General features: G+C 67.5%; 203 protein-coding genes, 7 tRNA genes, 1 other RNA gene, 10 pseudogenes and 1 riboswitch (2 of these 222 running past the window's edge). Of the genes and pseudogenes, 103 read left to right on the top strand and 118 right to left on the bottom strand.

From position 1 onward, the window contains the following. The 15 genes from astE to hpnI all read right to left on the bottom strand — a co-directional run. On the bottom strand, positions 1–421 hold the 5' end (the start) of the coding sequence (gene astE / locus WS70_RS06315; RefSeq protein WP_059597247.1) for a succinylglutamate desuccinylase. The gene continues 629 nt to the left of window position 1, outside the view; only the first 421 of its 1,050 coding nucleotides appear in the window; its start codon is at positions 419–421; its stop codon lies beyond the left edge, outside the window. Continuing rightward, complete coding sequence (gene astB, locus WS70_RS06310; protein ID WP_059469001.1) at positions 405–1,745, bottom strand: N-succinylarginine dihydrolase; 1,341 nt, start codon at positions 1,743–1,745, stop codon at positions 405–407. Before astB ends, astE begins: the two co-directional genes overlap by 17 nt. A gap of 13 nt (positions 1,746–1,758) precedes the next feature. Continuing rightward, on the bottom strand, positions 1,759–3,222 hold the full coding sequence (gene astD / locus WS70_RS06305; RefSeq protein ID WP_059469000.1) for a succinylglutamate-semialdehyde dehydrogenase: 1,464 nt from the start codon (positions 3,220–3,222) through the stop codon (positions 1,759–1,761). Positions 3,223–3,227: 5 nt separating this feature from the next. Continuing rightward, positions 3,228–4,259, bottom strand: coding sequence for an arginine N-succinyltransferase (gene astA, locus WS70_RS06300; RefSeq protein ID WP_059597248.1), 1,032 nt, complete (start codon positions 4,257–4,259; stop codon positions 3,228–3,230). Continuing rightward, complete coding sequence (gene aruF, locus WS70_RS06295) at positions 4,256–5,314, bottom strand: arginine/ornithine succinyltransferase subunit alpha (protein ID WP_059468998.1); 1,059 nt, start codon at positions 5,312–5,314, stop codon at positions 4,256–4,258. The genes astA and aruF overlap by 4 nt, the downstream gene beginning before the upstream one ends. A gap of 34 nt (positions 5,315–5,348) precedes the next feature. Continuing rightward, positions 5,349–6,584 (bottom strand): aspartate aminotransferase family protein, encoded by a 1,236-nt coding sequence (locus WS70_RS06290; protein ID WP_059468997.1) that lies wholly within the window; start codon positions 6,582–6,584, stop codon positions 5,349–5,351. 614 nt (positions 6,585–7,198) lie between these two features. Beyond that, positions 7,199–8,248: a GlxA family transcriptional regulator gene (locus tag WS70_RS06280; protein WP_059468996.1), complete on the bottom strand. Its 1,050-nt coding sequence runs from the start codon at positions 8,246–8,248 to the stop codon at positions 7,199–7,201. A gap of 21 nt (positions 8,249–8,269) precedes the next feature. After that, entirely contained in the window at positions 8,270–9,064 is a 795-nt protein-coding gene (locus tag WS70_RS06275) for an ABC transporter ATP-binding protein (RefSeq protein WP_059468995.1), read from the bottom strand. Positions 9,065–9,085: 21 nt separating this feature from the next. Next, positions 9,086–9,799: an ABC transporter permease gene (locus tag WS70_RS06270; protein ID WP_059468994.1), complete on the bottom strand. Its 714-nt coding sequence runs from the start codon at positions 9,797–9,799 to the stop codon at positions 9,086–9,088. After that, positions 9,796–10,485, bottom strand: a complete 690-nt coding sequence (locus WS70_RS06265) for an ABC transporter permease (protein WP_059468993.1) — start codon at positions 10,483–10,485, stop codon at positions 9,796–9,798. The genes WS70_RS06270 and WS70_RS06265 overlap by 4 nt, the downstream gene beginning before the upstream one ends. Positions 10,486–11,198: 713 nt before the next feature. Continuing rightward, positions 11,199–11,759, bottom strand: coding sequence for an outer membrane protein assembly factor BamE domain-containing protein (gene bamE / locus WS70_RS06255; protein ID WP_059469017.1), 561 nt, complete (start codon positions 11,757–11,759; stop codon positions 11,199–11,201). Positions 11,760–12,212: 453 nt separating this feature from the next. Then, positions 12,213–13,253, bottom strand: a complete 1,041-nt coding sequence (locus WS70_RS06250; protein WP_059468992.1) for an HpnL family protein — start codon at positions 13,251–13,253, stop codon at positions 12,213–12,215. Continuing rightward, positions 13,250–14,137, bottom strand: a complete 888-nt coding sequence (gene hpnK / locus WS70_RS06245) for a hopanoid biosynthesis-associated protein HpnK (RefSeq protein WP_059597249.1) — start codon at positions 14,135–14,137, stop codon at positions 13,250–13,252. The genes WS70_RS06250 and hpnK overlap by 4 nt, the downstream gene beginning before the upstream one ends. A gap of 3 nt (positions 14,138–14,140) precedes the next feature. Next, complete coding sequence (gene hpnJ / locus WS70_RS06240; protein WP_059597250.1) at positions 14,141–15,562, bottom strand: hopanoid biosynthesis associated radical SAM protein HpnJ; 1,422 nt, start codon at positions 15,560–15,562, stop codon at positions 14,141–14,143. A 116-nt stretch (positions 15,563–15,678) separates the two neighbouring features. Next, positions 15,679–16,857: a bacteriohopanetetrol glucosamine biosynthesis glycosyltransferase HpnI gene (hpnI, locus tag WS70_RS06235; protein ID WP_059468989.1), complete on the bottom strand. Its 1,179-nt coding sequence runs from the start codon at positions 16,855–16,857 to the stop codon at positions 15,679–15,681. 672 nt (positions 16,858–17,529) lie between these two features. Here hpnI and WS70_RS06225 point away from each other — a divergent pair. Beyond that, positions 17,530–18,540, top strand: a complete 1,011-nt coding sequence (locus tag WS70_RS06225; RefSeq protein ID WP_059597288.1) for an LLM class flavin-dependent oxidoreductase — start codon at positions 17,530–17,532, stop codon at positions 18,538–18,540. 297 nt (positions 18,541–18,837) lie between these two features. Here the strand turns inward: WS70_RS06225 and WS70_RS06220 are convergent, their stop codons facing one another. Further along, on the bottom strand, positions 18,838–20,061 hold the full coding sequence (locus WS70_RS06220; protein WP_059597251.1) for an alpha/beta fold hydrolase: 1,224 nt from the start codon (positions 20,059–20,061) through the stop codon (positions 18,838–18,840). A 185-nt stretch (positions 20,062–20,246) separates the two neighbouring features. On the opposite strand from WS70_RS06220, the gene pdxY reads away from it, so the two are divergent. The 4 genes from pdxY to WS70_RS06195 all read left to right on the top strand — a co-directional run bounded on the left by pdxY (position 20,247) and on the right by WS70_RS06195 (position 26,838). Continuing rightward, positions 20,247–21,110 carry a pyridoxal kinase PdxY gene (gene pdxY, locus WS70_RS06215; protein ID WP_059469016.1) on the top strand — a complete coding sequence of 288 codons (864 nt, stop codon included), beginning with the start codon at positions 20,247–20,249 and terminating at the stop codon, positions 21,108–21,110. Positions 21,111–21,591: 481 nt separating this feature from the next. Continuing rightward, positions 21,592–23,694: a phosphocholine-specific phospholipase C gene (locus tag WS70_RS06205; protein WP_059468986.1), complete on the top strand. Its 2,103-nt coding sequence runs from the start codon at positions 21,592–21,594 to the stop codon at positions 23,692–23,694. A 724-nt stretch (positions 23,695–24,418) separates the two neighbouring features. Next, the gene (locus WS70_RS06200) at positions 24,419–25,567 is read left to right on the top strand and encodes a branched-chain amino acid ABC transporter substrate-binding protein (RefSeq protein ID WP_059597289.1); all 1,149 of its coding nucleotides are present in this window, start codon (positions 24,419–24,421) and stop codon (positions 25,565–25,567) included. 98 nt (positions 25,568–25,665) lie between these two features. Beyond that, positions 25,666–26,838, top strand: coding sequence for an NAD(P)/FAD-dependent oxidoreductase (locus tag WS70_RS06195; protein ID WP_059468985.1), 1,173 nt, complete (start codon positions 25,666–25,668; stop codon positions 26,836–26,838). 280 nt (positions 26,839–27,118) lie between these two features. On the opposite strand, the gene WS70_RS06190 is transcribed toward WS70_RS06195, so the two are convergent. The 3 genes from WS70_RS06190 to WS70_RS06180 all read right to left on the bottom strand — a co-directional run bounded on the left by WS70_RS06190 (position 27,119) and on the right by WS70_RS06180 (position 29,865). Further along, on the bottom strand, positions 27,119–27,580 hold the full coding sequence (locus WS70_RS06190) for a DUF2214 family protein (protein WP_082722260.1): 462 nt from the start codon (positions 27,578–27,580) through the stop codon (positions 27,119–27,121). A gap of 55 nt (positions 27,581–27,635) precedes the next feature. Next, positions 27,636–28,508 carry a hypothetical protein gene (locus WS70_RS06185; RefSeq protein WP_059468984.1) on the bottom strand — a complete coding sequence of 291 codons (873 nt, stop codon included), beginning with the start codon at positions 28,506–28,508 and terminating at the stop codon, positions 27,636–27,638. Between the two features lie 292 nt (positions 28,509–28,800). Beyond that, the gene (locus WS70_RS06180; protein WP_059468983.1) at positions 28,801–29,865 is read right to left on the bottom strand and encodes a glycosyltransferase family 4 protein; all 1,065 of its coding nucleotides are present in this window, start codon (positions 29,863–29,865) and stop codon (positions 28,801–28,803) included. Positions 29,866–30,423: 558 nt separating this feature from the next. On the opposite strand from WS70_RS06180, the gene WS70_RS06175 reads away from it, so the two are divergent. Continuing rightward, positions 30,424–32,280 carry an ABC transporter ATP-binding protein gene (locus tag WS70_RS06175; RefSeq protein ID WP_059597252.1) on the top strand — a complete coding sequence of 619 codons (1,857 nt, stop codon included), beginning with the start codon at positions 30,424–30,426 and terminating at the stop codon, positions 32,278–32,280. A 330-nt stretch (positions 32,281–32,610) separates the two neighbouring features. Here WS70_RS06175 and otsA (WS70_RS06170) read toward each other — a convergent pair whose 3' ends face one another. Then, a complete protein-coding gene (gene otsA, locus WS70_RS06170; protein WP_059468981.1) occupies positions 32,611–33,987 on the bottom strand; it encodes an alpha,alpha-trehalose-phosphate synthase (UDP-forming) in 1,377 nt (458 codons plus the stop codon). Further along, positions 33,984–34,793, bottom strand: a complete 810-nt coding sequence (otsB, locus tag WS70_RS06165) for a trehalose-phosphatase (RefSeq protein WP_082715856.1) — start codon at positions 34,791–34,793, stop codon at positions 33,984–33,986. Before otsB ends, otsA (WS70_RS06170) begins: the two co-directional genes overlap by 4 nt. On the opposite strand from otsB, the gene WS70_RS06160 reads away from it, so the two are divergent. The 4 genes from WS70_RS06160 to WS70_RS06140 all read left to right on the top strand — a co-directional run bounded on the left by WS70_RS06160 (position 34,726) and on the right by WS70_RS06140 (position 37,125). Further along, complete coding sequence (locus WS70_RS06160) at positions 34,726–34,947, top strand: hypothetical protein (protein ID WP_059468979.1); 222 nt, start codon at positions 34,726–34,728, stop codon at positions 34,945–34,947. The two genes, otsB and WS70_RS06160, sit on opposite strands and share 68 nt — an antisense overlap. 165 nt (positions 34,948–35,112) lie before the next feature. Next, positions 35,113–35,769 carry an SCO family protein gene (locus WS70_RS06150; RefSeq protein ID WP_059597291.1) on the top strand — a complete coding sequence of 219 codons (657 nt, stop codon included), beginning with the start codon at positions 35,113–35,115 and terminating at the stop codon, positions 35,767–35,769. Positions 35,770–35,795: 26 nt separating this feature from the next. Next, positions 35,796–36,242 (top strand): copper chaperone PCu(A)C, encoded by a 447-nt coding sequence (locus WS70_RS06145; RefSeq protein ID WP_059597253.1) that lies wholly within the window; start codon positions 35,796–35,798, stop codon positions 36,240–36,242. A gap of 10 nt (positions 36,243–36,252) precedes the next feature. After that, positions 36,253–37,125, top strand: a complete 873-nt coding sequence (locus tag WS70_RS06140) for a cytochrome c oxidase assembly protein (RefSeq protein ID WP_059597254.1) — start codon at positions 36,253–36,255, stop codon at positions 37,123–37,125. A 54-nt stretch (positions 37,126–37,179) separates the two neighbouring features. Here the strand turns inward: WS70_RS06140 and WS70_RS06135 are convergent, their stop codons facing one another. Beyond that, entirely contained in the window at positions 37,180–37,686 is a 507-nt protein-coding gene (locus WS70_RS06135) for a GNAT family N-acetyltransferase (RefSeq protein ID WP_059469013.1), read from the bottom strand. Between the two features lie 225 nt (positions 37,687–37,911). Further along, positions 37,912–38,778: a pirin family protein gene (locus tag WS70_RS06130; protein WP_059597255.1), complete on the bottom strand. Its 867-nt coding sequence runs from the start codon at positions 38,776–38,778 to the stop codon at positions 37,912–37,914. Between the two features lie 132 nt (positions 38,779–38,910). Between WS70_RS06130 and WS70_RS06125 the strand changes: the two genes are divergently transcribed. Next, complete coding sequence (locus WS70_RS06125; protein WP_059468973.1) at positions 38,911–39,816, top strand: LysR family transcriptional regulator; 906 nt, start codon at positions 38,911–38,913, stop codon at positions 39,814–39,816. 144 nt (positions 39,817–39,960) lie between these two features. Next, positions 39,961–40,473, top strand: a complete 513-nt coding sequence (locus WS70_RS06120; RefSeq protein WP_059468972.1) for a GAF domain-containing protein — start codon at positions 39,961–39,963, stop codon at positions 40,471–40,473. Between the two features lie 265 nt (positions 40,474–40,738). Here the strand turns inward: WS70_RS06120 and WS70_RS06115 are convergent, their stop codons facing one another. From WS70_RS06115 to uvrC, 6 genes are all read right to left on the bottom strand, one after another. Then, entirely contained in the window at positions 40,739–41,728 is a 990-nt protein-coding gene (locus WS70_RS06115; protein ID WP_059468971.1) for a CPBP family intramembrane glutamic endopeptidase, read from the bottom strand. Between the two features lie 318 nt (positions 41,729–42,046). After that, positions 42,047–42,120: transfer RNA gene (locus WS70_RS06105), tRNA-Cys, on the bottom strand. Between the two features lie 113 nt (positions 42,121–42,233). Beyond that, positions 42,234–42,309 (bottom strand) — tRNA-Gly (locus tag WS70_RS06100). A gap of 60 nt (positions 42,310–42,369) precedes the next feature. Next, positions 42,370–42,445, bottom strand: a tRNA-Gly gene (locus tag WS70_RS06095). Between the two features lie 157 nt (positions 42,446–42,602). Next, positions 42,603–43,196 (bottom strand): CDP-diacylglycerol--glycerol-3-phosphate 3-phosphatidyltransferase, encoded by a 594-nt coding sequence (gene pgsA / locus WS70_RS06090; protein WP_059468926.1) that lies wholly within the window; start codon positions 43,194–43,196, stop codon positions 42,603–42,605. Between the two features lie 123 nt (positions 43,197–43,319). Beyond that, complete coding sequence (uvrC, locus tag WS70_RS06085; protein ID WP_059597256.1) at positions 43,320–45,527, bottom strand: excinuclease ABC subunit UvrC; 2,208 nt, start codon at positions 45,525–45,527, stop codon at positions 43,320–43,322. A 160-nt stretch (positions 45,528–45,687) separates the two neighbouring features. Here uvrC and earP point away from each other — a divergent pair, with 160 nt between their 5' ends. The 3 genes from earP (at position 45,688) to WS70_RS06070 (ending at position 49,324) form a co-directional block, all read left to right on the top strand. Continuing rightward, positions 45,688–46,908, top strand: coding sequence for an elongation factor P maturation arginine rhamnosyltransferase EarP (earP, locus tag WS70_RS06080; RefSeq protein WP_059468924.1), 1,221 nt, complete (start codon positions 45,688–45,690; stop codon positions 46,906–46,908). Positions 46,909–47,098: 190 nt separating this feature from the next. Next, positions 47,099–47,656 carry an elongation factor P gene (gene efp / locus WS70_RS06075; RefSeq protein WP_059468923.1) on the top strand — a complete coding sequence of 186 codons (558 nt, stop codon included), beginning with the start codon at positions 47,099–47,101 and terminating at the stop codon, positions 47,654–47,656. 270 nt (positions 47,657–47,926) lie between these two features. Then, the gene (locus tag WS70_RS06070) at positions 47,927–49,324 is read left to right on the top strand and encodes a sigma-54-dependent transcriptional regulator (protein WP_059597257.1); all 1,398 of its coding nucleotides are present in this window, start codon (positions 47,927–47,929) and stop codon (positions 49,322–49,324) included. Between the two features lie 46 nt (positions 49,325–49,370). Here the strand turns inward: WS70_RS06070 and nagZ are convergent, their stop codons facing one another. From nagZ to WS70_RS05960, 22 genes are all read right to left on the bottom strand, one after another. Then, positions 49,371–50,399: a beta-N-acetylhexosaminidase gene (gene nagZ, locus WS70_RS06065; RefSeq protein ID WP_059468921.1), complete on the bottom strand. Its 1,029-nt coding sequence runs from the start codon at positions 50,397–50,399 to the stop codon at positions 49,371–49,373. A 27-nt stretch (positions 50,400–50,426) separates the two neighbouring features. Further along, positions 50,427–50,858 carry a holo-ACP synthase gene (gene acpS, locus WS70_RS06060; protein ID WP_059468920.1) on the bottom strand — a complete coding sequence of 144 codons (432 nt, stop codon included), beginning with the start codon at positions 50,856–50,858 and terminating at the stop codon, positions 50,427–50,429. A gap of 5 nt (positions 50,859–50,863) precedes the next feature. After that, complete coding sequence (gene pdxJ, locus WS70_RS06055; protein WP_059597258.1) at positions 50,864–51,637, bottom strand: pyridoxine 5'-phosphate synthase; 774 nt, start codon at positions 51,635–51,637, stop codon at positions 50,864–50,866. Beyond that, positions 51,634–52,485: a DNA repair protein RecO gene (gene recO / locus WS70_RS06050; RefSeq protein WP_059468918.1), complete on the bottom strand. Its 852-nt coding sequence runs from the start codon at positions 52,483–52,485 to the stop codon at positions 51,634–51,636. Before recO ends, pdxJ begins: the two co-directional genes overlap by 4 nt. Continuing rightward, entirely contained in the window at positions 52,472–53,371 is a 900-nt protein-coding gene (era, locus tag WS70_RS06045) for a GTPase Era (RefSeq protein ID WP_059468917.1), read from the bottom strand. The genes recO and era overlap by 14 nt, the downstream gene beginning before the upstream one ends. 69 nt (positions 53,372–53,440) lie before the next feature. After that, on the bottom strand, positions 53,441–54,904 hold the full coding sequence (rnc, locus tag WS70_RS06040; RefSeq protein WP_059597259.1) for a ribonuclease III: 1,464 nt from the start codon (positions 54,902–54,904) through the stop codon (positions 53,441–53,443). A 152-nt stretch (positions 54,905–55,056) separates the two neighbouring features. Then, positions 55,057–55,950 carry a signal peptidase I gene (gene lepB, locus WS70_RS06035; RefSeq protein ID WP_059468915.1) on the bottom strand — a complete coding sequence of 298 codons (894 nt, stop codon included), beginning with the start codon at positions 55,948–55,950 and terminating at the stop codon, positions 55,057–55,059. A gap of 15 nt (positions 55,951–55,965) precedes the next feature. After that, positions 55,966–57,759, bottom strand: coding sequence for a translation elongation factor 4 (gene lepA, locus WS70_RS06030; protein WP_059468914.1), 1,794 nt, complete (start codon positions 57,757–57,759; stop codon positions 55,966–55,968). A 213-nt stretch (positions 57,760–57,972) separates the two neighbouring features. After that, positions 57,973–58,227 (bottom strand): glutaredoxin family protein, encoded by a 255-nt coding sequence (locus tag WS70_RS06025; RefSeq protein WP_082715849.1) that lies wholly within the window; start codon positions 58,225–58,227, stop codon positions 57,973–57,975. Beyond that, complete coding sequence (locus tag WS70_RS06020; protein WP_059468913.1) at positions 58,224–59,732, bottom strand: DegQ family serine endoprotease; 1,509 nt, start codon at positions 59,730–59,732, stop codon at positions 58,224–58,226. Before WS70_RS06020 ends, WS70_RS06025 begins: the two co-directional genes overlap by 4 nt. Before the next feature lie 16 nt (positions 59,733–59,748). Continuing rightward, positions 59,749–60,804, bottom strand: coding sequence for a MucB/RseB C-terminal domain-containing protein (locus WS70_RS06015; RefSeq protein WP_059468912.1), 1,056 nt, complete (start codon positions 60,802–60,804; stop codon positions 59,749–59,751). A gap of 5 nt (positions 60,805–60,809) precedes the next feature. Beyond that, complete coding sequence (locus tag WS70_RS06010) at positions 60,810–61,424, bottom strand: sigma-E factor negative regulatory protein (protein ID WP_059468911.1); 615 nt, start codon at positions 61,422–61,424, stop codon at positions 60,810–60,812. 83 nt (positions 61,425–61,507) lie between these two features. Then, on the bottom strand, positions 61,508–62,107 hold the full coding sequence (gene rpoE, locus WS70_RS06005; protein ID WP_059468910.1) for an RNA polymerase sigma factor RpoE: 600 nt from the start codon (positions 62,105–62,107) through the stop codon (positions 61,508–61,510). A gap of 90 nt (positions 62,108–62,197) precedes the next feature. Then, positions 62,198–62,671: a hypothetical protein gene (locus WS70_RS06000; RefSeq protein WP_059597260.1), complete on the bottom strand. Its 474-nt coding sequence runs from the start codon at positions 62,669–62,671 to the stop codon at positions 62,198–62,200. 11 nt (positions 62,672–62,682) lie between these two features. Next, positions 62,683–63,921, bottom strand: a complete 1,239-nt coding sequence (fabF, locus tag WS70_RS05995; protein WP_059597261.1) for a beta-ketoacyl-ACP synthase II — start codon at positions 63,919–63,921, stop codon at positions 62,683–62,685. Positions 63,922–64,077: 156 nt separating this feature from the next. Further along, on the bottom strand, positions 64,078–64,317 hold the full coding sequence (gene acpP / locus WS70_RS05990; protein ID WP_004197638.1) for an acyl carrier protein: 240 nt from the start codon (positions 64,315–64,317) through the stop codon (positions 64,078–64,080). 144 nt (positions 64,318–64,461) lie between these two features. Next, positions 64,462–65,211, bottom strand: a complete 750-nt coding sequence (fabG, locus tag WS70_RS05985) for a 3-oxoacyl-ACP reductase FabG (protein WP_059468907.1) — start codon at positions 65,209–65,211, stop codon at positions 64,462–64,464. A gap of 53 nt (positions 65,212–65,264) precedes the next feature. Further along, entirely contained in the window at positions 65,265–66,197 is a 933-nt protein-coding gene (gene fabD, locus WS70_RS05980; protein ID WP_059468906.1) for an ACP S-malonyltransferase, read from the bottom strand. Between the two features lie 73 nt (positions 66,198–66,270). Continuing rightward, positions 66,271–67,260 (bottom strand): beta-ketoacyl-ACP synthase III, encoded by a 990-nt coding sequence (locus WS70_RS05975; protein WP_059468905.1) that lies wholly within the window; start codon positions 67,258–67,260, stop codon positions 66,271–66,273. Further along, the gene (gene plsX, locus WS70_RS05970; RefSeq protein ID WP_059468904.1) at positions 67,260–68,366 is read right to left on the bottom strand and encodes a phosphate acyltransferase PlsX; all 1,107 of its coding nucleotides are present in this window, start codon (positions 68,364–68,366) and stop codon (positions 67,260–67,262) included. Before plsX ends, WS70_RS05975 begins: the two co-directional genes overlap by 1 nt. A gap of 139 nt (positions 68,367–68,505) precedes the next feature. Then, positions 68,506–68,685: a 50S ribosomal protein L32 gene (gene rpmF, locus WS70_RS05965; protein ID WP_012735017.1), complete on the bottom strand. Its 180-nt coding sequence runs from the start codon at positions 68,683–68,685 to the stop codon at positions 68,506–68,508. Positions 68,686–68,786: 101 nt separating this feature from the next. Beyond that, the gene (locus WS70_RS05960; RefSeq protein ID WP_059597262.1) at positions 68,787–69,419 is read right to left on the bottom strand and encodes a DUF177 domain-containing protein; all 633 of its coding nucleotides are present in this window, start codon (positions 69,417–69,419) and stop codon (positions 68,787–68,789) included. A 295-nt stretch (positions 69,420–69,714) separates the two neighbouring features. Between WS70_RS05960 and WS70_RS05955 the strand changes: the two genes are divergently transcribed. Continuing rightward, positions 69,715–70,362 (top strand): Maf-like protein, encoded by a 648-nt coding sequence (locus WS70_RS05955; protein ID WP_059468902.1) that lies wholly within the window; start codon positions 69,715–69,717, stop codon positions 70,360–70,362. After that, on the top strand, positions 70,359–71,081 hold the full coding sequence (locus WS70_RS05950) for an SAM-dependent methyltransferase (protein WP_059468901.1): 723 nt from the start codon (positions 70,359–70,361) through the stop codon (positions 71,079–71,081). Before WS70_RS05955 ends, WS70_RS05950 begins: the two co-directional genes overlap by 4 nt. 19 nt (positions 71,082–71,100) lie before the next feature. Here the strand turns inward: WS70_RS05950 and WS70_RS05945 are convergent, their stop codons facing one another. Genes WS70_RS05945 through WS70_RS05930 form a run of 4 tightly spaced genes read right to left on the bottom strand, consistent with a single transcriptional unit; the run spans position 71,101 to position 74,176 of the window. Further along, positions 71,101–72,102: a S49 family peptidase gene (locus tag WS70_RS05945; protein ID WP_059468900.1), complete on the bottom strand. Its 1,002-nt coding sequence runs from the start codon at positions 72,100–72,102 to the stop codon at positions 71,101–71,103. A gap of 9 nt (positions 72,103–72,111) precedes the next feature. Beyond that, complete coding sequence (locus WS70_RS05940; RefSeq protein WP_059468899.1) at positions 72,112–72,507, bottom strand: Rieske (2Fe-2S) protein; 396 nt, start codon at positions 72,505–72,507, stop codon at positions 72,112–72,114. Then, the gene (locus WS70_RS05935) at positions 72,504–73,163 is read right to left on the bottom strand and encodes an HAD-IA family hydrolase (protein ID WP_059468898.1); all 660 of its coding nucleotides are present in this window, start codon (positions 73,161–73,163) and stop codon (positions 72,504–72,506) included. The genes WS70_RS05940 and WS70_RS05935 overlap by 4 nt, the downstream gene beginning before the upstream one ends. A gap of 5 nt (positions 73,164–73,168) precedes the next feature. Next, entirely contained in the window at positions 73,169–74,176 is a 1,008-nt protein-coding gene (locus WS70_RS05930; RefSeq protein WP_059468897.1) for an RluA family pseudouridine synthase, read from the bottom strand. A gap of 722 nt (positions 74,177–74,898) precedes the next feature. On the opposite strand from WS70_RS05930, the gene WS70_RS05920 reads away from it, so the two are divergent. The 6 genes from WS70_RS05920 (at position 74,899) to WS70_RS05895 (ending at position 82,198) form a co-directional block, all read left to right on the top strand. Beyond that, the gene (locus WS70_RS05920; protein WP_059597263.1) at positions 74,899–78,063 is read left to right on the top strand and encodes an Rne/Rng family ribonuclease; all 3,165 of its coding nucleotides are present in this window, start codon (positions 74,899–74,901) and stop codon (positions 78,061–78,063) included. Positions 78,064–78,202: 139 nt separating this feature from the next. Continuing rightward, a complete protein-coding gene (gene moaA / locus WS70_RS05915; protein WP_059468895.1) occupies positions 78,203–79,315 on the top strand; it encodes a GTP 3',8-cyclase MoaA in 1,113 nt (370 codons plus the stop codon). Between the two features lie 36 nt (positions 79,316–79,351). Next, positions 79,352–79,975: a molybdenum cofactor guanylyltransferase MobA gene (gene mobA, locus WS70_RS05910; RefSeq protein ID WP_059597264.1), complete on the top strand. Its 624-nt coding sequence runs from the start codon at positions 79,352–79,354 to the stop codon at positions 79,973–79,975. 113 nt (positions 79,976–80,088) lie between these two features. Then, positions 80,089–81,387, top strand: coding sequence for a molybdopterin molybdotransferase MoeA (moeA, locus tag WS70_RS05905; protein WP_059597292.1), 1,299 nt, complete (start codon positions 80,089–80,091; stop codon positions 81,385–81,387). Between the two features lie 35 nt (positions 81,388–81,422). After that, positions 81,423–81,698 carry a hypothetical protein gene (locus WS70_RS05900; RefSeq protein WP_010105369.1) on the top strand — a complete coding sequence of 92 codons (276 nt, stop codon included), beginning with the start codon at positions 81,423–81,425 and terminating at the stop codon, positions 81,696–81,698. Continuing rightward, positions 81,695–82,198 carry a GNAT family N-acetyltransferase gene (locus WS70_RS05895; protein ID WP_059468893.1) on the top strand — a complete coding sequence of 168 codons (504 nt, stop codon included), beginning with the start codon at positions 81,695–81,697 and terminating at the stop codon, positions 82,196–82,198. The genes WS70_RS05900 and WS70_RS05895 overlap by 4 nt, the downstream gene beginning before the upstream one ends. 226 nt (positions 82,199–82,424) lie before the next feature. Here WS70_RS05895 and WS70_RS05890 read toward each other — a convergent pair whose 3' ends face one another. The 5 genes from WS70_RS05890 to pncB form a co-directional block, all read right to left on the bottom strand. Beyond that, positions 82,425–83,900, bottom strand: a complete 1,476-nt coding sequence (locus WS70_RS05890; RefSeq protein ID WP_059597265.1) for a DNA recombination protein RmuC — start codon at positions 83,898–83,900, stop codon at positions 82,425–82,427. Further along, the gene (locus WS70_RS05885; protein ID WP_059469009.1) at positions 83,897–84,886 is read right to left on the bottom strand and encodes a 2-hydroxyacid dehydrogenase; all 990 of its coding nucleotides are present in this window, start codon (positions 84,884–84,886) and stop codon (positions 83,897–83,899) included. The genes WS70_RS05890 and WS70_RS05885 overlap by 4 nt, the downstream gene beginning before the upstream one ends. A gap of 73 nt (positions 84,887–84,959) precedes the next feature. Next, positions 84,960–86,399, bottom strand: a complete 1,440-nt coding sequence (locus WS70_RS05880; protein WP_059468891.1) for a sodium:proton antiporter — start codon at positions 86,397–86,399, stop codon at positions 84,960–84,962. A gap of 68 nt (positions 86,400–86,467) precedes the next feature. Beyond that, a complete protein-coding gene (locus WS70_RS05875; RefSeq protein WP_059597266.1) occupies positions 86,468–87,133 on the bottom strand; it encodes a LutC/YkgG family protein in 666 nt (221 codons plus the stop codon). 172 nt (positions 87,134–87,305) lie between these two features. Continuing rightward, a complete protein-coding gene (pncB, locus tag WS70_RS05870; RefSeq protein WP_059468889.1) occupies positions 87,306–88,505 on the bottom strand; it encodes a nicotinate phosphoribosyltransferase in 1,200 nt (399 codons plus the stop codon). An 85-nt stretch (positions 88,506–88,590) separates the two neighbouring features. Here pncB and WS70_RS33565 point away from each other — a divergent pair. The 9 genes and pseudogenes from WS70_RS33565 to WS70_RS05825 all read left to right on the top strand — a co-directional run bounded on the left by WS70_RS33565 (position 88,591) and on the right by WS70_RS05825 (position 93,293). Next, a pseudogene (locus tag WS70_RS33565) lies at positions 88,591–88,856 on the top strand (hypothetical protein). Further along, positions 88,801–89,097, top strand: a complete 297-nt coding sequence (gene fdxA / locus WS70_RS05865) for a ferredoxin FdxA (protein ID WP_331457964.1) — start codon at positions 88,801–88,803, stop codon at positions 89,095–89,097. The pseudogene WS70_RS33565 and the gene fdxA overlap by 56 nt, the downstream one beginning before the upstream one ends. A gap of 122 nt (positions 89,098–89,219) precedes the next feature. Beyond that, positions 89,220–89,295, top strand: a tRNA-Asn gene (locus WS70_RS05860). Positions 89,296–89,383: 88 nt separating this feature from the next. Next, a tRNA-Asn gene (locus WS70_RS05855) sits at positions 89,384–89,459 on the top strand. A gap of 138 nt (positions 89,460–89,597) precedes the next feature. After that, positions 89,598–90,080 (top strand): CreA family protein, encoded by a 483-nt coding sequence (locus WS70_RS05850; RefSeq protein ID WP_059469036.1) that lies wholly within the window; start codon positions 89,598–89,600, stop codon positions 90,078–90,080. 37 nt (positions 90,081–90,117) lie between these two features. Then, positions 90,118–91,080, top strand: a complete 963-nt coding sequence (locus tag WS70_RS05845) for an AraC family transcriptional regulator (protein WP_059469037.1) — start codon at positions 90,118–90,120, stop codon at positions 91,078–91,080. 183 nt (positions 91,081–91,263) lie between these two features. Then, on the top strand, positions 91,264–91,932 hold the full coding sequence (locus tag WS70_RS05840) for an AzlC family ABC transporter permease (RefSeq protein WP_418230149.1): 669 nt from the start codon (positions 91,264–91,266) through the stop codon (positions 91,930–91,932). Beyond that, the gene (locus tag WS70_RS05835; protein ID WP_059469039.1) at positions 91,929–92,270 is read left to right on the top strand and encodes an AzlD domain-containing protein; all 342 of its coding nucleotides are present in this window, start codon (positions 91,929–91,931) and stop codon (positions 92,268–92,270) included. The genes WS70_RS05840 and WS70_RS05835 overlap by 4 nt, the downstream gene beginning before the upstream one ends. A 237-nt stretch (positions 92,271–92,507) precedes the next feature. Then, entirely contained in the window at positions 92,508–93,293 is a 786-nt protein-coding gene (locus tag WS70_RS05825) for a DUF4088 family protein (protein WP_059469040.1), read from the top strand. A 176-nt stretch (positions 93,294–93,469) separates the two neighbouring features. Here WS70_RS05825 and WS70_RS05820 read toward each other — a convergent pair whose 3' ends face one another. Beyond that, positions 93,470–93,985 carry a hypothetical protein gene (locus WS70_RS05820; protein WP_059597267.1) on the bottom strand — a complete coding sequence of 172 codons (516 nt, stop codon included), beginning with the start codon at positions 93,983–93,985 and terminating at the stop codon, positions 93,470–93,472. A gap of 306 nt (positions 93,986–94,291) precedes the next feature. On the opposite strand from WS70_RS05820, the gene WS70_RS05815 reads away from it, so the two are divergent. The 3 genes from WS70_RS05815 (at position 94,292) to fumC (ending at position 97,958) form a co-directional block, all read left to right on the top strand. Further along, positions 94,292–94,513 (top strand): RNA-binding S4 domain-containing protein, encoded by a 222-nt coding sequence (locus WS70_RS05815; RefSeq protein ID WP_059469053.1) that lies wholly within the window; start codon positions 94,292–94,294, stop codon positions 94,511–94,513. A gap of 123 nt (positions 94,514–94,636) precedes the next feature. After that, a complete protein-coding gene (locus tag WS70_RS05810; protein ID WP_059469042.1) occupies positions 94,637–96,031 on the top strand; it encodes an MATE family efflux transporter in 1,395 nt (464 codons plus the stop codon). Positions 96,032–96,563: 532 nt separating this feature from the next. Beyond that, positions 96,564–97,958, top strand: a complete 1,395-nt coding sequence (gene fumC, locus WS70_RS05800; protein ID WP_059469043.1) for a class II fumarate hydratase — start codon at positions 96,564–96,566, stop codon at positions 97,956–97,958. Between the two features lie 901 nt (positions 97,959–98,859). Here the strand turns inward: fumC and WS70_RS05795 are convergent. Further along, positions 98,860–99,315, bottom strand: coding sequence for a multidrug/biocide efflux PACE transporter (locus WS70_RS05795; RefSeq protein WP_059469054.1), 456 nt, complete (start codon positions 99,313–99,315; stop codon positions 98,860–98,862). Positions 99,316–99,420: 105 nt separating this feature from the next. Here WS70_RS05795 and WS70_RS05790 point away from each other — a divergent pair, with 105 nt between their 5' ends. Next, positions 99,421–100,305 (top strand): LysR family transcriptional regulator, encoded by an 885-nt coding sequence (locus WS70_RS05790; protein WP_059469044.1) that lies wholly within the window; start codon positions 99,421–99,423, stop codon positions 100,303–100,305. A gap of 50 nt (positions 100,306–100,355) precedes the next feature. Here WS70_RS05790 and WS70_RS05785 read toward each other — a convergent pair whose 3' ends face one another. The 5 genes from WS70_RS05785 to WS70_RS05765 all read right to left on the bottom strand — a co-directional run bounded on the left by WS70_RS05785 (position 100,356) and on the right by WS70_RS05765 (position 108,331). Beyond that, positions 100,356–100,814, bottom strand: coding sequence for a CopD family protein (locus WS70_RS05785; RefSeq protein ID WP_059469045.1), 459 nt, complete (start codon positions 100,812–100,814; stop codon positions 100,356–100,358). Between the two features lie 417 nt (positions 100,815–101,231). Next, positions 101,232–103,562: a DNA topoisomerase IV subunit A gene (gene parC, locus WS70_RS05780; protein ID WP_059469046.1), complete on the bottom strand. Its 2,331-nt coding sequence runs from the start codon at positions 103,560–103,562 to the stop codon at positions 101,232–101,234. A gap of 58 nt (positions 103,563–103,620) precedes the next feature. After that, positions 103,621–105,603 carry a DNA topoisomerase IV subunit B gene (parE, locus tag WS70_RS05775; RefSeq protein ID WP_059469047.1) on the bottom strand — a complete coding sequence of 661 codons (1,983 nt, stop codon included), beginning with the start codon at positions 105,601–105,603 and terminating at the stop codon, positions 103,621–103,623. Between the two features lie 204 nt (positions 105,604–105,807). Further along, entirely contained in the window at positions 105,808–107,754 is a 1,947-nt protein-coding gene (locus tag WS70_RS05770; RefSeq protein WP_059469048.1) for an ATP-binding cassette domain-containing protein, read from the bottom strand. A 169-nt stretch (positions 107,755–107,923) separates the two neighbouring features. Next, the gene (locus WS70_RS05765; RefSeq protein WP_059469049.1) at positions 107,924–108,331 is read right to left on the bottom strand and encodes a DUF4399 domain-containing protein; all 408 of its coding nucleotides are present in this window, start codon (positions 108,329–108,331) and stop codon (positions 107,924–107,926) included. Positions 108,332–108,623: 292 nt separating this feature from the next. On the opposite strand from WS70_RS05765, the gene WS70_RS05760 reads away from it, so the two are divergent. The 4 genes and pseudogenes from WS70_RS05760 to WS70_RS05745 all read left to right on the top strand — a co-directional run. Next, the gene (locus tag WS70_RS05760) at positions 108,624–108,806 is read left to right on the top strand and encodes a rubredoxin (protein WP_059469055.1); all 183 of its coding nucleotides are present in this window, start codon (positions 108,624–108,626) and stop codon (positions 108,804–108,806) included. A 474-nt stretch (positions 108,807–109,280) separates the two neighbouring features. Continuing rightward, a tRNA-Arg gene (locus WS70_RS05755) sits at positions 109,281–109,355 on the top strand. Positions 109,356–109,481: 126 nt separating this feature from the next. Further along, entirely contained in the window at positions 109,482–109,751 is a 270-nt protein-coding gene (locus tag WS70_RS05750) for a pyocin activator PrtN family protein (RefSeq protein ID WP_059597293.1), read from the top strand. 119 nt (positions 109,752–109,870) lie between these two features. Continuing rightward, positions 109,871–110,065, top strand: a pseudogene (locus tag WS70_RS05745) (tyrosine-type recombinase/integrase); the annotation flags it as partial. A gap of 104 nt (positions 110,066–110,169) precedes the next feature. On the opposite strand, the gene WS70_RS05740 reads toward WS70_RS05745, so the two are convergent. Beyond that, on the bottom strand, positions 110,170–110,460 hold the full coding sequence (locus tag WS70_RS05740; protein WP_059469145.1) for a BrnA antitoxin family protein: 291 nt from the start codon (positions 110,458–110,460) through the stop codon (positions 110,170–110,172). After that, positions 110,438–110,713, bottom strand: a complete 276-nt coding sequence (locus WS70_RS05735; RefSeq protein ID WP_059469288.1) for a BrnT family toxin — start codon at positions 110,711–110,713, stop codon at positions 110,438–110,440. Before WS70_RS05735 ends, WS70_RS05740 begins: the two co-directional genes overlap by 23 nt. Before the next feature lie 162 nt (positions 110,714–110,875). On the opposite strand from WS70_RS05735, the pseudogene WS70_RS05730 reads away from it, so the two are divergent. The 5 genes and pseudogenes from WS70_RS05730 to rpsU all read left to right on the top strand — a co-directional run bounded on the left by WS70_RS05730 (position 110,876) and on the right by rpsU (position 114,041). Next, positions 110,876–112,042, top strand: a pseudogene (locus WS70_RS05730) (IS3 family transposase). 282 nt (positions 112,043–112,324) lie between these two features. Further along, positions 112,325–112,645, top strand: a complete 321-nt coding sequence (locus WS70_RS31370) for a hypothetical protein (RefSeq protein ID WP_159082861.1) — start codon at positions 112,325–112,327, stop codon at positions 112,643–112,645. A 122-nt stretch (positions 112,646–112,767) separates the two neighbouring features. Next, positions 112,768–112,938, top strand: a pseudogene (locus WS70_RS05725) (IS110 family transposase); the annotation flags it as partial. Between the two features lie 338 nt (positions 112,939–113,276). Next, positions 113,277–113,561, top strand: a complete 285-nt coding sequence (locus WS70_RS05720) for a hypothetical protein (protein WP_059469147.1) — start codon at positions 113,277–113,279, stop codon at positions 113,559–113,561. A 267-nt stretch (positions 113,562–113,828) separates the two neighbouring features. Continuing rightward, positions 113,829–114,041: a 30S ribosomal protein S21 gene (gene rpsU, locus WS70_RS05715; protein ID WP_059469148.1), complete on the top strand. Its 213-nt coding sequence runs from the start codon at positions 113,829–113,831 to the stop codon at positions 114,039–114,041. A gap of 420 nt (positions 114,042–114,461) precedes the next feature. On the opposite strand, the gene WS70_RS05705 is transcribed toward rpsU, so the two are convergent. Further along, the gene (locus WS70_RS05705; RefSeq protein ID WP_059469149.1) at positions 114,462–114,938 is read right to left on the bottom strand and encodes an inhibitor of vertebrate lysozyme family protein; all 477 of its coding nucleotides are present in this window, start codon (positions 114,936–114,938) and stop codon (positions 114,462–114,464) included. A gap of 304 nt (positions 114,939–115,242) precedes the next feature. Between WS70_RS05705 and WS70_RS31365 the strand changes: the two genes are divergently transcribed. The 3 genes from WS70_RS31365 (at position 115,243) to WS70_RS05695 (ending at position 117,262) form a co-directional block, all read left to right on the top strand. Beyond that, positions 115,243–115,563 carry a hypothetical protein gene (locus tag WS70_RS31365; protein WP_156437902.1) on the top strand — a complete coding sequence of 107 codons (321 nt, stop codon included), beginning with the start codon at positions 115,243–115,245 and terminating at the stop codon, positions 115,561–115,563. A gap of 153 nt (positions 115,564–115,716) precedes the next feature. Then, positions 115,717–115,941 (top strand): hypothetical protein, encoded by a 225-nt coding sequence (locus WS70_RS05700; protein WP_059469151.1) that lies wholly within the window; start codon positions 115,717–115,719, stop codon positions 115,939–115,941. Positions 115,942–116,113: 172 nt separating this feature from the next. Next, positions 116,114–117,262 (top strand): serine hydrolase, encoded by a 1,149-nt coding sequence (locus tag WS70_RS05695; RefSeq protein WP_059469152.1) that lies wholly within the window; start codon positions 116,114–116,116, stop codon positions 117,260–117,262. Positions 117,263–117,357: 95 nt separating this feature from the next. Here WS70_RS05695 and eco read toward each other — a convergent pair whose 3' ends face one another. Next, a complete protein-coding gene (eco, locus tag WS70_RS05690) occupies positions 117,358–117,897 on the bottom strand; it encodes a serine protease inhibitor ecotin (protein WP_059597268.1) in 540 nt (179 codons plus the stop codon). Positions 117,898–118,069: 172 nt separating this feature from the next. On the opposite strand from eco, the gene WS70_RS05685 reads away from it, so the two are divergent. Beyond that, positions 118,070–118,435: a hypothetical protein gene (locus WS70_RS05685; RefSeq protein WP_059469154.1), complete on the top strand. Its 366-nt coding sequence runs from the start codon at positions 118,070–118,072 to the stop codon at positions 118,433–118,435. 396 nt (positions 118,436–118,831) lie between these two features. On the opposite strand, the gene WS70_RS32120 is transcribed toward WS70_RS05685, so the two are convergent. Beyond that, complete coding sequence (locus tag WS70_RS32120; RefSeq protein WP_059469155.1) at positions 118,832–119,200, bottom strand: hypothetical protein; 369 nt, start codon at positions 119,198–119,200, stop codon at positions 118,832–118,834. Positions 119,201–119,362: 162 nt separating this feature from the next. On the opposite strand from WS70_RS32120, the gene WS70_RS05675 reads away from it, so the two are divergent. From WS70_RS05675 to WS70_RS05650, 5 genes and pseudogenes are all read left to right on the top strand, one after another. Further along, a complete protein-coding gene (locus WS70_RS05675; RefSeq protein ID WP_059469289.1) occupies positions 119,363–119,743 on the top strand; it encodes a DUF5594 family protein in 381 nt (126 codons plus the stop codon). Between the two features lie 417 nt (positions 119,744–120,160). Then, positions 120,161–120,664, top strand: coding sequence for a YbhB/YbcL family Raf kinase inhibitor-like protein (locus WS70_RS05665; RefSeq protein WP_059469156.1), 504 nt, complete (start codon positions 120,161–120,163; stop codon positions 120,662–120,664). Between the two features lie 120 nt (positions 120,665–120,784). Beyond that, positions 120,785–122,158, top strand: a complete 1,374-nt coding sequence (locus WS70_RS05660; protein ID WP_059597269.1) for an MFS transporter — start codon at positions 120,785–120,787, stop codon at positions 122,156–122,158. 532 nt (positions 122,159–122,690) lie between these two features. After that, positions 122,691–122,861, top strand: a pseudogene (locus WS70_RS05655) (IS110 family transposase); the annotation flags it as partial. Positions 122,862–123,199: 338 nt separating this feature from the next. Continuing rightward, a complete protein-coding gene (locus WS70_RS05650) occupies positions 123,200–123,817 on the top strand; it encodes a glycine zipper domain-containing protein (protein ID WP_059469158.1) in 618 nt (205 codons plus the stop codon). Between the two features lie 120 nt (positions 123,818–123,937). Here the strand turns inward: WS70_RS05650 and WS70_RS05645 are convergent, their stop codons facing one another. The 3 genes from WS70_RS05645 to WS70_RS05635 form a co-directional block, all read right to left on the bottom strand. Next, positions 123,938–124,546: an AAA family ATPase gene (locus tag WS70_RS05645; RefSeq protein ID WP_059469159.1), complete on the bottom strand. Its 609-nt coding sequence runs from the start codon at positions 124,544–124,546 to the stop codon at positions 123,938–123,940. Next, complete coding sequence (gene otsA / locus WS70_RS05640) at positions 124,539–125,957, bottom strand: alpha,alpha-trehalose-phosphate synthase (UDP-forming) (RefSeq protein ID WP_059469160.1); 1,419 nt, start codon at positions 125,955–125,957, stop codon at positions 124,539–124,541. The genes WS70_RS05645 and otsA (WS70_RS05640) overlap by 8 nt, the downstream gene beginning before the upstream one ends. Before the next feature lie 131 nt (positions 125,958–126,088). Continuing rightward, positions 126,089–126,301 carry a hypothetical protein gene (locus WS70_RS05635; protein WP_059469161.1) on the bottom strand — a complete coding sequence of 71 codons (213 nt, stop codon included), beginning with the start codon at positions 126,299–126,301 and terminating at the stop codon, positions 126,089–126,091. 272 nt (positions 126,302–126,573) lie between these two features. Here WS70_RS05635 and WS70_RS05625 point away from each other — a divergent pair, with 272 nt between their 5' ends. Together WS70_RS05625 and WS70_RS05620 are read left to right on the top strand one after the other, a co-directional pair. Next, positions 126,574–127,125 (top strand): hypothetical protein, encoded by a 552-nt coding sequence (locus tag WS70_RS05625; RefSeq protein WP_059469162.1) that lies wholly within the window; start codon positions 126,574–126,576, stop codon positions 127,123–127,125. After that, positions 127,122–127,628, top strand: a complete 507-nt coding sequence (locus WS70_RS05620) for a hypothetical protein (protein ID WP_059469290.1) — start codon at positions 127,122–127,124, stop codon at positions 127,626–127,628. The genes WS70_RS05625 and WS70_RS05620 overlap by 4 nt, the downstream gene beginning before the upstream one ends. Before the next feature lie 324 nt (positions 127,629–127,952). Here WS70_RS05620 and WS70_RS05615 read toward each other — a convergent pair whose 3' ends face one another. Together WS70_RS05615 and WS70_RS05610 are read right to left on the bottom strand one after the other, a co-directional pair. Next, complete coding sequence (locus WS70_RS05615) at positions 127,953–129,293, bottom strand: ABC transporter ATP-binding protein (protein ID WP_059469163.1); 1,341 nt, start codon at positions 129,291–129,293, stop codon at positions 127,953–127,955. A 41-nt stretch (positions 129,294–129,334) separates the two neighbouring features. After that, a complete protein-coding gene (locus WS70_RS05610; RefSeq protein ID WP_059469164.1) occupies positions 129,335–131,089 on the bottom strand; it encodes an ABC transporter permease in 1,755 nt (584 codons plus the stop codon). Positions 131,090–131,571: 482 nt separating this feature from the next. Between WS70_RS05610 and WS70_RS05600 the strand changes: the two genes are divergently transcribed. Further along, positions 131,572–131,838, top strand: coding sequence for a double-stranded DNA-specific endonuclease (locus WS70_RS05600; protein ID WP_059469165.1), 267 nt, complete (start codon positions 131,572–131,574; stop codon positions 131,836–131,838). A 73-nt stretch (positions 131,839–131,911) separates the two neighbouring features. On the opposite strand, the gene WS70_RS05595 is transcribed toward WS70_RS05600, so the two are convergent. Next, the gene (locus tag WS70_RS05595; RefSeq protein ID WP_059469166.1) at positions 131,912–133,222 is read right to left on the bottom strand and encodes an ATP-binding protein; all 1,311 of its coding nucleotides are present in this window, start codon (positions 133,220–133,222) and stop codon (positions 131,912–131,914) included. Further along, entirely contained in the window at positions 133,206–133,931 is a 726-nt protein-coding gene (locus WS70_RS05590) for a response regulator (RefSeq protein WP_059469167.1), read from the bottom strand. The genes WS70_RS05595 and WS70_RS05590 overlap by 17 nt, the downstream gene beginning before the upstream one ends. A gap of 242 nt (positions 133,932–134,173) precedes the next feature. Here WS70_RS05590 and WS70_RS05585 point away from each other — a divergent pair, with 242 nt between their 5' ends. Then, positions 134,174–134,719 (top strand): Spy/CpxP family protein refolding chaperone, encoded by a 546-nt coding sequence (locus WS70_RS05585; RefSeq protein WP_059597271.1) that lies wholly within the window; start codon positions 134,174–134,176, stop codon positions 134,717–134,719. Between the two features lie 452 nt (positions 134,720–135,171). On the opposite strand, the gene WS70_RS05580 is transcribed toward WS70_RS05585, so the two are convergent. Beyond that, positions 135,172–135,870, bottom strand: coding sequence for a pirin family protein (locus WS70_RS05580; RefSeq protein ID WP_059597272.1), 699 nt, complete (start codon positions 135,868–135,870; stop codon positions 135,172–135,174). 404 nt (positions 135,871–136,274) lie between these two features. On the opposite strand from WS70_RS05580, the gene WS70_RS05575 reads away from it, so the two are divergent. From WS70_RS05575 to WS70_RS05555, 4 genes are all read left to right on the top strand, one after another. Further along, a complete protein-coding gene (locus WS70_RS05575; protein ID WP_059469170.1) occupies positions 136,275–137,051 on the top strand; it encodes an ABC transporter substrate-binding protein in 777 nt (258 codons plus the stop codon). 210 nt (positions 137,052–137,261) lie between these two features. Then, positions 137,262–137,951 (top strand): ABC transporter permease, encoded by a 690-nt coding sequence (locus WS70_RS05565; protein WP_059469172.1) that lies wholly within the window; start codon positions 137,262–137,264, stop codon positions 137,949–137,951. Further along, positions 137,948–138,661, top strand: coding sequence for an ABC transporter permease (locus tag WS70_RS05560; RefSeq protein WP_059469173.1), 714 nt, complete (start codon positions 137,948–137,950; stop codon positions 138,659–138,661). Before WS70_RS05565 ends, WS70_RS05560 begins: the two co-directional genes overlap by 4 nt. A 22-nt stretch (positions 138,662–138,683) precedes the next feature. Further along, the gene (locus WS70_RS05555) at positions 138,684–139,463 is read left to right on the top strand and encodes an ABC transporter ATP-binding protein (RefSeq protein ID WP_059469174.1); all 780 of its coding nucleotides are present in this window, start codon (positions 138,684–138,686) and stop codon (positions 139,461–139,463) included. A 47-nt stretch (positions 139,464–139,510) separates the two neighbouring features. Here WS70_RS05555 and WS70_RS05550 read toward each other — a convergent pair whose 3' ends face one another. Further along, positions 139,511–140,008, bottom strand: a complete 498-nt coding sequence (locus tag WS70_RS05550; protein WP_059597273.1) for a GNAT family N-acetyltransferase — start codon at positions 140,006–140,008, stop codon at positions 139,511–139,513. Between the two features lie 91 nt (positions 140,009–140,099). On the opposite strand from WS70_RS05550, the pseudogene WS70_RS05545 reads away from it, so the two are divergent. Both WS70_RS05545 and WS70_RS05540 read left to right on the top strand, forming a co-directional pair. Beyond that, positions 140,100–141,058, top strand: a pseudogene (locus WS70_RS05545) (LysR family transcriptional regulator). 550 nt (positions 141,059–141,608) lie between these two features. After that, positions 141,609–142,703: a porin gene (locus WS70_RS05540; RefSeq protein WP_197419192.1), complete on the top strand. Its 1,095-nt coding sequence runs from the start codon at positions 141,609–141,611 to the stop codon at positions 142,701–142,703. Positions 142,704–143,006: 303 nt separating this feature from the next. Here WS70_RS05540 and WS70_RS05535 read toward each other — a convergent pair whose 3' ends face one another. Continuing rightward, positions 143,007–143,345 (bottom strand): P-II family nitrogen regulator, encoded by a 339-nt coding sequence (locus tag WS70_RS05535; protein WP_010102269.1) that lies wholly within the window; start codon positions 143,343–143,345, stop codon positions 143,007–143,009. A gap of 60 nt (positions 143,346–143,405) precedes the next feature. Next, the gene (locus tag WS70_RS05530) at positions 143,406–145,106 is read right to left on the bottom strand and encodes an NAD+ synthase (protein WP_059469177.1); all 1,701 of its coding nucleotides are present in this window, start codon (positions 145,104–145,106) and stop codon (positions 143,406–143,408) included. 145 nt (positions 145,107–145,251) lie between these two features. Between WS70_RS05530 and WS70_RS05525 the strand changes: the two genes are divergently transcribed. The 3 genes from WS70_RS05525 (at position 145,252) to WS70_RS05515 (ending at position 149,238) form a co-directional block, all read left to right on the top strand. Next, a complete protein-coding gene (locus tag WS70_RS05525; protein WP_059469178.1) occupies positions 145,252–146,430 on the top strand; it encodes a GNAT family N-acetyltransferase in 1,179 nt (392 codons plus the stop codon). A 752-nt stretch (positions 146,431–147,182) separates the two neighbouring features. Further along, positions 147,183–148,577: a DHA2 family efflux MFS transporter permease subunit gene (locus tag WS70_RS05520; RefSeq protein WP_059469179.1), complete on the top strand. Its 1,395-nt coding sequence runs from the start codon at positions 147,183–147,185 to the stop codon at positions 148,575–148,577. Between the two features lie 103 nt (positions 148,578–148,680). Beyond that, positions 148,681–149,238 carry a GIY-YIG nuclease family protein gene (locus WS70_RS05515; protein WP_082715885.1) on the top strand — a complete coding sequence of 186 codons (558 nt, stop codon included), beginning with the start codon at positions 148,681–148,683 and terminating at the stop codon, positions 149,236–149,238. Positions 149,239–149,293: 55 nt separating this feature from the next. On the opposite strand, the gene ppa is transcribed toward WS70_RS05515, so the two are convergent. After that, a complete protein-coding gene (gene ppa / locus WS70_RS05510) occupies positions 149,294–149,821 on the bottom strand; it encodes an inorganic diphosphatase (protein ID WP_059469180.1) in 528 nt (175 codons plus the stop codon). Between the two features lie 160 nt (positions 149,822–149,981). Here ppa and WS70_RS05505 point away from each other — a divergent pair, with 160 nt between their 5' ends. From WS70_RS05505 to WS70_RS05495, 3 genes are all read left to right on the top strand, one after another. Continuing rightward, positions 149,982–151,421: an aldehyde dehydrogenase family protein gene (locus WS70_RS05505; protein ID WP_059597274.1), complete on the top strand. Its 1,440-nt coding sequence runs from the start codon at positions 149,982–149,984 to the stop codon at positions 151,419–151,421. Between the two features lie 87 nt (positions 151,422–151,508). After that, positions 151,509–152,267, top strand: a complete 759-nt coding sequence (locus WS70_RS05500; RefSeq protein WP_059597275.1) for an SDR family oxidoreductase — start codon at positions 151,509–151,511, stop codon at positions 152,265–152,267. Positions 152,268–152,320: 53 nt separating this feature from the next. Further along, positions 152,321–153,628, top strand: coding sequence for an MFS transporter (locus WS70_RS05495; protein ID WP_059469183.1), 1,308 nt, complete (start codon positions 152,321–152,323; stop codon positions 153,626–153,628). A 102-nt stretch (positions 153,629–153,730) separates the two neighbouring features. Here WS70_RS05495 and WS70_RS05490 read toward each other — a convergent pair whose 3' ends face one another. Genes WS70_RS05490 through hemC form a run of 3 tightly spaced genes read right to left on the bottom strand, consistent with a single transcriptional unit; the run spans position 153,731 to position 157,888 of the window. Then, entirely contained in the window at positions 153,731–154,921 is a 1,191-nt protein-coding gene (locus WS70_RS05490) for a heme biosynthesis protein HemY (RefSeq protein ID WP_059469184.1), read from the bottom strand. 4 nt (positions 154,922–154,925) lie between these two features. After that, on the bottom strand, positions 154,926–156,905 hold the full coding sequence (gene hemDX / locus WS70_RS05485; RefSeq protein ID WP_059597276.1) for a fused uroporphyrinogen-III synthase HemD/membrane protein HemX: 1,980 nt from the start codon (positions 156,903–156,905) through the stop codon (positions 154,926–154,928). Continuing rightward, entirely contained in the window at positions 156,905–157,888 is a 984-nt protein-coding gene (gene hemC / locus WS70_RS05480; RefSeq protein WP_059597277.1) for a hydroxymethylbilane synthase, read from the bottom strand. The genes hemDX and hemC overlap by 1 nt, the downstream gene beginning before the upstream one ends. Positions 157,889–158,220: 332 nt before the next feature. Between hemC and ppc the strand changes: the two genes are divergently transcribed. Next, positions 158,221–161,202, top strand: a complete 2,982-nt coding sequence (ppc, locus tag WS70_RS05470) for a phosphoenolpyruvate carboxylase (RefSeq protein ID WP_059597278.1) — start codon at positions 158,221–158,223, stop codon at positions 161,200–161,202. Positions 161,203–161,392: 190 nt separating this feature from the next. On the opposite strand, the gene WS70_RS05465 is transcribed toward ppc, so the two are convergent. Further along, the gene (locus WS70_RS05465) at positions 161,393–162,148 is read right to left on the bottom strand and encodes a class I SAM-dependent methyltransferase (protein WP_059597279.1); all 756 of its coding nucleotides are present in this window, start codon (positions 162,146–162,148) and stop codon (positions 161,393–161,395) included. A 195-nt stretch (positions 162,149–162,343) separates the two neighbouring features. Between WS70_RS05465 and WS70_RS05460 the strand changes: the two genes are divergently transcribed. The 4 genes and pseudogenes from WS70_RS05460 to WS70_RS05445 all read left to right on the top strand — a co-directional run bounded on the left by WS70_RS05460 (position 162,344) and on the right by WS70_RS05445 (position 166,102). Next, the gene (locus WS70_RS05460; protein ID WP_059469189.1) at positions 162,344–163,156 is read left to right on the top strand and encodes a helix-turn-helix transcriptional regulator; all 813 of its coding nucleotides are present in this window, start codon (positions 162,344–162,346) and stop codon (positions 163,154–163,156) included. Positions 163,157–163,254: 98 nt separating this feature from the next. Continuing rightward, positions 163,255–163,602: pseudogene (locus WS70_RS05455) on the top strand (fimbria/pilus outer membrane usher protein); the annotation flags it as partial. Between the two features lie 103 nt (positions 163,603–163,705). Then, a complete protein-coding gene (argH, locus tag WS70_RS05450; RefSeq protein WP_059597281.1) occupies positions 163,706–165,115 on the top strand; it encodes an argininosuccinate lyase in 1,410 nt (469 codons plus the stop codon). A 312-nt stretch (positions 165,116–165,427) separates the two neighbouring features. After that, positions 165,428–166,102, top strand: a complete 675-nt coding sequence (locus WS70_RS05445; protein ID WP_059597282.1) for an HAD family hydrolase — start codon at positions 165,428–165,430, stop codon at positions 166,100–166,102. 132 nt (positions 166,103–166,234) lie between these two features. Here WS70_RS05445 and WS70_RS05440 read toward each other — a convergent pair whose 3' ends face one another. The 5 genes from WS70_RS05440 to apbC form a co-directional block, all read right to left on the bottom strand. Continuing rightward, a complete protein-coding gene (locus WS70_RS05440) occupies positions 166,235–166,945 on the bottom strand; it encodes a lysozyme inhibitor LprI family protein (protein ID WP_059597283.1) in 711 nt (236 codons plus the stop codon). Positions 166,946–166,947: 2 nt separating this feature from the next. Then, positions 166,948–169,227, bottom strand: coding sequence for an arginine/lysine/ornithine decarboxylase (locus WS70_RS05435; protein ID WP_059469194.1), 2,280 nt, complete (start codon positions 169,225–169,227; stop codon positions 166,948–166,950). Between the two features lie 85 nt (positions 169,228–169,312). Next, positions 169,313–169,882, bottom strand: a complete 570-nt coding sequence (gene dcd / locus WS70_RS05430; RefSeq protein WP_010102234.1) for a dCTP deaminase — start codon at positions 169,880–169,882, stop codon at positions 169,313–169,315. Between the two features lie 104 nt (positions 169,883–169,986). Next, the gene (gene sodC / locus WS70_RS05425; RefSeq protein ID WP_059469195.1) at positions 169,987–170,526 is read right to left on the bottom strand and encodes a superoxide dismutase [Cu-Zn]; all 540 of its coding nucleotides are present in this window, start codon (positions 170,524–170,526) and stop codon (positions 169,987–169,989) included. 131 nt (positions 170,527–170,657) lie between these two features. Then, positions 170,658–171,746 carry an iron-sulfur cluster carrier protein ApbC gene (apbC, locus tag WS70_RS05420; protein ID WP_059469196.1) on the bottom strand — a complete coding sequence of 363 codons (1,089 nt, stop codon included), beginning with the start codon at positions 171,744–171,746 and terminating at the stop codon, positions 170,658–170,660. Positions 171,747–172,117: 371 nt separating this feature from the next. Here apbC and WS70_RS05410 point away from each other — a divergent pair, with 371 nt between their 5' ends. Both WS70_RS05410 and metG read left to right on the top strand, forming a co-directional pair. Further along, positions 172,118–172,765: a YiaD family glycine zipper/OmpA-like lipoprotein gene (locus tag WS70_RS05410; RefSeq protein ID WP_059469197.1), complete on the top strand. Its 648-nt coding sequence runs from the start codon at positions 172,118–172,120 to the stop codon at positions 172,763–172,765. A gap of 474 nt (positions 172,766–173,239) precedes the next feature. After that, positions 173,240–175,399, top strand: coding sequence for a methionine--tRNA ligase (gene metG / locus WS70_RS05400; protein ID WP_059597284.1), 2,160 nt, complete (start codon positions 173,240–173,242; stop codon positions 175,397–175,399). Between the two features lie 98 nt (positions 175,400–175,497). Here metG and WS70_RS31360 read toward each other — a convergent pair whose 3' ends face one another. From WS70_RS31360 to WS70_RS05390, 3 genes are read right to left on the bottom strand one after another with little or no spacing between them, the layout of a single operon-like run. Continuing rightward, the gene (locus tag WS70_RS31360) at positions 175,498–175,659 is read right to left on the bottom strand and encodes a hypothetical protein (RefSeq protein WP_156437904.1); all 162 of its coding nucleotides are present in this window, start codon (positions 175,657–175,659) and stop codon (positions 175,498–175,500) included. Further along, the gene (locus tag WS70_RS05395; protein WP_059597285.1) at positions 175,656–179,750 is read right to left on the bottom strand and encodes a translocation/assembly module TamB domain-containing protein; all 4,095 of its coding nucleotides are present in this window, start codon (positions 179,748–179,750) and stop codon (positions 175,656–175,658) included. Before WS70_RS05395 ends, WS70_RS31360 begins: the two co-directional genes overlap by 4 nt. Positions 179,751–179,763: 13 nt before the next feature. Next, the gene (locus WS70_RS05390; protein WP_059597286.1) at positions 179,764–181,581 is read right to left on the bottom strand and encodes an autotransporter assembly complex protein TamA; all 1,818 of its coding nucleotides are present in this window, start codon (positions 181,579–181,581) and stop codon (positions 179,764–179,766) included. Positions 181,582–181,789: 208 nt separating this feature from the next. On the opposite strand from WS70_RS05390, the gene WS70_RS05385 reads away from it, so the two are divergent. The 4 genes from WS70_RS05385 to panD all read left to right on the top strand — a co-directional run bounded on the left by WS70_RS05385 (position 181,790) and on the right by panD (position 184,851). Then, positions 181,790–181,978, top strand: a complete 189-nt coding sequence (locus WS70_RS05385) for a DUF3460 family protein (protein ID WP_059469201.1) — start codon at positions 181,790–181,792, stop codon at positions 181,976–181,978. A gap of 4 nt (positions 181,979–181,982) precedes the next feature. Beyond that, a complete protein-coding gene (locus tag WS70_RS05380) occupies positions 181,983–182,858 on the top strand; it encodes a segregation and condensation protein A (RefSeq protein WP_059469202.1) in 876 nt (291 codons plus the stop codon). A 713-nt stretch (positions 182,859–183,571) separates the two neighbouring features. After that, positions 183,572–184,411 (top strand): pantoate--beta-alanine ligase, encoded by an 840-nt coding sequence (gene panC, locus WS70_RS05375; RefSeq protein WP_059469292.1) that lies wholly within the window; start codon positions 183,572–183,574, stop codon positions 184,409–184,411. Between the two features lie 53 nt (positions 184,412–184,464). Beyond that, positions 184,465–184,851: an aspartate 1-decarboxylase gene (gene panD / locus WS70_RS05370; protein ID WP_059469203.1), complete on the top strand. Its 387-nt coding sequence runs from the start codon at positions 184,465–184,467 to the stop codon at positions 184,849–184,851. A 120-nt stretch (positions 184,852–184,971) separates the two neighbouring features. Here panD and WS70_RS05365 read toward each other — a convergent pair whose 3' ends face one another. The 3 genes from WS70_RS05365 to WS70_RS05355 form a co-directional block, all read right to left on the bottom strand. Next, positions 184,972–185,595 carry a ParA family protein gene (locus WS70_RS05365; protein ID WP_059469204.1) on the bottom strand — a complete coding sequence of 208 codons (624 nt, stop codon included), beginning with the start codon at positions 185,593–185,595 and terminating at the stop codon, positions 184,972–184,974. Positions 185,596–185,790: 195 nt separating this feature from the next. Beyond that, complete coding sequence (locus WS70_RS05360; protein WP_059469205.1) at positions 185,791–186,207, bottom strand: DoxX family protein; 417 nt, start codon at positions 186,205–186,207, stop codon at positions 185,791–185,793. Between the two features lie 448 nt (positions 186,208–186,655). Further along, the gene (locus tag WS70_RS05355; RefSeq protein WP_108033900.1) at positions 186,656–188,284 is read right to left on the bottom strand and encodes a cobyric acid synthase; all 1,629 of its coding nucleotides are present in this window, start codon (positions 188,282–188,284) and stop codon (positions 186,656–186,658) included. Between the two features lie 86 nt (positions 188,285–188,370). On the opposite strand from WS70_RS05355, the gene cobU reads away from it, so the two are divergent. The 4 genes from cobU (at position 188,371) to WS70_RS05335 (ending at position 191,861) form a co-directional block, all read left to right on the top strand. Then, the gene (cobU, locus tag WS70_RS05350; protein WP_059469207.1) at positions 188,371–188,928 is read left to right on the top strand and encodes a bifunctional adenosylcobinamide kinase/adenosylcobinamide-phosphate guanylyltransferase; all 558 of its coding nucleotides are present in this window, start codon (positions 188,371–188,373) and stop codon (positions 188,926–188,928) included. After that, a complete protein-coding gene (gene cbiB / locus WS70_RS05345; protein WP_059596430.1) occupies positions 188,922–189,866 on the top strand; it encodes an adenosylcobinamide-phosphate synthase CbiB in 945 nt (314 codons plus the stop codon). Before cobU ends, cbiB begins: the two co-directional genes overlap by 7 nt. Next, entirely contained in the window at positions 189,859–190,881 is a 1,023-nt protein-coding gene (cobD, locus tag WS70_RS05340) for a threonine-phosphate decarboxylase CobD (protein WP_059596431.1), read from the top strand. Before cbiB ends, cobD begins: the two co-directional genes overlap by 8 nt. 71 nt (positions 190,882–190,952) lie before the next feature. Next, positions 190,953–191,861 (top strand): cobalamin-binding protein, encoded by a 909-nt coding sequence (locus WS70_RS05335; protein WP_059469210.1) that lies wholly within the window; start codon positions 190,953–190,955, stop codon positions 191,859–191,861. A gap of 358 nt (positions 191,862–192,219) precedes the next feature. On the opposite strand, the gene cobC is transcribed toward WS70_RS05335, so the two are convergent. From cobC to WS70_RS05305, 6 genes are all read right to left on the bottom strand, one after another. Next, positions 192,220–192,813 (bottom strand): alpha-ribazole phosphatase, encoded by a 594-nt coding sequence (cobC, locus tag WS70_RS05330; protein ID WP_059469211.1) that lies wholly within the window; start codon positions 192,811–192,813, stop codon positions 192,220–192,222. Next, entirely contained in the window at positions 192,798–193,556 is a 759-nt protein-coding gene (locus WS70_RS05325; RefSeq protein WP_059596432.1) for an adenosylcobinamide-GDP ribazoletransferase, read from the bottom strand. Before WS70_RS05325 ends, cobC begins: the two co-directional genes overlap by 16 nt. Positions 193,557–193,562: 6 nt before the next feature. Continuing rightward, positions 193,563–194,618, bottom strand: coding sequence for a nicotinate-nucleotide--dimethylbenzimidazole phosphoribosyltransferase (gene cobT, locus WS70_RS05320; protein WP_059596433.1), 1,056 nt, complete (start codon positions 194,616–194,618; stop codon positions 193,563–193,565). Between the two features lie 43 nt (positions 194,619–194,661). Continuing rightward, complete coding sequence (locus WS70_RS05315) at positions 194,662–195,495, bottom strand: ABC transporter ATP-binding protein (protein ID WP_059596434.1); 834 nt, start codon at positions 195,493–195,495, stop codon at positions 194,662–194,664. Further along, positions 195,492–196,493: a FecCD family ABC transporter permease gene (locus WS70_RS05310; protein WP_059469293.1), complete on the bottom strand. Its 1,002-nt coding sequence runs from the start codon at positions 196,491–196,493 to the stop codon at positions 195,492–195,494. Before WS70_RS05310 ends, WS70_RS05315 begins: the two co-directional genes overlap by 4 nt. A gap of 69 nt (positions 196,494–196,562) precedes the next feature. Beyond that, positions 196,563–198,503 (bottom strand): TonB-dependent receptor domain-containing protein, encoded by a 1,941-nt coding sequence (locus tag WS70_RS05305; protein ID WP_059596435.1) that lies wholly within the window; start codon positions 198,501–198,503, stop codon positions 196,563–196,565. Between the two features lie 68 nt (positions 198,504–198,571). Beyond that, positions 198,572–198,833, bottom strand: a riboswitch (cobalamin riboswitch). A 203-nt stretch (positions 198,834–199,036) separates the two neighbouring features. On the opposite strand from WS70_RS05305, the gene WS70_RS05300 reads away from it, so the two are divergent. From WS70_RS05300 to WS70_RS05280, 5 genes are all read left to right on the top strand, one after another. Continuing rightward, a complete protein-coding gene (locus WS70_RS05300) occupies positions 199,037–199,387 on the top strand; it encodes a hypothetical protein (RefSeq protein ID WP_059469216.1) in 351 nt (116 codons plus the stop codon). Then, a complete protein-coding gene (locus WS70_RS05295; protein ID WP_059469217.1) occupies positions 199,384–199,698 on the top strand; it encodes a cell division protein ZapA in 315 nt (104 codons plus the stop codon). The genes WS70_RS05300 and WS70_RS05295 overlap by 4 nt, the downstream gene beginning before the upstream one ends. 82 nt (positions 199,699–199,780) lie before the next feature. Then, a non-coding RNA gene (gene ssrS / locus WS70_RS05290) (6S RNA) lies at positions 199,781–199,962 on the top strand. A 75-nt stretch (positions 199,963–200,037) separates the two neighbouring features. Then, positions 200,038–200,499, top strand: a complete 462-nt coding sequence (locus WS70_RS05285) for an EVE domain-containing protein (protein WP_059469218.1) — start codon at positions 200,038–200,040, stop codon at positions 200,497–200,499. Positions 200,500–200,696: 197 nt separating this feature from the next. Then, on the top strand, positions 200,697–201,434 hold the full coding sequence (locus tag WS70_RS05280; protein ID WP_059469294.1) for an SIMPL domain-containing protein: 738 nt from the start codon (positions 200,697–200,699) through the stop codon (positions 201,432–201,434). A gap of 266 nt (positions 201,435–201,700) precedes the next feature. On the opposite strand, the gene lgt is transcribed toward WS70_RS05280, so the two are convergent. Both lgt and WS70_RS05270 read right to left on the bottom strand, forming a co-directional pair. Continuing rightward, a complete protein-coding gene (gene lgt / locus WS70_RS05275) occupies positions 201,701–202,591 on the bottom strand; it encodes a prolipoprotein diacylglyceryl transferase (protein WP_059596436.1) in 891 nt (296 codons plus the stop codon). A 101-nt stretch (positions 202,592–202,692) separates the two neighbouring features. Beyond that, positions 202,693–203,664, bottom strand: coding sequence for a LysR family transcriptional regulator (locus WS70_RS05270; RefSeq protein WP_059469220.1), 972 nt, complete (start codon positions 203,662–203,664; stop codon positions 202,693–202,695). A 178-nt stretch (positions 203,665–203,842) separates the two neighbouring features. On the opposite strand from WS70_RS05270, the gene ilvD reads away from it, so the two are divergent. Both ilvD and WS70_RS05260 read left to right on the top strand, forming a co-directional pair. Next, positions 203,843–205,516, top strand: a complete 1,674-nt coding sequence (gene ilvD / locus WS70_RS05265; protein ID WP_059596437.1) for a dihydroxy-acid dehydratase — start codon at positions 203,843–203,845, stop codon at positions 205,514–205,516. A 184-nt stretch (positions 205,517–205,700) separates the two neighbouring features. Continuing rightward, the gene (locus tag WS70_RS05260) at positions 205,701–206,024 is read left to right on the top strand and encodes a c-type cytochrome (protein WP_059469295.1); all 324 of its coding nucleotides are present in this window, start codon (positions 205,701–205,703) and stop codon (positions 206,022–206,024) included. Positions 206,025–206,164: 140 nt separating this feature from the next. Here the strand turns inward: WS70_RS05260 and WS70_RS05255 are convergent, their stop codons facing one another. Genes WS70_RS05255 through WS70_RS05245 form a run of 3 tightly spaced genes read right to left on the bottom strand, consistent with a single transcriptional unit; the run spans position 206,165 to position 208,806 of the window. After that, positions 206,165–206,812: a DUF2486 family protein gene (locus WS70_RS05255; protein WP_059596438.1), complete on the bottom strand. Its 648-nt coding sequence runs from the start codon at positions 206,810–206,812 to the stop codon at positions 206,165–206,167. Positions 206,813–206,834: 22 nt separating this feature from the next. After that, positions 206,835–207,251: a DNA polymerase III subunit chi gene (locus WS70_RS05250; RefSeq protein ID WP_059469223.1), complete on the bottom strand. Its 417-nt coding sequence runs from the start codon at positions 207,249–207,251 to the stop codon at positions 206,835–206,837. A gap of 43 nt (positions 207,252–207,294) precedes the next feature. Next, positions 207,295–208,806 carry a leucyl aminopeptidase gene (locus WS70_RS05245; RefSeq protein ID WP_059469224.1) on the bottom strand — a complete coding sequence of 504 codons (1,512 nt, stop codon included), beginning with the start codon at positions 208,804–208,806 and terminating at the stop codon, positions 207,295–207,297. A 120-nt stretch (positions 208,807–208,926) separates the two neighbouring features. Here WS70_RS05245 and lptF point away from each other — a divergent pair, with 120 nt between their 5' ends. From lptF to WS70_RS05230, 3 genes are read left to right on the top strand one after another with little or no spacing between them, the layout of a single operon-like run. After that, positions 208,927–210,024: an LPS export ABC transporter permease LptF gene (gene lptF, locus WS70_RS05240; protein ID WP_059596439.1), complete on the top strand. Its 1,098-nt coding sequence runs from the start codon at positions 208,927–208,929 to the stop codon at positions 210,022–210,024. Positions 210,025–210,027: 3 nt separating this feature from the next. Then, positions 210,028–211,176, top strand: coding sequence for an LPS export ABC transporter permease LptG (gene lptG / locus WS70_RS05235; RefSeq protein WP_059469226.1), 1,149 nt, complete (start codon positions 210,028–210,030; stop codon positions 211,174–211,176). Between the two features lie 28 nt (positions 211,177–211,204). After that, on the top strand, positions 211,205–211,591 hold the full coding sequence (locus tag WS70_RS05230) for a sirohydrochlorin chelatase (protein ID WP_059469296.1): 387 nt from the start codon (positions 211,205–211,207) through the stop codon (positions 211,589–211,591). A 127-nt stretch (positions 211,592–211,718) separates the two neighbouring features. Here the strand turns inward: WS70_RS05230 and cobA are convergent, their stop codons facing one another. The 6 genes from cobA to WS70_RS05200 all read right to left on the bottom strand — a co-directional run bounded on the left by cobA (position 211,719) and on the right by WS70_RS05200 (position 217,918). Further along, positions 211,719–212,483, bottom strand: coding sequence for a uroporphyrinogen-III C-methyltransferase (gene cobA / locus WS70_RS05225; protein ID WP_059469297.1), 765 nt, complete (start codon positions 212,481–212,483; stop codon positions 211,719–211,721). A 59-nt stretch (positions 212,484–212,542) separates the two neighbouring features. Then, positions 212,543–213,859: a sulfate adenylyltransferase subunit 1 gene (locus WS70_RS05220; RefSeq protein WP_059469227.1), complete on the bottom strand. Its 1,317-nt coding sequence runs from the start codon at positions 213,857–213,859 to the stop codon at positions 212,543–212,545. 22 nt (positions 213,860–213,881) lie between these two features. After that, the gene (cysD, locus tag WS70_RS05215) at positions 213,882–214,847 is read right to left on the bottom strand and encodes a sulfate adenylyltransferase subunit CysD (RefSeq protein WP_059469228.1); all 966 of its coding nucleotides are present in this window, start codon (positions 214,845–214,847) and stop codon (positions 213,882–213,884) included. 83 nt (positions 214,848–214,930) lie between these two features. Continuing rightward, positions 214,931–215,686 carry a phosphoadenylyl-sulfate reductase gene (locus WS70_RS05210; RefSeq protein WP_059596440.1) on the bottom strand — a complete coding sequence of 252 codons (756 nt, stop codon included), beginning with the start codon at positions 215,684–215,686 and terminating at the stop codon, positions 214,931–214,933. Continuing rightward, positions 215,683–216,216, bottom strand: coding sequence for a DUF934 domain-containing protein (locus WS70_RS05205; RefSeq protein ID WP_059469230.1), 534 nt, complete (start codon positions 216,214–216,216; stop codon positions 215,683–215,685). Before WS70_RS05205 ends, WS70_RS05210 begins: the two co-directional genes overlap by 4 nt. A gap of 22 nt (positions 216,217–216,238) precedes the next feature. After that, the gene (locus WS70_RS05200) at positions 216,239–217,918 is read right to left on the bottom strand and encodes a nitrite/sulfite reductase (protein ID WP_059596441.1); all 1,680 of its coding nucleotides are present in this window, start codon (positions 217,916–217,918) and stop codon (positions 216,239–216,241) included. A 219-nt stretch (positions 217,919–218,137) separates the two neighbouring features. Between WS70_RS05200 and WS70_RS05195 the strand changes: the two genes are divergently transcribed. The 6 genes and pseudogenes from WS70_RS05195 (at position 218,138) to WS70_RS05165 (ending at position 222,863) form a co-directional block, all read left to right on the top strand. Then, positions 218,138–219,079: a CysB family HTH-type transcriptional regulator gene (locus WS70_RS05195; protein WP_006024855.1), complete on the top strand. Its 942-nt coding sequence runs from the start codon at positions 218,138–218,140 to the stop codon at positions 219,077–219,079. Between the two features lie 102 nt (positions 219,080–219,181). After that, positions 219,182–219,847: pseudogene (locus WS70_RS05185) on the top strand (ABC transporter substrate-binding protein); the annotation flags it as partial. Between the two features lie 141 nt (positions 219,848–219,988). Then, positions 219,989–220,073, top strand: a tRNA-Leu gene (locus WS70_RS05180). A 173-nt stretch (positions 220,074–220,246) separates the two neighbouring features. Next, positions 220,247–220,801 (top strand): annotated as a pseudogene (locus WS70_RS05175) (tyrosine-type recombinase/integrase); the annotation flags it as partial. Positions 220,802–220,815: 14 nt separating this feature from the next. Continuing rightward, positions 220,816–221,685 (top strand): annotated as a pseudogene (locus WS70_RS05170) (LysR family transcriptional regulator). Positions 221,686–221,900: 215 nt separating this feature from the next. Then, positions 221,901–222,863 (top strand): LysR family transcriptional regulator, encoded by a 963-nt coding sequence (locus WS70_RS05165; RefSeq protein WP_059469234.1) that lies wholly within the window; start codon positions 221,901–221,903, stop codon positions 222,861–222,863. Between the two features lie 434 nt (positions 222,864–223,297). Here WS70_RS05165 and copC read toward each other — a convergent pair whose 3' ends face one another. Beyond that, a complete protein-coding gene (copC, locus tag WS70_RS05160; protein ID WP_059596443.1) occupies positions 223,298–223,675 on the bottom strand; it encodes a copper homeostasis periplasmic binding protein CopC in 378 nt (125 codons plus the stop codon). Positions 223,676–223,825: 150 nt separating this feature from the next. Between copC and WS70_RS05155 the strand changes: the two genes are divergently transcribed. Both WS70_RS05155 and WS70_RS05150 read left to right on the top strand, forming a co-directional pair. Beyond that, complete coding sequence (locus WS70_RS05155) at positions 223,826–224,548, top strand: pseudouridine synthase (RefSeq protein ID WP_059469236.1); 723 nt, start codon at positions 223,826–223,828, stop codon at positions 224,546–224,548. A 117-nt stretch (positions 224,549–224,665) separates the two neighbouring features. After that, positions 224,666–224,854: a hypothetical protein gene (locus WS70_RS05150; RefSeq protein WP_010102128.1), complete on the top strand. Its 189-nt coding sequence runs from the start codon at positions 224,666–224,668 to the stop codon at positions 224,852–224,854. Here the strand turns inward: WS70_RS05150 and WS70_RS05145 are convergent. Continuing rightward, positions 224,847–225,897: the 3' portion of an NAD-dependent epimerase/dehydratase family protein gene (locus WS70_RS05145; protein ID WP_059469298.1), read on the bottom strand. It continues 29 nt past the right edge of the window; only the last 1,051 of its 1,080 coding nucleotides appear in the window; the start codon falls outside the window, past its right edge; the stop codon is at positions 224,847–224,849. The two genes, WS70_RS05150 and WS70_RS05145, sit on opposite strands and share 8 nt — an antisense overlap.

The following is a 225,897-nucleotide window of genomic DNA, read 5'->3' as shown; positions in this document are numbered from 1 at the left end:
CCGCCGCGCGCGGCACCTCGCGACTTGCCGCGCGGGGCGTGCGAACGCCGCCGAACAGCCGGTTCAGATCGTCGTCGAGATAGCGCTCGCCCGCGCGCATCGCGCCCGGATTGCCGAGCGCGACGAGCAGCCGACAGCGCAGCGGCAGCGCGCCGCGCGCGAGATCGCGCACGAGCATCGACAGCAACTCGATCGGCGCCGTTTCGTCGCCGTGCACGCCCGCCGACACGAGCACGCTCTGCATCCGCAGCGCCGCGTCGGCCGGCTCGAGTTGCAGCAGGCCGTCGCCGAGCCAGCGCCAGCGCACCGCGCGCGCCGCGCATTCGCCCGCTTCCGTGCGCGGCGTGTCGCCCGCGAGCGTCAGCGCGAGGAAGTCTTCGAGCCAGACGGCGTCGCTGCCGCGATCAGCGCTGGAAGTCATAGAGCGAGCCAAGGCCGAGGATCCGCGTCAATGCGTCGAGCGCGGTGCGCGATTCGTCGAGCAGCGCCGGATCGGCGAGATCCGCGGGCGACAGCCGGTCCCGATAATGCTTGTCGATCCACGCGTCGAGCGACGCGAACAGCGTATCGTCGATCCACACGTTCGGCTTCACCGCCGCGCGCTCCGCGTCGCTCAGCACGACGCGCAGCCGCAGGCACGCGGGCCCGCCGCCGTTCTTCATGCTCTCGCGCAGATCGAACACGCGCACGTCGCGAATCGGTCCGCTGCCGGCGACGAGCGCGTCGAGATACGCGGACACGTTCGCGTTCTCGCGGCATTCCTGCGGCACGACAAGCATCTGCGTACCGTCTTCGCGCGCCAGCAGCTGGCTGTTGAACAGATACGAGCCGACCGCGTCGGCGACGCTCACCGCGCGATCCGGCACCTCGATCACGTTCAGCTTCGCACCGAGCGCGCCGAGCGACGCGGTCAGCGCATCGTAGATCGACTGCTTGTCGACGAACGCGCGCTCGTGGCAGAACAGCGTGTCGCGATTGCCGACCGCGATCACGTCGTTGTGGAACACGCCCGCGTCGATCACGTCCGGGCTCTGCTGCGCATAGATCGTCGCCTCTTCGCGCAGGCCGTGGCGATGCGCGACCGCGCGGCTCGCCTCGAACGTCTGGCGTGCCGGAAAGCGCGTCGGCTCCGGCCCGCGCCGGTATTCGGCGCGGCCGTACACGAAGAACTCGACGCCCGCCGCGCCGTACTCTGCGCAAAACCGCGTGTGGTTCGCCGCGCCTTCGTCGCCGAGCGCCGGCGTGCCGGGCAGCGCGTCGTGCACGGCAAAGCGAGACTCGTCCGCGAAGATCGCGGCGAGCGTGCGGCGTGTCGACTCGTGCTCGATCGCGCGATGCAGCTTGCTGCACAGGTTCGCCGGCGTGAAGTGCACGCGGCCGTCGCTCGTGTCCGCGGACGGGCTCACCGTCGCCGCGTTCGCGGTCCACATCGCGGACGCGGAGCTCGCGGCCGCGAGGATCTCGGGCGCCTGCTTCGCCGCCTTCGCGATCACGTCGGCGTCCTTGCCGGAAAAGCCGAGCTCGCGCAGCAGGCGCAGCGACGGCCGCTCCTGCGGCGGCAGCACGCCCTGCGCGAAGCCGAGGTCCGCGAGCTGCTTCATCTTGCGCAGCCCCTGCTTCGCGGCCGCCTTCGGGTTCGCGTCGGACTTCTCGTTCGACAGCGACGCGACGTTGCCGAACGACAGCCCCGCGTAGTTATGGGTCGGGCCGACGAGCCCGTCGAAATTGGCTTCTTTAGCGTTCATCGTCGCATCCTGCTCAGAAATGAAGGCCCGGCGACAGGCTCGCGGGCATCTGCAATTGCGCGCTTTCGACCGACGCCATCGGGTACGCGCAGTAATCGGCCGCGTAGTACGCGCTCGGGCGATGATTGCCCGAGCGGCCCGCGCCGCCGAACGGCGCCGCAGACGACGCGCCGTTGGTCGGCCGGTTCCAGTTCACGATGCCCGCGCGAATCGCGCGGCGGAACGTGTCCCAGGCTTGGCCGTCGTCGGCGAGGAGCCCCGCCGACAGGCCGAACGCGGTGTCGTTCGCGCGCGCGATCGCGTCGTCGAGGCCGCGATAGCGAACGATCTGCGCGAGCGGGCCGAAGTGCTCCTCGTCGGGCAAATCGCGCACGTCGGTCACGTCGAGGATCGACGCGTTCACGAAGCCGAGCGCGGAATCGCGCTGCTTCATCTCGATGATCGGCACAGCGCCCAGCTCGACGAGCCGCGCCTGCGCGGCGACGAGACGCGCGGCCGCCCGCGCCGAGATCACCGCGCCCATGAACGGCTGCGGATCGGCGTCGTAGACATCCGCCGTGATCTTCGACGCGACGTCCGCGAAGCGCGTGAGGAAGCGGTCGCCGAACGCGCCTTGCGGCACGAGGATGCGGCGCGCGCACGTGCAGCGCTGCCCCGCCGACAGGAACGCCGACTGGATCGCGTGATGGACGGCCGCATCGACGTCCTCGACGTCGGCGACGACGAGCGGATTGTTGCCGCCCATCTCGAGCGCGAGCACGATCTCGGGCCGGCCGCCGAACTGCCTGTGCAGCAGCGTGCCCGTGTCCGAGCTGCCGGTGAAGAAGAGCCCGTCGATCTGCCGATGGTTCGCAAGCGCGACGCCCGCGTCCTTCTCGCCCTGCACGAGATTCAGCACGCCCGCTGGCAGCCCCGCGTCGCGCCAGATCTCGACGGTCGCGCGCGCGACGCCGGGCGCGAGCTCCGATGGCTTGAACACGACCGTGTTGCCTGCGATGAGCGCCGGTACGATGTGCCCGTTCGGCAAATGACCCGGGAAGTTGTAGGGACCAAACACCGCGACGACGCCATGCGGACGGTGCCGCAGCACCGCGACGCCGTCGGCCATCGGCGCGCGCCTTTCGCCCGTGCGCTCGTGATAGGCGGTGATCGAGATGTCGACCTTCGCCGCCATCGACGCGACTTCGGTGCGCGCTTCCCACAGCGGCTTGCCGGTTTCCCGGCCGATCATCGTCGCGAGCGCTTCCTTGCGCTCGACGAGGAGCGCCGCGAAGCGCTTGGCGATCGCGCAGCGCGCGTCGAGATCGAGCGCCGACCAGCCGGCGAACGCGCGCCGCGCGCTGGCGACCGCGCGGTCGACGTCGGCGGCCGACGCGCTCGCGCCTTCCCACACGCGTGCGTTCGTGCCCGGGTTGCGCGACGAGAAGACGGGGCCGGCGCCGTCGACCCAGGCGCCGTCGATGAAGAGTTCAGTCATGTTCGTTATCCCTGTTTGGGTTTGAGCGGCAGCACGCGCACGAAATCGCCCTCGCTCACGCGCAGCGCGGCGGCATCGCCGGCCGACAGCGTGAACGCGCCGTTCACGACGAGCCCCGGTGCGACGCCGACGCGGAAATCGGACAGCGACGTGTTCGACACGAGCGAGCGCGGCGCGTCGGCGCGCGCGGCGGGCGCGCCGATCTCGACCGGCGCGACGACACTTTCGCGCACCGTGCGCAGATCCGAGACGTGGCATTCGAGCACGGGGCCCGCGTCGAAGATGTCGACGTGGTTCTGATAGCGCAGCCCTTCCGCCTCGAGCATCTTGCGCGCGGGCAGCGTGTCGCGGTGCGTGACGCCGATGCAGTCCTGCGCGTCCTGCGGCAGCAGGTCGACGTAAACCGGAAAGCGCGGCATCAGTTCCGCGAGGAACGACTTGCGGCCATGCGAGCTCAGGTAGTCCGCGGCGTTGAAATCGATCTGATAGAAGTGCGAACCAACCGCGCGCCAGAACGGCGACGTGCCGTCTTCGTCGAAGTGGCCGCGCAGCTCCGCACAGATGCGCTCGGGAAACCGTTCGCGAAACTGCGCGATGAACATGAAGCGCGAGCGCGACAACAGGCCGCCGAAGCCGCCCGTCCGGTAGCGCGGGCTCAGGAACAGCGAGCACACTTCCGCATAGCCCGTCAGGTCGTGCGAGATGTTCAGGAGCGACATCTTCGTCCACACGCCGAGATCCTGACTCGCGTGGACGACCGTGCTCACGCGATAGTTGTAGAACGGCTGCGCGAGGCCGACCTCGGTCTCGATCCCGCATACGCCGGCGATGTCGCCCGACTGCGAATCTTCCATCACGAAGAAATAGCCGGCTTCGGCGGGCGTCGCGCAATTCTCGAGCGTGCGGCGCGTGCGCTCGATGCGCGCGGCGAGCGCGTCGCGATCCGGCTTGAACGTGGTGAGGCCCGGTCCGGTTTCCTGCGCGAGCGCGACGAGCGCGTCCACGTCGCCCGTTTGTACGACCCGAACGACGATCATGCTGCGTCTCCTGGTTGGTCCGTCGGTTGGCCGTCGCGCTGATGCAGCGGCACGCAGCGCACCGTGTCGCCGTCGGCGACGCCGAGCGCCGCGCGCGCGTCGGCGGGCAGCGGCGCGTCGGCGCTGTCGTCGGGCAGGTCCGCGAGCACGCAGCGAAACGCGTCGCCGCGCCCGCTCGACAGCAGATACGTGGTGTCGCCGTGCGCGCGCGCCGCCTCGCGCACCGTGCGCTGCGCGTTCTTCGTCACGCACGCGGCGCGGTCGACCTGCGCGGTCAGCACGGGGCCGGCGTCGAAGATGTCGACGTAGCGGTCTGGCTCGAAGCCTTCCTCGAGATGGATGTCGTACGCGAGGAGCGCATGCTCGTTCGGCTCGCCGAGCACGCGCTGCGCGGCTTCGGGCAGGAGCGGCACGTAGAGCGGATAGGTCGGCATCACTTCGGCGATGAACGTGCGGCTTCGGCCGCCCGATTCGATCTCGACCGCGGCGAAGTCGCGGCCGAAGAACTTGCGGCCGACCGCCTCCCAGAACGGCGACGCGCCCGTTTCGTCGGTGACGCCGAGCAGCAGCGAGAACACCTCGGGCGTGAAGCGGCTGCGGTTCGCGGCGACGTACATCATCCGTGCGCGCGAGATCAGGTGCGCGGCGGCGTCGCCGCGCAGCGACGGATCGACGTAGAAGCCGGCGAGCCGGCTCTTGCCCGTCAATTCGTGCGACATCGTGAGCGCGTGGATCTTGCGGTTCACGTGCAACTCGCGCGACGCGTGGATCAGCGCGTCGTTGCGAAACGCGTAGAACGGCTCCGCGTAGCCGGCCGCGGCGACGATGCTCGCGGTGCCGAGCAATTTGCCCGTCGCGCCGTCCTCGAGCACGAACAGATAGAACTCCTCGCCGGGGAAGTCGACTTCCGCGCGAAACGAGTCTTCGGAAAGCGCGACGCGCGCTTCGAGCGCGGCGCGGTCGTGCGGCAGCGAATGCAGCACGGGTTGCGCGGTGCGCGCCATCTGCGCGAGCGCGTCGAGATCGGCGAGTCTGCCGGGGCGTACGAAGAGCATCGTCGTTCCTGTCTACGTCAGCGATACGGGCGGCTTAGCGCGAGGCCGCTTCGGCTTGCGCGGCGAGCACTTGCTCGACCGCCTTCTCGAAGCGCGCGAGACCTTCGTCGAGCACGTCGAGCGGGATCACGAGCGACGGCGCGAAGCGCAGCACGTTCGGGCCCGCGATCAGCATGATGACGCCGTGCTCGGCCGCAGCCGACACGAAATCCTTCGCGCGGCCGTCGAACGCGTCGACGAGCTCGACGCCGATCAGGAGGCCCTTGCCGCGGACTTCCTTGAAGAGCTTGAAGCGCGCATTGATCTTGTCGAGCGTGGCCTTCAGCCGCTCGCTGCGTTCCTTGACGCCCTCGAGGAGCGCCGGATCGCTGACGAGCTCGACGACCTTCTCGGCGATCGCCGACGCGAGCGGGTTGCCGCCGTACGTCGTGCCGTGCACGCCGACCTTGAAGTGCGCGGCGAGTGCTTTCGTCGTGAGCATCGCGCCGATCGGGAAGCCATTGCCGAGCGCCTTCGCGGTAGTCAGGATGTCGGGCGTGACGCCCGTGTCCATGTACGCGTAGAAGTGGCCGGTGCGGCCGACGCCCGTCTGCACCTCGTCGAAGATGAGGAGTGCGCCGTGCGCGTCGCACGCTTCGCGCAGCGCCTTCAGGAATGCGGGATCGGCGGGAATGACGCCGCCCTCGCCCTGGATCGGCTCGACGATCACGGCGCAGGTCTTCGGGCCGATTGCGGCCTTGGCGGCGGCGATGTCGTTGAACGGCAGATGCCGGATGCCTGCGGGCACGGGGCCGAAGCCTTCGGAATACTTCGGTTGTCCGCCGACGCTGACCGTGAAGAACGTGCGGCCGTGGAACGACTGGAGGAACGACACGATCTCGTACTTGTCGGCGCCGTGCCGTTCGAACGCGACGCGGCGCGCGAGCTTGAGGGCGGCCTCGTTCGCTTCGGCGCCGGAGTTCGCGAAGAATGCGCGATCGGCGAACGTGAGCGATTCGAGGCGCTTCGCGAGGCGCAGAACAGGCTCGTTCGTGTAGCCGTTGCCGATGTGCCAGAGCTTGCGGCTTTGCTCGTCGAGCACCTTGAGGAGCGCCGGATGGCCGTGACCCAGCGCGGTGACGGCGATGCCGCCCGCGAAGTCGACATAGTCGCGGCCTTCCGTGTCCCACACGCGCGAGCCTTCGCCGCGATCGGGCACGAACGGCGCGGGGGCGAACACCGGCACCATCACTTCATCGAAAGTCTGACGGGACACGTTCGGGCTCTTCATGACGATTCCTTTCGTTTCGTAAGAGGTAACAGATTCAAGTTTAGGCAACGTGGCGCGAGGCGTCTTGCGGAATTGCGACGGGATTTATCGGGTAGGGTGGGGTTTGGTATGCCCTTTCCGGTGGGCGACGGTTTTTTGTCGGTTGTTTCGGGTGGTTGTTTCGGGTGTGTCGTGGATGACCTGTGATGTTAGCGGTCGATTAGCGTCGCCCCTCCCCGGGGCGGGGGTCACTTTTCTTTGTCTTGCCAAAGAAAAGTGACCAAAAGAAAGGCGCATCCTTGGGCGGACAGCAAAGGGAGCTGCGCTCCTTTCCTGCGCCAGCTTCGCCGCGCGATTCGCTGCACACCATTCTTCTATTCCATAACCCACTTCGCACGATGCATGTCCGCTAATCACTCATCGCAAGGTATGCGAATTATTCGAACACCAGACACTCATCGTTCGCCTCTCCTCTGGATGCGCTCATCATCCGAGCGCAGCGAGGATGGAGCTGGCGGACGGTATACCGCTCCGGTGAGCGATTCAACGACACAGACCCTGCGCGATCCACTCCGCGTTCTCATCCGACGCGACTCGTTAGGGGCTGTGCCAGTCAAAGCGCCCCCAAGGAGCGCTCAGTCCTCAACAGAAGGCCGCTCCACCAAAGCCCCCGCCCGAGGCGGCTCGGCGCCCCCCTTCCCGTGCTGCTTCTCGAGCCACGCTCGCCGATCCTCGCGCGGCGTGACGCCGAACCGCTCCCGATAGGCATTCGAAAAATGCGCGGCCGAAGAAAACCCGCAGGCGAGACTGACCTGCACGACGGATTTGCTCGTACGCTGCAACTGCGTGCGCGCCTTCAGCAGCCGCAAATTGAGGTAGTACTTCGACGGCATCGCGCCGAGATACTGTCTGAAGAGTCGCTCGAGTTGCCGCCTCGACACGCCGACGAACCCCGCGATCTCGTCCGTCGTCAGCGGATCCTCGATGTTTGCCTCCATCAGCAACAGCGCATCGTTCAGCCGCGGGTGTCGCTCGCCCGGCGCCGTCACGAACGGAATCCGCTGGCGCGCCTCGCCGCTCCGAAGCGGCCCCGTGCCGAGCGCGTCCGCAATCCGCTCCGCCAGCTCCGGCCCGTGATCGCGGCCGATCATCGCGAGCATGAAGTCGACGGTCGCCTGGCCGCCCGCGCACGTCGCGCGATCACGGTCGATTTCGAAGATCTGCTGCGTGACGATCGAGCGCTCGAACTGCTCGGCGAACTGCTGGTACGTCTCCCAGTTCACGCTCACCCGGTAGCCCGACAGTTGCCCCGCCATCGCAAGCCACCACACGCCGTGGTGGATGCCCGTCACGAGCGGCGTGCGCTGGCCGACCCGCGCGAGACTCGCGAGAAAGAGCCGGTAGTCGGCGAACTGCTGGAACCGCTCGCTGACGACGATCAGCCAGTCGCAGACGATCGCGTCGTTGAACGCGGCGTCCGCGTGCCATTGCGCGCCGCCCGCGAGCGGCACCGCACGGCCGTCCCACGAGCACACCTGCCAGCGGTACAACAAACGCCCGTCGATCTCGTTCGCGAGATTCAGTGCGTCGACGATCGGCCCGACACCCGACATCGACACGGGCGGCAACGCGACGATCGCCACCTGTATCGTGCGGGCGGGACTGACTGGACGATTCACGGACATCACGACCTGCCGCGTCGGCCGTTACTTGAGGCTGCCGGACAGAAACTGCTTCAGGCGCTCGCTCTGCGGGCGCGCGAGCACGTCGGCCGGATCGCCCTCTTCCTCGGTGCGCCCCTGGTGCAGGAACATCACATGGTTCGATACGTTGCGCGCGAAACCCATCTCGTGCGTGACGACGATCATCGTCCGTCCTTCCTCCGCGAGCTTCTGCATCACCTTCAGCACCTCGCCGACGAGCTCCGGATCGAGCGCCGACGTCGGCTCGTCGAACAGCATCACGTCCGGATGCATCGCCAGCGCCCGCGCGATCGCGACCCGCTGTTGCTGGCCGCCCGACAGGTGCGATGGATATTGCTTCTCGACGCGCGGCGCCAGCCCCACTTTCTCGAGGTATTCGCGCGCGCGCTCCTCGGCCTCGCGCTTCGGAATGCCGAGCACATGCACGGGCGCTTCCATCACGTTCTCGAGCACGTTCATGTGCGCCCACAGATTGAAGTGCTGAAACACCATCGCGAGCTTCGTCCGGATCCGCTGCAGTTGCTTGTGATCGGCGACTTCGAGATTGCCCGCGCGATCGGCCTTCGTGCGCACCGTCTCGCCGTCGACGACGATCTGCCCCGCGTTCGGCCGCTCGAGGAAGTTGATGCAGCGCAGGAACGTGCTCTTGCCCGAGCCGCTCGCGCCGATGATGCTGATGACGTCACCCGCCTTCGCGTTCAGCGACACGCCCTTCAGCACCTCGTTGTCGCCGTAGCGCTTGTGGATGTCCCGCGCCTCGAGCTTGCACGCGGCGTTCGTGGTCGTGGTCTCTGCCAACTGGCTCTCCCTGGAGTGAAATCAATGACGGCCGGCCGCGAGATACGCGAGCCAGTGGCGCTCCGCCCGGCGAAAGGCCGCGACGAGTGCGAACGATACCGCAAGATAGATCAGCGCGGCGGTTCCGAACGACTGGAACGCCATGTACGTCGCCGAATTCGCGTCGCGCGCGACTTTCAGGATGTCGGGCACCGTCGCCGTGAACGCAACCGTCGTCGCATGCAGCATCAGGATCACCTCGTTGCTGTAAAGCGGCAAGGCGCGGCGCAGCGAAGACGGCAGGATCACCCGGCGATACATCGTGAACGGACTCATCCCGTACGCGCGCGCCGCCTCGACTTCGCCGTGCGGAATCGCGCGGATCGCGCCCGCGAAGATCTCGGTCGTGTACGCGCAGGTATTGAGCGCGAACGCGAGGATCGCGCAGTTGAAGCCGCTTCGGAAGAACGCATCAAGGAACGCATGATCGCGAACGAACGCGAGGCTGTACATCCCCGTGTAGATGAGGAGCAACTGCACGTAGAGCGGCGTGCCGCGAAACACGTACGTGTAGAAGCGCACAGGCGTCGACAGCCAGCGATTCTTCGACACCCGCGCGACCGCGAGCGGCACCGCGCAGACGAAGCCGATCGCAAGCGACGCGACGAGCAGCCACAGCGTGACGGCAAGCCCCGACATACGCTGACCGTCCCAGTAGAAGAACGCGCGCCCGAATTCCTGGAGAATCTCGATCATAGTTCCGCGTGCCTCACGCCGATGGAATAACGCTTCTCGAGCTGCTTGAGCACGAGATTGGAGACCGTCGTGATCGCGAGATAAATGAGCGCCGCGACGAGAATGAAGAAGAACATGTTGAACGTGCTCTTGCCCGCGTCCTGCGCGGCTTTCACGACGTCGGCCAGACCGATGATCGACACGAGCGCCGTGGCCTTCACGAGTACCTGCCAATTGTTGCCGATGCCGGGCAGCGCGAAGCGCATCATCTGAGGAAACATGATCCTCGCGAACACGCGCATCCCGCTCATGCCGTACGCGCTGCCCGCTTCGAGCTGGCCGCGCGGCACCGACAGGAACGCGCCGCGGAACGTCTCGGTGAAGTACGCGCCGTAGATGAAGCCGAGCGTCAGCACGCCCGCGACGAACGGATCGATGTCGATCTGATCCCAGTTCATCAGGTCGGTGAACTGGTTGAGCCAGATCTGGATGCTGTAGAAGAGCAGCAGCATCAGCACGAGATCAGGCACCGAGCGGATGAGCGTCGTGTAGCCCGTCGCGATCGCGCGCAGCACGCGATTGTGCGAGAGCTTCGCCACCGCGCCGATGAGGCCGAGCGCGATCGCGGCCGCGAGCGACAGCACCGACAGCTCGATCGTCTGCACCGTGCCGGCCCAGATGAGCGGACCAAAGCCGTATAGGAACACGCTTGTCTCCGTGATCGTGATGGGAATGGCGCACGGACGGCTGCGCCGGTTTGACGCGGATAGTCGCAAGCGAAAAAAATCGGCTCAAATGGCGGTCGCGCGGAATGCTGCGTTGCAATATCGCGCCGACGGTGGCGCGGGGCGCGCGCACAGCACTGTTTTAGCGGGGGAAACGTCGGTGCCGGACGTTGCCGGCCGCGGGCCGTGCGCCGTTTTTTTTTGCAAGTTTCGAGTCGCTTTTGCGATAGAGACGATGGGCAACCGGTAAGCGGCGGCCGCGGGCGGTTCGCGGCGGCGCACGATGGAGGAAAAGGGTCGGAAACAGCTTCGGCGGCCGGTGGCCGCGCAGCGCAGCCGTAGGCAACGCTCGCAGTGCGAAAACCAAGCGGAAAGATGGATGGCCGGCCCGCGTCTGCGAGCGCCGGCAGGCCAATAATGGCAGGCTGTTTGCGAGCGCCGGCGAATAACGGCTAGTGCCTACAGGCGTTCGAGAACACTTGTGAGCGGTGCCTGCGACGGGCAGAAATCTTCGCGCATCAGCCGCTGATCGTTGCACGGAGCCGAACCGGTGAGACGTGGCAAGCATTTGAGCGCGCGTACGCGCTCGCCGTCGCGACGGATACACACCGATGCACCGACCGCCAACGCGCCGCCGGGATGACGCGCCTCGCCCGGTGACCCGCCCTTCGGAGCACCCCGCCTCGCTGCGCCGCTCAGTGACCCTTCAGGATGTCCGAGCGCGACGTCGTATAAACAATCCCGTCCGGTCCGAAATGGACGTTGAAGAACGCGTCCTGATTGACGCCGTCCTCGAGCCAGCGCCAGCTCCACACCGTCTCCGGCTTGAGCGGATAGCGCGCGACCTCGGTCGGCTTGCCGAGCAGCCGCCGCACCTCGTCCTCCGTCATGCCCGGCCGGATCTTCGCGAAGTTCGCGGCCGTCAGCACCTGCGTCGCCGCGGTGAAGCGGCCGTTCGCGTCGATGTCGACCATATAGGTCTCGTTGCCCATCGGGCCGCGCGGATATTCGAGCCGCTTCGAGCCGTCCGTGTAGACCCGCTCGGTCTCGGGACGCCCCATCTGGCTGCGGATCTCGGCCTCGGTCGTCACGCCGGGCGTGAGTCCCTTGAGGAACAGCGGCGCGGGTTTGATCGCGTTGAAGAAATCCTTGAATCGCTGCACGGTCTGCTCGCTTTGCTGATCGTCGCAGCCGGCAAGCGCGAGCACCGCGCCAAGCAAAGCGACGGGAAGGACACGGAATCGGAACATCGTCATCGGGAAACGGCGCGGCTTGCGCGCATCATCGAACACGCGCGCAAGCATACCGCACCACGGTTGTCGTACGCCGAAGCGGAACTCGACGCAGCGCTCGAAGCATGCGCGCCGTATCGCCGCGTCGTGCGGCAAGCACTTGGTGCGCAACGGCCCACGGTCGGCCCGAAACCGGGCCGCGAAGGAAAGAAAATCGGAATGGCCCCGGCCGCGCGGCCGGGCTGCCGCCGGTCGAACCGCCGGGCGGGCACATGGTCAGCCCCTTCGAGCCTTCGAGCCTTCGAGCCTTCGAGCCTTCGAGCCTTCGAGCCTTCGAGCCTTCGAGCCTTCGAGCCTTCGAGCCTTCGAGCCTTCGAGCCTTCGAGCCTTCGAGCCTTCGAGCCGCCAGATCAACGGATCAATAGATCGGCAAGCCAACATCCTGAAATAAAAGCGCCCCGCCGCCCGACTGCGCCGTCACGGCAACGACTCGACCTCGCGCTGCGCAACGGCGGCCGCCACACGGGCCGCGCGCCGCGCGTGGCTGCGAATCCGCCGCCGCGTGCGCGACAACTCGACGAGCTGCCACGAGCCGAGCGCGAGCGCGCCGAACAGCAGCTCGCGCACGCGCTTGACGAGCGCGAGCGACAGCGCCGTTTCGCGATCGACGCCGAACATCTGCGCGAGCAGCACGACGGTCGCCTCCTGGACGCCCAGACCGCCCGGCACCATGAATGCCGCGTGGCGCACCGCTTGCGTCATCGCCTCGATCGCGACCGCGCCGCCGATCGACACCGGATGGCCGAGCAGCGCGAGCGCCCAGTAGATCTCGAGCGCGCCGACGACATAACCCGCCAGTTGCCAGAAGAACGCACGGAACAGCAAGCCCGCGCGCGACATCAGCGCGTCGATGTCGGCGTCGAGGCGCTTGCCGTCGACGCCTTGCAGCAGCCGGTGCGAATCGCCGAGCAGCCGGCTCGCGAAGCGCTCGATCGCGTGGAAAACGCCGCCGCGGCGCATCAGCACGAACGCGAGCACCGGCATCGGCAGCGACAGCACGAGCGCGACGCCGATCGTCCTCGCGCCGACGCTCTCCTGCGTCGCGATCAGGAGCAGCACGAGGCCGAGCGCGGCGAACGCGTACTGGACGGCGATCGTCACGAGCACCTCGACGATCACCGACGCCGTCACGCGGCTCGCGTCGGGCACGCGCCAGCGCGCGAGCCGGATGCCGACGATCTCGCCGCCGACGCCGACGACGGGCAGCAGCCGGTTCACCGCCTCGCGCACGGTCGCGATCCACCAGAGGAACGGCAGCGACGCGCGCTTGTCGAGCAGCAGGCGCCACGCGTGCGCGTCGAGCAAGAGCGGCAGCCCGTGGAACGGCACGAGCCACAACAGCGCGAAACCGGCCTGGCCGATCACGCGAACGACGTCGCCGACACCCTCGTGCACGACGAGCGCGAGCAGGATCGCGATCCCGAGCGGCCAGCCGAGCCATTTGATCCAGCGGGTCATGACGGCTGCGCTCCGGTGATCCGCGCGCCGCGCGGCATGCGCGCACGCGCGCCGCCGCCGAACACGTCGGCGAAGCCGCCGCATGCGACGCCCGCCGCCTCCACCGCGGCCGCGACGCGCGGCGACAGCAGCGCAGCGAGCTCGTCTGCCGGCCGGTAGTCGCGCATCGAAGGCGTGATCGGCCCGTCGCCCGGCTCCGCCGGATGGCAGTAGATTTCGCCGACGCCCGGCGGCAGCTTTGCGAGCGCGTCGAGCAGCACGGCTTCGTCCATCGCGCCCGTGTGCTCGATGCCGACCACGTAATCGTTGTGCGCGATCCCCGCGCGGTCGAGCCGCGCGCGCACGAGCCCGATCCACGGCTTCAGCCAGAACGGCGTTGACGGCTCGTACGGCAGCCGCACCGCGCGCAGCCCGAATTCGCGGCCGATGTCGATGATCATCGACAGCACGGTCGGATGCAGATGGAAATGCTTGTGCGTGTTCACGTGATCGAGCGTGAGCCCGGTCGCCGCGAACGCTTCGAACTGCGCACGGATCTCGCGGCGCAGTTGCGCACGCACGTGCGGCAGGAAGAAGAAGCGGCAGCCGTCCTTCGCCATCGCGTCGCCGAAGCGGCCGTCGGGACCGACGAGCGCCGGGATGTCGCTTGCGGGCAGCGTCGCGGGCCCGTCGGCGAGCACGATGTGCAGGCCGACCGCGAGCGACGGCAGGCGCTTCGCACGCTCGACCGCATCACGCACGGCGCTCGCGCCGACCATCAGGCTCGCGGCCGCGAGCACACCGTCGCGGTGCGCGCGCTCGACGGCCGCATTGACCCGCGGATGCAGGCCGAAGTCGTCCGCCGTGAAGATCAGCGCGCGCGGCGCCGCGTCGGGACCCGCCACCGGTTACGCCTCGTGCGCGCGCAGGAAACGGAAGAATTCGACGCCTTCGCGCAGACGGCGCTTCATCATGTCCCAGCTCGTCAGCATTTCGCGGACGATTTCCCAGATCTTCGCCGGCCGGAAATAGAACTCGCGATAGAAGTGCTCGAGGTGGTGATAGATCTCCTCGCGCGACAGGTGCGGATAGCCGATCGCGGCGAGCTGCACGCCTTCCTTGCTGACGAGGTTGATCGTCTTGTTCTCCGTGAGCCAGCCGTTCTCGATCGCTTGCTCGTAGAGACGCGTGCCCGGGTACGGCGCGGCGAGCGACACCTGAATCGTATGCGGGTTGATTTCCTTCGCGTACTCGATCGTCTTCTTGATCGTGTCCTTCGTCTCGCCCGGCAGGCCGAGAATGAAGGTGCCGTGGATCTTGATGCCGAGCTTCCTGCAGTCCTCGTTGAAACGGCGCGCGATGTCGGTGCGCAGGCCCTTCTTGATGTTCAGCAGGATCTGGTCGTCGCCCGACTCGTAGCCGACCAGCAGGAGGCGCAGGCCGTTTTCCTTCATGATCTTGAGCGTCGAGTACGGCACGTTCGCCTTCGCGTTGCACGACCACGTGACGCCGAGCTTGCCGAGCCCGCGCGCGATTTCCTCGACGCGCGGCTTGAAGTCGGTGAACGTGTCGTCGTCGAACATGATCTCCTTCACTTCCGGCATGTTGTCGCGGATCCACTTCACTTCCGCGAGCACGCTCTCGACCGAACGCGTGCGGTAGCGGTGGCCGCCGACCGTCTGCGGCCACAGGCAGAACGTGCACTTCGAGCGGCAGCCTCGGCCCGTGTAGATCGACACGTACGGATAGTTCAGGTAGCCGATGAAGTAGTTGTCGATCTTCAGGTCGCGCTTGTAGACGGGCGCGACGAACGGCAGCTCGTCCATGTTCTCGATCATCGGACGCGGGCCGTTGTGCTCGATCGAGCCGTCCTTCGCGCGGTAGCTCATGCCGAGGATCTCGGCGAACGGCAAGCCTGCCGCGATGTCCTTGCACGTGTAGTCGAATTCCTCGCGGCAGACGAAGTCGATCGCTTCCGTCGCCGTCAGCGAGTTGTGCGGATCGACCGCCACCTTCGCGCCGACCATGCCGACCAGCATCGACGGCTTCATCTTCTTCAGGTCTTCCGCGAACATCGCGTCGGTCGGGAACGACGGCGTGCTCGTGTGGATGATCACGAGATCGTAGTCTTTCGCGATCTCGAGCGTCTCCTTGACCGACAGGCCGTCGGCCGGCGCGTCGACGACGCGGCTGCCCGGCACGAGCGCGGCCGGCTGCGCGAGCCACGTCGGATACCAGAAGGATCGGATCTCGCGCTTCGCCTGATAGCGGGAGCCCGCACCGCCGTCGAAGCCGTCGTACGAAGGGGCCTGCAAGAACAGCGTTTTCATGAATGCTCCGGTAGCCTGCTGCATAGATATCAATTCGTTCGAGTACAAATGTTTCGTTTCGAAAACCGCGGGCGGCCTGTCGCCGCCCGCGCATCCCGTGTATGTGCCGGCGCCCTTCAGCGCCCGTCGCCCGCCTCCACGACCGTCGCGCGCGCATCGCCGCCGACGACCGTCATCCGCGCGCCGCGCCACACGACCTGCGTGCCGAACGCGGCGGCGAGCCACTCGAGTGCGAGCAGCGCGTCGCGCACCAGCACGAGCGGCAAATCGCTCCAGAACGCGCGCCAACCGTCCGAGCTGCGCGCATGCAGCGCGAGTCGCGCGACCGTGCCGATCGCGGCCGCCGCGCCGGCCGTCGCACCCGCCGCCGACGTCGGGCCGAGCCACGCGGCGAGCGCCGCGCCGATAGCGAGCCACGGCGCGGTGAACGTGATGAACAGGAATGCGAACCCAGCCGGATTCAGCGAGCGGATCGTGCGCAGCCAGCGCGTCTCGCGCAGCCACAGCGGCGCGAACGACGGCTCCGCGACGTCGGTCGCCACGTTCACCTCGGACAGCACCGTGCGCAACCCGAGGCGGCGCGGCAGTTCGGCGAGCCAGTAGTCGTCCGCGAGCTCGTCCTTCAGCGCCTTGAAGCCGCCGATCGCATCGAGCGTCGCGCGCGTCAGCACAAGCGTCGCGCCGAACCCGAAGCGGCTCGACCCGCCGAGATGGGTGATCCGGACCGACGGCGCGAACCACGCATCGACGAATTGCGCGCCGATCCGCGTCCAGAAGCCGCCGACGCTGCGCGCATGATACAGGCAAGTGACGACACCGACCGTCGGATCAGCGAGCGGCGCCGTCACGCGGGTCAGATAATCGGGTTCGACCGCGATGTCGCTGTCGGCGATCACGAGGCGGTCGTAGCGCGCATGCTCGGCGAGATTGACGAGATTGCTGACTTTCAGGTTCGAGCCGTACACGCGCGCGTCGATCACGAGCTCGATGTCGCACTCGGGATAGTCGGCCTGCAGCCGGCGCACGACGGCGACGGCCGGATCGGCGGCCGACGCGACGCCGAACAGCAGTTGGTAGCGCGGGTGCCGCTGCTCGCAGAAGGTCGCGAGATTCTCATGGAGATGCGGCTCCGATCCGCACAGCGGCTTCAGCACGCTGACGGGCTCGAAGCCGTCGCGTGCGGCCGTGCGCGGCACGCGCGGCGCGGGCGCGAACGCGGCGAGCACCGCATAGCCGCACGACGCGCAGGTGAGCGCGAGCAACGCCCATTCGACGATGGAAAGCGATCCCGTCATGCCGCGCGCCTCCGAACGATCGGGCGGCAGACAAAACGGGAACGCGGTGTTTTGGCGGGGACGATTTCGAGCACGATCCCAACTCCTCTTACTTGCACTTTCAACGACGCGCAACGCACCGGAACCGGCCGTGCGGCCGCTATCCCGAGGCTCCTCGTGCGACTTTTCGCGGCAAGCGCAGGGGGAATAGAACGGAATCCGTGAGCGCGATTGGTATGTAGGCCGCGAATTTTAGCAGCGACACGCGGGCAACGCTTGCCTCGCACGCCGAAAAGCACTGTTTCTGAACAGCAAATCCACGCAGATGCAGTCAATTTCCACGCAATTGCCCTCGTATTAACGTAAGCGCTTTGCAGGACGCACGCTGTCCAAAACGTAAGGGTTTCTGTGGATTTTTGTACCAGATGAAATATTCGAGCCAAATCGGCTCAGATTTCATCGTATTTCTCGCGATTACAGTCTATTACAGAACAATCTTTCGCGCCGCACCGCGTCACGTCGGCGCCTTCGCTCGTCCCTGTCGCCGGCAGGGATATCTTTCGGCCGCCGACGCGATCCGGAACGCTTTGGCACAATCGACCGCACCTGTTGCGTACACGCATCACCGGCAGGCCGCGCCGCATGCGCGTCGGCCCGCGTTCCGTCCTCTATGCCACCGGTCTTCACTTCGCCATGATTCCGTTTTCCGTTCTCGACCTCGCGCCGATTCCCGCCGGCGCCGACGCCGCACTGGCGTTTCGCCACGCCGTCGATCTCGCCCGGCACGCCGAGCGCCTCGGCTATCGCCGCTACTGGCTCGCCGAGCACCACAACATGCCCGGCATCGCGAGCGCGGCGACCGCGGTCGTGATCGGCCACGTCGCGGGCGCGACGCAGACGATTCGCGTCGGCTCGGGCGGCGTGATGCTGCCGAACCACGCGCCGCTCGTGATCGCCGAGCAGTTCGGCACGCTCGCGTCGCTCTACCCCGGGCGCATCGATCTCGGTCTCGGGCGCGCGCCCGGCACCGACCAGACGACGGCCCGTGCGCTGCGGCGCGATCTGGTCGGCAGCGCGGATTCGTTTCCGGACGACGTCGTCGAGCTGCAGCGCTACTTCGCCGCGCCCGTCCCCGGCCAGCGCGTGCGCGCGGTGCCAGGAGCGGGGCTCGACGTGCCGATCTGGCTGCTCGGCTCGAGCCTCTTCAGCGCGCAGCTCGCCGCGATGCTCGGGCTGCCGTTCGCGTTCGCGTCGCACTTCGCACCCGACTACCTGATGCGCGCGCTCGACGTGTACCGCGCGCAGTTCCGGCCGTCCGCCGAACTCGCGAAGCCATATGCGATAGTCGGCGTGAACGTGTTCGCCGCCGACACCGACGACGAAGCGCGGCGCCTCTTCACGTCGCTGCAGCAGCAGTTCCTGAAGCTGCGGCGCGGCACGCCCGGGCAGCTGCCGCCGCCCGTCGAGTCGCTCGACGCGCTCGGCGCGACCGAGCAGGAGCTCGCCAACGTCGCGCACGCGCTGTCGTTCGCGGCGATCGGTTCGCGCGACACCGTGCGCGAGCGGCTGCGGCGGCTGATCGCGCAGACGGGCGCGGACGAGCTGATCGTCGCCGCGCAGATCTACGATCACGGCGCGCGGCTGCGTTCGTATGAAATTGCCGCGCAGGTGCGCGACGAGCTGCGCGATGAAGCGGCGGGTTGACGGGGGAAGCGGCGGCGTGGCGGATTGACGCGCCGTAGCGGCGCGAATCCGGCGTGATATGACGGCGATGTCGATGTCGATGTCGATGTCGACGCCGATGTCGACGCCGACGCCGACGCCGACGCCGGTACGAAGATACGTCGTGCAGGAATACGAACGCCGCCGCGTGAAAGCCCTCGCATAGCGGACGATGAGCGACTGCGCGGCGATGCCCGGACACTCAAGACGCCGCCGCGAAGCGGGAACGCGCGCCTCTCCCCGCCCCGCCGAACCTCGCCGCGCCCGGCGCGGCGACGCCTACTCGCTCGCCGAGTGCATCGCGTGCACGGGCTTCACATCCGCGAGCCCGTCGAGCAGCGCCGTGTGGAACGTCGCCGGATCCTGGATCTGCGGCGCGTGGCCGAGCGACGGGAATTCGTAGAGCACCGCGCCCGGAATCGCCGCCTGCGTGCGCTTCGCGAGCGCCGGATAGCGTCCGAGCTTCGCGTGGACGTTGGGCGGCGCGACGTCCTTGCCGATCGCGGTCGTGTCCTTGTCGCCGATGAGGAGCAACGTCGGCACCTTGATCGCGCCGAACTCGTAGACCACCGGCTGCGTGAAGATCATGTCGTAGACGAGCGCCGAATTCCACGCGACGATGTCCCGCCCCGGCCCGCGATACATGCCGGCGAGCATCTGCACCCAGCGCTCGTACGCGGGCGACCACTCGCCCGCGTAGTACGTGCGCTGCTCGTAGCGGCGAATGCCGTCCGCGGTCGTCTTCAGCTCGCGCGCGTACCAGTAGTCGACCGGCAGCGCCGGCACGCCGAGCGCCTTCCAGTCCTCGAGGCCGATCGGATTGACGAGCACGAGCTGCCGCGTGTCCTTCGGGTACATCAGCGCGTAGCGCGCGGCGAGCATGCCGCCCGTCGAATGGCCGACGATCGTCGCGTCCTTCACGCCGATCGATTCGAGAAGCGCGTGCGTGTTGTGCGCAAGCTGCTGGAAGCTGTACTGATAACGCGCGGGCTTCGTCGACTTGCAGAAACCGATCTGGTCCGGCGCGACGACGCGGTAGCCCGCCTTCGTCAGCACGTCGATCGTTTGCTCCCACGTGCCTGCGCAGAAGTTTTTCCCGTGCAGCAGGACGACAGTACGGCCGTTCGGATGCTCGGGGCGCACGTCGAGGTACGCCATCTGCAGCGTCTCCCGCTGCGACGTGAACGCGTAGCGATGCACCGGATACGCGTATGCGAAGCCCTCGAGCTCCGCGCCGTACGCAGGGCCGTCGGCCTTCGCGCGCATGCCCGCGCTCGTCTGCGCGGCGACGGCAGGCGAAGCGCTCGCCTGCGGCGCGGCGGCAGTCGAAGCGACGCCCGAAGCGACAACTGGAACGGCAGCCGACGGCATGGATGCCCCTGCCGACGACGCAACGCCCGGCGAGCCCGCGAACGCCGACGCTTCCGGCATCGTCGTCGCCATGACGGCGGCCGCAGATATCGCGGCGAGCCGCGCGAACCACTCTATGCGAATCCGGAACATTGTCGAAGCCGAAAAAAGAGGAGGAAACGGCAAGCCAGACATTCGCGCAAGCCGCGCACAATTTTACTTTCGACGGGCTGACGACACCCGCGATACTGTATTACCAGATGTTTCCGCCAATGCGGGAAAGTCATGTATCTTTCGACGTAGTCCGACGCGCCTGCCGCGTGCAGGCACACTCGATCATGAAAAACGTCCTCAGCATCCAGTCGCACGTCATCTACGGCCATGCGGGCAACAGCGCCGCAGTGTTTCCGATGCAAAGGCTCGGCGTCAACGTCTGGCCGCTCAACACCGTGCAGTTGTCGAACCACATGCAGTACGGCCATTGGGCGGGCAGCGCGATCGACGCGGCGAAGATGGAGCAGCTCGTCGACGGCATCGCCGCGATCGGCGCGTTGAAGCGCTGCGACGCGGTCCTCTCGGGTTTCCTCGGCTCGCCCGCGCAGGCGCGCGCTGCCGTCGAGATCGTGCGCACCGTGAAGGCGACGAACCCGAATGCGTGGTACTTCTGCGATCCCGCGATGGGACAGACGGGCGGCATCCGGCCCGAGCCCGGCGTCGAAGAATTCATCGTCGCCGAGCTGCCCGAGCTCGCGGACGGCATGGCGCCCAATCACAGCGAGCTGCAAAAGCTCGCGGGACAGCGCATCGAGACGGTCGCCGAGGCTGTCGAAGCATGCCGCTCGATCATCCGCCGCGGCCCGCAGGTGATCCTCGTCAAGCATCTTCACGACCGCAACAGCCCCGCCGACCGTTTCAACATGCTCGTCGTCACCGGAACCGAAGCGTGGATCGGCCAGCGTCCGCTGTATGCGTTTCCGCGGCATCCGGTCGGCGTCGGCGACCTGACGAGCGCGGTCTTCGTCGCGCGGCGACTGCGCGGCGACAGCGTGCGCGCCGCGTTCGAGCACACGCTCGCCGCCGTGCACGCGGTCGTCAAGGCGACCTACGACGCGCGCCGCTACGAGCTCGAACTCGTCGCCGCGCAGGACGAGATCGCGCAGCCGAGCGAGTGGTTCGGCGCGTGGGTCACGGGCGCGGATTGATGCGGCGCGCGCGCCCGTCCGCGTGTTGATCCGCACGCGCTTTCGCCCGCATCTCCTTCGGCCGCCGCGGCGCGGAACGTTCTCGCAGTTCTCGCAGTTCTCGCAGTTCTCGCAGTTCTCGCAGTTCTCGCAGTTCTCGCAGTTCTCGCAGCCACCGCCGCAATCTCCATCCTCACGATCTCGGCCACGCTCGTCGCCGGCCCGCTCGCGCCGCGCCGCCGCGCCGCCGAACCGCCCTCCGCCCGTCGCCGCATCCGCCGCGTCGATCCCGACCCGCGTCGTCGCATTCGAGCGCGCGATCCGGCATCCGTATGCGCATCGGCGCGCGTTCATCCGAATGACACCGTTTCCCCGATATCCTCCCGGCGACGTTGCGCGGCGGCGCTGCCGCGCAAAACGGCATCACGTATCGCGACCAACTTCCATTCGGCCGCTGCCGCTCCGGCGGTCTTGCCCCCACTCCAAACAAGGAAGCGACAACATGACCAAACAGAATCGCCGCGACTTTCTGCGCCTCGCCGCCGGCACGGCGGGCGCCGCCGCCTTGCAGTTCTTTCCGCCCGTGATCCGCGAAGCGCTCGCGATTCCCGCGAACCGCCGCACCGGTACGATCCGCGACATCGAGCACGTCGTGGTCCTGATGCAGGAAAACCGCTCGTTCGACCATTACTTCGGCAAGCTGCGCGGCGTGCGCGGCTTCGGCGATCCGCGCCCGCTCGTGATGCAGAACGGCAAGTCGGTGTTTCATCAGCCGGTGCTCGCGGGCCCGGCCGAGCTGCTGCCGTTCCATCCGAACGCGTCCAATCTCGGCATGCAGTTCCTGCAGGACCTGCCGCACGGCTGGCAGGACACGCACGGCGCCTGGAACAAGGGCCGCTGCGACCGCTGGATCGCGAACAAGGGGACGACGACGATGGCGTACCTCGAGCGCAACGACATCCCGTTCCACTACCAGCTCGCCGACGCGTTCACGATCTGCGACGCATACCACTGTTCGATCCCGAGCTCGACCGATCCGAACCGCTACTACATGTGGACGGGCTACGTCGGCAACGACGGCGCGGGCGGCGGCCCCGTGCTCGGCAACGAGGAAGCCGGCTACGGCTGGAGCACGTATCCGGAGACGCTCGAGCAGGCGGGCGTGTCGTGGAAGATCTATCAGGACATCGGCACGGGCCTCGACGCCGCGGGCGGGTGGGGCTGGACGCAGAATCCGTACATCGGCAACTACGGCGACAACTCGCTGCTCTACTTCAACCAGTACCGCGACGCGCAGCCGGGCAGCCCGCTGTACGACAAGGCGCGCACGGGCACGAACGTGAGCGCGGGCGGCACCCTCTTCGACGTGCTGCAGCAGGACGTGAAGAACGGCACGCTGCCGCAGGTGTCGTGGATCTGCGCGCCGGAAGCGTATTCCGAGCATCCGAACTGGCCGTCGAACTACGGCGCGTGGTACGTCGAGCAGGTATTGAAGGCGCTGACGTCGAATCCGGACGTGTGGAGCAAGACCGCGCTCTTCATCACGTACGACGAGAACGACGGCTTCTTCGATCACGTCGCGCCGCCGTTCGCGCCGCAATCGCGCGACAACGGGCTGTCGACGGTATCGACCGCGGGCGAGATCTTCCCGGGCGACGCGAAGCACATGGCCGGGCCCTACGGGCTCGGGCCGCGCGTGCCGATGCTCGTCGTGTCGCCGTGGACGAAAGGCGGCTGGGTCTGCTCGCAGACGTTCGATCACACGTCGCTGCTGCAATTCATCGAAGCGCGCTTCAATGACCGCTATACGGTGCGCGCGCCGAACGTGACGCCGTGGCGCCGCGCGGTGTGCGGCGACCTCACGTCCGCGTTCAACTTCTCGAGCCCCGACGGCAGTTGGCCGCAACTGCCCGACACGAGCGGCTACGCGCCGCCCGATCGCAACCGCCATCCGAGCTACGTGCCAGTGCCGCCCGTCGTGCAGTCGATGCCGAAACAGGAAGCGGGCCTGCGCGCCGCTCGCGCGCTGCCGTACGAGCTCTTCGCGTTCGGCCGCATCGACACGTCGACGGGCAAGTTCAAGCTGACGTTCGCGAACACGGGCCGCGCGGGCGCGGCGTTCCAGGTGACGGCCGCGAATCGCATCGACGGTCCGTGGGCGTACACGGTCGAAGCGCGCAAGCGGCTGTCGGACGAATGGAGCACGGCGCTCACGCTGAGCCTCTACGACCTGACCGTGTACGGTCCGAACGGCTTCCTGTGCCAGTTCCGCGGCTCGACCGCGGCGGCGCTCGGCGTCGCCGCGAACCCGGAGGTGATCTACGGCTACGACGTCGCGAACGGCAACCTCACGCTGCGCCTGTCGAACCGCGGCCGCGCGACGGTGCGGCTCACGGTGGCGAACGCGTACGGCAACGACAGCCCGCGTGTCTACGAGCTGAAGCCCGGTCAGCGAATCAACGACTACTGGGATCTGCGCGACAGCCAAAGCTGGTACGACCTGACCGTCTCCGACGGCACGCCGAACGGCTTCCTGCGCCGCTTCGCGGGGCACGTCGAGACCGGCCGGCCGAGCACGAGCGATCCGCTGATCGCGACGGTCTGAGCGTCGCCTCGTGCGATTGCGCGCGCCCCTGAAGCGGCGCGCGCGAGGACGTACGCAGGCGATCGTCCGGCTGCGCGACGCCCGGTCGCGCAGCCGCATGACTGATCGATGCCCGCCGGGCCGCTCTTCAGGACGCGCGACGAGACGCGCGCAGCACAGCGCACTTGCCGCGCAACTTTTCGATCGGTCCGGCGCGCGCCGGTGGTCCGTCATACGAAATCGGCGCTTCGCGTGAAAGGAAAGCACCGCGCCGTCCTCTCTTCGCTACGCGGCACGTCACGCGCGCGCCGTCCCGTCGCTCGCTATCTCGCTATCTCGCCGCCATCCGGACACGCGGCCCTCCGGCCGTCCATCGTCCGCCTCACCTGCGCCGCGAGAAGCCAGCCGCCGCCGCCCGTCCGAACCTCCCCCACCGCTTCCGAGCGCCCGACATCGCTTCGTCGACTTCTGCTGCAATGCGCCACACACAGGCTCGCGCACGCGCACGCCGAACTTCGCCAACAGTCTGCAGAATCCACGCTTCCCCGCCGCTCGCCGACCTCTCGCGCCACCGCACGGCTATGCGCAAATCCGCATCCGATGCGCCGCAAATCAACAAGACTCGTCCAATTTGGCCTTCTATAAATCGGATAGCCATCGCCGCTCCCGCCAAGCCGGCGGCGGCATCGGCATCTCGCATCCGCGCTTCTCGCGTCCCGTTCGTGCATCGCTACAAGGAATGAACATGAGACTCTGCCCATCACTGTCCTCCCTCGCCTTCGCCGCCGCGCTCGCGTGCGGCGCAACCGGCGCCGCGCGCGCCGCCGACGACACCCCCGTCAAGGTTGGTTTCGCCGCGCCGCTCACGGGCGTCAATGCGGGCTACGGCAAGGATCTGCAAAACGGCGTGCAGCTCGCGCTCGACGACGCCCGCGCGCAGAAGATCAAGATCGCCGGCAAGCCCGCGCGCTTCGAGCTCGTCGTCGAGGACGACCAGGCCGATCCGCGGATCGGCGTGCAGGCCGCGCAGAGCCTCGTCGACAAGAAGGTGGCGGTCGTCGTCGGCCACTTCAATTCGGGCACGACGATTCCTGCGTCGGTCGTCTACGACAAGGCGGGCATCCCCGTCATCGATCCGGCCGCGACGAATCCCGACATCACGTCGCGCGGGCTCGCGCACGTGTTCATGGTGATCGCGACCGACGGCCAGAACGCGGGCAACGCGGGCCGCTATGCGGTCGACGTGTCGAAGGCGAAGCGGATCGCGATCGTCGACGACCGCACGGCGTTCGGCCAGGGCGAAGCCGACGAATTCGACAAGGCCGTGAAGGCCGCGGGCGGCGCGATCGTCGCGCGCGAATACACGAGCAACCAGGCCGTCGATTTCCGCGCACAGATCACGAGCCTGAAGAGCAGGAACGTCGATCTGATCTTCTTCGGCGGCCTCGATTCGCTCGCCGCGAACTTCATCAAGCAAATGAAGCAGTTGGGCCTCACCGCGCAGTTCGTCGGCGGCGGCGGCGTGAAGGACGCCGAGTTCATCAAGATCGCCGGCCCCGCCGCGGAAGGCGCGATGGCGTGGGAATACGGCCGGCCGCTCGACCAGTTGCCGCAGGGCAAGGACTTCGAGGCGCGCTTCAAGAAACGATTCGGCGTCGACGTGCTGTCGTACGCGCAGTTCGGCTACGACGCGACGTGGGCCGCGATCAAGGCGATGCAGGCGGCGGGCTCGACCGATCCGGGCGCCTATCAGCCCACGCTGAAGAAGGCCGACTTCGAGGGCATCACCGGCCGCATCGCGTTCGCGGGCGACGGCTCGCTGAAGAGCGGAATGTCGACGCTCTACCAGGTGAAGAACGGCGCGTGGCAGACGATCGTCACGAAGGGAGGCTGATCGGCCATCCCTGATTTCCGCAGGCCGCACGCGACGCGCTGCACGCGCGCGGCCCGTCTCTCGACCGGCGCGCATCGCGCCCATCCCATGGAGTTTCGATGCATTCGAAAGTCGTCATCGTCGGCGGCGGCGTGATCGGCAGCGCAACCGCCTATTTCCTGCGCACGATGGATCCGGGCGTCTCCGTGACCGTCATCGAGCGCGATCCGACCTATGCGCGCGCATCGTCCGCGCTGTCCGCGGCATCGATCCGCCAGCAGTTCTCGACGCCGCTCTCGATCCGGATGTCGCTCTTCGGAATCGAGTTCCTGCGCTCGCTCGGCGAGCGGCTCGCGATCGACGGCGAGCATCCGTCGATCGATCTGCACGAAGGCGGCTATCTGTTTCTCGCGACGCCGGCAGGCGACGCGACGCTGCGCGAGAACCACGCGCTGCAGACGTCGCTCGGCGCGCAGATCCGCTATCTGAGCCGCGACGCGCTCGCCGCGACGTTCCCGTGGCTTTCCACCGACGATCTCGCGGCCGGCTGCTACGGCGAGCGCGGCGAAGGCTGGTTCGACGGCTACGGGCTCGTGCAGGCGCTGCGCAAGAAAGCGCGTGCGCTCGGCGCGCAGTATGTGAGCGCGGACGTGACGGGCGCGCGCGTCGACGGACGCCGCGTGACGCGGCTGCTGACGAGCGACGGCCACGCATACGACTGCGACGCGATGGTCAACGCGGCCGGACCGTGGGCGCGCACGATCGCGGCGCTCGTCGGCGTCGAGCTGCCCGTCCATGCGCGCCGCCGCAGCATCTTCAGCGTGACGTCGCCGGCCGCGCTGCCGCGCTGTCCGCTCGTCGTCGATCCGAGCGGCGTCTACTTCCGGCCGGAAGGCGCGTCGTTCATCTGCGGCGCGGCGCCGCCGTCCGAGCGCGACTTCGACGATCTGCCGCTCGACGACGTCGACCACGCGCTCTTCGACGACCTGATCTGGCCGACGCTCGCACATCGCGTGCCGCAGTTCGAGGCGCTGCGAGTCGTGCGCAGCTGGTCGGGCTACTACGAGTACAACGTGCTCGACCAGAACGCGATCATCGGGCCGCATCCGGCCGTCGACAACTGCATCTTCGCGAACGGCTTCTCGGGGCACGGGCTGCAGCAAGGGCCGGCGACGGGGCGCGGCGTCGCGGAGCTGATCCTGCACGGACGGTACGCGTCGCTCGACCTGTCACCGCTCGGCTTCGAGCGCGTGCTGGCTGGCCGGCCGATCGTCGAGAAGAACGTCGTTTAACGGAGGAAACCCGCGCGGCGCGGGCGGCCAGGTGTGAAGCGGCAAGCGCGCGCGGCAGTCACGCGACGTGGGTCGTCACGCGCCGACGCACGTCCGGCTCGCGCACGCAACCGCGCCCGCAATGCCTTGCGGGCAGCCGCCGTCGCGCACATGGAAAGGGCCGACGCACGCGCGACGCGTCGATCGCCGCGCGCATCGGTGCATTCGCCGTCGGCGACGCATCGACACGCGAGCCCCGCGCACGCGACAGCCGCCGCGCACGCGCGATGCCCGGCGTGCGTCAGAGCCCTACGCCGCGCGCCATCCCGGCCGCGGCAAACACGATCACGACGACGAGCGCCGCCTGAACATGGCCGATCCGCGCATACGCGGGCGCGCGAGCGAGGTCGGGCAGCATCCCGCGGCGCGCGGTGACGCGCCAGCGGATGAGCCCCATCATCGGAATCAGTTCGAACACGAGGATCAGCGCGAGCGCGCCCATCTTCAGATGAAAGAGCGGCGCGTGCAGATAGTATTCGCCGCCCTTCTCGAAGCCGCCGAACGCACGGACAATGCCCGTCGTGATCAGCACAAGCGCGGACACGCCCCAGATCGCGTCCGCCCTGAACACGGCGGGCAGATCGGCGGACTGCCGCGACGCAGCGACGCGCCGCAGCGCGCGGTTGCGCGCGGCGATCGACGCGAACGCGAAACCGAACGCGAGCAGATGGACGGCTGCAAGCAACCATCGAACGGTCAACATCGGTCCTCCTGGTGTCGGCGAAGCGAACGCGGCGGCACGAGCCGGCCCGCCCGCGTCACGCGATCTGCTTGAGCGACGCGTCGAGCGCGCGCGCCGCGACGCGGTCGCCTTCCGTCGCGAGCGGCACGCGCATCACGATCTGGCGGTTATGGCCGACTGCGGCGGGCGAATCCCACAGCAGCTCGATCTTCGGTCGCGCGAACCGCCGGCCGTTCCCCTGCGCGGGCGGCGCGGACGCTGCCGTTCGCGGCGAAGAAAGCGATGCGGCGGGCGCGTCGGCGTCGGCCGCGTCGGCTGCGGCGGGCGCGACGGATCGCGGCTCGACGGACCGAGGCGCGGCGCCCTTCGGCCAGCGGACCGACAGCTCGCGCGCGTCGTATTGCCCGACCTTGCGGCTTTCCATCCAGACGACGACGGTGCGCGTCAGCGTATCGAGCGAGATTGCATAGCGGCCGATCGCGTAGCGGCGCGCGGCGACGTTCGTGCGCCACAGCGCGCGCGGCCGGCACATCCAGACGACGGCCGCATAGAGCGCGGGCGCGGCGACGAGCCAGCCGTTGCTGACCGTCAGCGCGTGCAGCGCGCGGCGCCAGCCGGCCGCCCATGCGAACACGCCGACCGACCATACGGCGAACAGGAAGCTGAGCAACGCGAAGAAGCGCAGCGCCTGGCGCAGCCACTGCGGAAGCGGATGGAACGGCCGCTCGGCGCGCGCCTGCGCGCCGGGGAGCACGAGCAGCAGGAAGATGAGGACGACGTTGATGCATGCCCACGGCGACGACGCCATCGCCGACAGCGACGCGCGATAGCCCATCAGAGACATCGAGAAGAGCCAGCGGGCGAGCAGCACGAGACCGATGGCTCGCAACGCGAAAATGACGCCCGAGCCGGGAGCCGGATTCGCGCGCGTGGTTTTCGTTCTCGCCAAAACTCTCTCCTCTTGACGGCCTTGCCGGGGCCTGATTTTACGGCACGGCCATTATAGGGACATTACTAGGTCGGCTGACGCCCCCGCGCCGCAAATCGCCGGTTTGCGGCGTTTCGGAGCGCGGCGGCGCGGCGCGGATACAACAGATGCCGGGCGCGCGCGCCCGGATCGGCCGGGTTCCCGGCCCCGAATGCAAAATGCCCCGCCCGGTGGGCCCGGGCGGGGCATCGATGAAGCGTGCGGCGCGCAAGCACATCCCCGCAGACCTCGCGCGCGGGAAAGACGCGACGCGTCAGCCTGCGTTGACTTCGCGCAGCACGGTGCGGCGCTTCTGGCGCAGCAACTCTTCGTAGCCCTTCAGGTAGTTCTGCGCCATCACCTTCGACGTGAAGCGCGCGTCGAACGCGCCGCGCACCCGCTCGCGCGGCAGCGTGTGCAGACGCTTGACGGCGGCGACGGCCGACAGCTCGTCCTCGACGACGAAGCCCGACACGCCGTTGTCGATCACTTCAGGCACCGAGCCGCGCTTGAACGCGATGACGGGCGTGCCGCACGCCATCGCCTCGATCATTACGAGGCCGAACGGCTCCGGCCAATCGATCGGGAACAGCAGCGCGTGCGCGTTGCCGAGGAACTCGGCCTTCTCGGCTTCGCTGATCTCGCCGATGTACTCGACGTGCGGCAGCGAGAAGAGCGGCTTGATCTTCTCTTCGTAGTACGCGCGGTCGGCCTTGTCGAGCTTCGCCGCGATCTTGATCGGCATGCCGGCCTGCTCGGCGATCCGGATCGCCGTGTCGACGCGCTTCTCCGGCGAGATGCGGCCAAGGAACGCGAGATAGCCCGGCTTCACGTCCGGGATCGGCTTCAGCAGGTTTTCCGGCAGGCCGTGATAGACGGTCGACAGCCAGTTCGCCTGCGGGAGCGGCACACGCTGGTTGTCGGAGATCGACACGACGGGCACGTTGTCGAACGTGTTGAAGATCGGCTGCAGTTCCGGCAGGTCGAGGCGGCCGTGCAGCGTCGTCAGATGCGGCACTGGCTGGCGCGAGAACAGCGGAAACGGGTAGTAGTCGATGTGGAAGTGCAGCACGTCGAATTCGTCCGCGCGGCGGCGCACTTCCTCGAGCAGCAGCATGTGCGGCGCCATCACGTCGCGGATCGTCGGATCCAGGCGCAGCGCCTGCGGCCACACGGCCTCGAGCTTGGCGGAGGTCTGCGAATCGCCGCTTGCGAAGAGCGTGACGTCATGTCCCATCTCGACGAGCGCCTCGGTCAGATAGGACACCACCCGTTCGGTACCGCCGTACAGTTTCGGGGGAACCGCTTCGTGCAACGGAGCGATTTGAGCGATTCGCATGTGTAACTCCTAAAAAATCGGCAAAAAATAAAGCAGCGGGTCGATCGCCCGCCTGCCGAACGCCGCCGCGACGTCGGTTGGACGTCCGGCGAGCCGGCTCGCGACACTGAAGCTGCGTTGCCTCGCAGGCCGCGCCGCACGCGCAGTTAACGTTTCAGCGGAGAATCCGTTGACAGGTTCCAGTAAAACACCTAAGGGCAAACCCGAGGGCGATTATCGGGTGTCGCGGACAGTGCGGCGCACAACATTTCAAAGTCTTTACGTTGTTACAAAGACGCAACACTTTGCCAATCTCCTGACCTGAAGACCGTCTTAGAGTAGTTGCGTCTGCCCCGCTCCATGCGCGGACAGGCCGTGCGCGCGGCGGTTTCGTCGAACGACGAGAGGAACGCGCCACAAGACGCAAAATTTTATCCCAAAATGAGTCGCATACCCCGGCGTTACGCAACTCGGGCGCAGCGCGACGCACCGGCTTGATTACAATGCCGGCTTTCGCCTGCTTCTCGGCGCGACGTTCGGACGCGGCGTTCAACCCTCGTTTCACCACACGCACTGATTTTGGAAGCTCTCAACCCTGCCCAGCGCAACGTCTACAACGCGAAGCTCGCGAGCTACGCCAATCGGCCGCTCGCGTTTTTGTTCCGCTACATCCGGATGCACCCCGTCGCGCACGTCATCGTGCTCGCGAGCGTACTCGCGGCGGTCGGCTGCGCACTCGGCTCGCAATATGCGATCAAGCACCTGATCGACGTGCTCGCGGCCGGCCGCCATCATCCGGGCCCGCTCTGGGGCGCGTTCGCGCTCCTCGTCGGCCTCATCGCCGCGGACAACCTGCTGTGGCGCGTCGGCGGCTGGGTCGCCGCGCACACGTTCGTCGCGGTGACGGGCGACCTGCGCCGCGACCTGTTCCAGTATCTGAGCGGCCACTCGCAGACCTACTACGCGGAGAAGCAGCCCGGCACGCTCGCGAGCCGGATCACGGCGACGTCGAACGCGATCTACACGGCCGAGAACACGATGGCGTGGAACGTGCTGCCGCCGTGCATCGCGGTGATGGGCGCGATCCTGATGATCATCGTCGTCAATCCGCTGATGGCGCTCGGCCTGCTGTCGTGCTCGGCCGTGCTCGCGATCGTGCTGTTCAAGCTCGCGAGGCGCGGCTCGGTGCGCCACCACCGCTTCGCCGCGAAGGCCGCGGCCGTCGACGGCGAGCTCGTCGACGTAATCGGCAATATGGGCCTCGTGCGCGCGTTCGGCATGACGCTGCGCGAGCAGAAGCGCTTCGGCGCGACCGTCAAGGCCGAAATGGACGCGCGCCAGCAGAGCCTGCTCTATCTGGAGAAGCTGCGTCTGCTGCACGCGGTGATCACCGCGATGCTGTCGGCGGGCCTCCTCGGCTGGGCGCTGTGGCTGTGGGACCAGGGCCGCGCGACGTCAGGCGACATCGTCCTCGTCAGTTCGCTCGGCTTCACGATCCTGCACGGCACGCGCGACCTCGCCGTCGCGCTCGTCGACGTCACGCAGCACGTCGCGCGCCTCGCCGAAGCGGTGAAGACGCTCCTCGAGCCGCACGGGATGCCCGACCGCTCGGACGCCGTCGCGCTCGCGCCGCGCGGCGGCCGCGTCGACTTCGAGCGCGTGACGTTCGCGTATCCGCACCGCCGGTCGATCCTCGACCACTTCGACCTGCACATCGAACCCGGCCAGCGCGTCGGCCTGATCGGCAGGTCGGGCGCGGGCAAGTCGACGGTGCTCGCGCTGCTGCAGCGCTTCTACGACATCCAGCAAGGGGCGATCCGGATCGACGGCCAGGACCTCGGCTCGATCACGCAGGAGAGCCTGCGCCAGTCGATCGCGCTCGTGCCGCAGGACATCTCGCTCTTTCACCGGTCGATCTACGAGAACATCGCGTACGGCCGCCCCGACGCGACGCACGAGGAAGTGCTCGCCGCCGCGCGCGAAGCGCGCTGCACCGAGTTCATCGAGGCGATGCCGGAAGGCTTCGAGACGATCGTCGGCGATCGCGGCGTGAAGCTGTCGGGCGGCCAGCGTCAGCGGATCGCGATCGCGCGCGCGATCCTGAAGAACGCGCCGATCCTGCTCCTCGACGAGGCGACGTCGGCGCTCGACAGCGCATCCGAGGAAGCGGTCCAGGCGGCGCTCGACCGGCTGATGACGGGCCGCACGGTGATCGCGATCGCGCACCGGCTGTCGACGCTGCGCAACTTCGACCGGATCATCGTGATGAGCGCAGGCAAGGTGATCGACGACGGCAGCCCCGACGTGCTGCGCAGCCGCCCGGGCCTCTATCGCGACCTGCTCGCGAAACAGCACAGCGGCCGGCACCTGCCCGCGCCGGCGGAGCGCCGTGGCGGCGAAGACTCGTCGGCGGCGGGAGACGAACGCGTCGCGTAACGTCGCGTGCCGTGCGGCACGCCTCGCGGGCCGCAGCGCGCGACGGTGTCAGTCGATACTGCTCGGCCTCGATCGGCACGAAGTGGACAGCACGGGCCTCAACAGTAAAAAGGCCCGACCGGCATATGCCGGTCGGGCCTTTTCGTTGTACGCGCCATGAACGATTGGCGCGGCGCCCGGCAGTCGCCATGTCCAGCCTTTCGCGTCTAGCGTCTCGCACGTTGCGTCCCGGCTCTCTGGCTTCGCAAATATAGATCTCGACACACATTGCGCACGCGAACGCGTTGCCCCGAACACCGGGAAGCAGCAGCAGCCAGCCTGCGCCGCGCCCTATCGCCCGAGATCCCGCAGAAAGTTGTCGCGCCACACCGACACGTTGTTCTCGCGCAGCCGGGCGAGCATGTCGGCGTGACGCGCGCGCCGCTCGGCGAGCGGCATCGACAGCGCACGCGACAACGCGTCGGCCATCCCGCCGATATCGATCGGATTGACGATCAGCGCCCCCGTCAATTCGTACGCGGCGCCCGCGAAGCGCGACAGCACGAGCACGCCGGGATCGTCCGGGTCCTGCGCGGACACGTACTCCTTCGCGACGAGGTTCATCCCGTCGCGCAGCGGCGTCACGTAGCCGACGCGCGCGAGCCGGTACAGCGCGGCGAGCACCGTGCGCTCGTACTGCCGGTGGATGTAGAGGATCGGCGCCCAGTCGAGCTCCGCGAAACGGCCGTTGATGCGCCCCGACTCGCCTTCGAGCTGCCGGCGGATGTCCTGGTACGCGCGCAGGTCGGCGCGCGTCGACGGCGCGATCTGCAGGAACGACACGTGATTGCGAAACGACGTCTCGTGCTCGAGCAGCTTCTCGAACGCCCGAAAACGCTCGACGAGTCCCTTCGAATAATCGAGCCGGTCGACGCTCATCACGAGTTGCCGGCCGCGCAGCGACGCCGCGAGCGATTTCACCGCGCGGCCGTTCTCGCCCGCCTTCGCGAGCGCGGCGATCTCGTCCGGATAGACGCCGATCGGATACGCGGCCGCGCGCAGCGTGCGCCCGAACGCGTGGACGCGCGCCGGATGCGCGGCGCGATCGACGGCGCCGCCCGCTTCGTATTCGACGTACTCGAAGAACGCGCGCAAATCGGTTTCGGTCTGGAAGCCGAGCAGGTCGAACGAGCACAGCGCCTCGACGAGCTCGCGATGCGGCGGCACGTTGACGAGCACCTGCGCGGCCGGAAACGGAATGTGCAGGAAGAAGCCGATCCGGTTCTTCACGCCCGCCGCGCGCAGCGCTTGCGCGAACGGAATCAGGTGATAGTCGTGCACCCAGATCACGTCGTCGTCGCGCAAGAGCGGCACGAGCTGCTGCGCGAGCCACACGTTCACGCGCGAGTAGCCTTCGAACTCGTGGCGATCGAACTGGATCAGGTCCGCGCGGTAATGGAACGCGGGCCACAGCGTCGCGTTCGAAAAACCGCGGTAGTACTGGTCGTAGTCGCGGCGCGACAGGCCGATCGTCGCGAACGTGACGGGGCCGTGCTCTTCGACGCGGATCTGCGGCGCGCCGGACGCGACCACGTCGCCGCTCCAGCCGAACCACATGCCGCCCGTTTCCTTCAGCGCGTCGTAGACGCCGATCGCGAGGCCGCCCGCGGCCGGCTCCCCCTCCGAGATCGGCGCGACCCGATTCGAGACGATGATGAGACGACTCATGCCGACGCGCGCCCCGCGTCGATCCAGCGCGCGACCTGCTCGCGGAACGCGGCGACCGAATCGATGCGCGTGCGCGCCGTCGTGTCGCCCGCGCCGACCTTGATCGACAGCCCGCCGTTCGCGTTGACGACGGCGAAGCCCTGCTCGTCGGTCAGATCGTCGCCGGCGAACACCGGCATGCGGCCGGCGAACGGCGGCTCGTTCAGGAACGCGGCGACCGCGCGCCCTTTGTCGACACCCTTCGGCTTGATCTCGAACACCATCTTGCCCGGCTGCAGCACGTACGCGTCCGGATAGTCTGCGACGAGCCGCTCCGCCGCCGCACGCGCGACGCTTTCGCGCTCGGGCGCGTTGCGAAAGTGCAGCGCGAGCGCCGCGCCCTTGATCTCGAGCAGCATGCCCGGATGCCGGTCGACGACCGCCGCGAGCTCGCGCTCGATGCGCAGCAGACGCGGATCGTCGAAGCCGATCCGCTGCGTGTCGCCGTTGGCGTCGCGCCGTTCGGCGCCGTGCAGGCCGGCCACGGGCAGATCGGGCAGCTTGAGGAACGCGTCGATGCTGTCGATGCCGCGCCCCGACACGATCGCGACCGCGCCGTGCGCCAGCCGCCGCAGCGCGTCGACGAGCGCGGGCACGTCGGGCGGCACCTGGATCGCGTCGGGCGTCGGTGCGAGGTCGACGAGCGTGCCGTCGAAATCGAAGAAGAACGCGGTGCGGGTGAGAGGAAGGGAAAGCGGGATGGATTGCATCGATTCGCTGATGAGAATGGCTGCCGGCGGGCGCGCCCGCCGGGCGAATGTGCGCATCTTACCGCGCCTCGTGCAGGATGAACAAAAGCGCGGACCTGCGACGCGCGGCCGACGCATGCGCATCGCTGCGACATTTTGCCCCGGTTCGGTGCGCCGCGCGCGTTTCGAAAAGACGATCCCGATCAAATTGCGCTACAGTCGCAACCGCTAACAGAAACAGCGCGACGCCGATCCGCCGCGGCGCTCGGCTCGCGGCCCGCAGCCGGGCGCGGCGCGATCGATGCGACATCCATGGCGTCCGCGCCACGCGCCGCGATCGAGCCCGAGACTGCCGCGCGTCGCCGTCGCGCACGATTGCTTCGAACCGAATTCGCCGATGCCGTTTCCCCTTTTCGCGGCGCGCACGCGCGCCGCATCGCCGGCTTCCGCCCGCCGCACGCGCGTGATCCGCTTCGCCGCCGCGTGCGCGGCGGCGGCCGCGCTCGCCGGCTGCACGCCGCGCGGCGAACCTTGGCGCCTCACGAACGTGACGGGCCATCTGCCCGACCTGACGTTCTCGCTTACGGGCGAAGACGGCAAGCCGATCGACGCCTCCGCGTTCCGCGGCCGCGCCGCCCTCGTCTACTTCGGCTACACGCATTGCCCGGACGTGTGCCCCGAGACGATGGCACGCCTGATGCAGGTACTCGCATTGCTGGGTCCCGACGCGCGCAACGACGTGCGCATCCTGTTCGTGTCGGTCGACCCGGCGCGCGACACGCCGGCCGCAATGCGCGACTACGTCGGCGCATTCGACGCCGAGCATGCGTACGGCCTCACCGGCAGCGAGCGGCAGATCGAGTCGCTCGCGAAGCGCTACCGCGTCGCGTATCAGATGGAAAAGCGCGATCCGAACGGCAACTACGAGGTCACGCACAGCTCCGCCGTCTACGTGTTCGATGCACAAGGCCGCGCGCGCCTGCTCGCGACCGATCAGGATTCCCCCGACGCGATCGCCGCCGATCTGCGCCGGATCATCGTCAACCGTTCCTGAACCGGAACTCATTTACCGCCTAACCGATGACGCTCAAACTCAAATCCCTCGCCGCGCTCGCCGCCCTCTCGCTCAGTCTGCACGCCTACGCCGCCGGCGCCGCTTCGATCAGCGCGCAGAACGCATGGGTGCGCTGGCTGCCGAACAAGCTGCCCGCTGCGGGCTACGTGACGCTCGTCAACGCGAGCGACAAGCCGATCGACCTCGTCGAGGTCGAGAGTCCCGAGTACGGCATGACGATGCTGCATCAGACCGTGTCGAACGGCTCGACGCAGAAAATGGAGATGGTCGACAAGCTGACGATCCCCGCGCGCGGCAAGGTCGACATCGCGCCGGGCGGCTATCACTTCATGCTCGAAGCGCCGAAGCGCGCGATCAAGCCGGGCGACACCGTGCATCTGCGCATGCAGTTTTCCGACGGCGAGAAGCTCGACGCGCCGTTCGTCGTGAAATCGCCCGCGACCGCCAAGTAAGTCCCGCGCGATGAACCTGCTGTACTGGCTCGAGCCGTGGGAGCCGTCGCCCACCGTCGTGATCGCGGTGCTCGTCGCCGGCGTGCTGTTCGCGCGCGGCGCACGCAAGGCGAAGGTGTCGCCGCTGCGGCAGTTCTCGTTCTGGCTCGGGCTGACGGCGCTCTACGTCGCGCTGCACACGCGGCTCGACTACTTCTTCGAGCACGAGTTCTTCATGCACCGCGCGCAGCACCTGGTGCTGCATCACCTCGGGCCGTTCTTCATTGCGCTGTCGTATCCCGGCGCGGCGATCCGCGCGGGCATCCCGTTCGCGTGGCGGCGCCGCTTCGTGCGCCCCGCGCTCGCGCAGCCGATCGTGCGCGCGACACTCGACATCGTGTTCAATCCGGTCGTCGCGGTCGTGCTGTTCGTCGGCCTGATCTATTTCTGGCTGCTGTCGCCGATCCACTTCGTCGCGATGCTCGACTGGCGGCTTTATCGCGTGATGAACTGGAGCATGGTGATCGACGGACTGCTGTTCTGGTGGCTCGTCGTCGATCCGCGTCCCGCGCCGCCCGCGCGGCTCGCGCCGGGGCGCCGCATCCTGATCGCCGTCGCGGCGATCCCGCCGCAGATCCTGCTCGGCGCGCTGATTTTCTTCACGCCGCACGAGCTCTATCCGATCTATTCGATCTGCGGACGCGCGTTCACGTGGCTGAGCCCGCTGCGCGACCAGCAGATCGGCGGGCTGCTGCTGTGGATTCCCGGCTCGATGATGAGCGTGATCGGCGCGCTGATCGCGCTGCGGCACTGGATGCGGCTGTCCGCACGCGGCCGGCTGGCCGACGAGCGATCGGCGCGCGCCGAACTCGCGCGCGCCCGCGCCGCCCGCTCGGCATCTTGACGATCGCGATACGCACCGAACCCGCATGCCGCATCGGCGGGTTCGGCGCGGCGTTCATCGCGCGGGCGAACGCATCCACACGTGCGGAATGCCGTCTTCGTCGTGCACGTCCGAACTGGGCGCGAAACCGAACGCGCCGTAGAACTTCTGCAAATGCGCCTGCGCGTGCAGGCTGACCGGCGTGCCGGGCCATTGCGCGCGAATGCGCTCGAGCGCGGCCGCGAGCATCGCGTTGCCAAGACCCATTCCGCGAAACGGCTGCGTCGTCAGCACGCGGCCGATGCGGATATCCGGCTCCGCCGCGTCGGGCAGCAGCACGCGCAGATAGCACGCGAGACGGCCTTGCGCGTCGTATGCACCGAGGTGCCACGCGTCGGAATCGGCGTGATCGATGTCGCGGTACACGCAGTTCTGCTCGACGACGAACACGTCGCTGCGCGCGGCGAGGATCGTGTAGATTTCCTGTGGCGTCAGCGCGTCGAACGGCTTCCAGCGCCATTCGAGCGATGCCGGCGGCTCCCCGGCGATAACGGACGAAGCGGCGGTCGTGGATGAAGACATGATCGAAATTCCGAATGAATGGCGGCGCTGCTGCAAAGCGCGGAATGATCGATTATGCCTCGGACGGGCTCGCGGCCGCGAACGCGGATGTGGATGTGGATGTGGATGTGGATGCGGATGCCGATGCAATGCCGACGCTCGTCTCAGCGACATCATCCGCACACGCGCGCTTGTTCGCGACAGCCGCGCATAGAAAAAAGCCCCGCTCGTCGCGGGGCGCCGCGCTTACGCGCTCATCTTGCCGAAGCGGCCGCTGTTGAAATCGTCGACCGCCCGACGGATCTCCGCTTCGCTATTCATCACGAACGGCCCGTAGCCGACGATCGGCTCGTCGATCGGTTCGCCGCTCAGCCACAGCAGCGTCGTATCGTTGTTCGCCTCGATCTCGACGTCGCGTCTGTCCCGCGCGAACTGCACGAACTGCGCTTCGCGCACGACTTCGTCGCCGTTCACGAGCACGGTGCCGCGCAGCACGACGAGCGCGAGCGTGCGGCCTTCGTCGACGCCAAAGCGCGCGCGGCCGCCTTGCTCGAGGCGCACGTCCCACACGTCGAGCGGCGTGTGCGTGCGCGCCGGCCCGCGACGGCCGTCGAACTCGCCCGCGATCACCCGCACGCGGCCGGCGCCGTCGGGCAGCTCGACGGACGGGATGCTGTCGCTCAGCAGCGTCTGATAGCCGGGCTCCGACATCTTGTCCTTCGCGGGCAGGTTCACCCACAGCTGCACCATCTCGAGCATGCCGCCGTTGCGCGCGAACTGCTCCGAATGGAATTCCTCGTGCAGGATGCCGCCCGCCGCCGTCATCCACTGGACGTCGCCCGGACCGATGTGACCGCCCGCGCCCGTCGAGTCGCGATGGTCGACTTCGCCCTGATAGACGATCGTCACCGTCTCGAATCCGCGGTGCGGATGCCGGCCGACGCCGCGCCGGCGGGTCGTCGGCTCGAAGCGTGCGGGGCCGGCGTAATCGAGCAGCAGGAACGGGCTCAGATGCGCGCCGTGGCTGTCGTAGCTGAACAGGGACCGCGCCGGAAAGCCGTCGCCGACCCAATGCGAGCGAGGCGCGCTGTACACGCCGACGATTTTCTTCATCTTCCTCTCCTTTCGCTTTCGTTCATGGTCGAAGCGATCGCTTCGATCGATGGATAGAAGATAGAATCGGAACGATAACTTCGGTAGTCTGCGCAAATCGTACTCAGCGTTCCATCTGGAGAACGATAAATCATGCGGGATCTGAACGATCTCTACTACTTCGTCCAGGTCGTCGACCACGGCGGCTTCGCGCCCGCCGGGCGCGCGCTCAACATGCCGAAGTCGAAGCTCAGCCGGCGGATCGCGCTCCTCGAAGAGCGAATCGGCATGCGCCTCATCCAGCGCTCGACGCGCCGCTTCGCGGTCACGGACGTCGGGCAGACCTATTACACGCATTGCCGCGCGATGCTTGTCGAGGCGGATGCGGCCGACGAAGCGGTCGCGCTGATGCGCGCCGAGCCGCGCGGCATCGTCCGGATGACGTGCCCCGTCGCGCTACTCGATACGCTCGTCGGCGACATGATCGCGGCGTTCATGGCCGAATGTCCGCTCGTCGAGATCCACCTGGAGGAAACCAATCGGCGCGTCGACGTCGTCGGCGAGGGAATCGACGTCGCGCTGCGCGTGCGGCCGCCGCCGCTCGAGGACAGCGATCTCGTGCTGCGCGTCCTCGCCGAACGCGGACAATGCCTTGTCGCGAGCCCGCGGCTTCTCGACCGTACCGGCGTGCCGCACGTGCCTGCCGACCTCGCCGCGCTGCCGAGCCTCGCGATCGGGGCGCCGCAGGACGAGCACACGTGGAATCTCCATGGCCCCGGCGGCGCGCACGCGGCGATCCATCATCGGCCGCGGCTCGTCACGCGCGGGATGTTCGCGGTGCGCGCGGCCGCCGTTGCGGGCGTCGGCGTCGTCCAGTTGCCGACGATGATGGTTCACGACCAGATCGTGCGCGGCGAGCTGCGGCAGTTACTGCCCGGCTGGGCGCCGCGGCGCGAGATCGTGCATGCGGTGTTCGCGTCGCGCCGCGGGCTGCTGCCGTCCGTGCGCGCGCTGCTCGACTTTCTCGCGCAGCGCTTCGCCGCGCTCGAGCCCGATTAGGCGTGCGGGCGAGCGTCCGACGCGACGCGCGATTCGAGCCCAGATCGCGCGCGGTTACGCCGCGCGCGACGCCGAATTCCCGTAGACTGCGCAAGCCACCACGGCCGCGCGCGGCCGCCGTTCAACCGTCACGTCACATTGCTCATGTTTGCGCTCCCCGAAGCCCTTCCGTCGTCGAAGCCCGCGCTCTACGAAACGCTCGTCGCACAAGCGCGCGCGCTCGTCGAGACGGAAACCGACGTCGTCGCCAATGCGGCGAATTTCTCGTCGCTCGTCTATCACTCGCTCGACGGCCTCAACTGGGCCGGCTTCTATTTCTACGACGGCCGCGAGCTCGTCGTCGGCCCGTTCCAGGGCAAGCCCGCATGCGTGCGCATTCCGCTCGGCAAAGGCGTGTGCGGAACGGCTGCGCAGACGCGCAGCACGCAGGTCGTGCACGACGTGCACGCGTTTCCCGGCCACATCGCTTGCGATTCGGCCTCGCAGTCGGAGATCGTCGTGCCGCTCGTCGCGCGCGACGGCGCGTTGATCGGCGTGTGGGACGTCGACAGCCCGCTGATCGGCCGCTTCGACGAAGAGGATACAAAAGGCATGGAAGCGCTGTGCCGGGTGTTCGTCGACATCGCGTGGGAGAACGCGGCGCGGCGCGGCAAGTAAGTCAGGCATCCGGACGATGCCGGGCCGCACGCACTGCGGACGGTATCGCCGCCGAGCGGCACGATCGACGCCCGAACCCAGGCGCGCATTCATCCGTCACCGCGGCGGCACGCTCGGGACCCGCACCGAATTTCGACAGACGCGCCAGTCGACGGATTCGCGCCCCGGTCGGTCAAGCGCGGCGCGGGCCGTGCACACGATCGGCACGCCTGCCGATTCGGCTGAAGACGGCCGCTTCGCGTTCTGCGCATCCCGCCATCCGCCTCTATCGCTGCGCTTTCTGGCCACCGACGCTGCGCCGCTCGAACCGCGAAGCTCGCTCACCGCGCCCCCACCATCGCCACATCGCAAGCACGATGACGACGAGCAGCGGCACGACCAGCACGCTGCCTTCGGGTCCGGCCGCCCCCCCGCTCAGCAGCGTATGGCCGACGGGATGCGCGGTCAGCCGCACGCCTTCGACGAGCCGGCCGCTGTCCGGCGCGCCGTAGAAATACGATTCGCCCCAATCCCACGCCGCATGAAAGCCGATCGCCCACCAGAGCGACCCCGTGTACCAGAGTGACAGACAGAAGACGAGACCGAACAGCATCGCCGACGCGAGCCCCATGATCGACTCGTCCGGGCTGACGACATGCAGCACGCCGAAGAGCGCCGACAGCAACACGGCGCCCCACCAGAAGCCGAGCCAGCGCGCGAGCGTATAGAGCAGGTAGCCGCGCAGCAGCGACTCCTCGAAGATCCCGGTCATCAGGAACATCACGGCCCAGACGGCCGCGTATTCCCACGCGCGGATGCCGTGGATCGCCGGCGCGTCGAAGCGCAGCAGTCCGGCTTGCGACAACACGAATACCAGCGCCGAAATCGCCGCGAAGCCGCACGCGATGCCAGCCGCGAAGCGCGACGCACGCGCGCGGCCTTGCAGCCCGTAGGAAAACGGCGAGCGGCGCTCGATCCAAGCGAGCACGATGGTTGCGAGCGCAACCGACACGAGTTGCATGGTTTCCATGACCGCGCCGTTTGCGACGGGCAGCGCCTGGTCGTCGGCGGGCGATGGCAACAGCCGGTGCGAGACGTACGCGAATCCTGCAATCGCGCCGACGAAAATCGCGACGAACAGCAATACGCCCCACGGCGCGCGCAAGCCGTCATGGCCGAAGAAGATCCGGCGCAAACGGCCACCGCGTCGTCTGGCCGATGCCGACGTCGACGCGCCGCCCGACGACGCGGGCGAATTCGAATGGATCGGCTCCAAGTGCGCTCCCGCTCGAAGTTGAAATGGACAACGTATGCGTCACCCTCCTCCTCGGATTGGAACATCCGCGAAAGTGGCTTTGGTAGAAGCTTTGCTCGTTTGATTGTGTATTCCCACGTGCCTGACGGCCGCAGTCGTTTGTTCGCCATGCGCGGTCCGCTCGCCTCGATTGCCAATTAGCCAATCTACGGGTGGTTGGCGGTGCTTCTTAGTTGGTTAGAGGCGACTTTGTACCACTCCAAGCGAGTGTCTTACAAGGATGGAGTGGAGCAGAAAAAAGAAAAGCCCTGACGAATCAGGGCTTTATCTCTTCTTACTTGGAGGCGCGAGCCGGAGTCGAACCGGCCTAAACGGCTTTGCAGGCCGCTGCATAACCGCTTTGCTATCGCGCCGTAAGCGGACTGCCAAACGTCGCGAAACCGGCCGGCTTGCAACGATCAACAGATTTTGATTGAAGGCCGTCGGGCCTATCAAACAAAAAGGGAAGCTCGGCTTCCCCTTGTTCTGGAGCGGGAGACGAGTCTCGAACTCGCGACCTCAACCTTGGCAAGGTTGCGCTCTACCAACTGAGCTACTCCCGCATCGTCCTGCATCTGCAGGTTTGCCGAACAACACGTCAAGCAAAACGCTGCCTTCAAACCTGGAGCGGGAGACGAGTCTCGAACTCGCGACCTCAACCTTGGCAAGGTTGCGCTCTACCAACTGAGCTACTCCCGCGTTTTGCTTCACCCACCGCACTGCGTCAGTCGCCGTGCAGCGGAGAAACGAGATTATGGTGAAACTGGATTTATGTGTCAAGCGTTTTTCGCACCCTTTTTCTTCGATCGCGTCATCGCCCGCTTCGACGCGCGATCCGGGCGCGCGTTTCACGCGTTCACGCCGCACCGCCGCGCTCGCGAATCTGCGGCCACGCGAGCTTCATGTAGTAGAGCATCGACCAGATCGTCAGCACGGCCGCGAGATACATGAGCCATTCGCCCCATACGCGCGTGTCGATCGCGACGCCGCCGCCGAACGGCAGCCGCCCGTAGTACAGCAGCATCGGAATCGCGACCATCTGGCACGCGGTCTTGAACTTGCCGAGCGAATTCACCGCGACGCTCTTCGACGCGCCGATCTGCGCCATCCATTCGCGCAGCGCCGAGATCGCGATTTCGCGGCCGACGATCACGAGCGCGATCGCCGCGTCGATGCGCGCGAGCTGCACGAGCATCAGGAGCGCCGCCGTCACCATCAGCTTGTCGGCGACGGGATCGAGAAACGCGCCGAACGCCGACGTCTGGTTCCACTTGCGCGCGAGATAGCCGTCGAACCAATCGGTCAGCGCGGCGAGAATGAAGATCACCGCCGCCGCCATATTGCGGTGGTCGGCGCTCAGCATCGCGTCCGGCAAATAGAACACGCCGACGACGAGCGGAATCAGCACGATTCGCACCCACGTCAGGAAAATCGGGAAGTTGAACGGCATGGCACGCGACACGGTTGAGGGATTTGCCATTGTGCCGCGTCACCCGCGCCGCCACAAGCGAAGCGCCCGGCGCGGGCCGCGCCGCCCGGCTTGCCGGCCGAGGCGGCGCGGATGGCCCGACGCTCAGTGTAGCTGTCGGTAGATCTGCTCGGCGAGCGCGCGCGAGATGCCGTCGACGCTCGCGAGCTCGTCGACGCTCGCCGCGACGACGCCGCGCAAGCCCCCGAAGCGCGCGAGCAGCCGCTGCCGGCGTTTCGCGCCGACGCCTTCGAGCTCTTCGAGCCGCGACGTCTGGCGCGTCTTCGCGCGCTTCGCACGCATGCCGGTGATCGCGAAGCGGTGCGCCTCGTCGCGGATCTGCGCGACGAGCATCAGCGCGGCGCTCTCCTTGCCGAGCTCGAGCGGCGCGCGGCCGTCGGCGAAGATCAGCGTCTCGAGCCCGACCTTGCGCCCCTCGCCTTTCGCGACGCCGACGAGCATCGAGATGTCGAGCCCGAGCTCGGAGAACACCTGCCGAGCGATCTCGACCTGACCGCGGCCGCCGTCGATCAGCACGATGTTCGGCAGCCCCCCGGCCGACGCGGCCGCATGCACCGCGTTGCCGTCGATGCCGGCTGCCGCGTCGGCCGACGCTTCTGCGGCCGCCTCCTCGACCATCTTCTCGTAGCGGCGCGTGAGCACCTGGCGCATCGCCGCGTAGTCGTCGCCGGGCGTGATGCCCGTGATGTTGTAGCGGCGGTACTCGGACGACTGCATCTTGTGGTGGTGATAGACGACGCACGACGCCTGCGTCGCCTCGCCCATCGTGTGGCTGATGTCGAAGCATTCGATCCGCAGCAGCGCGAGATCGTCGCTCTCGTAGCCGAGCACGTCGGCGAGCGAGCGCGTGCGCGCCTGCTGCGAGCCCTGCTCGGACAACAGCCGCGCGAGGGCGAGGCGCGCGTTTTGCTCGGCCATCGTGAGCCACGCGCGCTTTTGACCCTGCGGCTGCCGCACGACCGCTACCTTGTGCCCCACCTGCTCGATGAGCAGATCGATCAGCTCGCGGTTCGCGGGCGCGTGGCTCACGACGAGAATCGGCGGCACCCGGTTGCCGAGATAGTGCTGCGCGATGAACGCTTCGAGCACTTCGGTTTCGAGCGGCGCGGCGCCGGGCTCGGCTTCCTGCGACGCGGCGCCGTCGTCGATTTCGGACGGTGCAGCGGCGTCGAAGGCATTCGCCGCTTCGATGTCCGCTTCCGCGCTTCCTTCGGTGTTTTCGTCGATGTTCTCGCCCGCGCTCGCGCCGGCATGCGCTGCCGCGCCGCCGCCCGCGCGCTCGGCGGCCGCCGCCGTTTCGCCGGCGAGCCGGGCCTGCGCGTCCGCTTCGGTGTGCGCTCCACCGTCCGCTTCCCCGCCCGCGTCAATGTCCGCTTCCGTGCCCGCCTCGCCGGCGAGCGCAAGCGCGCTCTCGACGTGCGTCGGGAAATACGCCTTGTCGCCGAGATGCCGCCCGCCGCGCACCATCGCTAGATTCACGCACACGCGGCCGCCCAGCGCGACGACGGCGAGGATGTCGACGTCGCTGTCGCCGCCGACGTCGATCGCCTGCTGATGCAGCACCTTCGCGAGCGAGCTCATCTGGTTGCGCACGAGCGCCGCCTGCTCGAACTTCAGCTCGGCCGCGAACGCGTGCATCTTCCGTTCGAGCTCGCCCATCACCTCGCCTTGCCGGCCGAGCAGGAAGCGCGACGCGTTGTCGACGTCGCGCGCGTAGTCCTCTTCGCCGATCGCGCCGACGCACGGCGCCGAGCAGCGGCCGATCTGGTGCAGCAGGCACGGACGCGTGCGATTGTTGAACACCGAGTCCTCGCAGGTCCGAAGCTGGAACACGCGCTGCAGGATCTGGATGCTTTCGCGCACCGCCCAAGCGCTCGGAAACGGCCCGAAGTACTGGTTCTTCTTGTCGACCGCGCCGCGGTAGTACGCCATTCGCGGGAACGTGTGGCCCGTCAGCTTCAGGTACGGATACGACTTGTCGTCGCGAAACAGGATGTTGTAGCGCGGCGCGAGCGCCTTGATCAGGTTGTTCTCGAGCAGCAGCGCCTCGGCTTCCGAACGCGTGACCGTGGTCTCGATGCGCGCGATGCGCGTGACCATCATCGCGATCCGCGGCGATAGCTGCGTTTTCGTGAAGTAGCTCGACACGCGTTTCTTCAGATCGCGCGCCTTGCCGACGTACAGTACCGCGCCTTGCGTGTCGTAGTAACGGTAGACGCCCGGCAGGTGCGGCAGTTGGGCGAGGATCGGCTTGGGTTCGAAAGGAGATTCGGGTGCGTCGGGGGATGTCATGCTCAATCCGGGCGCGAGCGGCGCGCGCGAACAAGGTCATTTAGAATCGCCAGTTTAGAGCATTCGCCGCGCGCGTTCGCGGCGCGATCGCCGCGGCAGCCCTGCCGCGCCCCGTTTGCTTTCCGGTTTGCTCCCATCTCGCCCTGCTTTCACAGCTCCGATGACGTCGTCCGCCCCGCTCGCGCCGCCCGCTTCCGCCACCGCCGCCGTTCGCCCGCCGCAAGACGTGTCGGGCCCGATCGCGTGCGATATCTTCTGCGCGGTCGTCGACAACTTCGGCGACATCGGCGTGTGCTGGCGTCTCGCGCGCCAGCTCGCGGCCGAGCACGGCTGGCAGGTGCGGATCTTCGTCGACGATCTCACGACGCTCGCGCGGCTGCAGCCGGCCGCACGGCCTGACGCCGCGCGCCAGACCATCGACGGCATCGTCGTCGAGCACTGGCGCGCGCCCGCGCATGCGGGCGATACGCTCGAGATCGCCGACGTCGTGATCGAGGCGTTCGCGTGCGAGCTGCCGGGCGCGTACGTCGCCGCGATGGCGCGCCGCGCGCGGCCGCCCGTATGGATCAATCTCGAATACCTGAGCGCCGAGGATTGGGTCTGCGACTTCCATCTGCGGCCGTCGCCGCACCCGCGCTATCCGCTGACGAAGACGTTCTACTTCCCCGGCCTCGGGCCTGGCACGGGCGGCGTGCTGAAGGAGCGCGACCTCGACGCGCGCCGGCTCGCGTTCGAAGCGAACGACGACGCACGCCGCACGTGGTGGCAAAACGTCGCGGACGCGCCGATGCCGGGCCCGGACGCGACGGTCGCGTCGCTCTTCGCATACGAGAATCCGGCGCTCGACGCGCTGCTCGAGCAATGGCGCGACGGCCGCGAGCCGATCGTGCTGCTGGTGCCGGAGGGCCGCATCTCGGCGAGCGTCGCGCGCTTCTTCGGCGTCGGCGCATTCGACGCAGGCACGCACGCGGAGTGCGGCAGCGTCGCCGCGCATGGCCTCGCATTCGTCGCTCAGCCCGACTACGACCTGCTGCTATGGGCGAGCGACGTGAACTTCGTGCGCGGCGAGGATTCGTTCGTCCGCGCGCAATGGGCGCGCCGGCCGTTCGTCTGGCAGATCTACCCGCAGGCCGACGACGCGCACCTGCCGAAGCTCGACGCGGCGCTCGCGCACTTCACCGCGCGCGTCGATCACGCGACGCGCGCGGCGACCGAGCGCTTCTGGCACGCCTGGAACGGTTCCGGCACGCCCGATTGGGCCGACTTCTGGCAGCACCGCGCGGCGCTCGCCGCGCGCGCGGCGAGTTGGGCGGACGAGCTCGCGACCGTCGGCGACCTCGCCGGAAATCTGGCGAATTTTGCAAAAACTCAGTTAAAATAAACAGTTATCCAACGGATGACGCGCGCAAGCGCGTCCGTTTTCGGCGCGACGCTCCAGGATAAAGGGGCCGCCAGTTCCGGCCACGGCGGATCGCACACGCGGTCGCCCAGGCTGCCGGGTCGAGTCCGCTTGCGCCGTTAGCCGTTGAGCAACGCTCAGGAAATTTCTCTCGTTCAGGATAGTTTTAGTTATGAAAACCGCACAGGAACTCCGCGTAGGCAACGTCGTGATGGTCGGCAACGACGCATGGGTCGTCTCGAAGGCCGAATACAACAAGTCGGGCCGCAACTCCGCCGTCGTCAAGATGAAGCTGAAGAACCTGCTGACCAACGCGGGCCAGGAATCGGTCTACAAGGCGGACGACAAGTTCGACGTCGTCGTGCTCGACCGCAAGGAAGTGACCTACTCGTACTTCGCCGACCCGATGTACGTGTTCATGGACGCCGACTACAACCAGTTCGAAGTCGAAGCGGAAATGATGGGCGACGCGCTCAATTACCTCGAAGACGGCATGGCGTGCGAAGTCGTGTTCTACAACGAGAAGGCGATCTCGGTCGAACTGCCGACGATCCTCGTGCGCGAGATCACGTACACGGAGCCGGCCGTCAAGGGCGATACGTCGTCGGGCAAGGTGCTGAAGAACGCGAAGATCTCGACGGGCTTCGAGCTGCAGGTGCCGCTCTTCTGCAATACCGGCGACAAGATCGAAATCGACACGCGTACGAACGAGTATCGCAGCCGCGCATAAGAAACGTTTGCGCGAGCAGGCCGAACAAAGCGCCCTTCGGGGCGCTTTTTGTTTATTCGACGCCGCTTATTGCATAAAGGCGCCACATCATAAACAATGCTTTGAAGAAACCCTGACGGGATTCAATTTGTATCATCCGTAACTGTTTTATAGTCGATAACAAATACCGTACGCCAAGTGCGCGATGGGGCATAAAATTCATTTCTCATCCCGAAATGGGGGCTGTATGCCGGTCCGGCCGATGGCCCGGCTTTTCAACTCGCGCACACCATGCCACACGCCCTGATTGTCGAAGACGATCCCAATAGCTTATCCGGCCTGACCGCGCTCCTCGCCGCGGACGGGTTCTCGGTCGATACGGCGACATCGCTCGCCGAGGCGCGCGGCGCACTCGCCCGCTCGATTCCCGATGTCGTCCTCGTCGACTTGAACCTGCCCGACGGCAGCGGCTTCGACTTGCTGCAGAACCTGCCGCAGCAACAGCCGAACGGCTCGCTGCCGGTGATCATCCTGACCGGCAACGCGACCGTCGAAAGCGCGATCGAGGGGTTGCGGCATGGCGTCTGGGATTATCTGCTGAAGCCCGTCAACATCCCGCGGCTGCGCAGCCTGCTCGCGCGGATCCCACGCCCGTACGAACTGATCGAGGAAGTGCAGGCGCTGCGCGCGTCGCTGCGCCGCCTCGGCCGCTTCGGCTCGCTCGTCGGGCGCAGCGACGCGATCCAGCACGCCTACGACATGATCGAGCACAACGCGCGCACCGAAACCGCGGTGCTGTTGTGGGGCGAGCCCGGCACGGGCAAGGAGACGGCCGCGCGCACGCTGCACGACCTGAGCCGCCGCCGCAAGGGCCCGTTCGTCGCGTTCGACTGCCGCGCGGCCGTTCAGTCGCCGCGCAACATCGAAACCAACGGCCGCGCGATCGAGAGCATGCTGCTCGGTCGCGAGCGCGGTGCATACACGGGCGTCGAGCGCCGCGATCCCGGCCTGTTCGAGCAGGCAAGCGGCGGCACGCTGTTCCTCGAGGAAATCACCACGCTGCCGCTTTCGCTACAGGAGGCGCTGCTGCGCGCGCTCGATTCGCAGAACTTCATGCGCATCGGCGGCACGACCGAGATCGCGAGCGACTTCCGGCTGATCGCGACGACTCGCCGCCCGGCGCGCGAAGCGGTCGCGAACGGCACGCTGCGCGAGGATCTGTGGCTGCGCCTCGACGCCGCCTCGATCGGCCTGCCGCCGCTGCGCGAGCGCGATGACGACGTGATCAGGATTGCCGAGGCATTCGTCGACGACCTGAACCGCGACGCACGCGCCACCGGCCTGAACATCACCGACAAGCGCATCGCGCCCGGCTTCGTCCGCGAATGCCTCGCATACGACTGGCCGGGCAACGTGCGCGAGTTGCATGAGCGCATACGGCTCGCGTACGACCAGTCGGGCGATTTCATCGAGACGCTGCGCGCGGGCGACACATACCCGCAGCCCGGCACGGCGCTGAACGGCAGCAGCGTGCAGGTGCGCGTGGGCACGCCGCTCGCCGACGTCGAGGATCTGCTGATCCGCGCGACCCTCGATGCGGTCGGCGGCACACGCCACCGCGCGGCGACGCTCCTCGGCATCAGCCCGAAGACGCTCTACAACAAGCTGCAGCGCATGAAGATCAGTTGACGTCGACGCGAGGGCGGCTGCGCGCCGCCCTCCTCGCCCGTCCGCGTTACGCGAACGTGCTGCGCAGGAGTTCCTGCGCGCGCAGATAGCGCGGCTCGCGCATCAGCCTGCTCCACTCGAGCGCCTTGCCGCGCGGCCGCATTTGTTTGATCCGCTGCAGCGATTCGCGCGACGTCGTCGCACGCAGTTCGTCCAGCACACGTTCCGCGGCGTCCGGCTGATTGCAGATCAGCACCATGTCGCAGCCCGCTTCGAGCGCAGCCTGCGCCGCCTGCGCGAGCGTGCCGCCTTCGCGCGCCGCCTCCATCGACAGATCGTCGCTGAACACCGCGCCCGGAAAGCGCAGCCGGCCGCGCAGCACGTCCTGCAGCCACACGCGCGAAAAGCCCGCCGGCTTCGAATCGACCTGCGTGTAGATCACGTGCGCCGGAATGACGGCCGCGAGCGACAGCCCGAGCCAGTCGTACGGCGCGACGTCGTTCGCGAGGATCTCGTCGAGCGGACGGTCATCGGTCGGCAGTGCAACGTGCGAGTCGGCTTCCGCATGACCGTGGCCGGGAAAATGCTTGCCGCAGTTCGCCATTCCGGCGAGCGCGAGCCCGTGGTTGAGGCTCTTCGCGAGCAGCGCGACGACGCGCGGATCGCGATGGAACGCGCGATCGCCGATCACCTTCGAGCGGCCGTAATCGAGATCGAGCACGGGCGTGAAGCTCATGTCGACGCCGCACGCACGCAGCTCGGACGCGAGCACGTAGCCGACCGCGGTCGCCGCCTTCGTCGCGTGCAGCACGTCCTTGTCCCATAGCTCGCCGAGCCGGCGCATCGCCGGCAACACCGTGAAGCCGTCGGTGCGAAAGCGCTGCACGCGCCCGCCTTCTTGGTCGACCGCGATCAGGATGTCGTCGCGGATCGAGCGGATCGCGTCGGTCAGCGCGACGAGCTGCGCGCGGCTCTCGAAGTGGCGCGCGAACAGGATCACGCCACCCGTTTGCGGGTGCGCGAGACGGCGCGCGTCGTCGCGCGTGAGCGTCGTGCCGGCGACGTCGAGCATTACCGGACCGGGGGTCAGTTTCATCGAATCAGCGTCCTTGCGGAGAATGGATCAGGAAGCGGCGCCCGAGCGCGCGGCGACGACATCGTCGGGCGCCTCGGCGACGACGAACGTCACCGCGTAGTCGCGCTCGTCGCTGACCGTCACGCGCGCGGTGATGCGGCGCGCGTCGAGCCATGCGGCGAGCTCGCCCGACGCGACGACGTACGGCTCGCCGCTCGGCCTGTTGAGCGTTTGCAGCGCGCGCCACGTCATCGGCCAGTGCATGCCGAGGCCAATCGCCTTCGAAAATGCTTCCTTCGCGGAAAAGCGCGTCGCGAGAAACGCGATGCCGCGCGCCTCCGAGCGCGCGCGCCGTGCATGAAAGACATGCAGCTCGTCGGGGCCGAGCACCTTCTCGGCAAAGCGGCCGTCCGTGCGCTCGAGCACGGCGGCGACGCGGCTCACCTGAACGAGGTCGGTGCCGATGCCGTAGATCGCCATGCGCGTCAGCGGCCGCCGTGCAGCGCGGCGACGCGCGCCGCGACCATGATCGCCTTCATCTCGCGCACCGCGTTGTCCCAGCCGGCGAACACCGCGTGCGCGACGATAGCGTGGCCGATGTTCAGCTCGGCGATGCCGGGCAGCGCGGCGATCGCCTGCACGTTCGTGTAGTGGAGCCCGTGGCCCGCGTTCACCTTCAGCCCGAGCGCGATGCCCGCGTCGACACTCGCCGCGATCCGCTCGAACTCGCGCTGCTGCTCGGCCTCGTCGTGCGCGTCCGCGTAGCGCCCCGTGTGCAGCTCGATCACGGGCGCGCCCGTCTCGTGCGCGGCGCGGATCTGCGCGTCGTCCGGATCGATGAAGAGCGACACGCGCACGCCGACGTCCGCGAGCTGCTTGCATGCGGCACGCACCGCATCGAAATGGCCGACGACGTCGAGGCCGCCTTCCGTCGTCAGCTCCGAGCGCTTCTCCGGCACAAGGCACGCGTCGTGCGGACGGATCTCGCACGCGATGTCGAGCATCTCCGGCGTCACCGCGCATTCGAGGTTCATCCGCGTCTTCAGGAGCGGACGCAGCATGCGCACGTCCGCGTCGACGATGTGCCGGCGGTCTTCGCGCAGATGCAGCGTGATCGCGTCGGCGCCCGCGTCCTCGGCGGCGAGCGCCGCGCGCACGGGATCCGGATACGCGGTGCCGCGCGCGTTGCGCAGCGTCGCGACGTGGTCGATGTTGACGCCCAGTTCGATGGCGGTCGGCGAGGTCAGGAAGAAGCTCATAGGTTTTGCAGGTCGATCAGGATCTGACGCGTGGCGAGCGGCGTGCCGCCCAGATAGGTGTTGAGCAGGAAGCGCATCAGCGTCTTGCTTTGCGCGACGGTCTGCGCCCGATGGTAATCGTCCTCTTCCATGTCGAGCAACGTCTGGCCCGCGATCACCGGCCAGTGCGACGGTATGTCGTCGCCCGCGTCGCGCACGCCGCGCTCCGGATCGAACACGTAGAGCTTGTCGGGCTCGACCGAGCGCCGCGCGACCGTGCGCTTGAGCGACATCGCATAGCCCGTCTCGCGCAGCAGCACGCGCTCGAACGAACGCAACACCTGCACGGGCGGCTCGCCGTGCGCGAGGCGCGTGAGCGTGACGAGATAGTGCTTGAAGAGCGGAGGATGCGGATCCTCGCGCGCGCAGAACTTGACGAGCAGCTCGTTCACGTAGAAGCCGCACAACAGCGCGTCGCCCGCGAGGGGCAGCATGCCGCCCACCCATTCGGCGCCCGTCAGCGTGCGCAGCTCGGACTTGCCGGACCACGACAGCGACAGCGGCTGGAACGTCTGCAGCACGCCGCGCAGCGCCGAATGCGGGCGCTTCGCGCCCTTCGCGACGAGCGCGATGCGGCCGTGATCGCGCGTCAGCACGTCGACGACGAGGCTCGTCTCGCGATACGGATGGCTGTGCAGCACGAACGCCGGCTGCTCGGCGATCCGGAACTCGGAGGTACGCGCGGCGGCGCGGCGCGGCTTGCGCAGCGGCTTGTCGGTGGCCGGCACGGGCTGCGCGGCCGGCGGTTGCGGGTCGGCGTCGACCTCGTCGGTCATCCCGACATCGGACGTTCCGTCATTCGTACCCATAGGCGCGCAGCCCCGCTTCGTTGTCGGCCCAGCCGCTCCTCACCTTGACGAAGGTCTCGAGATAGACGGGGCCGTCGAACAGCTTCTCCATGTCCTGCCGCGCCTCGGTGCTGATCTGCTTGAGCTTCGCGCCCTTCTTGCCGATCACCATCGCCTTGTGCGAATCGCGCTCGACGAGGATCGTCGCGAACACGCGCGTGAGGCGCCCCTCCTCCTCGAACTTGTCGATGACGACGGTGCTCGTGTACGGCAGCTCGTCGCCCGTCCAGCGGAACACCTTCTCACGCAGGATCTCGGCCGCGAGGAAACGCGAGCTGCGGTCGGTCAGGTCGTCTTCGCCGTAGATCGGCTCGCCTTCCGGCAGATACGGCTTGATCGTGTCCGTCAGCCGGAGGATGTCTTCCGGATGCTTCGCGGACAGCGGCACGATCTCCGCGAACTCGCGCAGCGCGCCCATCTTCTGGAAGAACGGATACAGCGTGTCCTTGTCCGACACGCGGTCGAGCTTGTTTGCGACGAGGAGCGTCGGCGTGCCGGGCGGAATCAGGTCGAGCACCTTCTGGTCGTCGGGGCCGAAGCGGCCCGCCTCGATCACGAACAGGATCGCGTCGACCGACGTCAGCGTCGACGTCACCGCGCGGTTCAGCGACCGGTTGAGCGCCGTGCTGTGGCGCGTCTGGAAGCCGGGCGTGTCGACGAAGATGTACTGCGCGTCGTCGAGCGTACGGATACCGGTGATCCGGTGGCGGGTCGTCTGCGCCTTGCGCGACGTGATGCTGATCTTCTGGCCGACGAGCGCGTTCATCAGCGTCGACTTGCCAACGTTCGGACGACCGACGATCGCGATCATGCCGCAACGGAAACCGGTGGGAGCGGGTGCGTTCATATCAGGTTGCTGCTGGGTTCGGAAGCGGCCGCACATCCGTGCGCGGCCGCGATGTCGATTGGGACGATGTCAATGACCTGCATCGGCGACGCGCACGGGCGCGGCGGCCAGATCGGGCTCGGCTGCGGACGGCGGCGCGAGCGATGCGTCGCGGGCGCGCGGCGACCGGTCGGCCAGCCCCGCGGCGGCGTCGGGCTTATCCAGCGCCTTGTCGGACGCCTTCGCAGAAACAGGATCGGACGACTTGTCCTGCGCCTGCTCGGGTTCCTGGACCTGCGCCTTGTCCAGTGCCTGCGCCTTGTCCGGGCCTTTTTCCGGCGCCTTGTCCGACAAGGGCTTGTCCGCTTTGTCCGCTGCCGAAGCGGGCTTGTCGGCCGACTTTGCCGCGCGCGGCTCGGCCTTGTCGGCCGAGTGCTCGACATGCGCCGCGCGGATGACCGCGACGGGCGCAGCAGCGGGCGCACGAGCGGCCGCATCGTCAGCCTGCGCGGGCCCGTCGGACGAAGCGGCGCTCGCATGCGCACCGGACCTCGCTTCGACGGTTTTCATCTCGGCAGATTTCGACTCGGCAGGCACTTTCGCTTCGATGGAGCGCGCTTCGACGGCCTTCGGATCCTCCGGCTTCGACTCGGCCGCATTCACGTCGGCCGGTCTTGCGTCGCCCGGCTTCGCGTCGACGGCTTTCGGGTCCGCTCCCTTCGCTTCCTCGCTCGCCACGCGGTTCGCGCCGCGTTCCTTGCGATCCGGCGAACGCAAATCGAGCGCCTCCTGCACGCCCTTCACGCCCGGCACGATCTCCGGCTCCACATGCTTCGCGCCGCGCGCGCTCTTCGAGCGCTTCGGCTTTGCGGCGAGCATCGGCGCAGCTGCCAGCACCTCGTCGAGCGCCTTCTTCGCGGCGGCCTGCTCGGCCGCGCGGCGGCTCGCGCCGGAGCCGGACACCTTCACGTCCAGCTTCGGCACCGTGCATTCGACTTCGAATTGCTGATTGTGCGCCGCACCATGCGTCGCGACGACGGTATAGGTCGGCAGCGCGATCTTGTGGCCCTGCAAATACTCCTGCAGCAGCGTCTTCGCGTCCTTGCCGAGCGTTCGCGGATCGATATGGTCGAGAATCGGGATGTAGAGCCGCTTGATGACCCCTTGGGCGGCTTCGAAGCCGCCATCGAGGAACACCGCCCCGATGATGGCTTCGAATGCGTCCGCGAGGATCGACGGTCTTCGGAACCCGCCGCTGCGCAGTTCGCCCTCGCCGAGCCGCAAGCCGTCGGAGATATTGAGGGCCTGAGCAATTTCGTAGAGCGACTGCTGCTTGACGAGGTTCGCCCGCACGCGCGACAAGTCGCCCTCGTCCAACTTGCTGAAGCGCTGAAACAAAAGGGCAGCCACCGCGCAATTCAGAACGGAATCGCCGAGAAACTCGAGCCGTTCGTTATGCGTGGCGCTATGACTACGATGGGTCAAAGCCTGGCGCAATAATTCCGCATTGCGAAATTCGTAGCGCAGCCGGCTTTCCAACTGGGATAAGGGCATGGACAGGAGTATAACGCGGGCGCCGCTTCGGCCGGGAAACGCAGCCGGGCGCGAAAAGGCGTGACGAGGCGGTGTTGCCGCCGGCTCTTGAAGTCATTCGGCAACACGCCGCGCAGCCCGCGCGCGGCGTGTTGCAACGTTCGAAGCACGGCCTAGTTGAACGAGCCGATGCGTTTCAGTTCGCTGAAGTTCATCCAGATGAAGAACGCGCGACCGACGATGTTCTTGTCCGGCACGAAGCCCCAATAGCGGCTGTCGGCACTGTTGTCGCGGTTGTCACCCATCATGAAGTAGTGGCCGGGCGGCACCTTGCAGACGACGCCGCGGCTGTCGTACTGGCAGTTGTCGCGATACGGATAATCGTCCGCGCCCATCACGAACGGCGGCACCGCCGGATTGTTCAGGATCGCGTTCTTGCGCGCGCCGAGCGTTTCCTCGAACTGCTTCGCATAGTTCATCCGCTCTTCGTCGAAGTAGTCGGGCAGCTGCGCCTCGGGCACCGGCTGGCCGTTGATCGTCAGCTTCTTGTCCTGATACGCGACCGTGTCGCCCGGCAGGCCGATCACGCGCTTGATGTAATCGACCGATTCGTCCTTCGGATAGCGGAACACGACGACGTCGCCGCGCTGGAGCGGACGGCCTTCGGTGATCTTCTGATTCGTGATCGGCAGGCGCAGGCCGTAGTCGAACTTGTTGACGAGGATGAAATCGCCGACGAGGAGCGTCGGCACCATCGAGCCCGACGGAATCTTGAACGGCTCGACGATGAACGAGCGTACGACGAACACGACGAGGATCACCGGGAAGAAGCTCGCGGTGTATTCGAGCCACCATGGCTGGCGCAGTTTCTCTTCACGCAGACGCGCACGCGTCTGCGGCGCGTTCTCGTCGGCGAAGCGCTCGCCGATCCGCTCCTGCTGGCGCTCGAACTCGGCGACCGCCGCGTCCGCCGCCTTCTTCCGCTGCGGCAGGAAAAACAGCTTGTCCAACACCCACGCAATGCCCGTCAAAACGACGAGCACAAAAAGAATCAGCGCAAAATTCATAAAGGATCAGTCCTGTTATTTGTCTTCGACTCGCAAGATCGCCAGGAACGCCTCCTGCGGGATCTCGACCGAACCCACCTGCTTCATTCGTTTCTTACCTTCTTTCTGCTTTTCGAGCAGTTTCTTCTTGCGCGTGATGTCGCCGCCGTAGCACTTCGCGAGCACGTTCTTGCGCAGCGCCTTGATGTTCTCGCGCGCGATGATGTGCGCACCGATCGCTGCCTGGATCGCGACGTCGTACATCTGGCGCGGGATGATCTCGCGCATCTTCGCCGCGACCTCGCGGCCGCGATACTGCGACTGCGAGCGATGCACGATCACCGACAGCGCGTCGACCTTGTCGCCGTTGATCAGCATGTCGACCTTCACGACGTCGGACGCGCGGTATTCCTTGAACTCGTAGTCCATCGACGCATAGCCGCGCGACACCGACTTCAGGCGGTCGAAGAAATCGAGCACGATCTCGGCCATCGGGATCTCGTACGTGAGCTGCACTTGGCGGCCGTGATACTGCATGTTGATCTGCGAGCCGCGCTTTTGCGTGCACAGCGTGATCACCGAGCCGACGTAGTCCTGCGGCATGTAGAGATTCACGGTGACGATCGGCTCGCGGATTTCCATGATCCTCGCGGGCTCCGGCATCTTCGCCGGGTTTTCTACCATGATCGTCGAGCCGTCGCTTTGCACGACCTCGTAGACGACCGTCGGCGCGGTCGTGATGAGATCCATGTCGAACTCGCGCTCGAGCCGCTCCTGCACGATTTCCATGTGCAAGAGGCCGAGGAAGCCGCAGCGAAAGCCGAAGCCGAGCGCCTGCGACACTTCCGGCTCGTACTGCAGCGACGCGTCGTTGAGCTTCAGCTTCTCGAGCGACTCGCGCAGCGCGTCGTACTGGTTCGCCTCGACGGGATACAAGCCCGCGAACACCTGCGGCTTCACCTCCTTGAAGCCCGGCAGCGGTTCCGGAGCCGGCTTGTTCGCAAGCGTGACGGTGTCGCCCACCTTTGCGGCCGTCAGCTCCTTGATGCCGGCGATGATGAAGCCCACCTGCCCCGCTGACAGCGAGTCGAGATCGCGCGATTTCGGCGTGAACACGCCGACGTGCTCGACGGGATACTGCGCGCCCGTCGCCATCATCTTGATCTTGTCCTTCGGACGCAGCGTGCCGTTGACGATCCGCACGAGCATCACGACGCCGACGTAGTTGTCGAACCACGAATCGATGACGAGCGCCTGCAGCGGCGCGTCGGCGTCGCCTTTCGGCGGCGGCACCTTCGCGATCAGCGACTCGAGCACGTCCTCGACACCCAGGCCCGTCTTCGCGCTGCAGCGCACCGCGTCGGTCGCGTCGATGCCGATCACGTCCTCGATCTCCCCGATCGCACTCTCCGGGTTCGCGGCGGGCAGGTCGATCTTGTTGAGCACGGGCACCACTTCGACGCCGAGCTCGATCGCCGTGTAGCAGTTCGCGACCGTCTGCGCCTCGACGCCCTGGCTCGCGTCGACGACAAGAAGCGCGCCCTCGCACGCGGACAGCGAGCGGCTCACCTCGTACGAGAAGTCGACGTGCCCCGGCGTGTCGATGAGGTTCAGATTGTAGACCTTGCCGTCGCGCGCGCGATACGTGAGCGCGGCGGTCTGCGCCTTGATCGTGATGCCGCGCTCGCGCTCGAGATCCATCGAGTCGAGCACCTGCGCTTCCATCTCGCGGTCGGACAAGCCGCCGCAAAGCTGGATGATGCGATCCGCGAGCGTCGACTTGCCGTGGTCGATGTGCGCGATGATCGAGAAATTGCGAATATGATCCATTCAGTGCCGATCAAGCGAAAAAGGCGCGCTCGACGACTGCGGAGCACGCCTTGTAAGTCGGTGAAAAAACGGCCTATTTTAGCCGAAAAGCCCCGTCAGGGGCGGCATTTTGGACGCTCGGGCGTGCCGTGGCCCACCCGGCGCGGCTCGGCCGCTCAACGGCCGTGGGAAGCCACAGGCTTGCGCCGGTGCGAGCGGCGCGCCGTTTTTCGTTCAGCGCCCACGCCACGCGAGCGCCGCCCTGACCCGAGCATCGTCGAAGCGATGCCGGCACACCTCGACGCCGTCGAGCAGCAGCACCGGCACGTCCTCGTCATAGCGCGCGACGAGCGCCGGATCCGCGTCGATGTCGACGTAGTCGACGCCTGCCGAGCATTCGGCCGCGACGGGCGCGAGCGCGTCGCGCATGTCGTCGCACAAATGGCACCAGCCGCGGCCGTACAGCGTGAAGCGCGCGGTGGAGCTCACTTCTGGCGCGGCCGGATCGGGATGAACTGCGTGTTGTCGCCGCGCCGCACGAGCACCGCGACCGCGCGCTGCGGATCGAGCTTCGACGTCACGTCGACGAACTGCTTCGCGCTCGTGATATCGACGTCGCCTACGCGCAGCACGATGTCGCCGCGCTGCAGGCCCGCGCGTGCGGCCGGGCCGTCGACCGCATCGATCTGCACGCCGTTGCGCAGCTTGAGCGTCTTCAACTGGTCGGGCAACAGGTCGCTGACCGTCAGGCCGAGTGCGTTGCTGCGCGGCTTCTGCTGCGGCGCCTGGCGGCTGTCGGTCTTCGCGGCCTTGTCAGTCGGGAATTCGGCGATTGTGATCGGCAGATCGCGCGACTGCCCCTTTCGCCATACCGTCACCGTCGCCTTCGCACCCGGCTTTGTGTCGCCGACCATCCGCGGCAGATCCGACGCCGTTTCGACCGGACGGCCGTTGAACTTCAGGATGATGTCGCCCGGCTGCAGGCCCGCGCGATCCGCGGGACCGCCCGGCTCGACGCTGCTCACCAGCGCGCCCTCCGCCTTCGGCAAGCCGATCGAGTCGGCGACCTCCTTCGTCACCTCGCCGATCGCGACCGCGATCCGGCCGCGCGTCACCTTGCCCGACGCCTTCAACTGGTCGGCGACGCGCATCGCCTCGTCGATCGGAATCGCGAACGAGATGCCCATGAAGCCGCCCGTGCGGCTGTAGATCTGCGAGTTGATGCCGATCACCTCGCCCTGCATGTTGATAAGCGGGCCGCCCGAATTGCCGGGGTTGACGGCGACGTCGGTCTGGATGAACGGCAGGTAATCACCGGTGTTGCGGCCCTTCGCGCTGACGATGCCGGCCGTCACCGTGTTGTCGAGGCCGAACGGCGAACCGATCGCGACGACCCATTCGCCGACGCGCACCTTGTTCGAATCGCCGATCGCGACGGTCGGCAGGTTCGACGCACTGATCTTCACGATCGCGACGTCCGTGCGCTCGTCGACACCGATCAGCTTCGCCTTGAACTCGCGCTTGTCGGTGAGCGTCACGTAGATCGTGTCCGCGTCGTCGACAACGTGCGCATTCGTCATCACGTAGCCGTCGGCCGACAGGATGAAGCCAGAGCCGACGCCTCGGTTCTGCTCCGTGTCGGGCGCATCGGGCGTGCTCGGCGCGTTCTTCTGCCCGCCGGGCGGCTGCGGCAGCGGGATGCCGAAGAAGCGGCGAAAGAATTCCGACATGTCACCGTTGTCGAGGCCGGGCGGCAGCGCGCCGCGCGTATCGGCCGGCACGTTCGCCGTGGTCCGGATGTTGACGACCGCCGGGCCGACTTTCTCGACGAGGTCCGCGAAATCGGGCAACCCCGCGCGCGGCGCGGGCGCGGCGCCCGTTGCGGCGGGCGCGGTCGTAGCATTCGGAGCCGCCGTCGCCGATTGCGCGGCAAACGGCGCAGAGGCCGCCACCGCTGCGGCGACGAGCCAGGTGCGCAGCGAGAGTTTCATCATGTCGGAAGCCGAAGGGTTACTTGGAAGCCTTGTATTCTATGGCAGATGCGAACTGCTGCAACGTCGCGGGCGGCGCCTCGCCAAGAACGGTGATCCAGAAATCGCCGCGGCGCTTGACGAGCACGTGCGTCGCGCCCGTGCTGCCCGCCCCTTCCTTGCGGCTGTTCTTTTCGGCGGGCTCGATGAAGACCGAAATCGTCGCGAGACCGTCGGTGAAGACGGCCTGATCGACGGGAATCGGCGGATCACTCGCGTCGCGCGCGGCCATCGGGCGGCGCACCTCGCGGATCTTTCGGAAGCCCGCGACGGTCGGCGCGATCTGCCAGCCCTGCGCCTCGATGTCGATCGGCGCGACGGGCGGCCGAACGACGGTCCAGCCGCCGAGATTGCGCATGCCGGCCGCGATCGCAGTCTTCTGGCTCGGCGCCGCGGCGCCGAGCTGCAATTGCGAAAATGCGATCTGCTCGAGCACGTGATCGTCGGCGTCGAGCGTCTGCGAACGCAGCAGAAGCCCCGTCTTCGCGTCGGTCCACAGCTTGTACGCGAAGCGGTACGCATCCTTCGGCACGAGCTCGACGACCTGCGCGTCGAGGCCCGCGACGCGGTCGCGGCCGAGCGACTTCGGCTCGTAGACCGACAGGACCTGCTCGCCGCTCGCGCCAAGCAGCGCGGGGAACGAATCCTTGTTCTGGCGGCGCTCGACGACGCAAAGCCGCCGCTCGGGCACGAACGTGTAGAGATCGTCGTTGTGGCGCAGCAGCGTGCGCGGCTTGCCGTCGAGGCTTTCGACCCGCTCGTATTCGCCGTCGCCCTTCGACGCAAGATGGACGATTCGCGACGATTGCACGTACGCGCCGCGCTGATAGACGAACGTCCCTTCGTAGTTCTGCTGCTGCGCGGCCTGCTGGATGCGATCGAGCCACTCGGCGGCGGAGCGCGGGGTGGCCACGGGGTCGTCGGGCTGCTGCGCGAAGGCGGCGGATTGGACGGACAACAGCGCTGCCGCGCACAGCAAAAGCGCCGGCAGCCGTCTCCATCCGAGGATGGCTTGATTCAACTGCAACGTCCGCATCGAGTTTATTGGCCTTGCGTGGTGACGGCTGTGCGAATGACCGGCATCGAACCCGTCACGACGGGCTGCTGCGCGAACTGTTGATGCGCTTCGAGATATTGATCGAGGCTCGCGTCGCGAATGATGTTTGCGTCCTGCAGCGCGGGCTGCGCGCTCGGCTGGGCGGCCGTCACGCGTTGCAGCGCGCCTTGCTGCGCGGGGCTCACCGACGCGACCTGGACGCCGCCCGGCGCGCCGACGCCCTGCATCTGCGGCACGACGATCCAAGTCAGTGTCGCCGCGGCGGCCGCGACCGCGAACGCGGGCACGGCTCGGCGGCGCAGCGCCAGCAGCCGGCGCGCGACAGGCGCGGCGGCGGGCGCGAGCAGATGCGGCTCGGCCGCGAGGCTCGCCGAGAGGCGGGCCATGAACGCGCCGCTCTCGGCGGGCTCGAACGCGAGTTCGTCGGATCGCAGCGCATCGCCGATCACGTGATAATGCGCCCACGTCGCGCGCTCGGCGTCGCCCAGCCCCGCGAGAATCTGTTTCAGCGAAAGGCCTTCAGGCGCTTCGCCGTCGACCAGAGCGGACACGCGCTCGCGTTGCGAGCACGCCTGCGACTGCGTAGAGACCGACCCCATGATGCTCCCCATCTTGCACACACCCCGTCGTGATACACGACTCCGTAACTAGACCCCAACCCGCTCCGACCCGCCGCGAGCGCTTACCAGCGCTTACCCTCCGGCGTATCGAGCAGCGGCCGCAATTTTGCCGCGATCGCCTCGCGGGCACGAAAGATTCGCGAGCGGACGGTGCCGATCGGGCATCCCATCATCTCCGCGATCTCCTCGTAGCTCAAACCTTCGATCTCGCGCAGCGTGATGGCCGTTCGCAGTTCCTCCGGCAGCAACGCCATCGCGGCGTTGACCGTTTGGGCGATCTGCTTGCTCATCAACATCGATTCCGGCGTGTTGATATCCCTTAGTTGGTCGGCGTCGGAGAAAGTTTCAGCCTCTTCGGCATCCGCGTCGGTGGACGTGGGCGCCCGGCGGCCCTGGGTCGCAAGGTAGTTCTTCGCCGTATTGACGGCAATCCGGTACAACCACGTGTAGAACGCCGACTCGCCGCGAAACTGCGGCAACGCGCGATACGCCTTGATGAACGCGTCCTGGGCCACGTCCTCGACCTCCGCGGGATCTCGCACGAGACGCGAGATCAGCCTGATGATCTTGCGGTGGTATTTGGCGACCAGGAGTTCGAACGCCGCCTTGTCGCCATTCTGTACGCGTTCGACCAGTACCTGATCGATTTCTTTTTCACTCACCTGACAAATCCGTAAACGAGGGAAGCAACGCGGAGCGTTATTGTAACGTTCCCGCTCGAGCCGCTCATGAGCGTTTGCGATCGGAAACGGTCATGCCGCCGCGAGCGTCCCGCGCGCGGCGCGCCGGCCCAGCGCACAGAGCGCGCGGAACACGGGCGCGTCGACCGCGTCCGCTAGGATCACGAGCGATGTCGCGCGCCGGCTGCGGCCTTGCACCGTCAGCACGACGAGCAGATCGCTCCATTGCGTGCAGCCGGCGATCTGGCCGTGCGCGAGCAGCCGCCCGTCGCGACCGAACGCGGCAAGCATGCCCGCACCGACGTCGATCCGCAGCGCCGCTGGCTGGCACCGTCCGCAAGCGGCCCGTGCACGCAGCGCGACGAGCGCGGCGACCAGCACGGCAAGCACCGCCGCCCCGCCACCGCCGACGACCGCCTCGGCGCCGGCGTGGACCGCCGCGCCGACGGCGGGCACGAACAGCGTGCACGCGACGCGCAGCCACACCGACGCGCGCAGCACGACGTGCTGCGCGCCTGCCGATGCGGCTTGGAACGGCTCCGTCAAGCGACCCCGCGTCAGACGCGCTTGAAGACCAGCGTGCCGTTAGTCCCGCCGAAGCCGAAGGAGTTCTTCAGCGCGACGTCGATCTTCATTTCGCGCGCTTCGTTCGCGCAATAGTCGAGATCGCACTCGGGGTCCTGGTTGAAGATGTTCATCGTCGGCGGCGACACCTGGTTATGGACGGCGAGCGCCGTGAACACCGATTCCAGCCCGCCCGAACCGCCGAGCAGGTGGCCCGTCATCGACTTGGTCGAGTTGACGACGATGCGCTTCGCGTGATCACCGAACGCACGCTTGATCGCGACGGTTTCGGCAACGTCGCCGAGCGGCGTTGACGTGCCGTGCGCGTTCAGATAGCTCACCTGCTCGGCGCCGATGCCGGCGTTGCGCAGCGCGGCCAGCATGCAGCGGCGGGCGCCGTCGCCGTCTTCGAGCGGTGCGGTCATGTGATGGGCGTCGCCGCTCATCCCGTAGCCCGCGACCTCGGCGTAAATCTTCGCGCCGCGCGCCTTCGCGTGCTCATACTCCTCGAGCACCATAACGCCTGCACCTTCGCCTAGCACGAAGCCGTCGCGGTCCTTGTCCCACGGGCGGCTCGCCGTCTCCGGATCGTCGTTGCGCTGTGACAGCGCCCGCGCGGCCGCGAAGCCGCCGATGCCGAGCGGCGACACGGTCGCTTCCGCACCGCCCGCGATCATCACGTCGGCGTCGCCGTACTCGATGAGGCGCGCCGCCTCGCCGATGCAGTGCAGACCGGTCGTGCACGCGGTGACGATCGCGAGATTCGGTCCCTTGATGCCGAACTTGATCGACAGGTGACCCGAGATCATGTTGATGATCGACGCCGGCACAAAGAACGGCGAGATCCGGCGCGGGCCGCGGTTGAGCAGCTCGGTCTGCGTGACTTCGATCATCGGCAGCCCGCCGATGCCCGAGCCGACGACGACGCCGACGCGCTCCGCGTTCTCGTCGGTGACCTCGAAGCCGCTGTCCTGCATTGCCTGCATGCCGGCCGCGATCCCGTAATGGATGAACGTATCCATGTGGCGCGCTTCCTTCGCCGGGATGTAGTCCTCGACGTTGAAGCCCTTCACCTCGCCTGCGAAGCGGGTCGAGAAGTTCGTCGCGTCGAACTTCGTGATATTGACGATGCCGGACTTGCCGGCCACGAGATTGGCCCAGCCGTCGGCAACATTATTGCCAACAGGCGAAATCAGCCCAAGGCCTGTAACAACAACACGACGGCGGCTCACGGTAACCTCTTTTCCATTGAATGACAAAAACAAAAGCCACAGCGGCCACAGGAACCACCCCTGCGAGCCCTGTGGCTGTTAGCTCGGCCGGCAAGGACGCCGACGCGATCGCGCATCCAGCGCAGCGTGTGCAAAAACTTGCAGGCGACGCGCGTGTTACGCCTTGACGTTCGCGCGAGCGTAGTCGATTGCTTGCTGAACGGTCGTGATCTTCTCGGCTTCTTCATCCGGGATTTCCATGCCGAACTCGTCTTCGAGCGCCATCACCAGCTCGACCGTGTCGAGCGAATCTGCGCCGAGGTCGTTCACGAACGACGCTTCGTTCTTGATTTCAGCTTCGGCGACGCCCAGTTGTTCGGCGACGATCTTCTTGACGCGTTGTTCGATGTTGTCCATTACCCCTCCGAGGGAAAGTTCAGATTTACAAGTGCGCGCATTTTAACAGGTTTGATGCTGCCCAAAATGCGCGCCGGCTTTGCGGCCAAACAAGCGCCCGATGCGCTGTTACGCATGCACGGCGCGGATGGTAAACGAATTCCGTTACGACATGTACATGCCGCCGTTCACGTGCAGCGTCGTACCCGTGATGTAGCCGGCCTGCGGCGACGCGAGGAACGCGACCGCGTGTGCAATGTCCTCCGGGCTGCCGAGGCGGCCGAGCGGGATCTGCGTCTTCAGCGCGGTCTGCTGCTCTTCCGGCAGCACCTTCGTCATGTCGGTGTCGATGAAGCCCGGCGCGACGCAGTTCACGGTGACGCCACGACTGCCGATCTCGCGCGCGAGCGCACGCGTCATCCCCGCCACGCCCGCCTTCGCCGCCGCGTAGTTGATCTGCCCCGGATTGCCCGCGGAGCCGACCACCGACGTGATGTTGACGATGCGTCCGCCGCGCGCCTTCATCATCGGGCGCAGCACCGCACGCGACAGACGGAACACCGCCTTCAGGTTCGTGTCGATCACGGCATCCCACTCGTCGTCCTTCATCCGCATCGCGAGCTGATCCTGCGTGATGCCGGCGTTGTTGACGAGCACGTTCAGCGCACCGAACTCCTTGAGCGTCGATTCGACGAGCGTGTCCACCGCCGACGCGTCGTTGACGTTCAGCACGGCGCCGCGGCCTTCGAGCCCGGCTTCCTTGAATGCGGCGGAGATGCCCTCGGCACCGGCTTCGGTCGTCGCGGTGCCGATCACCGTCGCGCCGCGACGTGCGAGCTCGAGCGCGATCGCGCGACCGATCCCGCGCGACGCGCCGGTGACGATCGCGACTTGTTTGTCGAGAGTCTTGTCCATGCAGTGGTTCCGTGTTTCAGGTGAATCGGCAAGCTTGCGCGCTTGACTTGAATTCAAGCGGCGACGAGCTTGAGCGCTTCGTCGAGCGACGCCGGATCGAACACCGACGCGCCGACCAGATTGGCGTCGATACGCTTCGTGAGGCCGGCCAGCACCTTGCCCGGACCGCACTCGATCACGTGCGTCACGCCCTGCCCGGCGATGTGCTGCACGCATTCGACCCAGCGCACGGGACCCGCCGCCTGGCGCACGAGCGCATCCTTGATCGCCGCGGGATCGGACGCCACCGCGACGTCGATATTGTTGACGACGGGAATCTGCGGCGCCTTCACGTCGACGTTCGCGAGGTATTCGCGCAGTTTGTCGGACGCGGGCTTCAGCAGCGACGAATGGAACGGCGCCGACACCTGCAGCGGCAGCGCGCGCTTCGCGCCCTTCGCCTTCGCGATCTCGCAGGCTTTCTCGATGCCCACCTTCGTCCCGGCGATCACGACCTGCGCGGGCGCATTGAAATTCACCGCTTCGACGACGCCGGCCGCCGACGCCTCGGCGCACACCGCGCGCACCGTGTCGTCGTCCAAACCGAGAATCGCCGCCATACCGCCCTCACCCACGGGCACGGCCGTCTGCATCGCCTGCGCGCGGAAGCGCACGAGCGGCAGCGCATCGCGGAACGCGATCGCGCCGGCGGCGACGAGCGCCGTGTATTCGCCGAGGCTGTGGCCGGCGACGATCGACGGCCGCTCGCCGCCTGCATGCTGCCACGCGCGGTAGCACGCATACGCGGCCGTCAGCATCACGGGTTGCGTATTCGTCGTCAGATTGAGTTCGTCAGCCGGGCCGTCGGCGATCAGCCTGCCGATGTCCTGACCCAGCGCGTCGGACGCTTCGTCGAGCGTCTCGCGCACGACGGCGACGTCGGCGAATGCATTGAGCATGCCGACCGATTGCGAGCCCTGGCCCGGAAAAACGAATGCAAATTTCATATCGTCCCCAATTGAATCGATTCGAGCGGCGCGCACGGACCGTGCGCGCCGATGGGATGCGGAGAAGAGCCGATCAGAAGCGGAAGACCGAGGCGCCCCACGTGAAGCCGCCACCGACGCCTTCGATCAGCACGTGCTGGCCGCGCCTGATGCGGCCGTCGCGCACCGCGACGTCGAGTGCGAGCGGGATCGACGCGGCGGACGTGTTGCCGTGCTCGTCGACGGTGACGATCATGCGCTCCTGCGGCAGGCCGAGCTTGCGGCACGTGCTTGTCATGATACGGATATTGGCCTGGTGCGGAATCAGCCAATCGACCTGTTCCGGCGCAAGATCGGCCTTCGACAGCGCTTCGACCGCGACCTTCTCGAGCACGTTCACGGCGAGCTTGAAGACGGCCTGGCCGTCCATGTGCAGGAACGCGCTGCCCGCGACGACGCCGCGGTTCACGTTGCCCGGCGTGCAGAGAATATTCGAGTAGCTGCCGTCCGCGTGCAGCGCGCTGCCGAGGATGCCCGGCGCTTCGGACGCCGACAGCACGACGGCGCCCGCGCCGTCGCCGAACAGCACGCAGGTCGTGCGGTCCTTGAAATCGAGGATGCGCGAGAACGTCTCCGCGCCGACGACGAGCGCCGTGCGGTGCTGGCCGGCCCGAATGAGCGTGTCGGCAATGGTGAGCGCGTACGCGAAGCCGGCGCACACCGCCTGCACGTCGAACGCGGCGCCGTTGTTCTTGATGCCGAGCTTGTTCTGCAGCAGGCAGGCCGTGCTCGGGAACACAAAATCGGGGGTCGACGTCGCGACGATGATGAGGTCGATCGACTGAGGATCGACGTCGGCCGCTTCGATCGCGCGCTGCGCCGCGACGAGCGCGAGATCGCTCGTCGTGACGTCGGGCGCGGCGAAGTGCCGCGCGTGAATGCCCGTACGCGCGACGATCCACTCGTCGCTCGTCTCGATGCCGTCCTTCGCGAGCCGGTCGGCAAGGTCTTGATTCGTGACGCGGTCGGGCGGCAGGTAGCTACCCGTGCCGAGCACGCGGGAATAGAGGGTCGATTGGGCCATTATGTCTTCGAGGAAAGCGCGGCGGAGGGCTCGGCTGGCTGGCCTGCGGACGGGCTCGCCTGCCCCGCCCCGTCCGCGTCGCGCCCGCTTTCGCCGAGCGGCGCGGCGTTCTCCGCCATCGCTCGCGAAAGGCGCTCCAGCACACCATTTTTGACGGCATCATACCCGCGTTTGATCGCCCACTCAAACGCGTACGCGTCCGCGGAGCCATGGCTCTTGATGACGAGGCTGCGCAGCCCGAGCAGCGCCGCGCCGTTGTACTGGCGATGATCGACGCGCTTCTTGAAGCGCAGCAGCACGGGCAGCGCGAGGAGCGCCATCAGCTTCGACAGCAGCGAGCGGCTGAACTCTTCCTTGATGATGTCCGCGAGCATCTGCGCGAGGCCCTCGGACGTCTTCAATGCAACGTTGCCAACGAAGCCATCGCAGACGATCACGTCGACGGTGCCCTTGTAGATGTCGTTGCCTTCGACGTTGCCGCGGAAATTCAACGTGCTCGCACGCAATAGCTCGCCCGCGCGCCTGATTGTTTCGTTCCCCTTGATGATCTCCTCGCCGATGTTGAGAAGACCGATCGTCGGCCGCTCCTTGCCCTCGAGCGCCGCGACGAGCGCGTGCCCCATTTCGGCGAACTGCAGCAGATGCTGCGGCTCGCAGTCGACGTTCGCGCCGAGGTCGAGCATCATCGTGTAGCCCGTCGGATTCGGCAGCGCGAACGCGATCGCGGGCCGCTCGATGCCGGGCAGCGTCTTCAGCACGTAGCGCGACACCGCCATCAGCGCGCCGGTGTTGCCGGCGGAGATGCACGCCTGCGCCTCGCCTTCCTTCACGTGATTGAGGGCGACGCGCATTGAAGAGTCCTTCTTCTTGCGCAGCGCCACTTCGACGGGGTCGTCCATCGCGACCACTTCGGTGGCCGGCACGACGGACAGCGCAGGCTCGTCGAGCGCCTTGCACTTCTTGAGCTGCGCACGGATCGCGCTTTCGATGCCGACGAGCATCAATTGCGCGTCGGGATGCGAGCGAACGAACTTGACTGCCGCGGGAACGGTCACGGACGGGCCGTGGTCGCCTCCCATGCAATCGATTGTGAGCTTTACAGTCATGGAATGCGACGAATTTCAGGCACAAAAAAGCGGCAGTTGAATGCCGCCTTTTTGTTGAGCCAGGAAAGTGTCAAGCGAACCGGTTGTCGCGCGCGAAGCCTGAATGACCATCAGACGCGCGCCACGGAGACGGAAACGCTTAGTCGTTCTTCGTCTTGACGACTTTCTTGCCGCGATAGTAGCCGTTCGGGCTGATGTGGTGACGCAGATGCACTTCACCCGTGCTCGGCTCGACGGCGAGCGGCGTGGTGGTCAGGAAATCGTGCGAACGGTGCATGCCGCGCTTCGACGGCGACTTCTTGTTTTGTTGAACTGCCATGACTAACTCCTAAAAATTTTCCGAATTCTAACACAGCCCGATCCGGCGCTTGCTACCCCGGCCCTGCGGCCTCACGCCTTCCCGCGCCCCAACCCAACTGCCTAGTGTTTGTTGCCGTCCCCGCCCTTTTTGAGCGCTTCGAGCGCCGCGAATGGATTCGGCCTGCCGCCTTCGCCCGCCGCTTCGTCGGACGTATCGTCCGTATCGGCCGCGGGACCGCTCGCGCCCGATACGAGGCTTTCGTGCACCGCCGGACAGACATCGTGCCTCGGCACGAGCGGCAGCGAAAGCAGCAACTCATCTTCGATCAAGCCCACGAGATCGAACTGGCGCGAACCGACAATCACGTCGACTTCATCTTCGTCGAGCGGGAATTCGTCCGCCTCTTCTTCGGTGGCGACGATCCGGTACACGACGTCGATATCGAACGACTGCTGGTACGGCGTCACGCAGCGCTGGCACTCGAGCCACGCGGCGCCATGCAGCGCGAGACGCAGATAAGGCTGCGCCCCCTCGGTGCCGTCGTCCTGCAGCTCGGGCTGCGTCGAGCCCTCCGCCTGCCAGGTAAATACCGTGTCGCGGTCTGGCGCGTCCTCCGGCACTTCGTTTAACATGCGCGGCAACTGCGAGAGCCGGACGGCACCCGCCGCCTGCCGAGCGCTGCGTGCAAATTCGAACAGATCGATCGCGTGTGGATCGAGCGAAACCGCGGGCTTGCTTGAGGACGGGTTCATGTGCGCTCCTGCCGTATCTGCCGTATCAACCCTCGGTACAACTCGTTCGTGCAGGCAGCCTGCGCAACCCCGCGTCCCGCGCGCCGATGCCTGACGCATCCGGCGCCGCCGTTGGCGCGTTGGGCGCTCGCAAAACCCCTGCCGATGAAAAGCGCAAGAGCATACCTGTTTTATCTTTTCGAGTCAAACACTTAAGACTTCGCCTGACACGACGCCGCGACGCGCCCGCGTGCCGCGCGGCAACGGCGATCCCTCCACCCCGGATCTTTCGAACCGACCGACACCCGACACCATCATGCAGGACAACCTTTCCAGTCCGCCGCGGCTGATTCTCGCCTCCAGCTCGCGCTACCGGCGCGAGCTCCTCGAACGCCTGCGCGTGCCGTTCGACGTCGTCACGCCCGCTGTCGACGAAACACCGTTGCCGGACGAAACGCCGTCCGCGACCGCACTGCGGCTCGCCGCCGCGAAGGCGCGCGCCGCCGCCGAACGCGCGAATTCGCCGCACGGCGCGCTCGTGATCGGCTCCGACCAGGTCGCGACCTTCGACGGGCTGCAGATCGGCAAGCCGGGCTCGCACGCGCGCGCGCTCGCGCAGTTGCAGGCGATGCGCGGCCGCGAAGTCGAATTCCACAGTGCGCTCTGCCTGTACGACAGCCGCTCCGGCGCGACGCAAGTCGAGGACATCGTGACGCGCGTGCGATTCCGCACGCTGACCGACGCCGAACTCGACGCCTATTTGCACGCGGAGACGCCGTACGACGTCGCGGGCAGCGCGAAATCGGAAGGGCTCGGCATCGCGCTCCTCGACGCGATCGATTCCGACGATCCGACCGCGCTCGTCGGCCTGCCGCTCATCGCGCTCACGCGGATGCTGCGCGCGGCCGGCTACCCGCTCTTCGGCGCGCCGGCGCCGGCTGCCACAGGAGCGGACGGACGATGACGGCAGGCACCCTCTATCTGATTCCGAACACGCTCGGCGAAGGCGACGCCGCGATGCTGGCGGCCGTACTGCCCGCCGCCGTGCAGGCGCGCGCCGCATCGCTCGGCTATTACATCGGCGAGAACGCGAAGACGACCCGCGCGTTCCTGAAGAAAGTCGGCGCCGAACGGCCGATCCAGGAAATCGAGATCCGCGAGCTGAACGTGAAGACACCCGCAGGCGAGATCGACAAGCTGCTCGCGCCGGTGCTCGCGGGCGCCGACGCGGGGCTCGTGTCGGAAGCCGGCTGCCCGGCCGTCGCCGATCCCGGCGCGCTTCTCGTGCGGCGTGCGCACGAGCGCGGCGTGAAGGTCGTGCCGCTCGTCGGGCCGAGCTCGATCCTGCTCGCGCTGATGGCGTCCGGCCTGAACGGCCAGAGCTTCGCGTTTCACGGCTACCTGCCCGTCGACGCCGCCGCGCGCGCGAAGCGCCTGCGCGAGCTCGAGCAGCAGTCGCGCAAGGCGAGGCAGACGCAGATATTCATCGAGACGCCATATCGCAATCACGCGATGCTCGATACGCTCGTCGCGACGTGCGCGCCGTCGACGCTCGTGTGCGTCGCGGCCGACCTGACGCTGCCGACCGAGACGATCGCGAGCCGGCCGGCCGGAGCATGGAAAAAAGCGCCTGTGCCCGATCTGCACAAGCGCCCGGCGATTTTCCTGCTGCTCGCGAATTGAGCGTGAGCGAGCCGCGCTGTCAGCGCAGCTTCAGCTCGCTGCCGGCGACGGCCGCCTTCAGCGCGGCGCTGCCGACCGCCGCGCCGAACCGGCGCGCGACGCGGTTGGTCAGGCTTTCCTTGACCGTGTAGTCGACGAGGTCGGGCGCCTTCAGCACGTCGCGCGCGACGGTGTCGGTCGTCCCGTAATCGTCGGCGAGGCCGAGCTCGATGCTCTTCGCGCCCGTCCAGAAGAGCCCCGAGAAGATGTCCGGCGAGTCGTGCAGCCGTGCGCCGCGGCCGTCCTTCACCGCCTTGATGAACTGCGCGTGGATCTCGTCGAGCATCTCCTGCGCGTGCGCGTCCATCTTCGGCGTCTCCGGCGAGAACGGATCGAAGAAGCCCTTGTTCTCGCCCGACGTGTGCAGGCGCCGATCGACGCCGAGCTTGCCCATCAGCCCGGTGAAGCCGAAGCCGTCCATCAGCACGCCGATCGAGCCGACGATGCTCGCCTTGTCGACGTAGATCTTGTCCGCCGCCGACGCGATGTAGTAGCCGCCCGACGCGCACATGTCGGTGACGACGACGTAGAGCGGCTTCGCCGGATATTTCTTGCGCAGCCGACGGATCTCGTCGTAGACGATGCCCGCCTGCACCGGGCTGCCGCCCGGGCTGTTGATACGCAGCACGACGCCTGCCGTGCCTGAATCCTCGAACGCGCTGTCGAGCGCGGAATTGATGTCCTCGGCATTCGCGTTGGTGCTCGCGGCGATCTCGCCGTCGATCGTCACGACCGCCGTGTGGCGGCCGCTCGCGAGCTTGCCGCCGTCGCCGGACAAGCTGAAAAATGCAAAGACGAGCGCGGCGAGCACGAACAGAAACGCGAATCGGAAGAAGATCTTCCAGCGCCGCGCCGCGCGCTGCTCCTTGATCGCCGCGAGCGCGATGCGCTCGAGCGCGGCGCGCTCCCAGTTCGGTTCACGGGCGGCGGCGCGCGCCGCGGATTGGGATGACGAATCGGGAGGGTTGATTTGATCGGACATGCGTGAAAATCAGTGGTCAGAGAAGGCCGGGCGCAGTTCGCCGTCGGGCAGCCAAAACACCGCGCGGCCGTCGGGCGTGTCCCGCTCGTCGACCTGAACGGCGCGCAGCCGCGCACCGCGGCACGGGCCGCCGACGCATTTGCCGGTGTCCGGCGTATAAATCGCGCCGTGCGTCGCGCACATCAAGTATAAACCCGACGATTCGAAGAACTGTCCCTCTGCCCAGTCTAGTTCCATCGGCACGTGCGCGCAGCGGTTCAGGTAACCGTACGCGCGCCCCTCGTAGCGAACGAAGAACACGACGACGGGCTCGCCGCGCAGCGTCGCGTCGAGCCGCACGCCCGCGCCGCCGTCGACGAGCGCGTCGGCCGCGCACACGAAGCGGGCGTCGTCGCCGCCTGTCATGCGTGCTCCCGCAGCCAGCCGGCAAGCGACGCGACGTCCGGCGCGACGAAACGCGGCGACAGCGCCGCGAGCGCATCGGCCGGATGCGCGCCGTACGCGACGCCGACGCCCGCCGCGCCCGCGCTCGCGGCCATCTGCAGGTCGTGCGTCGTATCGCCGATCATCACGGTGCGCGCCAGATCCTGCCCTAATTCGCGCGACAACTCCTGCAGCATCGCCGGGTGCGGCTTCGAAAAGGTCTCGTCCGCGCAGCGCGTGCCGTCGAAAAGGCTCGTCAGCTTCGCCTGGTCGAGCGCGCGGTTCAGGCCGACGCGCCCCTTCCCCGTCGCGACGGCGAGCAGATAACCGGTGTCGCGCAGCTCGTCGAGCATCTCGCGCACGCCGGCGAAAAGCTCGATCCGCTGATCCTTGACGAGATAGTGGAAGCGGTAGCGCTCGGCGAGCCGCGGATAATCGACGGGGTCGAGGCTCGGCGCGGTGACGGCGAGCGCGTCGCGCAGGCCGAGCCCGATCACGTAGCGGGCAGCCTCGTCGGACGGCGCAGGCAAGCCGAGATCGCGGCACGCGGCCTGGATGGACTGCGCGATGTGCGCGGTCGAATCCATCAGTGTGCCGTCCCAGTCGAAGACGATCAGATCAAATTGCTGTCGGGCCATGCGTGTCACGCGGAATCGCGCAAGTCGGTGAGTTGATCGAGAAAGTGCCGGCACTCGGCGGGCAGCGGCGCGTCGAACTGCAGCGGCTCGCCCGTCAGCGGATGCGCGAGGCGCAGCCGGTGCGCATGCAGGAACATCCGCTTGAGCGACGGCACCGCGTTCGCGCGGGCGAGCGCCTTGTTCAGCGCGAAATCGCCGTATTTCGCGTCGCCGACGATCGGCAGGCCGAGATGAGCGAGGTGCACGCGAATCTGATGGGTCCGCCCCGTTTTGAGTTCCGCTTCGACGAGCGCGTAGCCCGGCCAGCAGTTGACGAGATTGAACACCGTATGCGACGGCAGTCCGTCTTCCTGAACCCGCACGCGCCGCTCGCCGTCGGGCGTCGAGTACTTGAACAGAGGCACCTTCACCGCGCGGCGGCGGCCCCAGTCGGGCGCCCACTCGCCGTGCACGCACGCGAAGTAGCGCTTGTCCATCCGGTTTTCGCGGATCTGCTCGTGCAGTCCGACGAGCGCCGAACGCTTCTTCGCGAGCATCAGGATGCCCGACGTCTCGCGGTCGAGCCGGTGCACGAGTTCCAGGAATTTCGCGTGCGGCCGCGCATGACGCATCTGCTCGATCACGCCGAACGCGACCCCGCTGCCGCCGTGCACGGCGACGCCCGCCGGCTTGTTGAGCGCGATGATCGCGTCGTCCTCGAACAGGATCTCGAATTCCGCGGCGGGCACGGGCCCAGGCCCGGCCGCGCGCGCGAGGTCGGCCGCCGCGACGCGCACGGGCGGCACGCGCACGACGTCGCCGTGCGCAAGCCGGTATTGCGCGTCGACCCGGCCCTTGTTCACGCGGACTTCGCCGCTGCGGAGGATCCGGTAAATATGACTCTTCGGCACGCCTTTGCAGACACGCAAGAGGAAGTTGTCGATGCGCTGACCGGCGGCGCCGTCGTCGATCTCGATGAGCGAAACCTGACCGCTTGCGACCGAATTATGGGATTTTTTGCCTAACTCATTCATACTGAATATAATTTTGCGCAGCCTTCCGTAGCGAAGCGGCCTGATCGGCCGGTTTTCGGGCGGACTGCGCGAGGCGCAAGCGCAAACTGTTATTTTACTTGCGCCCGGGGCGCGCTGCTCGTCCTCATGAATGAAAGCAGCAAGTTGCACGCACGGCACCCCGCTCAGGCAGGGATCGCGCCCACAGGCGGATTCGGTCCGAGCCGTGCCGCGGTAACGGAATGTTGGACAAAAAGAATTTGTAGGAAGCTGCGGCGCGGCGCGATGTAAGCCCAACGCAGCTCCCTGTTGCGAATAGAACGGCGTGCGCCCGATGTGGTTCCGCCATAGCGCGGAACTTGGCGACGTCAAAACCAAGGAAGGACACCCCAGGCGGGAAAGTCGGGCTGGATTCGATACTCCCCGCTGCGGCCGAGCCGCAGTACATGCCGTCATCCGGCGCCGCGCGCACTTTGCGCCGCGCCCTGCGGCTGTGCCCGGTCAGAGGCTTAGCGCGCCCAGTGGCGCGCGGAGTGTCGACGCCGTGTGCTTTGAAGCCGTGTTCGCAGGCGCCCTCTGGCCGCCGCCCCGTCGTATGGGCGCGCGCCTCGTCAGGCCATTCTCCCGCCATCGTTCCCGCTCCAGCGTGCTTGTGACAACACAACAAGGCGCGGCCTGCCGTCGTCCCGCGTTCCGCATGACAAGCGGAGCGCGCCGCCGACAGAACCGCCTGGAGTCGTTCAATGAAACGCATGCTGTTCAATGCGACGCAGCAGGAAGAACTGCGCGTCGCCATCGTCGATGGGCAGAAGCTCATCGACATCGACATCGAAACCGCCGGACGCGAACAACGCAAAGGCAATATCTACAAGGGCGTCGTCACCCGCATCGAACCGTCGCTCGAAGCCTGCTTCGTCAACTACGGCGAAGACCGCCACGGCTTCCTGCCGTTCAAGGAAGTCGCCCGCCAGTACTTCAAGGAAGGCGTCGACATGCGCTCCGCGCGCATCCAGGACGCACTGCGCGAAGGCCAGGAGCTGATCGTCCAGGTCGAAAAGGAGGAGCGCGGCAACAAGGGCGCGGCGCTCACCACGTTCATCTCGCTCGCCGGCCGCTACCTCGTGCTGATGCCGAACAACCCGCGCGGCGGCGGCGTGTCGCGCCGCATCGAGGGCGACGAGCGCCAGGAGCTGCGCGAGACGATGGCGCAGCTTCAGATCCCCGACGGCATGAGCATGATCGCCCGCACGGCGGGCATCGGCCGCAGCGCCGAGGAACTGCAATGGGACCTGAACTACCTGCTGCAGCTCTGGCACGCGATCGAGGCGGCGTCGCAAAGCGGCCATCCCGGCCAGCCGATGCTGATCTACCTCGAATCGAGCCTCGTGATCCGCGCGATCCGGGACTATTTCCAGCCGGACATCGGCGAAATCCTGATCGACACGACAGAGATCTACGATCAGGCCCGCGCATTCATGGACATCGTGATGCCCGACAACGTCGGCAAGGTGAAGCGCTATCACGACGACGTCCCCCTCTTCTCGCGCTTCCAGATCGAGCACCAGATCGAGACCGCGTACTCGCGCACGGTGCCGCTGCCGTCGGGCGGCGCGATCGTGATCGATCACACCGAGGCGCTCGTCGCGATCGACGTGAACTCGGCGCGCGCGACGAAGGGCGCGGACATCGAGGAGACGGCGACCCGCACGAACCTCGAAGCGGCCGACGAAGTCGCGCGCCAGCTCCGTCTGCGCGACCTGGGCGGCCTCATCGTGATCGACTTCATCGACATGGAGTCGGCGAAGAGCCAGCGTGAAGTCGAGCAGCGTCTGAAGGACGCGCTCAAGCACGACCGTGCGCGCGTGCAGATGGGCAAGATCTCGCGCTTCGGCCTGATGGAGCTGTCGCGCCAGCGCCTGCGCCCGGCGCTGTCCGAAGGCAGCCACGTCACCTGCCCGCGCTGCAACGGCACGGGCCACATCCGCGACACCGAATCGTCCGCGCTGCAAGTGCTGCGGATCATTCAGGAAGAGGCGATGAAGGAGAACACCGCGGCGATCCACTGTCAGGTGCCCGTCGAGGTGACCGCCTTCCTGCTCAACGAAAAGCGTCAGGAAATCAACAAGATCGAGTCGCGCTTCAAGGTCGGCGTCGTGCTGATCCCGAACAAGCATCTCGATACGCCGCACTACAAGCTCGAGCGCCTGCGTCACGACGATGCGCGCCTCGACGATCCGCGCGCCTCGTGGAAGATGGCCGAGGAAGCCGCCCGCGAGCTCGAGGCGGAAACCGGCTACAGCAAGCGCGCCGAGGAAACGAAGCCGCGCCAGGAAGCGGCCGTCAAGGGCATCACGCCCGAACGCCCCGCACCGAGCCCCGCGCCACAGCGCCAGCCCGCACCGGAGGCGGCGCCCGTGGCCGTCGCGCCAGCAAGTGGCGGCTTCGTCAAGTGGCTGAAGAACCTGTTCGGCATGCAGCCGGCCGTGGCGCCCGCACCGGCGCCCGCTGTCAAGGAACCGGCCGCGCGTCCGGCGCGCGAGCGCGGTGAGCGCGGTGAGAAGGCCGAGCGCGGCGGCGATCGCAACCGCAACCGTCGCGGCAGTGGCGGCGCGCAGCAGGCAGGCGGACGCGACCAGGCCGCTGCAGGCGGCGGACGCGGTCAGGCCCCGCGCGCCGAGCGCGAAGCCAAGGAAACCCGCGAACCGCGCGAAGGCCGCGAGGCCCGAGAAGGTCGTGAAGGTCGTGAAGCACGCGGCGGCCGGGACAATCGCGAAGGCCGCGAAGGCCGCGAAGCACGCGAAACCCGTGAGCCGCGCGAGCAACGTGAGCCGCGTGAGCCGCGTGAGCGCGCGGAGACAGCCGATGCCGCTGAAGCGCCGCGCAGCGAGCGCCGTGAACGCGGCGAGCGCCGCAAGCCGGTCCCGCACGTCGCAACGCTCGAAACCGTGAACCGCGGCGAAAGCGCCCACGCGGAGCCGATCGAGCAGCCGGCTCATGCGCCCGGCGCGGAAGCCGGCGTCGAAGCGGATTCGAACGCCCGCGACGGCGAGGAACGCCGCCGTCGCCGCCGCGGTCGCCGCGGTGGCCGCCGCGAGCGTGAAGACGAAACCGCAGGCGCAGCACAAGCGGCGGAAGCCAGCGAAGGCGCGACGGCCGAAACGGCCGCATACGCAGCCGAAGCGCCGCAAGGCTTCGCGCCAATCGCCGACCACGAGCCGCAGCACGCCGGACAAGCGGGTGCAGGCGTGGCGGCGGTTGCGGCCGCGGCAGTCGCCACGGAAGCGATCGCTCACGTCGAGCGCGGCGTGAAGGTCGAGGCGCAAGCGGCCGCCGAAGCGCCTGCCGTTTCGGCCGAGCCGATCGCCGCAGCGCCGGCTCGTGCCGTCGAAGCACCTGCGGAAGCCGCGCCGGCTGCGACGCATGCCGAACCGGCTCCGGTCGAAAGCACGCACGAGCAAGCCGCTCCGGCCAACGCTGCTCCCGCTGAAGCCACGCCGGCCGAAGCGCCTGCCGCGGAAGCGTCCGAAGCCACCGCCCCGGCGGTTGCTCCGACCCCGATCGCCAAGCCGGCCCCGGCAGTCGTCGAGCCGCAGCCCGCGCCCGCCGCAGTCGCCCCTGCCGAGGCAAGCGTCGCGCACGAGCCGGCCACCGTCGCCGAGACACAAGCACCGTCGGCGGCCGTCGCCGAGGCCGTCGCACCGGCTGCGGTAGCAGCCCCGAGCGCGAGCCTCGAAACGGTGCTCGAATCCGCCGGACTCGTCTGGGTCAACACGGACACGGACAAGCTGCGCGCGGCGCAAGCCGCCGCCGCGCAGATCGCGCCGCCCGTCCGTGCGCCGCGCGAACGCAAGCCGCTGCCGCCCGTCGAAACGGCGCCGATGCAGCAAGTCGAGACGACGCACCGCTGATTCGGTCGTCCATCGCACGAAAAAGCCCGCCCCGAAAAGGCGGGCTTTTTTGTCTGTGCTCGGATTCTGCGGGTTTCCATGCCCGGCCCCGCCTGCCGCTTCCAGCTAGAATGGAGGTCTAGCTCATCTTGCAACGCTCATGTCCCGACGCATCATTCCCGTGACCCCGGTCAGCGCAGCGCCCGATCTGTCCGGCGCCCTGCTCGCGCCGAGCGGCACACTGCGCGACGCCTTGGCGCGCCCGTTGCGCGACCTGCGCATCTCGGTCACGGACCGCTGCAACTTCCGATGCGTGTACTGCATGCCGCGCACCGTGTTCGGCAAGGACTATCCGTTCCTGCCGCACAGCGCGCTCCTGACACTCGAGGAAATCGAGCGTCTCGCGCGGCTTTTCGTCGCACACGGCGTCGAGAAAATCCGCATTACGGGCGGCGAGCCGCTCTTGCGCAAGAACATCGAATTCCTGATCGAGCGCCTCGCGCAAATGACGACCGTCGCGGGCCGGCCGCTCGACCTTACGCTCACGACCAACGGCTCGCTCCTCGCGCGCAAGGCGAAAAGCCTGCGGGATGCGGGGCTGTCGCGCGTGACGGTCAGCCTCGACGCGCTCGACGATGCGCTCTTCAAGCGGATGAACGACGCCGACTTCGCAAGCGCCGACGTGCTCGACGGCATCTTCGCCGCCCGGGCGGCGGGCCTCACGCCCGTGAAGGTCAACATGGTCGTCAAGCGCGGCACGAACGACGCCGAGATCGTGCAGATGGCGCGCCGCTTCAAAGGCACGGGCGTCGTACTTCGCTTCATCGAATACATGGACGTCGGCACGTCGAACGGCTGGAACATGGCCGAGGTGCTGCCGTCCGCAGACGTGATCGCGCGCGTCGCCGAGCACTTCCCGCTCGTGCCGCTCGAACGGCACACACCGTCCGAAACCGCGCAGCGCTGGGGCTACGCGGACGGCAGCGGCGAGATCGGCGTGATCTCGAGCGTCACGCGCGCGTTCTGCGGCGACTGCACGCGCGCGCGGCTGTCGACGGAAGGCAAGCTGTACCTGTGCCTCTTCGCATCGTCCGGCCACGACCTGCGCAGTCTCGTGCGCGGCGGCGCGACCGACGAGCAGATCGCCACCGTGATCGGCCACGTCTGGCAGGCGCGCACCGACCGCTACTCGCAACTGCGCGGCAGCGCGCAAGCGGGAGAAGAAGCGGCGGGCGAAGCGAAGCGCGTCGAAATGTCCTACATCGGCGGCTAGGCGCGCCGCCCGCTTCACGCGCTCGCCGCTTTCGCGATGCCGCCGCACGCCGCCCCCTCTTCCACGATCACCGGCCTGCTGCTCGCGGGCGGACGCGGCGCGCGGATGGGCGGCGTCGACAAGGGGCTGCAGCCGCTCCACGGCAAACCGCTCGCGCTGCACGTGCTGCGCCGGCTCGCGCCGCAGGTGGACGCGCTCGTCATCAGCGCGAATCGTCATCTCGATAAGTACGCGTCGCTCGGCGCGCCGTTTGATGCGCGTGTCGTCGCGGATACGCATGCGGACTTCGCCGGCCCGCTCGCCGGGCTCGCCGCCGGCATGCGCGCGGCCGACACGCCGCTCGTCCTGTGCACGCCGTGCGACTCGCCGTTCCTGCCCGCCGATCTCGCCGCGCGTCTTGCCGCCGCGCTCGACGCGCAGCACGCGGAAATCGCGTTCGCGACGACCGTCGACGCGCATGGCGACGTCTCTCCGCAGCCGGTCTTCGCGCTCGTGAACACCGCGCTCGCCGACGATCTCGCCGCATATCTCGCGTCCGGCGAGCGCAAGATGCGCGCGTGGTACGCACGCCACAAGACGGTCGAAGTGCCGTTTGACAACGAGCGGGCGTTTTACAATGCAAACTCTTTGCGGGACTTAGCCGGCCTCGAACGTCCATGACGGGCCGCACGTCGTTCCGCGCGCCGCCCGCCGCTCACGACGCGTGCGTTTCACAGCGCGGCGGCCGGGACGCCGGCCCCGAATACAATCCGCCTAGCGGCGCCTCGTCATCGATGACCACGCACACCACGCCTACGCCATCCTCCACGTCCGAGAACGCCGTCGCGCTGACCGTCGACGAAGCGCGCGCGCTCGCGTTGCGCTTCGCCGAGCCAGTGACGCAAGTCGAGCGCGTCGCGCTGCGCGATGCGCTCGGCCGCGTGCTCGCCGATGAGGTCGCATCGCCGTTCGACATCCCCGCCTACGACAACGCCGCGATGGACGGCTATGCGTTCGACGGTGCGGCGCTCGCCGCGCCGGCCGCCGGCGGCACGCTCGAGCTCGCGATCGCCGGCCGCGCGCTCGCGGGCCATCCGTTCGACGGCCCGCGCGTCGCACCACGCGCATGCGTGCGGATCATGACGGGCGCGCAGGTGCCCACGGGCTGCGACACCGTGATCCCGCAGGAAAAAGTCGAAACGATGGGCGATGTCGTGCGCTTTCCGGCATCGGCCGTCGCGCGCGGCGACCACTGCCGGCGCGCGGGCGAAGACCTCGCACGCGGCGCGAGCGCGCTCGCCGCCGGCCGCGTCGTGCGCGCGACCGATCTCGGCCTGCTCGCATCGCTCGGCATCGCCGACGTCGCGGTGCGCCGCCGCGTGCGCGTCGCGTTCTTCTCGACGGGCGACGAGCTGCGCGTGCCGGGCGAGCCGCTGCGCGACGGCGGTCTCTACGACAGCAACCGCGCGACGCTAGCCGGGATGCTCGCGCGTATCGGCGTCGACACGATCGATCTCGGCATCGTCCGCGACGATCCCGTCGCACTCGAGCAAGTGCTGCAGACTGCGGCCGCGCAGGCGGACGCGGTGATCACGTCGGGCGGGGTGTCGGTCGGCGACGCGGATTTCACGCGCGCGCTGCTCGACAAGCTCGGCGACGTCACGTTCGCGAGCGTCGCGATGCGCCCGGGCCGGCCGCTCGCTTGCGGCCGCATTTGGGCGAGCGGGCGCGACGGACGGCCTGCGCTCTTCTTCGGCCTGCCGGGCAATCCGGTCGCGGTCGCGGCGACGTTCCTCGTGATCGTGCGAGACGCGCTCTTCGCGATGATGGGCGCCGACGCGAAGCCGCTTCCCTGCTATCCGGCCGTCTGCAGCGCGCCGCTCAAGAAGCGCGCGGGCCGCACCGAATACCTGCGCGGCCACGCGGCGCGCGACGCGGGCGGCGTCTGGCACGTAACGCCCGCCGGCTCGCAAAGCTCGGCGTCGCTCAAGAGCCTGAGCGACGCAAACTGCTTCATCGTGCTCGCGCACGACGCCGCGCGCGTCGACGCCGGCGCGACGGTCGACATCCTGCCGTTCGACGGCGCCATCTGAATCCGTTCTCAGCACTTCCACGGGGCAACTCGCATATGAAAAAACAAATCTCTTCGATCGCGCCGGGGCAGACCGCGAAAGCGCTGATCCTCGTCTATCTGACGTTCAGCGTGCCGATCGTGCTGCTTGGCATTCTCGTCGCGTTCGTGCGCTACGGGCGCGTCGAGCTGAGCACGATCTTCAGCGCGCTGCTCTTGAACGCGATCCTCGGCTTCGTGCTGCTGTGGATTGCGTGCCACGCGTACAACTGGGTCGCATCGCGCTTCGGCGGCATCGAGATCGTGCTGTCGGACGCGCCGGAGGAAGCATGAGCGCCACGGCGAACGAGACGATCTCGATCCGCGCGGCAGCGCCCGCCGACGTCTCCGCGATGCTCTCGCTGATGCGCGAGCTCGCGGCGTTCGAGAAGCTCACGCATCTGTTCGTCGCAACCGAAACCGATCTCGCCGACGCCCTTTTCGGCGCACGGCCGTCGGCCGAGGCGCTCGTCGCGGTGCACGGCGGCGCGATCGTTGGCTATGCGCTCTACTTTCACAACTATTCGACGTTCATCGGCCGCCGGGGCCTGTATCTCGAAGACCTGTACGTGCAGCCGTCGCAACGCGGCACGGGGCTCGGCACGCGACTGCTGCGGCGGCTCGCGGCGATCGCGGTCGAGCGCCGCTGCGGGCGCTTCGAGTGGACCGTGCTCGACTGGAACCAGCCGGCGATCGACTTCTATCGGAAGATGGGCGCGGACGTGCTGTCCGACTGGCGCGTCGTGCGCGTGACGGGCGACGCGCTCGCGCAGCTCGCGAACGGCGCCGCTTAGCGCAGGCGCGGCGCGGCTGCCGGACGGCACACGGTAACGTGGCTGGCGGCTGGCATTGACGCCCAATCGTCGCGCGAGGCGATGAACGACGGGCCGCTCGGTCGAGGCCGGACAAAACCGCCGACACTCGATCGAACCGGCCAAGCAAACGGGGCGCACGCGGCGCCCCGTTTTTCATTTTGCATGCGCGCTCGGCAATCCGTCCGCCTTTCGCGCGACGCGCACCTCAGCGCTCGTCCGCCTCCGCTCCATCGGCGCCCAACAGACCGCTCGCGGCCTCGCCCGGCAGCGCCTCGACCTCCTTCAGCTTGCGGTTCATCACGCGCGTGCGCTGCTCGGCCGCTTCGATCGAGCGCGTGACCGTCTCGAGCTGCGACTTCGTCCGCGCGAGCACGTCGCCGAACTTGCCGAACTCGGTCTTCACCGCACCGAGCACCTGCCACACCTCGCTCGATCGCTTCTCGATCGCGAGCGTGCGAAAGCCCATCTGCAGGCTGTTCAGGAGCGCGGTCAGCGTCGTCGGACCGGCGATCGTCACGCGATAGTCGCGCTGCAAAAGATCGGTCAGGCCCGGGCGGCGCAGGATCTCCGCATAGAGCCCTTCGGTCGGCAGGAACAGCAGCGCGAAATCGGTCGTATGCGGCGGCGCGACGTATTTCTCGGCGATCGTGCGCGCCTCCGCGCGAATCCGCGCCTCGAGCGCGCGCGCCGCTTCCTCGACGGCCGCCACGTCCGCGCGCTCCTGCGCGTCGATCAGGCGCTCGTAGTCCTCGCGCGGGAATTTGGCATCGATCGGCAGCCAAACCGGCTGCGCGCCGCCCGTCTCGTTCGCGCCGTGCCGCCCCGGCAGGCGGATCGCGAACTCGACGCGCTCGCTGCTCTTCGGCACCGTTGCGACGTTCTTCGCGTATTGATCCGGCGTCAGCATCTGCTCGAGCAGCGCCTCGAGCTGCACTTCGCCCCAGGTGCCGCGCGTCTTCACGTTCGTCAGCACCTTCTTCAGGTCGCCGACGCCCGCCGCGAGCGTCTGCATCTCGCCGAGCCCGCGATGCACCTGCTCGAGGCGATCCGACACGAGCTTGAACGATTCGCCGAGACGCTGCTCGAGCGTCGCGTGCAGCTTCTCGTCGACGGTGCGCCGCATCTCCTCGAGCTTCGCCGCGTTGTTCGCCTCGATCTCCTTCAGCCGCGTCTCGAGCGTCGCGCGCACCTCGCCGATCCGTCGATCGTTCGCTTCCGTCAGTTGCGTCAACTGCTGGTTGAGCGTGTCGCCGAAATGCCGCAGCGCCGCGCCCTGCTCATCGCGCGCGAGCTGCGACTGCCGCTGCAGCGTCTCGCGCATCGCGTCGAACTGCTGCGTGTTGCCCGCGACGAGCTTCACGAGCTGCTGTGCGAAGCCGTCGATCTGGTTGTTCTGCACGGTCGCGACACTCGAGAGCTGCGCGGCGAGCGTCTGCTGCAATTGTGCGAAGTTGCCGGCGAGCTCGGTGCGCGAGTGGCGCGCGCCGTCGACGATCTCCGCGCGCAGTTCGCGCTCGAGGCGCTCGGCCGCGTGCGCATGCGCGTCGTTCGCGTCGTCGATCTGCTCGGCGAGCCGCTCGACGCCGTCGCCGCGCGAGCCGCCGCGCAACAGCACGACGAGCGCGACGACGAGCGCCACCGCCAGCGCGACGACGGCGGCCAACCACAGCGTTTCGGTCATATGCGAGCCTTTCCCAACACGCCGGGATTGATCGGATTCGGCGGAAGGCCCGCACGCGGCCCTTCGCCCAACGCCGCGATCAGGTTGTCCGCGGCGAGATTCGCCATCGCGCGCCGCGTGCCTTCGCTCGCGCTCGCAATGTGCGGCGTCAGCACGACGTTCGGCACCTCGAGCAACGCCGGATGCACGCCCGGCTCGCCTTCGAACACGTCGAGGCCGGCTGCGGCGATCCGCTTGTCGCGCAGCGCGTCGGCGAGCGCCGCGTCGTCGACGATGCCGCCGCGCGCGATGTTCGTGAGCGTCGCGGTCGGCTTCATCAGCGCGAGCTCGGCCGCGCCGATCGTATGGCGGCTCTCGGCCGAGTACGGCAGCACGAGCACGACGTGATCGGCCTGCGCGAGGAGCGCCGCCTTCGACACGTACTCGGCGTTCAGCTCCGCCTCGATCTCGGGCGCGACGCGCGAGCGGTTGTGGTAGATCACGCGCATGTCGAAGCCGCGCGCGCGGCGTGCGATTGCCTGGCCGATGCGGCCCATGCCGATCACGCCGAGCGTCGCGCCGTGGATGTCCGCGCCGAGGAAGCCGTCGTACGACCACTTGCGCCATTGGCCCGCGCGCAGCCAGTGCTCGGATTCGGCGATCCGCCGCGCGGCCGCCATCATCAGCGCCCAGCCGAAGTCGGCCGTCGTCTCGTTCAGCACGTCGGGCGTGTTGGTGCCGAGCACGTGCGCGGCGTTGAACGCGCCGATGTCGAAATTGTTATAGCCGACCGCCATGTTCGACACGACGCGCAGCCGCGGCGCGGCCGCGAGCACCGACGCGTCGATCACGTCGCCCGCCGTCAGCGCGCCGTCCTTGTCCGAAAGACGCGCCTTGAGCGCGTCGGGTGGGAGCGCGTCGACGTCGTTCCAGTCGACGTCGAAATACTGCTTGAGCCGCTCGATCACGTCCGGAAAGATCGAGCGCGCGACCAGGATTTTCTGCATTGCCGTCTCCGTCATGCCGCGCGGGCGGCGAACGCGCGCATCGCGCCGCCCGCCGCCCTCGCGGCCGTTATCGTCACCCTGCCTGACCGCTGAAGAACACCCACGTCGTCAGCAAGAACACCGGCACGAGGATCGCGAGCGCCCAACCGAGGTACGCGAAGAAGCTCGGCATCCTCACGCCGCGCGACTCGGCGATCGCCTTCACCATGAAATTCGGCGCGTTGCCGATGTAGCTGTTCGCGCCCATGAACACGGCGCCCGCCGAGATCGCCGCGAGCGTCGTCGCGCCGGTCGTCATCAGCGCCTGCGCGTCGCCGCCCGCGAGATTGAAGAACACGAGATAGGTCGGCGCATTGTCGAGGAACGACGACAGCACGCCCGTCGCCCAGAAATACATCGCGTCGATCGGCTTGCCGTCGGCATCCGTGACGAGATGGACGATCGGCGCGAACACGCCGTCGCCGCCCGCGCGCAGGATCACGATCACCGGCGCGATCGTCACGAAGATGCCCGCGAACAGCTTCGCGACCTCCTCGATCGGCGCCCAGTTGAACGCGTTGCCCTCGCGCGCCGAGCGCGGCGTGATCGCGAGCGATACAAGCGCGACGACGGCGAGCGCGACGTCGCGCACCGCGTTTTGCAGCGCCACGTGCGTGCCGAACAAGTCGAACGTGACGCCGGGCTTCCAGAGGCCGCTCATCAGCACGAGCGCGATCACTGCGCCGAGCAGCACGAAGTTGATCTTGCCCTCGATCGACACGCCGTGCGAATCAGGTGTCGGATCGAGGAACGGCTTCCTCTCCTCGCCGCCCTTTCGATAGAAGTACGTATCGACCACGAAGAAGAGCGTGAGCAGGATTCCGCAGATGAAGAGCATCGGCAGCGCGAGATGGGTCGTCGTCCAGAAGAAATCGACGCCGTTCAGGAAGCCGAGGAAGAGCGGCGGATCGCCGAGCGGCGACAGCGAGCCGCCCGCGTTCGCGACGAGAAAGATGAAGAACACGACCACATGCACGACGTGCTTGCGGTTGTCGTTCGCACGCAGGAGCGGCCGAATCAGCAGCATCGCGGCGCCCGTCGTGCCCATCACGCTCGCGAGCACGGTGCCGAGCGCGAGGATGCCGGTGTTGAGCTTCGGCGTGCCGTGCAGGTTGCCGCGCACGCAGATGCCCCCCGCGACCGTATAGAGCGACGTCAGCAGCACGATGAACGGGATGTACTCCTCGAAGAGCGCGTGCATCAATGTGCCGAACGCGGTGCCGAAGCCGAACGTCGCGGCGAACGGGATCAGGAACGCGACCGCCCAGGCCGCGGCGATCTTGCCGAAATGGTGATGCCAGAACACCGGCGCGATCAGCGGGAAGAGCGCGATCGACAACAGGATGCCCGCGAACGGGATCGCCCAGAACGCGGAAAGCGCGGCACCGTCGAGCGTTGCGGCCGATGCGAGCGCGGGAGCGGCGCCTAACGCGCCTCCCAGCGCCATGCCCGCCCAGGCGGCATGTCGTTTCATGTGATTTCCTCTTGAAATACGGGTGGAATACGGCGCGTGACGCAACGGCGGCAAAGGCGGCGACGGCGTCACGCGTCGCGCACGACGATCGCGTGCACGCGATACGGGCCGTGCGCGCCGAGCACGATCGTCTGCTCGATGTCGCCGGTGCGCGACGGCCCCGACACGAAGTTCACCGCGCGCGGCAATACGCCGCGCTCTGCGCGGATCAGCGCGAACGCATCCTCGTGCCCCGCGACGATCCGCGACGCGGGCACGAGCGCAATATGGGTTTCCGGCAGCAGCGCGGCGGACGAACACGTCTTCGGACTAGACAGCAGAACCAGCGAACCGGTTTCCGCCGTCGCGCAAAAACAGCCGGTGATGCCGACGCGATCGCCGTCGACCGGCTTGCGGAATTCGACCGCGAGCCCCGCGCCCGCCCAGTCGAGCCCGTCGAGCGCCGGCCACGCGATCGCTTGCGTGCCGAGCCCCATCCGGCGCAGATAAGCGGCCGCCGCGGCGGGCGCGTCATGCATCGACGCGACGGTGTCGGCAGTCGTCGCGAGCCGCAGCGCCTCGTCGACGAAGCGGGCGACGAGATCGCCCTCGAGCGGCGGCGGGCGCGGCCCCGCCGGATGGCGCGCGACGTAATCGGCCGCATGCTCGCGCTCCACCTCGGCCAGCTCGGCCGGACGGCCCTGCGCCGCGCGGACGCGCGCGAGGATGTTGCGGCGGGCAGCCGATGTGTCCATGGACGGTCCTCGTGACGATGGCCTTCGATACCGGCCCGATTATACCGGCCGATGCGGCGCGCGCCCGTGGCGGCGGATACGAAAAATGCGGGCCGGGGACGGCCCGCGCGGCCTGCGTGCGTTCCGTCCCGATGTCGATGCGGCCGCGCTCGCGCGCCGCCGCGCGGCGGCGTCACTTGCCCGCGTCGTCGTCGGGCGGCTGCGTAATCCCGAACACCTGGCGCAGATACGCGAGATACGCCTTGTCGTCGCACATGCTCTTGCCCGGCGAATCGGACAGCTTCGCGACCGGCTGACCGTTGCAGCGCACCATCTTGATGACGATCTGCAGCGGCTGGTAGCCGAGATCGTTGGTCAGGTTCGTGCCGACGCCGAACGCGAGCTTGCAGCGGCCGCGAAATCGTTCGTACAGCTGCATGACCTTCGGGACGTCGAGCGCGTCGGAGAACACGAGCACCTTCGTGCGCGGATCGCAGCGGTTCGCCTCGTAATGCTTGACGAGCCGCTCGCCCCACTCGAACGGATCGCCCGAGTCGTGGCGCGCGCCGTCGAAGAGCTTGCAGAAGTACATGTCGAAGTCGTTCAGGAACGCGTCCATCCCGTAGACGTCGGACAGCGCGATCCCGAGGTCGCCGCGGTATTCCTTCGCCCACATCTCCAAACCGTATGTCTGCGAATCGCGCAGCCGCGGGCCGAGCGCCTGGCACGCCTGCAGATACTCGTGCGCCATCGTGCCAAGCGGCGTGATCTCGTGCGTCATCGCGTAATAGACGTTGCTCGTGCCGGCGAATTGCGCACCGAGCCCGTCCCGCAGCGTGCGCAGCACTTCCTCGTGCCAGACCTTCGAGAAGCGGCGGCGCGTGCCGTAGTCGGCGATCTTGCAGTCGGCAAATTCGGGTTTCGCGCCGAGCCGCTGGATCTTCTCACGCAGCCGATCGCGCCCTTCGCGGTAGTCCGGGCTGCGCTGTGTGTTGCGGAAGTACACCTCGTTGACGATCGCGAGCACCGGGATCTCGAAGAGGATCGTATGCAGCCACGGCCCCTTGATCTCGATGTCGATTTCGCCGCCGCCCTTCGGCGACGGCGCGATCGAGATGTACTTCTCGTTCAGATGAAAGAGCGCGAGGAAATCGACGAAATCGCTCTTGATGAAGCGCAGCCGGCGCAGGTAGTCGAGCTCGGGGTCGGTGAAGCGCAGCTCGCACAGCGAGCGGACCTCGGCGCGGATCTCGTCGATGTACGGAACGAGGTCGACGCCGGACGTCCGGCACTTGAACCGGTATTCGACGCTTGCGGCGGGAAAATGATGCAGGACGACCTGCATCATCGTGAATTTGTACAGATCGGTATCGAGCAGCGAAGTGATGATCATGATTCCAGACTGCCAAAATCGAGACGGAGCCCGAGCGTTTGCGCGCCCTGCGCGCCCGCCCGCCGGGTTGACGCATGTTACCCGAATGCGGCGCGAATCCGTGCCGAAACGCCCGGCACACCGCGCGATCCGCCATAAACTAATCACGAAACGGTATAAGCGGGAAAGTCGAGCGCGCGATGCGGGTTTGACGCATCAGTTACAATGCCGCTTTTGGCGCCACTCGCCGCCCCATACATACCTAGATACCGCCGCAGGAGCGTTTTGAATGACCCACGTTGTGACTGAAGCGTGCATCAAGTGCAAATACACGGATTGCGTCGATGTATGCCCTGTGGACTGCTTCCGTGAAGGCCCGAACTTCCTCGCGATCGATCCGGACGAGTGCATCGACTGCGCGGTGTGCGTCGCTGAATGCCCGACCAACGCAATCTACGCGGAAGAAGACGTGCCGGGCGACCAGCAGCAGTTCACCGAACTGAACGCCGACCTCGCGAAGGTCTGGCCGTCGATCACGAAGACGAAGCCCGCGCCCGCCGACGCCGACGAGTGGAAGGACGTGCAGGACAAGCTGCACCTGCTCGAGCGCTGATCGCAAGCGCTACCGGGACGCGGCCCGGCACCGCACGACGCACGCCGATGCTCGAAGGTATGTCTCAAAGGTATTGACAGATCGGCAAGCGCCTCATAGAATTCCATTTCTCTGCTGTTTGTTCCCCGATAGCTCAGTCGGTAGAGCGCCGGACTGTTAATCCGTAGGTCCCTGGTTCGAGCCCAGGTCGGGGAGCCAAGAATTGCAAAGGCCCGTTGCATACGGGCTTTTTCATGGCCGCCATCATTTTGCTGTCCCGGGCGTCAAGCATGCCGAATCGTCTTATTCCCCGATAGCTCAGTCGGTAGAGCGCCGGACTGTTAATCCGTAGGTCCCTGGTTCGAGCCCAGGTCGGGGAGCCAGCTTCGAAGGCCCGTCGTTCGCGACGGGCCTTTTTGCTTTTCTCTTCCGGGTTTTTCGTCGCGCCGCGCACCGTCGCGCCGGCCCCGGCATGCTAGAGTCGTGCTCTGCTTCTCGCCACGTCCCCAGATTCGCCGCCGATGAAAAACCGTGACTTCGCTGTCCTCGCGACCTGCGCCGCCCTCTTCTCGATCGCCTCGTCGGCCGCGCGCGGCGAGGAAATCGCGAGCGTCAACACCAATTTCCGCCTGACGGGTTCCGACCGCGTCGTCGTCGAGGCGTACGACGACCCGCTCGTCAACGGCGTCACCTGCTACGTGTCGCGCGCCCGCACGGGCGGCATCAAGGGCACCCTCGGCCTCGCCGAAGATCCGACCGAGGCGTCGATCGCGTGCCGGCAGGTCGGCCCGATCCGCTTCACCGAGCCGCTCAGGCAGCAAACCGACGTGTTCAGCGAGCGGATGTCGTTCGTCTTCAAGACGCTGCACGTCGTGCGCGTCGTCGATAAGAAGCGCAACACGCTCGTCTATCTGACCTACAGCGACCGGATCGCGACGGGCAGCCCGAAGAACAGCGTGACCGCAGTGCCCGTGCCGGCCGACACGCCGATTCCGGTCAGATAACGGGCGCGCCCGCTTCGGCCGACCGTCCGCCGCCGTCATGCGCCCCGAATACCCGCGCGAGCATGTCCGCTACTGGCGCACGCCGCTGCTGGCGGATGCGGATTTCGTCACGGCGACCTATCGCGACCACGCGTTCGCGCCGCACTGGCACGACGCCTACACGATTCCTGTCATCGAGGCGGGCGCCGAGCGCTACACGTGCCGCGGCGGCGCCTACGTCGCCGACACGGGCTCGATCCCCGTCATCAATCCGGGCGAAATCCATACCGGCTCGCGCGCAGCCGAAGACGGTTGGCGCTATCGCGTGAGCTACGTGCCCGTCGACTTCATCCGCGCGCTCGCCGACGAAATCGCCGGCAAGCCGCAGTCCGCGCCTTGGTTCAGGCTCGACGTCATCCACGACGCGGATCTTGCCGCGCGGCTCGTCGTCGCGCACCGGCTGATGGAGGCAAGCGGCACGACGGCGCCGCACGCGGCGGCCGATCGTGCGAATCGCGCGTGGCTTGGAGCAGACCTTGCGCCGGCCGGCGGCGGCGCTTCGGCTTCGCACGTCGCGGGCGGTCCGCCGTGGGGCGCGATCTCGCCGGACGGCGATCCGCTGTCGGCCGAAACCGCGATGCTCGACGCCTACTCGACGCTGATCGCCCGCCATGCGGGCAATCGCAGCACGCCGCGCGACGTGGCGGCCGACCATCGGTGCGTCGATGCGATGCGCGAGCGGCTCGCCGCCGATCTGTCCGAAACCGTGACGCTGTCGGACGTCGCACGAGCGGCCGGACTGTCGCCGTTTCATGCAGCGCGCCTGTTCTCGCGCGCGACCGGCATGCCGCCGCACGCGTGGCGCAACCAGTTACGCCTGCAGCGCTCGCTCGCGCCGCTGCGCGCCGGCGCGAGCGTCGCCGACGTCGCCGCCGCGTGCGGCTTCACCGATCAAAGCCACTTCACCCGCCATTTCAAACGGATGTTCGGCGTGCCGCCCGGCCGCTGGCAGCCGTCGTAGCGCCATCGCGCGGTAACGGCAGGCACGCAGCGGCGAAGCAAGAACGTACAAGCGGGCGCGCGGCCGGCCCGACTATCCTCCCCCGTATAGGAGGTAGCCGTCTTGTCCCAGTCCCGCCCCACCCATTCCCCGCCTGGCCGGCTCGGCGAATTCGCCGCCGGCGTGCGCGACACTATCCCGATGATGATGGGCGCCGCCCCCTTCGGCGTGATCTTCGGCACGCTCGTCACGACCGGCCCGCTCGCGCAGTGGCACGGCGAGCTGATGTCGCTCGCGCTGTTCGCCGGCTCCGCGCAGTTCATCGCGCTCGGCCTGATCGCGGGCGGCGCGAGCTACGCCGTCGTGCTCGCGACGACGTTCGTCGTCAACCTGCGTCATCTGCTCTATAGCGCGACGCTCGCGCCATACGTCGCGCACCTGCCGCTGCGCTGGCGGGCGGCGCTCGGCGCGCTGATGACGGACGAGGTGTTCGCCGTCGCGTACGCGCATTACCGCCATGCCGAGCCCGGCGCGACGGGGCCGTATCACTTCTTCGGTTCGGGCGTCGCGATGTACGTGAACTGGCAGATCTGGACGATCGCGGGCCTGCTGTTCGGCGCCGCGTTCCCGCGCCTGCAGTCGCTCGGTCTCGACTTCGCGATGGCGGCGACGTTCATCGCGATCGTCGTGCCGCAACTTGCCGCGCTACGCTACCTCGCCGCCGCCGCGACGGCCGGCGCCGTCGCGTTCTTCTGCCGCGCGTGGCCTTACAAACTCGGGCTGCTCGCGGCCGTCGCGGCGGGTGTCGCGATCGGCGTCGCGCTGACCTGGCTGAACGGCCAGCGTGCTCGCCGGCGCGCGGAGGCCGCATGAGCTACGCGCTGCTGATCGTCGGCATGGCGGCGCTCACGTACGCGATCCGCACGACGCTGTTCCTGTTCGGCGACCGCCTCGTCTTCCCGCCGCTTTTGCTCGCCGCGCTGCGCTTCGTGCCGGTGACGGTGCTGACCGCGATCGTCGTGCCGATGACGATCGCGCCGCACGGCGGCGACGCGGAGCTGACCTGGCGCAATCCCCAACTCGTCGGCGGCGTCGGCGCGGCGCTCGTGTCCGCCGCGACGCGCCGGCCGCTCGTCACGATCGCTGCCGGTCTCGCGGTGTTCTTCTTCTGGCAGGAAATCGTGCTGCCGCACGGCTGGCTGCCCGGCTGAGCCCCTCTCCATCGCCGGGCGCGACATCGCGCACACAGGCCTCAAGTTCTCGCGCGGGCAGCCGTTAAGAGGATGAAGCCCTGCGCCCGGCGACGCGATCCGGTCCACCGATGCGGCGCGACGACCGACGGCCCGCCCGCCGGCCGATCCGCAGCGCCGACACGCGGCCTGCCCACGTCGGCGGTGCGCGGGCGAAAGCGCCGGTCAAACCGACCGGCATCGAGCATCGAGATAGACATGGGCCAGATCACTCTCACCCTGAAAGACGACACCGTCGCTTCCTTGCGCAAAGACTTCGACGCGTTCGTGCGCGTGTCGCTCAAGCTCGATCCGCAATTCGTCACGCCTTCGTTCGAGGATTTCCTGCGCGCGAAGCTGCTCGACAGCATGGTGCCGCTTACCGAGCACGCGGTGCAGCGGCTGCTGCAAGGCGGTCAATATGCGTGGGCGAAGCGCACCCTCGACAAGGAATTTCCGGACGTCCTCGCGATCCTGATCCGGCAGGCGGGCGAATTCGGCTTCGGCGTCGCGTCGCGTTCCGAATGGACACCTGACGAGCTCGCGAAAGCATGCCGCGACTGGGCGGCCGCCGTCGTGTCCGGCGCGCAGGGCGACGCGGCGCTCGTCGATCCGCTCGCCGCACAGATCAAGGCGGCCGTCACCGACATTCAGACGCTCGAGGAGCGGATGCAGACGCCCGCGTGGCGGCTCGCCGAATCGCTGCGGCAACGCGTGTACGAAGCGAAGCTCGCGTGCGAGATGAGCGTCGGCAGCGTCGCGCGCGAAAAGCTCGGCGAACTGCGCGGACTGCTCAGGCTCGGCATCGCGCACGGCTCGTTCCAGAAGCAGGAAGCGCAGCAGATCATGGAATACCTGCGGCTGCTGAAGCCCGAGATCTTCGTCGAGGAGCCGTACGACGTTTTCACGCGGATCGCCGCATGGCTGCGCAGCGTGTTCATGGTCGCGGCGCCCGCGCGCGGCGCACAGAGTGCGTCGCAGCCACCGGGCCGGCGCCGCCCATAGCGCGCGGCGCGCTCGCCGAGTCGCGCAGATTCGCGTGCGCGCAACGAAAACGAACCGGACAAAGGAAACGGCCCGGACCGCATCATGCGGTCCGGGCCGTCGTCCATCGGTCAATGCTTGGCGGTCAGGCGGGCCTTCCGGGGCGAACCGCCCGCACGCCAGCCGACGGCGCTTGCTTACTGGCTCGCGCCGGCCTTCACGCCGCCGTTGACGGACAGCGAGCCGTTCGCACCGCCCGCGACGCCCTTGGCGAGACCGCCCGCCGCACCCGTAACGCCGCCGACCGCATTGCCGGCCGCGCTCGTCGCGCCGTTCACGACATTGCCCGCTGCGCTCGTCGTGCCATTGACGACATTGCCCGCCGTGCCCGTCGCATCGTCGACCATGCCGCTCGCCTTCGTCTTCGCGTCTGCGCCGACTTCGGCCGCTTCGTCAGCCTTCGCCTTGGCCTTGGCTTTCGCGTGCTTCACGTGCTTCTTCGCCGAATGCTTGGCGGCGTTCGCCGCCGCTTCCGGCGATGCAGCCACGTTGCCGCCCGCGTTCAGCTGTGCGCTTGCGCCTGCCTGCTGGCCGAGCACGCCGGCCGAGCCGCCGACCGAACCTTGCGTCTCCACGCCGGCCGTCTGCGCGAAAGCGGTCGTCGCCATCGCCGCCACCGCGGCACCGATCAGCATTGCACGAATCTTGGACATCGCAATTCTCCTCAACAAAGTCGTTGGAACGGCTCACCTTCGAAGGTCGCCGCTATGGGCCCGCCGCAACATGCAGCGAGTCCGTGTACAGACCGGCCGATTTCGTTCGCGGTTCGCCGTTCTCGACAACTGTTACCCACCGTTTCAATTGCTGACGAGTTCGACACACTCGCTTACATGCGACGGCTTCGCACGCGCGAAACCCCGAAAACATTTGACGCCGACCTTACACCGCGGGCGCCGCGCTTCGCTTATGATGCGATGCCGCCGTCGAGCGGCGCGCTCTCTTTTCCCGTTTTCATTGCCATGCCCAATCTGGATTTCACGCTGACCGGCGAATTCGTCGAACTGCATAATCTGCTCAAGCTCACCGGACTCGCGGACAGCGGCGGCTCGGCGAAGATGCTCGTCGCATCGGGCGCCGTGACGGTCGACGGCGCGGTCGAGCTGCGCAAGACCTGCAAGATCCGCGCGGGCCAGGTCGTACTGTTCGGCGACACGCGCATCGCCGTGCACGACGCGCCGTAGCGAGCCCCTGTCGGCCGTAAGGCCATCGGCGAGCCTCATCGACAACGCGCACGGAAACTCGTAAGCTGATCGTTTTACAAAAATAAGCAATGCGCGGGCAGGCCGCCCGTGCGAACGCGTCCCATGTCGCCTACCGGTTTCACGCGAGCGGCCGCCGCGCCGTCTCCCACCCTGTCCCGTCATGCCGCCGATACGGCGCGCCTCGCCGCGCCGCTCGCGATCGCGCAACTCTCGCAAATGGCGATGAGCGTCACCGACACCGTACTGCTCGGCTCGCTCGGCCCCGACGCGCTCGCGGCGGGCGGCCTCGGCGCGAATCTGTTCTTCGTCGTCGTCACGCTGCTGCAAGGCGTGCTGACGTCGGTCAGCGTGAGCGTCGCGCACGCGCGCGGCGCGAAGGCCGAGCATCGCGTGCCGCACATCTACTGGACGGGCTTCGCACTGTCGCTGCTGCTCGCGCTTCCGGCGTTCGTGCTGCTGTCGTTCGCGGAACCGCTACTGCGCGCGTTCGGCGAGCCTGCGACGCTCGCGCGCAACGTCGGCGAATACGCGGCCGTGCTGCGCTTCGCGGCGCCCGGCAGCCTGATCGGCGTCGGGCTGATGCGCTCGTTCCTGCCCGCGATCGGCGCCGCAAAGCGGCTGCTGTGGGTGTCGCTCGCGGGCGTCGGCATCAACGCGTTCCTCAACTACGGCCTCATTCACGGCGCATTTGGGCTGCCGCGGCTCGGCTTCCTCGGCTCCGCGACCGCGACGTCGATCACGATCTGGCTCACCGCGCTCACGCTCGTCGCGCTGCTGCACGGACGGCCGACGTTCAAGCACTTCGTCGCCGCCACGCGGCCGCGGCTGCCGCTGATGGGCGAGCTGTTCGGCATCGGCTGGCCGGTCGCGATCACGTACGGCGTCGAGTCGACGCTCTTCCTCGCGACCGGCTTGACGGTCGGCGTGCTCGGCGAGTCGTCGCTCGCCGCGCACCAGATCGCGCTCAACGTCGCGTCGGTCGCGTTCATGGTGCCGCTCGCGATCGGTCAGGCGGCGAACGTGCGCGTCGGCTACTGGGCGGGTGCCGGCGCGCCCGTCGCCGCGCGGCACGCGGGCTTCGTCGCGCTCGGGCTCGGCATCGCGTTCATGTCGCTGTCGGGGCTCGCGCTGATCGTCGCGCCGCATGCGATCGTCGGTCTCTATCTGAAGCTCGACGATCCCGCGAACGCGCACACGGTCGCGCTCGCGACGTCGCTGCTCGGGATCGCCGCCGTGTTCCAGATCGTCGACGGGATGCAGACGGTCGGCTCCGGCTGCCTGCGCGGCCTGAAAGACACGCGCGTGCCGATGCTCGCCGCGACGCTCGGCTATTGGGGCATCGGCTTTCCGACCGGCTACTGGTTCGCGTTCCACGCGGGCCTCGGCGCGCGCGGGCTGTGGTGGGGGCTCGCGGCCGGGCTTGCGAGCGTCGCGGCGCTGATGACGTGGCGGTTCCATCGGAAGAGCGCGGCACTCGGCGCGCGTGCGGGCGCTTGAGCGTCTGAAGTTCGCGCTTCGGCGTCGGCGTGGGCGAACACGACGACAACGGACCGCGCAAGCGGTCGTTCGAAGCGGCGAGCCGTCCCGTCGTGTGCCGGTTTCGTCGGACGTTGCGGGACGATCGCACGCCATCGCGTCGCGGATAAACCGACGCGCGCCCCGCGCCCGTCGTCGCCATCGAATCGAGTCGTGACGATGGATTGCGTATGCGTCGAAAAGTCGGTGGACGTCACCGGGCGTCAAGTTCGTCCCTTGGTGCCGCGCCATGCGGCGCGACCGTGCCTACCCTCCGCCGCACGCGCCGCGGCTTGCGTCCGTCACGCAATGGCGAACGTCGCGACGCTCGTGCGCACCGCCCCGCGCTCCCCGGATTTCCCCACGCATCGACCGCCGATGACGCGCGACGCGGCACGAAATCGCGCGCAGCGCTATGCTTTGCGATCTAAGGACGCCGTCGCGAGAACGGCCCCGTCCCCGCATGCGCATTGCGTCGCGCCCACGCGGCGCCCCCTCTTCCGAAGGAGCAATCATGAGCGAAGCAGTACGGATGGAACGCGACACGTTCGGTGAAATCGCAGTACCGGCGGCCCGGCTATGGGGCGCGCAAACGCAGCGCTCGCTGCAGAACTTCAAGATCTCGACCGAGAAGCAATCGCCCGAGCTGATTCACGCGCTCGCGCTGATCAAGCGCGCGGCGGCCGCCGTCAATCTCGAGCTCGGCGTGCTCGCGCAAGACAAGGCGAGCGCGATCATCGCCGCCGCCGACGAAATCATCGCGGGCCGGCATCCCGACGAATTTCCGCTCGCGGTCTGGCAAACGGGTTCGGGCACGCAGACGAACATGAACCTGAACGAAGTGATCGCGAATCGCGCGAGCGAGCTGCTCGGCGGCGAACGCGGCGAGAGCCGCAAGGTGCATCCGAACGACGACGTCAATCGCGGCCAGTCGTCGAACGACGTATTCCCGACCGCGATGCACATCGCCGCCGCGCGCGCGATCGTTTCGCATCTGCTGCCCGCGCTGCGCACGCTGCGCACGACGCTCGACGCGAAGGCGACCGCGTTCGCGGACATCGTGAAGATCGGCCGAACGCACCTGCAGGACGCGACGCCGCTCACGCTCGGCCAGGAGTTCTCCGGCTACGTCGCGCAGCTCGATCAGGCGATCCGCCACGCCGAAGCGGCGCTGCCGCATCTGTACGAGCTCGCGCAAGGCGGCACGGCAGTCGGCACGGGGCTCAACGCGCATCCGCGGTTCGCCGCGGGCGTCGCGGCCGAGATCGGCCGGCTCACCGGGCTGCCGTTCGTCAGCGCGCCGAACAAGTTCGAAGTGATGGCCGCGGCCGACGCGCTCGTGTTCGCGCACGGCGCGTTGAAGACCGTCGCCGCGAGCCTGATGAAGATCGCCAACGACATCCGCTGGCTCGCGAGCGGCCCGCGCTGCGGGCTCGGCGAGCTGTCGATCCCGGAGAACGAGCCGGGCAGCTCGATCATGCCGGGCAAGGTCAATCCGACCCAGTCCGAAGCGGTGACGATGCTGTGCTGCCAGGTGTTCGGCAACGATGTCGCGGTGAACTTCGGCGGCGCGAGCGGCAATTTCGAGCTGAACGTGTTCCGGCCGATGATCGCGCACAACGTGCTGCAATCGGTGCGGCTGCTGGCGGACGGCGCGCAGAGCTTCAACGATCACTGCGCGGTCGGCATCGAGCCGAATCGCCCGCGCATCGACGCGCTTCTGAACGAATCGCTGATGCTCGTGACGGCGCTCAATCCGCACATCGGCTACGACAAGGCCGCACAGATCGCGAAGAAGGCTCACAAGGAAGGCACGACGCTCAAGGCCGCCGCGCTCGCGCTCGGCTACGTGACCGAAGCGCAGTTCGACGAATGGGTGCGGCCGGAGAAGATGGTCGGCAAGGACTGACGACGGCGCGCGACGCACGGCCGGCGGTCGACGTGGCCGATGTCGCGCGTGCTTGCGATATTCGAGCGTGGCGGCGGCAGGTCGGAGGCGAATGCGGATGCCGGGTTCGATCGTCGCTGATTGATCGTCGCCGCTCGAACGCTGCTTGGATCGACACTGCGATCTCGCTCCCGCTCGTGACACGTAATCAAGCGCCGTCGGACGACAAGCAGCACATGCGCGGCAGGCTTCGCACGCAGCATCGCCCATCGCATCGCGCCTCGCCGTCGCCGATTTGGCTAGGGGCAAGCCTCGCGGCCCGCCCCCTCCGACATACATGGACGCCCCCGTTTTGCCAGGCCTTCGTTGATGACGGCTCGATGATCGAGATTGCGGCCATACATCCGGACTGTTGCGAGGCGCGTTACGCTGCCTCTGCCCCTGATGGAATCTGCTGATCGGACTCTAATCACCACCTCGCGCTCGAAGCGCCTGTGGGAGGGCAGAGTTTTTCGATCCCGGTCCAACCTATCTTGTCATCACGTCGTGACTGCCTGAGCAACCTCTGGGGAGAACTGTTCTTATCAAACCGATCGGATTACACGGCGACGCCAGACGACGCGTAATCCGATCGGAACGCACTGCCTCGTGTCAGCAATGCCCAGACGATCCGGGCATTGGGGTTCGCGACTGCCACGACGGCGATATTCTTGTGCCGCCGCATCAGGAGACGGCGAAGCCAGCCCGAGAACGGATCATCTTTATCGGCAAGGTAGCGAACGACCGCGCGCCCCCCGTGTACCATCAATAGAGGATTTTCACCTCCGAGTAGGTGCGCCCTGCCGTGCGCACCCAAGAAAAAGCCGGCGTCATGCCGGCTTTCGAAAAGGATCGTCGAGAGAGATTCGGATTGCGCTCATCGTCAGGCCGCCACCCTTTGCGCGATCCAGCGCGCACGCAGACGGTCGTAGCCGAGGTTGAACAGGAACGTGTACGGCAAAAAGAACAGCAGGATGCCGAAGTCGAGCAACAGCGCCTCGAGCAGGCTGATTTCGAGCCACCACGCGGCGAGCGGCAGCGCCATCGCGACGAGGCCAAGTTCGAACACGATCGCGTGAGCCGCGCGCACCGCGAGCGTACGCTTCAACCGATAGCGACGCTCGATCCGCTCGAAGAGCGCGTTGAACGTGATGTTCCACACCATCGCGATCACCGACACCGCGGCCGTCAATGCGCCGACGTGGACGAGCGACAGGCCGAGCAGCCAGCTGACGAACGGCGCGCAGATCGCGATCGCGGTCACTTCGAACGTAAGCGCGTGCACGAGGCGCTCGGTCAGCGTCTTCCTCGGAACGTGCTTAGCCATTTGCATCTGCATGAAAAGCTCCATCAGTGAATGAGATAACGCCATTCTCATCGGATTAACCGTAATCATCCAGTTTGTTATTATCGGTTTTTCCGATATAAAGAAGGAGCGCCCGCGATGCGCCATTCTCCCGAAGCACTGCTCGCGTTCGCCGAGGCGGCCAACCTCGGCTCGTTCTCGGCTGCCGCGCGCAAGCTCGGCAAGCGGCAGTCGACGATCAGCGAGGCGATCGCGAACCTCGAGATCGACCTGGGCGTCGCGCTGTTCGACCGCTCGACGCGCCAGCCGACGCTGACCGATGCCGCCCGCGCGCTCTTGCCCGAAGTCCAGCGCGTGCTCGAGGCGAGCGAGGCGATCGATCAGGTCGCCGCGCGTCTGGCGGGCGGCGAGGAGGCGCGGCTCACGCTCGTCGTGTCGGACACCTATCAATCGAGCCGATACGAGGAGGCGCTCGCGGAGCTCGACCGCCGCTTTCCGACGCTCGAGTTCGAATGCCAGATCGCCGAGCACGACGATGTACTCGACCTGATCCAGCAAGGCCGCGCGCAACTCGGGCTGATGGCGGCGCGCAGCACCTACCCGCCCGACATCGGCGCGGCGACCATCGCCGAACGTTCGGAGATCGGGCTCTACGTCGGCCTGCGGCATCCGTTCGCCGCATACGGCGATGCCGAAGTGCCGCTCGCCGCGCTGCACGACGCGCGCGAGCTGCGCCTCAATACCTACGTCGCGCCGCACGGCGAGCGGATCGAAACGGGGCTCGTCGCCGGGCGGCGCTGCTGGTCGGCGCCGAGCTATCTGCTGCTGTTGGAAATGGCGGTGGCGGGCTTCGGCTGGGCGGAGCTGCCGCGCTGGATGGTCGAGCACTTCGCGCGCGAGCGGCTCGTCGAGCTCAATGCGCGCGGCTGGCCGCGGCGCGTGCCGGTGGATGCGGTGTGGTCGCGCGACCGGCCGCTCGGGCCGGCCGGCTCATGGCTGCTGGAGACGATGCTCGCGGCGTGACGCGCGCGCATCGGAGAAGTCGGCGCACGGCGTGTGCGCCGACGGAAACATCAGAAACCGCGCGACAGCACGGAGGCGCCGATCGTCACGACGCCGAGCACGAGATTGACGACCACGAGAAGGCGCACCGCATTGACGGCGCGCGCGCCGTCCGGCCAGTTCTGCGCTTGCACCGCGCGACGGATGCGCGGGAACAGCGCGAAGCGGATATGGCCGAAGATCAGCATCATCACGACGCCGAGCCCCGCCATCGCGTGCAGCGGCCACGTCGCGTGCGCGCCGCCGAATTGCGTGAGCAGGAAGCCGCCCGTGAGCAGGATCACGATCACCGCGCCCGCGACCCAGTTGAAAAAGCGGCCAAACACGGCTTCGACGAGCGGCAGGCGCAACTGCGGCGACAGATCGGACAGCGCGGGACGCAGACAGAAGTTCGCGAACACCATGCCGCCGACCCACACCGCAACCGCCAGAAGATGGAGAAACAAGGCGACGGTGATAGCGTGAGACATGCGGGGATCCTTTCTAGTTTTCAGATGACCGGCGCGCAGCGCGGACGCACGGCGCGCGAGACGATGAGCGCATTCGACAGCCGCGGCGCGCGGCGGTTCAGCGGAATGTGCGCGGGTTGTGCTTTTTTGGGCGTCCCGCTCTAGTCGGGCTGCGCGCCGGCGTTTTGTTTGTCGATTGTTTGTCTGTTTGTCTACCGGCGTTGCGATGCCGCGCGCGATCCGTGTGCCGGCGGCGCGTTTGCCTGTCGGCCGCGTGACGCATCGCGGAGCGTTTCGTCAGCGAAGGATTACGAACGACGCAAGTCGGTGATCGGCACGACCGTGCATCCCACGCGCCGCTTTCGTGCGGCCTCGCCGCCGAGGCCCCGCGCGTCGGCACGCGTGAGGCCCCAGCCGGACCGACGACGACGCGCCCCGTCAGCCGAGCACCGGACGCAGCCCGCTCACCTTCAGCTTCGTATCCGGCGCGCGCCCCTTGCGCGCCCGCTTGCCGACGTGCGGCTCGAGCGCGCGCCCCGCGAGCGTTTCTTCCTGCGCCTTGCCGCCGCGGCCCGTGCCCGTCAGCACGACGCCCGCCGCGTCGATCGCGAGCGCCTGCACGAGCGTCTCCTTCGGATCGAGCGCCATCAGGATCACGCCGCGCCCGCCGCCGCCGAGCGTCTTCATCTCGTCGATGCCGAACACGAGCAGACGCCCGCCGCTCGACAGGCACGCGACCTGCGACGCATCCGGCAGCACCGGCATCGGCGCGAGCGGCGCCGCGCCGCCCGCTACGCCCGTATCGATCGTCATGAACGACTTGCCCGCCTTCACGCGGCTCACCATGTCGCCCACCTTCGCGACGAAGCCGAAGCCGTTGCTCGACGCAAGCAACAGCGGCTGCTCGGCCGGCGCCGCGAAGTAATGCAGCAGATGCGAGCCCGACTCGAGCTCGATCAGCGACGTGACGGGCACGCCGTCGCCGCGTCCGCCCGGCAGCACCTGGACGGACACCGAATACACGCGGCCCGTGCTGCCCCACGCGATCAGCATGTCGGGCGTGCGGCACTGGAACGCTGCGTACAGGCCATCGCCCGCCTTGAACGAGAAGCTCGCCGGGTCGAGGCCGTGGCCCTTCAGCGCGCGCACCCAGCCCTTCTGCGACACGACGACCGTCACCGGCTCGTCGACGACCTTCGCCTCGAACGTCGCGCGCTTCTCCTGTTGGATCAGCGTGCGGCGCTCGTCGCCGAACTGCTTCGCGTCGGCTTCGATCTCCTTGATCATCAGCCGCTTCATCGCGCTTTCGTTCGCGAGCAGCTCTTCGAGCTTCGCCTTCTCCGCACGCAGTTCCTCGAGCTCCTTCTCGATCTTGATCTTTTCGAGCCGCGCCAACTGGCGCAGACGAATCTCGAGAATGTCCTCGGCCTGCCGCTCGGTCAGGCCGAACGCGCCGATGAGCGCCTGCTTCGGCTCGTCGGACTCGCGGATGATGCGGATCACCTCGTCGATGTTCAGGAAAACGATCATCCGCCCTTCGAGGATGTGGATCCGGTCGTTCACCTTGCCGAGCCGGTGGCGACAGCGCCGCGTGACCGTGCCCTGGCGAAACCGCACCCACTCGCCGAGGATCGACGCGAGCCCCTTCTGCGCGGGCCGGCCGTCCTCGCCGATCATCACGAGGTTGAGCGGCGCATTCGATTCGAGGCTCGTGTGCGCAAGCAGCGAATTGACGAAATCGTTCTGGTCGATCGCGCGCGTCTTCGGCTCGAACACGAGCCGCACGGGCGCGTCCTTGCCCGACTCGTCGCGCACCGCGTCGAGCAGGTCGAGCATCGTCTTCTTCGTGTTGATCTGCTCCTGCGTGAGCGTCTTCTTGCCCGCCTTGAGCTTCGGGTTCGTCAGCTCCTCGATTTCCTCGAGCACCTTCTGGCCCGACGTGTTCGGCGGCAGCTCGGTGACGACGAGCTGCCACTGGCCGCGCGCGAGATCCTCGATCTTCCAGCGCGCGCGCACCTTCAGGCTGCCGCGGCCGGTTTCGTACGCGGCCGAAATCTCCGCATCGCTCGAGATGATCTGGCCGCCGCCCGGGAAATCCGGCCCCGGCACGAACTGCATCAGTTCCGCGTGCGGCAGCTTCGGATTGCGGATCAGCGCGACCGCGGCCGCCGCGACTTCACGCAGGTTGTGCGACGGGATCTCGGTCGCGAGACCGACCGCGATCCCCGACGCGCCGTTCAGTAGCACGAACGGCAGCCGCCCCGGCAACAGCTTCGGCTCGTCGAACGAGCCGTCGTAGTTCGGCATGAAATCGACCGTGCCCTCGCCGATCTCGTCGAGGAGGAGCTGCGCGATCGGCGTCAGGCGCGCTTCGGTGTAGCGCATCGCCGCCGCGCCGTCGCCGTCGCGCGAGCCGAAGTTGCCCTGGCCGTCGATCAGCGGATAGCGCATCGAGAAGTCCTGCGCGAGACGCACGAGCGCGTCGTACGCGGACTGGTCGCCGTGCGGATGGTACTTGCCGAGCACGTCGCCGACGACGCGCGCGGACTTCACGGGCTTCGCATTGTTGCCGAGGCCCATCTCGTTCATCGCGAAGAGGATCCGCCGCTGCACGGGCTTCTGGCCGTCGCAGACGTCGGGCAGCGCGCGCCCCTTCACGACGCTCACTGCATAGCTGAGATACGCGCTCTCCGCATAGCGGCCGAGCGTCAGCGAATCGCCCTCGGGCGCGGCCGGCTCGGCAAAAAGATCGGGAGTGTTGTCGTCCATCTAGATTTCGTGTCCGTATATGCGATGCGTGCGAAGCCGGGCGCGCGCCCAGCCTCGCTCAGATATCCGCTTCGACTTCGTTGCCCTTTTCCTCGAGCCAGTTGCGGCGCGCGGCGGCCTCGCCCTTGCCCATCAGCATCGTCATCCGCTCGACGGTCGCCTCGAAATCGAGGTCGCCGAGCGCGATCGGCATCAGACGCCGCGTGTCGGGATTCATCGTCGTGTCCCACAGCTGCTCGGCGCTCATTTCGCCCAAGCCCTTGAAGCGGCTGATGCTCCATTGCGTTTCGCGCACGCCGTCCTTGCGCAGCTTGTCGAGGATCGCCTCGAGCTCGCCTTCGTCGAGCGCATAGAGCTTCTGCGCGGGCTTCTTGCCACGCGCGGGCGCGTCGACGCGAAAGAGCGGCGGCCGCGCGACGAACACATGGCCGCGCTCGATCAACTGCGGAAAATGCTTGAAGAAGAGCGTGAGCAGGAGCACCTGGATGTGCGCGCCGTCGACGTCCGCGTCCGACAGGATGCAGATCTTGCCGTAGCGCAGATTCGACAGATCGACGCTTTCGTCCGGGCTGTGCGGATCGACGCCGATCGCGACCGAGATGTCGTGCACCTCGTTGTTCGCGAACAGGCGATCGCGCTCGGTCTCCCACGTGTTGAGCACCTTGCCGCGCAGCGGCAGGATCGCCTGGTATTCCTTGTCGCGGCCCATCTTCGCGGAGCCGCCCGCCGAATCACCCTCGACGAGAAAAAGCTCGTTGCGCGCGATGTCCTCGGTTTCGCAATCGGTCAGCTTGCCGGGCAGCACCGCGACGCCGGAGCTCTTCTTCTTCTCGACCTTCTGGCCCGCGCGCGTGCGCGCCTGCGCCTGCTTGATCACGAGCTCGGCGAGCTTCTTGCCGTGCTCGACGTGCTGGTTGAGCCACAGCTCGAGCGCGGGACGCGTGAACGACGACACGAGCTTCACCGCGTCGCGGCTGTTCAGGCGCTCCTTGATCTGCCCCTGGAACTGCGGATCGAGCACCTTCGCCGACAGCACGAACGACACACGCGCGAACACGTCCTCGGCGAGCAGCTTCACGCCCTTCGGCTGCAGGTTGTGCAGTTCGACGAAGCTCTTCACCGCCTGATAGAGACCGTCGCGCAAACCGGATTCGTGCGTGCCGCCCGCGGGCGTCGGAATCAGGTTCACGTACGACTCGCGCACGAGCGAGCCTTCCTCGCTCCACGCGACGACCCACGACGCGCCCTCGCCCTCGGCGAACGTATCGTCGCCGGAACGCGAATCGGCGAAGCGCTCGCCCTCGAAGAGCGGAATCAGCAGCTCGCTGCCGTTCATCCCTTCGAGCAGATAGCCGCGCAGGCCGTCTTCGTACCGCCAGCTCTGGCGCTCGCCCGTCTTCTCGTTGGCGAGCACGACTTCGACGCCCGGCAGCAGCACCGCCTTCGAGCGCAACAGCCGCTGCAACTCGCCGAGCGGCAGGTTCGGCGAATCGAAGTATTTCGGATTCGGCCACACGGTCACGCGTGTGCCGGATTTCTTCTCGCCGCGGCCGGCCGCTTGCGTCGCGAGCGGCTTGACGACGTCGCCATCGGCAAAGCCGAGTTGCGCGATCCTGCCGTCGCGCCAGACGGTCACGTCGAGCCGCGTCGCGAGCGCGTTCGTCACCGACACGCCGACGCCGTGCAGACCGCCCGAGAACGTATACGCGCCGCCCTTGGCCTTGTCGAACTTGCCGCCCGCGTGCAGCCGCGTGAACACGATCTCGACGACGGGCACCTTTTCTTCCGGATGCAGCCCGAACGGGATGCCCCGCCCGTCGTCCTCGACGGACACCGACTGGTCGGGATGCAGCGTGACCGTGATCTGCTTGCCGTAACCGCCCAGCGCCTCGTCGGACGCATTGTCGATCACTTCCTGGATGATGTGCAGCGGATTCTCGGTGCGCGTGTACATGCCGGGCCGCTGCTTGACGGGCTCGAGGCCCTTCAGCACCTTGATCGATGCTTCGCTATACGCCGCTGCGGGCTTTTTCGTAGACATAGAAGCTCAGGTTCGTCATTCACCTTGACGTTATCCCCAACTCGTGTGGATAACATCGTGGACAAAACGTTGAATTCGATAAAAATCCGAATCGAAACAATAGCGTGCTTGGATTGCTTCGAAAGCGGGCGGCGCGCCGCGCGCGACGGCGGCGCGAGCCCCACCCGGAACGCGGCGTATTTTACTGGTTCCGCAACGGCGAACTCATGAAGGCTTACGTTTCGCTTCGAGCGCCTCCCAGCGCTCGAGCGCCGCGAGCAGTTCGTCGTCGAGCGCGGCGAAGCGCTCGGTGAGGCGCGCGCCCTCCTGCGGGTCCTTCGAGAAGATCGAGCCGTCTTCGAGCTGCGCGCCGATCGCCTTCTGCTCGGCCTCGAGCCCGGCGATCTGTTCCGGCAGCGCGTCGAGCTCGCGCTGCTCGTTGAACGACAGCTTGACCGTGCGCTGCGCGTTGCGGCCCGCCGCGCTCTTCGGCGCGTCGTCCTTCGCGCTCGCAGGCTCCTTCGCAGCGCGCTTCGCCGCGTCCTCGTCGGCGATCCGCTGCGCGCGGTCGCGCTGGATCTGCCAGTCGGTGAAGCCGCCGACGTATTCGCGCCACTGCCCGTTGCCTTCCGACGCGATCACCGACGTGACGACGTTGTCGAGGAACGCGCGGTCGTGGCTGACGAGCAGCACCGTGCCGTCGTAGTCGGTCAGCAGCTCTTCGAGCAGCTCGAGCGTCGGGATGTCGAGGTCGTTGGTCGGCTCGTCGAGCACGAGCACGTTCGCCGGGCGCGCAAAGAGACGCGCGAGCAGGAGACGATTGCGCTCGCCGCCCGACAGCGACTTGACGGGCGAACGCGCGCGTTCCGGCGCGAACAGGAAATCGCCGAGATAGCTCATCACGTGCTTGCGCACGCCGCCAATCTCGACCCACTCGCTGCCGGGGCTGATCGTGTCCGACAGGCTCTTTTCCTGGTCGAGCTGCGCGCGCATCTGGTCGAAGTACGCGACCTGCAGGTTCGTGCCGATGCGCACCGTGCCCGCGTCGGGCGAAAGCTCGCCCAGGATCAGCTTGAGCAGCGTCGTCTTGCCGGCGCCGTTCGGGCCGACGAAACCGATCTTGTCGCCGCGCATCACGGTCGTCGAGAAGCGGTCGACGACCGTGCGGTCGCCGTAGCGCTTCGTCACGTCGGTCAGCTCCGCGACGATCTTGCCCGACTTCTCGCCCTGCGCGACGTCGAGCTTCACGTTGCCCTGCGCGTTGCGGCGCTCCGCGCGCTCGCGGCGCATCTGCTCGAGCCGCGCGACGCGGCCGACGCTGCGGGTGCGCCGCGCCTCGACGCCCTTGCGGATCCAGACTTCTTCCTGCGCGAGCAGTTTGTCGAACTTCTCGTTCTCGACGCGCTCGACTTCGAGCTGCTGCGCCTTGCGAGTCTGATACGCGGAGAAGTTGCCCGGATACGACAGCAGGCGGCCACGGTCGAGCTCGACGATGCGCGTCGCGACGCGATCGAGGAACGCACGGTCGTGCGTGATGAACAACAGGCCCGCGCGCTGCGTGACGAGCAGTTCCTCCAGCCAGCGGATGCCGTCGAAGTCGAGGTGGTTGGTCGGCTCGTCGAGGAGCAGCACGTCTGGCTGCACGACGAGCGCGCGCGCGAGCGCCGCGCGCTTCTGCATCCCGCCCGACAGCGCATCGACCCGCGTGTCGCCGTCGAGCCCGATTTGCGCGAGCGTCGTCGCGACCCGCGTGCGCCAGCTCCATGCATCCGTCGCATCGAGTGACGATTGCAGCGCGTTCATCCGCGCAAGCAATGCGTCGTGCTCCGCGCCTTCGGGCGTGTCCGCGAGCCGATGCGCGATCTCGTCGTACTCGGCGAGGAGCGTGCGCGTCTCGGTCAGCCCCGACGCAACCGCGTCGAACACCGTCTGCCCGGCTTCGAATTCGGGCTCCTGCGGCACGTAGACCGTCACGAGGCTCTGCTGTCGCGTGACGAGCCCGTCGTCGGGCCTCGCGAGGTCGGCGACGATCTTGAGCAGCGACGACTTGCCGGCGCCGTTGCGGCCGATGAGCCCGACGCGTTCGCCGGCTTCGAGCGAGAAGTCCGCGTGATCGAGCAGCGCAACGTGACCGAACGCGAGTTGCGCGCCGGTAATGGAATAAAGCGACATGGGGAAGACGGCGGAGAAGAATCGGAAGCGCACATTGTACCGGGGGCGGCGCGCCGCGCCGACATGGCACAACGGCCTAGCGCTGTGGGCCGCGCGACGCGACCGTCGGCGCCGGTGGCTGCGAGGACCGGGCGCGGCCCTCGCATCCCGGACGGCCGAACGGCTTATCTTACTTGACGTTGACCGTGATCGTCTGGCTCATTTCGGGACCGTACGAGCGGTGCGCGCCGTCGCCGAACTGCATCGTCAGCGTGTGCTGGCCGGGCGGCAGCCGCACGTCGGTCTCGGTCTGGGGCTTGCCGAAGTGCAACGAGTGATCGCTGACCGGGATCACCTCGCCTCTCGGTACCGGCTTGCCGTCGATCAGCAGATGATGGTGGCCGGTGTGAGGCGTCATGTCGCCCGCGGGCCGAAGCACGATGTCGCCTTCGAGACCGAATTTCACGTGGACGGGATTCGTGACGGCCGCACCGTCGGTCGGCTCGACGAAAAACACCCTCGCTTCCGCGTGCGCCGAGGCGGACGCGAACAGCGCGGCCGCGGTGAACGCGCCGGCCAGCCATTTGTTGTTGAGCATCGCTCTCTCCTTTTGGGTTGAAAGGCCATCGAAGGATACACCGCGACCGGCGGGCGCGTCGCGGGTTTGGGGCCGGCTGTTTGGGGCCGGCTCGGGCGCGCGGGCGACGCGCGCCGCATGGTCTGCGGCCGGGCTCGCGCCGCGCGCGAACGGGAAGCGGGCGCGCCCGGTCCGCGCCGCGCTCCGACGGCCGCGCGCGACAAATCCGGTACCATTGCGCCTTTCGCCGCCCGATGCGCCGCGTTCGCGCGATCAGGCGACGTCGAATGCAACGGTTCTTCAAGAGTGCAACATGAGCGAAGTGGTCGAATACAAGAGCTGGGTCTGTCTGATTTGCGGCTGGATCTATAACGAAGAGGACGGTTTGCCGGATGAAGGCATCGCGGCCGGCACCCGCTTCGCCGACATTCCGGACAACTGGCGCTGCCCGCTGTGCGACGTCGGCAAGGAAGATTTCGTCGTCGTGGAGTTCTGATTCACGCGGCAAGGCGGTGCGCGGCGGCCGGCCTACCGCCAATGCGCCCGGCAACGGGCTTGTGCGGCGTCGGCAACGGCAACGGCATGAGCCGAGCGATATGCCGGAGACTGCGGCGGCACGCGCGACGCGGACGACTTGCGCGTCGCCTCACGCGGCGGCCACGCAGCAACGTTATCGATGACGATCTTCGCTCGGAACGTCTTTGCTATACTCTGCCCTCGCTGCCCTCTCCGATCGGCGGACTCGAGGCCGGATTCGAGCGTGATCGAGCCGGCGAAGGTTGCTGAGTCATCCGAATCGCACGACCGGGAACGGCAATCGACCGGTCGAAGCGGGACGTACGCACTTCGTGCTCAGTGGCACCGCATCTCACGCGAATTCGTTAAAATCGCAAAGCTCGGCGGGACAAGGTTTGGAAGCGGTCAGCAGTCGATACGCGATGCTTCCGACGATCCCGGCGATTCCTATCCGCCCCCCGTAGTTCAATGGATAGAACAAGCGCCTCCTAAGCGCTAGATACAGGTTCGATTCCTGTCGGGGGGACCATCCGATGATTCCGAAGTAGTCCGGCGAAATCCCCCAAAGTTTCAGAAAACCCCGCCTAGTTATGCTACGTGGGGCTTTTTTCTTCCTCCACCGACATTTGAGCCTGAGACGATGGAGAAAACGAACTTGAACACGGCATTTTTGCTTATGGCGCAGTACAACACGCGGACGGTGATCCCGATCGACGAAGTATGCCGGGACTTCTTTCCGCACCTGTCGACCGACAAGACGATTCGCAAGGTGTCGCTCGGCGAAATCCGACTTCCGTTGATTCGTGTCGAGCCGTCGCAGAAGTGTGCCAAGGGCGTACACCTGCAAGACCTCGCCGACTATCTCGATGCGCGTCGCGAAGCCGCGCAAAAGGAGTGTGAACAGCTTGCGAGCGCTCGACGCTAGAGCACCGAACAGGGGTAGCGAGCGTCGTTCGGGGGTATTTTTGGGGGTATATTCAACAAGCGCACAACCCCTGACCACTTATACACAAGCCTCTCACGGCGAAATGTGAATTCTGTCGGACCTTCGTACGCACGGCAGAAATGATTCGTGCGGAATGGCAGGAGTTTAACGAAGACGCCGCCGAATGGCGCGTACCGGCGGAACGCATGAAGATGCGTGACCCGCATATCGTGCCTCTATCACGTCAGGCGCTCGACGTGCTCGCCGAGCTACGCGCGATCAACGGCCACCATCGCTTTGTGTTTTACAGCGTGCACCTACCGACGAAGTGTGGACGCGTCCCGTCTGTCGGCTCATAGGGACGCGCTGCGAGCCCGAATCGTCCAAGCGTGCGGATGCATGGGCAACCGCCGCCCAATCACATCATGCTGTGTGACTTCGCGTAGTCCCGTAGCGCATCGTTCATGCGCGTTTGCCATCCTTCGCCCTGCGCTTTGTAGGCGCTCACAATGTCAGGATCGATCCGCAGCTTAAGCGGGGTCTTGGGATTGGCCGACTTCGGCCGACCACACGGTTTCGTCAGTTTGGCTGCAACATCCTTGCCGAGCAGTTCAGTCAACACCTCCTCGGCCGGACGCGCACGCACGAAGTCGGCGTCGGTCCATTCCGGATTCTCGTCAACTGGATTACGTACTTTTCGCTTGCTCATATCCTTTCACCTCGCGGGAGTTAGCCTTGCGCAGGCTGATAACGTGAACCATGCCGTCGCGCGGCGTGAACACCAGCATACGAAGGCGATCGCCGATGTGGACGAGCGCCTGAAAGCGGCGTTCCGGGTACATCATCCGAACATCTTCCACGATCAGCGCGCCCGCCATCTCAAATTCACGCGCCAGCTCAAACGAAAGTCCACGCTCGACAATGTTCCTTTCGCTCTTATTTGGGTCGTAGGTAATGTCCATGACAATAAATGTCCCCCAAAAAATTGGAAACACAAGGAATATTTGTACCCCCATGAAATTGATGGCGTGCTCAATCGCAGGATCGGGGCCGGTGAGCTTCCCCTGAAATTTCGCCTTCCAAGAGGTCGTGTATAAACTCGACGGAAAGGAAGGAAATCAGGCATGTTCAAGGTACCGAAACAGGTGTACACGGCGGAGTTCAAGCTGGCCGCCGTACAGCGGGGCGAGGATGGCCAAGGAGTGACCGTGGTGGCCCGCGAGCTGGGCATTTCTGAACAGACGCTTCGCAACTGGGTGAAGGCTGAGGCGTCGGGCAAGCTCAGCGGTGCCGGAGCGAAGCCGGTCACGCCGGAGCAGATGGAACTGTCTTGACTGCGAGCGGAGAACAAGCGCCTGCAGATGGAGCTTGAGATCACAAAAAAGCAGCATCCTTCGCGAAGGACCTGCTGTGAGGTATGCCTGGGTCGACCGGCAGGTCGGGCAATATCCGCTGCGGTCGCTGTGCTGCGTGCTATCGGTCAGCGTGAGCAGCTATCGCGCGTGGAAACGCGGCGGTACGCCGGGACGAACGCGACTGACGGACACGCAACTGCTGACGATGATCCGGACGGTGCACGCCGAGTTCAAGGGTGCATACGGTTCGCCGCGCATGACCGAGGAAATCCGCGAGCGCGGCTTTCCGGCCAGCAAGGAGCGTGTGGAATGGCTGATGCGTGAGAACGGTATCCGAGCCCGACACAAACGCCGCTAACGGATGACGACCGATTCGAAGCACAAACTGCCGGTAGCGCCGAATCTGTTGAATCGCGAGTTCATGTCCGCCGAGCCGAATCAGGTGTTCAGTTCGGACATCACGTACATCTGGACCGACGAGGGCTGGCTGTACGTGGCCGCGGTGCTCGATCTGTTCAACCGGGAGGTGGTGGGCTGGTCGATCAAGCCGCGCATGACGGCGGATCTCGTGACGGACGCGCTGACGATGGCTTGGTTTCGCCGCCGACCCGCGCCGGGCGCACTGTGCCACTCCGACCGCGGCAACCAGTATGCGAGTCACGAGTTCCAGCGCAAACTGGCCGCCTACGGCATGCGTTGCTCGACGAGCCGCAAGGGAAATTGTTGGGACAACGCGCCGACGGAAAGCTTCTTCAACAGCCTGAAGAACGAACGGGTTCACGCCACGCGCATCAGGACGCGAAGGCCGATCTGTTCGAATACATCGAAGTGTTTTACAACCGCAGTCGTCGTCATTCGTCGCTCGGCTTTGTTTCTCCGGAGCAGTTCCTTCGAGACTGGATCAAAGCTCAGCAGACCAAGGACGCCGCTGCATAACTCGGGACCGTTGGAAGGCGAAAAAACGAGTGAACCTCAGAATGGCACCGACAGCATTCAAGCCCCCCATCTATGAGGGCATTGTTGGCGGCACAATACTCGAGAGCCAAACCGAAATCACCCCCCCACCTTGATTCGTGAATTCTGTCGGGAAAGCTAAGATATCCGATCGGTTGCGGACGATGGCGATCACGTCATATCGACGTGTCTGCTCATGAAACACGAAGGCCGACGACCGAACGTCGTCCGTGATCGTCATAGCGAGAGGCGTAACGAGACAGTGTGCCTTCGATCCAATTCGTTTTCGAAAAGAGACAGCCGGAACAAAACGCTGCGAGCCGACGACACGCCCGCCGCCGCTCGTTTTTTCTGGACAACTCACCCAGCGCGCGTATGATGAATCAATCTGCTTGCGTTCCTTGCACAAACGCTCAGATTGTCCATCGCACCCTTCCCCTCGTGCGTCGCTGCCTCTTCACGCATTCGACGCCCTCAGCGGCGCTGCACTGGACGCTCGATGCTTCGCACGCGCGCGAAGCCGAAGCCGAAGCCGAAGCCATCCCATCATCGCGATCCGCTGCTCACGATCGCAAGGAGAATTGAAATGACCGCGTCCCACCCCGTGACCGAGTGAGCGAAGGAAGAAGGAGGATCCTCACGGGCCAAAGGCATCGAAGTGCCCAGGTGGAAAATGCACGCATTTCCCGGCAACCGGAGGATCCACGATGAACAGTATGGCCGTGGGCATAGATATCGCCAAGCAGGTTTTCCGGGTGCATTACGTCGATCAGACAAGCGGAAAGATCGTGAACAAGCCGATCAAGCGGGCGAAGTTTCTGGAGCATTTTGCGAACAGAGCGCCATGTCTGATCGGGATGGAAGCGTGCGGCGGTGCTCGCTCATGACCGGCCGTACTGCAAAGCCTACGTGAGCGTGAAGCCGATTTGACCGGCTCACACGAAGTAGAAGGTCAATCTTTAACACAGGGTGAACGTCGAAAGGTTGCGCAGCAATCGAGTGTGATGACAAGCCAGGTAGGACCGGGACTCGCTAAACCTGTATGGCGCCTAGAGCTTCCAGCTCGCCAGCAGAATGAGGTGCGAGTCAGCATATTTCATCGGGGCCCGCAGCGGCAGAACCGGCTGCAACAAGGCCGGATATAGAGCCGCTGCCCATCCTGTCAGTCAGAAACACACGAAAACTGTGGCAAACGGGACGCGTTCATATAGGCGTCATGAGCATGCATGTGTATCGCGGATTCGAAATTCATCCGCTCATCTATCCCCATGTGCCCGCTGGAGAGGGTCGCGGCCACAACTACGAAGCGGGCTTCGACGCCGCCGTGCGAATCTGCCCGCGCTCGCAGCAAACGGCCGCCTCCCAAGGCCGCATCTTCAAGCTCGCCGACCGCTCGCCGTTCTCCAACGCCGGCGACGCGCGACGGGCATCGCTGCTGTACGCGGAGGAGATCATCGACCGGAACGAAGGCGAGCACTGGGTGTTTTCCGAAGCCGGCTGACCGGCGTCGCTTCTTCGCATTCCGCAGAAAACCTCGATTCGACGAGAGCACCTTAGACGATTCCCGTCCGGTGAAATGGTCGTCGACAAAGTTCCGTGTCTCGTGCCGCGGAATGAAATCGCGCAGGTCGATCGCAAGCCACCGTCCGGGTGCTGTCGCTAGGCGTCGGACATTCGGAGCTCGAATCGGAGGCATGGCCGGCAAGATCATGTGCCGCCCCCGATGAACGCACTTCGCCCCGTCTTCCTACTTACGCCAAGGAAACTTGTGACGACCATCACGCCCAGGCTCAACGAACCCATCGACATCACGCTCAGGCGCTTTCGAAGAGAAATCGAACGCATTGGCCTGATTCGCGAATTGCGCGACCGCCGCAGCTATGAAAAACCGACTGCGCTGCGAAAACGCAAGAAGGCCAGCGCGGTCGCGCGCCAGCGAGCACGTCTCAAGCGGTCGATGCCGCCCAAGAAGCCGTACTAGCGACGCCGCGGCGTCCGGCCGGGCGCCGGATGCGTAACCCGGACACGACGCGCACCCGTCAATTCATACCCGATACGTCGACTTACTGTGCTTTCTCGTGATCAACCAGCTTGTCACCCGGACGCTGACCCGCGGGTGGTTGCGCCCCGATTATCCGGTCGAATCGATGCGTGCGTGGCCGGCGCGTGGCTGTCGTCGCTGCAGACCCAATGCGACTGGCGCGACCGGATTTGACTCGCACGCGCGTCCGGCGAAATTGCACACTCGATGTACGCCGTCGACGAACGAGTGCTCCTTTCGGCCTCTCCGCTATTTCAGCGTTGCTGCCATGACATCGACAATACGACGATCGAAGCGCCGATGCTCCGCGCGAAATGTGTGCAGTACCTGCGAACGCACGTCTGAACCGCATTGCGCACGTCACTTCCAGTTCGGATCCTGCTTCAACTGCTCCTGCAGATACGCCTTCATCCGTCCGTCCGGCTTGCCGAACCAGCGGAAACTCGCATACTTGCTCGGCGCGTCGTAGGCGCCCGGCATCTCGGGCAGCGTCACGAGCATCCCCCACATCCGGTGTGCGTCTTCGTCGATCACGCCGTAGAACTGGTTGGCCGCGCAATCGTGCGGCTTGCACATCCACCCCACCAGATACGACGCGCCGTCGATCCGCTCGCGCTTGTACGGCGAACTGACCCGGTTCTCGCTCGCGAGCCATCCCGGCACGCGCGTTTCCTTCGCGAGCATCCGCTTCCAAGCGATGCGGTTCGCGCTTTGCGCAATGGCCTCGAAGAAAGTCGGCGCGGGCTCGTCGGCGGCGACCGCCGGCCCCGCCACGCCGGCGATCAATACGGCCATCGCTGTGGCCCATGCGAACGAACGAAAGAGATGAAAGATCATGAATTCCCCCGGAACTATTCGTTCCGAATGAGACGTAAGCCCCGTCGGCAAGTTCCGATCGCGTTGCCCGGATGCGGCCGGCCATTCGCTTCCGATGCGAAAACGCGCAATAAGCACCCGCACCGTATCGCCGCCGACGCCCGTTTCCACGCCCCCTTCGACTCCCGCAGAAAGCCCGGTATTCGTATATTTTTGCGCCATGACCATCGCTGCTCCAATCGACATTACCCGGCAGTCGCACAATTAAAGCCATTACCAGGACGACATCAAGTGAACGACAAAGTCGTGAGCCAAACGGAAAGCCATGCCGCTCTATATGAACGCGTCCAGAAGCTCGAATCCAAGTGGAACAGTTGACGGAAACCACGGCGCCGATCGCCATACTCGCGACCGAACGCGCGCGATGCGCGTTCGATTCGCGTGGCGGCATGACGAGCGCACGTCGAACGCGCGTCATGCCGCGCCGTCGATTGCAGCCGACGAGACTGCATCGGCAATGCGGCCTTCGGACGATGCCGCGAGCGAGCCCGCATCGCACATCGCCCGAATCGCCATGGACATCTCCTTTCGCCTGGCACGCGCGATGCATGCCTTGCAAGGCCGCAAGCTTTACTGCGATGATTGATGTCGATCCACCGTTCCGGACACCGTCGGCGAGGCGACGAGCACAACCGCACGCCGCCGTCTGCTGCGACCCGCGCCGCGTTTGCCGCCGGTCCGCCGCCCGACCGCCGCCAGCAGCCTGCGCGCGGCTAGCCACGAAGCCTTCCGAATCGCGATGAAAGACAGCCCTCCCGATCCCGCCGCCAAGAAACGCAGCCGCCCGTCGATCCTCGCGCTCAACCTATTCGCCGTGCTGGTCGGCCTCGTGACGTTCGGCCTCGGCGCAGCGTGGGTGATCTACTCGTGGCTCGTCGATCGCGAAGCGCCGTACTTCGCGATCCCGCTCGTCTTTTCGGTGCCGGTGATCGTCGCGGTCGCCGTGCGCAGCATCTGGGAGTGACGCCGCGGCTTCGCTCGCGACGGCGTCGCCGCGCACTCGCCGTCCTTGACGCCCGCTCGCACGACGCCCCTCGCCGAAGCAACCGAAATCGCCGCCGCCGCGAATTTCCCGGCCGGTCCGCTGTCCTACCGCGCGATACGTTCGCCCGAATTCCGTTCCTTGCTCGATCGCCATGTCATCCACGCCGCATCGTCCACGCTCCCGCCGCTTTGTCGTCCGTCTGCTGTCCGCCGTTTGCCTCGTCTGGATCGCGTCCATTCTGTGCGTCGCGTTCGCGCCACCCGCGCACGCGGCGGGAAAGACCTGCGCACGCACGTCGGCTGCGCACGGCAACGCCTGCCGCGTCGCGCGCAGCGTTCATGCGAAGCACGTCAAGCGCACAGCGCGCGTGCGACATCATCGGCCGCACGTGAAGAAAAAGTCCCCGGCGATCCACAAAAAAATCAGACATCGCACGCGCTCGATCGCGCGTCCGCATCAACCGACGCGCAAGCGCCACCGCGCGTCGCGCAACGTCGTCGCCGCGACTGCGGCCGCGAAGCCGCAACTGCTCGCAAGCTGCGGCTACACCGGCGCGTCGCGCAGCCTGCTGCGCTCACGCGCGATCTACGTCGTCGACGAAAGAACGGGCACGGTATTGATCGAGAAAAATGCGAATCGCGTCGTGCCGATCGCGTCGGTCACGAAACTGATGACGTCGATGGTCGCGCTCGACACGCGCGCACCGCTGTCGCGGCAGCTGCGCGTAAGCGCACAGGACCGCGACTACGAGAAATTCACGGGATCGCGCCTGAAGGTCGGCTCGGTGCTGTCGCGCCGCGACATGCTGCACATCGCGCTGATGTCGTCGGAAAACCGGGCGGCGGCGGCGCTGTCGCGCGACTATGCGGGCGGCCGCCCGGCATTCGTCGCCGCGATGAACCGCAAGGCGCGCACGCTCGGGATGAAGCACACGCATTTCGTCAACGCGACCGGGTTGTCGCCTCGCAACGTGTCGACGGCGCACGATCTGTCGCGGCTCGTCGCCGCGGCGAGCCGCTATCCGCGCATCAAGACGTTCTCGACCGATACGTCGAAAACCGTCTTCCCCGGCCGCGGCCAGCTCCAGTATGTGAATTCGGACGCGCTCGTGCGCGCGGGCGACTCGAGCATCATGTTGCAGAAGACCGGCTTCATCAACGAAGCCGGCCATTGCGTGGTGCTCCGCTACGCGGTGCGCGGGCGCCCCGTCGACATCGTGCTGCTCGGCGCACCGGGGCCGCGCGACCATATCGCCGATGCGATGAAGATCCGTCGCTGGCTCACGTGCTCGATGCCATGACGCCCCGGCGTGCGGCCGCCGCCGGGGCACCGCACGCCGCCCGCACATTGCGCCGCGTGGCCAAGCCGGATCGCTTCGGATAGGCGCAGCGCCGCTTACTTCTCGACCGCGCGCGCCACTTCGTTCGACCCGTACCACAACCGGTAGCGGACATCGAATCCGTTCGGCACGTACACGACGATCGGCAGGCGGCTGTTGTAGCGCAGCAGATAGCCGCTGCCGCGGACGGGCACGAACGCCTCCTGCGCGCCCTGCCCCGGGCACGCCATCAGCGTGCCGGCCGGCCCCTTCGCATCGGCGAGCACGTAATACGAATAGCCCCAGCCCTGCACCGTCTCATGCTTGAGATCGCCGCCGAACCAGTGCTGGTTGCAGTCGACCTTGATCGCCTTGCCGACGATCAGCTCGACGCGAATGTCGTCCTCCAGCTTTTCGGTGGGCAGCACGATCACCGTGCGCTTCTGCCCCGCCTGCGCGGCTGGGAACATCTTGATGTCTTCCGCTGACGGCTTGGGCGCGGACGCGGCGTCGACGCCCGCGGCGGGCGTCGACGCGCTCGCCGCCGCCGCGACGCCGGAGAAGCCGACGAATGCGGCGCATGCCGCCCAGGCGGCCAAGCGAGAGGCTGATTTCATACGGTGCTCCTGAAGAGTGATTGAATATGGACGGAAGCGCCACGCACAGCCAACTTCCGCATTTCGACTGCTTTCGTGATTGTAATGTGCAGACACAATTCGCTTCGAACTAAGCGGGTCTGTGCGCTTCACAATGGAAACGGCAGTGAAAACAGGGAGAAGGGAGCATGCCATGCTGAAACTTGTCGCTTCGCTCGGAGCCGCGGCGCTCCTTGCCGGCTGCGTCGCCGTGCCGGACGACGGTTACGGCTATGGCTACGCGCAGCCGTACTATCCGGGCGGTTATGTGTACGGACCGGGTTATTCGCCCGTGTACGGGACGGTGAACATCTGGGGCGGCGGCGGATGGCGGGACCGCGACCATTGGCGGGGCGGCGGCGACCGCTGGCGAGGCAGCGGGCGCGGCGGCGGCAATTGGCACGGCGATCAATCGCGTGGCGAGCGCGGCCACGGCTGGCAAGGCGGCCGCAACGACCGCGGCGGCAACGATTGGCCGGGCGGAGGCGGCAATGGCGGCGGCCACGGCGGACGGCACTGAGGTTCGCCGTCGATTTGCAACGAGTTGTATCGAAGAAACGCACGGCGGTTACGGTCGCGGACCGCCGCGACGATCGCAGCGGACGCGCTGACGATCGACCTGCCTGAAGAAGAGGGCTCGGTGCGTCGGCGACATCGTCGTCCGACGCCGCCGATCGCGGCATCCGCCCTGCTCGCTCCTCTCGAAGAACGTTCAGGCGGAACGCTTCACGCACTTCACGCGCTTCGATAGCGCGTCGCTGCTCGATCGGCATCGGCATCGGCATTCAAGGCGTCCCGACAGCCGCAAAATCCGCTCGATCGAACCAGTGCGATCCGACCCACACCGCATGGATGCGGCCGCCGGATCGCGTGCGCCGGGCCGCACATCGCGCCCACTCCCAGCACGTCGTTCCCGTTACCACCCGGCAGGCTGCGGCTGCGCGTAGCCGTACGCGCCGTAGCCGTCGTCGTACGCTTGCGCGCCGCAACCGACGTATGCGCGTCGATACTGGTCGTAGCAATAGCCCGCGGGCGGACCGCCGTACGCAGGCGCGGGTTGGTACTGCGCCGGCTGATAGGCAGGCACCTGATACGCGGGAGCCCGATATGCGGGCGCCGAATACGCAACGGCCGGCGCGGGGTTCAGCGCGGACGTGACGATCGCGCCCAGCACCGCACCGCCGATCAGCGCGCCGACGATATCGCCGCCGCGATCGTGTGCGCTGGCCGGGCCGGCAAGCGCGAGGCTGCCCGCCGTCACCAGAACTGCCGCGATCTTCTTCATGTTGGACTCCGCCAAACGTGGTGCATGACGAAATCCATTGTGGGCGCCGTCGACCGTAATAGATGCAGCAAGCGGTAACGCGCAATTACGCGTGTCACATCCGTGCTCGCGCGCCGCATGGGCCGTGCTACGATTTTCGGCACCACCAAGGAGACGCCCTCGATGAGCCCAGACACCGCCCGCCGATTCGATACCGAGTTCGCGCCGCGCATCGCGCGCGCAATCGCCGACTTGCTGGGTCACAGGGCGAGCGCCGAGGTCATCGGCTACGGCGGGCACGGACATCCGACACAAGTGCGGATCGTCGCGCCGCCCGCCGAGCACGCGCGCGGCTACGCGCATCCGCTCGACATCGCGCTCACGTGGGACACCGACGAGATCGAGCATCTGATGGCGGCGGACGGGCCCGCGCGCTTCGAGCGCTATCTCGCGGCGTTGGGGCGCAAGCTGCCGGCCTGGGAAAACGCGCGCGGCATCGACTTCGGCTCGCGCACGCAAGCCGATGCGCTCGTGCTGATCGGCGGGCTCGATTTCGAGGTATGACGGCGACGGCGGAGCGTGTCGCCTCCGCTCGATTGGCGAACGGATTCGCCGCGTCTCGAAGCGTCGACTGGCCTGTCGATCGGCCTGTCGAGTGGCCGTCGCGGCCGATCGACATCACATCACGCTTGATCACCTCACCGATGGTCTCCCGAGTCCCGATCACCTGATTGTCTGATCCCAAGCGCACGCCCGCCCCCCGCACGAGTTCGAGAGGCCACGCCTTCGCCGATTCCGCACCGCTTCGCCGCCCCCCTGCACAACGCACGGCGCTGCCCGCAATGCGCTGTTATCCCCTCGTTCCGCCCGACTTCATGATTCAAGCGCCGGTGATACACTCGACCGGCTCACGCCGATGCTCGCGAGCATTCGTCGCCGCGACGCAGGCGTCTTTCTGTCGAACTTCACGAGGAGGCCCCCGTGGCTGATTTCCGGCTTTGGACTGACGAGTTTCCGGCCAACGGCTTCATGCCGAAGGCGCAGGAATACAAACACGAAGGCTTCGGCGTCGACGGCGGCAACCGGTCGCCCGCGCTCCACTGGGAAGGCGTGCCCGCCGATGCGAAGAGCCTCGCGCTGACGGTCTACGATCCCGACGCGCCGACGGGCAGCGGCTTCTGGCACTGGACCGTCGTCAACATCCCGGTCGACGCGGCGGCCCTGCCTCAAGACGCGGGCGCAGCAGGCAGCGCCGCGCTGCCCGCGGGCGCCGTGCAGGTGCGCAACGACTACGGCGACGAAGGCTTCGGCGGCGCCGCGCCGCCGCGCGGCGACAAGCCGCACCGCTACATCTTTCGCCTGCACGCGCTGAAGGTCGACGCCGTGCCCGTCACGAAGGACACAACCAATGCTGTCGCCCGCTTCATGATCCATCTGAACGAACTCGATTCGACGACTTACACCGGCCTCTACGAACTGAAGTAAGCCGTCCGGGCCGGGCGCCCGCCCGGTCCTTCGCCGCCGGCCGGGCGCGTCAGCGCGCAAGCCGGCGGTTACATTCGCAACGAATCGCCGCACCCTCGCCGCCTCGCCATCGCTTCCGCCATGAACGCCGACTCCGGACTGCCGCTCCCGCAACGCTACTGGGCGATCGTCTGCGTCGCGCTAGGCATCACGCTCGCCGTGCTCGACGGCGCGATCGCGAACGTCGCGCTGCCCACGATCGCCCGCGATCTGCGCGCATCCGACGCCGCGTCGATCTGGATCGTCAACGCGTATCAGCTCGCCGTCACGATTTCGCTGCTGCCGCTCGCGTCGCTCGGCGACCGGATCGGCTATCGGCGCGTCTACATCGCGGGGCTCGCGCTCTTCACAGCGGCGTCGTTCGGCTGCGCGCTGTCGAGCACGTTGCCCACGCTCACGACACTGCGCGTGATTCAGGGCTTCGGCGCCGCCGGCATCATGAGCGTCAACACCGCGCTCGTCCGCATGATCTATCCGTCGTCGCAACTCGGGCGCGGCGTCGCGATCAACGCGATGGTCGTCGCGCTTTCGTCGGCAATCGGACCGACCGTCGCGTCCGCCGTGCTCGCCGTCGCGCCGTGGCCGTGGCTTTTCGCGATCAACGTGCCGATCGGCGTCGCCGCCGTGTACGGCGGCCTGCGCGCACTGCCCGTGAATCCGGGCCGCAACGCGCCGTACGACTTCATCGGCGCCGTGATGAACGCATGCGTGTTCGGGCTGCTGATCGTCTCCGTCGACGAACTCGGGCATGGCGAAAACCACGCGAGCGCCGCGGCCACCGCGCTCACAGCCATCGTCATCGGCTACTTTTTCGTCAAACGTCAACTGACGCAGCCTGCGCCGCTCCTGCCCGTCGATCTGCTGCGCATCCCGATCTTCGCGCTGTCGATCGGCACATCGGTCGCGTCGTTCACGTCGCAGATGCTCGCGTTCGTCGCGCTGCCATTCTGGCTGCAGAACACGCTCGACTTCTCGCAGGTGCAGACCGGGCTCTACATGACGCCATGGCCGCTCGTCATCGTGATCGCCGCGCCGCTCGCGGGCGTGCTATCGGACCGCTATTCGGCGGGCGCGCTGGGCGGCATCGGCCTCGCGCTCTTCGCATCGGGCCTGCTCGCGCTTGCGACGATCGGCGCACATCCGACGCCCGTCGACATCGTCTGGCGGATGGCGCTCTGCGGCGCAGGCTTCGGACTCTTCCAGTCGCCGAACAATCGCGCGATCCTGTCGTCCGCGCCGCGCGAGCGCACGGGCGGCGCGAGCGGGATGCTCGGCACCGCGCGGCTCACCGGACAGACGCTCGGCGCCGCGCTCGTCGCATTGATCTTCGGCGTCGCGCCACAACATGGACCGACGATCGCACTCTATGCCGCAACCGCGTTCGCCGCCGTCGCGGCGGCCGTCAGCCTGATGCGAATCAAGGCGCAGCGCGACACAGCCGCCGCTGCGGGGTGACGCGAAGCCGCTCGCCGAAGTAGCGCGCGCGGGTTGGCGAGCGATCGGTGGCGCATCGCTTCGCCGGCCGGTCGATTTCGCCGATCCTCCACCGTACGCATCCCGCCGCAGCACCCCGTCACTTTCGCAGCACGCCGCAGTTCCGTCGATTCGGCCATTCGGACAATCCAGCCGATCGAACGCATCGACGATCCAGCCGCCCCTCGCCGGCCACCGACACCCCATTTCCGCCCCGTTATTCCCCGCCGGTCACCGCGACAAACCTCCCCCAAATCCGCACACCCGCCCCATCCGCGCCAGCACTCCTTCCCGCTTCGTCTGTCCAACACATGCCCGCGCCGCAAGTCGAGCGCATCCGCCGTTCGGGCGACGGGCTTCGGATGGCCTTTACGCCATCGTCAGGAGAATGAAATGACCGCGTCCCACCCCGTGACCGAGTGAGCGAAGGAAGAAGGAGGATCCTCACGGGCCAAAGGCATCGAAGTGCCCAGGTGGAAAATGCACGCATTTCCCGGCAACCGGAGGATCCACGATGAACAGTATGGCCGTGGGCATAGATATCGCCAAGCAGGTTTTCCGGGTGCATTACGTCGATCAGACAAGCGGAGAGATCGTGAACAAGCCGATCAAGCGGGCGAAGTTTCTGGAGCATTTTGCGAACAGAGCGCCATGTCTGATCGGGATGGAAGCGTGCGGCGGTGCCCGCTCATGACCGGCCGTACTGCAAAGCCTACGTGAGCGTGAAGCCGATTTGACCGGCTCACACGAAGTAGAAGGTCAATCTTTAACACAGGGTGAACGTCGAAAGATTGCGCAGCAATCGAGTGTGATGACAAGCCAGGTAGGACCGGGACTCGCTAAACCTGTATGGCGCCTAGAGCTTCCAGCTCGCCAGCAGAATGAGGTGCGAGTCAGCATATTTCATCGGGGCCCGCAGCGGCAGAACCGGCTGCAACAAGGCCGGATATAGAGCCGCTGCCCATCCTGTCAGTCAGAAACACACGAAAACTGTGGCAAACGGGACGCGTTCATATAGGCGTCATGTCATTGATCGTCGCAGCACGCTTCACGACGCAGCGCGCCGCCGAGGCCGCCGCCAAGCGGCTTCTCGACAGCGGCTTCGTCGCCGAGGACGTCAGTCTGTTCTTCGTCAATCCGCGCGGCCAGCACGCGCGGCAATCGTCGGAATACCCGTCCCACGCCGCCCCCCCGGCCGCGCCGCCTCCCATCGGCGCGATGCAGCATGCGAGGCACGGCGCGACGATCGGCGCCGTCGTCGGCGCCATCTTCGGCGTCGCGCTGTTTTCGCTCGCCACCCCGTCGCTCGTCGTCGCGATCTGTGCCGCGGGCGTCGGCGCGTATCTCGGCGGATGGCTCGGCAGAATGATGCACAAGGAAGACTTCTCTCGCGCGCATGTGCGCGAAATCACGCACGAAGCGATCCATCACGAAATGCGCGCGTCGGGAATGCTCGTCGCCGTGCACGTGACGACCGATTCGCAAGGCGAAGCCGCACGCGTGCTCGCCGAGGCAGGCGGCGGCGACATCGAACGCGCGACGGGACGCTGGCAGTCGGGCCGCTGGGCGGACTTCGATCCGACCCGCACGCCCGAGCCTTTCACCGGCGCGCAGCAGCAGCCGACGCATCGCCACGCTTGAGCGACGCGACCGCGTGCATCGAACGAAAAATCGAAACGACGACGGCAAAGGCGCCGGGCCGGTGCGATGCCGATCGGCGCCCTCACCGCGCAGAGGAAGAGACGGAACGCGCGGCGGCGGTCACGCCGCCGCCGCGACGACGTCGAGCACGAAGCGGCAGCGCTCGTCGACGCTCGCGCGCGGCAATTCGATCAGCCGATAGCCGCATGCCGCGTACGTATCGACCATCGCATCGTAGGTACGCACAGCCTCCGCGTAATCCTGCTTTCGTTCGACGTCCTTCGCATAGATCTCCGGCCACGGCGGCGCGATGAACACGTCGCGGCGATAGCGGAATCGATCGGCGGCCGCGGCGAGATGCGCGGGAACGGGCAGCGCGGACAGGTGCAGATAGCCGATCACGTCCGGCACGCCGCGATCGAAGAAGACGGGCCCGCGCGCACCGCGCGCGAGACGGTGCGAGCGCATCTCCCAACTGAGCATCAATTCGGCGAACGCGGCGGGATCGCGCCACGGCAGCGCGTGGCCGCCGATCGCCATCTGATCCTGGATCACGCCGCGCCCGGCTTCGTGCGAGCGTGCATAGCCGCGCGCTTCGAGCGCATCGATCAGCGTGCTTTTGCCCGAGCCGGGCCCGCCCGTGATCACGAAGAAACGCGCGACTGCCGCGTCCGCATCGGCATCGGCGCCGGGCTCGCCGGCGCGCGCTTCGACGCCCGTATCAAGCATTCGCGACGCGCCGCCCCGCGCGCTGCGTGACGGACACCGCCGTCGCGACGCTACGCAGATCGGTCAGGAACGAATCGCGCCACACCGACAGATCGTTCCGGCGCAGCCGCGCGATGTTGTCCGCGTGACGCGCCTGCCGTTCCTCGAGCGGCATCGCGAGCGCACGCTCGAGCGATTCCGCCATCTGCGACAAGTCGAACGGATTGACGAGCAGCGCACCCGGCAGCTCGGCCGCCGCGCCCGCGAATTCCGACAGCACGAGCACGCCCGGATCGTTCGGATCCTGCGATGCGACGTACTCCTTCGCGACGAGATTCATCCCGTCGCGCAGCGGCGTCACGTAGCCGACCTGCGACAGCCTGAACAGCGCCATCAGCAGGTTGCGCTCGTACTTGCGGTTCAGGTACTGGATCGGCGTCCAGTCGAGCTGCGCGAAGCGGCCGTTGATGCGCCCCGCCTCGCCTTCTAGCGTCTGGCGGATGCGCTGGTAGGTCTGCACGTCGGAGCGGGTCGGCGGCGCGATCTGCACGAGCGACACGCGCCCTTGCCAGCCGGGCGCGTTCGCGAGCATCCGCTCGAACGCCTGGAAGCGCTCGACGAGCCCCTTCGAGTAATCGAGACGATCGACGCTGATCACGAGCTTGCGGTCGCCCGTCGTGTCGCGCAGCGCCTTCACCGCCTTGCGCGAGCCGTATTCGACGGCCGCCTTGCCGATCGCGTCCGGATAGATGCCGATCGGATACGCGGCGACCTTCACGACGCGGCCGTGCGCATGGAGCATCCCGTCGTCGCTCGACGTGCCGTGCCCGCGCCGCTCGATGTAGTCGACGAACCCCTGCTTGTCGCTTTCCGTCTGGAAGCCGACGACGTCGTACGCGCACATGAACTTCACGAGCTCCTCGTGCGGCGGCACCATGCGCAGGATCTCAGGCGTCGGAAACGGGATGTGCAGGAAGAAGCCGATCGGATTCTTCACGCCGAGCTCGCGCAGGCAATGCGCGAACGGCAGCAGGTGGTAGTCGTGCACCCAGATGATGTCGTCGGGTTGAACGAGCGCGCGCAACTGCTTCGCGAGCGAGCAGTTCACGCGCAGATAGCCCGCGTATTCCTGGCGATCGAAGCGCGCGAGGTCGCCGCGATAGTGGAATACCGGCCAGAGCGTCGCGTTCGAGAAGCCGCGGTAGTACTGGTCGTAGTCGCGGCGCGTGAGGCCGACGGTTGCGTAGGTGACCTTGCCGTCCCGCTCGATCACGGGCTCGCCCGGCGCGCCGGCGATCTCGCCGTTCCAGCCGAACCAGACGCCGCCCGTTTCCTTCAGTGCGTCGAGCACGCCGACCGCCAGTCCGCCCGCAGTCGGACGCGCATCCTGACCGGCCGCCACCCGATTCGATACCACGATCAATCTGCTCATTACGGCTTACCCTCCTGTATTCAGATTGCCCGGCGGACAGGAAACGGCGCTCCCGTCGAATCAGGCAAGTCGCATGCCACCTCGCGACGGTTCAAATGTTAAAAATGCAAGTACATGTAACAAGGGCGTCCTCATGCATCCTGCTCCGAGCCGAGGTCGCGTTGATAGTCGAGCCCTTCCGGGCGGGTGCCGCCCTGGTTGTGATCGCCGTCCGTCGGCGTATCGGGCGCGGAGCCGGCAGGCGCGGGAGCGTTCTGAACGTTGGCCGGCCGCGACGGGCCGGTGCCGGCGTCGCGCCCGCGATGCTCGGGGCGCTTGGAGCGGCGCTTGGCAGGGTGTCTCATGATCGGAGCGGCGCGAGGCCGTCGGTGAAACAGTCCATAGCTATTTAGTCTAGGTGCCCTGGGCTTGGTTCACGGTAACAATTACATTCAATTTGTAACGATTCGACCCCTCAGCGTGGCTTTGCACCACAATATTGCCGCTCGCGCGCGCTCGATGTGCGCGGCAAACGTTTGTCAATTGTTTGCATTTCTCGTCGGACAATTGCGAAACAATGGCGCTCTACGCTCGCGGCGCACACGCGCAACGCACGAAGACAGGACCGCATTCAGGGATGAACCATCGCATCGCACGGCCCACGCGCCGTTGGGCCGCGTGGGCTACGCTCGGCGCCGCCGCACTCTCCACGCTGCTGTCCGGCTGCAATTCGCTCTATAGCGAAGGCGCGACGGCAGGCGCCGGTATCGCCGGCGCAGCCATCGCATCGAAAGTCACCAACAACGCCGCCGTCGCGACCGGCATCGGCCTCGGCGCCGTCGCGGGCGCGCGGGCAGGCGTCCAGTACACGCAGCGCGTCGCGCACCGCTACTCGCAGGCGCAGATCGCGACGGCGGCCGGGCCGCTCGACATCGGCGGCGTCGCGCCTTGGTCGACGCATCACTCGTTCCCGATCGAGGACGACGAGCACGGCCGCGTGACCGTGAGCCGGCTCATCAGCGTCGGACCGCTCGACTGCAAGGAAATCGTGTTCTCGGTCGATACCGACGCGAAGCAGAACGCGCCCGCGCAATCGGGCTTCTACGTCGCGACGATCTGCCGGGACGGCCCGGCGTGGCAGTGGGCGTCCGCGGAGCCCGCGACCGCGCGCTGGGGCGCGCTGCAATGAGCGTGAGCGCGCGCGCGGCGCTGCCGCTCGCGACCTCGCTCGTGCTCGCCGCGGCGACGATCGGCCTCTCCGGCTGCGGCTCGGTCGGCGCGGCGAGCGGCGCGCTCGCGGGCGCGGCGACGGGCCTCGTCACCGCGAATCCGGCTGTCGGCGTCGGCGTCGGCATCGCGGTGCAGGCGGCCACCGACGAAGTCGTCAACCGGACGATGAAGCAGCTGCATAAGAATCAGCAGGATGCGATCGCGCAGGCGGCGGGCGGTCTCGCGGTCGGCGAGGCCCGCGCGTGGCAGGTGAAGAACAGGGTGCCGCTCGAAAACGGCGAAGGCGAGGTGCGCGTGACGCGTGCGTTCCAGACGCCGCTCGCGCTCTGCAAGGAATTCGCGTTTTCGATGAAGGACGGCACGCGCGCGGAATGGTACTTGGCGAGCGCGTGCCAGGATACGCACGGCTGGCAATGGGCGTCGGCGGAGCCGGCCGTCGAGCGCTGGGGCAATCTGCAATAACGCCGGCGTTTCGGGTGGCCGCCACGTTCAGTGTGGTGTTTTACGCTATTTGAAACGTACGAAGCCCAATGCGCACAAGATTTTCATGGCGATTTTAAGTTCCATCGAGAGCGAAACCCTACACTAGGCAGCGGCATGCGGCGCGGCCTCGAACACCGCCGCCCCGCGGCCATGGTCCTCGCCTCGCCCTCTCCCGCTCGACGCGCAAACGAATCCGAACGCGCTTGCGGCCGCGCGCCGCAGCGACGGCGCACGAGGCGACCACAAGCCTCTTTCCTTCCTCGCCGATCGACAGCCCGCGGGCCGCGAACGGACCGCCTTCGCTCAGGACTCGACGTCCTCGAGACTGAAGATCTCGGTCTGGTCGTTGTACGAGAAGATCTCGCCGTACCGGCCCCAGTCGATCACCGCGTCGAGCGTCTCCTCGGCCGCGCCGTCCGACAGGAAGTCCTCGAGCTCCTGCTCGAAGCGCACGCGCGGCGCGCGATGGCCCGGACGCTCGTTCAGCACCTTCTTGATCCGCGCGGCGAGCGGCACGTGGCGCAGCAGATGCTCGGCGAACATCATCTTGCGCTCCTGCGTGCCGAACTCGGCGAACACGCGGCCAGGCGGCGTCAGGAACACGTCGCCCTCCCGCACATCGGCGAAGCCGAGGTACTGCAGCACTTCGGCGATCGGAAACAGGTCGTCGACCTCGAGATGCAGCGTGCGCGCGATTTCCGGCATGTCCGCACGGCCGTGGTACGGCGGCGCGGCAAGCGTTTCGATGAGACCCGCCATCAGGTTCGTCGACACCTGCGGCAGCCAGCTGCCGAGCTCGAGCCCCTTCTTCGTCGCCTCGCCGACCTGGCGCGCGGTCATCTTCGCGTAGATGTCGTCGACGAGCCGGCGGAACGCCGGGTCGAGACGGTTGCGCGGATGCTTGAACGGCACCTTGATCTCGGCGATCACGCGCCCCGGATTCGACGACAGCACGAGGATCCGGTCGCACATGAACACCGCTTCCTCGATGTTGTGCGTGACGATCAGCACCGACTTGATCGGCATCCGGCCCTGCGTCCACAGATCGAGCAGATCGGTACGCAGCGTCTCGGCCGTCAGCACGTCGAGCGCGGAGAACGGTTCGTCCATCAGCAGCAGCGTCGGATCGACGACGAGCGCGCGCGCGAAGCCGACGCGCTGGCGCATGCCGCCCGACAGCTCGCGCGGATATGCATTCTCGAAGCCGTCGAGGCCGATCAGGTCGATCGCGGCGAGCGCGCGCTCGCGCCGCTCGCGCGCGCCGACGCCGAGCGCCTCGAGGCCTGCTTCGACGTTCTGCAGCACGGTGAGCCACGGAAACAGCGCGAAGGTCTGGAACACCATCGCGACGCCTTCGGCGGGACCGCGCAACGGCTTGCCGAGATATCCAATCTCGCCGCCCGTCGGCTCGATGAGGCCGGCGATGATGCGCAAGAGCGTCGACTTGCCGGAGCCCGAGCGGCCGAGCAAGCCGACGATCTCTCCTTCGCGCAGCGACAGGTTCACGCCGTCGAGCACGAGCAGCTCGCCTTGTGTCTTGTTGAAGCCGCGGCTCACGTTCTCGACGTGCAGGATTTCTTCGCCGGCGCGCGGCGGCGCGGCCGGCGTCTGGACGGGTGCGTTTACATCATTCGGGTTTTGCATCGCGTTTTGCTCTCGGTCGGTCTCAATCGGCTGACATGGTCTCAATCGAGCCGCAGCTTGGCTTCGGCGTACGCGTACAGCGGACGCCACAACAGGCGGTTGAACAAGGTGACGAACAGGGACATCACGGCGATGCCCAGGATGATCTTCGGGTAGTCGCCCGCAGCCGTCGTCTGCGCGATGTACGCGCCGAGGCCGTGCGCCTGGATCTTCGTGTCGCCCCACTGGACGAGCTCCGACACGATGCTCGCGTTCCACGCGCCGCCCGACGCGGTAATCGCGCCCGTCACGTAGTACGGGAAGATGCCGGGGAGGATCGCCTGCCGCCACCACTGCCAGCCGCGGATGCGGAAATTGGTGGCCGCTTCGCGATAGTCGTTCGGATAGGCGGTCGCGCCCGCGATCACGTTGAACAGGATATACCACTGGGTGCCGAGCACGATGAGGGGTGACAGCCAGATGTCGGCGTTCAGCCGGTAGTGCGCGATCACGATCACGAACACCGGGAACAGCAGGTTCGCCGGAAACGCCGCGAGAAACTGCGCGATCGGCTGCACCTTTTCGGCAATCGCGGGCCGCAGGCCGATCCACACGCCGATCGGCACCCAGATCACCGACGCGATCGCGATCAACAGCATGACGCGCAGGAGCGTGATGAGCCCGAGCACGAACACGTGACCAACCTCGGCGAGCGTCACGCCCGTCTTCACGTAGACGAATACGCGCCAGACGACGTAGATCGTGCCGACGATCACGAGAATCGCCCAGGCGATGTCGGCAACGCGCGACGCCTTCTTTTCGACGCGCGGCATCGTGAAGCGCACGGTGTCGAACGACGGCACGCGCAGCGGAATCCGCGCCGTCTTCGCCAACAACCAGCCGGCCGGCACGAGCAATTGATGAATCAAGCGCGTGCGGCGCACGAGGTCGAGGAGCCACGATTCGGGCGCGTTGCCCGAACTCGTCGTTTCCATCCGGAACTTGTCCGCCCACGCGACGAGCGGACGGAACAGCAGTTGGTCGTATGCGAGGATCACGATCGTCATCGCAAGAATCACCCAGCCGACCGCGTGCAGATTCTTGTCGGAAATCGCCTGCGCGAGATACGCGCCGACGCCCGGCAGCGTGATCGTATTGTTGCCGACCGTGATCGCCTCGGACGCGACGACGAAGAACCAGCCGCCCGACATCGACATCATCATGTTCCAGATGAGGCCCGGCATCGAGAACGGCACTTCCAGCTTCCAGAAGCGCTGCCACGACGTCAGGTGGAAGCCGCGCGACACCTCGTCGAGATCGCGCGGCACCGTGCGCAGCGACTGGTAGAAGCTGAACGTCATGTTCCACGCCTGGCTCGTGAAGATCGCGAAGATCGCCGCGAGCTCGGCACCCAGCACGCGGCTAGGGAAAAGCGCGAGGAAGAACGTGACCGTAAACGAGATGTAGCCGAGGACGGGCACCGACTGCAGGATGTCGAGGATCGGCACGAGCACCATCCCCGCGCGGCGGCTTTTCGCTGCGAGCGTGCCGTACACGAGCGTGAAGACGAGCGACGCGACCATCGCGGCCAGCATCCGCAGCGTCGTGCGCAGCGCGTACTCGGGCAAGTTCGCCGGATCGAGCGAGATCTTCTGCGTGTTGAGCGTCGCGATGGGCGCCATCGTCTCGTGAAAGCCGACCACTGCCATCGCAATCACGCAAATGATGAGCGGGAACGCGATGAAGTCCCAACGGTTAGGCAGGACGCGCCACGCGGATGCGTTGGCGATCCGGTTCGGATTGAATCCGAGATCCATCAGGCGCCCTCCCCGGCAAGGCCGTGCGACTCGAAAAATGAGGCCAGAAAGCGAATGTGACTCATGGCAAGGCGCGCTTATGCGGTAATTCGTTTTGACTGCGGGTGCCGCGGAAGCCGCCCCCAGGGTACCGGCTTCCACACGCGACGCGGGGATCGCCCGATCCTCGCGACGGCACGACACTACTACATCCTATATTTCAGGCACAACCTTCTGAGTGACGAACGGTGGAATTTCGACTCCGCCGCGAACGCATCCGACCCGGAACGGGCGAGCGGCGGGCGAATCTGCGAGAGATGACGGCGCGCCGGCTGGCCGCTGCTGCGCCGCAACGTCGGATTATGCCGCGATCCTGCCCTGCCGTGAACCCGCCCTGCGGGCGAACGCGCACAACCGAGACGCTCGTCGGCAAACGAATGCCGCGAAGCAGGTATGATCGGTGTTTGCCCCATCAAGGGCCGATGGTCAATCAGGAGGAGTGAATGGCAGGAAATCTGGTTATCGTGTGCCGGGACCAGGACGCCGAAGCGTTCGATCAACTGATGCAGGAATACGGCTCGTTCCAGACGCGGCTGTCGTCGACGGCCTGGTATCTGAACATGAACATCGTGCCGGAGACGCTTCAGGAGGACATCCTCGACCGTCTCGGCAAATACACCACGCTCTACATCTTCGAGGCGACGAGCGTCACCTACAACACGATCGACAGCAACGCCGCCGAGACGCTCAGCACGCTCTTCGGCGAGTGACCCGCCGCCCTCGGGCGCCCGGCGGGGTCGCGCCGGACGCACGAGGATCCCGCGCCGCCCGGGCGGCGGCGCGTCAGGACGCAGCCTGCGGTTCCGCCTTCGGCATGACGTCGAACGGAAACGACATCGCGACCCGCAGCCCCCCTTCTTCCCGGTTGCCAATCTCGCACGCGCCGCCCGTGCGCTGCACGAGCCGTTCGACGATCGCGAGCCCGAGGCCGCTATGCCCGTTGCCGCCGCGCGCCGGATCGAGCCGCACGAACGGGCGCGTCGCATCGGCCAGATCGCGCGGCGCAATGCCTTTGCCGTGGTCGCTGACCGTCAGCGTGTAGCCCGTCGCGGTGCGCACGGTCGCGATCACGACGGGCGGCGCGCCGTACGCGTGCGCGTTGTCGAGCAGGTTCGACAGCACCCGGTCGAGCGTCGCCGTCGGCAGGCGGAAGCCCGGCCCCGCCGTGAGATCGGTCTGCACGGTGGGCGCGTTCGGCGACACCGCGCGATAGGTGCGCGCGATCCGCTCGCACGCCTGATCGACGGGCACGGCCTCGCTGCGATCGGCGTCGCCGTGCGCGAACACGAGGAACTGGTCGACGATGTGCGTCATCGAGTCGACGTCGCGCACGACGCCGTCGCGCAGCCGCGCGTCCTCCATCATCTCGGCGCGCAGCCGCATCCGTGCGAGCGGCGTGCGCAGGTCGTGCGCGACGCCCGCGAGCATCACCGCTCGATCGTTCTCTGCGCGCGACACCTGCTGAACCATCTGATTGAAGCCATGCGTGAGCTGGCGCAGCTCGCGCGGCCCGCGCTCGGGCAGCGGCGGCACCGCCATTCCGCGGCCGAAACGCGCGACCGCGCGCGCGAGCGAGCTGAGCGGCTGCTGCAACTGCCACGCGGCGAAGAGCGCCGCCATCACCGCAGCAGAAAAGATCATCACGAGCCAGAGCACCATCCGGTCGAGCGGGCGCGGCGGCCGCAGCGGCTGCGCCGGCACGACGATCCAGTCGCGGTCGGTCGGCTGCTTCACCCACAGCACGGGCGGCCGGCCCGGCTTGCCGATGCGTACCAGCGTGCCGGACGGCAGGCGGTCGCGCAGGTCGTCGGTGAAGCGCCTGAGCGAGGGCGGCAGATCCTGGTTCGCCTCCGGCACGTCGCTGCTGCTCGGCGCGACGAGCCGCACGCGCGACGGCAGCGGCTGGTCGGGCGAGCGCTCGACGTGTTGACGCACAGCGTCGACGAGGAACGCGGCCTCCTCGACCGCATAGCGCGCCTGGAACTGATTGCGCTCGAGCCGGATCGCGAAGTACCACGCAAAGTGCGACAGCAGCAGCACGCAGACGACGAGGAGCGCGAGCCGCCCGAACAGCGAATCAATGGGCTTGCGCATGAGCCTCGCCGTTCGGCACGAACACGTAGCCGCGTCCGCGCACCGTCTGGATGAAGCGCGGCGTCGACGGATCGGTTTCGAGGATCCGGCGCAGGCGCCAGACCTGCACGTCGATCCCGCGGTCGGTGCCGTCGTACTCGGGGCCGTGCAGCAGTTCGAGCAGGCGCTCGCGGGTCAGCGTGCGCAACGCATGGTTGACGAAGATCTTCAGGAGCGCGAATTCGCTGCTCGACAGCGTCGCCGGCTTGCCGTCGACCGACAGCGTGCGCGCCTGGAAATCGAGCACGAAACGGCCGAACGCGTACGGCTCGCGCTGCTCGGGCGCGGCCGCCGACGGCGTCGCGCGACGGCGGCGCAGCACCGCCTGCGCGCGCGCGAGCAGCTCGCGCGGGTTGAACGGCTTGCCGAGGTAATCATCCGCGCCGAGCTCGAGGCCGACGATGCGGTCGACATCGTCCGCGCGCGCCGTCAGCATGATCACCGGAATGTCGTCGCCCGCCGCGCGCAGCTGGCGCAGCGCGGTCAGGCCGTCGACGCCCGGCATCATCAGGTCGAGCACGATGAGATCGGGGCGCTCGCGTTCGAGGCGCTTTTCGAGCGAAGCGGCGTCGTGCAGCACCGAGACCTCGATGCCTTGCCGCACGAGGTAGTCGCGCAGCAGGTCGCGCAGTTCTTGGTCGTCGTCGACGATGAGGATCTGAGTAGTCATGGCGTGAAGTTTACCGTGCAGGTTGGCGGGGCTGAGCGAAACAAATACCCGAAAGGGTTACTGCGGATTACCGCGCAAGCAAAGTGTAATGCGCGGTAAACGCGGCCGCAGTGCGCGTAACACGACGGCGGCGCCGCTTGGCTACGCTGCGCCTTACCGGATATGCCGGCAGGCGGCGGGGCGCGAACGCCCGAACGCCGAGCCGGCCGCAGCACCGGACTTTTCAATACAGGAGTTGCTCAATGTATAAGAAGACTTCCCGTCTGGCCATCGCCGCCGCCGTGCTTGCCCTTTCGTTCAGCGCCGTCTCGCACGCCGCGCCGCCCGACATGCCGCCGCCGGGCGGCCACGGCGAACATCACCACATGGACGGCGGCCCGTTCATGATGATGCAGCGCGTGCACGACAAGCTGAACCTGAGCGCCGCGCAGGAGCAGCAATGGCAGGCCGCCGTCGGCACGATGAAGCAGAACCGCGAGGCGATGCGCAAGAGCCATGAGGCGCTGCGCCAGCAGTTCCAGGCGCAGCAGAACCAGCCGATCCTCGACCTGAACGCGATGCACGCGGCGCGCCAGCAGGCCGAGCAGCAGAACGCGCAGTTGCGCGAGCAGACGGCGTCCGCATGGCTCGCGTTCTACAACGGCCTGAACGACCAGCAGAAGGCGACGGTCAGCACGGCGCTCAAGCAGCAGTTCGCGAAGATGGCGGAACGTCACGCGAAGATGAAGGAGCGCTGGGAGCAGCGCCGCGCGGCGAAGGGCGCGTCGGCGCCCGCGCCGCAGCAGTGACGCCGGGCGGCTCGGCTTCGCCCGGTGGGTTCGGGCGGGTCGCGCCGTCCATGGATTACGTCGCGGCTGCATGATGCGGCCTTTGGCGACCGGTCGGACGGCGTTCGGCGGGTATGGGCGCGCTCGGCTGCCGGGCCGGGCGATCGCGCGGGATCGATCCGCTTGATCGGTTCCGCGTGATCGGCCCCCGCTCGCTCGGCTTGGCATGACCATCCGCCGCCCGATTGGCTTCATCGGGCCGACGACGCGCTCCGACCGATCGCATCTCGTCGGCCGTATCTCGTCCGTGGCTATCGGCCGGGCAACCGGTCGCCGTTGAAGCAAACACCGCGAACGGGCGCACGCCCGCTCGCGGTGTTTTCGCATCGGCACACGGCTTGCCGCGTCCTCTCCTTGCGCCGTCTCTCCGTGCCGGTGCCAAGCGCCCGACCTCCCGCCCGCCGCGAATCGCGTCACGCGAGATCGAACAACAGCACCTCCGCGCGCTCGCCGCGCTCGAACGCAACGGTCTCGACGTCGGCGATGCGCGCGCCGTCGCCCGCCGCCAGCGCCTCGCCATTCACCGTCACGCTGCCGCGCGCGACGTGCACGTACACGCGCCGCCCGGCCGGCCCCGCGAACTCGGCGCGCTCGACGCCATCGACGAGGCCCGCGTAGATCGACGCGTCCGCCCGCATCGATACCGACCCATCGCGCCCGTCCGGCGACGCGATGAGCCGCAACCGGCCGCGCTTGTCGGCGTCGGTGAAGCGCACTTCCTGATAGCCGGGCTTGCCGCCCCGCTCGATCGGCAACAGCCAGATCTGCAGCAGATGCAGCGGCGCGTCCCGCGACGCGTTGTATTCGCTGTGCACGATTCCCGTGCCCGCGCTCATCCGCTGCACGTCGCCCGCGCGGATGATCGAGCCGTTGCCCATGCTGTCGCGGTGCGCGAGCGCGCCGTCGAGCACGTACGTGATGATCTCCATGTCGCGGTGCGGATGCATGCCGAAGCCCCGCGTCGGCGCGATGCGGTCGTCGTTCAGCACGCGCAGCGCGCCGAAATGCACGTGATCGGGATCGCGATAGTCGGCGAACGAAAAGCTGTGCCGGGTATCGAGCCAGCCATGATTGGCATGACCGCGGTCACCTGCGCGGCGGATCTGGAACATGGCGCCTCCCACTGAAAAATCGACATCCTCGAATGTAGGGGCGGCACGCATCCGCAACAATCCTGCGCGCGCGCACCGGATCGTTGCGCCGATCCGCGCAATCGTCTGCACAAGCGGCGCGCCGCGCATAGGCATGCGGCAACGCCAAAGAGCCGACCGATGTGTCGTGCGGCTTCGTGCGCCGGGCGGCCGAGCGGCCGGCGAGACGCACTCGCCGTTTCTTCGAAGCCGCGGCCGGCGTTCGGGTAAAATACCGCGCTTTTGGCCGCCGTCGACGGCGCTCCGCCCCAAAGCGGGCCGCACCGGCATCGACGAACGCGAATTTTGGCCGCCTAGAATACGCCCGGCGCGCGCATGCCCGGTGCATCCGGCCGCGCGGCGGGGAAGTCAGGATGAGGAACGACATGAAGAAGCTCGCCTTGTGCGCGGCCCTCGCCATCGCGGCGGGCGGCGCCTTCGCGAAGGAGTGGAAGACCGTGCGGATCGGCGTCGACGCCAGCTATCCGCCGTTCGAATCGACCGCGCCGAGCGGCGAGATCGTCGGATTCGACGTCGATCTCGCGAAGGAAGTCTGCAAGCGGATCAACGTGAAGTGCGTCTGGACGCCGCAGGATCTCGACGGCATCATCCCCGCGCTGAAGGCGAAGAAGTTCGACGTGATCGTGTCGTCGCTGACCGTCACCGACAAGCGCCGCGAGCAAATCGATTTCTCCGACAAGCTGTACGACGCGCCCGCGCGGATGATCGCGAAGGCGGGGTCGCCGCTCGCGCCGACCGTCGAGTCGCTGAAGGGCAAGCGCGTCGGCGTCGAGCAGGGCTCGACCCAGGAGACGTTCGCGAAAGCGCACTGGGAGCCGAAGGGCGTGACGATCGTGTCGTACCAGAACCAGGATCAGGTGTACGCCGATCTCGGCTCGGGCCGCCTCGATGCGACGCTGCAAGACGAGTTGCAGGCCGATTACGGCTTCCTGCGCACGCCGCGCGGCAAGGGCTTCGCGTGGGCGGGCCCGGCCGTCAAGGAGCCGAAGACGCTTGGCGATGGCACCGCGATGGGGCTGCGCAAGGAAGACGCGGACCTGAAGGACGCGATCGACCGCGCGCTCGCGGCGATGCACAAGGACGGCACGTACGACAAGCTGTCGCACAAGTACTTCCCGTACCGCATCTATTCGGCGAAGTAGCCGCCGAGCGGGCCGCGCGTCGCGACCGGCGCGCGGCCCGTGCAGCACCAGCGGTCGACACCACGCGCTGCGAAGCGCCGCCGCCCTGCCCGAACGCAGGCGACGGCGCGATCCGCGAAGGCGGAGCGGCAATGATACGCACGGGGCGTCTCGCGCAACACGCGGGACGCGTCTTTCGCGGCGCGCACGACGCGCCGTCAAGGACTACATATGTTTCTTCAAGGCTACGGCCCGCTGATACTCTCCGGCACCTGGCAGACCGTCAAGCTCGCGGTGCTGTCGCTCGCGCTGTCGTTTCTGCTCGGCCTCGTCGGCGCGGCGGCGAAACTGTCGAAGAACCGCTTGTCGAGCGGGATCGGCACGCTCTACACGACGCTCATCCGCGGCGTGCCGGACCTCGTGCTGATGCTGCTCCTCTTCTACAGCCTGCAGATCTGGCTGAACCAGTTCACCGATCTGATGAGCTGGGATCAGATCGACATCGATCCGTTCGCGGCCGGCGTGCTCGTGCTCGGCTTCATCTACGGCGCGTACTTCACCGAGACATTTCGCGGCGCGTTCCTGTCGGTGCCGCGCGGCCAGCTCGAAGCGGGCAGCGCGTACGGGATGACGCACTGGCAGGTGTTCACGCGGATCATGTTCCCGCAGATGATGCGCTTCGCGCTGCCCGGCATCGGCAACAACTGGCAAGTGCTCGTGAAGTCGACGGCGCTCGTGTCGATCATCGGCCTCGCCGACGTCGTGAAGGCGTCGCAGGACGCGGGCAAGGGCACGCTGCGGTTCTTCTTCTTCACGCTGCTCGCCGGCGCGATCTATCTCGCGATCACGACGATCTCGAACTTCGTGCTGATGTGGCTCGAAAAGCGTTATTCGACGGGCGTACGCAAGGCTGACCTATGATCGAGCTGATCCAAGAATACTGGCGCAACTACCTGTATACCGACGGGTATCGCTTCACGGGACTCGCGATCACGCTGTGGCTGCTCGTCGTGTCGATTGGGATCGGCTTCTGCCTGTCCGTGCCGCTCGCGGTGGCGCGCGTGTCGAAGAAGAAGTGGCTCGCGGGCGCCGTCTGGCTCTACACGTACGTGTTCCGCGGCACGCCGCTCTACGTGCAACTGCTTCTCTGCTATACCGGGCTCTACAGCCTGCAGGTCGTGCGCGGCGCGCCGATGCTCGACGCGTTCTTCCGCGACGGGATGAACTGCACGCTGCTCGCGTTTACGCTGAACACCTGCGCGTACACGACCGAGATCTTCGCGGGCGCGATCAAGGCGACCACGTACGGCGAGATCGAGGCCGCGCGCGCGTACGGGATGTCGACGTTCACGCTGTATCGGCGGATCGTGCTGCCGTCGGCGCTGCGCCGCGCGCTGCCGCTCTACAGCAACGAAGTGATCCTGATGCTGCACGCGACGACGGTCGCATTCACGGCGACCGTGCCCGACATCCTGAAGATCGCGCGCGACGTCAATTCAGCGACCTACATGTCGTTCCACGCATTCGGCATCGCCGCCCTTCTCTACCTCGCGATCTCGTTTACGCTCGTGTGGCTGTTCCGCCGCGCCGAGCGTCGCTGGCTCGCGTATCTGCGCCCGCAAGGCAAATGAGTTTCGCCCGGACATGCCTCAGATGAACACCCAGATGCACAAGCTCTTCGTCGACGATCTCCACAAGCGTTACGGCAACAACGAAGTTTTGAAAGGCGTCTCGCTGCGCGCGAACGCGGGCGACGTGATCAGCGTGATCGGCTCGTCCGGTTCGGGCAAGAGCACGATGCTCCGCTGCATCAACTTCCTCGAGCAACCCAACGCGGGTCGCATCTTCGTCGACGGCGAAGAAGTGCGCACCGCGCAGGACAAGACGGGCGCGCTCAAGGCGGCCGATTCGAAGCAGTTGCAGCGCGTGCGCACGAAGCTCGCGATGGTGTTTCAGCACTTCAATCTGTGGGCGCACATGAACGTGCTCGAGAACGTGATGGAAGCGCCCGTGCACGTGCTCGGCATTCCGAAGCGCGAGGCCGAGGAGCGCGCGCGCGAATACCTCGAGAAAGTGGGGCTGGCGCCGCGCGTCGAGAAGCAATATCCATCGCACCTGTCGGGCGGCCAGCAACAGCGGGTCGCGATCGCGCGGGCGCTGGCGATGCATCCGGACGTGATGCTGTTCGACGAACCGACGTCGGCGCTCGATCCGGAACTCGTCGGCGAAGTGCTGAAGGTGATGCAGAAGCTCGCGGAGGAAGGTCGGACGATGATCGTCGTCACGCACGAGATGGGCTTCGCGCGCAATGTGTCGAACCACGTGATGTTCCTGCACCAGGGACGGGTCGAGGAAGAAGGCGCGCCCGCAGATGTGTTCGGCCGCACGAAGAGCGAGCGCCTGAAGCAGTTCCTGTCCGGCAGCCTCAAGTAAACCGCCAAGCAGGCGCGGCGCACGTCCCCGCCCGCACAACCGTCTCGTCACGCCGCATCCGAAGGCGCTTCGCTCGCGAACGCGCACAGCGCGTCGCCCGCGAGCCGGTAACGCACCCATTCGCTCTGCGCGCTCGCGCCGATTCTCTCGTAGAAACGGATCGCGGGCGCGTTCCAGTCGAGCACGCTCCATTCGAAGCGCCCGCAGCCGTTCTCGAGCGCGATTCGCGCCAGCGCGTGCAGCAGGCGCTTGCCTGCCCCCGCGCCGCGAAAGCGCGGCGATACGTACAGATCCTCGAGATACAGCCCCTGCCGGCCGAGCCACGTCGAATACGAGAAGAAGTAGACCGCGAAGCCCGCCGGCTCGCCGTCCGCCTCGCAGATCAGCGCGCGCGCGGGCGACGCCCCGCGAAAGAGGCTCGCTTCGATCGATTCGACTGTCGCGACCACCTGCTCCTCGGCTTTTTCATAGATCGCGAGCTCGTTGATGAAGCGCAGGATCAGCGCGGCGTCGTCCGCCGCGGCTGCTCGAATCCGGATATCCATGTAGCGGCCCTCCCGGCCCGATCGTGACGAGTATGTGCGCCGCGTGGCCGCTGGCGCTGTCGAGGTCGACATGCTACGTTCAGGTCATTCCATGAATGAAGTGCATTTTCTTCATCTCCGATTGAACGTCATGCATCCCGCATTGCGCCGCCTCGATCTGAATCTGCTGCTCGTCTTCGACGCGCTCTTTCGCCATCGCTCGGTCACGGCTGCGGCGAACGAGATCGCGCTCAGTCCGTCCGCGCTGAGCGACGCGCTCGGCGACGAGCTGTTCGTGCGCTTCGGCAACGAGATGCAGCCGACCGTGCGAGCCGAGGACATGGCGGGCTGGGTCGGCGAGGCGCTCGACGTGCTGTCCAAGGGCATGCAACGCACGCGCGCCGCTTCGAGCCGGAACGCAGCACGCGCACGTTCGTATTCGCCGCGACCGACTACACGGCGTTCGCGGTGCTGCCCGCGTTCATTTCCAGGATGCAGCGCGTCGCGCCGCAATTGCGTTTTCACGTCGTCTATTCGGGCCGCAAGATCGCGACCGAGGATCTGGCCGCCGGCCGGATCGACTTCGCGCTCGGCTATCACGAGGAAACGGGCGCGGTCGCGCCCGGCATCGAAAGCTTCGACTGGCTCACTGACGACTACGTCGTGATCGCGAGCGAGCGCCATCCGTCGATCCGGCGACGCCCGAGTCTCGCGCAATATCTCGCGGCGCGGCACGTCGTCGTCACGCCGTGGCACGAGACGCGCGGCGTGATCGACTACGTGCTCGACAAGCTCGGTCTCGAACGGCAGGTCGCCGTGCAATTGCCGACGGTGCTCGCGGCGCCCTTCATCGTCGCCGATTCCGACCTGCTGATGACGGTTCCGCGCCATCCGGCCGAGGTGCTGCGGCACGCGGCGCCGATCCGGATCTTCGCCGCGCCGTTCGAGATCCCCCGCTACACGGTGAAGGTGTATTCGCACGCGAAGCACGCGCGGACCGACGCACACCGCTGGATTCGCGCGCAACTGATGGATACGGCTCCGGTCGCGTCGACCGCTCGCGCGCGCTGACGTCGGCCCCGCCCTGCGCCGCGTCGCAGGCGGCGAAACGGCGGCCGCGCGCCCGGTCCGCCACCCGCGTTTTCATTACGGATTCCTGACGCAATCAGCGCCGGCGCGTTTAACCTCACGAATTTCCAGCGTCAATAGTGGCAATCCTTGACCTATGCCGCCGGATTCCGTGCGTGCCTTGACGGGCAAGGGATTCGGCCGCGTTGACGAAAGTCGTCCGGCGAGGCCGCGCACACATATATGGCAATTTGGCGACACGTGCTAGTCAAACAACGATTTTCGTCGCCACAAAAGTGTATTTTTGCTAAATTAGTAACCAAAGTAGCAAAACGAAAGTCATGAAATGTAGTTTGACTTCATGACGACAGGAGACCCCGGCAGGCCATCCCGGCCGCACGGGCCCGCAAAACGGCACTCCCGTCCGCTCGCTCACGTGCGTCGCCCACCCGGCCTGCACGCGGTCTCTCTGGTTACCCATTTTGTCCAGCATGCAAAGCCGGACATGTTGCGCAGTTCTGGGTTGACTTTTTGACAGGGTATGGAGGAGATGATGAAGAAAGTTATGCTCGCGGCAGTACTGGCGACTGCCGGAGTGGCGGCTCACGCTCAAAGCAGCGTGACACTGTACGGCCGTCTCGACGCCGGCATCGAATACATGAGCGGCCTGCCGAGCGCGAACGGCGGCAGCTCGAGCCGCTGGCGCGCGGAAAGCGGCGACTGGGGCACGAGCCTCTGGGGCTTGAAGGGCTCCGAAGACATCGGCGGCGGCAACAAGATCGTGTTCCAGTTGGAAGGCAGCTTCGACACGATGAGCGGCAACGGCCCGGGCGGCGGCAGTCTCTGGAATCGCTGGGCGACGATCGGCATCTCCAACGACGCATACGGTACCCTGCTGCTCGGCCGCGAACTCGCGATCGCGAACGGCGTGTGGGACTTCGACCCGTTCGGCCAGTCGTCGTGGTCGACCGCTTCGCTCGTGCGCGGCCGCAACTGGAACAAGACCAGCAACAACGTGTCGTACCAGTCGCCTAAGTACTACGGTCTCGATTTCTACGGCCAGTTCTCGTTCTCGAACTCGACGAGCTTCAACGGCAACACCACGGCCGGCCAGCCGGGCCGCGCGGCCGGTGCGCAGCTCACCTACACGACGTCGCTGTTCCAGTTGCGCGGCATCTACGATGAAACGCGCGACAGCAACGGCAAGTTCTCCGACGTGTTCAACTACTCGCGCGAATACTTCGCCGGCGCGAACGTGTTCCTCGGCCAGTTCAAACTGCAGGCGGCCTACCAGTCGTCGCACGCCGACGGCAGCGGCGGCCCGGTCGTCAATAACGGCATCACGGGCACTCAGCAGGTGTGGGGCGGCGTGACGTGGCAAGCCACGCCGGCAGCCGCGCTGATCGCAGCCGTGTATCACGTCAACGCGAACCACGGCGGCGGCAACGCGAACATCTACACGGTCGGCGGCTCGTACAACATCTCGAAGCGCACGCTGTTCGACGTTCAGGTCGCGACGGTGCGCAACAGCAAGACCGCAAACTTCGGCCTGAACGCCAACGGCGCGGGCACCGACATCTCGACCGGCAATCCGAAGTTCGGCGGCAGCCAGACGGGCGTGTACGCCGGCATCCAGCACCTGTTCTAAGCACAAACGCTGGATCGTCTGAACCGATAGAGAGTCTTTTCACGCTGCTGCGAGAGGCGCGTACCGGTGCGATGCCCATAGGTGTCGCACCGTTTTTTTATGCGCGGGCCGAAACCGTGAAACGACGGAATGGCGGAATGACGCAACGCTCGACGAAGCAAGACTGAGCGGCACGTCGCGCGACCTCGCGCGCGACACGATACGTCCAACGCAATGCGCGAACGCGAGCACCCATACGACGCCGCGCAGCCGCAGCCGTCCGGCCCCGCCGCGCCGACGGCCCCTCTTCCGAGCAATCCGGCCTCAGACGGCCGCTTCGTTCTCCTCGCCCGTCCGAATCCGGATCACGCGCTCGACGTCCGACACGAAGATCTTGCCGTCGCCGATCTTGCCGGTACGCGCGGCGCCGATCACCGCATCGATCACCTGATCGACGAGATCGTTCGCGACCACCACCTCGATCTTCATCTTCGGCAAGAAGTCGACCACGTACTCAGCGCCGCGGTAGAGCTCCGTGTGGCCCTTCTGGCGGCCGAAGCCCTTCACTTCCGTCACGGTGAGCCCCGTCAGACCGACTTCGGCGAGCGCTTCGCGCACTTCGTCCAGCTTGAACGGCTTGATGATGGCGGTGATGCGTTTCATGATGTGCCCCTTGCTTCGAATGAATGAAAATCGTCAGCCGATTCTACGCCGCGCGCCGCGTCAGTCGATGCTCTCGGAGAAGCGCGACGTGATCGGATAGCGCCAGTCGCGCCCGAACGCGCGATGCGTGACGCGAATGCCGACGGGCGCCTGGCGGCGCTTGTACTCGTTGATCTTGATGAGCCGCGTGACGCGCTTGACGTCCGCCTCCGAGTAGCCCGCCGCGACGATCGCCGCGAGCGGCCGATCTTCTTCCATGTACATCCGCATGATCGCGTCGAGCACGTCGTACGGCGGCAGGCTGTCCTGGTCGGTCTGGTTCTCGCGCAGCTCGGCGGACGGCGCGCGCGTCAGAATCCGCTCCGGAATGATGCCGAGCTTGCCGTATTCGACCGCGGCGTTGCGGTAGTGACAGAGCCGGTAGACGAGCGTCTTCGCGATGTCCTTGATCACCGCGAAGCCGCCCGCCATGTCGCCGTATAGCGTGCAGTAGCCGACCGCCATCTCGCTCTTGTTGCCCGTCGTCAGCACGATCGAGCCGAATTTGTTCGACAGCGCCATCAAGAGCGTGCCGCGGATCCGCGCCTGGATGTTCTCCTCGGTCGCGTCTTCGGCGCGGCCCGCGAATTCGCCCGCGAGCGACGCGCGGAACGCATCGAACATCGGCGCGATCGCGATCTGGTCGTAGCGCACGCCGACGCGCTTCGCCATCTCGGCCGCGTCGGTCGTCGAGATGTCGGCCGTATAGCGCGACGGCATCATCACCGCGCGCACGCGATCGGCGCCGAGCGCGTCGACCGCGACCGCGAGCACGAGCGCCGAATCGACGCCGCCCGACAGCCCGATGATCGCGCCCGGAAAGCCGTTCTTGCCGATGTAGTCGTGCACGCCGAGCACGAGCGCGCGATACACCTGCGCCTCGACGGGCAGCTCCGGCGCGATCCGCGCAGGCAGCGGTCGCGCGCCGTCGAATTCGACGATCGCATTGCCTTCCTCGAACTGCGGCATCTTCGCGACGAGCTCGCCCGCGCCGTCGAGCACGAACGAGCCGCCGTCGAACACGAGCTCGTCCTGGCCGCCGACGAGATTCACGTAGATCATCGGCAGGCCGGTCTCGCGAATCCGCGCGCGCAGGATGTCGATCCGCACCGCTTCCTTGTTCATGTGATACGGCGAGCCGTTCGGCACGATCAGCGCCTGCGCGCCCGCCGCCTTCGCGAGCTGCGCGGCCGACGCGTGCCACACGTCCTCGCAGATCACGACGCCGAACTTCACGCCGTTCAGCTCGAACACGTACGGCGCGGCGTCGGTCGCGAAATAGCGCTTCTCGTCGAACACCTCGGTATTCGGCAGGTCCTGCTTCCGGTACGTTCCGACGACCTCGCCGTCGACGATGAGCGATGCCGCGTTGTAGGTATCGGTCGGCGAGACGCCGCGCTCGATCGGACGGTTTGCATTACCATCGGCGCTTGACGCGCCCGAGCCGGCCGCGCGCTGCGGATGGCCGACCAGCACCGCGAGCCCCGCGAGCGGCTTCAGCAGCGCGGCGAGCTCGGCGAGCGCCGCGTCCGACGCCGCGTAGAACGCGGGGCGCAGCAGCAGGTCCTCGGGCGGATAGCCGGACAGCGCGAGTTCCGGCGCGATCAGGAGCTGCGCGCCGGCGTCGTGCGCGGCGCGCGCGGCGGCGACGATCTTGGCGACGTTGCCGGCGAAATCGCCGACGGTGACGTTGAGTTGGGCAAGTGCGATACGGGTTTTCATCACGGGATCAGCGCGGCCTCCTCGGGCCGCAGCGCGTACGGCTTTGATCAAACGCACGGACGGCCGGCGCGGCAGCGCGCCTGACCGACGGTGCAAACGGGTACGAACGGGTACAACCGGGTACGAACGAAACGGATTCAGATCGTTGAAACACGAACGCTTTGATTATCGCATGGGCATCCTGTCGTCTCCGCTCGACGCAAACGCCGTCGAGTGGGACGCGCTCGTCGCGCGCGCCGAGCGCCCGACGCCCTTTCTGAAGCACGCCTTCCTGAGCGCGCTGCACCGCGCGGGCTGCGCGGTCGACGGCACCGGTTGGACGCCCCGCTTCGTCACGCTGACGGACGGCGCAACGGGCGCGCTCGTCGCGGCTGCGCCCGTTTACGCGAAGCGCCATTCGTATGGCGAATACGTGTTCGACTGGGCGTGGGCCGACGCGTATCAGCGCAACGCGCTGCCGTATTACCCGAAGCTGCTGTGCGCGGTGCCATTCACGCCCGTGCAAGGCAGCCGGCTTCTCGCCGTCGGCGACGACGCGCGCCGCCGGCTCGCCGCGACGCTCGTCGCGCTCGCCGAGCAGAGCGACGTGTCGTCGCTGCACGTGCTGTTTCCGACCGACGAAGAGACGCGCGTGCTCGCCGACATCGGGATGATGCTGCGCGAAGGCGTGCAGTTCCATTGGCTGAATGACGGCTATCGCGACTTCGACGAATTTCTCGCCACGCTCGAACAGAAGAAGCGCAAAAACATCCGTGCGGAGCGCCGCAAGGTCGCGGAAGCCGGCGTCACGTTCCGCCGCGTGCGCGGCGAGGACGCGACCGACGCTGAATGGCGCTTCTTCACGCGCTGCTACCGGCAGACGTACCGCGAGCACTTTTCGAGCCCGTACCTGAATCTCGACTTCTTCCGCGAGATCGGCGCGACGATGCCGGAGAACCTGCTGCTCGTGATCGCCGAGCGCGACGGCCAGCCGATCGCGAGCGCGCTCGCCGTCTACCAGCGCGACGCGTCGGGCGGCGGCACGCTGTACGGCCGCTACTGGGGCGCGCTCGAACAGGTGCCGTGCCTGCACTTCGAGGCCGCGTACTACCAGTTGCTCGAATTCTGCATCGACGAGCGGCTCGACACGTTCGAAGGCGGCGCGCAAGGCGAGCACAAGCTCGCGCGCGGCTTCATGCCGACCGTCACGCGCTCCGCGCACTGGCTCGCGCATCCGGCGTTCGCCGATGCGGTCGGCCGCTTCCTCGCGCAGGAGACGAACCAGATCCATGCGTACGTCGACGAGTTGCGCGAGCACAATCCGTTCAGGAACGGCGAACGCTGACCACGACGCGACGCCCCCCGCGCCTCGTCCCGCGGCCGGCTAGTCGCGCGAGCGCGGCGCGCCGGCTTCCAAAACGGCATCGCCATTCATTTCCCTCAACAGGATATACGGGATATTTGATTATCATTCGTTCCAAATCGGAAATTGAAAGATTATTCGGTTGCAATATTCGCACAAAACCCCCTACACTTTCGTTGTGCTTAATGCGCACCAAAATAGGGAGAAACGGATTTCATTCGCCTTCCCCCCTGTTTCTGATTTTCAGAATCGATATTCTGAAAATCGATAAAAACTTTCATATTCCAGGGCCACCCGCTAGTTTCACCCTTCGGCGCACCGCCTGACGCGATCGGAGAGGATGGGGAGACATTTTGATCTTTTGGTTGAGAATCTTCATGCGGATTATCAATTAGGAGTATTAAATTATGTCATCCCATCTGCCGATTCTAAACGGCATGCGCCGACCATTCTTATCGCCCGACATCAGTCCCGAAACGCCGTTTGAAATGGCGTCTGCGAAACCAGCGTGGCGGCGCAAGCCATCGGGCTTCCCGCCCCCCGGCGCTCGCCGAGCGGCCCGCGCGGCGGGAGCCGCCCCGGCCACTGGCCTGCCGCTCGCCACGCGCCTCGACACACGCGCCCACTAACCAACGCCCCCGACGATCTCGGGCAAGCGCTGCGCGCCGCCCGAGACGGCGGGGCTTGCGTCGCGCGCGCCAGGCGCGACGCACCCAACTCATCGGTCCGCGCTCATGCCCAACACCTCTTCCCGAACGACGCTGCTATGGATCGTAGCCACCGCGTTCTTCATGCAGTCCGTCGACACGACCATCGTCAACACGGCGCTGCCGTCGATCGCCCACGCGCTCGGCCAGGACGCGCTCTCGATGCACGGCGTCGTCACCGCCTACACACTGACGATGGCCACACTCACGCCCGCGTCCGGCTGGCTCGCGGATCGCTTTGGCACGCGTCGCGTGTTCTTCGTCGCGATTGTCGTGTTCGCGCTCGGCTCGCAGTGCTGCGCGGCCGCGACGAGCGCGACGCAGCTCATCGTCGCTCGGGTGCTGCAAGGCATCGGCGGCTCGATGCTGCTGCCGATCGGCCGGCTCGCGGTACTGCGCGGCGTGCCCGGCGACGAATACGTGGCCGCGCTCGCGTTCGTGTCGATCTTCGGCCAGATCGGGCCGATCCTCGGCCCAACGCTCGGCGGCTGGCTCACGCAGTCGATGTCGTGGTACTGGGTGTTCCTCGTCAACCTGCCGATCTGCGCGGTCGGCCTCGTCGCCGTCCACCGCTACATGCCGCGCGACGAGCCGATCGATCCTCCGCCGTTCGACTACACGGGCTACACGCTGCTGTCGATCGCGATGATCGCCGGCTCGCTCGCGATCGACGCGTTGTCCGACGGCGGCTACACGGACTGGACCGTCGGCGTGACCGCGATCGCCGCGGCCGCGGCGATCGTGTACGTCGCCCATGCGCGCAGGCGCGCGAATCCGCTCTTCCGGCTCGAACTCTTTCGCGAACCGAACTTCGCAGTCGGCCTTGCCGGCAATCTGATCTCGCGGATCGGCATCGGCGCGACGCCCTTCCTGCTGCCGCTGATGATGCAGATCGAATTCGGCTATTCTCCGTTGCGCTCGGGGCTCATGCTCGTGCCGGCCGCCATCGCGGGTGTGATCGCGAAGCCGTGGATCGCGCCGCTCGTTCGCCGCTACGGCTATCGCACGTTTCTGTTCGCCAACACGCTGATCGTCGGCGCCGTGATCGCGCTGTTCGCGGCCATCGGCCCCGACACGCCGCTCGTCGTCGAAATGGCGCTGATTGCGATCTTCGGCGCGATCAACTCGATTCAGATCGCGGCAATGAACAGCGTGACGCTGAAAGGCCTGCCGCACCGCGACGCGGCGAGCGGCAACAGCCTGTATTCGATGGTGCAGATGCTGTCGATGGGGCTCGGCGCATCGGTGGGAAGCGGGCTCACGAGCCTGTTCGGCGAGCAGACCGGCTCATCGCTGCTCGGCTTCAAGCTGAGCTTCGTCTGCGTCGGCGCGGTGACGCTCGTGTCCGCGGCGATCTTCCGGCGAATCCGGGAAGCGCCCGTGACGCGCACGCGGCCCGGCCACGCGGTCGCGCACCGCTAGCCGCGCGACCGGGGGGCGGCCGCCAGATGAGCCGACGGGCGAATCGCGCGCTCGCGCCGCGCAATTTCTGCGACACTGGCGGCTTCGCATCACGCCGCCCTTCATGTCCTGGTACCTGTATCTGATCGAATGCGCGGACGGCAGCGTCTACACTGGCATTACGACCGACGTCGCCGCACGCTTCGCGCAGCACGCGCAAGGCAAGGGCGCGCGCTACACGCGCGCGCGCAAGCCGAAGGCCGTACTCGCGTCGTTCGAGCTCGCCGATCGCTCGAGCGCGTCGCGCGCCGAATATTGGGTCAAACGGCTGACGCCGACGCAAAAGCGCGCGCTCGCGGGGGGCTCGCTCTCGCTCGCGTCGGTGCTGCCGGCCGCTGACGCCGCCGCGGCACGCCGCGCGGACGGCGATTGCGCGACACCCGCGCCGGCAGCCGGCATCGCCGAAACGGCGACGGCCGAAGCCGCAACCGCAATCGGCGCGGTAATGACGACGGGCGGTACGGCCGCCGCGCATCCCGCCGCCAAGCCGGCGAAGCCGAAGAAGGCCGCAAACGCAGCGAAAATATCGAAGCAGACGGCGGCCGGGTCTTCCGGGACACCAACGACTTCGAGAAGGAGAGCGGAACCCGCGCGCACAAAACAAAACCGCGCGGCCTCGTGACGAGACACGCGCGGTTTCGCGCAACCGGCCGGCGCCGCGTGCGCCGGCCCGCCGCTTACTTCTTGAAGTTCGCGACGCCTTCGTCGATTTCCTTGTGTGCCGCGTCGATGCCGTCCCAGCCTTCGACCTTCACCCACTTGCCCTTCTCGAGCGCCTTGTATTGCTCGAAGAAGTGCTTGATCTGGTCCTTCAGGTACCCGGGCACGTCGTCGATCGACTTGAGGTTGGCCGTCATCGGGCAGACCTTGTCGTGCGGCACCGCGACGAGCTTCGCGTCGACGCCCGATTCGTCGGTCATCTTCAGCATGCCGAGCGCGCGCGCGCGGACGACCGAGCCCGCGAGCAGCGGGAACGGCGTGATGACGAGCACGTCGACGGGGTCGCCGTCGCCCGACAGCGTCTGCGGAATGAAGCCGTAGTTCACCGGATAGCGCATGCCCGTGCCGATGAAGCGATCGACGACGAGGAGGCCGAGTTCCTTGTCGGCTTCGTACTTGACCGGCTCGCTTTGCGCCGGGATCTCGATGATCACGTTGAAGTCTTGCGGCAGATCCTTGCCGGCCGGGACGTTGCTGAAGCTCATGAGCGTTCTCTGAAGTTCGGATGGGAATCGGGACGGATGGCGGCCTCGCGGGCGCCTCCGATGGAATGCGCATTATAGCCAATCGCCCGATGGCGCTCCGGTCCCGTTCGGCCGATAATCGGGCAACGATCAGACACGGCGCGACGAGCCGGGAGCGAGCATGGAAGAGGCGAAGCACTTCATCTCGGGGGCGTGGGCTGCGCCCACGGGCGGCGAGACGATCGCCGTGATCGATCCGTCCGACGGCGAGCCGTTCGCGCGGCTCGCGCGCGGCACCGCGCCCGACATCGACGCGGCCGTGCGCGCGGCCCGCGCTGCGTTCGATGGCCCGTGGGGCACGGCGAGCGCGGCCGAGCGGGGGCGCATGCTGTACCGGCTGTCGATGCTCGTCGCCGCGTGCCGCGAGGAGCTCGCGCTCATCGAATCGCGCGACACCGGCAAGCCGCTCACGCAGGCGCGCGCGGACGCCGACGCGCTCACCCGCTACTTCGAGTTCTACGCGGGCGCGGCGGACAAGCTGCACGGCGAGACACTGCCCTACCGCGACGGCTACACGGTGCTCACGCTGCGCGAGCCGCACGGCGTCACCGGGCACATCGTGCCGTGGAACTACCCGATGCAGATCCTCGGGCGCAGCGTCGGCGCGGCGCTCGCCGCGGGCAACGCGTGCGTCGTCAAGCCGTCGGAGGACGCGTGCCTGTCGATCCTGCGCGTCGCGACGCTCGCGGCCGAAGCCGGGCTCCCCGCGGGCACGTTCAATGTCGTGACGGGCTACGGCCACGAAGCCGGCGCGGCGCTCGCGCGCCATCCGGGCATCGACCATATTTCGTTCACCGGCTCGCCGGACACGGGCCGCCTTGTCGCGCAAGCGGCGGCCGAACACCACGCGCCCGTCACGCTCGAGCTCGGCGGCAAGTCGCCGCAGATCGTGTTCGCCGACGCGGACCTCGACGCCGCGCTGCCCGTCCTCGTGTCCGCGATCGTGCAGAACAGCGGCCAGACCTGTTCGGCCGGCAGCCGCGTGCTGATCGACAAGGCGGTCTACGAACCGCTCGTCGAGCGGCTCGCCGCAGCGTTCAACGCGCTGAAGGTCGGCCCCGGCCGCGCCGATCTCGACTGCGGGCCGCTCATCAGCGCGAAGCAGCAGCAGCGCGTGTGGGACTTTCTGTCCGACGCGCAGCACGACGGCATCGTGATGGCCGCGCACGGCGAAGTCGTGCCGGACGCCCCCGAAACGGGCTTCTACCAGGCGCCCGCGCTGCTGCGCGACGTGCCGCACACGCACCGGCTCGCGCAGGAAGAAGTGTTCGGCCCGGTGCTCGCCGCTATGAAGTTCGCCGACGAGGACGAAGCGCTCGCGCTCGCGAACGGCACGCCGTACGGGCTCGTCGCAGGCGTGTGGACGCGCGACGGCGCGCGCCAGATGCGGCTCGCGCGACGGCTGCGCGCGGGACAGGTGTTCGTCAACAACTACGGCGCGGGCGGCGGCGTCGAGCTGCCGTTCGGCGGCAGCGGACGCTCGGGCTACGGCCGCGAAAAAGGCTTCGAGGCTTTGTACGGTTTCACCGTGCTAAAGACGATCGCGCTCAAGCACGACTGACCGAAGGCGCGGCACGGCGCGCGAGGTCAAGCGCCGCCACCCGTTCAAGTCACGGCAAGACCCACAACAAAATCCAGGAGACAACGGATGCGGCTCAGCGGCAAGACCGCCGTCGTCACGGGCGCAGGCTCGGGCTTCGGCGAAGGCATCGCGAAAACGTTCGCGCGCGAAGGCGCGTGCATCGTCGTCAACGATCTGAACGCGCCGGCGGCCGAGCGCGTCGCGAGCGAAATCGCGCTCGCGGGCGGGCGCGCGCTCGCCGTCGCGGGCGACGTATCGCGCGGCGGCGATTGGCGCGCGCTCCTCGACGCGGCGCTCGACGCATTCGGCGGCGTGCAGATCGTCGTCAACAACGCCGGCACGACGCATCGCAACAAGCCGGTGCTCGACGTGACCGAAGCCGAATACGACCGCGTATACGCAGTCAACATGAAGAGCCTCTTCTGGAGCGTGCAGACGTTCGTTCCGCATTTTCGCCAGGCGGGCGGCGGCGCGTTCGTCAACGTCGCATCGACGGCGGGCGTGCGGCCGCGCCCCGGCCTCGTCTGGTACAACAGCACGAAGGGCGCGATGATCACCGCGAGCAAGACGCTCGCCGTCGAGCTCGGCCCCGACCGGATCCGCGTGAACTGCGTGAACCCGGTGCTCGGCGAAACCGGGCTCACGAGCGCGTTCATGGGCGTGCCGGACACGCCTGAGAACCGCGCGCGCTTCATTGCGACGATCCCGCTCGGCCGCCTGTCGACCCCGCAGGACATCGCGAACGCGGCGCTCTATCTCGCATCCGACGACGCCGCGTTCATCACCGGCGCATGCCTCGAAGTCGACGGCGGCCGCTGCGTCTGAACGCCGCGGCGCGCACCGCCCGTCACAATCAAAACGTGCCAGAGGAGACAATCATGGCCAGCACCGTGCCGGCGTTCACGCCGACCCCGCCATCCGCCTTCGAGGCGGCGACCTATCGCAAGGTTTCGTGGCGGCTCGCGCCGCTACTGCTGCTCTGCTATGTCGTCGCGTATCTCGACCGCGTAAACGTCGGCTTCGCGAAACTGCAGATGGCGTCCGACCTGCACCTGTCCGATGCGGTCTACGGTCTCGGCGCCGGGATCTTCTTCGTCGGCTACTTCCTGTTCGAAGTCCCGAGCAACGTGATCCTGCACCGCGTCGGCGCGCGGGTGTGGATCGCGCGGATCATGGTCACGTGGGGCATCATCTCGGCGCTGACGATGTTCGTGTCGACGCCCGCGATGTTCTACACGATGCGCTTCCTGCTCGGCGCCGCCGAGGCGGGCTTCTTCCCCGGCGTGATCCTCTATCTGACTTACTGGTATCCGGCGCACCGCCGCGGCAGGATGACGACGCTCTTCATGACGGCCGTCGCGCTGTCGGGCGTCGTCGGCGGCCCGATCTCCGGCTACATCCTGAAGACCTTCGACGGGGCGAACGGCTGGCACGGATGGCAATGGCTGTTCCTGCTCGAAGGGGTGCCGTCAGTGCTCGTCGGCATCCTGCTGCTGTTCGCGCTCGACGACCGGATCGTCAAGGCAAAGTGGCTCGACGACGACGAAAAGGCGCTCCTCGCGCGCAACATCGCGCTCGAGGATGCGCGCAAGGAAGACCCGCCGCTCTCCGTCGTGTTCAGGAGTCCGCGCGTGTGGCTGATGGGCCTCATCTACTTCTCGTTCGTGATGGGGCTCTACGGCGTCGGCTTCTGGCTGCCAACGCTCATCAAGTCGACGGGCGTGACCGATACGTTCACGATCGGCCTGCTGTCCGCCGTGCCGTACGCGGCGGCCGTCGTCGCGATGCTCGCGATCGCGCACAGCGCGGACCGCCGCCGCGAGCGGCGCTGGCACCTCGCGATCCCCGCAGCGGCGGGCGCGGTCGGGCTCGTGCTGTCCGTCGTATGGGCGCACGACACGCTGCTTGCGATGCTCGGCCTCACGATCGGGACGATGGGCATCCTGACGACGCTCCCCCTCTTCTGGAGCCTGCCGACCGCGTTCCTCGGCGGCACGGCCGCCGCGGCGGGCCTCGCGATCATCAATTCGATCGGCAACCTCGCCGGCTTCCTGAGCCCGTATCTCGTCGGCTGGCTCAAGCAGGCGACGGCGTCGAACGACGCGGGGATGTACATGCTCGCCGGGTTCCTCGTGCTGGGCGGGCTGCTCGCGCTGTCGGTGCCGAAGACGCTCGTCGACATCTGAGTCGATTCGCGACGCATCGATTCAAACGGAAACGGCGGCCATCGAGGCCGCCGCTTTCTTTCCACCCTTACTGCCCGCCGAGCGAGAACCCGGCGCGAACGCTCAGACGATCGTCATCGCAAGCGCGCTTTCGCGATAGTGCTGCGCGGCCTTGTCGGATTCGCCGAGCCGCTCGAACAGACGCGCAAGCGCGCGATGCGTGCGGATCTTGAGCGGCTCGTCGTCGGCAAGCTTGAGCGCCGATTCGAGGAACGACTGCGCCTTGCCCCACAGTTGCTGCTGCTGGCACAGGCGGCCGAGCGCGAACAGTAGATCCGCGTCTTCCGGCCGGTCCCGGCGCCACCCCTCCGCCTTCTGGATCAACGGAAGCGCGTCGGGGCCCGCCGTGTCCGGATAGCGGCGCAACAGCCGCGCGTTCCAGTTGTGCGCGAGCGCGTCCTCGACGATCCGCCGCGCTTCCGGCCGGCGCTCGAGCGCGATCAGCAGTTCGGCCGCGAGATCCGCGAGACGCGGCGACTGCCGTTCGGCCGCCGACAGCGATTGCCACACCTCGAGGAACGCGTCAGCGTCATGCCGGCGATCGCGCAGCAGATGCTCTGCGGCCTGCTGGCGCAGACGCACGGCGGCGGCCGGATGCAGCGCCTCGCGCTTTTCGAGCGCCTTCGCGATCTTCAGCACCTCGACCCAGTTCTTCAGTTGCTGCTGCGCGCGCAGCGCGATCTGCTGCGCGTGGATCCGCTTGCCACCCGACGCCTGCATCTCGGCGAGCGCGGCGAGCGCGCCTTCGGCGTCGCGGCCGTCCGCACGCATGTCGGCCGTCGCGAGCAGGCGCGCGTCCTGCCATTCCTGGCCGCTCACCTTCGCGAGCCACTCATCGCGGCGCGCATACTCGTGCATCCGGTGCGTCGCCGCCGCGGCGATGAGGCTCGCCGCGCCCTGGTTCGCGTCGACGGTGAGCGCGTCGCGCGCGGCCTTCTCCGCACGCGAGAAGCGGCCCGCGTACAGGTTCGCGAGCGCGTCGCGCAGCGACGCCTGCGCGCGCTCGTTGCGCATCCGCGTGCGGTACGCGGCGACGCGCTGCGGCATCCGCCACACGTTGCGCACGATCCGCATCAGTGCGTACAGCACGATGAAGGCGACGACGATCGCGAGCACGAAGAAGTTCAGCGACACGTCGACGCGATACGGCGGATAGACGATCAGCACCTGGCCGGTATCGAAGCGGCCGACCGTCGCGAGCCCCGCGGCGATCGCGAACAGCACGGCGAGCCAAATGATTCCACGCAGCGTCATGTCGTCAACCCCGGCTCTTGAACTGTTGAACCGCGTTCAGGCTCGCGTTGAGGTTCGGCACCGCGACCGTCAGCGACGCGGCGTCCACCTGCTTGAGCAGATTCTGAACGATCTGGGTGTCCTTCGACGCACCGTCGAAGTAGTGCGCGACCGCCGCCTGCGCGGCATGCAGATCGGACTTCATCGCGCTGTCGTTGCGCGAGAGAAGCGACAGCCGCGCGCTCAACAGACGCAGCTTCACGTTCTCGCGCACGAAGTAGCCTTGCTCGGGCGACGCGAGCATCGCATCCGCGTGATCGATGCGGCGCACTTCGACGAGCGACTTCAACTGCGCGCCGATGCCCGCCGAAAAGCCGCGCCACCACGCCTTCCAGCGCGGCTCGCCTGCCGCCGCGGCCGCCTGCTCGGCGCTCGCGGCGACGTCGGGATTCGTCTGCGCGTGCGGCGTGAGCGTTTCGCCCGAGAGCGGCAGCGCGTCGACCTTCGCGATCGCGTCGTCGAGCTTGATCGCGAGCCCCGTGAGGTCCGCCGACGGCGCGGCCTTCAACCGTTCGATGTCCTGCGCGACCGCCTTGCGCACGACGACCGCCTGCGCGCTCTGCGAAGCCGCGAGCCGCGAATCGGCGTTCTGCAGCGCAATCAGCGCGAGCTGCGTGTTGCCCGTCAGCAGAAGCTGCTGGCTCGCGCTCGACAGCATCTGGCCGACTTCCTCGATCATCCACGCGTCGCGGTTGCGCGACAGGTCCTGATATTGCTGCTGCAGCGCGGTCTGTGCGGTCTGCGCGTCGGCGAGCTTGCCTTCGAGCTGCGACAGCTGCGCGTCGGCCTGATGCACGCTCGAAAGCGCCTGCTCGGTCTTCGTGCGGATTTCGGCCGTCTGCGCGTCGAGCGCCTTCTGCCGCTCGAGCGCGTGCTGGTCGAGACGATCGACCTTGCGGTTCAGCGCATAGCCGCCGACGCCCGCCGCGGCCGCGATCACGACGATCACGAACCAGAGCGCCGCGTTCGAGCCGCTGCGCCGCGCTTTCGTTTCAAACGGCGTAAACGGTTGATTCGGCGGCGGAACGGGGGCCGCGGCCGGTTTGGAAGAGACGTCTTTGGTATCGTTGGTGTCTGTCATGCGAGAAGGCATCGGTGCGGCAATCGCCGGTTGATCGGCCTGATCGGCCAACGTACGAAACGCGCGAGCGATACGCTCATCGCCCGCGCCGGACAGCGTAATCCTATCAAAACCGAGTGCGCGCGCGGTCTCGACGATGCGCGGATGCGGCGCGACGAACTGCGCGTGCTTCAGCGCGTCGATCTCGGCCTCGTTCAAATGCTCGTGCGCGAGCTCCTGCAGATTGCGCACGCCTTCCGAACTCGTCACGAGCCACGCATGCGGCGCGCCCGACAGCAGCGCGTGCACGCGCTCCCACGCGCCGATCGACGGCTCGGGCGTCACGCGCCTGTACGCGGCGACGAGCTCGACTTCGGCGCCCGCGTCGCGCAGCCGCTCGGCGAGCCATTCGCGGCCGCCGTCGCCGCGCACGATCAGCACGCGCTTGCCGGCAAGATCGGCCGCGCCGCCGAACGCGCGCTCGATTTCGGCGAAGAGATTCTCGGAATCGTAATGCGGCTCGCTGCCGTCGCCAGGCTCGCGCGGCGCGATCACGCGATGCGCGGGCGCCGCGATCCCGTGCCGCGCGAGCGCGGCGACGCTGCCCGGCCCGACGACGCCGATCGGCAGCGGATGCGGCCAGATCGCGCCGAGCCGCGCGAGCGCGTGATCGATCGCGTTCGGCGACACGAACACGACGAGCGCGTACGCATCGAGCCGCGCGAATGCGTCGGCGAGCGGCACATCGTCGGCAAGCGGCGCGATGTCGATGAGCGGAAAGTCGAGCACGTCGATGCCCGCCGCCGCGAGCTGCGCCGCGAGCGTCGCCGACTGTCCGTCGGGGCGCGTGAGCACCGCGGTGAACGTGCGCGGCGCGCCCGTCATCACGCGCCGCCCTTTTGCGCGCTCGCCGCGACGAGCGCGTCGACGATCGCGCGCGCGCCCTGGCGCTCGAGATCGTCGGACACGGCGCGGCCGAGCGCGAGCGCGTCGGCGGGCGTCGCGGCACGGGCCTGCGCGCGCGCGCTCAGCACGCGGCGGCCGTCCGTCGTCGACACGCTGCCCGTCAGATGCAGCTCGTCGCCGCGCCACACCGCGTGCGCGGCGAGCGGCACCTCGCAACTGCCGCCGAGCGCGCGCGACACCGCGCGCTCGGCCTCGACCGCGAGCGCGGTGGCGACATCGTGCAGCGGCGCGAGCCATGCGGCGACGTCCGCGCGGCGCGCGGCGATCTCGATGCCGAGCGCGCCCTGGCCCGCGGCGGGCAGACTGTCGTCGATGTCGAGCAGCGCGCGGATCCGCGCGGCGAGGCCGAGCCGCTTCAGGCCGGCCGCGGCGAGAATGATCGCCGCGTAGTCGCCGCGGTCGAGCTTCGCGAGCCGCGTATCGAGATTGCCGCGCAGCGGCCGCACGTCGAGCTGCGGATAGCGCGCGCGCAGCATCGCTTCGCGGCGCAGGCTCGACGTGCCGACGACGGCGCCCGCCGGCAATTCGGCGAGCGACGCGTACGCGTTCGACACGAATGCGTCGCGCGGATCCTCGCGGCTCATCACGGCCGCGAGCGCGAAGCCTTTGGGCAGTTCCATCGGCACGTCCTTCAGCGAATGCACCGCGAGATCCGCTCGGCCGTCGGCGAGCGCGTTCTCGAGTTCCTTCACGAAGAGCCCCTTGCCACCGACCTTCGACAGCGTGCGATCGAGAATTTGATCGCCGCGCGTCGTCATCCCGAGGATTTTCACGTCGCAAGCTGGATATAATTTGCGCAGCGCATCACGCACATGCTCGGCTTGCCACATGGCGAGGCGGCTCTCGCGCGACGCGATCGTCAGCGTCGCGGGCAGCTCGGCCGAAAGAGTCTCGGTGTTCATTGCAAGGACATCGCAGGACGGGATTAGGAACAGACTATGGTAGCACGCGCGCCTCGCGCTTCCGCCCGCCGGGCGGCCAGCGCGAGCCGCCCGCACGGTCTGCGTCAAGGTCCCGAACGGTCGTTCGGTTCGAGGTGGAATCCGGCATCCGCGTCAGGGTCCGGTCCGCAGTCGTCGCGTCGCTCTCCGCGTCGCCCGGTTTCATCGTCCGACGGGATCGCGCACGACGCGTCTCGCGCACCGTGCAGCGCACGCCGCCGCGCCGCTTGATCGCGCTCGCTGTTGCTGGACCGCAGTTCCCGTTCACTCGTGCTTTCCCAAGGAAATCAATCGTGAAGTCTTCCGGATCGGCGCGCGCGACGCGCCGCAATGCTGTCTCGTCCTCCTCCGCGCCGGCGAACGCCGATGCCCAACCCCGCCGCACACAGACGGCCCGCAAGCCGAAGGAGGCCGCCGTGCGCGCGGCCGAACCGGCGAGCGCCGCACCGGCCAGGCCGCACGGCCGCACGCGCGAGGACAAGGACCGCCCGCTCTTCGAAGACATCCGCTATCTCGGCCGCCTGCTCGGCGATGTCGTCCGCGAACAGGAAGGCGACGCCGTGTTCCACGTCGTCGAAACAATCCGCCAGACCGCCGTCAAGTTCCGTCGCGAGGACGACAGCGCCGCCGCGCAGACGCTCGAGAAGATGCTGCGCAAGCTCACGCCCGAGCAGACGGTGAGCGTCGTGCGCGCGTTCAGCTATTTCTCGCATCTCGCGAACATCGCCGAGGACCGCCATCACAACCGCCGCCGCCGGATCCACGCGCTCGCGGGCTCCACGCCGCAGGCGGGCACCGTCGCGTACGCGCTCGACAAGCTGAAGGAAGCGGGCGACGCGTCGTCGAAGGTGATCAAGCAGTTCTTCGAAGGCGCGCTCATCGTGCCCGTGCTGACCGCGCACCCGACCGAGGTGCAGCGCAAGAGCATTCTCGACGCGCAGCACGACATCGCGCGCCTGCTGGCCGAGCGCGACCAGCCGCTGACCGCGCGCGAGCTCGCGCACAACGAGGCGCTGTTGCGCGCGCGCGTGACGACGCTCTGGCAGACCCGGATGCTGCGCGACGCGCGCTTGACGGTCGCCGACGAGATCGAGAACGCGCTGTCGTACTACCGCGCGACGTTCCTCGACGAGCTGCCCGCGCTCTACGCGGACATCGAGGAAGCGCTCGCCGAGCACGGCCTGCCCGCGCGCGTGCCCGCGTTCTTCCAGATGGGAAGCTGGATCGGCGGCGACCGCGACGGCAACCCGAACGTCACCGCAGCGACGCTCGACGAAGCGATCAACCGCCAGGCCGCGGTGATCTTCGAGCATTACCTCGAGCAGGTGCACAAGCTCGGCGCCGAGCTCTCCGTGTCGAACCTGCTCGTCGGGGCGAGCGACGCGCTGAAGGCGCTCGCGGCCGCGTCGCCGGACCAGTCGCCGCACCGCGTCGACGAGCCGTATCGCCGCGCGCTGATCGGCGTCTACACGCGGCTTGCGGCGAGCGCGCGCGTGCGGCTCGGCGAAGGCGCGGTGCCGGTGCGCAGCGCGGGCCGCGGCGCCGCGCCCGTGCGCGCGACGCCGTATGCGGACGCCGAGGAATTCGCCGCCGACCTGCGCGTGCTGACGGATTCGCTCGCGCTGCATCACGGCGAATCGCTCGCGACGCCGCGCCTCGCGCCGCTCATGCGCGCGGCCGAGGTGTTCGGCTTCCATCTCGCGAGCATCGACTTGCGGCAAAGCTCGGACATTCACGAAGCGGTGATCGCCGAGCTGCTCGCGCGCGGCGGCGTCGAACCCGACTACGCGGCGCTGGCCGAAGCGGACAAGCTGCGCGTGCTGCTCGCGGCGCTCGCCGATCCGCGGCCGCTGCGCTCGCCGTATCTCGACTACTCGGATCTCGCGAAGAGCGAGCTCGGCGTGCTCGAGCGCGCGCACGCGATCCGCGCGCAGTTCGGTCCGCGCGCGGTGCGCAACTACATCATTTCGCACACCGAGACGGTGAGCGACCTCGTCGAAGTGCTGCTGCTGCAAAAGGAAACGGGCCTCTTCGAAGGCACGCTCGGCACGCCGCACGCGAATGCGCGCAACGGCCTGATGGCGATCCCGCTCTTCGAAACGATCGCCGACTTGCGCAACGCGCCCGACATCATGCGCGAGTTCTTCGCGCTGCCGGGCGTCGGCGAGCTGGTCGCACACCAGGGGCACGAGCAGGAAGTGATGCTCGGCTATTCGGACAGCAACAAGGACGGCGGCTTCCTCACGTCGAACTGGGAGCTCTACCGTGCGGAACTGGCGCTCGTCGATCTGTTCAGCGAGCGCGGGATCAAGCTGCGCCTCTTCCACGGCCGCGGCGGCACGGTCGGCCGCGGCGGCGGCCCGACCTACCAGGCGATCCTGTCGCAGCCGCCCGGCACGGTGAACGGCCAGATCCGCCTGACCGAGCAGGGCGAAGTGATCGCGAGCAAGTTCGCGAATCCGGAAATCGGCCGGCGCAACCTCGAGACGGTGGTCGCCGCGACGCTCGAGGCGACGCTCCTGCCGCATCGCAACGCGCCGAAGCAGTTGCCCGCGTTCGAGGCTGCGATGCACGCGCTGTCCGACGCCGCGATGGCCTCGTACCGCGCGCTCGTCTACGAGACGCCCGGCTTCACCGACTACTTCTTCTCGTCGACGCCGATCGCCGAGATCGCCGAGCTGAACATCGGCAGCCGGCCCGCGTCGCGCAAGCTGCAGGATCCGAAGCACCGCAAGATCGAGGACCTGCGCGCGATTCCGTGGGGCTTCTCGTGGGGCCAGTGCCGGCTGCTGCTGACAGGCTGGTATGGCTTCGGCAGTGCGGTCGCCGCATTTCTCGACGGCGCGAAGGACACCGCCGAGCGCGCGAAGCGGGTCGCGCTGCTGAAGAAGATGAACAAGACCTGGCCGTTCTTCGCTCATCTGCTGTCGAACATGGACATGGTGCTCGCGAAGACGGATCTCGCGGTCGCGTCGCGCTACGCGCAGCTCGTTTCCGACAAGAAGCTGCGCAAGCACGTGTTCGAGCGGATCGTCGCCGAATGGCACCGCACGTCGGACGCGCTCGCCGAAATCACCGGCAACGACGCGCGGCTCGCCGCGAATCCGCTCCTCGCGCGCTCGATCAAGAACCGTTTCCCGTATCTCGATCCGCTCAACCACTTGCAGGTCGAGCTGATCAAGCGGCACCGCTCGGGCGACACGAACGCGCGCCTGCGGCGCGGGATCCATTTGACGATCAACGGGATCGCGGCCGGCCTGCGCAATACGGGCTGAGCGATGGGGCGTCGCGTGCGGCGCTGTCGCGTCACGCGCGACGCGCTTGCGCTTGCGTCGAAGCAATGGCGGCCGTGCGTGTTGCACGGCCGTTTTCTTTTTGCCGAAGCGATCGCGAAGGCGCTTCGATTTGAACCGAGAGCCGCGCGGCTTGGCGTCCCGGCGTCCGCCCCAGTATCGCCCCGCCGCGTCAACGCGCGTCGATCATCATCGCATCGAGCTCGAACGAGCCGTCCGGCTGCACATCGAAGTACGCGCGCACCTCGTCGGACGCGCCCGCCCACAGCGCGCGGATCGCGTTCGCGCGCACGTCCGGCGTCCTCATCCGCGCGACCCAGCCCTCGAACGCGATCGGCAGGCGCCAGCGCTCGCGCACCTGCGCGGCAAAGCCCGCCGCGGCGAAGAATGCGAGCCACTCGTCTGCGCGATAGTCGCGCACGTGCGACGCGTCGCGCAACACCTCGACCGCCTGCAAATGCGTGTCGACGAGCGGATGATCGGCGCCCGCGATGTCGACGAACAGCACGCGGCCGCCCGGCTTCAGCACGCGGCGCGCCTCGGCGAGCGCGCGCGGCACGTCGTGCCAGTGGTGCGCGCTCATCCGGCTGACGATCCAGTCGAACGACGCGTCGGCGAACGGCAGCCGCTCGGCCGCACCCTGCTCGACCCGCACGCCCGCGAGGCCGCGCTCGCGCGCCGCGGCTTCGACCGTCGCGAGCATCCGCGGCGCGAGATCGTACGCAACCACCTCCTTCGCACCGCCGCGCGCGGCGGCGAAGCTCGCGTGGCCCGCGCCGCAGCCGAGATCCAGCACGCGCGCGTCGGGCGTCGCGCCGATCCCGGTGGCGAGCGTGTCGAGATCGGCGCCCGTCGCATGGACGGCGCTCGTCAAATAGGCGGACGCGGCCGTGCCGAACGCGTCGGCGACCTGATCGTGATGCTTCATGGGCTGACTCCTTGTCGCGTGGGGATCGGAGACGGCCGGCCGACTGCATCGGCCGCCTTGAGCCGCTACAATAGAGTCCGATTGGTACCGGTACAAGCCAAGCAATTATCCTGGTATCCGCTCCACCAGCCAGCCGGCCGGCCGGAGCCCGTTTTCCGTTCTTCGTCCCCACGCGCATCGCCAGACCAGACCCACATGAGCCGCCCGCCCGCCCCTCCGTCTCTCGACTCCACGCCGGCCCGCGCGCTCGGCGAGTTCATCCGCGCGCACCGCGAACGGCTGTCGCCGGAGGCGGTCGGCCTGCCGCCCGGCCCGCGGCGCAGGACGCCCGGACTGCGGCGGGAGGAGGTCGCGCAGCTGTGCGGCGTGAGTCCGACCTGGTACACGTGGATCGAGCAAGGCCGCGAAGTGTCGGCGTCGGCCGACGCGCTCGCGCGAATCGCGGTCGCGCTGCGGCTGTCGCGCGCCGAGCGCGCGTATCTGTTCGAGCTCGCCGCGCAGCGCGACCCGGCCGAGCCCGAGTTCGCGGCGACCGACGTGCCGGCGACGCTCGTCGCGGCCGTGAAGCTCATCGCGACGCCCGCGTACGTGCTCGACCGCCAGTGGAACGCGCTCGCGTGGAACGACGCGGCGGCCGCGCTCTTCGCCGGCTGGCTCGACGGCGAGCGCGACGATCGCAACCTGCTGCGCTTCACGTTCACGTCGCCCGCCGCCCGCACGCTGATCGTCGATTGGGAGACGCGCGCGCGGCGGCTCGTCGCCGAATTCCGCGCCGACACGATCCGTCATCTGAACGACGCGCCCACTCGCACGCTGATCGATTCGCTGCTTGCCGAAAGCGACGCGTTCGCGCATTACTGGGCGTCGCAGGACGTCGGCGAGCGCGAAGGCGGCGAGCGCGCGTTCGACCATCCCCGCGAAGGCCGCGTCGTCTATCAGCAGATGACGCTCAAGCCCGCGCACCGCGAAGACCTGAAGTTCGTCGTGCTGGTTCGCGAAGGCGCATGACCGCGGGAGCGCGCGTCTGCGTTCGCATGTGCATACGCGTGCGAAACGCGGCGATGCCGCGTCAGAACGTGATCGTCGCGGTGATCGTGTCGTTGTAGGTGCCGGCGCTCGTGGGCACGGCCGTCGTGCCGTCAACGGTCGATCTGTACGTAAACGGCGTGCGCCAGTTCAGCGGCGACGTGCCGAGCGACCCGTTCGTCATCAACAGCGGGGCGGGCATCACGGGCGCGAGCAATGCGACCGTCGTCACGCGCGACGCGCTCGGGCGCACGATCGCGACGTCGCTGCCGCTTTACATCGGCACGGGAATGCTCGCTCCCGGCCTCGCGAGCTACTCGGTCGAGGCGGGCTTCCTGCGGCGCGCGTGGGGCCCGCGCTCGTTCGACTACACGCGCCGCCCGGCCGTCAGCGCAACCGCGCGCTACGGCGCGAGCGACCGCCTGACCGCCCCCCGCACCAGCCGCCCGCCGCGCGAATGCTAAAATCCGCGATATCCATTCGCGGCGCGCGCCCGCGGCGCGCGCCGCTCCACTCCCTCTAAGAATCGCCATGACGTCCCAATTGCACAAAAAGGGCGAGGCCTGGTCGGCCCGCTTTTCGGAACCGATGTCCGAGCTCGTCAAGCGCTACACGTCGTCGGTCTTCTTCGACAAGCGGCTCGCGCTCGTCGACATTGCCGGCTCGCTCGCGCACGCGACCATGCTCGCCGCGCAGAAGATCATCAGCGCCGACGACCTCGCCGCGATCGAGCGCGGAATGGCGCAGATCCACGGCGAGATCGAGCGCGGCGAATTCGAATGGCAGCTCGATCTCGAAGACGTCCACCTGAACATCGAGGCGCGCCTGACCGCGCTGATCGGCGATGCCGGCAAGCGCCTGCACACGGGCCGCTCGCGCAACGACCAGGTCGCGACCGACATCCGCCTGTGGCTGCGCGGCGAGATCGACCGGATCGGCGGCCTCCTGAACGACCTGCGCGGCGCGCTGATCGACCTTGCGGAACAGAACGCGGACACGATCCTGCCGGGCTTCACGCATCTGCAGGTCGCGCAGCCCGTCACGTTCGGCCATCATCTGCTCGCGTACGTCGAGATGTTCTCGCGCGACGCCGAGCGCATGCGCGACTGCCGCACCCGCGTGAATCGCCTGCCGCTCGGCGCGGCGGCGCTCGCGGGCACGAGCTATCCGATCGACCGCCACGCGGTCGCGAAGACGCTCGGCTTCGACGGCATCTGCGCGAACTCGCTCGACGCCGTGTCCGATCGCGATTTCGCGATCGAATTCACGGCGGCGTCCGCGCTGATCATGACGCACGTGTCGCGCTTCTCGGAAGAGCTCGTGCTGTGGATGAGCCCGCGCGTCGGCTTCATCGACATCGCCGACCGCTTCTGCACCGGTTCGTCGATCATGCCGCAGAAGAAGAACCCGGACGTGCCCGAGCTCGCGCGCGGCAAGACGGGCCGCGTAAACGGCCACTTGATGGCGCTCCTCACGCTGATGAAGGGCCAGCCGCTCGCGTACAACAAGGACAACCAGGAAGACAAGGAGCCCCTCTTCGACACGGTCGACACGGTCGCCGACACGCTGCGGATCTTCGCGGAGATGGTCGCCGGCATCACGGTGAAGCCGCAGGCGATGCGCGCCGCGGCGCTGCAGGGCTTCTCGACCGCGACCGATCTCGCCGACTATCTGGTGAAGCGCGGGCTGCCGTTCCGCGACGCGCACGAGGCGGTCGCGCACGCGGTGAAGGTTTGCGACGTGCGCGGCTGCGATCTCGCGGACCTGACGCTCGACGAGATGAAGCAGGAGCTGCCGAACGTCGCGCACCTGATCGGCGACGACGTATTCGACTACCTGACGCTCGAAGGCTCCGTCGCGAGCCGCAACCATCCGGGCGGCACGGCGCCGGACCAGGTGCGCGCGGCGGTGAAGGCGGCGCGCGCGGCGCTCGCCAAGTAAGCGGGCATGCACGTGGCGGACACCGCGCGGTGTCCGCTTTTGCATCCGCGGCGCAATCCGCGGTGCGATCTGCAGTACGACTCGCGGCGCGATACGCGCCCGGCTGCGGTGCCCGCAAGCGGCTCATCGCCGCCGTGCACGGATTCCACGAAGCCGGGCACGTGATGCGCGACGCGACGCGCGGCGATCACCGAAACGGCGCGCATCGCTTCCGGGCTCGCGCAAGCGCGGCGCGCGCCGGCACCACCGCTCGAACGCGCGATAGCTCCGCGCCGGCGGCCCACGCATCGATTCACGGACGGAACGGAACCCATGTTCTCAGCGGCAATCTTCGATATGGACGGCCTGCTCGTCGACTCCGAGCGGACCATCATGAACACGTGGATCGACGTTGCGCGCGCTCACGGCGTCGCGCTGTCCTCCGCCGATTACCTGCAGATCGTCGGCCGCTCGTTTCGGGAAGGCCAGACGGTTCTCGCCGGACTGCTCGGCGACGACGCGTTCCGCTCGGTGTCCGCGCAGGTGCGCGAGCAGCTCGCCGCGCCGCTGCCCCATCCGAAATTTCCGCTGAAGACAGGCGCGCATGCGCTGCTGAGCACGCTCGCCCGTGCCGGCATTCCGTGCGCGGTCGCGTCGTCGTCCGCGCGCGACGTGATTCGCACGCGGCTTCACGCGGTCGGCGTACTGGAATTTTTCGCCGCGATCGCGGGCGGCGACGAAGTGGAACGCGGCAAGCCCGATCCGGCCGTCTACCGGCTCGCGGCCGAGCGGCTGAACTTGCCGGCGCACGCGTGCGTCGCGTTCGAGGACAGCGATTTCGGCGCACTCGCCGCGACGCGCGCGGGCGCATCCGTCGTCACCGTGCCTGACCTGAAGGCGCCGACGCCCGAGATCGTCGCGCTGAGCCTGCGTGTGCTCGCTTCGCTCGACGACGCGGTCGCACTCGTGCCGGCGTGGTTCGGGCCGCGCGCCGCACAGCTCGCGTGAGTCGGCGCGGCGCCCGCCGCACGAGTACGGGCGTTCGAAGACAATCGCAAGAACGCGCGGGCGGCATCCGAGGAAAATCGATGCCGCCCGCGCAAGACATGAGCACCGGCGCGCAAAGCGCCCGCACGGCGCTCAACGATTGTTGACCGTCTCCGAGAACCGCTTGAGCATCGCGACGCGCGCACCGATCAGATCGACCCGTTCATCCTCGCTGATGAGCGGCGTCATCGCGTCGCGAAACGCCGCCCACTCGCGCTGCGCCTGCACGAGCGCCGGCAGCGAAGCCGCGGGCATCCGCGACTGCAATTTCGCGTAATAGCGGTTCATGTCGAAGAGTGCGTGCTCGCACGCCGCATCGCGCATGCAAGGCCGCACGCGATGCACCGCGCCCTTGCCGCCGCCCGGCTGCGCATAGCGGTCGGCCACGCCGCGCAGTGCGCGCGCACGATCGCGCACCGGCTGCAACCGCATGTCGGCGCTCGCCATCGCGTACATCGTCCCCTGCGTCGTCTCGTAGACCGCGCGCACCAGATGCGCTTCGTCCTTGCGCCACGCGAGCCAGCGGCGCTGGCTCTCCTGCCAGCCGCGCCGCGCATCGGCGGGCGCCGCCTTCTGCAACCGCTGGTACGCGGCGTCGACTTCAGCGAGCCACTGCTGCCGCGCCTCGTCCATGCACTGGATCTGGCCGACGGTCGACGAGCGGTCGCGCCGCGCGAGACACTGGCGCATCGCGACGTCGATCGGATCGGCCGCCGCGACCTCGGCATGCGCCGCGCCCGCCGCCAGCCAGGCGGCCAGCGCGACGGCGGCGAAGCGCACGAGCGTCTTCCGGACTTCGATCATCGTCAGCCGCGCACGCAGTCGACGTAGTACTCGGTGCGGCCGTTCATCTCTTCCGCGACGAGACCGTGGATGTCCGTATGGAAGCCCGGGAAGCGCTCGTTGAAATCGCGCGCGAACCGCAGGTAGTTGACGATCGTCTTGTTGAAGCGCTCGCCCGGGATCAGCAGCGGAATGCCCGGCGGATACGGCGTCAGCAGGATGCTCGTCACACGGCCTTCGAGCTCGTCGAGCGGCACGCGGTCGATCTCGCGGTGCGCGAGCTTCGCGAACGCGTCGGACGGCTTCATCGCCGGCTCCATGTTCGACAGGTACATCTCGGTCGTGAGACGCGCGATGTCGTTCGCGCGATACACGTCGTGGATCTGCGTGCACAGGTCGCGCAAGCCGACGCGCTCGTAGATCGGGAACTGCGCGACGAACTCCGGCAGCACGCGCCAGAGCGGCTGGTTGTTGTCGTAGTCATCCTTGAACTGCTGCAGCTCGGTGACCATCGAGTTCCAGCGGCCCTTCGTGATGCCGATCGTGAACATGATGAAGAACGAATACAGGCCCGTCTTCTCGACGATGATCCCGTGCTCGGCCAGGTACTTCGTGACGATCGCGGCCGGAATGCCGGTCTCGCCGAACTCGCCGTCGACGTCGAGCCCCGGCGTGATGATCGTCGCCTTGATCGGATCGAGCATGTTGAAGCCTTCCGCGAGCGGGCCGAAGCCGTGCCAGCGGTCGTTCGGCTTCAGCAGCCAGTCCGCGCGCGAGCCGATGCCTTCGTCCGACAGGTTGTCCGGGCCCCATACGCTGAAGAACCAGTCGTCGCCGTACTCGGCGTCGACCTTGCGCATCGCGCGGCGGAAGTCGATCGCCTCGGCGATCGATTCCTCGACGAGCGCGGTGCCGCCCGGCGGCTCCATCATCGCGGCCGCGACGTCGCACGACGCGATGATCGCGTACTGCGGGCTCGTCGACGTGTGCATCAGGTACGCCTCGTTAAAGCGATGGCGGTCGAACGTGCGGTTCTCCGAATCCTGCACGACGATCTGCGAAGCCTGCGAGATGCCCGCGAGCAGCTTGTGCGTCGAGTGCGTTGCGAACACGAGCGCGCCGGTGCGCGGCCGGCCCGCGCCGATCGCGTGCATGTCCTGGTAGAACGGATGGAACTCCGCGTGCGGCAGCCACGCCTCGTCGAAGTGCAGCGTGTCGAGCAAATCGCCGAGCAAGTCCTTGATCTGCTCGACGTTGTAGACGACGCCGTCGTACGTGCTCTGCGTGATCGTCAGGATCCGCGGCTTCAGGTTCGGGTTCTTCTTCAGCGCCTCGCGCGCGAACGGATTCGCCTCGATCTTCTTGCGGATGTTCTCCGGCTTGAACTCGTCGCGCGGGATCGGCCCGATGATGCCGAAGTGATTGCGCGTCGGCGTGAGGAACACGGGGATCGCGTGCGTCATCGTGATCGCGTGCAGGATCGACTTGTGGCAGTTGCGGTCGACGAGCACGATGTCGCCCGGCGCGACGGTCGCGTGCCAGACGATCTTGTTAGACGTCGACGTGCCGTTCGTCACGAAGAACAGGTGATCGGCGCTGAAGATCCGCGCGGCGTTGCGCTCGGATGCGGCCACGGGGCCCGTATGGTCGAGCAGCTGGCCGAGCTCGTCGACCGCGTTGCAGACGTCCGCACGCAGCATGTTCTCGCCGAAGAACTGGTGAAACATCTGGCCGAGCGGGTTCTTCAGGAACGCGACGCCGCCCGAGTGGCCCGGGCAGTGCCACGAATACGAGCCTTCGTCCGCGTACTTGACGAGCTCCTTGAAGAACGGCGGCGCGAGCGAATCGAGGTAGACCTTCGCTTCGCGGATGATGTGGCGCGCGACGAACTCCGGCGTGTCCTCGAACATGTGGATGAAGCCGTGCAGCTCGCGCAGGATATCGTTCGGCAGGTGGCGCGACGTGCGCGTCTCGCCGTACAGGAAGATCGGGATGTCCGCGTTGCGGCGGCGCACTTCGGTGACGAACGCGCGCAGTTCGATGATCGCGGTCGCGAGTTCGGGCAGTTCGCCGTCCGGGCCGGTTTCGCCGAGCATGAGTTCGTCGTCGTCGATCGACAGGATGAAGCACGACGCGCGGCTCGACTGCTGCGCGAACGACGTCAGATCGCCGTAGCTCGTCAAGCCGAGGACTTCGACGCCCTCCTTCTCGATCGCTTCGGCAAGCGCCCGGATGCCGGAGCCCGAGATGTTCTCGGAGCGGAAATCTTCGTCGATGATGACGACGGGAAAACGAAACTTCATGGGCGATTCTCCAAAAAGAACGACCGCGGCGCGAGACGCGCAGCGGTCACCCGGAAACTGGTCGGTGTTCCGATATGCAACCAGATCAGGTTTTCGGCAGCGTGACACCGCGCTGTCCCTGGTACTTGCCGCCGCGATCCGCGTACGACACGTCGCACACCTCGTCGCTCTCGAAGAAGAGGACCTGGGCGACGCCTTCGTTCGCGTAGATCTTCGCGGGCAGCGGCGTGGTGTTCGAGAATTCGAGCGTCACGTAGCCTTCCCATTCGGGCTCGAACGGCGTCACGTTGACGATGATCCCGCAGCGCGCGTACGTCGACTTGCCGAGGCACACGGTCAGCACGGTGCGCGGAATGCGGAAGTACTCGACGGTGCGCGCGAGCGCGAACGAGTTCGGCGGGATGATGCACACATCGCCCTTGAAATCGACGAACGAGCCTTCGTCGAAGTTCTTCGGATCGACGATCGTCGAATTGATGTTCGTGAAGATCTTGAATTCGTCCGCGCAGCGAATGTCGTAGCCGTAGCTCGACGTGCCGTAGCTGACGATCTTGCGGCCGTCTTCGGCGGTGCGAACCTGATCGGGCACGAACGGCTCGATCATCTTGTGCTCTTCGGCCATGCGCCGGATCCACTTGTCGGACTTGATGCTCATAAAAAGGCGCCGGAAAACGCTGCGTGTCTGGATGGATGCCGCCGAACGGTCCGGCGGCCATGAAAGGCGCACATTTTACGCGATCGGGAACGGACCGGCCCGCGTCATTGCCGCACGACGCCGCACGCGAGCGCAGGCCCCGCGCCGTGCTGCGGGAACGCCGGATCGCTCGGGTCGCGGTGGACGAGCACCGAGCGGCCGAGCACCGAGCGCACGCCGTCGAGCGCGACGTCGGGCGCGACGATGAAGCCCGCCGCGACGCCGTTCGCATCCGCGTGGATGTTGCCGAGATCGCCGCCGACGCGCGCGCCCGCGCGCAGGCGGTCCGCCGCGGGCGCGAACACGGCACCCGCGCTCGAGCCGTCGGCGGCGTTGCAGTCGCCGCGCTCGTGGACCTGCAGCGCGTGATCGCTGTTGGGCGGCAGGCCCGCGAAGTTGTACGTGACCTGCACGCCGTCCGGACGTTCGGCAAGCGTCACCGTACCGCGCGCCTGGCTGCCGACCGTCGGCTGGAGCAGCGCGTCAGCGCGCTTTTCGTGTTGCGATGCAAACGTGGTGCAGCCGGCCAGGAGGCCGATGGCGGCCAGGACAAGCGGCGCATGGCGCGCGAACCAGCCCGGCACGCCGTCGAGTCGTCGTTTCATGCGATCCTCATGCCGGGCGGAACGCTCGGACGAGCGCCCGCCGGGCCGGTAAAGGGACCTTCGGGAAAGTCGTCATGATACCGTGACTCGCCGCGCCGCAAACACCGTCCGACGCGGCCCTGACGGGGATTTTACGTATTTTGAACAACGATCGTCGGAAACTTCGACGACATGTCCCTCGCACGCTCGGCGATCGCGATCGCGACGCCCCGCGCGATCGCGCGGTAGCGCTCGGCGAGCTTGCCGCCCGGGTCCGCGGCGACGGTCGGCGCGCCGCTGTCCGCCTGCTCGCGAATCCGGATGTCGAGCGGCAGGCTGCCGAGCACGGTCACGCCGTACTCCTTCGCCATCCGCTCGGCGCCGCCCGCGCCGAAGATGTGCTCCTCGTGCCCGCAGTTCGAGCACACGTGGATGCTCATGTTCTCGACGATGCCGAGAATCGGGATGTTCACCTTCTCGAACATCTTGAGCCCCTTCTTCGCGTCGAGGAGCGCGATGTCCTGCGGTGTCGTGACGATCACGGCGCCCGTCACCGGCACGCGCTGCGCGAGCGTCAGTTGGATGTCGCCCGTGCCGGGCGGCATGTCGACGATCAGATAGTCGAGCGCGTGCCAGTTGGTCTGACGCAGCAGCTGCTCGAGCGCCGACGTCGCCATCGGGCCGCGCCACACCATCGGATTGTCCTCGCCGACCAAAAAGCCGATCGAGTTCGCCTGCAAACCGTGGCCGACGAGCGGATTCATCGACTTGTTGTCGGGCGACTCCGGCCGGTCGTGGATGCCGAGCATCGTCGGCAGCGACGGGCCGTAGATGTCGGCGTCGAGGATGCCGACCGACGCGCCTTCGGCCGCGAGCGCGAGCGCGAGATTCACGGCCGTCGTGCTCTTGCCGACGCCGCCCTTGCCCGATGCGACCGCGACGATGTTCTTCACGTTCGGCAGCAGCTGCACGCCGCGCTGCACCGCATGCGCGGCGATCTCCTGCGACACCTCGACGCGCGCCTCGCGCACGCCCGGCACCGCGGCGAGCGCCGCGTCGACGCGCGCGCGCGCGTCGACGAACTGGCTCCTCGCCGGATAGCCGAGCACGACGTCGGCCGAAACGGCGTCGCCGTCGATCGTCACGTTGCGAATGCCGCGGTGCGCCGCGTACGGGCGGCCGGTGTTCGGGTCGACGACTGCCGCGAGTGCGGCGTCGACGAGCGCCCTGTCGATACTCATCGAAACTCCGTGGGAACGTCGCTCAAAATCGCCCATAAGGTCAATAATCTTCAAATATCCGGGCGAAAAGCGAGAAAAGTGAAAGAATTTATTGCACGCCATTGCGTAAAGCCGACTTGCGGCGCAATCTTCGCGGGCGGCGCGCTTCGGGGCCACATCGGGGCCATACCGCCTATATTGTAGAGGCTGGGGCGCGCTTGGTCCGAACAGCCATCCTGGCAAACGGGGCTTGTCGCATCGGCGGCAGGCTCCGCGGCCGGGTGCCGGACGGATCGAGGCGCTCGCGCGTCCGCACGCCGGCGCGCGGGTCCCCCCGCCGAAAGAGCAGTTCTTTTTTGTTCTTGTCGAGTCACTCAAGAGAGGAAACCAAGATGAATACCAAAATCGCGACGCGCTTGTCCGTTTTCGCTCTCGCCGGCGCCCTGCTGGCGGGTTGCGCGACCCCGCAAGGAACCAACACGGCAGTCGGCACGGGCACGGGCGCCGCGCTCGGCGCAGGCATCGGCGCGCTGGCTGGCGGCGGCAAGGGCGCGGCGATCGGCGCCGGCGTCGGCGCACTCGTCGGCGGCGTGACGGGCTACAACTGGCAAGCGATCAAGAACAAGCTCGCGCCGTCCGCGCAGCAGACGGGCACGCAGGTCACCGAGCAGCCGGACGGCTCGCTCAAGCTGAACGTGCCGAGCTCGGTCACGTTCGCGACCAACCAGTACGCGGTCACGCCGGCGTTCACGCCGCTCTTGAACGACCTCGCGTCGACGCTGAACCAGAACCCGCAGATCACCGCATCCGTCGTCGGCTACACCGACAGCACGGGCTCGGCGGCGCACAACCAGACGCTGTCGCAAAATCGCGCGCAGAGCGTCGTGAACGCGCTGTCGCAACGCGGCGTCACGGGTGGCCGTCTGTCGGCGCAAGGCATGGGCGCATCGAACCCGATCGCCGACAACGCAACGGAAGCCGGCCGCGCGCAGAACCGCCGCGTCGAGATCTACCTGCGCGCTCCGCAAGCGGCGCAGTAAATCCGACTGCTGGAGAATGGCGTGCCGAGCCCCGCCGGACAAGGCTTTCGAGGCCGCTTGTAACAACTCGAAAAAAATTTCGAACTTCTTGCGAGCGGCGGAGTCTGTCTTTACGGTACGTGACGGTGCTGCCGGCGCGTCACCATTCTCCTCTTGTCGTTGTTGCTCCGGGGCCACATCCGCCCCGGTTTTTTTTGCCCGCGCGACGCCGTTCTGCGTCGCAACATCCGACCTGCCGGCTCCGCCGTCGCCGCACATCGCTCAGCCGACGCAAACATAGCCGCTTTACCAAGAGCTTTCAATTCAAAAATATTACGGCGCGTGACGCGCCGCGCGCGCGCCGGCGAGCGCCGCATCGCAACCCCGCTCGACAGGCGCAACCGCGCGCCGTCCGCCCGTACTTCGGCTGGCGGCCGCCCTGCTAGAATCGCAGCTTCCCTACGATTTTCCGCAAGCAGTCCCTTCAGAGACCCTATGTCCGCATCCGACCTCACCTCCGTGCAGGCCGGCGCGCCGCAAGGCCGCCGCCAGATCCTCGTCACGTCCGCGCTGCCCTATGCGAACGGGCAGATTCACATCGGCCACCTGGTCGAGTACATCCAGACCGACGTCTGGGTGCGGACGATGCGAATGCACGGCCACGAGATCTACTACATCGGCGCGGACGACACGCACGGCACGCCCGTCATGCTGCGCGCCGAGCAGGAAAGCGTGACGCCGAAGCAGTTGATCGAGCGCGTGTGGCGAGAACACAAGCGCGACTTCGACAGCTTCGGGGTCTCGTTCGACAACTTCTATACGACGGACTCCGACGAAAACCGCGTGCTGAGCGAGAAGATTTACCTCGCGCTGAAGAACGCCGGCTTCATCGCCGAGCGCGAGATCGAGCAGGCTTACGATCCCGTCAAGGAAATGTTCCTGCCGGACCGCTTCATCAAGGGCGAGTGCCCGAAATGCCACGCGAAAGACCAGTACGGCGACAGTTGCGAAGTGTGCGGCACGACGTACCAGCCGACGGATCTCGTCAATCCGTACTCGGTCGTGTCGGGCGCGACGCCCGTGCGCAAGACGTCGACGCACTACTTCTTCCGGCTGTCCGACCCGCGCTGCGAGGCATTCCTGCGCGAATGGGTGAGCGGCCTCGCGCAGCCCGAAGCGACCAACAAGATGCGCGAATGGCTCGGCGACGCGGGCGAGGCGAAGCTCGCCGATTGGGACATCTCGCGCGACGCGCCCTACTTCGGCTTCGAGATCCCCGGCGCGCCCGGCAAGTATTTCTACGTGTGGCTCGATGCGCCCGTCGGCTACTACGCGAGCTTCAAGAACCTGTGCGAGCAGCGCGGCATCGATTTCGACGCGTGGATCAAGAAGGACTCGACGACCGAGCAGTATCACTTCATCGGCAAGGACATCCTGTACTTCCACACGCTGTTCTGGCCCGCGATGCTCGAGTTCTCGGACCATCGCACGCCGACCAACGTATTCGCGCACGGCTTTCTGACGGTCGACGGCGCGAAGATGTCGAAGTCGCGCGGCACCTTCATCACCGCGCAGAGCTACATCGACACGGGCCTCAACCCTGAATGGCTGCGCTACTACTTCGCCGCGAAGCTCAACGCGACGATGGAAGACATCGACCTGAACCTCGAGGACTTCCAGGCGCGCGTGAACAGCGACCTCGTCGGCAAGTACGTGAACATCGCGAGCCGCGCGGCGGGTTTCCTGATCAAGCGCTTCGACGGCCGCGTGCAGGACAGCGCAATGAACCATCCGCTCCTCGCGGCGCTGCGCGATGCGATCCCGCAGATCGCCGCGCACTACGAAGCGCGCGAGTACGGCCGCGCGCTGCGCCAGACGATGGAGCTCGCCGACGAGGTCAACGGCTACGTCGACACGGCGAAGCCGTGGGAGCTCGCGAAGGACCCGGCGAACGCGGCCGCGCTGCACGAAACCTGCAGCGTGAGCCTCGAGGCATTCCGCCTGCTGTCGCTCGCGCTGAAGCCCGTGCTGCCGCGCGTCTCGGAGGGCGTCGAAGCGTTCTTCGGCGTCGCGCCGCTCGCGTGGGCCGACGCGAACAAGCCGCTGTCGTCCGAGCAGCCGATCCGCGCGTATCAGCACCTGATGACCCGCGTCGATCCGAAGCAGCTCGACGCGCTCCTCGCCGCGAACCGCGGCTCGCTTCAGGGCGCCGCCGCGGCGGCAGCCGATGCGGGCGCGGCGGGCGGCAACGGCGCGAAGAATGCGAAGCGCGTGAAGGATGCGAAAGCCGCGCCCGCCACCGACGACGCAGTGCCGATCATCGCGATCGACGACTTCGCGAAGATCGATCTGCGCATCGCGAAGATCGTCGCGTGCGAAGCCGTCGATGGCTCCGACAAGCTGCTGCGGCTCACGCTCGACGTCGGCGAGAAGAAGACCCGCAACGTGTTCTCCGGGATCAAGTCGGCGTACCAGCCGGAGGATCTCGTCGGCAAGCTGACGGTGATGGTCGCGAACCTAGCGCCGCGCAAGATGAAGTTCGGCGTGTCCGAAGGGATGGTGCTCGCCGCGTCGGCAGCCGACGAAAAGGCCGAGCCGGGCCTCTACATCCTCGAGCCGCATAGCGGCGCGAAGCCCGGCATGCGCGTGAAGTAAGCGGCGACGCACGTCGCCGCGATGCATCCGGAGGGCCGCGACAGCGGCCCTCCGCGTTTTTGCGCAGGCGCGCGGCAATGCGCGATCACACGCTCGCGTCACCGCGGCTTCACGCCCGTCACGAGGCTGAAGTCTCCGACGCTCGGAATCGTCTCGATCGACGTGAAGCCGGCGTCGGCGAGCATCGCCGACAGCGCGCCGATCACATGCGCGCCCGAGCCGCCGCCGACGTCGAGCATCACGCGACGCCCCCGCGTCACCACCAGCGATCGAAGCGCCGCGTGTAGTTGAGGTCAACGCCCTGGAACGTGCCGCCATACGCGGATATCGCCCAGAATCGCGTCAGGTTGATCGTCGCCTTGAACGCGTTGCTCGCCGACTGCAGCCCCTGCTCGTAGCCGAGCACGAAGCGCTCGTTGATCGCCTTCGACACGAGCACGACCTGCGGATCGGTCAGGCCGACGTCGCTGCGGCCAACCGACACTTCGTCGAGCCCGACCGTCTGCGCGACGCGCTTGCCGGTCGCGCTGCCGAGTAGCGCGAGCGCCGTCGTCATCGCATTCTGCTGGCCGAGGTTGTTGCCCTGGTCGGTGCCGTGGCCGAACAGCAGCCACGACAGCTTTTCGTTGTCGTTGACGTTCGGTTCGGACACGAGCCTGACGGCGGGCGACTGCACCGTGCCCGTCACTTGCACGCCCGCCTCGACTTCCTGATTGCGGCGCATCGCGAGGATGTTGATTCCCGGATTCGACACCGGCCCGTTGAACGTGAAGAAGCCGTTCTCGATCGAGAGCTTGCGGCCGAACGACGTATAGGTCGAGCCTTCCGCCACGCGCACGTTGCCGACCGCGCGCAGCGGCACGCCGGGCGCGCTCATCACCGTCACCGTGCCGGCGAGCCGCAGATCCGCGCCGTGCCCCTTGAAGCGGAAGTCGCGGCCGAGGCCGATGTCGATGTTCGCGCGCGGCGCGAGCGACGGCGCGGGCTTCTCGGTCACGGGCGCCGGCTTCGCGATCGCGGTGCCCGTCTTCGTCTCGCCGCGCTCGAGGCTGCCCGGACGCACGATCACGACATCGTCCGACAAGTGCGGCGCCGCCTCCTCGGGCAAATCGAACAACGCGCGATCGACGGTGAACTTGCCGTTGATCGCGATGCCGCCGCGCGGCGTGTCGTTCTCGACGACCGCCTTGCCCGACAGCGACAGCTTGCGGTCCGGCGCGGCGAAAAGCTCGAGCTTGTCGGCGACGATGCTCGCCGTCAGGTCCGGCTCGCTGCCGTCGAGCCGCACGCGGCCGATCGCGCGCAGCGTGCCGTCGCCGCCGTGAAACTCGACTTGCTCGAACTCGACGAGGTTCTCGGTCAGCTTCACGCGGACGATCCCGTCCTTGAGCTGCACGCCCTGGTCGACGAGCGTCGCCGACAGGTTGTCGCCCGAGAGCGTGCCCGACAGCTTCGGCTTCGCGGGCGTGCCCGCGACCGTCAGCTTCAGCGCGGCGCGCCCGTCGAGCAGGTAGCCTGGGCCGAACAGGCCGCCCGTCGACTTCAGCGCCGGCACGTCCGCGTCGATGCGGCCCGTGAGCGGACCGTCCTCGGCGACGCCGAACACACCGTCGCGCAGCGCGAACGGCACGGCGACGCTCGCGTCGAGCGTGCCGATGCGGGTCGCCTGCGCGTGCGCGGTTGCGTTCAGCCGGTTGCCCGGCATGAACGTCGCGCGCGCCGACAGATCGCCGATGCCGAGCGACGCGACGCCGCGTCCGGTTGCGATCGTCACGTCGCCGCTCCTGCGCTTGATCTGCGCATGGCCGGCGGCGGTGTCGCCGAGCGTGACGTCCCAGTCGCCGTCGAGAATCAGATCGGTGCGCAGCGGCGAGCGGTTGCCCGTGAGTTCCGCGCGGATCTCGAGCGCGCGCGCCACCGACAGGTTCGTGATCGAGCCCGCCGTGCGCAGCTTGCCGCGCTCGAGCGCGAACGATTTCAGGTCGAGCGTCGCGCCTTCGACGGACAGCTTCGCCGCGCTCAGCGTCACGTGCCGCGCGCCCGCCGAGATCGCAAGCGGCGTGTCGAGCGAGATCGACGGCGTGCCGCGGTTCGACAGGCGCGTGACGGTGCCGTCCCAGCGCATCCCGTCGCGCGCTTCGACCACTCCGCCATTTGCTGCGATGGCGAGGTTGATCACGCGGCCTTCTGCGATGCCGACCGCGCTCGCATCGAACGTGTGCTTCGCGCGCGTGCCGTTCAGATGCGCGGACAGCGTCTTCAGGTTGATCGAGCCGAGCGCGATGTCGTTCGCGTCGGCGGTGAACACGAGCGCGCCTTTCCCGCCGTCGCGAATGTCCGCGCGGCCTTGCGCCGCGCCGATCCGGTTCGAGCCGAACACGACGCCGCTCGCCGTGTATTCGGCGACGACGTTCGGATGCGCGAACGAGCCCGTCAGCTCGCCGTTCGCGCGCACGAGGCCCGCGAGGCCGAAGCCGAGACGCTCGAGCTGCGGCGCGTCGACGGAAAAGCGCAGCCGGTCGCCGGGCGCGCCGAAGCTGCCGCGCAGGTCGACCTGGTTGCCCGCGATCGACAGGTTCGCGCTGCTCGGCAGGACCCGCGAGCCCGCCATCTGCACCGTGCCTTCGCCCGTCATCGGCAGGCCGTCGTAGACGCTGTCGCCGAGCTTGAACTGCGCTTTCGTCGAGAAGCCGGGCGCGAGCGCGCCCGTCGCCGCGAGCGTGCCGTTCACGCGCGCCGCGCCCGCGCGCGGGCCGGCCGATGTCTGCGCGATCTTCGCGTTGCCGCCGCGCTTGCCGCCCTTCGCTGGCTTCGCGCCCTTCGCGCCTTTGCCGCCGTCCGGCTTCGCGGCCGACGACGCGCCGGCCGCCGCCAGCGCGAGCGGATCGAAATCGACGAGCTTCGCCTTCAGGTCGTAGGTCGAGCGCGCGTCGTGCTCGAGCACGCCCGCGAGCTCGACGCGCCCCTTGCCCGCCGTCACGCGCGCGTCGGCGATCGTCGTCTGCTTCGCGTCGAGCTTGATCTTCGCCTTCGCGCCGAGCGCGAGCTTCGCGTCGGCGAGATCGAAGTCGATCGTCTGCGCGCCGTGCTCGAGCGCGACGCCGACGGGCCCCGCGAGCCGCATCGGCCGCAGCACGGCGACGAACGCGTTCGGATCGAGATTCGCGACCTTCAGATCGAACTTGCCGCGGCCGCTCGCGAGCGCGCCGCTGCCCGTCACGCTGCCGTCGCGGATCGTGCGCACCTCGAGCGCGTCGATGCGCTGCGCGTGCGCGTCGAGCCGCACGTTCGCGTGCGCGTCGACGAGCGGCAGCAGTTCGTCGCCGAGCGTGCCGGGCTTCGCGTTGACGATCGACACCGAGCCCGTGACGACGAACGCCTTCGGTGTCTTCGGATCGGGCGTCGCGGGCTCGAGCTGCGCGCGCACGGCGAGATCGGCGACGGGCGCGCTCGGCGACAGCGCACGCGGATTCACGTGATCGAACACGATCGATGCGCGCGTGAGCGGCACGTCGCCGAACGGCGCGGCCTCGACGTGCGCGCGGCCCGCGAGCTTCATCCCCGAAGCGTCGAGGTCCGCGGCGAGCGCTTCGAGCGAGCCCGACACGCGTGCGCGCGCATCGACCGGCTCGCCCGACAGCTTGCCCGCATAGGTCGCGCCGCCATCGATCGCGAACGGCCGCACGCCGTCGAGCCGCGCGTTCGCGGTCAGCGCGCCGAACGGCGTGTCGAGGCGCTCGATTGTCGCGTCATGGCGACGGCCGTCGCTCGCGCCGCGGAAGATCAGGTTGTCGAGCTCGGTCGTCGAGCCGGCTTCGTGGATCAGCAGCTTGCCGAAGCGCAGATCCTCGATGGCGAGTTGCAGCGGCAGTTGCAGGTCCTGTGGCATGACCGTCGGCGAAGGCGGCGAAGGCGCGATGCGCACGTCGATCGAACCCGCGCGCAGCGACGCGATCGTGAAGCGCCACGGCGCACGCGTGAGCGCCCAGCGTCCGGCGACGCGATCGATCCTCACTTCGGTGCCCGAACCATCGGGGCTCGTCCACGCGAGCTGCGTTAGCCGCACGCCGGTCGCGAGCGTGCCGCCTTCGAGCGTGCCCGAAAGCCGCCCGCCGAGCAGCTTGACGGCCGCCCGCCACGCGAGCTGCGTGCCGCGCTCGGTCGTCGCGGCGGCGAAGAGCGCGCCCGCCGTCGCGACGACGAGCACGACGACGACGAGCGCCGTCCACGCGAGCACGGCGAACGCGCGCCGGCCGCGCGAGCGTCTGTTCGGCGCGGTATCGCGCGGGCCGTGGGGCGCGCCGCCGTCCGGCGCGTCGGGTGGAGTCGGGTCGGATACGTCCTTCGTCATGCCAAATGAAAAATCAGAATGCGATGCCGAGCGTCAAATACGGACGCACGCTCTTGTTCTTCAAGCCGTAAGCCAGATCGAAATTGACCGGGCCGACCGGGCTGCGCCAGCGCATGCCGACACCCGCGCCCGGATAGAACACCTTCTCGCCCCACGCGTCGGTCGCCGTGCCGATGTCGAAGAAGGTCGCTGCGCCCCAGTCGCGATTGAACCAGTGCTGGTATTCGGCCGTGCCCGTCACGAGATACTTGGTCGGCAGCACCGAGCCGTCGACCGAATTGCCGATGCTCTGATAGCCGTAGCCGCGCACCGAGTTCGAGCCGCCCGCGCGGAAGAGGAGCGACGCCGGCACGCCCGACGAGCTACCGCTCGTAAACACGCCGCCCAGCTCCGCGCGAAACACGAAGAGATCGCGCTTGCCGATCGGCATGTATTGCTGGCCGCGCGCGTAGCCGCGAATGAACGTCTGGTCGGTCAGCACGCCCTTCACCGCGAAGCCGGCTTCCGCATGGATCAGGTTGCCCGAGCGCGGGAACAGCGGATCGTCGACGTCGCGGCGCGTCCACGCCCATTGCGGGACGAGCGCGCGGCTCGTCGTCGGGCCGGCGCCGTTCTGGTCGAGCCGGTCCTGATAGAACATCAGCGAGTACGTATAGTCGATGAACTGGCCGGCGCGCGTGCGCTGCGCACCGACGCGCGCGCTGTAGATCCGCGTGCCCGACACGTTCGTGTTCGTGTACGACGCGAGGATGCTGTTGGTCCACGCGCGCGGGCCGGGCGGCATCGAAAGCTGGACCTGCCCGTACTGCTGGATCTTGTCGATCCGCCCCGACACCGACAGCGGCCACGCGGCGCCGAACGTGTCGAGATACGTGTACGAGCCCTGGATGTGCGGCCCCGTGTCGGTCGCGTAGCCGATCCCGCCGCGCACGCTGTTGTACTGATACTCGCTGACCTTCACGTGCACGGACGTGTCGAGCGGCCGCGCGACGTCGTCCGATACGTCGATCGCGACGCTCGCGTAGTACGGCGTGTTCTGCAATTGGCGCTGCAATTCGGCGATGCGCTTCGCATCGTAGATCTCGCCGGCGGACAGCGGATTCACGTTGCGCACGATCTTCTCCGGATAGCGGCGCACGCCGGACACGTCGAGCTCGCCGAGCGTAAACGTCGGCCCGCTGTCGAACGTCACGGCGAGCCTCGCCTCGCGCGTGCGCGGATCGACGCGCGCCTCCGACGCGGTGATCTTCGCGCCGAGATAGCGGCGCGCCTGCAATTGCTTGAGCGCCGCGTTCTTCGCGTCGTCCCAGCCGGACTGCGTGAACGCGTCGCCCGGCTTGAGCGAGAACGCGAGGCGCGTCGCCGTCTCCTGCTTCGGGTCCTCGCTCGCGACCGGGCCGTCGAACGTCAGATCGACGGCCGACACGACCGTCTGCGCGCCCGGCTCGACCGACACCGTCACGCGGCGCTCGCCGCCGCGCGTGCGCACGTCGGTGCGCACGACGGGCGAGAAGTAGCCAGCCGTCGCGGCAAGCTCGCGCACCTGTTGCGGCGTCGCGGTCACGAGGAATTCGAACTGGTCAACACTCAAGTCCTCGCGCTTCGCGAAGCGGGCGATGTCGAGGTGCTGCTTGAGCAGGCTCTTGACCGAGCGCGGCGCGTCGATCTCGACCGCGTACTTCGCGAACGCGGGCGCCGCGAGCGCGGCCACGCAGCCGGCGAGCAGCACGCGCAAGCCACGCCGCGCAAATGCGCGCCATCCGGGCGCCCGGCTCGACGCGCCGCGCGCGGCGCGCGAAAAAGCATGCTGTCGTGGTGCCCGCCCTGCCAAACAAGACCTCCGCTGTAAGAATATCGTCGGACCAACGCCGTCATTTGAACACAGTGCCGTGGGCGCAGAACGCGCTTTCGGCCACATTGCCGCACGACGATCGCGCTTTCGACGCCTTTTGCCGCCGGCTGTTCCCCGCGTTGCGGTAAAATCCCATCGATCGCATTCGCGGGCGCGCCGCGCCCGGCCCAGAACGGAAAGCCAAGCCATGCCGTACCAGTCCGACATCACGCAATTCCTGAATCAGCTGAAGCAGCAGAAGCCGACGCTCGAAGAAGAACAGCGCAAGGGCCGCTCGCTGCTGTGGGACAAGCAGCCGATCGACCTCGACGAGCGCGACACGCAGCAGCAATCGAGCGTTCGCCAGACCTCGTACGTCTACTACCAGAACTTCTGACGCCGTGAGCGCCGCCGACGAGGCCAGCGCCAGCGCGCAGCCCGAAGACGCGATCGCCGCGCCCGCAGGCGCGGATTCGACGCCCGACACGGTCGACGGCGTCGCGGCGTTCGCTCGCCTGTATGGCGAGCCGCTCTTCAAGTTGCCGCAGGACCTGTACATCCCGCCGGACGCGCTCGAAATCTTTCTCGAAACGTTCGAAGGTCCGCTCGATCTGCTGCTGTACCTGATCCGCAAGCAGAACTTCAACGTGCTCGACATCCCGATGGCGGACGTCACCGCGCAGTATCTCGGCTACGTCGATCAGATCCGTGAATCGAACCTGGAGCTCGCGGCCGAGTACCTGCTAATGGCGGCGATGCTGATCGAGATCAAGTCGCGGATGCTGCTGCCCGTGAAGAAGGCGGACACGGGCGAGGAAGCGGAGGATCCGCGCGCCGAGCTCGTGCGGCGCCTGCTCGAGTACGAGCAGATGAAACTCGCCGCGCAGCGCCTCGATCAGCTCCCGCAGCTCGGCCGCGACTTCCTGCGCGCCGAGGTGTACATCGAGCAGAGCATCACGCCGCGCTTCCCGGACGTGAACGCCGACGACCTGCGCGCCGCGTGGGCCGACGTGCTGAAGCGCGCGAAGCTCGTCCAGCATCACAGGATCTCGCGCGAGGAGCTGTCGGTGCGCGAGCACATGAGCCTCATCCTGCGCAAGCTGCAGAACGCGCGCTTCATGGAGTTCGCCGATCTATTCGACACGTCGCGCGGCATGCCCGTCGTCGTCGTCAACTTCATCGCGATGCTCGAGCTCGCGCGCGAATCGCTCGTCGAGATCACGCAGGCCGAGCCGTTCGCGCCGATCTACGTGCGGCTCGCTTATCTGCCGGCTTGAGCGGCTGCGCGCGCGCGTCCGTCGTTCGGCCGAGCGCCGGCTCTTTTTTCGAATATGGCGGCTGGTTCGGCGAGCCTTGCTCGGGCGTTTGAGCCTGGACCGGGTCGTTTCCTCTGTAGATTGCCGCTTCGGCGCATGCGCGCCGCGCGCTCGCCGGCGTCGATTGCCGCCACCGTCAACGGCGTCGGCCGTCGATACGAATCCGCGTCTCTTTGTATTGATTCGCCGATTCGCACGCGCGCCGTGTTTGCGGGCGATCCGCCATCCCCGGCTCCGGTCGCGTGCTCGCCGTTGCACGCGCTCGTCCGGCCGCGTGTTGCCGGTCCGCGCCTGACACGCCCGCTCCGTTGAAACGCGCCTGGCCGATGCGGCTCGCCCTCCCGCTTGCCGTGTCCCGACCGTTCCGCCGCAGCGCGTGGTTGCGCCGCCACCGCACGCTGCGGGTTGTCGAAGTCGCCACCGCACGCTGCGCGTCGGCGGCTTCGACAACGTGCTCGCGTCGTCGACATGTCAGCCCTACCCTATTTGATTGCCGCTCCCGCGCCTCGCCTTCGCCGATTAAAGTGAACGATCGTGCTTTTATCGATGCGCTAAAACGGCAAATCCTCTACAATCGCCGACGCTCGACGCCCTGCGCGGCGCCCGGCCACGACGATCCAGACCACGCCGCCTCGCGCGGCCAACGCGCGCACCGCGCGAGGAACCGCCAACTCATGAAAGTCATCAGCTCGATCCAGGAACTGCGCGACCAGCTGCGCGGCCAGAACCGCATCGCGTTCGTGCCGACGATGGGCAACCTGCACGAGGGACACCTGTCGCTGATGCGGCTCGCGCGCCAGCACGGCGATCCCGTCGTCGCGAGCATCTTCGTGAACCGGCTGCAGTTCGGACCGAACGAGGACTTCGACAAATATCCGCGCACGCTGCAGGACGACATCGAGAAGCTGCAGAAGGAAAACGTCTACGTGCTGTTCGCGCCGACCGAGCGCGACATGTACCCTGAGCCGCAGGAATATCGCGTGCAGCCGCCGCACGATCTCGGCGACATCCTCGAAGGCGAGTTCCGCCCGGGCTTCTTCACCGGCGTGTGCACGGTCGTCACGAAGCTGATGTCGTGCGTGCAGCCGCGCGTCGCCGTGTTCGGCAAGAAGGACTACCAGCAGCTGATGATCGTGCGCCGGATGTGCCAGCAGCTCGCGATACCCGTCGACATCATCGCGGCCGAAACCGTGCGCGACGCCGACGGCCTCGCGCTGTCGTCGCGCAACCGCTATCTGAGCCCGGCCGAGCGCGCGGAAGCGCCCGAGCTCGCGAAGACGCTCGCGCGGGTGCGCGACGCAGTGCAGGGCGGCGAGCGCGACCTCGCGGCGATCGAGCAGCGCGCGGTCGACAGCCTCGCCGCGCGCGGCTGGAAGCCCGACTACGTGTCGGTCCGCAGGCGCGCGAACCTCGTCGCGCCGAGCGCGGCCCAAACCGAGGCGGGCGAGCCGCTCGTCGTGCTCGCGGCCGCGAAGCTTGGCGCAACGCGCCTCATCGACAATCTGGAAATCTGACGGCCGGCCGCGCAGCCGACCGCTCATCGTCTGGTAGCACCAAGGGAGCCATCATGCAGCGCCACATGCTGAAATCGAAGATCCACCGCGCGGCGGTCACGCACTGCGAGCTGCACTACGAAGGCTCGTGCGCGATCGACGAAGACTTGCTCGAAGCCGCGAACATCGTCGAGAACGAGCGGATCGACATCTGGAACATCAACAACGGCGAGCGCTTCTCGACGTACGCGATCAAGGGCGAACGCGGCAGCGGGATGATCTCGCTGAACGGCTCGGCCGCGCGCCGCGCGCAATTGGGCGACCTCGTGATCATCGCCGCGTTCGCGATGATCGACGAGGAAGAGCTGAAGGCGGGCTGGAAGCCGGATCTCGTGTTCGTCGGCGACGACAACAAGATCAAGGGCAGCCGCGACCACGTGCCGACGCAGAACTGGACCTGAACGGCGTTCGGCCGGCCGCTCGAGTCAATGCCTCGCCGCGAACGCGCGAGGCCCCGAAACCGCCGACGCGCCCAAACCGCCGGCTCCCGCGAGCCGCGCGGCCGACAGCGCACCGGCGTGCTACTTCTGCGCCCATTCGACGATTGGCAGCCACTGCTCGAGATCCTTCTCCACGCGGCTTTTCGCAACGTCCCACAGCGTGAGGCCGTGCGCGGCGAGCTGCACGTAGTTCTGCGTGTCGCGCAGATAGCCGAGCACCGGCAGATCGAGCCCCTCGACGAAGCGGTGCAGTTGCTCGGCCGAGCGCGTGCGCGCGTCGACCCGCATCCCGACGATTCCCACTTCGATCAAGCCCTTCTTCACTGCCTTCTCGCTCGCGAGGCGCTGGAGGAATTGCTGGGTCGCAAGGATATCGAACATCGACGGCTGCAGCGGCACGATCACCTTGTCGGCGAACTCGAGCGCGACGTTCATCCGATTGCCATGCAGGCCAGCCGGCGTGTCGACGATCGCGTATTCAAGGCCGCGCGGCGGCTTCGCCGGCGAATCGGGATCGAGCGCCCAGGTCTCGATCGCGGGCAGCGCGGCCGGCCGCAGATCGAGCCACGCGTGCGCGGACTGCTGCCGGTCGAGATCGGCGAGCGCGACCCATGCGCCCTGCGCCGAAAAATACCCAGCCAGATTGGTGGACAGCGTGCTCTTGCCTACGCCGCCCTTCGGATTCGCCACCACGATCACCGTCATGAATTCCCCCGAAGAAGCCGCGCGGCGCGACGCCCGGCACAGGCGACGCGCCGCGAAAGATGCGGATACAGGGAGCGATGATATCGGCAAATGCGCTTGCGCCGAAACAGGGGCGACCGCGCATCGGTCGAACGGACGACGGCCCGGCCGCGGTCGAACGCCGCAGCCGGGCCGTCGCGGCGGCCGCGACGCCGCTTATGCGGCCTTGCCGACGAGGCCGCGCGCGCCGCCCAGCGCGAACGCGCCGGCGCCGAGCAACGCCTGGACGACGAGCGTGACCGCCCAGAACGCCGGATATTCCCAGCCGCCGTGCGGCGCGGCAAAGCTCCAGCCGTTCGGGACGTGCGTCATCGTCGCGCCGAGCATGAACGGCAGCAGCACGAGCGACGCGAGCCGCACCTGCACGCCCGTCAGGAGGGCGAGGCCGCCGACGATCTCGACGACCGTCGTCACGTACGCGAGCCAGCCCGGCAGGCCGATCGACGCGAAGAACTGCGCGGTGCCAGGCAGCGTGAACACAAACACCTTCTGCGCGACGTGCGCGAGGTACAGCACGCCGAGCGCGACGCGCAGCAACGCAGCGCCGATGTCGTTCAAACGGTTCGAATCCATGTTGGGTTCCCTTTTTGTCGAAGTTTGGATGGAACGAACTTTATTCGAACCGTTTTCGCGGAAAAACAGCTGATCCAACTTAAATTATTTCTCAAAAAGAATTAATTGACGATAAAACGGGGCGATTCGGATGGGGCGACCGAGGCCGTCGTGCCTTGTGCCTTGTGCCGTCCGTTGCCCATCGCTCGCAGAACGCCAAGCACCGAGCGCGCGCGCGGCCCCGCCGTCGGCCGACAAAAGCAAGGGAATGCGTTCGAAGCCCCGAAACGAGTGAACAGGTGTGGCATCGAGCCGGCCGGATCCTTTCGCGTCCTTCCTCGGCGCCGGCCGGCCAGCCGGCGCCGAGCCAGCGTGACCCAATCACCCAACCGCCGCCCACCCACGACATCCCGTGCAAGCGCTCGACGTACGCAGGCCAGCCCCGAACTTCGCGCGACGACGACGCCCGTCAGGCGAATGCCGCAAACACGCGGTCGAGATCGAGATGCTCGGCGAGCGTATCGGCGAGCCGTTCGAGCGACGCCTCGCGCAGCGCCGGATAGTCGACCGGCTCCGCGCCGCCGAGCCCCGCCCATTCGAGGAGCGCCGCGCAGGCATCAGGCGTGTCGAAGAGGCCGTGCAGATAGGTCGCGAGCATCTGCCCGTCCGCCGACACCGCGCCGTCCGGCCGCTCGCCGCCCGGCCCCGAAAGCCGCAGCGCGGGCGACGCGAGCGCCGGCCCGCGCGTCTGCCCCATGTGGATCTCGTAGCCCGATACGCGCGCGCCGCCCGCGAACGCGAGCCGCCCGGTCACGTTGACGAGCGTCTTCTCCGGCATCAGCGTCGTCGCGTAGTCGAACAGATCGAGGCCCGCGCTCGTCGCGCCCGCCGCGCCTTCGACGCCATGCGGATCGTCGAGCGCGCGGCCGAGCATCTGCATGCCGCCGCAGACGCCGATCACTTTGCCGCCGTAGCGCAGATGGCGCTTGATCAGCGCGTCCCAGCCCGCGCCGCGCAGCCACGCGAGATCGGCGAGCACGTTCTTCGAGCCGGGTAGGATCAGCAAATCGGCGTCGGGCACAGGCCCGCTCTTCCAGTATGTGAAATCGACGCGCGGATGGACGCGCAGCGCGTCGAAATCGGTGTGGTTGCTGATCCGCGGCAGCGCGGGCACGACGACCCGCAGCACGCCCGCGTCGCGCCGCGAAGCCGACGTGCGCGCGCTCGCGGGCAGCATGTCCTCCGCGTCGAGCGTGAGCCCGTGCAGATACGGCAGCACGCCGAGCACGGGCTTGCCCGTCTGCTGCTCGAGCCAGCGCAGCCCCGGCTCGAGCAGCGCCGGATCGCCGCGAAAGCGGTTGATCACGAAGCCGCGAATGCGCGCGCGCTCGTTGTCCGACAGGCACGCGAGCGTGCCGACGAGATGCGCGAACACGCCGCCGCGATCGATGTCCGCGACGAGCACGACCGGGCAGTCGACCGCTTCCGCGAACCCCATGTTCGCGATGTCGCCTTCGCGCAGGTTGATCTCGGCCGGACTGCCCGCGCCCTCGACGATCACCGCGTCGTACGCGCCGCGCAGCCGGCCGTACGATTCGAGCACCGCCCGCATCGCGGTCGGCTTGTAGTCGTGATAGGCGCGCGCGTTCAGGTTCGCGCGCGTCTTGCCATGGATGATCACCTGCGCGCCGCGGTCGCCCGTCGGCTTCAGCAGCACGGGATTCAGATCGGTGTGCGCGTCGATGCCGGCCGCGAGCGCCTGCAGCGCCTGCGCGCGGCCGATCTCGCCGCCGTCCGCCGTCACCGCGCTGTTGAGCGCCATGTTCTGCGGCTTGAAAGGCGCGACGCGCACGCCCGCGCGGCGCGCGAGCCGGCACAGGCCCGCGACGAGCGTGCTCTTGCCCGCGTCGGACGTCGTGCCCTGGATCATCAGCGTGCCGCGCGGACGCGCGGCGTTGGCGTTGGCGTTGGCGTTGGCGTTGGCGTTGGCGTTGGCGTTGGCGTTGGCGTTGGCGTTGGCGTTGGCGTTGGCGTTGGCGTTGGCGTTGGCGTTGGCGTTGGCGTTGGCGTTGGCGTTGGCGTTGGCGTTGGCAGTCATTGTGGATTCGAAATGCGCGACGCGCGGCGCGCGACAAAGACAAATGGTGAAGGCCGCATTATCGCGCGGCCCGTTACAATCATGCGATGACTCCGCGCGACCTCACCTTCGTTCTCGGCGGCGCGCGCTCGGGCAAGAGCGCGCACGCCGAACGGCTCGCCGCCGCCGGCGGCCGGCCCGTCACCTACATCGCCACTGCCCGCGTCGCCGACGACGAATTCGCCGAGCGCATCGCGCACCATCGCGCGCGCCGGCCCGCCGACTGGGCGCTCGTCGAAGCGCCCGTCGAGCTCGCGCACGCGATCGCGCAGCTCGACGATCCGAACGCGTGCATGCTCATCGACTGCCTGACGCTCTGGCTCACGAACCTGCTCTGCCCAGCCGGCGGCCAAGGCGTCGACGATGCGCTGTGCGACGCGCGCGTCGCCGAGCTCGAGGCGGCGCTGCGCGCGACGCGCGCGCAGGTGATCGTCGTCAGCAACGAGATCGGCTTCGGCGTCGTGCCGCTTGGCGCGGATACGCGCCGCTTCGTCGATACGCTCGGCCGCGTCAACCAGCGCATCGCGGCGCTCGCGACGCGTGTCACGCTGTGCGTGGCCGGGCTGCCCGTCACGGTGAAGCACGAAGGCGATCCGCGATGCTGATGCCGTCCCTGCCCGCCGTCGCCTTCCTCGCGGTCGCCGGCTGCGTCGTCGACAAGCTCGTCGGCGAGCCACGCGCCGCGCATCCGCTCGTCGGCTTCGGCCGGCTCGCCGCGCACGTCGAACGCCTCTTCAACACCGGCCGACGCGGGCGGCTCGCCGGCCTCGCCGCATGGCTCGCCGTCGTCGCGCCGCCCGTCGCGCTCGCCGCGTGGCTCGTCGCGACGCTGCCGTGGCCGCTCGCCGCCGCGCTGCACGTCGCGCTGCTATGGTTCGCACTCGGCGCGAGAAGCCTCGCCGAACACATCGCGCCGATCGCCGCCGCACTGCTGCGGCGCGATCTCGCGGCCGCGCGCGCGTTGACGTCGCGCATCGTGTCGCGCGATACGAGCGACGCCGACGAGGCGGCGCTCGCGCGCGCGGCGGTCGAATCGGCGCTCGAGAACGGCAACGACGCGATCTTCGGCGCGCTCTTCTGGTTCGCGATCGCGGGCGGCCCGGGCGCGCTGCTGTTCCGGCTCGCGAACACGCTCGACGCAATGTGGGGCTATCGGACGCCGCGCTTCGCTCGCTTCGGCTGGGCGGCCGCGCGCATCGACGACGCACTCAACTGGGCGCCCGCACGCCTCACCGCGGCGAGCTACGCGCTCCTTGGCGACACCGCGAACGCGTGGCGCTGCTGGCACACGCAGGCGCGCCACTGGGACAGCCCGAACGCAGGCCCCGTGATGGCCGCGGGCGCGGGCAGCCTGAACGTCGTGATCGGCGGCCCCGCCATCTATCACGGCGCGATCGAGGCGCGCCCGGTGCTCGGCGCGGGCGAGCCCGCGGCGCCCGCGCACGTCGCGGCGGCGCTGTCGCTCGTCGCACGCACGATGATTCTCTGGCTCGCGCTGCTGATCGCGGGCGCGGCACTGTCGATCGCGACGCATCATGGCTGACGCGCCGATCACGCACGGCGGCAATCTGCACGAAGCCGCGCGCCGCTACGGCATCCCGCGCGACGCATGGCTCGACCTGTCGACGGGCATCAATCCGCAAGGCTATCCGGTGCCGCCCGTGCCCGCCGACGCATGGCGCCGGCTGCCCGAGGACGACGGCGTGCTCGCCGAGCACGCGGCGCGCTACTACGGCGCGCCGAGCGCCGCGCACGTGCTGCCCGTCGCGGGCAGCCAGGCGGCGATCCGCGCGCTGCCCGCGCTGTTCGAGCGCGGCACGGTCGGCGTCGCGCCGCTCGCGTACAGCGAGTACGCGCCCGCGTTCGCGCGCCACGGCCATGCGATTGCGTCGCTCGACTACGGCAGCGACGCGCTGCCCGCATCGCTCACGTACGCGATCGTCGCGAATCCGAACAATCCGACCGCCGAGCGCGTCGACCGTGCGCGACTGCTGCGATGGCACGCGCAGCTCGCCGCGCGCGGCGGCGCACTCGTCGTCGACGAGGCGTTCGCGGACGCCGACGCCGACGCGCCCGCGAGCACGTCGCTCGCCGCCGAAACGAACCGCGACGGCCTCGTCGTGCTGCGCTCGGTCGGCAAGTTCTTCGGGCTCGCGGGCGTGCGCGCGGGCTTCGCGCTCGCCGCGCCCGCGCTGCTGAAGCGGCTGCGCGACACGCTCGGCGCGTGGACCGTCAGCGGCCCCGCGCGTCATGCGGTGCTCGCCGCGTTCGCCGACGAAGCGTGGCAGCAAGCGACGCGTGAGCGGCTCGCGCACGACGGCGCGCGCGTGGCCGCGTTGCTGCGCGCGAACGGCTTCGTCACGCACGCGACGCCGCTCTTCGGCTGGACCGCCGATCCGCGCGCGCACGCGCTGCACGAAGCGCTCGCCGCACGCGGCATCTGGACCCGCTACTTCACACACGCGCCGAGCGTGCGGATCGGGCTGCCCGCTCACGAAGAAGAATGGCGACGGCTCGAACATGCGCTCGCCGAGTGCGTACCGACGCTTTCCGCTTGACGAGCGACATGACGAGACCGCCGGGATCGATGAAATTGACAAGATCGACAACATCGACCAGACCGAGGCCGATGCGCGCGGCCCTCTTTCGGCTTGCCGCTGCCTGCGCCTGCGTGTTTCCGTTCGCCGCCGCGCACGCGAGCATCGTCGTCACCGACGACGCGGGCCACACGATCACGCTCGCCGCGCCGGCACAGCGTGTCGTGAGCCTCGCGCCGCACGTGACCGAGCTGATCTATGCGGCGGGCGGCGGCGCGAGGCTCGTCGGCGCGGTGTCGTACAGCGATTACCCGCCCGCCGCGAAGGCGATTCCGCGCGTCGGCTCGAACCAGGCGCTCGACCTCGAACGGATCGCGGCGCTCAAGCCCGACCTGATCGTCGTCTGGCGCCACGGCAACGCCGAGCGCGAGACCGAGCGGCTGCGCGCGCTCGGCATCCCGCTCTACTTCAGCGAGCCGCGGCATCTCGACGACGTCGCGACGTCGCTCGACAAGCTGGGCATGCTGTTCGGCACGCGCGACATCGCGTCGGCGGCGGCCGACGCGTACCGGCAGCGGATCGCGCAGCTTCGCGCGCGCTACGCGGACAAGCCGCCCGTCACCGTGTTCTTCCAGGCATGGGACAAGCCGCTCATCACGCTGAACGGCGATCACATCATCAGCGACGTGATCGCGCTGTGCGGCGGGCGCAATGTGTTTGCGCAATTGCAGCCGATCGCGCCGTCCGTCACTGACGAGGCGGTGCTCGCCGCCAATCCGGAAGCGATCGTGACGACGGCCGCCGGCGCAACCGCGACGCGCGATGCACTGCCCGACTTCGCGCGCTGGCGCGCATGGCCGAAGATGACGGCGGTCGCGCGCGGCAATCTCTTCGCGATCGACGGCGATCTGCTGACGCGGCCCGCGCCGCGCATCGCGCAAGGGGCCGAAGCGCTGTGCCGGGATCTCGACGTCGCGCGGTCTCGGCGGCCGAAGCCGTGACGCGGCGTCTTGCCTCCATCGCATCGACAATGCCGCGAAATGCGTGGGCGCATGGCTCGTCGCTGACGGGAGCGTCCGGGGTCTGTCCGCGCACGCCGGCGTTCGATCGACTTCGGCCAGGAACCGATCGGACGCCCGCGCGCCGCAGCGTGCCATGCACATCGCTCGATCCCGCCTGAAGGCGATTCGGTACTTCGCCGTAACGCCTCGATTCGAACAGGCCTGGATTCGAAGCATCCACGCTTCGTGCGCACACGGCATCTCGCGATCTTCGTCGTTCGAACGCGCGTCATCCAGCGACGCGCGCCAGCGCGCCTTCACGCGAGCGTCGCCTCGAACGCGCCGAATCGGCGTCGAATCAACCGTCCCAATGCACGAGCCGCCAGCCGCCCGCATCCCCGCCGCGCCGCAGCCACACGATGCCACCCATCGCGATCGGCCGCGCGAGCATCGTTTCGAGCGATGCGTCGAGCGCGTGCGACGCCAGCGCGCGCATCACGCCCGCATGCGTGACGACCCAGCCAGCCAGCCCCGAAGCAGCGAGCGCCGCAAGCGCCGGCCGCACGCGCGCGGCGAACTGCGCGACGCTCTCCCCGCCGTGCTCGCGCGCATGCATCAGATCGGCGCTCCATCGATCGAGCGCGTCACGGCCGATCGCGTCCCAGCGCTTCAACTCCCACGCGCCGAAATCGATCTCGCGCAGCCGCGCGTCGCATTCGAGCGGCACGCCGGCCTCTCGCGCGAGCACTCGCGCGACGTCCGCGCAGCGCGCGAGCGGGCTCGACCACACGCGCGACGCGCGCGCGGCGCCCGCGATGCCGAGCGCGCTCAAGCGCCGCAGGATGCCGGCCGCGCCCATCGCCGCGTCGGCCGCGAGCGGCACGTCGCTGCCGCCGTAGCAGACGCCCGCTTCGACGGCGACGGCCGGATGGCGAATCAGGACGAGATCCATCCGAGCATCACCAGATAGATCGCGAGCTCGAACACCTGCTGCGCGAAGCCGAGACAATCGCCGGTGTAGCCGCCGATGCGCGTGTCGAGATAACGCGCGATGCACGCGCGCAGCGCGAGCGTCACCGCAAGCGCGAGCGCGCCCGCGCGCCAGTCCGGCCAGAACAGCCACGGCAGGCCGAACGCCGCCGCGAACATCAACGCGCTCGCGCTCATCCGACGGGCGACCGGCTGCGCCTTGCCTTCGGCGCGCGCGTAGTCGAGCGTGACGAGCAGGCTCGCGGCGAGCGTGCGGCTCGCCGCATGTGCGGCGATCATCGTCCAGGCGGCCCGCATCGGCGGCATCGCGGCGAGCGTCTGCCACTTCAGCGCAAGCGCGACGACGAGCGCCGCCGCGCCGAACGTGCCGATCCGCGAATCGCGCATGATCCGCAGCACGTCGTCGCGCGTGTAGCCGCCGCCGAATGCGTCGCAACTGTCGGCGAGGCCGTCCTCGTGCAGCGCGCCCGTCGCGACGAGCGTCGCCGCGATCGACAGCAGCGCCGCGACGCCCGTCGGCCACACGCGCGACGCGGCGAGATGCACGGCCGCCGCGAGCGCGCCGACGCACACGCCGACGAGCGGAAAATAACGCGCCGCGTGCGCGAGATCGACGGCGGTGCCGCTGATCGCGCGCGGCACCGGCACGCGCGTGAAGTACCCGAGCGCGACGACGAAGTAGCGCAGTTCGGCGAGCGGATTCATCGCGCGTCACGCATCCCGGTTCGCGACGCCCGCCGACTCGAAGCTCGCCATTTCGTTGACGAACGCGGCCGCCGCACGCACGAGCGGCAGCGCGAGCGCGGCGCCCGTGCCTTCGCCGAGACGCAGGTCGAGCGCGAGGAGCGGCTCGCCGCCGAAATGATCGAGCATGCGCCGATGCCCCGCTTCGTTCGACACATGCGAGAACACGCAGTAGTCGCGTACCGCAGGCGCAAGCGCATCGGCGACGAGGAGCGCCGACGTCACGATGAAGCCGTCGACGAGAATCGTCATCCGCGCGCGCGCCGCTTCGATGAACGCGCCCGCCATCATTGCGATCTCGAAGCCGCCGAACGTCGCGAGCACGTCGAGCGGCTCGAGCGCGTCGGCGTGGCGCGCGAGCGCGCGTTCGAGCACCGCGCGCTTGTGCGCGAGCCCCGCGTCGTCGAGGCCCGTGCCGCGCCCGACGCATGCGTCGAGCGGCACGTTCAGCAGGCGGCTCATCACGCACGCGGCGGCCGACGTGTTCGCGATCCCCATCTCGCCGAAGCCGATCACGTTGGTGCCGAGCGCCGCGTGATGCCGCACGCGTGCGGCGCCCGCGGCGAGCGCGGCGAGCGCTTCGTCGCGCGACATCGCGCGCTCGTGCGCGAAGTTGCGCGTGCCGCGCGCGATCGCCACGCCGACGAGCAGCGGCGACTCGGGCAACGGCGACGCGACGCCCGCATCGACGATCTCGAGCGTCAGGCCCGCGACGCCCGAAAACGCGTTGATCGCCGCGCCGCCCGCGATGAAGTTCGCGACCATCTGCGCGGTCACCGCCTGCGGATACGGGCTCACGCCTTCGGCGGCGATCCCGTGGTCGCCCGCGAACACGATCATCGCGGGACGCACGATGCTCGGCGCGGTCGTGCGCTGAATCAGGCCGAGCTGCAGCGCGAGCGCTTCGAGACGGCCGAGACTGCCCGGCGGCTTCGTCTTGTGATCGATGATGCGTGCGAGCGTCGCGCGCAGTTCGGCGTCATCGAGCGGGTCGACGTGCGGCAGGGAGAAGGTGGAGGTCATCGGTTCGTCTCGTGAATGGAAAAGGTCGCGTGATACGCGTCGATCAGGTGATGCGGTTGCGGCCGCCGCGCGCGTCGCGCCACGCAGGCACGAGCGCCTCGTGGCCGTCGCGCTCGATCAGCACGAGCGGATAGCCGAACGCGCGGCTCGCGAGTTCGGGCGTCAGCACGTCGCGCACCGGGCCCGCGTGCACGGCGCCGTTGCCGTCGAGCAGCAGTGCGTGCGTCGCGAAGCGGCGCGCGAGATTCAGGTCGTGGCACGAGAAGATCGCCGTGCGCTCGCCCGCGCGCAGCCAGTCGGCAAGCGCGACGAGACAGTCGATCTGATGATGCAGGTCCAGGTGCGCGAGCGGCTCGTCGAGCAGCAGCAGCGGCGCGTCCTGGCACAGCGCGGCAGCAAGCGCGACGCGCTGCCGCTCGCCGCCCGACAGCGACAGCACATCGCGCGCGGCGAACGATTCGAGTCCGAGCCGCTCGAGCGCCGCGCGCGCGGCGGCGCGATCGTCGGGACGCTCCCAGCCCCAGCCGGTCAGATGCGGGAAGCGGCCGAGCAGCACGGTATCGAACACGCTCGCGCTGAACGCATCGTGCAGCGTCTGCGCCATCAGCGCGCACCGCCGCGCGAGCGCTTCGGGCCGCCAATCGGCGAGCGGCACGCCGTCTGCCTCGACGTGTCCGGCCGCGGGCTTCGCGAGCCCCGCGAGCGTCGTGATCAGCGTCGTCTTGCCCGCGCCGTTCGGCCCGGCGATGCACCACAGCTCGTCCGGATAGAACGTGTGCGTGAAATCGTCGAGCAGCGTACGCGCGCCCGCCTTCAGCACGAGACGCCACGTGCCGTAGCGGGCGGAGCGCGACGTCGGCGCGCCGTGCGTCGTCATCGCGAAGTCCTCCGCAGCAGCATCCACAGGAAGAGCGGCACGCCGATCAGCACGGTCATCACGCCGACCGGCAACTGCGCGGGCGCGATCGCCGTGCGCGCAAGCAAGTCCGCGGCCATCACGCCCGCGCCGCCCGCGAGCATCGTCGCGGGCAATAGCATCCGCTGATCGTTGCCGAACGCGAGCCGCAACGCATGCGGCACGACGAGGCCGACGAAGCCGATCGTGCCCGCCGTCGTGACGGCCGCGGCCGCCGCGAGCGACGCGATCAGATAGATGCGCAGCCGCAGCCGCGCGACTGGCACGCCGAGCGCGGCCGCCGCCGCGTCGCCGCGCAGCAGCACGTTCAATTGCGGCGCGACCGGCAATGCGGCGAGCGCGGCGACGACGAGCGCCGCCAGCGCGAACCACGGCGACGCCGCGCCGCTCAAGTCGCCCGACAGCCAGAACAGAATGCCGCGCAGCCGCTCCTCGGGCGCGATCGACAGCATCAGCGTGATGAGCGCGAACCACCCTGCCGATATCACGACGCCCGTGAGCAGCAGCCGCGGCGACGCGTCGCGCGGCTCGCCGCGCCACAGCTCGCGGCGCGCGAGCCCGAGCACGAACGCGATTGACACGAGCGCACCGGCGAACGATGCCGCATCGACGAGCCACCATGCGCCGCCCGCGATCATCGCGACGAGCGCGAACGCGGCCGCGCCGCCCGACACGCCGAGCACGTACGGCTCGGCGAGCGGATTGCGCAGCAGCACCTGCAGCAGCGCGCCCGCAAGCGCGAGCAGCGCGCCGCAGCCGAAGCCGGCGAGCGCGCGCGGCAGCCTCAGCGTGCGGACGATGTCGGCCGCGAGCGGATCGGCGCTCGCGCAATGAACGAGCGCGGCGAGCGCATCGAGCGGCGTCATCGGCACGCTGCCGAGCGTGAGCGACGCGACGAACGCCGCGCACGCGCCGAGCGCGAGCGCGACCCAGATCGCGGCTGCGCGCGCCGCGTGCATGCCGGCGCCGCGCGCGTCGGCCCTCATGCTGCCACTCGCGCGCGAAGGCACGAACGCCGCGACCGGCCGTCAGCGCTGCTGCCAGCCGAGCGTGACGTAGGCGCCGCGGCGCGGCGTGTTGTACGCATATGCAAGCTCGTAGTCCTTGTCGAACAGGTTGTCGATGCGCGCGCTCACGTACCACGACTTCGTGATGTCGTAGCGCGCTGACAGATTGACGATCCCGTATCCGCCGAGGCGGTTGCCGTAATCGTCGCGCGGTCCGCTCACGAACCATTCGCCGCCGACGCGCCAGCCGCCGAACGAGCGATTCGCCGAGACCGACGCGAAGCGCCGCGCGCGCCGGGTCAGATCCTCGCCGGCGGTTTCGTCGATCGGGTTCTGCAGCGTCGCCGCGACCCGCACGGCCGTCTTGCCGACATGCCCCTGCCAAGAACCCTCGACGCCCTGCACTTTCGCGCGGCCGACGTTCTGCGCGACATAGTAGGGCCCGCTCGCGGCGGGACGATAGTCGATCAGGTTCGTGTAGCGCGTCTGAAACGCAGTAACGCGCACGACGCCCACCGCATCCGACGCATACTGCACGGCCGCCTCGATCGAATGGCTGCGCTCGGGCCGGATCGACGGATTGCCTGCGTTCGGATAGTACAGATCGTTGAAGCTCGGCGCGCGAAACGCGCTCGAATAGCTCGCGGACACCTTCCAACGCTCGGTGACGTCGAGCCCGTAGCCGAGATAGTAGCTGTTCGCGCCGCCGAAATCGGAGTAGTGGTCGCGGCGCACGTTCGCCTGGAACTGGCTGTCGCCGATGCGTCCGGTGTAGCCGAGCCAGCCGGAATTCACGTGGCGCTCGGGTGCGGCGAACACGTTCGATTCGAACGACTGGTCGAGCCGCTCGTAGCCCGCCTGGATCTTGTGGCCGCGCGCAATCGTGAAATCGTTCTGCCACGAGTACTGGCGGTTGTCGGTGTCGAAGTGGTCGGTGTACGCGCCGTTCAGCGCCGACTGGCTGCGGTCCTTGCCGCTCGACACGTTCACGCGCGTCGTCCACCAGCCGGTGAGCTGGCCGTTCGCGAACGCGGACATCTGCTGGACCCGGCTGTACAGATCGTTCAGATCGGTCGGCGCGCCAAATGCGTCGTCGAAGCTGTTCTTGCCGTTCGCCTGGAAGTACGTGACGCCCGCATCCCACTTGTCGCTGAACGCGTGCCTGAGCGAAGCGGACGCGCTCTCGTTCAGATAGCCGTTCGCGTTCGGATTCGCTTGCGGCTTGAGCGCGGGATCGAGCGACGAGAATCCGTCGGTCTTGAAGCGCGCGAGCGACACGCTGAACGTCGTCTTTCCGTCCTGGTCGAGCCGGCCCGACACGCCTGCGCTCTGCGTCTGCGTGTGATAGCTGCCGTAGCTCGCCGAGAAATCGAAGCGCGGCGGATGATTGCCGCCGCGCTTCGTGAACACCTGCACGACGCCGCCGATGGCGCCGGACCCATACAGCGACGACACATTGCCGTTCACCACTTCGACGCGCTCGATCTGGTCGAGCGGAAGCTGACTGATCTGCGCCTGCCCGAGACTCGCCGAATCGACACGCACGCCGTCGATAAGCACGAGCGATTGCGTCGGCTGTGCGCCGCGCAGAAAGAGGCTTGCGCTTGCGCCCGGCCCGCCGTTGCGCACGATCTGTGCGCCGGGCGCGAGCGCGAGCAGGCCGGGCAGATCGGTCGCGCCGCTGTCGGCGATGTCCTGCGCATCGAAGAGCGTCGTTTGCGGGATCGCGTCGGCGAGCGTCTGCGGCCCGCGCTGCGCGGTGACGACGATCGGCGCGAGCTGCGCGGCCAAAGCAGATGCCGAAGAAGCAGAAGACGCGGAAGCTGCGGACGGCGCAGGCAAGACTGAAGAAGCGGGCGAAAACGATGACGATGACGAAACGGACGCGTCGCCTTGCGCAAGCGCGACGCACGGCAACCCGGACAGAGCGGCGAGCGCTGCGCGGGCGAGAGGGGTTCGCATGAAGGCATCCTGTTGAGCCACTGCGGCGCCCGCTTCCCCGCAGGCCCCGGCATCACGGAGACGGGCGCGCCCGTCTCCCCGCCTTGGCCGGTATCCGGGCTGACGACGTCACCGCCTCGCCTTCCCGCGCGCGAAGCGCAGTGGCACAGGGTCGGCGGCCGGCCGAAGAGGCCGGGCCGACGCATCGAGAGTGCGGCTTGCATCGGAACCGATGCGATCGCTTACCGTTGCGGGGGCAGCGCAGGTTGGCTCGGTCCTGGCGGACGTCGCGCCCTGCTTCCCGTTTAACCGCGCGCGAAGCGCGCGAGCACCGAGGCGGCGCCAGTTTAGGAGCGCGCGCGCGGCAGCGTCAAGGAAACGCGACGACGCAGCGCAAGAAACCTCGCCGCGCATGCCGATAAACAGATCGGCATCAACGAACGACGAAGACGATTTCGCGGCGAGAAGCGGGGGTGTTACGTCTAGAAACGTTACAGATATCGGAATGTCGTTTATTCCGCGCTAAAATGCTCGGTCTTTAGAGGACGCAGCAGATGCTCAACGAACTCGAAACCCTATCTCAAAACATCGGCCGCCTGATCGCGCTGAATCAACGCCATCAAGCGGAACGGCTCGCGCTCGAGGAGCAGGTCGCGCAATTGCGCACGGAGGCGGAAACGCTGCGCGCGGAACTCGAGCAACTACGCGACGAGCGCAACGCGCTCGCGGCGGAACGCGACACGCTGTCGGCGAAGATCGACGACGCGCAGGTGAAGCTCAACGCGATCCTCGAAAAATTGCCGCGCACGAAAAGCGTGCCGGATGCGGAAAACCAGCTCGACCTGCTCGCGCCGCAGGCGAGCGATGAAGGCGAAGGCACGACCGGCCACGGAGAACATGCATGAGCGCCAAGCAGATCGAAGTATCGATTCTCGGCCAGGCGTATCGTCTCGCCTGCTCGCCCGAAACCGAAGCGGCGCTCCTCGAAGCGGTCGCGCGCGTCGACGCGGAAATGTCGAAGATCCGAGCGAACAGCTCGGTGCGCGGCACCGATCGCATCGCCGTGATGGCGGCGCTGTCGCTCGCGTCGGAATTGCTGAGGCTGCAACAGAGCGTGCGTCACGGAGAAGCGTTCCCTGCGGAAGAAATCCGGCGTACAATGCGCCAAATGAATGAACAGCTCGGTGCAGTGCTCGCACAGCACGAGGTGCAGTAAGCAAGTTTCACCAGGTTCGGCCAATGCTTGATCTATCGTGGTCAAGCTGCTGAATTCAAAGGTGATTCGAACAGTTAAGTCAGCTTCCCTGCCTGGTTCGCCAAGGTCATATATTCCTTGAACCAATGCCATGTGCACGGTTGCGGAAATTTGTAGCACGGGCGCGCGCGTCACTCTGTCTGATGTACCCGAAGTGCTGCTAACTGCGACCAATTCTGAACCTCAGGTTCAGGATGCCGGCCTAGCGGCTAAGGCGGGGGCCTATTCAACGGCATCGGGCAAGTCCCGATGCCGCTTTCTTTTGTGCAGCCTTTTCATTGCGTCGAGTCGTTCCGATCCATGCGCTACTGGCTGATGAAATCCGAACCGGACGAGGCGAGCATCGACGACCTCGCCGCCGCCTCCGGCCAGACCCTGCCATGGACCGGCGTGCGCAACTATCAGGCGCGCAACTTCATGCGCGACACGATGCAGATCGGCGACGGCGTGCTGTTCTACCATTCGAGCTGTCCCGAGCCCGGCATCGCTGGGCTCGCGGAGGTGTGCTCGACGCCCTACCCCGATCCGACGCAGTTCGATCAGCAAAGTCCGTACCACGATCCGAAGTCGACGCAGGAAACGCCGCGCTGGGTGCTCGTCGACGTGCGCTTCGTCAAGAAGGCGCCGCTCATTCCGCTCGCCGCATTGCGCGAGCACGACGCGCTCGCCGACATGCGCGTGCTCGCGAAAGGCAACCGCCTGTCGATCACGCCCGTCACGCCGGACGAATGGCGCTTCATCACGAAGCGCCTGATGAAGTGACGCGGCGGCCGCGTCAAACATTGCCAGACACGGCGCGCGAAGCCGCGCCGGCCGGAACCTCGGCCCGCTTTCGACGGCCTAACGGGCGCTCAACGGATGCAGTGCCGCGTCCGCCGGGCGTTTCGAACGAAGCGCGGCGTCCGTCCGCGCCCTGCACGCCGCATGTTGCGTGCGCGCTTACGCTCAAGGAGTCAACAATGACGAAAAAATCCGCTCTAGCCATTGCCGTCACGCTCGCGGCGGCGCTGCCGATCGCACTGGCGCTCGCGCCGTCCGCCGCACGCGCGCAAAGCATGGGCCAGATGCAGCCGCCCGCGGGCGTGCTGTCGCTGTCCGCGCAGGCAAGCACCGACGTCCCGCAGGACGTCGTCGACATCACGCTGTTCTACGAACAGCAGGCAAAAGACCCGGGCACGCTGACCGCCGAGCTGAACAAGCGCGCGGACGCGGCGCTCGCGCAGGCGCGCGGCGTCACGGGCGTCACGGCTCGCACGGGCGAATTCTCGGTGTCGCCGAGCGTCGACCGCGACGGCAAAATCTCCGCATGGCGCGGCCGCACCGAGGTCGTGCTCGAATCGCACGACTTCGCGGCCGCATCGAAGCTCGCCGGCCAGTTGAACCCGATGATGCAGGTGGGCAACGTCGCGTTCTCGCTGTCGCCCGAAGCGCAGCGCGCGGCCGAGCAGAAGCTCACGACGGAAGCGATCAAGGCGTTCCGAGCACGCGCCGAGGAAGCGACGCGCGCGTTCGGCTACAACAGCTATTCGATCCGCGACGTGAACGTCGGCAGCGGCCGCAACGTGCAGCCGTATCCGCGGATGTTCGCGATGGCCGCGCCCGCGATGGACAGCGCGAAGGTCAGCGCGCCGATCGCCGTCGAGGGCGGCAAGACGACCGTGACCGTCAACGTGAACGGCTCGGTGCAGATGAAATGACGGCGGCGCGGCTTCGCTCCGCATGCGGTCGAAAAAACGCCGGCTCGTCGCCGGCGTTTTTTTGCGTATCGCACATGTCGCGGTTTGCGGCGCCATGTCGCAGGCCGCGCGCGGTGCCTTGCGCTTGCGATCATGTGCCGCACATTGCGTACATGTGCGATCGCGCACCACGTGTGCCTGCGTCATGCGTCGCAATCGGCATACGCACAACCCGCCTGCCCACGCGCGCCCGGCGATCGCGCAACCACGGCCGCCGGACGCGGCGCTCAGGCCGGCTTGGCTGCGCCGCCGCGCCGATACGCCCAGATCATCATCAGCACGCCCGCGATGATCATCGGCAGCGACAGCCACTGCCCCATCGACAGACCGAACGTCAGCAGGCCGAGAAAATCGTCCGGCTCGCGTGCGAATTCGACCGTGAAGCGCGCGAGACCGTAGCCGATCAGGAAGAGCGCCGAGATCGCGCCCATCGGCCGCGGCTTGCGCGAGAAGAACCACAGCACGAAGAAGAGCGCGATGCCTTCGAGCGCGATTTCGTAAAGCTGCGACGGATGGCGCGGCAGCATCTGGTGCGACAGGAACACCTCGTTCAGATTCCACTTCGCCGCGAGATCCTGGTGCGCGGCGAGCCACGCGGCATCGTCGCGCGACGCGCCCGGGAACAGCATCGCCCACGGCGCGTCGGGACTCGTCACGCGGCCCCACAGCTCGCCGTTGATGAAGTTGCCGAGACGCCCGGCCGCGAGCCCCGTCGGCACCATCGGCGCGACGAAGTCCGTCACTTCGAGCCAGTGCCGCTTGCGATGCCACGCGAACAGCACCATCGCCAACGTGACGCCGAGGAAGCCGCCGTGGAACGACATCCCGCCTTCCCACACCCTGAAGATGTCGAGCGGATGCGTGAAGTAATACGCGGCCTTGTAGAACAGAACGTAGCCGAGCCGGCCGCCGAGCACGACGCCGAGCACGCCGTAAAACATCATGTCGTCGATGTCCTTCGCGGTCCAGCCCTGCGCGGCGACGTGCGGCAGCCTGAGACGCAGCCGGCCGACGACGATCGCGAGGATGAAGCCGATGAGATACATGAGCCCGTACCAGCGCACGGCGAGCGGGCCGAGGTGAATCGCGACGGGATCGAAATTCGGATGAATGATCATGAGTTAGCGTTGAAGGTTCTGAATCGATGCGGCTCGCACGGCGACGACAACGAAGACGCGCATGCCGCGACCGCGGTTCGACGGGCGCGCCGCGCGAACGTTCACGGCCGCGTCGCGCCCGAGCCGGAGCCCGGCCGGTCGACCGCGTCGGGCGGCGTGCCGAGCGGCGAAGCACCCCGCGCGTCGCCGCGCACGACGTCGATGAAGCCCGCGAGCACGGGGCTCACGTCGTCCGTGCGCCACACGAGGCCTGTCTCGACGACGGGCGCCGCGCCGGCGAGCGCGCGGTAGACGACACCCGTGCGCCGCAGGTTACGCAGCGATTGCGGCACAAGTGCGACGCCCATGCCCGCGGACACGAGGCTGACGATCGTCTGCATCTGGATCGCCTCCTGGCCGATGCGCGGTGCGACGCCCGCCGCGCCGTAGCAGCCCGTAATGATGTCATAAAAGCCGGGCGCCAAACGACGCGGGAAGACGACGAGCGGCAGCGACGCGATATCGGCGATCCGCACGGGCGTGTCGTCCGCCGCCTCGGCGGCGTCGGCCGGCATCGCGACGACGAGCGGCTCGCGCAGCACGGACAGATACGACAGCGACGCCGCGTGCCGCGGCGGCACGGGCGGAATCACGAGCCCGGCGTCGATGCGGCCCGCGACGAGCTCCTCGAGCTGCACGTCGCTTGTCGCCTCGGTCAGTTGCAGCCGCACGTGCGGATAGCGCGCGCCGAACTCGCGCAGCAACTGCGGCAAGAGCCCGTAGTCAGCCGTCGACACGAACGCGAGCGCGAGCGATCCCGCCTCGCCGCGCGCGAGGCTCTGCGCAAGCGGCGGCAGCGCGTCGGCAGCGGCGATCAGCCGCCGCACGTCGGGCAGCAGCGCCGCGCCCACGGCCGTCAACTCGACCGAGCGCTTCGTGCGCGCGAACAGCGCGACGCCGAGCGCGTCCTCGAGCGCGCGGATCGCCTGCGACAGCGGCGGCTGCGTCATCGACAGGCGCTCGGCGGCGCGGCCGAAGTGCCGCTCGTCGGCGACGGCCACGAAATAGCGCCATTGACGTAGATCTGGGGTCAAATCACGCTCCTCACTCGCTTCGACACGCGGATTAATATGTATTACGACCTAATGGATGATGAATAATATATTGGACATTCTCTAAGAGAAACTGCATTCTTGCCCACCTGAGCCGGACTGCGCCGATGCAGCGCGCCGCGCCGCCCCACAGTCAACCAGTCGATAGATGGAGTCCCCCATGTCGTACAACCGCCGCTCGAAGAACATCACGCAAGGCGTGGCCCGTTCGCCGAACCGCTCGATGTATTACGCGCTCGGCTATCAAAAGGACGATTTCGACAAGCCGATGATCGGCATCGCGAATGGCCACTCGACGATCACGCCGTGCAACGCGGGCCTGCAGCGCCTGTCGGACGCCGCGGTCGCGGCCGTGAAGGCGGCCGACGCGAACCCGCAGATCTTCGGCACGCCGACGATCTCGGACGGCATGTCGATGGGCACCGAAGGGATGAAATATTCGCTCGTGTCGCGCGAAGTGATCGCCGACTGCATCGAGACCTGCGTGCAAGGCCAGTGGATGGACGGCGTCGTCGTCGTGGGCGGCTGCGACAAGAACATGCCGGGCGGCATGATCGCGCTCGCGCGGATCAACGTGCCGGGCATCTACGTGTACGGCGGCACGATCCGCCCGGGCCGCTGGAAAGGCCGCGACCTGACGATCGTGTCGTCGTTCGAGGCGGTCGGCGAGTTCACCGCGGGGCGCATGTCGCAGGAAGATTTCGAAGGGGTCGAAAAGAACGCGTGCCCGACGACGGGCTCGTGCGGCGGGATGTACACCGCAAACACGATGAGCTCGTCGTTCGAGGCGCTCGGCATGTCGCTGCTGTATTCGTCGACGATGGCGAATCCCGATCAGGAAAAGGTCGACTCGGCCGCCGAATCGGCGCGTGTGCTCGTCGAAGCGGTGAAGAAGGACCTGAAGCCGCGCGACATCATCACGAAGAAGTCGATCGAGAACGCGGTGTCGGTGATCATGGCGACGGGCGGCTCGACGAACGCGGTGCTGCACTATCTCGCGATCGCGCACGCGGCCGAGATCGACTGGTCGATCGAAGACTTCGAACGCATCCGCAAGCGAGTGCCGGTGATCTGCGACCTGAAGCCGTCGGGCCAGTATGTCGCGACGGATCTGCACGCGGCGGGCGGCATTCCGCAAGTAATGAAGATCCTGCTCGACGCAGGCCTGCTGCACGGCGATTGCGTGACGATCACGGGCCGCACGATGGCCGAAGAGCTGAAGGACGTGCCGAGCGTGCCGCGCGCCGACCAGAAGGTGATTTACCCGATCGCCGACGCGCTGTACAAGGAAGGCCACCTCGCGATCCTCAAGGGCAATCTCGCCGAAGACGGCGCGGTCGCGAAGATCACCGGCCTGAAGAATCCGGTCATCACCGGCCCGGCCCGCGTGTTCGACGACGAGCAGAGCGCGCTGCAGGCGATCCTCGACGACAAGATCAGCGCGGGCGACGTCGTCGTGCTGCGCTACCTCGGCCCGCAGGGCGGCCCGGGGATGCCGGAAATGCTCGCGCCGACGTCGGCGATCATCGGCAAGGGCCTCGGCGAATCGGTCGGCCTCATCACCGACGGCCGCTTCTCGGGCGGCACGTGGGGGATGGTGGTCGGCCACGTCGCGCCGGAAGCGTTCGTCGGCGGCACGATCGCGCTCGTTCAGGAAGGCGACTCGATCACGATCGACGCGCACAAGCTGCTGCTGCAATTGAACGTCGACGACGCCGAGCTGGCGCGCCGCCGCGCCGCGTGGAAGCAGCCGGCGTCACGTTACACGCGCGGCGTGCTCGCGAAGTATGCGGCGCTCGCCCGCCCGGCGAACAAGGGCGCGGTGACGGGCTGACGCGCGTACGCGCGCCGGACCGGGGTCCGGCGCGCGATGCACCTCGCATCGCGAAGCCATGGCGACGCGACGGCAACGCGACAAAAAGCAACAAGACGACAAAGGGGGCGCGACGTACTCGCGCCCCCTTTCCTCTTATAATGCGCGCACCGCCAAGCCGGACGCTGCTCCGGCGGAGACCAGCATGAACAGAACGACCTTGTGCCTGATGGCAATCGTGTTCGTTGCTGCGGCCGCACATGCGGATGCGCAGCAGGCCGATGGGCTCACGCTCGCGCAACGCAAGAACTGCATGGCATGCCATGCAATCGACAAGACTTTGATGGGACCGTCGTTCCACGCGATCGCCGACAAATATGCGGCGCGCGGCGACGCCGCCGGCTATCTCGCGCAGACGATCGTCAAGGGCAGCGTCGGCGTGTGGGGCAACGTGCCGATGCCCGCGAACACGCAACTGACGAGCGCCGAAGCCGGCACGCTCGCGCATTGGGTACTGACGCTCAAGTAAGCCGCATGGAAAGACGAGACGCCGACGACGGCGTCTCGCGCATGATTGCGCGCAGGTGGCGCACGCAACGCGCCACCTGCGCGCCGCGTCTCACGCCCCCGTGCGGCGCAGCGCGGCTGACGAGCCGCCCCGGCCCTCCGTCATGCAGCGGCGTTGCCGTTGTTACCGTGCTCGTTGCGACGGGCGAGCGCCGCGCCGACTTCCTCCGTTACCCAGCCCGCCACCTCGGTTTCCAGCGCAAGCGCGACCTCGCGCGCGATCTGGCCGACGAGCCAGCCCGCATGGTCGTGCAGCGCGTCGCGGCATCGCGCCTCGATGAGGCCGCGCCCCTCGCCCGTCAGATAGTTGGTCATCCGGCTCTTCAGCCGCTCGGCGATCTGCCGCGCCTCGAGGTCCGCGCCAAGCGACGGCGCGGCGTGCGCCGCATCGGGTGCCGACGACGGTAGTGCAGCGGGCGGCGCAAGATCCGCCGCAGGATGCGCGGCGGGCAATTCGTCCCCGTACGTCGCGGGCGCCGCATACGCTGTCGGCAGCTCGGCCGCGAGCGCATCGGGCGTCGGCACGAACGGCGGCTCGACGTGCGTCGGCGCGCGCAACGCGTCGACGAGCCTCGGCGACGCGTTGCGCGCCGCGGGCTCGGCCGCGCGCGCCTCGTCGACGGTACCCGCCGCACCCGCCGCCGCGCCCGCCTGCGCGCGCCCGGCGACGGGCTGCCGCGCGAGCGCCGGATTGCCGGGCACGAGCACGTCGGTCAGCACGGGAATCGACGATTCGTTGGCTTCGACCACGGTTGTCCTCCGTCCGCTCGGGCTAGCCGCCCTGCTTGTGGTTGTTGAGCGCGTAGCCGCGGTCGCGGTAGAACCGGTACCGCTCGCGTCCGGCCGCGAGCTCGTCGGGCGCGTTGCCGACCACTTCGAGCAGCCGCTCGAAGCGCGCGAACTGCGCCGGCACGTCCGCGCCTAGGTTCAGCAGGATTCCATGATGCGGCGCGCGCTCGAGATCCGCGGTCAACACGATCGGCGTATTCGCCGCGTGTGCGTTGTCGATCGCGCAATGCGGAATGAAATCGAGCGGCGAGAACGTCCACAGACGCTCGTCGAGCGCGCGCAGCCGCGCGGGCTCCGCGCACACGACAACGGGCTGCCCCGCCTGATACGCCTTGCGCAGCAGCCGGCACGCGTACGCGAGCGAATCGCCGACGTTCGTATGGAAGTCGATGCGCGTCATCGCTCGCCGCGCCCCGCCATGCCGGTCGTCGAACCCCGCGCCATCACGCGCCGGCGCGATCGATCAGGAACTGCGCGAGGAGCGGCACGGGGCGGCCCGTCGCCCCCTTCGCCGCACCGCTCTTCCACGCGGTGCCCGCGATGTCGAGGTGCGCCCACGGATAGTTCTCCGCGAAGCGCGACAGGAAGCACGCAGCCGTCACGCTGCCGGCCGGACGGCCGCCGATGTTCGCGAGATCCGCGAAGTTCGACTTCAACTGATCCTGATACTCGTCGTCGAGCGGCAGGCGCCACGCCGGATCGCCCGCCTCGCGCGACGCGTCGAGCAGTTCGCCCGCGAGCGCGTCGTCCTTCGAGAAGAGGCCGGTGTTGTGGTGGCCGAGCGCGATGATGCACGCGCCCGTCAGCGTCGCGACGTCGATCACTGCGGCGGGCTTGAAGCGCTCCGCGTACGTGAGCGCGTCGCACAGGATGAGGCGCCCTTCCGCGTCGGTATTGAGCACCTCGATCGTCAGGCCCTTCATGCTCGTGACGATGTCGCCCGGCTTGTTCGCGTTGCCGGCCGGCATGTTCTCGCAGGTCGGCACGATCGCGACGACGTTGATCTTCAGGCCCATTTCGGCGACCGCGCGGATCGTGCCGAGCACCGAGCCCGCGCCGCACATGTCGTACTTCATCTCGTCCATGCCTTCGCCCGGCTTCAGCGAAATGCCGCCCGAGTCGAACGTGATGCCCTTGCCGACGAGCACGACGGGCGCCGCCTTCGCGGCCGCGCCCTGATACTGCAGCACGATGAATTGCGGCGGCTCGATCGAGCCCTTCGCGACCGACAGGAACGAGCCCATCTTGAGCGCCTGGACCTGCTTCATGCCCAGCACGTCGACCTTCAGGCCCCAGTCCTTCGCGAGCTTCTTCGCGGTGGTCGCGAGGTAGGCCGGCGTGCAGACGTTGCCCGGCAGGTTGCCGAGGTCGCGCGTCAGGTCCATCCCGTTCGCGAGCGCGACGGCCCGCTTCGCGGCGACCTTCGCCGCCTTGTCGTCGGCCGGATCGACGCTGAACACGATGCGCTTGAGCGCCTGCGCGCTCGCGTCCGGCTTGCTCTTCATCTGCGAGAACTTGTACGTCTCATTGCGCAGCGCGAGAATCGCCGCGCGCACGCCCCAGTCGGACGCGCGCTCGGGCACGGACAGCTGCGCGAGCGTGAACGTGACCTGGACCGCCTTCGTGCCGAGCAGCGCGCGCCACGCGGCCTTGACGGCGTCGTTGTAGGCTTTCTGGCTGAAAGCATCCTGCTTGCCCAGGCCGACGAGCAGCACGCGCGACGCGCCGATGCCCGAAACCTCGTGCAAGAACAAGGTTTTGCCGAGCTTGCCGTCCATGTCGCCTGCCTTGATGACGCGCGAGACGAGGCCCTTCGTCGCTTCGTCGATGTCGAGCGCCGCGCCGGACAAGGTTTGCGCCTCGAACACGCCGAGTACGATGCAGTCGGATTTCCCCGTCAGGAAGCCGTTCGCCGTGCCTTTGCTCCAATCACAGCCTTTTATGCTAAAGTCCATCGCGCTTGTCCTCGGATAAAATCTGGGCTAAGGATGAAAGCCGCAATTATCCGCTATTTTTCCCGTGCGGCGTGAGCGCCCCCCACTCGTGCGCTGTTTCCCGCCCTCTTCGCATCAATAATGATCTTCGAACGCTCCCTCCAGCGCGAGCTTGCGTACACCGCCGGCGCCGTTTTCATGGTGCTGCTCACGATCATGCTGACGTCGATGATGATTCGCATCGTCGGCTACGCCGCGTCCGGCGAGGTGAACCCGAAGGACGTGCTCGTCCTGATCGGCCTCACCGTGATCGGCTATCTCGCGATGATCCTCGTCGGCACGCTGTTCGTGTCGATCCTGTTCGTGCTCACGCGCTGGTACAAGGATTCCGAAATGGTCGTCTGGCTCGCGTCCGGCGTGAGCCTCACGCGGCTCATCAAGCCGATCGGCGTGTTCGCGACGCCGATCGTGCTCCTGATCGCCTTCTTCGCCTTCGTCGGCTGGCCGTGGTCGAACCAGCAGAGCAAGCTCATCAAGGCGCGCTTCCAGCAGCGCGACGAGGTGTCCTTGCTCGCGCCCGGCCAGTTCCGCGAGTCCGCCGCGAACCACCGCGTGTTCTTCATCGAGAAGATGTCGCCCGACCAGGCCACGGTGCAGAATGTGTTCGTCACGACGACCGAGCACGGCAAGGTGAACGTCGTCGTGTCGCAGACAGGCCACACCGAGACGATGAAGAACGGCGACCGCTTCATCGTGCTCGAGGACGGCCGCCGCTACGACGGCGTGCCGGGCCAGCCGAACTTCAAGATCATGGAGTTCGAGCGCTACGGCGTGAAGATCCAGAGCAAGCAGATCGTCAGCCAGCCGACGACGACGGGCACGTCGACGATCGACCTGCTGCGCAATCCGACCAACCAGAATCTCGCCGAATTCGCATGGCGCGCCGGGCTGCCGCTCATCGCGATCAACCTGATGATCCTCGCGATCCCGCTCGCGTATCAGAACCCGCGCCGCGGCCGGACCGTGAACCTCGTGATGGCCGTGCTGATCTACCTCACCTATTCGAACCTGCTGAACGTCGTCCAATCGCAAATGGAACGGGGCAAGATCCCGTTCGGCATCGGACTGATCGGGCTGCACGTCGTCGTCGCCGGAGTCGTCGCGTTCCTGTTCTGGCTGCGCGTGCGCAACAGGCCGTTGTTCTCGCGCGCCGCGTTCGGCCGATCGCAGGGGGTCTGACCGATGCGCCTCTACGAGAAATACTTCGCGCGGCAGATCTACATCACGTTCGTCTTCGTGCTGTTCGCGTTCTCCGGCCTCTTCTTCTTCTTCGACCTGATCAGCGAGCTGAACTCGGTCGGCCACGGCAACTACAAGTTCGGCTACGCGGTGCTGCGCGTCGCGCTGCAGGCGCCGTCGCGCTTCTACGAAATCATCCCGGTCGCGGCGCTGATCAGCTCGATCTACGTGTTCGCGCAGATGGCCGCGAACTCCGAATTCACGATCTTCCGCGTGTCCGGCCTCGCGACGAACCAGGCGCTGCGCTCGCTCATCAAGATCGGCGTGCCGATCGTCATCGCGACCTACCTGATCGGCGAATTCATCGGCCCGTACTCGGACCAGTTGTCCGAGCGCGTGCGGCTCGAGGCGCTCGGCTCGTCGGTATCGACGAACTTCGCATCGGGCGTCTGGGTGAAGGACACGCTGACCGCGCGCGACAACGGCGAGCCCGTCACGCGCTTCGTCAACGTCGGCCAGCTGTCGCCCGATTCGACGATCAGCGACGTGCGGATCTACGAGTTCGATTCGAAGTTCAATCTGCAGAACGTGCGGATCGCGAAGCGCGGCCGCTATCAGCCACCCGGCCACTGGCTGCTGACGGACGTCACCGACACGCGGCTCACGAACCTGCCTGGCGCGGGCAGCCAGCCGGCCGACGCGCTGAATCCCGTCTACCGCGCGCAGCAGGTCACGCTGCCGCAGTATTCGCTGCGCTCGGACCTGACGCCGCAGATCCTGTCGGTGCTGCTCGTGTCGCCCGAGCGGATGTCGCTCTTCAACCTGTTCCGCTACATCCAGCATCTGAAGGAAAATCAGCAGGACACGCAGCGCTACGACATCGCGCTGTGGCGCAAGCTGCTGTATCCGTTCGCGGTATTCGTGATGCTCGTGCTGTCGCTGCCGTTCGCGTATCTGCATACGCGCGCGGGCGTCGTCGGCGTGAAGGTGTTCGGCGGGATCATGCTCGGGATGAGCTTCCAGCTCTTCAACACGCTGTTCTCGCATATCGGCACGCTGAACACGTGGCCCGCGCCGCTGACGGCCGCGCTGCCCGGCTGCATCTATCTGGCGCTCGGCCTCTTCGCGCTAAAGTGGGTCGACCGGCACTGAGCGCGTGCGCGCGTCATCGGAGGGCGCGATGAACAAACACGGAATCGTCCTTTTCGGCCATGGCGCGCGCGACGCGCGCTGGGCCGAGCCGTTCGAACGCCTCGCGGCGAAGCTGCGCGCTGCGCGCGGCGCCGATGCGCCCGTCATGCTCGCGTTCCTCGAATTGATGGAGCCGTCGCTGATCGGCGCGACGGCCGGGCTCGCCGCGCAGGGCTGCGGCACGATCACCGTGGTACCCGTGTTCTTCGGCCAGGGCGGCCACATTCGCCGCGATCTGCCGCAGTTGATCGACGCGTGCCGCGCCGCGCATCCGGCCATCGACATCCGCTGCGTGACGGCCGTCGGCGAAAACGACGCGGTGCTCGACGCGATCGTCGCATACTGCCTGCAGCAAAGCGCCGGTCCCGCGCGTTGACCGCGCCCCCGCTTCCGATTGCGGCCACCGACGCCGCACAGTGACGTAAAAAAACGCCGGCTCGTTGCCGGCGTTTCGTTTGGGCCTGCTGTTTCTCGTCGATTCAGCGTGGCGGCGCAAGCCGCTTTCAGGCCGCGTTGCGCATCCCGTCCTTGCTCTCGCCCGATTCGTCGCCCGCAAGCCGCACACGCTCCGCGAACGCCTCGCCAATCATCAGAAGACTCGGCTGCGCCGGATCGAGCCACGCTTGCGCCGCGCCCGCCGCCATATCGGCGAGCGTGAGCGTCAGCGTGCGCTCGCGCGGCGTGCTGCATGCCTCGACGATCGCGACGGGCGTCGCGCCCGCGCGGCCCGCGTCGATCAGTTGCTGCGCGATCCCGGCCGCGCTGTCGCGGCCCATGTAGTAGACGAGCGAATCCGCGTTCACCTGCTCGCGGATTTCATCGCTGCCGGGCGCGCGGCTCTTTGTCGCAAACGCGACGCTGCGCGCGACGCCGCGCAGCGTCAACGAGCGCTTGAGCGTCGCGGCGCTCGCGAGCGCCGCGGTGATGCCCGGCACGACTTCGTAGTCGATGCCGGCCGCTTCGAGCGCGCGCATCTCCTCGTCCGCGCGGCCGAACAGCATCGGATCGCCGCCCTTCAGCCGCACGACGACCGCGTGCTCGCGTGCCGCGTCGACGATCTGCTTGTTGATGAAGTGCTGCGCGCTCGAGCGCTGCCCGCAGCGCTTGCCGACCGCGATCTTCCGCGCGCGCGGCGCGTAATCGAGCATCGCCGGCTCGACGAGCGCGTCGTGCAGCACGACATCGGCTTCGCCGAGCAGACGCGCGCCGCGCACCGTGATGAGGTCCGCCGCGCCCGGCCCCGCGCCGATCAGATACACCTTACCCATTTGCATCGATCCCTTTCGTGCACGTGTGCCGGCCGGCGCCGCCGATGCGGCGCGCGACGTCACGCGGAAAACGCACGAATCATACCCGCTGCGACCGTATGATGGGTCGCCTCGTCGATCAGCACGAACGCGCCCGTGCCCGGGTGCGCGTCATACGTGTCGCAGACGATCGGCTTTTGCAGCGTCAGCGCGACGCGGCCGATGTCGTTCATCTTCAGATCGTGGCGGTCGGTCGCGTGCGACAGCGTGTGCACGTCGAGCACCTGCTTGACCGCGCCGATCTTCGTGAACACCGTGCTCGTCGTCTGCTTCAGCAAATACTTGCGTTGCGGCGACAGCGGCGTCTCGTCGAACCAGCAGAGATCCGCCTCGAGCTTCTTCGCCGGCTCGACGGGCGCCGCGCGCGGCACGAACGTATCGCCGCGCGACACGTCGACGTCTTCCGCGAGTCGGATCGTCACCGTCTGGCCCGCGAACGCGTGCCCGACCGACGCCGTGCCGCCCGGCACCGGCGCGACGATCTCGGCGACCGTCGCGTCGCGATTCGACGGCAGCACGACGATCTCGTCGCCGACCTTCACCTCGCCCGCTTCGATGCGGCCCATGTAGCCGCGGAAATCGTCGGCCGAGCTGCCGTCCTGGCGCGCGACCCATTGCACCGGGAAGCGCAGCGCGTCGCCCGCCTGCGTCTCGACGGGCAGCGCCTCGAGCACGTTCAGGAGCGGCTCGTCCGCGTACCACGGCATCCGCTCGCTCGCCGCGACGATGTTGTCGCCCTTCAGCGCCGACACCGGCACGAAGCGCACGTCGGTCAAGCCAAGCTGCTGCGCGAGCTTCACGTACGCATCGCGGATCTCGTTGAAGCGCGTCTCGCTGTAATCGACGAGATCCATCTTGTTGATCGCGACGATCACGTGCTGCAGGTCGAGCAGCTTGACGATCGCGCTGTGGCGCTTCGTCTGCGGCAGCAGTTGCGCGGCGCCGTCTTCGAACGTCACGCGCGTCGCGTCGATCAGGATGATCGCCGCATGCGCGGTCGACGCGCCCGTCACCATGTTGCGCGTGTACTGCTCGTGGCCCGGCGTGTCGGCGATGATGAACTTGCGCTTCGCGGTCGCGAAGTAGCGGTACGCGACGTCGATCGTGATGCCCTGCTCGCGCTCGGCCTCGAGACCGTCCGTCAACAGCGCGAGATCGAGCTCGTCGCCGACCGTGCGCTTGTTCTTCGCGCGCGACAGCGCCGACAGCTGGTCGGACAGCACCGCCTTGCTGTCATAGAGCAGGCGGCCGATCAGCGTGCTCTTGCCGTCGTCGACGCTGCCCGCCGTGATGAAGCGCAGCACGCCGAGGTCTTCGTTGTTGTCGATGATGCTCATGATGTGGATGTCCTCGCGTGCTTCAGAAATAGCCCTGCTTCTTGCGCTGCTCCATCGCGGCTTCGGACGTCTGGTCGTCCATCCGCGTCGCGCCGCGCTCGGTGATCTCGGTCACCGCCGTCTCGGCGATGATCTTCTCGACGTCGTCCGCGTCGCTCTCGACCGGGCACGTGCACGAGATGTCGCCGACCGTGCGAAAGCGCACGAGCGCCGCTTCGCTCGTCTCGCCCTCGCGCATCGGCGTGAGCGGCGTGACCGGCACGAGCAGGCCGTTGCGGCGCACGATCTCGCGGCGGTGCGCGTAGTAGATCGACGGCAGTTCGAGCTTCTCGCGAGCGATGTACTGCCACACGTCGAGCTCGGTCCAGTTCGAGATCGGGAACACGCGCAGGTGCTCGCCGCGGTGCAGGCGCGCGTTGAAGAGGCTCCACAGTTCCGGGCGCTGCGCCTTCGGGTCCCATTGGCCGAATTCGTCGCGGAACGAGAAGATCCGCTCCTTCGCGCGCGCCTTCTCCTCGTCGCGGCGCGCGCCGCCGATCATCGCGGTATAGCCGTGCTGCTCGATCGTCTCGAGCAGCGTGACGGCCTGCGCGGCGTTGCGCGAATCGGTTTCGCGGCGCAGCACCACAGTGCCGCGCCTGATCGAATCCTCGACGTGGCCGACAACGAGTTCCGCGCCGATTTCCGCCGCGCGGCGGTCGCGGAAGTCGATCACCTCGTCGTAGTTGTGGCCCGTATCGATGTGCACGAGCGGGAACGGCAGCGACGTCTTGCGGTTCGCGCCGAGCCCGAACGCCTTCAGCGCGAGATGCAGCACGACGACCGAATCCTTGCCGCCCGAGAACAGCAGCGCGGGCTTGCTGCACTCGGCGACGAGCTCGCGCAGAATGTGGATCGACTCGGCCTCGAGCCAGTCGAGGTGGCCCATCCGGCTGGACGACGCGCCGGCGGGCGGGGCAAAAGCGGATTGTTCGAGCGTCGTGCTCATGATTACGGTCCTTGTCTGGGTTTGTGCCGCCGGGCTGACCGGCGGCGCAGCAATCTGGCTATCTTATTATGTGCCGGCTCCGCTCAGGCGGAGGCGGGGGTGGATTCGGCACCGGCGGACGGCACGGGCGTGATCGTGATGTGCAGCCCGCATTCCTTCGTGTCGCGCGACTCCCACCACCAGCGGCCCGCGCGGCTGTCCTCGCCGGGACGAATCGCGCGCGTGCACGGCTCGCAGCCGATGCTCGGGTAGCCGCGCGCGTGCAGCGGATTGACAGGCACATCGAACGCCTTCAGGTATGCCCACACGTCGCTTTCCGTCCAGTCGGCGAGCGGATTGTATTTCGCGATCCCGCGCGCGGCGTCGTGTTCTTCCTCGTGAAGCTCGGCGCGCGTGACCGACTGCTCGCGCCGCTGGCCCGTCACCCAGGCTTCGACGCCCGCGAGCGCGCGGTTGAGCGGCTCGACCTTGCGGATCTCGCAGCAGCGCTTGCGCAGCTCGACGCTGTCGTAGAACGCGTTCAGGCCGTGCTCGGCGACGTATTGGTCGACCGCGTCCTGCTGCGGACGGAATTGCTCGATCTCGTAGCCGTAGCGCTCGCGCACGCGGTCGATCATGCCGACCGTCTCCGCATGCAGGCGGCCCGTGTTCAGCGAGAAGATGCCGATCGCCACGCCCTTCGACAGGATCGCGTGCGTGACGAGCATGTCTTCCGCCGCAAGGCTGCTCGCGAACTTGACATTCGGATGACGCTCGGCGATCTGCGCGAGCAGCGCATCGAGCCGTTCGATCTTCGCGCTCAACTCGGGCGTGAGCGCGGATGCCGTCGCGCCGCTCATGCGCTCACCCCGCTCGCCGCGCGGCGGCGAAAGAGCGGCGCCGGGTTGTCGACCGCGCCCTGATAGCGCTGTGAGAACTCGCCGAACGCGTTCAGCGCATCGTGGATGTTCTTGTCCGCGCGCACCGCGAACGCATCGAAGCCGCAGCGCGACATGTAGAGAAGCTGGTCGCGCAGCACGTCGCCGATCGCGCGCAGTTCGCCCTTCCAGCCGTAGCGCTCGCGCAAGAGGCGCGCGATGCTGTAGCCGCGGCCATCCGCGAAGCGCGGGAAATCGACGCCGATCACCGCAATGCGGTCGAAGTCGGCGACGAGATCGGCGGGCTCGCTGTCGGGCGCAAGCCACACGCCGAGCGCGTCCTTCGTCTTCGCGGCGACGAGCGCCTCGCGCTCCGCCTGCCACAGCGCGAACGGCACGAGCACGTTGCCGGCCGGCAGCGCGCCGACCGCGGGCAGCGCACCGTCTTCGGCCACGCGCACGACCAGCCATGCGTCGTCGACCACTTCGCGATTCTTGATAATCAAAGCCATCTGCAGATTCCTCTACGCTGGGTTACGCGTGCGCGGTCTGGCGCGCCGCGTAGACGCGCTCCTTGAACGGCGCGATGCCGATGCGGTCGTACGTGTCGATGAAGCGCTCGCCGTCGACACGCGCGTCGACGAACGTGTCGATCAGCTTCGAGATCACGTCCGGCACTTCTTCCGCGGAGAACGACGGGCCGATCACGCGGCCGAGGCGCGCGCCGCCCGCGCCCGTGCCCTGCTCGCCGCCGAGCGACACCTGGTACCACTCGGCGCCGTCCTTGTCGACGCCGAGAATGCCGATGTTGCCGACGTGGTGGTGTCCGCACGAGTTCATGCAGCCCGAGATGTTGAGCGACAAGTCGCCCAGGTCGTACACGTAGTCGAGATCGTCGAAGCGCTGCTGGATCGCGAGCGCGATCGGGATCGACTTCGCGTTCGCGAGCGAGCAGAAGTCGCCGCCCGGGCACGCGATGATGTCGGTCAGGAGGCCGACGTTCGGCGTCGCGAAGCCGGCCGCCTTCGCCTTCTCCCACACCGCGAACAGGTCGCGCTTCTTCACGTTCGCGAGGATCAGGTTCTGCTCGTGCGACACGCGCAGCTCGCCGAACGAGTATGCGTCGGCCCAGTCGGCGACCTGCTCCATCTGCTCCGCGCTCGCGTCGCCCGGCGCGACGCGGTGGTTCTTCAGCGACAGCGTGACGGCCGCGTAGCCCGGCACCTTGTGCGGCGCGACGTTGCGCTCGACCCAGCGCGCGAACGCCTTGCTCTCGAGCAGATGCTGCTCGAACGACGCATCGGTGTCGGCGAGCTTTTCATAGACGGGCGGCTGGAAATACTGCGACACGCGATCGAGCTCATCGTGCGTGAGCGTCGACGGGCCGTCCTTCAGATGCTGCCATTCCTCTTCGACCTGTTGCGAGAACTTCGCGGGCGACAGCGCCTTCACGAGGATCTTGATCCGCGCCTTGTACAGGTTGTCGCGTCGGCCGTAGCGGTTGTACACGCGCAGCACCGCTTCGCAATAAGTGAGGAGGTGCTGCCACGGCAGGTTCTCGCGGATAATCGCCCCGACGATCGGCGTGCGGCCGAGGCCGCCGCCTGCGAGGATGCTCGCGACCACTTCGCCCGCTTCGCTCTTCTTCAGGTAGACGCCGAGATCGTGGATCTGCACGGCCGCGCGATCGAGCTTCGAGCCCGACACGGCGATCTTGAACTTGCGCGGCAGCCATGCGAATTCGGGATGGAACGTCGACCACTGGCGCAGGATCTCGGCCCACGGACGCGGATCGATTTCCTCGTCGTACGCGACGCCCGCGAACTGGTCGGCGGTGATGTTGCGGATGCAGTTGCCCGACGTCTGGATCGCGTGCATCTGCACCGAAGCCAGCTTCGCGAGGATCTCGGGCGTTTCCTCGAGCTGCACCCAGTTGAACTGGATGTTCGAGCGCGTCGAGAAGTGGCCGTAGCCGCGGTCGTGCTCGCGCGCGATGCGGGCAAGCATGCGCAACTGATCGCTACGAAGATTGCCGTACGGAATCGCGATGCGGTGCATGTAGGCGTGGCGCTGCATGTACAGGCCGTTCTGCAGCCGCAGCGGACGGAACTCGTCCTCGCTCAATTCGCCGGACAAGCGGCGGCGGACCTGGTCGCGGTACTGCGCGACACGCTCGTCGACGATCGTTTGATCGTACTGATCGTACTGGTACATTCGGGGACCCCAGGGTTTGCTCGATATGACCGCGCGGCGTCCTAGCCACGCCGCGCCCGAATCCTGCACCGCCTGCACCGAGCCGACCATCCGCCCGGCCGCTCATTTGCTAATGACGATTACAGATATCCATATTTGAAAAACACCGGGGAATCGTAATAAACTCTCTTTATATTTCAAACGACTAAAAAATTCTGTTGATATGCGGAAGGGTTATAAATGAACCTGCACCAATTTCGCTTCGTGCGCGAGGCCGTCCGCCAGAATTTCAACCTCACGGAAGCCGCGAAGGCGCTGTACACGTCGCAGCCGGGAGTTTCGAAAGCCATCATCGAGCTCGAGGACGAGCTCGGCGTCGAGATCTTCACGCGCCACGGCAAACGCGTGCGCTCGCTGACCGAGCCTGGACGGATCATCCTCGCGTCGGTCGAGCGGATCCTCCAGGAGGTCGAGAGTCTTAAAAGGGTCGGAAAAGATTACGCGGCGCAGGACCAGGGCAATCTGACGATCGCGGCGACACACACGCAGGCCCGCTATTCGCTGCCCGCCGCGATCGCCGAGTTCAAGAAGCGCTTCCCGAAGGTCCATCTGTCGATCCTGCAAGGCAGCCCGACCCAGGTCGCCGAAATGGTGATCCACGACCAGGCGGACCTCGCGATCGCGACCGAGGCGATCGCCGACTACAAGGAGCTCGTGTCGCTGCCGTGCTTCCAGTGGCACCACGCGGCCGTCGTGCCGGCCGACCACCCGCTCCTCGAGCGCAAGCCGCTGTCGCTCGACGATCTGGCGCAGTTCCCGCTCATCACGTACGACGACGCGTTCGCGGGCCGCAAGAAGATCAACCAGGCGTTTGCGCTGCATCGCCTCACGCCCGACATCGTGCTCGAGGCAATCGACGCGGACGTGATCAAGACCTACGTCGAGCTCGGGCTCGGCGTCGGCATCATGGCCGACATCGCGTTCAATCCGGAGCGCGACCGCAACCTGCGCGCGATCCCGGTCGGGCATCTGTTCGGCAGCAACGTGACGCGGGTCGCGCTCAAGCAGGGCGCGTATCTGCGCGGCTATATCTATACGCTCGTCGAGCTGCTGTCGCCGACGCTCAACCGCAAGCTCGTCGAGACCGCGCTCAAGGGCGAGGCCGAGACCTACGAGCTGTGACGCGCGGCGCGCGGCGCGCGGGGCGGCGCTGCTTTGCGGCGCCCCTTCGCGCGGCGTTGCGTTCCCGAACCGGCATGGAGCCGCCTCGCATGAAGCCATCCCGCCTGCTGCGCCGCGCTCGCGCTCGTCTGCGCTGCGGCGCGCGCCGACCTGACGGTCGGCGTCGATCTGTCGACGACGGGCCCCGCCGTGACGATCGGCCAGACCAGCAAGAACGCGATCCTGATGTGGCCGAAGACGATCGCGGGACAGAAGCTGCAGGGTGATCTGCTCGACGACGCATCCGACCCGGACGTCGCCGTGCGCAACATCCGCAAGCTCGCGACGGAGGACAAGGTCGACATGGTCGTCGGGCCGAACATCACGCCCGCGGCGCGCGCCACGCTCGATCCGATCGCCGCCGCCGCGCAGACGCCGATGATCACGCTGATCGGCTCCGGCTCGATCGTCGAGCCGCAGCAGGACAAGCGCGTGTGGGCGTTCAAGATGGCGCAGGGCGACCGCGCGATGGCCGACGTGCCGACCCGCTACACGGCGAACCACGGCGTGAAGACGGTCGGCTTCGCGGACAGCTACGGCGACAGCTGGCTCGACGAATTCACGCGCTTCGCCGGGCTGCGCAAGCTGAGGATCGTCGCGACCGAGCGCTACAACCGCACCGACACGAGCGTGACGGGCCAAGCGCTGAAGCTGATCGCGGCGAAACTGGGCGCGATTCTGATCTCTGGCGCGGGTACGCCGACAGTGCGGCCGCAGCGCACGCTGATCGTCGTCTATCTGAGCCAGTGAGCCGCCGCCCCGCCGCGCAACGAAGCAAAATGCGAAGGAAGCAGAATGCTTGCCGGCGTGGGGGATTTCGGTAATAATTCGCGTTTTCGCCGCGCGCAATCGCATGTGCGGCGCAGGTTTGCCCAGGTGGTGAAATTGGTAGACGCAGGGGACTCAAAATCCCCCGCCGCAAGGCGTGCCGGTTCGATTCCGGCCCTGGGCACCATCAAACATTCCTCGAAATTCCCGACCGGTCGCAAAAACCTTGATAAATAAAGGCGCAGAGGGAAATTTCGTTCCGAAAGAGTCCGGCTCGGTTCGTTGAAAGCCGGGGGTACGCAGGGGTACTTTTAGGGGTATGTCCTCGCTTCGAGGCTCCAACTAACGGAGATACCCCTGATGCCCTTGACCGATACGGCATCCGGACTGCCAAGCCCAGGCCAAAGATTCAAAAATTCTACGACGGCAACGGCCTGTTCTTGCAAGTCATGCCGAGCAGCCAAAAATACTGGCGGCTCAAGTATTACTTCGCAGGGAAGGAAAAGCTGCCTGCGCTCGGCGTATACCCCGACGTTTCGCTGGCCGTCGCTCGCAGAAAGCGCGACGAGGCGCGCGCTAAACTTGCCGAAGGCAATTGATCCAAGTGAAGCGAAGAAGATCGAGAAACGCACGGCCAAGCTGAACGCCGTCAACACATTCGAGGCAATTGCGCGCGCTTGGCTGGAAGATCGCAAGTCAAGCGTTGAGATGGGTCAGCATGAAAAGACGCTTGCCCGCATGGAAAACGATGTATTTCCGTGGCTTGGCAAGCGTCCAATCAAGGGAATCGACGCGCCAGAGATTCGGGAAGTGCTCAAGCGCATCGACAGTCGAGGCGCGCGGTACACGGCGCACAGCGTCCGCAGCGAAATCAGCCGCGTTTTCCGTTATGCGATCCAGAATGGCAAGACGAAACGGATTCGGCATCGATGTCGCTCGACATCATGCTGCTGCGCACCTTCCTCGAAGTCGTCGAGCATCACGGCTTCGCGCTCGCCGCCGAGCGCGTCGCGCTCACGCCGTCCGCGGTCAGCGGGCACATCAAGCGGCTCAAGCAGGCGGCGGGCGGCGGGCTGCTCGCCCGCGCGACGCGACGCGGCGCGTCGCGCTCACGCAAGCAGGCGAGACACTGTATGCGTATGCGCGCAACATCGTCGAGATGGAGCGCGAAGCGCGCGCGGCTGCGCGGCTCGCCGCTGCACGGCCGGCTGCGCGTCGGCGCGTCCGAGGATTGCGCGGGCGCGTGGCTGCCCCAGGTGCTACACGCGTTTCGCCGCCGGCATCCGCGGGCAACGATCGAACTGAAAGCCGGCATCACCGCGGATCTGCTGCGCCAACAGGCATCGGGCCGCGTCGACGTCGTGTTCGGCAAGCAATGCAGCCGAGTCGACGAAGCCGGCGAACTGTTGTGGAAAGAGCCGCTCGTGTGGGCATACGCGTCGGACGCCGCGCTCGACGCGGCCGGCGCGCTGCCGCTCGCGCTCTTTCCGGAGCCGTGCGTCTACCGCGAAGCGGCGACCGCCGCGCTGAGCGGCGCGCAGTGTCCTTTTCGCATCGTGTTCGAAAGCAGCAGCATGGCTGGCTGCGTGTCGGCGGCGCTTGCGGGATTCGCCGTCACCGTCGTCGCACGCAGCCAGCTACGCGACGGCTCGCGCGAATGCGGACCGGAAGACGGGCTGCCCGCGCTGCCCGCCGCGCACTTCTACGCGTTCTCGCGCCAGTCGACGCCCGCGAGCGCCGCGTTGATCGACGCGGTGCGGGAAACCGGGCGCCACAACCGGTTCGCGCCGACGAACTGACGCGCCTATGCGGACGAAAGCGCGTCGACTGCGACGTTCATCTCGGCAATGAATCGCCAATATAAGGCGCGCCGAGGGAGATGCGCGCTCGGCGATGAATCGATGAGAATCCGAGAATATGAAAAATAAGAAGACCGCACAAATTAAAAAAACAAGTCCCGGATATACTAGGATTTATCCATTAACAAGACATTTAAAGTCTCGTCAATTCATCTATGCGCGAGGTCAATCGTTTCTCCGAGATGGCGGTGTTCGTTCAGGTGATCGAGTCGTGTGGATTCTCTGCGGCGGGACGACGGCTCGACATGACGCCGTCGGCGATCAGCAAGTTCATTCAACGGCTCGAGACGCGGCTCGGCGTGCGCCTGCTGAACCGCACGACACGCAAGCTGCAGCTCACGCCGGAAGGCGCCGCGTTCTACGAACGCTGCGTGCGCATCCTCGATGACATCGCCGACGCCGAGCGCGAAGCGACGCGCGGCACGAGTCCGCAGGGACGCGTGCGAATCAATTCGCACGTGCCGTTCGGCAAGCGCCATCTGATGCCGCTTCTGCCCGAATTCCAGCGCCGCTATCCGGACATCACGCTCGACATCGTGCTATCGGATGCGGTCGTCGATCTGCTCGACGACCGCAGCGACATCGCGATCCGCTCGGGCGCGCTCGACGATTCGCGGCTCGTGATGCGCAGGCTCGGCGGCAGCCGGATGGTCGTCGTCGGCTCGCCCGCGTACTTCGAGGGCAGGGGCGTGCCGCAGACGCCGGATGATCTCGATCGCCACCATTGCATCGGTCTCAGCGGCAACACGAAGGCATGGCCGTTCGTCGTGGCGGAAGGCCAGCGTCTGCGGCCGTCGGGCGGCAACCTGCTGCTCGGCGACGGCGAGAGCATCCGCGAGGCAGCCGTCTCCGGGCTCGGGCTCGCACGGCTCGCGCGCTGTCACGTCGCGGAGGACATCGATGCGGAGCGCCTCGTGCCGGTGCTCGAAGCGTTCAATCCGGGCGACGAGGAAGAGATCAGCGCCGTGTTCGTCGGGCCGAGCGAACGTCTGCCGGCGCGCGTGCGCGTGCTGCTCGATTTCCTGAAAGAGCGGATCCGCATCGGATCGCGTGTGATCGACGATTGGGACGAGGCGCCGGCGGCCGGCACGCGCGCCACCGTCACGCAACTGCGCTGAGCGCGCTGCCGGCCGACGCGCGTCTCGGCACCCGTCGTCGCACCGCTGCCGCGCCTTCTTACGGCAGCGTTTCGATGCGGGACATATGGGCGAACGCTCGCCGAGCGCCGCCGGGCCGGTTCGCCGCGTCACGCGTTCAGCGCATCGCGCCGGCGGGCGAGATATCGAGATGCGAGAAGCATGAGCGATCCGTTTCGACGATCGCCGGCGCCGCCGCGGATGGCACACCCCGAATGCGCGGATTTATTTTTATTCGAATGCGCTTTAAATCGATTCGACCAGGCGACAAGAAACCGATCGATCCGGATTAATCGATTCCGCGCAACCGTATCGAATACGGATGATATCGAATGACGGATTCGGAAAAATCCGATTTCGGCAAATGCCGCGGCATGTTCGGATGCCGCGGCCGCACATTGCTTACTGCCTGCCGCTTATTTCACGGTGAACTGGTAGCTGCCCTGCGTGCGATGGCCGTCGGTCGCGACCGCAACCCACTTGACCGTATACTCGCCCGCCTGCAGCGGCTTGAGCGCGACCGACATGCGCTTGCGATCGGATGCGTCGACGACCGCCTTTGCGGCCGCGGCCGGCGCGCCCGCCGCGTCGACGACGACGATCGAGCTGAACGCCGGCTCGAGCGTTTCGGTGAAGCCGATCGACACGGCCTGCGGCGCGGCGACCGCGGCGTTCGCGGGCGGATCGGTCTTTTCGGGTTTCGCGTGCGCGAACGCTACGCTCGACAGCGTGAGCGCGAGCGCGGCGGCGAGGCCGCGCCGCGCGACGGAAGTCATCGTGGTCGTAGTTGTCATCGGGTACCTTTGTTCGAACGGGGGATTGCGGGCGCGCCGAGCGCGGCCGCGCGGCCCCGAGCTTACCAGTCCCGGCATGCGCTTGCGCTCGAGCGCGCCGCGACTGTTTGCCCGATCCGCGTTTGATACGCTTGGTACAATGCGCGCGCCATGGATCTCGAAAGCATTCTGTTTACGCAAGGCTTCGGGTCGCGCCGCCAGTGCCGCGCGCTCGTCGAAGCAGGGCGCGTCGCCGTCGGCGGCGCGACGTGCGTCGATGCGCACGCGTCGTTCGACACCGCCCATCTCGCGTTCGAAGTCGACGGCGTCGCGTGGCCGTACCACGCGCGCGCGTACGTCGTGCTCAACAAGCCGGCGGGCTACGAGTGCTCGCGCGAGCCGCAGCATCATTCGAGCGTCTTCAGCCTGCTGCCGCCGCAGTTCGCAGAGCGCGGCGTCCAGTGTGTCGGCCGCCTCGACCAGGACACGACGGGCCTCCTGCTGCTGTCCGACGACGGCCAGTTCGTCCACGCGTACACGTCGCCGAAGCGCAAGGTGCCAAAGACCTATGTCGCGACGGTGCGCCACCCGCTCGACGACGCGCAGCTCGACGCGCTGCGCGCGGGCGTGCTGCTGCACGGCGAGCCGAAACCGATCGCCGCGATCGCCGCGATCGCCCGAGGAGAACGACTCCTCGAAATGACGGTCGCCGAAGGGAAATATCACCAGGTGAAGCGGATGGTCGCGGCGGCGAGCAACCGCGTCGAGGCGCTGCATCGCGCGAGCATCGGCGGCTTCGCGCTGCCGGCGGATCTCGCCGAAGGCGCTTGGCGCTGGCTCGGCGAGCGCGATCTGGCTGCATTGCGCGACACGGCGAAAACCCTGTCAGGGTAAGCCCGGGCGGCGGCTGCGCGGCCATCCGAACCATGCTGCTTCGCAGCATGGCAGCGTCATCAAGCCTCGCTATACTCGAAACAAAACCACAATGGATTCCGGGTTTGGGGAGACATCATGACCATCAGCAATCCGATTGAAATTTCGTCCGTGATACTCGCGTTCGCGGCGCTCGGCGCGATCATGATCGGCGGGCTGCTCACCGCGATGCATCTGAAGCGCAAATATCATCCGAGTCTGATCGGCGCGCTGATCGGCGCGCTGCTGTGCTTCCTGCTGATCGAGGCGCTGCCGGCGATCACTTGATCGGGCGCGGCGCGGCCACGGTGCGCAGGAAATCATCGACGGTCGGATAGCGCAGCGCGACGCGCAATTCGCGCTTCATCCTCGCGTTCGCGAGCCGTCGCGACTCGCGCATGAACGACAGCAGCATCGGCTCGAGCTGCTGCTCCGCGTCGGCACGCGTGATGCGCGGCGGGTAGTGCATGCCGAACGCGCGCGCGACCTGCTCGAAGTAATCCCCCATCTTCAGCTCGGTGTCGTCGCTCGCATGGACGATCCGCGCGGGCTTGCCGCGCGTCGCGGCGCGCAGCAGGATCGACGCGAGATCGTCGGCATGGATGTGGTTCGTATAGACGTCGTCGGCCTCGACGAGGGCCGGCGTCCCCTTCTCGAGCCGCGCGAGCGGCAGCCGGTTCGCCGCGTAGATGCCGGGAATCCGCACGATGCGTGCGGACAGCGCGCCGCGCGCGGTCGCGCGGCGCAATTGACGCTCGGCCGACACGCGCCGTCGCGCGCGCGGATTCCCAGGCCGCACCGGACGCGTTTCGTCAACCCATGCGCCGCCGCAATCACCGTAAACGCCGCTCGTGCTCGCGTAGACGACGGCAGGACGCGACAGGGCGTCGGGTACAATACCCGTTGCCTGAAAAGGCGGCCAAGCCGATCTGGCGGCGGCCCGCCCCGCGCGCAGCCTGCCGTACGCCGGCGCGAACTGACGCGACGGCCGCCGCGGCGACGCGAGCGCGGCGACGAGCGCCTGCGTTCTGCGGTCGACTTCACCCGTCGCCTGCGGCGGCGCGAGATGCAGCACGACGCTTGCGAGACGCGCGATCCGTGCGAGCGTCGCGCGCTCGTCCAGATCGCCGACGACGGGCACGACGCCCGCCGCCCGCAGTTCAGCGCAGCGCGCCCGATGGCTCGTCAGCGCGACGATGCGCAAGTTCCGGCGCCGCGCGCGCAACTGCGCGACGCAACGCATGCCGACGTCGCCGCAGCCGACGATCAATACGCGCGGCCTGCGCAGGATTCGTGTCGCAATCATGGTGTATCGGTTGATCCGTAGGAAT

The organism is Burkholderia mayonis, assembly GCF_001523745.2.
GTDB classification, from domain to species: Bacteria; Pseudomonadota; Gammaproteobacteria; order Burkholderiales; family Burkholderiaceae; genus Burkholderia; species Burkholderia mayonis.
Note: the sequence above shows the minus strand (reverse complement) of the source record. Positions and strands in the feature narration are given on the sequence as shown.

Excerpts from the sequence above, each read along its gene's own strand:
- astB (WP_059469001.1), bottom strand. The coding sequence starts at position 1,745 with ATGAACGCTAAAGAAGCCAATTTCGACGGGCTCGTCGGCCCGACCCAT.
- astD (WP_059469000.1), bottom strand. The coding sequence starts at position 3,222 with ATGACTGAACTCTTCATCGACGGCGCCTGGGTCGACGGCGCCGGCCCC.
- astA (WP_059597248.1), bottom strand. The coding sequence starts at position 4,259 with ATGATCGTCGTTCGGGTCGTACAAACGGGCGACGTGGACGCGCTCGTC.
- aruF (WP_059468998.1), bottom strand. The coding sequence starts at position 5,314 with ATGCTCTTCGTACGCCCCGGCAGACTCGCCGATCTCGACGCGCTCGCG.
- WS70_RS06290 (WP_059468997.1), bottom strand. The coding sequence starts at position 6,584 with ATGAAGAGCCCGAACGTGTCCCGTCAGACTTTCGATGAAGTGATGGTG.
- WS70_RS06280 (WP_059468996.1), bottom strand. The coding sequence starts at position 8,248 with ATGTCCGTGAATCGTCCAGTCAGTCCCGCCCGCACGATACAGGTGGCG.
- WS70_RS06270 (WP_059468994.1), bottom strand. The coding sequence starts at position 9,799 with ATGATCGAGATTCTCCAGGAATTCGGGCGCGCGTTCTTCTACTGGGAC.
- bamE (WP_059469017.1), bottom strand. The coding sequence starts at position 11,759 with ATGACGATGTTCCGATTCCGTGTCCTTCCCGTCGCTTTGCTTGGCGCG.
- WS70_RS06250 (WP_059468992.1), bottom strand. The coding sequence starts at position 13,253 with ATGACCCGCTGGATCAAATGGCTCGGCTGGCCGCTCGGGATCGCGATC.
- hpnJ (WP_059597250.1), bottom strand. The coding sequence starts at position 15,562 with ATGAAAACGCTGTTCTTGCAGGCCCCTTCGTACGACGGCTTCGACGGC.
- hpnI (WP_059468989.1), bottom strand. The coding sequence starts at position 16,857 with ATGACGGGATCGCTTTCCATCGTCGAATGGGCGTTGCTCGCGCTCACC.
- WS70_RS06225 (WP_059597288.1), top strand. The coding sequence starts at position 17,530 with ATGATTCCGTTTTCCGTTCTCGACCTCGCGCCGATTCCCGCCGGCGCC.
- WS70_RS06220 (WP_059597251.1), bottom strand. The coding sequence starts at position 20,061 with ATGTTCCGGATTCGCATAGAGTGGTTCGCGCGGCTCGCCGCGATATCT.
- pdxY (WP_059469016.1), top strand. The coding sequence starts at position 20,247 with ATGAAAAACGTCCTCAGCATCCAGTCGCACGTCATCTACGGCCATGCG.
- WS70_RS06205 (WP_059468986.1), top strand. The coding sequence starts at position 21,592 with ATGACCAAACAGAATCGCCGCGACTTTCTGCGCCTCGCCGCCGGCACG.
- WS70_RS06200 (WP_059597289.1), top strand. The coding sequence starts at position 24,419 with ATGAGACTCTGCCCATCACTGTCCTCCCTCGCCTTCGCCGCCGCGCTC.
- WS70_RS06195 (WP_059468985.1), top strand. The coding sequence starts at position 25,666 with ATGCATTCGAAAGTCGTCATCGTCGGCGGCGGCGTGATCGGCAGCGCA.
- WS70_RS06190 (WP_082722260.1), bottom strand. The coding sequence starts at position 27,580 with ATGTTGACCGTTCGATGGTTGCTTGCAGCCGTCCATCTGCTCGCGTTC.
- WS70_RS06180 (WP_059468983.1), bottom strand. The coding sequence starts at position 29,865 with ATGCGAATCGCTCAAATCGCTCCGTTGCACGAAGCGGTTCCCCCGAAA.
- otsA (WP_059468981.1), bottom strand. The coding sequence starts at position 33,987 with ATGAGTCGTCTCATCATCGTCTCGAATCGGGTCGCGCCGATCTCGGAG.
- WS70_RS06160 (WP_059468979.1), top strand. The coding sequence starts at position 34,726 with ATGGATTGCATCGATTCGCTGATGAGAATGGCTGCCGGCGGGCGCGCC.
- otsB (WP_082715856.1), bottom strand. The coding sequence starts at position 34,793 with ATGCGCACATTCGCCCGGCGGGCGCGCCCGCCGGCAGCCATTCTCATC.
- WS70_RS06150 (WP_059597291.1), top strand. The coding sequence starts at position 35,113 with ATGCCGTTTCCCCTTTTCGCGGCGCGCACGCGCGCCGCATCGCCGGCT.
- WS70_RS06145 (WP_059597253.1), top strand. The coding sequence starts at position 35,796 with ATGACGCTCAAACTCAAATCCCTCGCCGCGCTCGCCGCCCTCTCGCTC.
- WS70_RS06140 (WP_059597254.1), top strand. The coding sequence starts at position 36,253 with ATGAACCTGCTGTACTGGCTCGAGCCGTGGGAGCCGTCGCCCACCGTC.
- WS70_RS06135 (WP_059469013.1), bottom strand. The coding sequence starts at position 37,686 with ATGTCTTCATCCACGACCGCCGCTTCGTCCGTTATCGCCGGGGAGCCG.
- WS70_RS06130 (WP_059597255.1), bottom strand. The coding sequence starts at position 38,778 with ATGAAGAAAATCGTCGGCGTGTACAGCGCGCCTCGCTCGCATTGGGTC.
- WS70_RS06125 (WP_059468973.1), top strand. The coding sequence starts at position 38,911 with ATGCGGGATCTGAACGATCTCTACTACTTCGTCCAGGTCGTCGACCAC.
- WS70_RS06120 (WP_059468972.1), top strand. The coding sequence starts at position 39,961 with ATGTTTGCGCTCCCCGAAGCCCTTCCGTCGTCGAAGCCCGCGCTCTAC.
- pgsA (WP_059468926.1), bottom strand. The coding sequence starts at position 43,196 with ATGCCGTTCAACTTCCCGATTTTCCTGACGTGGGTGCGAATCGTGCTG.
- uvrC (WP_059597256.1), bottom strand. The coding sequence starts at position 45,527 with ATGACATCCCCCGACGCACCCGAATCTCCTTTCGAACCCAAGCCGATC.
- earP (WP_059468924.1), top strand. The coding sequence starts at position 45,688 with ATGACGTCGTCCGCCCCGCTCGCGCCGCCCGCTTCCGCCACCGCCGCC.
- efp (WP_059468923.1), top strand. The coding sequence starts at position 47,099 with ATGAAAACCGCACAGGAACTCCGCGTAGGCAACGTCGTGATGGTCGGC.
- WS70_RS06070 (WP_059597257.1), top strand. The coding sequence starts at position 47,927 with ATGCCACACGCCCTGATTGTCGAAGACGATCCCAATAGCTTATCCGGC.
- nagZ (WP_059468921.1), bottom strand. The coding sequence starts at position 50,399 with ATGAAACTGACCCCCGGTCCGGTAATGCTCGACGTCGCCGGCACGACG.
- acpS (WP_059468920.1), bottom strand. The coding sequence starts at position 50,858 with ATGGCGATCTACGGCATCGGCACCGACCTCGTTCAGGTGAGCCGCGTC.
- pdxJ (WP_059597258.1), bottom strand. The coding sequence starts at position 51,637 with ATGAGCTTCTTCCTGACCTCGCCGACCGCCATCGAACTGGGCGTCAAC.
- recO (WP_059468918.1), bottom strand. The coding sequence starts at position 52,485 with ATGGGTACGAATGACGGAACGTCCGATGTCGGGATGACCGACGAGGTC.
- era (WP_059468917.1), bottom strand. The coding sequence starts at position 53,371 with ATGAACGCACCCGCTCCCACCGGTTTCCGTTGCGGCATGATCGCGATC.
- rnc (WP_059597259.1), bottom strand. The coding sequence starts at position 54,904 with ATGCCCTTATCCCAGTTGGAAAGCCGGCTGCGCTACGAATTTCGCAAT.
- lepB (WP_059468915.1), bottom strand. The coding sequence starts at position 55,950 with ATGAATTTTGCGCTGATTCTTTTTGTGCTCGTCGTTTTGACGGGCATT.
- lepA (WP_059468914.1), bottom strand. The coding sequence starts at position 57,759 with ATGGATCATATTCGCAATTTCTCGATCATCGCGCACATCGACCACGGC.
- WS70_RS06020 (WP_059468913.1), bottom strand. The coding sequence starts at position 59,732 with ATGATGAAACTCTCGCTGCGCACCTGGCTCGTCGCCGCAGCGGTGGCG.
- WS70_RS06015 (WP_059468912.1), bottom strand. The coding sequence starts at position 60,804 with ATGCGGACGTTGCAGTTGAATCAAGCCATCCTCGGATGGAGACGGCTG.
- WS70_RS06010 (WP_059468911.1), bottom strand. The coding sequence starts at position 61,424 with ATGGGGTCGGTCTCTACGCAGTCGCAGGCGTGCTCGCAACGCGAGCGC.
- acpP (WP_004197638.1), bottom strand. The coding sequence starts at position 64,317 with ATGGACAACATCGAACAACGCGTCAAGAAGATCGTCGCCGAACAACTG.
- fabG (WP_059468907.1), bottom strand. The coding sequence starts at position 65,211 with ATGGACAAGACTCTCGACAAACAAGTCGCGATCGTCACCGGCGCGTCG.
- fabD (WP_059468906.1), bottom strand. The coding sequence starts at position 66,197 with ATGAAATTTGCATTCGTTTTTCCGGGCCAGGGCTCGCAATCGGTCGGC.
- WS70_RS05975 (WP_059468905.1), bottom strand. The coding sequence starts at position 67,260 with ATGGCCCAATCGACCCTCTATTCCCGCGTGCTCGGCACGGGTAGCTAC.
- plsX (WP_059468904.1), bottom strand. The coding sequence starts at position 68,366 with ATGACTGTAAAGCTCACAATCGATTGCATGGGAGGCGACCACGGCCCG.
- rpmF (WP_012735017.1), bottom strand. The coding sequence starts at position 68,685 with ATGGCAGTTCAACAAAACAAGAAGTCGCCGTCGAAGCGCGGCATGCAC.
- WS70_RS05960 (WP_059597262.1), bottom strand. The coding sequence starts at position 69,419 with ATGAACCCGTCCTCAAGCAAGCCCGCGGTTTCGCTCGATCCACACGCG.
- WS70_RS05955 (WP_059468902.1), top strand. The coding sequence starts at position 69,715 with ATGCAGGACAACCTTTCCAGTCCGCCGCGGCTGATTCTCGCCTCCAGC.
- WS70_RS05950 (WP_059468901.1), top strand. The coding sequence starts at position 70,359 with ATGACGGCAGGCACCCTCTATCTGATTCCGAACACGCTCGGCGAAGGC.
- WS70_RS05945 (WP_059468900.1), bottom strand. The coding sequence starts at position 72,102 with ATGTCCGATCAAATCAACCCTCCCGATTCGTCATCCCAATCCGCGGCG.
- WS70_RS05940 (WP_059468899.1), bottom strand. The coding sequence starts at position 72,507 with ATGACAGGCGGCGACGACGCCCGCTTCGTGTGCGCGGCCGACGCGCTC.
- WS70_RS05935 (WP_059468898.1), bottom strand. The coding sequence starts at position 73,163 with ATGGCCCGACAGCAATTTGATCTGATCGTCTTCGACTGGGACGGCACA.
- WS70_RS05930 (WP_059468897.1), bottom strand. The coding sequence starts at position 74,176 with ATGAATGAGTTAGGCAAAAAATCCCATAATTCGGTCGCAAGCGGTCAG.
- WS70_RS05920 (WP_059597263.1), top strand. The coding sequence starts at position 74,899 with ATGAAACGCATGCTGTTCAATGCGACGCAGCAGGAAGAACTGCGCGTC.
- moaA (WP_059468895.1), top strand. The coding sequence starts at position 78,203 with ATGTCCCGACGCATCATTCCCGTGACCCCGGTCAGCGCAGCGCCCGAT.
- mobA (WP_059597264.1), top strand. The coding sequence starts at position 79,352 with ATGCCGCCGCACGCCGCCCCCTCTTCCACGATCACCGGCCTGCTGCTC.
- moeA (WP_059597292.1), top strand. The coding sequence starts at position 80,089 with ATGACCACGCACACCACGCCTACGCCATCCTCCACGTCCGAGAACGCC.
- WS70_RS05900 (WP_010105369.1), top strand. The coding sequence starts at position 81,423 with ATGAAAAAACAAATCTCTTCGATCGCGCCGGGGCAGACCGCGAAAGCG.
- WS70_RS05895 (WP_059468893.1), top strand. The coding sequence starts at position 81,695 with ATGAGCGCCACGGCGAACGAGACGATCTCGATCCGCGCGGCAGCGCCC.
- WS70_RS05890 (WP_059597265.1), bottom strand. The coding sequence starts at position 83,900 with ATGACCGAAACGCTGTGGTTGGCCGCCGTCGTCGCGCTGGCGGTGGCG.
- WS70_RS05885 (WP_059469009.1), bottom strand. The coding sequence starts at position 84,886 with ATGCAGAAAATCCTGGTCGCGCGCTCGATCTTTCCGGACGTGATCGAG.
- WS70_RS05880 (WP_059468891.1), bottom strand. The coding sequence starts at position 86,399 with ATGAAACGACATGCCGCCTGGGCGGGCATGGCGCTGGGAGGCGCGTTA.
- WS70_RS05875 (WP_059597266.1), bottom strand. The coding sequence starts at position 87,133 with ATGGACACATCGGCTGCCCGCCGCAACATCCTCGCGCGCGTCCGCGCG.
- pncB (WP_059468889.1), bottom strand. The coding sequence starts at position 88,505 with ATGATCATCACTTCGCTGCTCGATACCGATCTGTACAAATTCACGATG.
- WS70_RS05850 (WP_059469036.1), top strand. The coding sequence starts at position 89,598 with ATGAAAAACCGTGACTTCGCTGTCCTCGCGACCTGCGCCGCCCTCTTC.
- WS70_RS05845 (WP_059469037.1), top strand. The coding sequence starts at position 90,118 with ATGCGCCCCGAATACCCGCGCGAGCATGTCCGCTACTGGCGCACGCCG.
- WS70_RS05840 (WP_418230149.1), top strand. The coding sequence starts at position 91,264 with ATGATGGGCGCCGCCCCCTTCGGCGTGATCTTCGGCACGCTCGTCACG.
- WS70_RS05835 (WP_059469039.1), top strand. The coding sequence starts at position 91,929 with ATGAGCTACGCGCTGCTGATCGTCGGCATGGCGGCGCTCACGTACGCG.
- WS70_RS05825 (WP_059469040.1), top strand. The coding sequence starts at position 92,508 with ATGGGCCAGATCACTCTCACCCTGAAAGACGACACCGTCGCTTCCTTG.
- WS70_RS05820 (WP_059597267.1), bottom strand. The coding sequence starts at position 93,985 with ATGTCCAAGATTCGTGCAATGCTGATCGGTGCCGCGGTGGCGGCGATG.
- WS70_RS05815 (WP_059469053.1), top strand. The coding sequence starts at position 94,292 with ATGCCCAATCTGGATTTCACGCTGACCGGCGAATTCGTCGAACTGCAT.
- WS70_RS05810 (WP_059469042.1), top strand. The coding sequence starts at position 94,637 with ATGTCGCCTACCGGTTTCACGCGAGCGGCCGCCGCGCCGTCTCCCACC.
- fumC (WP_059469043.1), top strand. The coding sequence starts at position 96,564 with ATGAGCGAAGCAGTACGGATGGAACGCGACACGTTCGGTGAAATCGCA.
- WS70_RS05795 (WP_059469054.1), bottom strand. The coding sequence starts at position 99,315 with ATGCAGATGCAAATGGCTAAGCACGTTCCGAGGAAGACGCTGACCGAG.
- WS70_RS05790 (WP_059469044.1), top strand. The coding sequence starts at position 99,421 with ATGCGCCATTCTCCCGAAGCACTGCTCGCGTTCGCCGAGGCGGCCAAC.
- WS70_RS05785 (WP_059469045.1), bottom strand. The coding sequence starts at position 100,814 with ATGTCTCACGCTATCACCGTCGCCTTGTTTCTCCATCTTCTGGCGGTT.
- parC (WP_059469046.1), bottom strand. The coding sequence starts at position 103,562 with ATGGACGACAACACTCCCGATCTTTTTGCCGAGCCGGCCGCGCCCGAG.
- parE (WP_059469047.1), bottom strand. The coding sequence starts at position 105,603 with ATGTCTACGAAAAAGCCCGCAGCGGCGTATAGCGAAGCATCGATCAAG.
- WS70_RS05770 (WP_059469048.1), bottom strand. The coding sequence starts at position 107,754 with ATGTCGCTTTATTCCATTACCGGCGCGCAACTCGCGTTCGGTCACGTT.
- WS70_RS05765 (WP_059469049.1), bottom strand. The coding sequence starts at position 108,331 with ATGCTCAACAACAAATGGCTGGCCGGCGCGTTCACCGCGGCCGCGCTG.
- WS70_RS05760 (WP_059469055.1), top strand. The coding sequence starts at position 108,624 with ATGAGCGAAGTGGTCGAATACAAGAGCTGGGTCTGTCTGATTTGCGGC.
- WS70_RS05740 (WP_059469145.1), bottom strand. The coding sequence starts at position 110,460 with ATGAGCAAGCGAAAAGTACGTAATCCAGTTGACGAGAATCCGGAATGG.
- WS70_RS05735 (WP_059469288.1), bottom strand. The coding sequence starts at position 110,713 with ATGGACATTACCTACGACCCAAATAAGAGCGAAAGGAACATTGTCGAG.
- WS70_RS05720 (WP_059469147.1), top strand. The coding sequence starts at position 113,277 with ATGAGCATGCATGTGTATCGCGGATTCGAAATTCATCCGCTCATCTAT.
- WS70_RS05705 (WP_059469149.1), bottom strand. The coding sequence starts at position 114,938 with ATGATCTTTCATCTCTTTCGTTCGTTCGCATGGGCCACAGCGATGGCC.
- WS70_RS31365 (WP_156437902.1), top strand. The coding sequence starts at position 115,243 with ATGCCGCTCTATATGAACGCGTCCAGAAGCTCGAATCCAAGTGGAACA.
- WS70_RS05700 (WP_059469151.1), top strand. The coding sequence starts at position 115,717 with ATGAAAGACAGCCCTCCCGATCCCGCCGCCAAGAAACGCAGCCGCCCG.
- WS70_RS05695 (WP_059469152.1), top strand. The coding sequence starts at position 116,114 with ATGTCATCCACGCCGCATCGTCCACGCTCCCGCCGCTTTGTCGTCCGT.
- eco (WP_059597268.1), bottom strand. The coding sequence starts at position 117,897 with ATGAAATCAGCCTCTCGCTTGGCCGCCTGGGCGGCATGCGCCGCATTC.
- WS70_RS05685 (WP_059469154.1), top strand. The coding sequence starts at position 118,070 with ATGCTGAAACTTGTCGCTTCGCTCGGAGCCGCGGCGCTCCTTGCCGGC.
- WS70_RS32120 (WP_059469155.1), bottom strand. The coding sequence starts at position 119,200 with ATGAAGAAGATCGCGGCAGTTCTGGTGACGGCGGGCAGCCTCGCGCTT.
- WS70_RS05675 (WP_059469289.1), top strand. The coding sequence starts at position 119,363 with ATGAGCCCAGACACCGCCCGCCGATTCGATACCGAGTTCGCGCCGCGC.
- WS70_RS05660 (WP_059597269.1), top strand. The coding sequence starts at position 120,785 with ATGAACGCCGACTCCGGACTGCCGCTCCCGCAACGCTACTGGGCGATC.
- WS70_RS05650 (WP_059469158.1), top strand. The coding sequence starts at position 123,200 with ATGTCATTGATCGTCGCAGCACGCTTCACGACGCAGCGCGCCGCCGAG.
- WS70_RS05645 (WP_059469159.1), bottom strand. The coding sequence starts at position 124,546 with ATGCTTGATACGGGCGTCGAAGCGCGCGCCGGCGAGCCCGGCGCCGAT.
- otsA (WP_059469160.1), bottom strand. The coding sequence starts at position 125,957 with ATGAGCAGATTGATCGTGGTATCGAATCGGGTGGCGGCCGGTCAGGAT.
- WS70_RS05635 (WP_059469161.1), bottom strand. The coding sequence starts at position 126,301 with ATGAGACACCCTGCCAAGCGCCGCTCCAAGCGCCCCGAGCATCGCGGG.
- WS70_RS05625 (WP_059469162.1), top strand. The coding sequence starts at position 126,574 with ATGAACCATCGCATCGCACGGCCCACGCGCCGTTGGGCCGCGTGGGCT.
- WS70_RS05620 (WP_059469290.1), top strand. The coding sequence starts at position 127,122 with ATGAGCGTGAGCGCGCGCGCGGCGCTGCCGCTCGCGACCTCGCTCGTG.
- WS70_RS05615 (WP_059469163.1), bottom strand. The coding sequence starts at position 129,293 with ATGCAAAACCCGAATGATGTAAACGCACCCGTCCAGACGCCGGCCGCG.
- WS70_RS05610 (WP_059469164.1), bottom strand. The coding sequence starts at position 131,089 with ATGGATCTCGGATTCAATCCGAACCGGATCGCCAACGCATCCGCGTGG.
- WS70_RS05600 (WP_059469165.1), top strand. The coding sequence starts at position 131,572 with ATGGCAGGAAATCTGGTTATCGTGTGCCGGGACCAGGACGCCGAAGCG.
- WS70_RS05595 (WP_059469166.1), bottom strand. The coding sequence starts at position 133,222 with ATGCGCAAGCCCATTGATTCGCTGTTCGGGCGGCTCGCGCTCCTCGTC.
- WS70_RS05590 (WP_059469167.1), bottom strand. The coding sequence starts at position 133,931 with ATGACTACTCAGATCCTCATCGTCGACGACGACCAAGAACTGCGCGAC.
- WS70_RS05585 (WP_059597271.1), top strand. The coding sequence starts at position 134,174 with ATGTATAAGAAGACTTCCCGTCTGGCCATCGCCGCCGCCGTGCTTGCC.
- WS70_RS05580 (WP_059597272.1), bottom strand. The coding sequence starts at position 135,870 with ATGTTCCAGATCCGCCGCGCAGGTGACCGCGGTCATGCCAATCATGGC.
- WS70_RS05575 (WP_059469170.1), top strand. The coding sequence starts at position 136,275 with ATGAAGAAGCTCGCCTTGTGCGCGGCCCTCGCCATCGCGGCGGGCGGC.
- WS70_RS05565 (WP_059469172.1), top strand. The coding sequence starts at position 137,262 with ATGTTTCTTCAAGGCTACGGCCCGCTGATACTCTCCGGCACCTGGCAG.
- WS70_RS05560 (WP_059469173.1), top strand. The coding sequence starts at position 137,948 with ATGATCGAGCTGATCCAAGAATACTGGCGCAACTACCTGTATACCGAC.
- WS70_RS05555 (WP_059469174.1), top strand. The coding sequence starts at position 138,684 with ATGAACACCCAGATGCACAAGCTCTTCGTCGACGATCTCCACAAGCGT.
- WS70_RS05550 (WP_059597273.1), bottom strand. The coding sequence starts at position 140,008 with ATGGATATCCGGATTCGAGCAGCCGCGGCGGACGACGCCGCGCTGATC.
- WS70_RS05540 (WP_197419192.1), top strand. The coding sequence starts at position 141,609 with ATGAAGAAAGTTATGCTCGCGGCAGTACTGGCGACTGCCGGAGTGGCG.
- WS70_RS05535 (WP_010102269.1), bottom strand. The coding sequence starts at position 143,345 with ATGAAACGCATCACCGCCATCATCAAGCCGTTCAAGCTGGACGAAGTG.
- WS70_RS05530 (WP_059469177.1), bottom strand. The coding sequence starts at position 145,106 with ATGAAAACCCGTATCGCACTTGCCCAACTCAACGTCACCGTCGGCGAT.
- WS70_RS05520 (WP_059469179.1), top strand. The coding sequence starts at position 147,183 with ATGCCCAACACCTCTTCCCGAACGACGCTGCTATGGATCGTAGCCACC.
- WS70_RS05515 (WP_082715885.1), top strand. The coding sequence starts at position 148,681 with ATGTCCTGGTACCTGTATCTGATCGAATGCGCGGACGGCAGCGTCTAC.
- ppa (WP_059469180.1), bottom strand. The coding sequence starts at position 149,821 with ATGAGCTTCAGCAACGTCCCGGCCGGCAAGGATCTGCCGCAAGACTTC.
- WS70_RS05505 (WP_059597274.1), top strand. The coding sequence starts at position 149,982 with ATGGAAGAGGCGAAGCACTTCATCTCGGGGGCGTGGGCTGCGCCCACG.
- WS70_RS05500 (WP_059597275.1), top strand. The coding sequence starts at position 151,509 with ATGCGGCTCAGCGGCAAGACCGCCGTCGTCACGGGCGCAGGCTCGGGC.
- WS70_RS05495 (WP_059469183.1), top strand. The coding sequence starts at position 152,321 with ATGGCCAGCACCGTGCCGGCGTTCACGCCGACCCCGCCATCCGCCTTC.
- WS70_RS05490 (WP_059469184.1), bottom strand. The coding sequence starts at position 154,921 with ATGACGCTGCGTGGAATCATTTGGCTCGCCGTGCTGTTCGCGATCGCC.
- hemDX (WP_059597276.1), bottom strand. The coding sequence starts at position 156,905 with ATGACGGGCGCGCCGCGCACGTTCACCGCGGTGCTCACGCGCCCCGAC.
- hemC (WP_059597277.1), bottom strand. The coding sequence starts at position 157,888 with ATGAACACCGAGACTCTTTCGGCCGAGCTGCCCGCGACGCTGACGATC.
- WS70_RS05465 (WP_059597279.1), bottom strand. The coding sequence starts at position 162,148 with ATGAAGCATCACGATCAGGTCGCCGACGCGTTCGGCACGGCCGCGTCC.
- WS70_RS05460 (WP_059469189.1), top strand. The coding sequence starts at position 162,344 with ATGAGCCGCCCGCCCGCCCCTCCGTCTCTCGACTCCACGCCGGCCCGC.
- argH (WP_059597281.1), top strand. The coding sequence starts at position 163,706 with ATGACGTCCCAATTGCACAAAAAGGGCGAGGCCTGGTCGGCCCGCTTT.
- WS70_RS05445 (WP_059597282.1), top strand. The coding sequence starts at position 165,428 with ATGTTCTCAGCGGCAATCTTCGATATGGACGGCCTGCTCGTCGACTCC.
- WS70_RS05440 (WP_059597283.1), bottom strand. The coding sequence starts at position 166,945 with ATGATCGAAGTCCGGAAGACGCTCGTGCGCTTCGCCGCCGTCGCGCTG.
- WS70_RS05435 (WP_059469194.1), bottom strand. The coding sequence starts at position 169,227 with ATGAAGTTTCGTTTTCCCGTCGTCATCATCGACGAAGATTTCCGCTCC.
- dcd (WP_010102234.1), bottom strand. The coding sequence starts at position 169,882 with ATGAGCATCAAGTCCGACAAGTGGATCCGGCGCATGGCCGAAGAGCAC.
- sodC (WP_059469195.1), bottom strand. The coding sequence starts at position 170,526 with ATGAAACGACGACTCGACGGCGTGCCGGGCTGGTTCGCGCGCCATGCG.
- apbC (WP_059469196.1), bottom strand. The coding sequence starts at position 171,746 with ATGAGTATCGACAGGGCGCTCGTCGACGCCGCACTCGCGGCAGTCGTC.
- WS70_RS05410 (WP_059469197.1), top strand. The coding sequence starts at position 172,118 with ATGAATACCAAAATCGCGACGCGCTTGTCCGTTTTCGCTCTCGCCGGC.
- metG (WP_059597284.1), top strand. The coding sequence starts at position 173,240 with ATGTCCGCATCCGACCTCACCTCCGTGCAGGCCGGCGCGCCGCAAGGC.
- WS70_RS05395 (WP_059597285.1), bottom strand. The coding sequence starts at position 179,750 with ATGACGAAGGACGTATCCGACCCGACTCCACCCGACGCGCCGGACGGC.
- WS70_RS05385 (WP_059469201.1), top strand. The coding sequence starts at position 181,790 with ATGCCGTACCAGTCCGACATCACGCAATTCCTGAATCAGCTGAAGCAG.
- panC (WP_059469292.1), top strand. The coding sequence starts at position 183,572 with ATGAAAGTCATCAGCTCGATCCAGGAACTGCGCGACCAGCTGCGCGGC.
- panD (WP_059469203.1), top strand. The coding sequence starts at position 184,465 with ATGCAGCGCCACATGCTGAAATCGAAGATCCACCGCGCGGCGGTCACG.
- WS70_RS05365 (WP_059469204.1), bottom strand. The coding sequence starts at position 185,595 with ATGACGGTGATCGTGGTGGCGAATCCGAAGGGCGGCGTAGGCAAGAGC.
- WS70_RS05360 (WP_059469205.1), bottom strand. The coding sequence starts at position 186,207 with ATGGATTCGAACCGTTTGAACGACATCGGCGCTGCGTTGCTGCGCGTC.
- WS70_RS05355 (WP_108033900.1), bottom strand. The coding sequence starts at position 188,284 with ATGACTGCCAACGCCAACGCCAACGCCAACGCCAACGCCAACGCCAAC.
- cobU (WP_059469207.1), top strand. The coding sequence starts at position 188,371 with ATGACTCCGCGCGACCTCACCTTCGTTCTCGGCGGCGCGCGCTCGGGC.
- cbiB (WP_059596430.1), top strand. The coding sequence starts at position 188,922 with ATGCTGATGCCGTCCCTGCCCGCCGTCGCCTTCCTCGCGGTCGCCGGC.
- cobD (WP_059596431.1), top strand. The coding sequence starts at position 189,859 with ATGGCTGACGCGCCGATCACGCACGGCGGCAATCTGCACGAAGCCGCG.
- WS70_RS05335 (WP_059469210.1), top strand. The coding sequence starts at position 190,953 with ATGCGCGCGGCCCTCTTTCGGCTTGCCGCTGCCTGCGCCTGCGTGTTT.
- cobC (WP_059469211.1), bottom strand. The coding sequence starts at position 192,813 with ATGGATCTCGTCCTGATTCGCCATCCGGCCGTCGCCGTCGAAGCGGGC.
- WS70_RS05325 (WP_059596432.1), bottom strand. The coding sequence starts at position 193,556 with ATGAATCCGCTCGCCGAACTGCGCTACTTCGTCGTCGCGCTCGGGTAC.
- cobT (WP_059596433.1), bottom strand. The coding sequence starts at position 194,618 with ATGACCTCCACCTTCTCCCTGCCGCACGTCGACCCGCTCGATGACGCC.
- WS70_RS05315 (WP_059596434.1), bottom strand. The coding sequence starts at position 195,495 with ATGACGACGCACGGCGCGCCGACGTCGCGCTCCGCCCGCTACGGCACG.
- WS70_RS05310 (WP_059469293.1), bottom strand. The coding sequence starts at position 196,493 with ATGCACGCGGCGCGCGCAGCCGCGATCTGGGTCGCGCTCGCGCTCGGC.
- WS70_RS05305 (WP_059596435.1), bottom strand. The coding sequence starts at position 198,503 with ATGCGAACCCCTCTCGCCCGCGCAGCGCTCGCCGCTCTGTCCGGGTTG.
- WS70_RS05300 (WP_059469216.1), top strand. The coding sequence starts at position 199,037 with ATGCTCAACGAACTCGAAACCCTATCTCAAAACATCGGCCGCCTGATC.
- WS70_RS05295 (WP_059469217.1), top strand. The coding sequence starts at position 199,384 with ATGAGCGCCAAGCAGATCGAAGTATCGATTCTCGGCCAGGCGTATCGT.
- WS70_RS05285 (WP_059469218.1), top strand. The coding sequence starts at position 200,038 with ATGCGCTACTGGCTGATGAAATCCGAACCGGACGAGGCGAGCATCGAC.
- WS70_RS05280 (WP_059469294.1), top strand. The coding sequence starts at position 200,697 with ATGACGAAAAAATCCGCTCTAGCCATTGCCGTCACGCTCGCGGCGGCG.
- lgt (WP_059596436.1), bottom strand. The coding sequence starts at position 202,591 with ATGATCATTCATCCGAATTTCGATCCCGTCGCGATTCACCTCGGCCCG.
- ilvD (WP_059596437.1), top strand. The coding sequence starts at position 203,843 with ATGTCGTACAACCGCCGCTCGAAGAACATCACGCAAGGCGTGGCCCGT.
- WS70_RS05260 (WP_059469295.1), top strand. The coding sequence starts at position 205,701 with ATGAACAGAACGACCTTGTGCCTGATGGCAATCGTGTTCGTTGCTGCG.
- WS70_RS05250 (WP_059469223.1), bottom strand. The coding sequence starts at position 207,251 with ATGACGCGCATCGACTTCCATACGAACGTCGGCGATTCGCTCGCGTAC.
- WS70_RS05245 (WP_059469224.1), bottom strand. The coding sequence starts at position 208,806 with ATGGACTTTAGCATAAAAGGCTGTGATTGGAGCAAAGGCACGGCGAAC.
- lptF (WP_059596439.1), top strand. The coding sequence starts at position 208,927 with ATGATCTTCGAACGCTCCCTCCAGCGCGAGCTTGCGTACACCGCCGGC.
- lptG (WP_059469226.1), top strand. The coding sequence starts at position 210,028 with ATGCGCCTCTACGAGAAATACTTCGCGCGGCAGATCTACATCACGTTC.
- WS70_RS05230 (WP_059469296.1), top strand. The coding sequence starts at position 211,205 with ATGAACAAACACGGAATCGTCCTTTTCGGCCATGGCGCGCGCGACGCG.
- cobA (WP_059469297.1), bottom strand. The coding sequence starts at position 212,483 with ATGGGTAAGGTGTATCTGATCGGCGCGGGGCCGGGCGCGGCGGACCTC.
- WS70_RS05220 (WP_059469227.1), bottom strand. The coding sequence starts at position 213,859 with ATGAGCATCATCGACAACAACGAAGACCTCGGCGTGCTGCGCTTCATC.
- cysD (WP_059469228.1), bottom strand. The coding sequence starts at position 214,847 with ATGAGCACGACGCTCGAACAATCCGCTTTTGCCCCGCCCGCCGGCGCG.
- WS70_RS05210 (WP_059596440.1), bottom strand. The coding sequence starts at position 215,686 with ATGAGCGGCGCGACGGCATCCGCGCTCACGCCCGAGTTGAGCGCGAAG.
- WS70_RS05205 (WP_059469230.1), bottom strand. The coding sequence starts at position 216,216 with ATGGCTTTGATTATCAAGAATCGCGAAGTGGTCGACGACGCATGGCTG.
- WS70_RS05200 (WP_059596441.1), bottom strand. The coding sequence starts at position 217,918 with ATGTACCAGTACGATCAGTACGATCAAACGATCGTCGACGAGCGTGTC.
- WS70_RS05195 (WP_006024855.1), top strand. The coding sequence starts at position 218,138 with ATGAACCTGCACCAATTTCGCTTCGTGCGCGAGGCCGTCCGCCAGAAT.
- WS70_RS05165 (WP_059469234.1), top strand. The coding sequence starts at position 221,901 with ATGCGCGAGGTCAATCGTTTCTCCGAGATGGCGGTGTTCGTTCAGGTG.
- copC (WP_059596443.1), bottom strand. The coding sequence starts at position 223,675 with ATGACAACTACGACCACGATGACTTCCGTCGCGCGGCGCGGCCTCGCC.
- WS70_RS05155 (WP_059469236.1), top strand. The coding sequence starts at position 223,826 with ATGGATCTCGAAAGCATTCTGTTTACGCAAGGCTTCGGGTCGCGCCGC.
- WS70_RS05150 (WP_010102128.1), top strand. The coding sequence starts at position 224,666 with ATGACCATCAGCAATCCGATTGAAATTTCGTCCGTGATACTCGCGTTC.